This window comes from Virgibacillus salexigens (assembly GCF_000723585.1).
GTDB lineage: Bacteria > Bacillota > Bacilli > Bacillales > Amphibacillaceae > Virgibacillus > Virgibacillus salexigens.
In genome coordinates this window covers 1,901,924-2,132,609 of sequence record NZ_CCDP010000001.1, presented here as the reverse complement: position 1 = coordinate 2,132,609, position 230,686 = coordinate 1,901,924, and the positions used below count along the sequence as shown (strand labels likewise).

Below are 230,686 nucleotides of genomic sequence, written 5' to 3'. Positions count from 1 at the left end.
AAAGATAATTTTGATGACAATTTACAATGGTAGTTTGACAAAAGGATTACTAGTTCCTTCAAATTCCATCTCTAAACCGTATAGGCTACGGTAACGATGGATATAGCTGTTGATATGTTCGTAAAAGAAAAAGCAAATAAACCCTTGAAACAATATATGTTACAAGGGTTTTAATATGATATATTTTTATTTATTTTCAGGATTAAATACTGGTTCACCATCTTTTATCGTATAAGGAAACGAATAAACCGGAACAAATGGTGTATGATCTGTTAGTATATATCGAATATCATCTCCGGGCTGATAATGATGCTCATAGTCAGACAGCGCATTATTTAAATCAATTCGATAGTCAACATAGAGATTTCCATCAACATCCATAACAATAGGAAGTGACTGATTAGAATATGGACTATTTACTGTAGGAGCACTTTTCATTCCTAACTTTTCATAATCGATCGTATATATTCCTTGATTAATTTCTTCTCCAAATGGAGGATATATATGATCATTTCGATACATGTCTAGTTTTACATTGACGCTTCGAATCGCTTCACTTGTTTGTAAATCGATTAATTTAACTTGCGGGTTTTCCTCTGGATTGATTAAGGTATATTGATATACACCGCCATTTTCGTAAGCATTACCTGGAATTTCTGTTAAAACATTCGCTTCTTTTAACTTCGAAAAATCGATTAAGTATTTTTGAAAAATAGGGGTGTCACTTGGTTTCGTCCGAATTGGCACCAATCCTTGATTTTTTTCTTTATATTGGTCTACTGCAGATTGAACCGTTTCCAATTGATCCTGATTTGGTACTTGATTTTTCGATAATTCATCTTGAGGGTATAGGCAACCACTTAATACCATTGTACATACAAACGCTAACATTATATTTAAATATGTATACTTCAAAAGATAGCCTCCTTAACTTAACCTGTTGGGCCACTAAACACAATATAAAAAATAATTAAACCACCAGAAATTAATGATAGATAAGCTAAAATGGACACGATTCCCGCAAACCAACCATTAAGTTTATACCTAGCTAATAAAATCAACCCCATGGCTATTAGTAATAATAACATCCCCGCAAAAGAAATATACATTTTTAACATGGATAGTGACATTCTCTTCACTCCTGTATGACAAACTTTTCATTGCATCATGTATTATAACATAAAGGCTTGTGCTCTCGTCTAAAAATGAATTAATTCGAAATAGTTTGTATCAAGGGGCAGATTGCAAATAAAAATCCGAGATGAAGGGGGCTTACTCCATCTCGGTTTGACTAAATAATTATCCACAGCAACTCTATCCATGAATGCTTGTGCGATTTATTTTATGCGAGTATACGGTTGATTGTATCCTCACTTGCCCAAGTACGCTTATTTTTTAAATATTTTATTCAACGAATTCATATCCATTGGCATATCGTTTTTGACAATTGACTCAACAATTTTGTCTTCTTTTTCTTTAGATATTGGTTTATTAGCCAATTTACTTAAATGACGTACAAGTTTTCTTACTGTTTTTTCATCAGAAAAATCAGCATGCTTTACTGAGTCTGCAACTTTATAAACGTCATCTGCATTGATGTTTGATTTTTGTTGTATTTTGTCAAAAAGACCTTTTTGAAAATTATTCACGTACTCGCCTCCCTGCTAAGTTAACTCATCACATTATATGCAGGAAGAGGTGCACGTGTTATCAGGAATACCTCTCCATTAATAATTTAGCTAAATCATCCATCTCTTCTCGTTTTGTCCGATTCATGAGCTGTTCAACAATATCTTTTGGATCTTTATCTTCAAATAAAACTTGATAAATCCCAGTAGTAATTGGCATTTCAACTTGTTGTTCTTTGGCAAACTGGTATGCAGCTTTTACTGTTCTAACTCCTTCAACGACCATTCCCATTTCTGTAAGCACATCATCTAATTTATGCCCTTTACCTAGTAAATTGCCTGCTCGCCAATTTCTACTATGTACACTTGTACAGGTTACAATTAGGTCACCAACACCAGGTAAGCCTAAGAAGCTTAGTGGATTTGCACCGAGGGACGTGCCCAATCTTGCGATCTCTGCCAAACCTCTAGTGATTAATGCTGCTTTGGCATTATCTCCATAGCCGAGACCATCAGAAATACCTGCACCTAAAGCAATAATGTTCTTCAAGGCCCCACCTAGCTCGATGCCTAATATATCTGGGCTAGTATATACGCGAAAAGCTTCATTAATAAATAAATCTTGAGCTATTTTAGCATTTTCAAGATTGATCGAAGACACAGTAACAGTTGTTGGTTGACGCAATGCGACTTCCTCAGCATGACTAGGTCCAGACAGAACAACGATATCTTCTTCTTGATAGCCTTCTAGTTCCTCACCAATCATTTGAGAAACTCGCTTTAACGATAGTGGTTCAATTCCTTTTGTAGCATGAATAATTGTGACATTGTCGTCTTGGGTTACTTCATTAAGTTGTTGACATACCTCACGTATTGCTTTTGTAGGTACCACAATTACAACTGCTGACACATTGGATAAAGCATCTTTCAAGTTACTATAAGCATCTATTTGTGACGGGATTTCGACATCCAAATATTTTTCATTTCTTCTCGTTTCATTTATTTGTTGTGCCTGTTCTTGTCTATGTGTCCACAACCGTACATCATGTCCATTATCTGCTAATACAATACTTAATGCAGTTCCCCAACTACCTGCTCCTAATACTGCTATTTTAGACATGTCTTCTCCTCCTTTATTGTCGCTTTCTTGCAAACAATTTTATTGGTGTACCAACAAAACCAAATGCTTCTCTTATTTTATTTTCTAAAAAGCGTTGATAAGAAAAGTGCATGAGTTCTGGATCGTTTACAAACACCACAAAGCTTGGTGGTTTGACAGCTACTTGTGTACAATAGAGAACCTTTAACCGTTTTCCTTTCAATGTAGGAGTTGGATTCATTGCAATAGCATCCATAATGACATCATTTAATACATTCGTTGGAATTCGCTTCGCATGATTCTCACTAGCTAATTGAATAGCGGGGATCAATGTGTGCAACCTTTTTTTGGTTTTTGCAGACAAAAATACAATTGGAGCATAGTCTAAATATTGAAAATGTGCTCTAATGTTCTTTTCAAAATCTTTCATGCTTTTTTCATTCGCATCTATTGTGTCCCACTTGTTAACTACAATTACGATTGCTCGTCCCGCGTCATGTGCGTATCCAGCTATCTTCTTATCTTGTTCTCTTATTCCTGTTTCCGCATCAATTAAAACCAAAACAACATCGGAGCGTTCGACTGCTTTTAGTGCTCGTAGAACACTATATTTTTCTGTCGCTTCATAAACTTTTCCACGTTTACGCATTCCCGCAGTATCAATGATAACATAATCCTGATTATCCTTATGAAGCTTTGTATCAATGGCATCACGAGTTGTGCCTTCTATTTCACTTACGATCACACGTTCTTCATTTAGCATTGCATTTACTAATGAAGATTTGCCGACATTCGGTCGCCCAATTAAACTAAAATAGATGGTATCGTCGTCCTCATTATTCAATTCTTGTTTGGGAAAATAATCAACGACAGCATCTAACAAGTCACCTAGACCAAGTCCATGTGATCCAGAAATAGGGTATGGTTCACCGAAACCTAATGAATAATATTCGTAAATCGTTTCCCGCATTTCCGGATTATCCATTTTATTAACACCTAATACAACTGGCTTATTTGATTTGTATAGCAATTTAGCTACTTCTTCATCCGCTCCAGTTATTCCTTCCCGACCATTTACCAGGAAAATAATGACATCGGCTTCATCAATGGCAATTTCTGCCTGATAACGCATTTGCACTAAAAGCGGTTCGTCTCCTAACTCAATTCCACCAGTATCAATCACATTAAAATTTGTTGTTAACCATTCTGCTTGTGCATAGATACGATCTCTGGTTACGCCCGGAATATCTTCAACGATCGAGATCCGTTCGCCAACTAATCTATTAAAAATAGTTGATTTTCCTACATTTGGTCTACCTACAATTGCTACAACAGATTTCCTCATGAAAGGAACATCCTTTCTCTTTACATTCAATTTAAAAGTAAATATGTTTAAAACAGCTTATTCAGTGGTTCAAACAAACAATTACCGATTATTTGAACAACCTCTATAATAGCAAAACTAGTTCATATTCACAATTAAATTTGCAAGACGAGTTAATGTTTCACAATGATAAATAATTCATCACTAAGCTCATGTGCTATACCATCCGTAATTGCTTCAAGGTTTGCGGAGATTTCCTCTGCTTGTTGTCTATTTTCGCAAATAAAAATGGGAGCACCGCCATCGATGTTTGCCTTATTGGTGGTTATGACTGCAAGTATTGCCTTTTCAATTTTCATTTAGTACTGCCCCCTTTTATTTGTAAACCCTGATTCTGAAGGCATACGGATGGCATTTTCTAAGACAGGAACTGCGCCAATCACCTTTTTTGCTTTTGTTACCTCTCGAATCTGTGGTAAGATAAAAATTCCAATTCGGCCATCATCTAGGTCGCGTTTAATTAACGGAGTTAGGGCTGGTGTACCAGAATCTCTAAATACTCCTAGTGTAACGGATACATCATGTAGAACTGCTTGACGTTGACCAAGATTAGCAATTGTTGTAATTACATTCATATTTTTAGGCGTTAGAACAAACCCCATACCATATTTTAATATTTCTTCTTGTCGTTCAGGTAACCCAATATTCATGATGTATATATTATCTACATATAATCCTGCACCTTCAAAATGAAGATCATGATGATCAATTTCAACTATATCTTTCATTGTTTTCCCACTCATTAAAACTTTAGAAATCATGAAACATACAACTGCTGCAAGTATTGCTAAATAAATATTGAAAACGATAAATACGAGTGTACCAATAAAGGAAGTAAATATAACTAAATAGTTCCTACTTTCAAAGGAAATGGCAATACCTTCTATATATGTTTTTCCTCGAGGCACTAATTCAAAACCATCTACTTCTGTTAACGTATTACGTTCCATATTTCGAACTTCTCTAAATTGTGTTGCGGCAACAGTTAAAAAAGTTACAGCGGTAAATTCTAATTCCATAATTGCAGGAATAGCTACAGAACCTAGAGATGCAGCGATAAAACCTAAAGAAACATGTATTACTTTACCATGTAAATATGTAGGGTATTGTCTATAATCTGTTCGTAACATTAAAATACGTACGACTGTCCCGATAATAACTCCAAATAAAATTGGTAACGTATATTCATTCATGCTGTCACCTCAATGCATGCTTTTTTTATAATATATCCATTTGTTCCTCCCTCTTTGTAGTATGTCTAGAATTAAGATTATTACTATAACAAAAAGTAGAATATCAAAGAATTGTAAATCTCCAATTATTTCTGGAAATCCATAACTTGACATCGTAAGGCTGTACATTAGCTCACCGAATGTCAGTCCCGTCAAACAAATAGCAAATCGTTCTTTCGTGTATTTCGTACATAATACGATTAAGAGAATGATTGCAAAAGAAATAAGAATTACGCGAGGCATAATTATCCATACAGGCGCATTTTTTTCCCATAGGAGGATTCCTGCATAGCCAATAGAAAGGGTGAATGAAGCAAATAAAAGGTAAGCTAAATGCTGCAACTGTATCATCCATAAAACAGCCGTAATAACTAAACCCAAATAGGATAGTGAAACGGTATAGATCTGAAAAGAGAGGATAACATTAGCCGAAATGATAATAATTAATATAGCGAAGGAGAGATAACTTCTCATTTGATTTTTTTTCATCATAAATACGATTATAATCCAAAGCATCCAACTGAACCAATAGAATAATAATCCACTGCTCATCACTACCACCCATTAGCATTATAGCTGGTTCATAAACTTCTTATACAAAAAAGCATCCCATCTTATCTATGGGATGCTTTCGTATCTTTATTTATATTTATTTAGTTTATCTCCAATAAAGTCTCCTAATTGGAATCCAGATTGTTCTTCATCTTTTTCATACTGTTTATATTCTTTCGTTTCTTGTTCCTGTTCTAATTCCCGAATGCTTAATGAAATGCGCTCGTCATTTTCATCTACATCCAGTACTTTTACTTTAACTGATTGACCAACTTCTAGAATTTCTTGTGGTGTTCCGATATGTCTAGTAGCAATTTGAGAAATATGAACAAGACCTTCTACTCCAGGTTCTATTTCTACAAAGGCGCCAAAGTTCACAAGGCGTTTTACTGTACCTTCAACTACGTCACCGCTTGTGATTCGTTCTTCAATGCCGGACCAAGGGCCCGGAATCACATTTTTCCTAGAAAGGGATATACGTTCGTTGTCTTGATCAACGGATAGCACTTCCACTTTTATTTGGTCACCTTCTTTGACAATTTCAGAAGCATGATCAACATGTTCATGTGCTAATTGAGAAATATGAACAAGCCCATCTACACCTCCAATATCCACAAATACACCGAAGTCAGTTATCCGCTGTACTTTTCCTTCAATTACTTGTCCTGCTTCAAGAGATTGTAATAATGTCTTTTTCTTTTCTACTAGCTCTTCTTCTTCCACAGCACGGTGAGAAAGAATAACTCGATTTTGTTCACGAACTAAATCTACAATTTTAACCGAGAGTGTTTTTCCTTTGTAATCAGTAAAGTCTTCTACGTAGTAAGTTTCTACTAATGATGCTGGAATAAACCCCCTCAAGCCAACATCAACTACTAACCCACCATTAACTATTTCCTTTACTTCTGTTTCAAACACTTCTCCTTTATCGTATTTTTCTTGAAGTGCTTCCCAAGCTGCATCTGCATCAACTGCTTTTTTAGACAGAATAACATCATCTTCATCTATTTTCTTAATTTTTACCGTTAATGTCTCCCCTTCACTTACAGCATCACCTGCTGTTTCAATATGAAGGTTAGAAATTTCACCTATTGGTAGAATACCTTCTGTTTTATAACCAATATCTACAAGAACCTGTTTATCGTCTACTTTAACCACGGTTCCAGTTAGTGTATCGCCTACATTCACATTGGTTAGTTCTTTTTTTGCTTCACTCATATCGATAGCCCTCCTAAATACAATTCGAAACCCCAAATAACTTTCTCTCTATTGTTACTTAAGATTCTTTCATTAACCCTAATACTAACAGAATAATAATAAAAAATATTCCTTTTTTATAACTTCTAATAATTATAAATATTTGTCAAGTAAAGTAGTTTCATTTATTGAAATCAATTAATTTTTTAATTTCGCTCATAATAACATCTGCTGTTTCTTTAGCAGTTGCTTTTGATGTTCTTAATTCTTCCATAGGAATCGGTTGACCGTATACTACTTTCAATTGTTTAAGCGGTTGGTATGTTCCTATGATTGCGCAAGGTACGATAACCGCATCTGATCTTAGTGCAAAAAAACCAGCTCCAGAAAGGGGTTCTCCTAACTCTCCTGTTTTACTTCTCGTCCCTTCTGGAAATAGACCGAGGGTATGCCCATCTTTTAACGTAGCTAAGCCTTTTCTTAAAGCATTACGGTCACTCATGCCTCGCTTAACTGGAAAAGCTTGAATATTGGATAATAACCATCCAATAAATGGTTTTTCAAATAACTCATCTTTTGCCATAAAAGAGATATCTCTGGGAGAGGTAATCCCAACCACAGGAGGATCCAAATTTGAAATATGATTAGAACAAATAATAACTGGTCCCTTATTCGGTACATTTTCTTTTCCAATTACTTTTATACGATATAAAGGATAGAAAATCAATGCAACCACAGATTTAGCGATTTTATAAAGATTCATTAGCTATCCCCTTTAGCGTTCCGTTTTATTCTTTTTGATTTTTGCTGCTTCATTAAATATTCGTTGAGCTACTTCCTGAATCGATAACGAAGTTGTATCAATTTCTATCGCATCACTCGCTTTTACTAGAGGGGATGCTTCTCGCTTAGAATCAATTTTATCTCTTTGTTCTATTTCCCGTTTTAATTCATTTAAATCAGATGAAATACCATTATTTATGTTTTCCTCATACCTTCGTTTCGCTCTTTCATCGACCGAAGCAATTAAAAATATCTTTACTTCTGCATTTGGTAATACATGGGTACCAATGTCTCTACCATCCATCACTACATCTCGTTTGTTTGCCAAGTTCTGTTGGCGTTTTACCATCTCTTTTCGGATAGCTGGATGTTGGGCAACAAAAGAAACATTGTTGGTAACTTCGATGGAACGAATAGCAGCCGTTACATCTTGATTATCCAATAAAACAAGCTGCCCTTTATCGCTTTGTTGTAACTCGATTATCGTATTAGATAATAACTCTACTAACGCATTTTCATCATTTACATTAATGGAATTATTGATTGCTTTTAATGTTAGGGCACGATACATGGCTCCAGTATCTATATAAACACACGAGAGTTTCTCTGCTACTATCTTGGCAACAGTACTTTTCCCTGCAGCCGCTGGCCCATCAATTGCAATTGTTACAGTATAGTTTTTCATGAATAATTTCCATTCCTCTCAATACGTAAAGTTCAGTTTGGCCATTGAAAAAACTTGGCATAGCCAAGTTTTGATAAAATAAACCTATAATAAATAATAACATATTCTATAAAAAATGGTCTATTCCAACAAAACGCCCGTTGACTTTATTTTATGATAATTCCTTTTTACGTGCTTCCCTCTGCTTTTCAAAGCAATAACGAATAATCATTTGCTGATCTTGCTTAGCAATGTTTAGAAATTTCATAGCAGCAGTAGGGTTTTTATGTTTCTTTTCTTCAAGAATAACAACCTCAGCAATTGCTTTCAGATAGGCAAACCCATGATTCTTTAAAGGTAATGATAAAAAGATTTCTACGTTATTCTCTTTTAAATCCACGTCTTTCGGAATAATCACAGAGATACCGCCTCCACTTATATTCCGTGTAACCGTAGTAAAGGGCTGAAGACGATCATCCAGAGGATGAACAGCCACGTCAATAGCAGTATCCACTCGAACAAATTCCCTGCGCTGTATACGCTGTAAATCAGATGGTAATTCAATTGCTAGTGCAGGAACATTTAATTTCACTTTCGCAACCAGTTTTGAAAGAAAGCTATATATGTTTTCGTTCTCATCTACGTAGGTTATTAAAAACGATGTCCCTTTAGGGAAGAAAGAAGTTTTATGTGTCTTTATATCTATGGGATAATCGATAAATAAAAATGTTTCATTTTGTTCGATAACTCTACTGCGGAACTTTTCTGTATAAAATTCACCGGATTTCCGAAGCTCTATATTAAGTAATGTCCCTATTTTCATCTATTTGTCTCCCCCTATATGGTTTTTAATATCAACTAAAAGTAATTCAATATACCTATTATTACAGAAAAATTCGAAAAAAGGAAGACAGATGTATGTCTTCCTTTTTCAGCATTAAATTATTATCGTTATTATCCACTTAAAGCACTTGTCTCGATAAAGCCACACATGGGTGACTTTATCGAGCAATATAAAGAAGTGACTCTCTCCTGTTATGTTGCACTTGCATAATTAATTTCCGAACCGCTTAATTTTTCAACACGTTCTTCTCTACCATCTTTTGCATTTATAAATATGCGATATGTTTCATTCCCCAATGTTCCAAGGAACTCATAGGTAAGGACTTCTTCACCTAAGTCATTGTCAATAACAGCAAGAAACTGTTCTTGAATCTCAACATTAGGATTCACCATTTTTTTTGCCTCTTCTTCACTTATTTCTGGCTCTGGTGCCTCTCTTTCGCTATGGTTCATAAAGTAATCATTTGCCGTTAACCCTAATACGTCGCCATTATCTAATGCAACTTTTACTTCCATTGCATCTGAGTAGTATCGTACCCCATCTTTCGAATACAAGAACGAATATGCGCCAATATTATCAAACTGATTACTTTGAAATACCGTCATATTTTCAAAATTGAATTGCTCCAAATATTTTTTTGCTTTTTCCATACCAGCATTTAAACTAATTTGTTTCTTTCCCACCGGACGGTCTACCAATAACGTAATTGGGTGCCCTCCTTTTTGTGAAAGATCCATATAGGCACTTTTCTTATCGTTACGGTAAGAAATACTATATAAAGGTACGTCTGCACCTTTACCACTTGTGCTAATATTCAGCTTGTCTCTATTCTTGACATTGAATAACTTCTGCGCTTTTGCCAGGGCTTCATCTTCACTAATTTTTTCCCCATTTAGGTACTTATACTCATGCTCTTTTACTGTTGTATTCGATATAGAAGAATCGCCATTCCCTTCAGAGAAACCTTCTACCGTTTTTTCGATCGTTTTTAATCCATCAATGATTGTATTATCTAATTGTTCATCTTCATTTGCCATTGCTAGTTGTACATCCATCCAACGTAGATTATTATCTAGCGCAACATGCTGAACTTGTCTTAATTCGTCTTTGATATCACCGGATTGTTTGTACAAATTCTCTAACGATTTGGTTTCTTCATCAGATAACGGCTCAGATTCTAAATTTCTCACTGCAGTTCGATAGGTGAAATCACCAATTTCAGAAAGAAATTCCTCGGTTTTATTAAATGGTAATAGACCTAAGGGTAATTGACTTACATCTGATAACGCTTCTGAAGTAATACGCCAAATCTCAACCAATTGTGGAGATAAGCGTTGTTCCGAATTCATAGCTAAAGCAGACCCAATTTTGTCATTTAATAAATCAACATGATACGTAAGCTCATGGAAAGCACGTTGATACGTATTTTCCGCTTGGATCAGTACTGCGTTTTTTTCTTGATGTTCCTGATAACCCCAAAATGCTGTACCTGCAATTCCAATAGATAAAACAGCTATAAGTATCCAGCGAATCATTATTTTCACACCTTTCTATTTACAAAATATGTGTTTCCCTATCTTTTTAATTTGCGGTCTAGACCAAATCCAAGCAGAAGTTGCAGTATCGGGGTTGAAATAATACTGTGCATTTCCCGAAGGATCCCAACCATTTATCGCATCTAATACTGCTTCTTTTGCAGTTTCATTTGGTGTTAACCAGATTTGCCCATCGGCAACAGCTGTAAATGCACGAGGCTCAAAGATAACTCCGGATACCGTATTTGGAAATGTTGAACTTTCTACACGATTAAGAATAACTGCAGCTACTGCTACTTGCCCTACATACGGTTCCCCACGAGCTTCACCGTAAACAGCATTTGCCATTAATTGGATATCATTTTGTGAGTAACCTTGAGGGACATTAACTGCGGTATTGCTCTCCGTATTTCCAGTATTATTACCACCAGATTGGTTCGTACCACCTGTACCCTCTGTACCACCATAATGAGTAAAATCTTTGCCTTGATTAATTTGATTTTTAACATATTGTTCGTTATATTCAGTGGCTTGTGTTAACTTTTGCTTTGTAGTTGCACCAGCTAGACCATCGATTTCCAAACCAAATTCATATTGAAAATTACGTAAAGCCCAATAGGTGCCCCATCCAAATACACCATCTATTTTCCCATTATAAAATCCTATATATTGGAGTCTCGCTTGAAGCTCAATTACATCATCACCGACAGCACCTTGTTGTATTACTTGGGAACTAAATGCATGAACCGTTTTTGGTGGTTGAGCAATATGAAACCCAATAAATAAAAAACTCATAATTAAAAGTGAAACCGGTAGTTTTTTATTGGTCATACGTTTTCCTCCTGCCATACATGTATTATGATACCTATTTTTTGATTAAATCTTGTTTTTATTCATAAATAGATATAGAAGGATTTAGCTATAATTGGAAAATCATATTATCTTAAAAGCTTTTACGTAATAAAAAACCCCTGTACAACAGTACAAGGGTTTTTTATCCTTCTTTTTTTGTCTTAGCCATAATCAAATGGTACGTTGATTCATTGGCTATTTTAACTCTACGCAACCCGATAATCCATAACCCAATCATAAACGGTATGAGTATAATAGCCCAATAACTTGATACCTGTATGAGTATATAATTATAGATTCCGTGTAAAACATAAGGGAAGAAAAACGCATAACAAACATTCTTTCTCCGGTTATCAGGGTTCATTTTTGCTTTACCAAAATAATAGCCCATTATTACTCCGAATAGAGCATGAGAAGATACTGGAAATAAAGCTCGCGTGAATGCATAACTAATTCCATTTGTAAATAGATACAATATATTTTCAAGTGTAGCAAATCCTAAGCTAATTGCTACCGCGTAAACAATTCCATCGTAATGAGCATCAAATTCTGAATGATGATATATGGTATACATGAAAATAAACCACTTAAAGAACTCTTCTAAGAAACCTACAATTAAAAAAGATTCCAAGAAATTATTCGTAATGATTTCTTCAGACTGTATCACATATTGGATAAACATAATAGGAAAAACAAGCAACATTCCAAGAACGAATGTCCTAATTATTAATGGTAATGGCTCTGAAAAGCGATCCTTTAAATAGAAAAATGACATTAAAGCTAAAGCTGGTGCTATACCAGCAGAGAAAATAGCAAACATGGCCTTTAACCTCTTTCACATCCAATACCATTATCGTACCATTAAGTACTACCTTCTGAAAATAGCAAATCAAGCAGATTTTAATTAACTTACGTGCTATTATCTGTCTGGATTAAACAGACGCTCCATATTCATGTGCTTACTGGCTATTCCAACCATTAGTCTAATTCTTGCTTTTTTACTGTCATAATCTCTACCTAAAATAACCCCAGCTTTTTTTAAGTCAAATGTACTGCCTTCATAATCATAGGTTGTATATACTTCACCTTCAACAGCAGAGGTTGTAATCACAACGTATATTCCTTTTTGAATGCAATGCGCTATTTCGGCCATCATATTCGGTGTAACCTGACCTCTTCCTACTCCCTCTAAAATAATTCCATCAACACCGGCTTCCCTCGATGCTTTAAGAAATCTATCGTTTGCTCCCATATAACATTTAATGATATCGATCGTAGGCAATGCAGTTGAAATAGATATAGGATAGAATTCATTCTCTAAAGGTTTTTGAAACATATGTACGGTTTCATTGTCAATAATACCTAGATATCCAAAGCCAAACGAATTAAATCCTTGAATATTTGAGGCATGTTCTTTCTTTACATATCTTGAATGAAAGATTCGCTCATTAAATACTACCACTACTCCAACATCATTCAAGTCTTCACTACAAGAAGTTAAAATAGCATGCTTTATATTAATAAAAGCATCTGTGCCAACTTCACCAGGTGAGCGTTGTGATCCAGTAAATACAATTGGTTTTTTATGATTTGTAATCAAATTAATGAAATATGAAGATTCTTCCAATGTATCTGTTCCCTGAGTGACCACTACTCCTGATACATCATCTTTAGCTAATTGATAATCAATTCTATTCTTTAACTCCAATAGATCTTCAAAGAGAATATGCATACTAGCCTTTTGGAATAATGATTCCACTTCAACATCAATGTAACCTGGTATGTCACATAACTCCACAATTTCTTCTCCACTGATGACACCTGATTCTAAAAGGCCACTGTCAGCTCTTTTTCTACTTGCGATGGTGCCTCCAGTAGCAATCAAAACGACTTTTTTTTTCTCCATTAGAAATACCTACTTTTTAACTAAAATTTTTTGTTCCATTCTATGCAGAAACATATACAACAATAGCATATTTGTTTTGACAGAATTCGTCAATGTGATAGAGAAAGTCTAGAAGAAACAGGACGATAAAAAAAAAGGATGATAGCAAACACTACCATCCTTTTTTTCTTATCGAATTCGCAATGGCTTCCCCATGAAACCTTCCATTTTCAATAAATATTTTATTATTATTGTATCCTGCAGCTACAACGCCCGCAATATATATACCAGGAACATTTGTTTCATAAGTTACCTCATTAAAATATGGCTGGCCTGATGCTTCATCAATTTTAACGCCCATAAAAGATAGTAAGGATAAGTCAGGGTGATATCCTGTCATGGCAAACACATAGTCGTTATGAAGTGATTGTTTCTGATTGTTTTGCTGATAAATTACCTTATTATCTGTTATTTCGAAAACGGTCGCATCAAACAGCATTTTAATCTTTTCTTTACGAACAAGAGAATCAAATTCAGGAAGAATCCACGGTTTGATGCTTTTCGAATATTCACTCCCACGATAAATTACTGTAACGTTTGCTCCTGCTTTGTGAAGCTCAAGTGCAGCATCTACCGCTGAATTCTTGCCGCCAATAACGACAACATCTTTTCGGAAATAAGGATGCCCTTCTTTAAAATAATGCATCACTTTTTCCAATGTTTCGCCGGGGATATTCATCATATTAGGTTGACCATAATATCCTGTAGCAATAATCACCTGTGCAGCCGTATAGGTTTGTTTATTTGTAGTAACATAAAATTGTTTTTCATCTTTCTGAACACCTGTGACTTCTTCAAAAGTATGAATACGTAACTGTTTTCGTTCTGCCACCGAACGATAGTAAGCAAGTGCCTGATTACGAACTGGTTTATGTTTTTCCGTAATAAATGCTACATCCCCAATCTCCAATTTTTCGCTAGAGCTAAAAAATGTTTGGTGTGTTGGAAAATTATAAATGGCATTAACAATATTTTCTTTTTCAATAAGCAAAGGGTTATATCCATTTTTTTGAAGTTCGATTGCGCAAGACATTCCACAAGGTCCTGCACCAACCACGATTATTTTTTCTGCTTGCATGCTTCATCACACTTCCTTATCTAAAAACTCGCTGCTTTTTAGTCGCCATAACCAAAAAAACTCTTATCTTACTACACAGGATAAGAGTTTTTTCGTCATAATTCGCGCTTCGTACATTTCTAATTATACCCAACCACGGAATCTCGAAGCTTCAGCCATCTTTCTAACTCCAATCATATAAGCAGCTAATCGCATATCTACCCGTCTGTTCTCAGCGGTGTTGTAAATGGAATTAAACGATTTTATCATAATTTCATGAAGCTTTGTATCAATTTCTTCTTCCGTCCAGTAGTAGCCTTGATTATTTTGTACCCATTCAAAGTAGGAAACGGTTACTCCACCAGCAGAAGCTAGAACATCGGGTACTAATAAAACTCCTCGCTCGCTCAGAATTCGAGTAGCTTCCATTGTTGTTGGACCATTAGCCGCTTCTACAACGATGCTTGCTTTTATCTTATCAGCATTTTTCTCCGTGATCTGATTTTCAACTGCTGCCGGCACTAATATATCACAATCTAACTCTAATAGTTCTTGATTGGAAAGAGTGTTGTTAAATAGCTTTGTAACGGTACCAAAGCTATCTCGTCGATCTAATAAGTAGTCGATATCAAGGCCTTCTGGATCATGGAGAGCACCATACGCATCAGAAATACCTACAACTTTTGCACCAGCGTCATGCAAAAATTTAGCCAAGAAACTACCAGCATTACCAAAGCCTTGAACAACGATTCTTGCCCCTTTTACATCAATACCTTTTTTCTTGGCAGCTTCGTTTATACAAATTGTAACCCCTTTTGCAGTTGCAGATTCCCTACCATGTGAACCCCCAAGCACAATTGGTTTACCTGTAATAAATCCTGGATTATTAAATTCATCAATACGACTGTACTCATCCATCATCCATGCCATAATTTGTGAGTTAGTGAATACATCTGGTGCAGGAATATCTTTGGTTGGACCTACAATTTGACTAATTGCTCGTACATATCCTCTACTCAATCCTTCTAACTCGCGAAATGACATTTCTCTAGGATCACAAATGATTCCACCTTTTCCACCACCATAAGGTAAATCAACAATACCAGCTTTTAAGCTCATCCATATAGAGAGTGCTTTTACTTCCGTTTCCGTAACATCCGGATGAAACCTTACGCCACCCTTTGTAGGTCCTACAGCATCATTATGCTGCGCACGATATCCAGTAAAAACCTTTATAGAACCATCATCCATTCGAACTGGGATCCTTACTGTCATCATTCTTATCGGGTCTTTTAATAATTCAAAAACTTCATCAGGGTAACCCAATTTCTCCAATGCAGTTTTTACAACAGTTCGTGTTGAGCTCAATACATCCATTTTTTTGTTCGTTTCTTTGGTAGAGTCTGCTGCGTTATCGGCTACCATGAATTTACCTCCTAGAATATCTCTAAAATATTTATTAATAGCTTTACTCAGAGATTAGTATACACCTTCACTGTAAATATGCAATAAAATAACTACATTTTTTATAACTTCATGAGACAAAAATGTATATTTACTATGCTGAAGAAAATCACCTCATGTAATCGGTGTCTTCAGTTTAAAAAAACTTTATTTTAACACCAGACCTATCGTAACATTTTCCTTAAAAACCATCTAGACTTACACTATAATTTAATGGAACATGTGATGAATCTGCTCCACTGCTTGATTAGCATAGATCACTTTACCGTATTCCTTTAAACGATAAGAGGTGATTATACTTGGATATGCATATTCAGACATTACTGCGATAATATCCTCTCTGCTTTGTCCTTTTAAATCATCATCATTTAGTAACATATAATAGGTATCATCCATATGGTATACTTCACCACCATCTATTGATAGTGCTGTTAGGTAAGAGGCAACTTGAATAATATTCTCAAAATCTGTAAATGAAAACAACAATTCTTTACTTTCATCAAGCGTGACTTTCATTTCAATAAAATCATCTTCTGGGTCAAATTCTTCTATTTTTTGTGTAACAACAACGTGCATTCCTTGTGCTTGCATTAGATGAACTTGTACGAGTAATGCTCCTTCAAGTTCAAATCCCAATTCTGTACTCGCTTCATACATCATATCACTAAACAGGCTGCGGACACTTGACGCATCATACCATAAATCATCTTTATTAAACCCTCGTTCCATTAAGTCGTCAAAGGTTAAAAATATCGTAAATTGATTATTAGACACTCTTTCAATACGCATATAGTATCCTCCTTTTGAGTCGCATTAGAATATACAACTGAAGCAAAGCATCATTTTTGCAGTAATATTACACTTCATATTAAACATCACTTACTACACTATATGCTCAGGATGTTATTCTTGAACTTGGCAACCTTACTTTTATGTCTTTTTCTCTAAAGTAATGACATGACACTGAGATCTGGTACCTAAACGAAAAGGCAAAGTTGTAAAACCATACCCTTCACTTACTAATATAGATGTATTTTGCACATTTTTAAAGCTTCCTGACTCGTATGGCCCGAATCCAAGGAATCGAATTTGCCCCCCATGTGTGTGGCCTGATAATACAAGCTGAATGGCTGCTTTTTGTGTATCACATAATGTATAAAAACCCATTGGATCATGTGTCAGTAATATTCTAAAATCCCCAGTAATACCTTTGTTTGCCATCTCGAAATTAGGTTCTCCGTATTTCATACAATCTAGTGCAAGTAAAGTGATTTTTTTTTGATGGTTCATTAATTCTTCATTTGTATTTTTTAGTATCGTAATGTTCTCAGCCAACAGCAATTCGATTAAATCATTCGTATTTACTTCATAATCATTATTACCCCAGATAAAATAAATCGTAGGACATAGTTGTTTAAGTAAATGCAAATTCTTTCTTGTTCTGCTTAGTGGAACATATTTTTCTGTTAAATCTCCACCAATCACTATAATATCCACATGCTTCTTTATTTTATCAATCGTCTTCTTATTTATTCTACGTCGATGAATATCTGAGATGAAAAAGATGCGAAACATATGAAATTCTTCTGGTAAACAATTATGCTGTATGGAATGATAATGCGTAGTATCCAAATATGCTAAATAAATCATGGAACCTATTATAATCAGAATCAACAATGCGCTGCAAAAAATTATCAACCTACACTTACCCCTTTATCTACTTTACCTTTTTATATAAGTTCCTCTAATGGTAGAGCATTATTAATCATTTGTATTAAATCTTCACCAAACCAAAGATATGCACCTAACATAAGAATTAACAAAACTGTAAGAATCAAAAGGAATCGTTTAAATGGCACACTTATTTTAATATGTGTGGGTGCTTTTTTATTACTATGAATTTCCTTACGTGGGGGTAAATTAAGGATATCTACCTCTCGCGACCGATGTCCTTCGTTTGCTTTTTTTTCATCGGAGGCATTTTCTTTATCTGTATTCTTTTCAACTTCATTTAATAAACTTCTGAGTTCTTCTGCTTGATCTTCTAATTTTTTAGCCTGTTGACTCATTTTTACCAACCTCGCTTTTCAGACGAATAACTAATCCAAGTAAACAATCTACAATAAAGTGAGCGACAATCGTTACAACTAAATTTTCCGTTAAGTGAAATAAATATCCAATATAAAAACTTATTAACAATACTCCAATGAGCAATACGGGTTTTCTCAGGTATCTTAAATGAACAAGCGCAAAAATAAAACTAGCTATGAGATACCCGAATGACGTCTGAAGTACACCACGAAATAAAATCTCCTCTGCAAAAGCCACCATTAAGGATATAAGAGTAATGAACGTAACTGACTGATTACGAAAAAGTCGATCATTAATTCCACCATCATCATAGTAGGAAGGCGGTAAAAACCGAATCAGTAATAGATCAACACCAACTATGATAAGACCTGGTAAGACACCATAATAAAGGATATCTTGATTATCCCACGCAAATAATCGCAGCCAATCACGAAAGAAAGAATCAAATAAAATAAAGCTGCCTGCCAGACTAATAAAAATTAACACGAATTGCGAAATAATGAGTTGTGTTCTTATTTCATGATCTTCCATATGTTTTATTTGTTCACTCTGTTTCATCTTTAACTCCAACTAGTAGTTTTCCTTTTAACTTGTCTTGCCATGTTTCTGTCATTTCTTCCATTGGAACTATTTGTACTGGACTCCAATGATCCCAACTGAAACCACAATTAGTACAGCATTGATATTTAGGCGTTTTATAACCTGATTGAAATTCATGATAAAGATACTTTCTAAGACAATCTTTCTGATGTACCCAAGTTAAAAATTTATTTAGTTTTGCTTGTTTCATGGTAATTCTATGTTGACAATATTCATTAATTTGTTGCCTGGCACGAAGCCAAACATTATTTTTGAAAAAAATCGTGTTATCTTTTATTATCCCGTGGTGTTCAAGTTGATAACAAATAAAACGCCACTGTACTTCATTTATATGAAATCGATTCATCGCTTCGTCCTTGACTGGCAACGGCTGATCTGCCATGTACAGATTATATAAATGTTCAAATATAACCATTACATCATGTTTAGTTGGCAGATCCTTCTTAATAATATTCTTCGGTAAATGGATATCTTTTTTGGAATATAGTAAAAAACTAACACTTGCCTCACCGTCTCTGCCGGCTCTTCCAATTTCTTGAATATAGGATTCGACCTGAGTAGTTAAGTGATAATGAATGATGAGACGTATATTTTGCTTATTAATCCCCATACCGAAGGCGCTGGTACAACAAACAATATCCAATTGATTATTCATAAACTGTTGCTGAATAGTTATTCGATCATGTTGGTCCATGCCACCATGATAAACAGCAATGCGATAACCTAAATTTTGAATTAAGATCTGCGATACTTTTTCAGCAGCCTGTCTACTTGAAAAATAAATTAAACTTGGGACGCGGTATTTTTTACACAAAGCGATGATTTTCGCATTCTTTTCCTGATCATCGTTCACTTCCTTAATACAAAACGCAATATTATCCCGATCCATGTCATATACATGCTTTACCATTTTTTGATTACCTAAAGCTTGAATAATATCTTCTTGAACTTTTGGAGTAGCTGTAGCACTTAATGCTAATACAGCTGGATAATTACACACATGAATAATTTCGTGTAACTTTAAATAATCTGGTCTGAATTCATGGCCCCATTGTGATATACAATGGGCCTCATCAATCACAAATAAGCTAACTTTTACCTCACCGAGCTTTTGTTGTATCTGATCATGCTGTAATAATTCTGGAGAAACATAGACCAGCTTATAATGACTTAGGTTACGGAGCACATCGTTACGCTCCCTATAGTCCATAAAACTATTGATCGCTACCGCTTGCTTAAAATTCATCGCTTTTAATTGTTTAACCTGGTCAATCATTAGCGAAATAAGCGGTGAAACTACAATAGTTAAACCTTCTAATAATCGAGCTGGCAATTGATAACAGATCGACTTCCCTGATCCAGTTGGCAAGATTCCTAAAACATTCTTCCCTTCCATTATGTCTTGAATAATTTCTTTCTGACCTAATCGAAAAGAAGGATAGCCGAAAAACTTATCTAATTGGTTTTGTAATAAAGTATATTGTTCAGCTAATTGATCCATTGGATTCTACCTCATTTTGTAAGACTGCCAATACTAAGCGAATTTGAAAATACGATATACGGTTATCAACGAAGTCTTTAATCGTTTTTAGCCTATATGAGTTTGTCTGATAGAAAGCTTCGATAATTTCTTGTTGATCAGCTTTAGAGACATAGTTTTCTATGGAAAAGTCTGAATCGTAAAGTGCTATTTCAACAATATGGTCATAGATTGTATTGACTTTTAAATTTCTTTCATTCGCTATTTCCTGTATTGTATTGCCATTATGTAAGAATTGATGTGTTATTTGAGCCGTATTGGTTAAATAAACGGAAGAAGTTAAATCTTTTGCAATAAACCTTAATATCGGAAAAGGCTCTTCTTTCATAACTATATCCATAAGAAAGTGTAGAAAACCAGTGATGATTAAATGAACCGTTTTGGTAGATCGGTTATGTTGTTTAGCTAATTGATTTATACTTTTTCCATAAGATTTATATCCCGTCAAGCGATCCACAAACATTTCTGCTACTTCTACTGGAAATCGATGTAATACCTGAAGTAATTCTTCATAAAGCTTAGATAAGAATTGATTGGTAACTGGCTTTATTGCACTGTAATTGCGTTTTACCCAATTCTCAACATCTTTATTTTCAATGACTGGAATAAATTGAAAGTAGCCCATTTTACTATTTGTAAGTGTTTGTATTAACAATCGTAATCGATCAAAATAAGTATGGGAATTAGCTCCATATTGCGCCCCTTTAAATAGGTTTAAATAGAGTTGATCATTTTCTTTAACTAACCAGCGTTCTCCTTGCCTCGATATTCGATACAGTTGCTTTTCATCATCTACCTTTATAAGTAATTGCTCCGCTTCACATGCTTGAATAAGTTGATCATAATCAGACTTATCTATATTAGTATCAATTCCAAAAAAATTCTTTAATTGATAAATGTGCATATCCTGTACCGTTTGAATCGATCGTTTCCCTGTTATAATATAATAAACAGCCGAAACGGATCGTTCCGTTTCAATTTGCGAAACACAATATAAAATGATTCCTTTAAGTATCATAAAATCGACTCTCCTTGATATTCATGACCATCTTCTTCGTATCGGGCTGTTTTTATTGAAAGAATTCCATTTCAGCTTTACACTAAAAGAAGATATAAAGACTTTACCGATAAGGAGAAATAGGAATATGGCGTATTATACAAGAATAGACAAAGAAACATGTATTGCTTGTGGTGCGTGCGGAACTGCAGCTCCTGATATATACGATTATGACGATGAGTGTATAGCATTCGTAAAAACCGATAATAATCAAGGAATTACGGCAGTTAAAAACGAATATATAGACGATATGATAGAAGCCTACCAAGGATGTCCTACAGATTCAGTAAAAATTTCGGAGCATCCGTTTAAGGCTGCCTCTTGTAATAATCAAGCGTGATATATATATTTATATTCTACAATATCCATATCCATAGAAAAAGTGTTTTAGCAGAATCAAGTCTAAAACACTTTTTTATTCGCATTAGTTAACTTCTACCGGGTTCACGGCTTTAGGAACAGGGACAGGCTTGGTTAAGTCATATTCTCCTATCTGTTCGCTGGAAAAGTTGTTAAACTTTACTCTGTTGTATTCATAACTTTTGGCAGTCATTAATATAGATTCAATCAGTAATATCCCGTTCCTATTGGTAAGCTCTACATTATTTGTAAGTGTAAATTGCAGTAGGTCATTAGCAGTTGACACTTGATATTGAAGTTCTTTTGGTATCGTTTGTTTAATATACTTATTTTTACCCCTCGTTTGCAACTTTTGAATGGCAGCATCTATCGATTCAGATTCATTGTTCGATATTTCAATTAAATGACGTTGGTTGTTTCTCTCATATAACTTATAACTATACTTCACTGTATCCTCTATCGAAAGTGAGTTCACGTTCCCTAAAGCTCCTAGGTCCACTTGATCCTTATTTCCTTTACTGAAATAAGCCATATCGATGCCATAAGGTCGAAACATGTTGCCGACCATTCGTTCAAACATCCTTGGCACCGCAGACCCTTCCCCTAAAGCAAAATGATCAGGTAATTGCAAAGTGACACGCTTTGCATCTTCATCTATTTGATAAGTAATGCCATGAAACAAATATTGGTTTTGATTTATCTTAAGTCTATCTATATATTGATCCAAATGATTGTAAGCAGTATCCAGTTCCCTGTTTGCTGAAACAACAAAAGCAAAGGGAATCGTATGTTGTATTTGTTCATCTGCGATGGAAGCATAAAGAACACGATGATTAGATGGTAGTTCATGGAGAACATATGAATCATTTTCTTTTGCAGGATCAACTGCCATATGTTCCTCTTTCGTTTCTATGCGGTTAACATCTCTGGAAGCATCAGTCTCAACACTTGATCTGTCTTCTTGATTGGCGGTCCATTCACTTGTATTATCTTCACTCGTTTGAAAAGAATTAAACAAACCAGGAACAATAAGAATTAAAATAATAGCAGCTGTTATAAGAGCTGTCACCGGTAATAATCGTTTATTACGTTTGTTTTTCTCATTCTTTTCCATTTGTAATAAGAATTTTTGATAAACCTCTTTTTTTGATCGATGATCCGTAACTTCAGGAAGGTGCTTAAGCCTATTTTTTAAGTTTTGCTTCTTTTCGTCTTTATTCATCCACGATCCCTCCCTTGCTACGAAATTCTAATTGTTTCCTTAACTCTTTTAACCCTCTATGTTGTGTGGTTTTCACTTTACTCTCGGTAAAATTTAATATTTCTGCCGTTTCTTTAATGGAAAATGATTGTATGTATCGCAATATAATGACGCTTTTTTGGTCGAACGTGCAATGATCAAGACACTGGTAAATAGCTTGTATTTCTTCATTCTGAATAGCTAATTCTTCTGGTAAAAAAGCATGATCTTCCACAAGCTCTTCTTTCACTGACCAGTCAAAGAAGGATAAGATTCGTTTTTTTCGTCTGGTTTGTTTTCGAAAATAATCGATCGTTACATGACGAGCAATGGAAAACAGCCAGGTTTTAATACTGCTTTCTCCCTTAAAGCTTTTATGTGATTTTAAAACTTTAATGTAAACTTCTTGAACCAAATCCTCCGTTGTAGATTTATCCTTCACCATATAAAATATGAATTGATAAAGATCATGATGGTAGTTATCATATAACTGATCAAAAACGATCTTCATAAAGGTCCTCCGTTCACCTAAATAGTCGATGATTCCATAAAAAAGTTACATAGTGAATTATACTTCATACTATAAATTGACTAAATCAGTAGTGCAATACTTATTCAAATAGTGACCTGTAGTAATTTTAATTCTCTATTCAAATAAAATCAGCTTGTGAAACAAGGTAGTCTCACAAGCTGTCCATCATCTTATTTTACATCAATCCACGTCATCCTATATTTTTTAATTAAATAGTTTATGATTGGAAAAAAGAAACTCATAAATAAAACATTGCCGATTGCATGATTAGTATCAAAAGGGATTCCAGCAATATAATACGGCCAAAATGCACCACTGATTTGATAGGTAGTTAAAGAAATAATAAATCCATAAAAATAACCACTCAAGAATGATAATAACAGGATATAAAGAAATGGCAGCCGGGGAAAAAATTTACCGATCCATCCACTTATTATTCCAATGATTCCCCAAGATACAGTTTGCCATATTGTCCATATTCCCATGCCTAAAAGTATATTCGAGACAAAGGATATAATTAAAGCTAATAATACACCTGCTATTGGCCCTAGTGTCAAACCAGATATAATGATAATTGAAGTCACTGGCTGTACATTCGGTATAAAGACAAAGAAGTACCGACCAACAATTGCCAAAGCTGCTAACACTGCTAATAACGTTATTTTATATGTGTTCACTCAAATTATTCCCAAGCCTGGAAATCAAATACAACCTTATCATCTGGTTTTAATTTATATTCTGCAGCTCCAACGGTAGGCATGTCCCCATTTACAGTATAAACCCACCCTTTTTGTTCGCCTTCTTTCGCTGATAAACGTTCAATTGAGGTTATAAATGTACCATCTTGTTCTGTTTCAATATAGAAATTCTCTTCCATTACATCCATGAGAATGGCGCCCTCTTCAATAGGGATTTCTTTTTCATGTAAGTATTCCTCACCATTATCTTTTGAGATTGTTATCAAGACTTTTTCTTCATTTTGCTCGGTTTGGGTTTGCTGGTTCTCCGACGTTTGATTCGGTTCTGCAGGAGCACCTTGTTCCTCTGTTCCACAACCTGTTATGAAGACTAGAATAACCAGTATAGGAACAAACCGTTTTAGCCATGTTTTCATCCGGATCATCCTTTCTATTCCTAATCATCGTAACCATACCATAACCTGGATCAGGATTCCATATTTTTCGGAATACGGAAAGTAAAAGCAGTTCCCTTGTTTACTTTACTATTCACATTAATTGAACCATGATGGGAATCAACAATATTTTTGGCAATCGCTAACCCTAACCCAGTACCTTTTTTCTTCTTATCCTTTACCCTTGACTTATCTGCTTTGTAAAAACGTTCAAATACAAATGGAAGATCCTCTTCTGGAATTCCACTACCACTATCTTCAATCTCAACCTGAAATGCACGTTGATCATTTATTACTTTTACCCGGACAAACCCATGTTTACTTGTATGACGAATGGCATTATCAATAAGGTTTGTAAATACTTGTTCGATTCGGTCTGGGTCAAAAATTGCATAGGATTGGATAATTTGTTTGTCTAAGGAAAGAGAAATTTGGTTATCGTATGCTAAACCATTGAATTTCTTCATAATTCTTTCTACATATTTTTCTACATCTACCGATTCCATACTTAAATGGATGTGACCTGCTTCCATTCGAGCAAGGTCTAATAACTCATTGACAAGCCTTCCCATCCGTAATGATTCATCATGAATGATTTGTGCTAATTCATTTTTATCTTCTTTTGACTCTGCAATATCATCAACAATGGCTTCGCTATAGCCTTGTAGCATTGAAATCGGTGTACGTAATTCATGAGAAACATTTGCAATAAAGTCCTCTCGTAATTTGTCCATTCGCCTTTCTTCTGTCATATCGCGAATAACTGCTACCGCACCACGCACATAATTTTGATCATATAATGGGGTCATCAGCATGACCCAATTTCTACCTTGCAAGCTGATTTCATGAATGGCTTCCTTTTCTCCATTAATCACTTCTTGCAATACTTCTAGTAATTCTGACGGAAGTGTCCTTTCTTCGGTATCATTTTGTAAATTATTCTCATAATACCAGTCTTCGATAAATCGATCTGCTGGACTATTGGTAACAATCATGTCTCCCCTTCGATTTAACGTAATTACTCCATCAGCCATCGAGCTTACAATACTTGATAATTGCTCTTTTTCTTGTCGTAACGCATTTAAATGAAACTTAAGCTGCCTACCCATTCGGTTAAACGCTAAAGCTAATTCTCCAATTTCGTCATGCGTTAATATTGGGACTTTTGTATTGAATTCTCCCTTTGCAAGATCAAATGCAGCTTCTCGCATCTTTATAAGGGGAGAAGTAATTCGTGTCGATAAGAAAAATGCAAATATAGTTGTTAAAACAATCGCAATTCCTGCTGCTAAAAAGATAATTTTCGTTGTTTCTGCTTTTGTTTGATCAATAACGTCTAATGATTGATAAACATAGATAGCTCCATCCTCATTTTCAATTGGAATACCAACAATCATTGCTTCCATCTGATTTCCAGGGAGAAGCATCTGTTTCCGTATTTCTTGGTTATTTGTTAATACATCGGATAATCCCGCCTCATTCTCAATCCAACTAGATTTTAATTCGGGTAAACGATTATCCTTTCCATCGTCAGATACCCATAGATCGCCATCATTAAATACTACGGCAACCCTACTTGCTGGATCTTTAACTCGTTCCGTCATTTCTTTTACAATTTGCCGATCATCATGCGTATTAACAAGTAAAGAAACCTTGGTCGCAGTTTGCAACATATCTTCTTCTGCTTCTTGTATATGAAAATCTTCAAAAAACTGCAGCAATAATATTGTTAAAATAAATAATACAAAAGAAACTAGCAATAAGATGGTTATTGCTAGTTTCCCCACCACACTTCTCCAAAACATTATTGATCATCCACCTCGAATTTATAACCGACTCCCCATACGGTTACAATCATCTTGGCAGCTTCTTGGGAAACTTGATTTAATTTCTCGCGAAGACGCTTTACATGTGTATCAACTGTTCGCAAGTCCCCAAAAAATTCATATTGCCATACTTCTTTTAATAAGAGCTCTCGGTTAAATACTTTATCCGGCGATTTGGCAAGAAAACATAACAATTCATATTCTTTTGGGGTTAAACTTACCTCTTCGCCATCCGCTGTTACTCGATGTGCATCATTATCAATTGTTATATGTGGGAAAACCATAATATTTTTGGTTGTTGTGTCAGTTTCGTTAAATGTTGAGCTTGTCACTCTGCGTAGAAGGGCTTTCACCCGTAAAACAACTTCTCTTGGACTAAAGGGCTTCACAATATAATCATCTGCTCCGATCTCAAACCCTTGTACGCGGTTTGCTTCCTCTCCTTTAGCAGTTAACATAATAACAGGTGTATCTTTTTGTTTCCTAAGCTCCTGGCATACTTCAACCCCATCCATTCCCGGCATCATGATGTCTAACAAGATCACATCATAGTCATTATTTAACGCTAAATCCAGTGCAGCTGTACCGTTTTCTGCTTCTTCAACAATAAAATTATCCCGTTCCATATACATTCGAATTAATCTTCGTATTCTATCTTCATCATCTACTACTAATACTTTTGCTTCTGTTTCCATGTTTGAACCCCCAATCATACCTATTCACTTATGAGTATAAACTATCCGGTGTTAAAAGTATAAGAAAAAACAAGGCATCACTTTCGAACAATGATGCCTTGCCTTCAATATAGGTTAAGCATACGAGTGTAAACCTGCTAGCACAAGGTTGACAACAATTAAATTAAACATGATAATGGCGAAACCAACAACTGCCAGCCAAGCTGACTTTTCACCATGCCATCCTCTTGATAATCTTAAATGTAAGTACGCTGCATAGAAGAACCAAGTAATGAGAGCCCATACTTCTTTCGGATCCCATCCCCAAAATCTCCCCCATGCTTCCTCAGCCCAGATCGCAGCAAAGATAAGTCCACCTAACGTAAATACCGGAAACCCGATAGCTACTGCTCTATACCCTATCTCATCTAAAAGATCAGGCTTGGCATTTTTCACAAGCGGTTGAATTGCCGCACCAATCCGTTTTCTAAAGACAAGCCTTAATAATAGATAAAGACCTGTACCAAAAATAAATGACCAGATTAATGTGTTAAACTTCCTTCCTGCATCTGCACCATGCATCCAACCAGGTGTTTCAAACCAAGGCTCCATCACCCCATCTGTAAGTAACGTACCATCCGTTGGCCCAGCAATAGCAGGCATATGATATTCCGTTTCGACGGTAGTATTACCAGTAGTTGGGTATTCGAACGTTGCGTTATAATTCATCACATTAAATAGTGTTGAAGCTAGAATAAAACCGACGAACAGGATTAACGAATAAATCGTTATTTCCAGCCAAGTCGTTTGTTTTGTAGTTTTGGTTTGATCGACTTGTCTAATTAAATAAATTAAACCCGCCACAAAACTAATGGTTAAAATACCTTGTGCTAACGACACTGTAGTTACGTGAATATATAACCAATGACTTTGTAATGACGGTATGAGGGGTGATACCTCGGTAGGAAACATACTTGCATAGGCAATAATGATTAATGCCACAGGCAGCGCAAATAAACCTAGAACTGATAATTTGTAAATAAAGTAAATAATAATAAATCCTAGGACAATTGCCATACCGAAGAAGGTCATAAACTCAAACAAATTACTAACTGGAGCATGACCACTCCCCATCCACCTCGTTATAAAATAAGCGAATTGAGAGAGGAAACCGATAATCGTTAAAGTTATCCCAATCTTTCCTGCTTTTCCATCCGACTTACGTTTGTTGCCAATTGTAAAAGAAAAAAATACTGTCGCAATTAAATAGAGAAAGAAAGCGGTATAAAGTAATGTACCGCTTAATTCAATTAAGTTATTACTACTCATGAAACCCCTCCTAATTAGCTAACATGTGAAGCTATTCATCCAATTCCTGCTGGTCTTTTACCATATTTACATTTGTGCCGGAGATTGATTTTTCAATATCCTTTGTTACGCCATGCCAATTCTTATTAGTATGGGCAGCAAGTAAAATCCCGTTATCTTTCGGACGAATCCACACCCTGCGATGCTGCCAGTACATTCCTTGAATTACCCCAATCATAAAGATGATTGCACCTACTAGGAAGTATGGTAATGAATAGTCCTTTCTTATACTTAAACCACTCACGTCATGTGTTTCAAAATTTGTTATGCCCACTTTATAGTCATTTTCACCTGTTGCATCTATATTTTTACCAATACCTAGAAAGCTGATCTCAGGTTCACTACCATCAGGTGGATGTACCATCATAACAAATGCTGGGTTTCGCGGATAGTTGGTTTCTGATGCAGGTTCCCCATTATCATCTAAATAATAATCTGGATAATAATTCGTTACTTCTACTCGAAAGCCATTCTCCAATTCATATTCTGATTCTGGGGAAGTTAAATCTACCGTAAATGAACCCAATTCATCCTCATCAGGGTCATCGGTTTCATGGATTTTAAATGACATACTGGAGAATTCATTTAATTGATATCCAGATTGATAAACCGCATAACCATCAAATTTCGCAGGTTGATTCATTCGAATATTGGAATCAATAATCTTTTGTAATTCTGGCTCTGCTCCTGTTACTTCTGGTTCTTGAGCTTGGTAGATAGCAACATTAGTCTGGTAATTACTAGGAACTTCGCCACCCTCTTCGGCGATTGCTTCTTCAAACCGCTCATCGTTTGGATTATGGTTTTCTATAATAAAATCTTTATTTTCGATATAATACGCTTGGTCTGTTCCTGGTAAAACCACCTGTTCACCTTCACGAACCCAAACATACTCATCCATATAAAAAAGCGGAGTTGTTCGCAATAAAGCCGCTAATAAAATAATAATTAAACCAATGTGGTTAACATATGGTCCCCACCTGGAGAATCTACCTTTTTCAGCAAGAATATGGCCATCTTCTTCCGTCAACTTATATCGTTGATTCTTCAGACCTTGTTTAACACTTTCTAGATCTTCATTAGTAACCTCGTCTGTCTCACTAAACAATCGTTGCCTATTTAAAAATGTCTCATGCCTTTTGGCTTTTTGATTGCGTAGCGCCTTGAATAATGGTACAAATCGATCTAAACTACAGATCACTAATGATACACCTATCAGTGCGATTAAAATCATATACCACCAAGAACTATATAGATTATGAAAACCTAATTGATAAAAGATTAAGCCAAATATTCCATATCTTTCCTCATAGAAGATAGCTGGATCGCGAGAAGCCGCATCTGCTGGTATGTATTGTTCTTGCGGAAATATGGAGCCTATTGCAGAAGCGATTAATGCAAGAACGATTAACCATACTCCCACTTTTACGGAGGAGAAAAAACTCCAGATCTTGTCCACTATGGACTTATTATAAGTCTGAGATCGACGTGCTGTTCCATCGTAACGCATATTAAGTAATTTTTTCTTATCATTGCCATCGATATGTTGATTTTCTTCAATCGGTTTTCCGCATGCTTCACAAAGTACTGTACCCTCTGGGTTAACATGACCACATTCACATTTAATTCTTTTCATATAAATCCCTCTCCATAACCATTGTCCATTACTTTGGCTGTATTTCCTGAAGATATCCTTCTAACCGCTCCAAGGTTAAGGCACCATTGATTACTTCGACAATTTCACCTTCAGGATTTATAAATATTGTGCTAGGGATGGGGCCAACTTTATACAAGTCTTGCACTTGGCTATCCTTATCATGAGGTATTGGAAAAGTAAGATCATATTTTTCTATAAAACGGTTTACCACTAATTCTGTAGAATCCAAGCTAACTGCTACAATCTCTACTCCTTTCTCCTTGTATTCTGGATAAAGTTTCTGCATATATGGCATTTCCGACTCACACGGCTTACACCACGTCCCCCAAAAATTCAACATAACTCCTTTACCTTCTAACTCACTTAAGCGAATGGTCTCCGCTTCATTATTACTATTAATTTGTTTTAATTGAAAATCTGGTGCTTCGTCCCCTTCTTTATAGACAATTTTATCCTCCTTCAAATTAGAAACAACAGCAAAAACTACTGCCCCTACTAAAACGACAAGAATGATTGACCTGAAAATTAAGCGGTTTCGCTTTTTCGTTTTCTTTTTTTGCTTCATTTCTTCTAGACCCAAATGAATCAACTCCCAGAGTCATTATACCATTAAGATTTTCATGTAATTTTGACTATTCTTCAACAATTTTAGTTGCCATATTTCGCATCTGTTTCACTTCTTTTGGTGTTAATGGTCGATACTCCCCTGAATTCAACCCATCCAATGTTAGCATACCGTATTTTTCTCTTTTTAATTTCATGACTGGATACCCTAATCCATCCATCATTCTTCTTACATGACGGTTTTTTCCTTCTCGTAATGTCAGCTGCAAAATCGTATGATTCTTTTTCTTATCCGTAGACAATATACGGTAATTAACTGCCTTTAATAGGTCATTATCGGATCGAACCCCTTTTCTTAGTTGATTCAATTCACTCTTTTCCGGGGTACCTTTAATCTTTGCAACATATACTTTATCTACTTGATATCGTGGATGCATTAAAAGGTTTGCAAATTCACCATCATTCGTTAGTATCAGTATGCCAGATGTATCATAATCTAATCTTCCGATAGGAAAAACACGTTCCTCGATCTCACCGAGTAAATCAGTTACAACTTTTCTGCCTTTATCATCAGATAAACTGGAAATAACTCCTCTTGGTTTATAAAGCATAAAATAAACAGGGGTTTCTTTTTCTAAAGGAACACCGTCTACCTCAATTTGATCATCCGGGTTAACCTTCGTTCCCAATGTAGTGATTACCTTCTGATTAACTTTTACTTTTCCATCTTGAATTAGTTTTTCTGCTTTCCGTCGTGAAGTTATTCCACTTTGTGCTATTACTTTTTGTAAACGTTCTTGTGTGTTCATTATTATCACCATTACCTTTATATTTTCAACCATAATAATAGCGTTAACTCTCTGTTAACGCTAGTTTAAAGTCTTATCCAAATAATATGGATACAATTACGATTGAAGCTATTATACCAACTAAATCAGCTAATAGTCCAACTTTCAATGCATATCCCATTTTTCTAATTCCAATTGCTCCAAAATAAACCGTTAATATATACAGAGTGGTATCCGTACTCCCTTGCATTACAGAAGCTAATCTTCCAATAAATGAGTCAGGGCCATATGCATCAATTAGCTCCGTTGTCATCCCTAAAGCTGCTGTACCGGATATTGGTCGTACAATAGCCAGCGGAATAATATCAGGCGGTATTCCTATAAACGATAAAAATGGTGAAATAAGATTTATAAACGCATCTAATGCTCCAGAACTTCGTAAAATCGATATAGATACAATCATACCTACTAAAAAGGGAAGTAAAGAAAAGGCCATTTTGACTCCTTCCTTCCCCCCTTCAACAAACAATTCATAGGATGGTACTCGTTTAACGGTTGCAGTAATTAACACAACTAAAATGAAACAAGGTATTAACCAAATACTCATTGAAGTTATAAATCCCATAAGTTAAATCCTCCGCCTGCTATGATAATAGAAAAATCGATCAATTAGAATTGCACTAATGGAGGAAATGAGCGTCGCTAGTATCGTTGCACCGACAATTTCAGTAGGTGAGGCAGAATCATACTGCATCCGAATTGCAATAACCGTTGTGGGGATTAACGTTAGACTAGAAGTATTCAAAGCTAAAAATGTAATCATTGATCGTGATGCAGTATCTCCTCCACTTATTTGTTTCATTTGCTCCATCGCTTTAATCCCCATCGGTGTAGCAGCATTACCTAAGCCAAATATATTTGCAGTAATATTAGATAATATATATCCTATTGCTGGGTGGTCTTTTGGAATATCGGGAAAGAGACGGACTACAACGGGACGAAATAATTTCGCTAATAATTCTAAGATACCTGCCTTTTCAGCAATCTTCATGATTCCTAGCCAGAATACCAGTACACTAATTAATCCTATTGTCAGTGTTACCGCTTCATTTGCACTCTCGAATATAGCTTCGTTGACCTTGTCCATTGTTCCATTAATCATGGCATATATAATTCCAATAGCGGCCATTCCTGCCCAAATAATATTTACCATGTTGCACTCACGCCAGTAACTTCTTGTAATGCAGATAGGAACGATTCAATAATCGATTGATGATTTATATCCTGCCCATGATCTTCCTGCAAGATGTTTGTTTCAGCAATTTGCTTTCCATTTAAATAAAAAACGTTTTTTCCAATTATTTGCTCTTCCCTTTGCTTGGCATTTTCTAAAATATAGAGTTGGTTCGTAACTTGGGAGACTTCTTCATCACGTAATGGGTATGTTATCTCATGTTGTATATATCCAGATTTTGCTTCTGTGTCTTGCGAAAATCGATAGGAAATCGGTTCTTCCTCAGCAATTGTTTCCATATTATAATTGTCAAATCCCCACTCAAACATGGAAATATGATCTCTCCAATCGTCCGGAGCGTCTAATGTTACAGCGATTAGATTCACCCCGTCCTTCTGCGCAGAAGAAACCAACGTTCTTCCAGTTTTCTTCGTGTAACCTGTTTTACCACCTGTGCAATATTCATAAAATTGTGTAAGGAGTTTGTTTTTGTTTTTCCAACTATATGTTCTATTTTCAGATAAATAGGTTTGCGAACCGGTTATATCTTGAAATGTTTCGTTTTTCATGGCATAACTCATTAATATTGCCATATCATACGCTGTCGAGTAATGATTCTCTGAATCTAGTCCATGTGGATTATCAAAGTGTGTATTATCCATTCCAAGCCATTTTGCTTTTTGATTCATTAAATAAACGAACCCTTCTTCACTTCCACCAATATGTTCACTTATAGCAACTGCCGCATCATTTCCAGAGCGTAGCATCAATCCATAAACAAGATCTTTAATAGTCATTTTCTCACCCTGCTCTAGATAAATAGAAGAACCTTCCGTATAGATTGCTTTTCGACTAGCCTTCGCTTTTTCTTGCATTTTACCAGACTCTATCGCAATTATTGCCGTCATAATCTTTGTAATACTGGCAATCGATTCTTTATCATGAGCTTGTTTTTCAAATAATACTCGACCAGTTGATTGTTCTATCAAAACTGCATTACGCCCCGAAACCTGGGGATCAGCTTGTCCTATGGAAGGGAAAATCAATGAAAATATAAAAATAGCGATACAGACAATTGCAATACGCATGAGCAGGTTCCTCCTACATTGGTGTTGTCTGTATAGTTTATGCATGTACAAACAAGATATGAACAAAAAGTACGCTATCAATAGAGATAGATCGCAGACAAATTAATAAGACAGGCAGAATAACCTGCCTTATTAATATAATTCCCACTTTACTTTCATTGCTTTATTGAGTCGATTAGCTACATCTTTCCAATTTACGACATTCCACCAATTATCAACATATGCTTTTTTATCTGTTTTATATTGTAAATAATACGCATGTTCCCATACATCTAAAACGAGAAGAGGTATAATGTCAGCTATTTGGAATAATTGATGTTTTTCAAATGATTGTACGCCTAATTTTCCATTTCTAGGATTCCAAAATAGGATAGCCCAACCATCGCCTTCGACAGAGTTAGCTGTAGCAGTAAATAATGCTTTAAATCGATGCCATGATCCAAAGTCTGATTCTATCGTTTGTAATAATATACCAGAAGGTCGTTTTGCTGCATCAGGTGTCATATTAAACCAAAATATCGTATGCAATTGGTGACCAGAGCCATGAAATGCTTGTTCTCTTAACCAATATTTTATGAGATCCTTATTTAGCTTTTTTCCGTACAGTTCTTTTTCTGCTTTATTTAAACCATCTACATACCCTTGATGATGGACATCATGATGTAAACGCATAATTTCTTCACTGATGTAAGGTTCCAGCGCATTGTATGCATATGGTAATGGAGGCAGCTTATGCTGTCCATAATCAATACTATCCTCCTTAGAACCTTTATGTTGCGATTGATGGATCTGATATAAGATTCTTTCGCCTTCATTATGAACAGTAGTCAATTTTTCTGCTGATCGTAATTGCTGCATTTGTTTCAATTGATTCACATCATGCTGCCAATTATCCAGCTGACTTAACAGTTGTTCTTGATTTTCAATCTCTGATTTTTCGATTGTGGCTCGTGCTTGATTTCCCCATTGGATAAGATTATCTAGGTATTCATTAACCGAACGATCCATATCATCACCTCAAGGTAGCATATGCCTATATCGGGTTGATGTGAATCAAAAAAATGTAGTCCTATGCTTTCTTCATGCGCAAACGACACGAGAACCCGTTTAGAAAGGCTACATTCGTACAAAAGTATCTTGTTCCTATAGTAATCCAAACGATTTCACTCGACGCCGTTGGGATTAGTTGTTTTACATCCCCTAAAGGTTTATTTTCACACAAACAGAGCCTGTGGTTTAAAAAGACATAATTAAAAAAACTGGCGGTTTGCCAGCTTTACTTCGGTTCATTTTCATTTATATTTTCACTAAATCGTTCAAAAAACAAATCTGCCTCTGACTCCAGTTCTCCTTCAGTTTCTGGATTTTCAGGTAGAGGAGGCAAATCTTCGAGAGAAGTTAGTCCGAAGTATGTTAAAAATTCTTTTGTGGTAGCGAAAAGCATCGGTTTACCTACCGTATCTTTTCTACCAACTTCTTCGATTAATAATCGGGAAAGGAGCGTTTGAACAGGGCGATCACTCTTAACACCCCGAATATCTTCAATCTCTGTTCTCGTAATTGGTTGCTGATAAGCGATAATTGCTAATGTTTCAAGAGCAGCTTGAGACATTCGTGATGTTTGAGGTGTTTCTAATAATCTTTTATAATATTCGCTATGTTCTGGTTTTGTTGTCAAATGGAATACTTCATGTGCTTGCATTAGCATGATACCACGGTCTGTGCTTTCATAACCATATTTTAATTCTTCCATTAAATGTTCAATTGTTGCTTCCGTTACTTCCATTATTTTTGAAAGCTGTTTTATGGTAATCCCTTCATTTCCGGAAGCAAACAATAATCCTTCTACAATCGCTTTTAATTTTGATATTTCCACCCTTATTCCTCCATACGAAACACATATAATGCATCCAATTGTTTTTCTTGTTTACAATAAACTTGATTATTTTTCATTAATTCTAATAATGATATGAAGGTTACTACAATATGGGATCTAGTTTGCGTCGTAAATAAGTGATCAAATAATATTCCTTCATCTGACAGATTAACAACTTCAAGTACTTCTTTCATACGTTGTTCTATAGATACTTCCATACGCTTAATCTTCGTATCTAAAGGAGTATTCCATTTCTTACGTTCAAACATTTTTCCTAGAGCATTAATCATATCATATACAGATAAATCGCCTTGGACAACCGTTGTTGTCTCACTTAGGTAGTTATCAAAGTTTGCAGGTGGCCTTGTATACAGTTGATTAGCCTCTCTTTCTTTTTCCTGTAATTGTGCAGCAGCTTCTTTATATTTTCTATATTCAATTAATCGATACATTAATTCTTCACGAGGATCCTCCATATATTCTTCAACTTCGTCATCTATCTCCGGTTTTGGCAGTAGCATTTGGCTTTTAATTTCCACCAGCGTTGCCGCCATTACAAGATATTCGCTTGCTACATTTAACTCAAGCTGATGCATGGTGTGAATATAATTCATGTATTGTTCTGTGATTTGTGCTACAGGAATATCATAAATATCAATTTCGTATTGATTAATTAAATGGAGCAGTAAATCAAGCGGTCCTTCGAACGCATCTAATTTCACCTGATATGCTTGATTCAATTTATTTCGTCCCTTTCCTTCTAAAAATTAGTGCAATAATTATAAACGCCCATACACGATTGAATATCCCGTCATACGTTATTACTGTAAGATAAATGTTATTAAAGACATTTAGGCAAAGAAGAAAAAGGAGGTATTTCATCATGAGTGGTGGATATGGTTACGGCGGAGGTTTCGCGTTAATCGTAGTATTGTTCATTTTATTAATTATTGTCGGTGCTGCTTGGCTCTAAGTCATTGATTACATGGAGCAGCACGAAAATAAAAGCCGGCCCTTAAGAGGGCTGGCTTTTTATTCATCGTTTTCCTTCTCTTCCTTTGAATCACCATCGCATTTCATATAAAATTGCTGAATTTTATCACTTGCACAAACAGCATATTTGTTATGATAAAGCCTCTCAATTTCATTGACCATTTTTTTGCCAATTCCGAGATTACGATGAGAAGGATTTACGGAAACATGCTGAATAACAGCATTTATTTCATCTTCTATCTTTACCCCGACAGCACCAAGTATATCTTCTTCTTTCCACAAATATAGATGCCAATCTGGATTCGTTTCATATTCTTTTATCGTTTGTTGCAATTTCTTTACATCTTTTTCTTCTGGCATAAAAGATAATAAACCCATTGCGATTTTTTCTTGATTCTTCTTATAGCGAATTAACATAAATACCCCTCATTAACGTAATAACTTACGTATACATCGAAAGCTTGAATTCATTTGATGTTCGTTTAATCATTTAATGTATTATCAAATTAGCTACTTTTGGAGTTTGTAATTATATTTATGCATGTTTTATCTAGTTTGTCAAATTTAGCTTTTTTATAGATACAACATGGTTCAATTACCTTTTATTTGCTTTAATAATAAGTTAAAAACGACATATCCGTCTGTTCTTTTCCCTTGATAGCGAAATGGTATCAGATTAATAATAGATAACCAAGCATTAAATAGCAAAAATAACTGAATTAATGAGTTAGCATTCATTTGATAGAAAAACCAACAGATAATGACGACGACGCCACTCACAAATGGTCCAAATATGGAAATGAAGATTATTTCTAAACGAGTGTAGCAAGGTTGTCTCTCACTTGTTGCAACTCCTCCCAAAAAGAACAACGGATAAATTATCATGTGGACCTTACCCACTATAACGGTTTTTCCTTTTTTTCCAACCCCAATAGATATGTAGATTCGATCTGCTCCAATGAGCCATGCAGCAATAGCATGGCCAAATTCATGTATGAATATACTTACTGGAGCTACTAACAATAATAAATATACAAGCTTTACGAATTCCATATACGTCGTCATCCTTCAAGAAAACAAAGCATGCTTATGCAGGATAAATGTTTACTTCTTTCATAACATCCCCATTTTGCATGGATTTAGCAAATTCAATTCCTGAAGTAACCTGCCCGAATACGGTATGGACACCATTTAGATGAGGTTGAGATTCATGTACAATGAAAAATTGGCAACTTCCAGTATTTTTTCCGGCATGTGCCATTGATAGCGATCCCTCTTGATGTTTATGTGGATTTCCTTCTGTTTCACAATCGATGGTATAACCCGCTGAACCCGTTCCATTTCCAACTGGGCATCCACCTTGACTAACAAACCCAGGGATCACGCGATGAAACGTCAATCCATTATAAAAACCTTCATTTGCTAGCTTTTCGAAGTTGGCTACTGTATTCGGAGCTGCTTCTTCAAAAAGATCAAATTCAATTTTATTATCATTTTCCATTAAAATATACCCTTTTTTTGCCATGCTATTAATCACCTTTTTCTATTAGACTATCGTTTATTTTATCATTTAATTTCAACGAAGAAAAGAATTGTTACTATCGGTCGTTATTCATAACTCAAATCATTCCGCGTAATGTCCTGATATGTTTCCCGTTTTAATACTAACTTATCCTCACCATCTTCAATAAACACGATCGCAGGTTTTGCAATCCGATTATAGTGGTTAGCCATCGAATAACCATAGGCTCCTGTAGAAAAAACAGCTAATATATCATTCGAATGTACTTGCGGGAGCGGGAGATCCCAAATTAGCATGTCACCAGATTCACAACACTTGCCTGCTACTGAGACTTCACTATCTGGAGCTTGATTTGCTTTGTTTGCAAGGATTGCCTCGTATTTTGCCTGATATAATGCAGGCCTTAAATTATCGGTCATTCCTCCATCAACTGCTATATAATTCCTGATTCCTGGGATCTGCTTAATAGCCCCAACTGTATAAAGTGTAATACCCGCATTCCCCGCAATAGCTCGGCCAGGTTCTAACCATATTTCTGGCATTGGAATAGCTAATGCTTCCACCTGTTTCTTTACCTCATTTACGAGTTCCTTAACGTAAACTGCATATGGTATTGGTGCGTCCTGTGAAGTATAGCGAATTCCATATCCGCCCCCTAAATTCAATACTTCTGGAATAAATTGATACGTATCTTTCCATTTTTTAAGCTCTTGAAATAATACTTCTGTAGCAATTAAAAAACGATCTGTTTCAAAGATTTGGGAACCAATATGACAATGTAACCCTTTGAACTGTATGTGAGAATGTTGAAATAATTGTTGAAATGCTTGCTCTGCCTGTCCGTTTGTTAGATTAAAGCCAAACTTAGAATCTTCATTCCCAGTCATAATATATTGATGTGTTTTAGACTCAATTCCTGGAGTAACACGCATGAGTACATCCATCTGCTTGTCTTGTTCTTGTAATAATTCAGCGACAAGCTCTATTTCTCTAAAATTATCTACCACAATACAGCCAATATTATGATCAATTGCCATCCGTAATTCATTCATACTTTTATTATTTCCATGTAAGTGTATGTTTTCAGTTGGAAAATCCGCCTGTAACGCGGTAAATAACTCACCTTCAGAGACAACATCCAAGCACATACCTTCTTGTTTCATCACTTGTAACATAGCTACCGTTGAAAAAGCTTTGCTGGCATAGGCTACTTTAGCAGGTACATTCAATTCTTTAAACGTCTCAATAAACGCGCGACAATTCTCTCTTATAATATGTACATCATAAACATAAAGTGGGGTACCGTATTTATTTACAAGATCTATACTATCCACCCCACCAATTTCCAAATGTCCATGCTGATTAACTTGAAATGGGTGGTTATCAATTATCATGGTATATGTCCTCCAAGCAATTCTTTCGCAATTATATTTTAAAACTTTATCATATTGCTGTACAAAAGAAAAGAGCTAACCTTAGTAGTAGCTCTTAGTTATTATTTTTTTCAGGCTGTCGGTAATTATTCTTGGGATGCACTATACTCGGACGACTATTCGTGAATGGCATCGGAATCCTTACCAACGTATGCAGCATCGCTCTAGGATTAAATGGTATAAATGGCCATAGGTAAGGAGTTCTTAATGACTTTAAGCTTGCTAAACCCAAGAGGTGTACTAAGAACATGCCGATAAATCCGTAAAGCCCATATAACCCAGTAATAATAACAAATAAAATATTAACTATCTTATTCGAAACACTCAACTCATAACTTGGAGTAACATATGTACCCACTGCACTAATGGACACATATAAGATTACTTCTGGACTAAACATACCAACATCGATTGCAATTTGACCAATAAGCACAGCTGCGATAAGCCCCATCGAAGTTGATAAGGGTGTCGGTGTATGAATAGCAGCCATCCTTAAAAACTCAATTCCGACAATTGCCATTATGATTTGGATCGGAATCGAAATATTACCGTCTTCATTTGGTCCAATAAACGCTAATTCTTTTGGCAATAAATTTGGTTCCATTACAAACAATAACCATAATGGAAGCAAGTACATCGAAGCGAAAACAGCTAGAAATCGAATCCAACGTATAAAAGTACCAATTGCTGGTGTTTGCCGATATTCCTCTGCATGCTGTAAATGGTGAAATAAAGTAGTCGGTAAAATAATCACACTTGGGGACGTATCTACTGTTATTAATACATGCCCTTCTAATAAATGGTTGGCTGCAACATCGGGCCTTTCAGTATATCGTACTAGTGGAAACGGAATCCATTTGCGATTAATAATAAATTCATCAATTGTTTTATCAGCCATCGAGAGGCCATCAATTTCAATTTGTTCAACCCTGTCTTTAATAAGATTGATTAAACCTTCATCTGCCACATCATCAATGTAGCTGAGACATACGTCTGTCTTTGATCGCTCACCAACCTTTAGCATTTCATTTCGTAAACGTGGATCACGAATCCTTCTTCTAGTTAGTGCTGTATTTTCAATGATATTTTCTGTATACCCATCACGGGAACCTCGAACAACACGTTCAGTATCAGGTTCTTCAGGCGTCCTGCCTGGATAATTCCTAACGTCGATGATAAATGCATACTTCTCTCCATCAACAAAAAGAACAATGAGACCTGACAGCATTTGATCAATTGATTCATCCATTGTTTTTACTTTTTCCACCTGCTGATGAAGCAGCCGATTTTCAATGATCTCTGGAAGTTTTTTGCTGTTTGACTCGTGGTCATTCAAATTAACCAGTTCTTTAAGTAAATCCTGAATAATAATGGAATCACATAACCCGGTCACATAATATACTTGAACTTTACGCTTTAACAACACAACTTCACGAAATCCCAAATCAAATGAGACTCCAATGCCCAATCGTTTCTCCATATATTTTTCTGTTTCTTTAATATTAGGAGAGACATGGATTTTTTGGTCATGTTCTTTCTTTTTCATATGTATCCCTCCACTCTCATTGTTTAACAAAGTATATCCATTGAAATAATGAACCAGCTATTTTACCAAAGACAATCGCCATCAACAGCCAAAGCATATGTTTGTCCACTCCTATTCGCTTGTAAAGAATCGGAAAAACATTTAATACTTCTGTTAGTGCCGCTGCAAGCATGCCATTAAATATTCCCTGTAATAATCCCCAAATGGCGAGAAAAATCACCGAATAATTCCATGTTGAATTGGTAAACGATAAATACGTCCCAAAGATACTCGCGAACAGAATGCAAGCAGTATATATATTTAAAAACATCTCTGTTTTGCTTAATTGGATTAGCCTGGGAACAATCCCTAGCACCGTGATAAAAGCAACGTAACCAGCCCCTACAGCAATACCTGCAGAAAAACCAATGATAACCTCAATGAAGTTACTTAGAAGTATTGGCATCGTTTAATTTATTCTCGTATTGAATGACATAATTATCTAGGTCTTGCTGATAATTATAAATCTCAACTTCTAAGGGGCTTGGTTCTTCGTTAAATCGTTTATTAAACCAATGATTAAAAAACAATAACATACCGACACCTAGTCCAAATGAATACGGTATTTGAATCCAAAGTGGAAACTCTTTTACTTCACCTGTTAATAAATAATGAATCTTTTGCTGTACTTCTTGCATACTTACATCATAATGAAAGTTCATAATTGTCATAGCAGTACCAACAAATAATAAAATCCATACGCCAATCGATAATAATAAAGAAGGGGATTTCTTTTTTGGTTGTACCCGAATAATCGTCTGCGTCGGGCCGATTAATTGAAATTCTAAATCAGCATAATCCTTTATTAAGTGATCGATAATCAAAAAGCTATCGATAATGATAATATTTTTATCTTTTTTGGTTACATGATAAATCGGCGTGTTTTCTAATCTCCTTTTGACATTTCCGTTAGTTGAAATAAAAGCAATATCCTTTAATTTGATTTCTTGGTATCCAGATAGCTCTATATTCTTTTTCATACGTAAATAAACTTGTTCAGCCATAATGATTCTCCTCAAACAATTTATGTATCAAATAGTATTTGCCAAATATCCATTAATTATCACGAATTCTATACTTTCGTTTCGAAGAAATCTTTCCTACAAGACAATTGGCAGCATGTTCGAGTATATTGGGGCTGGACATAACTAAAATTCGTCTCAGCAATCTCATACTATTACCACAGAAACACACCCCGATTAACCGACAATGCCATCCACTTCAAACATAACGAAAAAAATCATCACCAAGGTGATGATTTTTATGAATCTATATTGATTTTCATCTCTTGCAGTATCTTTTTTTCTAATCTAGAAACTTGAACTTGAGAGATACCTAGCCTATCAGCCACTTCAGATTGTGTTTGATCCTTATAATATCGCAAGTAAACAATTAATCTTTCTCTTTCGCTTAAGCCTCGAATTGCCTCTTGTAAAGTAAGTTTCTCAAACCACTTTGAGTCTTGATCAGATATTTGATCCAATAAGGTTATTGGATCGCCATCATTCTCGAACACTGTCTCGTGGATGGATTGTGGTGATTTACCAGCTTCCTGTGCGTGTACAACATCTTCAGGTGAAATATCTAATTCACTGGCAATTTCATTAACAGTTGGTGACCTTCCTAGTTTTTTTGTCAGCTCATCTTTTTTCTTTCGAATACGATTACCAGTTTCCTTCAAGGATCTACTAACTTTTACTGTCCCATCATCTCTAATAAATCGTTGAATTTCACCGATTATCATCGGTACGGCATAAGTTGAAAAGCGAACATCATAAGATAGATCAAACTTATCTATTGATTTAATTAATCCAATACTTCCAATCTGGAATAAATCATCGGGGTCATATCCTCTATTAATAAATCGTTGCACAACGGACCAAACGAGACGGATATTTTTTTCGACTAATATATCTCTAGCTGTTTTATCTCCCTTTTGGCTTTTTTCGATGTATACTTTTACTTCTTCATCCGTTAACGTCTCGTTTTTATTATCACCTTTCACATTAACATTCATAGGCAAGACCCTTCACTAGGAACACACCGTCTTCGTATTAGTAAGTTGTTTTGTCATGTGAACCGTTGTTCCTTTTCCTGGATTAGATATGACCTCAACCGTATCCATAAAGTTTTCGATGATTGTAAATCCCATACCAGATCGTTCCAGTTCAGGTTTGGAAGTATAGAGGGGTTGTCGAGCTTCATTAATATCATTGATTCCAATACCTTCATCCTTTATAGTTAGCTCTACTTCCCCATCTATTAACGTACAAGTAATATACACTTGATGATGAGGCTCATTATTATAGCCATGGATAATCGAATTCGTAACGGCTTCCGATACTACCGTTTTTATTTCCGTTAGCTCGTCCATTGTTGGATCAACTTGACTTACAAACGCAGCAACGGTAACTCTAGCAAATGATTCGTTTTCACTGATACTTGAAAACGCTACAGCCATTTCATTTTTCATGATGCCACCCCCAAGGTTTCCAATGCGAATTCCTCATTCTCCTCTAGTCGCACGATTTTAAATAAACCTGACATTTCAAACAACCGTTTAACTGGTGGAGAGATGGAACAAACGACCATTTCTCCGCCTAGTTGTAATACTTCTTTATACCTACCTAGAACAACACCTAATCCAGAACTATCCATAAAGGTCATTGCTTCAAGATTTAATAGCACATGTTTAACATCGTTTTTGTACATAATTTCTTTCCATTCATTCCGTAATTGTTCTGCTTCGTGATGATCTAATTCGCCTGAAAGCCGAACAATTAGCACCTCTTCTTTGATAGCAAACGTTGAACTAAGACCCATGGCCTTTCCTCCTTTATTACATTTCTGTATATAAATCTTTCTGGATTCGCTGGGTCATTTCCTGCTACATGACAAAAGAAGAACTTTTTCTTAAAAATTAGCATGAATTATTCATTTTTCGCCATTCTTTGCAAGGTTCGCTTGAATAATGTCAGGTAAGATGCTTTTTCAACATCTTCTTCTACTGTTAAATCGGATCGAGAAATGATTTTACCTTCATTTTTCACCAATAATTCTCCGATTGAATCCCCTTTGGAGATAGGGAGGGTATAATCTTCATGTAGTTTAATCTCTGTAGTAACTTTATCCATGGATTCTCCCTTTTTATGAAGGGTGCTTATCGACTCGGAAGCCACCACATCGAGATGATTGTTTTCAGCTTTTAACATATTTAGCTCTGTTATTTTATCCCCTTTTTCAAATAGTTTATTGGTTTGAAAATGGTTGAATGCATAATCAAGCATTTGAGTTACATCAGCATTTCTATCCTTAGTAGAACCAGCGCCCATAACAACGGCAATCACGCGCATATCTTCTTTTTCAGCAGTGGCTGTTAAACAATATTTTGCGTCATTTGTGTACCCCGTTTTTAATCCATCGACTCCAGGGTAAAATTTGACTAATCGGTTTGTATTAACAAGCCAAAACTCATTATCTTCCCCTTTACGCAAATAATCCTCGTAGATGGAGGTATAATTAGTGATGGTCTCATACTTCAATAGTTCTTTTGCCATTACAGACATATCGTAAGCGGTACTATAATGATCTTCAGCTGGAAGTCCAGTTGCGTTTTGAAACTTTGTATTCTTTAGATTAAGTTCCTTTGCTTTTTCGTTCATTCTTTTAACAAAAGATTTTTCACTTCCAGCAACTCTTTCTGCTAATGCAACACTCGCATCATTCCCTGATGCTACTGCTACCCCTTTCAGTAAGTCATTGACACTCATCTCTTCTCCCGCTTCTAAAAATATTTGTGATCCCCCCATGGATGCAGCTCGTTCACTCACACGAATGGTTTCATCTAATTTTAATTTCCCTTCATCAATTGCTTCCATAATTAATAGCAGGGTCATTATTTTTGTCATGCTAGCGGGAGATAACTGCTCATGCTCATTTTTATTAAAAATCACTTTCCCTGTATCACGTTCCATAAGGATTGCTGACTTTGCGTTTTCAGCAAGATTTTCTGAATCGGGTGCAGCTTGGTTGTTCTCCTCCCCATATACAGTGAAGCTAAGGTTTGACATTAAAAAGACAACAATGGTTATAACTAATAGACCTTTTTTCATTCTTCTACCTCCAATAGATACTGAAACTAATGTGCAACTTCATTCAATAAGGATCTCTCCCCAGAAATGAGTCCAAGCTATATCATAAGCCTTCACATGAAGTAGGTTTTCCCCCGTGCAAACTGAGTAGTATAAAAAGGGAATTTACACTTATTCAGGTGAGTAAACTATCTACGATTAGGATAACCATTTCCTCCTTCAAATATACTCCTATATGATAAGATAACACCGGCTAACATCCCGGCATTTGATAAACGAAAAAACGGTTTGAATGCCATTCAAACCGTTTGGATGAGATAAATCTATTTTGTCACTGTATCATAAATTAAAGTAGGTGCTTCAACTGCCTCTTTCGTGATTGAAATACTTTTATAGAGTTTTTCTTTCACTTCTTCCACTTCCTCTGAGTTCGAATGAATAGTTAACAGAGGCTCACCAGCATCAACTGTATCACCAATTTTTTTATGAAGGACAATACCAACTGCTAGATCAATTGTCGATTCTTTTGTAGCTCTCCCTGCACCTAACATCATCGCTGCTGTTCCAATATCATCTGCGATGATATTGGCTACAGAACCTGAAGTTTTTGCTGGCAGTTCTACTTTATATGTCGCTTGTGGTAATGAATCTGGATGATCAACAACTGTCGTATCTCCGCCTTGTGATTTAAGAAATACCTTAAACTGTTCCAGTGCTTTCCCGTTATTAAGATTATCTTGTAATTTCAGTCTTGCTTCTTCTAACGTCTCTGCCTTATTCGCTAACACAACCATCTGACTACCAAGTGTTAAACAAAGCTCTGTTAAATCGTCTGGCCCATTACCTTGTAATGTTTGAATTGCTTCATGTACTTCTAATGCATTGCCGATAGCATTGCCCAAAGGTTGACTCATATCAGATATCACGGCCATTGTATTTCTACCGACTTTATTACCAATGGTAACCATTGCTTCAGCCAAAGCCTTTGCATCTTTTAATTCTTTCATAAATGCCCCTGCACCAGTCTTCACGTCTAATACGATCGCATCTGCCCCAGAAGCTATTTTCTTACTCATGATGGAGCTTGCGATTAATGGTATAGAATTCACTGTTGCAGTAACATCTCTTAAACCGTACAATTTTTTATCCGCAGGTGTTAAATTACCGGATTGTCCAACAACTGCCACTTTATTCTTATTAACAAGATCAATAAACTCATTGTTGTTGATCTCTACATGGAATCCAGGCACAGCCTCTAATTTATCAATTGTTCCACCAGTGTGTCCTAATCCTCTACCACTCATTTTGGCTACAGGCACACCTACCGAAGCAACTAGTGGAGCAAGGATAAGTGTTGTCGTATCCCCAACACCACCAGTTGAATGTTTATCCACTTTAATACCAGCAATATCAGAAAGGTCTATTTGGTCCCCTGACTCAACCATTGCTTTCGTAATTTGAGCACGTTCTTCATTGTTCATATCCTGAAAATAAATAGCCATTAATAATGCACTTACTTGATAATCAGGAATTTCTCCATTTGTATAACCATTAATAAAATAGTTAATTTCCTCTGTTGTTAATGCTTGACCGTCTCGTTTCTTTTCAATAATGTCATACATCCTCATTGTTATCACCTATTATCTTTGTGGTAGTGTTTCTATTACTTGTTTTACAAACTTTAAGAACGATTCTTTTACTTGTTCTGTGGTTTCAATAACTTCATCATGCGTAAGAGGCTGGTCTAATATTCCTGCTGCCATATTCGATATACAGGAAATCCCTAGCACGCGAATCCCCGCATGTCCAGCTACCATAACTTCTGGTACAGTAGACATTCCTACTGCATCACCGCCTAAAGTTCGAAGCATTCGCACTTCCGCAGGCGTTTCATATGCTGGTCCAGTATTTCCAACATAAATCCCTTTTTGTACGTTTATATGAATTTGCTTCGCACATTCCTCTGCATGGGCAATCAACGATTGATCATATACATTAGACATATCTGGAAAACGGACACCTAATCGATCATCATTTTTACCGATTAACGGACTGTCCCCCATATTATTGATGTGGTCCGTAATGATCATAAGATCTCCTGCTTGGAAATTCTCGTTAATCCCACCTGCTGCATTTGTCACCATAATAGAATCAATACCAAGTTCCTTTAATACACGTACCGGGAACGTAATTTGCTTCATGGAATAGCCTTCGTAATAATGGAAACGTCCTTGCATTGCTATTACTTGTTTCCCCTTTAATTGTCCTGCAACTAACTGACCTTTATGACCAGCCACCGTTGATTCAGGAAAGTCGGGTATATCTTTATAAGGTATAGTTACTGGATTTTCAATTTCTTCAGCAAGCACACCTAAACCAGAACCTAAAATTAATCCAATTTCGGGCTTTTCCTCTAATTCCGTTTGCAGATAAGTACTTGCTTGTTTTACAGCATTGTAATTCATGATACTACTCCCCTTTTGGTTGAATATTTTTTAGAAAGCTTTCTCCATGCTCTGGCATGTCCACCCCGAAGTTTTCTGAAATTGTTGCTCCAATATCAGCGAATGTTTGACGAATTGGAAGTTCTTCTCCTTTTGATATGCCATTATAATAAACAAGTAAAGGTACGAATTCTCTTGTATGATCGGTACCATGGTGAACAGGATCATTTCCATGATCGGCGGTAATAATTAATAGATCATCATCCTGTACTTCTTTCAATACTTCAGGTAGACGGGCATCATATGCTTCTAGTGCCTCGCCATAGCCTTGTGGATCTCTACGATGACCATATTTCGCATCAAAATCAACTAAATTTAAGAAGCTGATTCCATTAAAATCTTTTTTCATGGATTCCACTAATTTTGTCATACCATCATCGTTATCTTTTGTTCGTATAGCTTCAGTAACACCTTCTCCATCATATATATCTGAGATTTTCCCTAAGGCGATAACATCAAAATCATTCTCCTGTAATTCGTTCATAACGGTTTTACCGAAGGGTTTTAATGCGTAGTCATGACGATTAGATGTTCTTTCAAACTCACCAGGTTTACCAATAAAAGGACGAGCAATAACCCGACCAACCATATACTTTTCATCTAAAGTCAATTCTCTGGCAATTTCACAAATGCGATACTGCTCTTCAATTGGTATTATTTCTTCATGCGCGGCTATTTGCAAGACAGAGTCAGCTGACGTATATACGATTAATGCTCCTGTTTCCATATGTTCTGGACCTAGTTCATCGATAATTGCTGTTCCAGATGCCGGCTTGTTACCAATCACTTTTCTCCCTGTTCTTTCTTCAAGATGGTGAATTAATTCATGTGGGAATCCATCTGGAAAAGTGCGAAATGGCTGTTCAATATGCAAACCCATAATTTCCCAATGACCGGTCATGGTGTCCTTTCCATTGGATGCTTCTTGCATTTTTGTATAATATGCCTTTGGTGCATCCGCTTTAGCGATACCTGCGATTTTCCTAATATTACTTAACCCAAGGCTTGCCATATTCGGCATACGAAGCCCCTTCATATGCGCAGCAATATGCCCTAATGTATCTGCGCCTTTATCATTAAAATCTTCTGCATCAGGTGCTTCTCCTATTCCAACAGAATCCATTACAATTAGGAAAACACGATTAAATTTCTTCATGTTATATAACCTCCTAAATATTATATTCCCATTAAAGCTATTCACTATGTTAACGAAATCATTTTGTTGTATGATGTCAGACAACTAAAATCAAAAAATTTAAGCTCTTGGGTGATAGCTTTGGTAAATATCTTTTAATCTTGATTTTGTCACATGCGTGTAAATTTGGGTTGTAGATATGTCTACATGTCCTAGCATTTCTTGAACTAGACGTAAATCCGCGCCATTCTCTAGCAAGTGTGTTGCAAAGGAGTGTCTCAGTGTATGGGGAGTAATCGGTTTATTTATATTTGCCTCTAACGCTGATTTCTTCAAGATCTTCCAAAATCCTTGTCTTGTTAGCGGTTTACCATGTTGGTTTACAAAAAGGATTTGGCTATCTGTTTGTCGTTTAACCAATTTCCCTCGAGCATGCTGCAAATATTTTTCGATTGCCTGTATAGCGGCATTCCCCAATGGAACAATTCGTTCTTTTGCTCCTTTTCCAAAACACTGAACAAAACCCATCGTTAGATGAAGATCAGAAATTTTTAATGCAATCATTTCGCTTACACGTAACCCTGTCGCATAAAGTAATTCAAGCATCGCTTTATTTCGAATATGTAACGCACTATCCTTGGTTATATTTAATAAACGATCTATCTCTTTCACAGATAATATATCTGGTAATTTCCGCTCTTTCTTTGGTGTTTCAATGTGCAGACTGGCATCATGCGATACAATCTGTTCACGTAATAAAAAGTGATGAAAGGAACGGATAGAGGCTATATGCCTAGCTATTGTAGCAGAAGATTTATTTGTATCCTTTAATTGATAAAGGAAGCTGGTAATATCTTTCCTAGTTACCTGCTCCCAATTCGTCTGTTGAGCAACAGTTTTCAAATAATGGATATATTGCGTTAAATCTCTTTTATATGAAGTCAATGTATTATCTGATAGACCTCTTTCAATCTTTAAATAATGGAAAAAATCCTCTGCATTTTCTGTGAGCATTGTTCTACTCTCCTAAACGGAAAAATAAGTTCAATCGATCAAAAAAACTAGGCTCTTCGTTAAATACTTTCACCGCTGGTCCTTCAGGAGGATCATACCGATGATATTGTTCATATTCTGTATGCATTACACGTAACCCAAAATAAAATAAAAACGTACACGCAATAAAGATGATAAATACTTTTATCATATCCCACAGTATTCTCTTCATGAACTTTTGCTCCCCTAATCAAAATATATCCTATTAAAAGATATGCCAGAAAAGAAGAACAATATACATATTCCTATCATTCTATAGAAAAAAATCCTGTAATCAAAATGTACCGTTTTTATATAGGTTTGTAAATGATTTTCTTTTTTAAGATGAACAGTTTACATTCTCTCACAAAAATAGAGGCAACTTATTAGCTAGATGCATTGACTGTAATTGTTTGACATTGTTTACAGATTCCATGAAATGTCAAACGATGGTCTTTCACTTGAAAGCCCCATTCATTTTGTACAATCCGTTCTACATCTTCTAATAGATCATCTTCAATTTCTTCTACTGAACCACATTCTGTACACACCAAATGATGATGAAAATGTTTGGCTCCTTCTTTTCGCAGATCATAACGCGATACACCATCACCAAAATTAATTTTATCAACGATCTTTAACTCGGATAATAATTCTAAAGTACGATAAACAGTTGCCAAGCCAATTTCTGGTGCTTTTTCTTTCACTAATAAGTACACGTCTTCCGCACTCAAATGGTCATCTTCTCTTTCCAATAACACGCGTACAGTCGCCTCTCTCTGAGGCGTTAATTTATAGCTTTGTGAGTGGAGCTGTTTTTTTATCCGATCAATTCGATGTTCCATGGCAGGTTCCCTCCCTCATATCCCATCTTTATTATATGCACCTATATGAACTGTGTCAAAACAAAATATTATTATTTTATATTTATAATAATTATAGTTTAAGTTTGATTATTAGTAAAATGATCGGATTAAGAGCTGCATGGCTTCATTTGCAATAAAGGTTTCCAATATTGCAGCTACACATGAAAATGCGATGAGCAATGAGAAAACCACAACATATTTTCCAAATGGCTGAAAGACGGGTTGAGCAATTTTTCGTGTGAATAATTTATTTAATAACGTCAAGGAGAAAATCATGGATAAGCTACCTGCAATAATGTAAATCGGTATAATTAATATATTTTGCGGTGCAATCGATAAGGCAGAAAGAAGCAAGCCGTCAAAGCCTAGCTGATTGACGATAAATCCTACAGAAAAACCAACTACAAGTCCCTTAATAAAGATAAGTATCCAGATAATGGGAAGACCAATTACGGATAGACCAAGTACAAAAATAAGCAATAAATATTTCATATGGTATAAAAAACTGCTCTTAAAAATAGCTAATTTTTCCATCTCTTGATTATCAACGATTTGTCCAAAAAAGCGCTCTAAATAAAAAAATAAATCCTGTTTTTGGACAAAATTCATACTATTAACTAGGATTGCTCCAAAGATGATCCCTGTTAAAAATAAAATAACCATAAATAAATAAATCGTAGCATGTTCCTTTATATGATTGAGTAGCACCGTTTTGTTTTTATGCATTGGAATCCTCCATTCGATATACTGCTATAGTAAAAACTATGAAGAATTCCATTTAAAAATACCAAATTTTCCATATGAATCTATCGAAAACTTAATTATTTGATAAACCCATATCTTCCTCCCCCACCTGTCTCAATACGTTGTTTTCCATTTCGCATCTCAACAATACTGCTGGCAACTTGTTCTGGGATAACTTTTTTCAGCTCTTCTAATGGTGCATGGTGAATGACATTCATTTCCGTCCCAAAATTTCTCAATAGTTTCTCATACGTTTTCTTTCCTAGTTTTGGAAGATATTCTAACGGAACTTGATATACATAAGGAGGTCTATTTTTCCTAGAATCGTATGAATTTTTTATATCTTTTAGTTCATCAATACGATTTACAACTCCTTTAATAATCTTGGTATCACCACAAAACGGACATGTAGTGCTTTTACTTGTTACTTTATTAAAACAAGTACTGCATACTGTTGTATGGTACTTGCCAAGCCGGGGATTCATACCATAATTCCTTGTAACTTGTCTCCCTTTTAAACGATGCAGCGCTAGGTAAAATTCTCGAAAAGATGGGAATTCCATGGATATTTCTTGATATTCTCTTGCGATTTTACTTAAAGAATGACTATCTGAATTAGATAAGTAAGTAAAGTCGTGCAGTTCCTGAATTTGATCAGCCATTTGGGAATCCGAACTAAGCCCCAACTCGATCCCATCGATAAAACGTGGGTCGAATACTTCCTTTAATGTATTGTAAACACCTTTTCCGTATAAACTTTTAAATGGTGTAAATACATGGGCTGGAATAAACACCCCACCAAGTTCCTTTACTTTTCTTTGTAATTCTATACCAGAACCATAATACCGTTGGGAACTTAAAGTTATATTTTTCATTCGTTTACATAACCACTCGGAAAAAGCCTGCATCTGGGCTAACGTTGGAAGATAACATAAAACATGAATTGGACCATGACAGTGCTCATCATATATTTCAATTTCAGAACCTAGAATTAATGTAACGGATTCAAAACGAATACCTCCGTCTTCTAATTCCATAGCTTTGTTTGTTTCTATAAGCTGAGTAATTTCCTGCTGCACTGCTGGTGATTGACAATCAATCACACCTATTAAGTGAATACCTTTATTACGACTGGATTCTTCTAGTATAGCTTGAATGGTTAAATTTTTTGACGCCGTTATTTTAACTGGTTGATTATATATATCCCTACCAATATGAATGTGCATATCAGCAAAATACGTAGATAACACTTATTTCATCCCCAATGCATGTAAATAGAGAATAGCATAGTTCGTCTTCGCATCGTGAATTCGCTCTGCTTCCACATACTTTTTTGCCTCTTCTAATGTTAACGCATGTATCTTAATGAATTCATCTTCATCCCCTGCTAATGGTTGATCTACTACCTCCAATTGATCAGAAATATAGATATACATTATTTCGTTTGCAAAACCAGGAGACGTGTAAAAGGATGTAACAAATGATAATTCATTCGTTGTGTATCCTGTCTCTTCTTCTAACTCCCGAATAGCCGTCACTTCTGGATCTTCCCCTGGCTCTAGTTTACCAGCAGGAATTTCCAGTAACGATTTTTCTAATGGTTTGCGGTACTGTTCAACAAAAATGATTTTATTATCAGCTGTTATTGGAATTACTGCTACAGCTCCAGGATGATTTACAATCTCTCGTTTAGCAGTTTTTCCATCAGGAAGAAGCACGTCATCTACTTGTAAATGAACAACCTTCCCATTATAAATAACTTGTGTATTTGTTGTCTTCTCTTCAAAATTTCGCATTAATTATCACCCTTAAACATTTTACTTTCATTCTATTTTAGCATATTTTCTTCCATTTACACTTCAATCGATTGTTTTGCTTTATCGTTCCATATCCATTTACAATAGAATTAGAAGTACAATATTCGCAATTGGGGGTTGTAACAATTGAACAAAAATAAGCTTGGAAATTCAGGAATTGAAGTATCCCAGCTTACCCTTGGATGTATGTCATTAGGAACAGATTTCAAGGAAGCTAAGAACATCATTGATTTTGCGTTGGATCAAGGAATTAATCATCTAGATACGGCAGATTTATATGATTTTGGAATAAATGAAGAAATTGTTGGAAAAGCAATTAACGGGAAACGAAAAGAAATTGTTTTAACTTCTAAAGTAGGAAATCATTTTAATAAGCAGACTGGTGACTGGTTTTGGGATCCATCTAAAGAACATATCATTCAAGGTGTTAAAGAAAGTCTGCAACGATTAAATACTGATTATATAGATTTTTATATGCTACATGGTGGTACTATAGATGATCCTATCGATGAAACAATTGAAGCATTCGAATTACTAAAGCAAGAGGGGACAATACGTGCTTACGGTATTTCTTCCATACGACCAAATGTCATTCGTGAATATGTGGGGCGTTCCTCGATCGACGGGGTAATGATGCAATACAATCTATTTGATCGCAGGCCGGAGGAGAAAATACTAGATTTTCTCTATGAACACTCTATCAGTGTGCTAGCTAGAGGCCCATTAGCAAAAGGAATGTTAAGTAACCATGCGAATCAACAAATAGAAAAGAAAGGGAAGGATGGCTATTTGGGTTATTCCAGAGAAGCATTACTACAAATCAGCGAGCAGCTAAATGAGTGGAATCCTACCACGAATCGAAATGAATTATCACTTAAATATGTATTAAAACATCCTGCTGTAGCTAGTGCAGTCTTTGGAGCTAGTTCGGTAAACCAATTAAAAGAAACAATTGATGGCGATTTCCATTCCGAATTACCAGATGAAATTTATTCTGCATTGCAACATCTGTCAAGACCGATTACTTATCAGACACATCGATAAAAAATAAAAAGCATATCTAGTTTGTTATAAAAATGGCAACTGTTGCACTTATGAGAACAGTTGCCATCGCTTATTTTGTATATTGAATTTGCTGCATACCAATAAATGGATTTAATATACCTTCCGGACTTGAAAGGCGTAACATGTTATTATTTACCACTTGTAACGACATTTGCTCTGCAAAGAAAGTAGTTTGTTGTTTCTCAATATATATTTGGAAATAATGATTATTCACTGCTTGATACGTTGATTTAATTTGATCTGTTAATCGAATAATTGGCACTCCATTCACCCCGCATCCACATCCTTCCGTATCATACCATAATAATAAATACGGAGCTTCTGAGCTTAATAGGGGTTCCAGCAAATCATATGCTTCCTTTGAAATTGTTAGTTTCATGCTTCAACACTCCAGTGAATTCACTTTTTGGTAAATTGTTTCTGTAAAATTCGTTCAAAAGCAACTGGAAATAATTGGTATAACCTGCTTCCTATTTCCATCCACAATGGTAAATTAATTTCACGTTTCGATTCAAATAAATGGTTTACTATTTTTATAGCTACTTTATCTGGATTTAGCATGTACTGTGATACATTTTCTTGATATGTTCCATTCGGATCAGCTGTTTGAAAGAAGTCTGTTTGCACTGGACCAAGATTAACCACAGTAACAAACACATTGGTTTTTTTTAATTCAAGCCGCAGTCCATTTGAAAAACCAATGACTGCATGCTTTGTCGAACTATATATAGCTGCTTTAGGCGTAGCTATTTTTCCAGCTTGTGATGCGATATTAACGATATGTCCTTCATTAAAAGAGTCAAAATGAGCTAGAAACCGCTTTGACATTTGAATTAATGCATGAACGTTTAATTCAAACATATTATCCATTTCTTGCTGACACATTTCTAAAAAATGCGCAAACTTACCGATACCTGCATTATTTATTAATCCATGTATTTGTTCATGTTCAATGAGGATAAATTCGATAACTGCTTCCCTATCCTTTTTTACAAGCAAGTCAGCTTCGTATACATAACTTTCTATTTGATAGTGTTCCCAGATACGCTTCTTGATAGCAGTCAACTTACTGATAGATCGTGCTATCATTAGCGGCGTGCCCCCAGCTTCAGCAATACGCCAAACCAATTTTTCTCCGATACCGCTAGATGCACCTGTAATAATGATTTTCTTACCAGTTAACTGTTTTTGCATAAACCAAATGCCCATCCTTTACTGTCTTATAAATACGAGCTTGATCCTCTAAATAGTCTAATTGTCCAAATGTGACGGACATTGTTAAATCAATCTGACTTTGAAATTGTTTTGGAAATAGTTCCATACACACTTGGTATGGTGTTTTTTCACCATTATCTAACAGATGGTATACTTTTTCTGCCCTTTCCTCGTGTTTCTTTAATCGTTCCTGTATTAAGGAGATAGGATGCCGAACGACTTTGCCATGTCCTGGGAGCACATTTTCGATTCCAAGTTCCATACACTTTTCTAAGTTTCTTCTATACTGAAGCATCGGCTTAGGGCGTTGATCGATAGATTGGCCAACTTCTTGAGGCTCCATTAGTGGGTTGGACGAGATATGCTTCAATAAATGATCCCCTCCTAATAATATCTGATCTTGTTGTCGTAAAAAAGACAGGTGACTTTGGGCATGTCCTTTAGTTTCAATGACGGTCCATTCTTGGTGTCCAGGTAGTATATCACCATCATCTATCGTATTCGTTAATTCTCCTTCTCCAATAAAAGCCAATGTACTTTCCTGTAGTTCCAACCCAGCTAATAAATCTTCTGGTACGCCTGATAATGTAAAATACTGCTTAAAGAATTGACGATAATGTTTAAAATAAGCAGTATCACGTGTAATCCACCTATTTACCTGGTGATGAGCGATAATATGTTGAACTCGTGGAAATTGTTCAATTAAGCCAATATGATCTGGATGATGGTGTGTCAAAATAATTTGCTCGATATCATTTGGACCATAGCCTATTTCTTTTAATTGTATTTGAAAGGCTTCCCATGCTTCCTTCGTTTTTACACCTGCGTCAATCAAAGATAGAAGTTCCCCTTCTAAAATATATACATGAACATCTCCAACTGCAAAAGGGGTTGGTAATGTTATCTGACTTATTGTTTTATCGATTACTTTCATCTAAAATTCCTCCACTGAATGATCATTCATTTTCTGTTATTTTACCCCTTTTATATTTAATTGTCGATTCATTTACAATGAAAGCATTACGTATGATACAGATGATGGATAGCCTGTGTTAGGATTTTCGGCAAATATTCAAAGCTATATGTCAATTCTAAACGTTCCGTCCATTGATGAGGATCCCTACCTAAAGGTCCGATATTTAAAATTGGCATGGTCAGTTGCTGCATCACATCTTCTGGCAAATTAAAACCATTATTTTGTAATGGCATATTTAATGTTAAATGCTTCATTTGACTGGTTGTTGAAGGTGGTCCAATAAAACTAAGGTCAGATAAGCCTGTGAAAAACTCGGAAACAGTTAAGGCAACTTGAAAGTTTTTCTCTGTGTAGTCCTTGATATGTTGCATTACCCCACGTATATACGGGTCATTATCTGAAGTAACCGCTGGATAAAATGGAGGACTATAAAATAAAATAATCATGGGTGCTAAATCTTTACACATGGACGCTAAATCCTGAACAAGTAGAGTAGAGAAATCACGATCCCCTTGATTGCGCTGACTTACTAACAAATTCTGTCTGCGAACGACTTCATCTTTTCCATTACGTTTAACCGCTTCCTGATATAATTCTTCATACATCATGACATTTACGGTTACTGGTGGCATCTTTAAATCAGTTGCAATTTCGGAGAAGTAATCTGCTTTTTCAAGTACATAACTCTCAATTTGACTTGCAGCAACCATTGCACCATGAAGCAGCTTCGAATTAATCTCATGAAGGGATTGTTTAAGATATAAAATGTTGTACATCGCGATCGCAGCTTGTGGAGTTTGTACGGAATAATTCTCTTTTAAGTCTCGTTGCATTAAGCTTATTGGAGGAGGTGTTATTTCCTCGCCTATTTTTTCAATAAATGCTTCATTTAATTCTAGTTGTTGAGATAAGAAACTAATCATTAGATTTGGATTAATTCCAGAAAATGGTTCACTTACATGTGATTCTTTTCCATAACAATAAAACCCGGGTAATATTTTACCGATAGAGCCAGTATATACATAGTAAGCGGAATCTCCAGGGTACTTACTAAACATTGGCTCTCCATTTAAGCAAGCAAGATACGTTAATTGCTCTTTTTCTTTTATTTCCTGCAAAACAGGCAGTGCCGTTAACATCCCTTTCGAGTTGACTTCTTCATCAGGTACCGTAAGCAATAATAGATTCCCTTCAAACTCACCATGCATTGCTTTTTCAAGCATGGATAAATGTAGACTAAGTCCTGCTTTCATATCCATCGTCCCTCGACCGAATAACCAATCTCCATTATTTAAATCTTGCTGTATGGTTTCCGAAAGCTTGTCTTTGATTTTCAACATCTCTTTTGTAAGTTCCTTCGGATGAAAGGCAAGGTTTTGTAAGGAACCATAATCATTGACTTCTACCACATCAAAATGACTTAATAATATAATTGTTTTATCTGTATTAATCTTGCTTCTAACAAATGCCGTAAGTAATCTTCTGCCATCGTTAAGCGGATGTAAATTCAAATCTGAAGGATTAGCTTGAAAATATGGCTTTTGCTCGAAAAGATGATACATATATTCCGCTAAAGCAATCTCTGCGTTTGACCCTGTAATGCTTTGATAGTTCACAAGCGAACATAATAAATCGGTTAGCTCTTCTTTCGTCTGCCAATTTTTCACTACAATCCCTCCACCTATTCTTTAATATTGGTAACACCATAAAGAAAGATAAATTGACTTTTTATCAATCATCCAACACAATTTATAAGAGGTGAACCGTATGAATACCAAAATATTCGCACATCGTGGAGCAAGTAAATATGCACCTGAAAATACAATGCCTGCTTTTAAGTTAGCCTGTAACATGAACGCAGACGGCATTGAAACAGATGTTCAACTTACAAAAGATAATATTCCTGTCTTATTCCATGATGAACAGCTTAAACGAACGACGGGTACAGTAGGTTACGTAAAAGACTTTACCTATGAACAATTAAAACAGTTGGACGCAGGAAGATGGTACTCGAACGAATTTGAACATATAACGATTCCATCATTAGATGACTTTCTAAATTGGATTAAAGCGAAGCCGTTATATTTAAATATTGAGTTAAAAAATTATAAAATAGACTATAAGCATATTGAATCCATTGTCTATGATGCCATTGCATACCATCAGTTACTAAATCGTACCACAATTTCAACGTTTAATCCAAACAGCATTCGGAGACTTAGAAACAAAAAAGACACGATCGGTGTTGCTTTTTTAACTTCTAAAAAATACAAGCGCCTTGTCTCTTTTGCTGAAGAGATGGGAGCAAATGCGATCCATATTAAATATCGACTTTTAAACAAACGACTCGTTGAAGAGAGCCACCGAAGGAATATGAAACTGCGCGTATATACGGTGAACAAGCCAGCAAGAATAATAAGATCTTTAGAGACGAGTGTTAATGGTATTATTACAGATGTTCCTGATCAAGCAATCCATTGTAAGAAAATAATTAAAGAATAATAACTAGGAGGTTACTACACCATATGTCGCTTTTATTAGAACCTATAGACGTTAAACATGTTACACTTAAGAATCGTATTGTCATGTCACCAATGTGTATGTACTCTTGTACTGCTGAAGATGGAAAAATCACACCTTTTCACATTACACATTATACGTCTCGTGCTATCGGCCAAGTAGGCTTAATCATGTTAGAAGCTTCAGCAGTCCAAAAAGAAGGACGAATTTCCCCTTACGATTTAGGGATTTGGGATGACCACCATATCAAAGGGTTAAAAGACCTTAACGCTACTTTACATAGTTATGGTACAAAAACAGCTATTCAGCTGGCACATGCTGGTAGAAAAGCAGAACTGCCAACATCCATTTTTGCACCATCAAACATTGCCTTTAATGAAAATTACCAACAGCCAATTGAAATGAGCCTTAAAGCAATTTATCAAACAATTGATGCGTTTAAACAGGCAGCAAGACGAGCTTCTGAGGCAGATTTTGATATTATTGAAATTCATGGTGCACATGGATATTTAATTAATCAATTTTTATCTCCGTTAACCAATCAACGAAATGATGAATATGGCGGGAGCGTTAAAAATCGATATCGATTTTTAAAAGAAATCATTTCTTCCATAAAAACCGTGTGGCAAGGACCGATTTTTGTAAGAATTTCTACAGATGAGTACCATTCAAAAGGAAATACCTTGGATGAGATCCTTTATTTTACAGAACAATTAAAGCAAGATGGTGTTGAATTAATAGATTGTAGTTCAGGTGGTGTTGTTCCAGCAAAAATAAAAACTTTTCCAGGATATCAATTAACACGCTGTGAACGGATTAAACAGCAAATAGGAATATACACCGGTGCAGTCGGTTTAATTACAACTGGAATTCAAGCAGAAGAAATACTACAAAATGACCGTGCAGATCTTGTTTTTATTGGAAGAGCTTTATTAAGAAATCCCTATTGGGCAAAAGAAGCAGCTGATCAATTAGGTGATAATATTGATCCACCCAAGCAATATGTAAGAGCATGGAAATGATTTGGAGGTTTGGCAATGGAGTTAGTTTTTCTTGGGACAGGGGCTGGTGTTCCCTCCAAAGAACGGAATGTATCAGCGATTGCACTGAAATTATTACAAGAACAGAATTGTATTTGGTTATTTGATTGTGGTGAAGCGACCCAACACCAAATTCTTTATACATCAATCAAGCCTAGAAAAATTACGAAGATTTTTATCAGTCATCTGCATGGAGATCATATTTATGGTCTCCCTGGACTCTTAAGTAGTCGATCCTTCCAAGGCGGAGATACTCCTCTAACAATTTACGGCCCACAAGGATTGAAGTCTTTTATAGAAACAAGTCTAAATATAAGTGGTACACATCTTACTTATCCTTTAACGGTTATGGAAATAAGTCATGGTTCTATTATCAAAGACGAAGAAATTACGGTTTATATAGAGGAATTAGATCATGTCATTCCTAGCTTCGGTTTTCGAATCGTGGAAAATGATAAACCTGGAGAATTACTCGTTCATAAATTAAAAGAAATGGGAATAGAACCCGGTCCAATTTATCAAGAAATTAAGGAAAAAGCGTTTGTTGAAACTTCAAACGGGAAACGGATTTACAGAAAAGACGTTATAGGAGAAAATAAAAAAGGAAGGATTATAACTATCTTAGGTGATACGAGGCTATCATCACGCTTTACTTCCTTTGCAAAAAATGCAGATGTCCTTGTTCATGAATCTACCTTTAGAGAGGATAAAGAAGCACTTGCAGAACAATATTTCCATTCTACTACTTCACAAGCTGCAAGGCTTGCAAAAGAAAGTAATTGCAAACATTTGATTCTCACTCATATTTCATCACGCTATCAAAAGGAAGAAAATGAGCAACTTTTACAGGAAGCCCAAGCCATCTTCCCGCAAACTGATTTAGCACATGATTTTTCTACTTTTACAATTAAATAAAGGAGGGCTTTCCAATGACACAAGTATCATCTATTATTTCTAATCAGCGCGCATTTTTCTTAAATGGGAATACAATGGATTATACAATTCGAAAAGAACAATTACAAAAACTTAAGCAAATGTTAAAGGAAAATGAAGCAGCAGTATATCAAGCTCTGCGATCAGATCTAAATAAATCGAAACATGAAACATTAACGACGGAACTTGGTTTTTTATTAACCGAAATAGATTACACAATGAAACACTTACGTGATTGGATGGAGCCTACAAAGGTTTCTGCCCCTATCACACATAAAGGTACTAAAAATTTGATTTTGAAAGAACCCTATGGTGTATGTCTGATTATTGCCCCATGGAATTATCCTTTACAATTAGCTCTTGCACCAGCGATTGGTGCTTTAGCAGCCGGAAATTGTGTAGTTATTAAACCGTCTGAAGATGCACCTGCGACTTCTTCATTATTAAAGAAACTAATTGAAAATACGTTTGATCCTTCTTTCATAACCGTTGTTGAAGGTGCGAAGGAAACGTCACAAGCACTTTTACAAGAACGATTTGATAACATATTCTTTACAGGAAGTACGGAAACTGGAAAAATCATTATGCATGAAGCAAGTAAACATTTAACACCAGTAACACTTGAACTTGGCGGGAAAAGCCCAGCAATAGTAGATAAAGATGCAAATATCAATCTAGCTGCAAAACGAATCGTCTGGGGAAAATATACCAATGCAGGTCAAACTTGTGTAGCCCCTGATTACTTATATGTGCATGAGAAGGTTAAATTTAAATTATTAAAAGCGATGAAAAAATATATAAGAAGTTTTTATGGTAAGAATCCACTAATTAATAAAGATTATATTCGAATTATTAATGAAAAACATTTCGACCGATTATCTAATTTCTTATCGAATGGATCAGCTTTGCATGGTGGTGAATCTGATCGTATGTCCTTAAAAATAGAACCAACGATTCTTGATAAGATCACTTGGGAAGATCCTGTAATGCAAGAGGAAATCTTCGGGCCTATTCTTCCCGTATTGACATTCAAAGATATTGAAGATGCAGTTAGTATGATTAGATCCAAAGAAAAACCACTTGCATTATATTACTTTGGAGAAAACGACAATACGCAGCAGCAAATAATGCAATACCTCTCTTTTGGCGGCGGTAGCATTAATGATACCCTTTATCATTTAGCAAATCCACATCTCCCGTTTGGTGGTGTTGGCTCTAGTGGTATGGGAGCCTATCATGGCAAATATAGTTTTGATACATTTTCTCATAAGAAAAGTATTATGAAACAAACAACTAAATTTGATTTTCCATTCCGATACCCTGGTAGTAAATTATCAGAAACAATTATAAATAAAATAATGAAGTAATGACATAAAGCAAAAGAGGCTTTTCTAAACAAATGAGACGCATGGCATATGACCTTGCGTCTCATTATTTTCTAAAGTCATCTAAAAAATCCTTTTGAAAGCTTGTCGTTGGTTTTTGATCGTCTATCGTTTGGGAATCCCATGAAACGAATGTATTCTTTCCGTATTTTTCAGTTAGCTCATCAATTGTTTCATACAGTTTTTCTTTACTGGCTTCTTTTTCATAAGTGAATAAATCCAACTGTTGGATGATGGAATGCTTTTCTTCAACATCTTGAACAGTAATCCCCAATAACCGAATCGGCTCCAAGTTCCAATGCTTTTGTAATAATTCATGGGCTACCATCATAATATCCTCTTTTGTTTCAATATAGTCTCCTAGTTTTTTGCTGCGCGTAATCGTTTTTCGATCATGGAAACGGATCATTAACTGAACACTTCTGCCTACTGCTTGTTTTCGTTTCATCCGTTTTTCTACATTTTCACTAAGTTGTTGGATAAGTGAATGCAGTTCTCTCTCATCCGTCGTATCAAATGGAAGCGTCTTGGAATTGCCGATACTCTTAAATTCATAGACAGCATCAGGGTCTACAGGGCTAGTATCAATACCGTTTGCTTTATTCCGTAACCGTTCTCCATTGATCCCTAGCACCTGTTTTAATGAATATACATCTTTCCTTGCTAAATCACCAATTGTATTTATGTCAATACCTTTCAACTTTGTTGCCGTTTTCTCTCCTACGCCATACATCTCATGAATAGGTAAGGGCCATAGTTTTGAAGAAATTTCTCGCTTTCTTAGGATCGTTATTCCCTGTGGTTTTTTCATATCTGAAGCCATTTTAGCTAAAAATTTATTCGGTGCAATCCCAATACTGCATGGCAAATCAAGCTCTTGCAGTATCCTCTCTTGCAGTTGGACAGCTGTTTTAATTGGGTCTCCTCCACTTTCGGTAATATCCATATAGCCTTCATCGATCGAAACAGGTTGAACAAATGGAGTAATATCCGATAGCATCTTAAATATTTCTCTTGAAGCTGCACGATATCTATCAAAATTGGGACGCATAACAATTAACTCAGGGCATCGTTTTTTTGCTTCCCAGAGGTTCATTGTTGTTTTTACACCCTTCGATCTTGCCTCATAACTACTGGTTACGACAATACCTCTTCTTTCTTCGGGATTACCAGCAATTGCTAGTGGCTTCCCTTTCAGTTCTGGATTATAGGCCATTTCAACCGAAGCATAGAAACAGTTCATATCAATATGAAAGATGACTCTTCGCCTACTAACACGGTCTTTCATAATTATACCCCTTTATAAACTAGATAGCTTCGTATTTATTATAACATACAAACAGATAAAAACCCTCTAAGCACTATGCTTAAAGGGTTTCATGAATCCTATTTAGCTGATTCCTGAATAATCGCAGTTACTAATTCCGTAACCTTCACTAAATCTTCTACTTTAATTCGCTCATTCGTTGTATGGATCTCTTCATAACCCACAGCTAAATTAACCGTAGGTATGCCATGGCCAGAAATAACATTTGCGTCACTACCTCCACCGCTTTGTAATAACTTACTTTCTCTACCTATGGTTTTGGCAGCACTACTAGCTACTTCAACGACCTTATCTCCAGCTTGTTGTTTAAAACCTGGATACATCACTTTGATTTCAACTTCTGCAGATCCACCAAGTTCTTGTGCAGTGGTTTCAAATGCTTCTTTCATTTTAGCAACTTGCATTTCCATCTTTTCTGGTACTAAAGATCGAGCTTCCGCCAAAATCTCCACATGATCCACAACAATATTTGTTTGCTTTCCTCCTTCAAAACGTCCAATGTTCGCAGTCGTTTCTTCATCAATTCTTCCTAACGGCATTTTAGCAATTGCCTTTGCTGCTAAGGTAATTGCTGATACTCCTTTTTCTGGAGCTACACCGGCGTGAGCTGTTTTTCCTTTAATGATTGCATGCACTTTCGCTTGCGTAGGTGCAGCAACAATAATATCTCCAACATCTCCGTTACTATCTAAAGCATAGCCATATTTCGCATTTAACATAGAAGCTTCTAAAGCTTTAGCTCCCACTAAACCGGATTCTTCACCAGCAGTGATAATAAACTGAATATCTCCATGTTCCAGATTATTCTCCTTCACAGTTCGAATTGTTTCCAAGATTGCCGCCAACCCAGCTTTATCATCTGAACCTAAAATAGTAGTGCCATCAGATTGAATATAGCCATCTTTTATCATCGGTTTAATCGATTGTCCCGGTACGACAGTATCCATATGAGAAGTGAAATAAATTGGCTCAACACCTTCTTTATTTCCTTGCCAATTACAAATCAAGTTTCCAGCGCCATGACCGGTTATCGCTTTACTGTCATCTTCTATCACTTCAAGCCCTAGTTCAGAAAACTTCTGCTTCAGTAATTTTGCAATTTCTGATTCATTTCCTGTTTCTGAATCCACTTTAACTAACTCAAAGAATTCATCTACGAGTCTTTGTTCATTAATTTGTACCATTTTAATCCTCCTAAATTCTAGTTCGTTCTCATAATGGGATATTACCATGTTTTTTAAACGGGCGATTTTCTTGTTTATTTGCTAACATATCAAGTGCTTCAATTAACTTGCTCCTTGTCTCACGCGGATCAATAATATCATCAATCATCCCTAAACTTGCAGCTTCATATGGATTGGTGAAACGTTCTTGGTATGTATGCATTTTTTCCTGTTTCAATTGATCAGGGTTCTCACTCTTAGCTAACTCTTCTGCAAATAAGACATTGATCGCACCTTCTGCTCCCATCACAGCTATTTCAGCATTCGGCCAAGCATAAACAATATCTGCCCCAATTGATTTACTATTTAATGCCACATACGCTCCACCATATGCTTTCCTTAATATGACTGTTATTTTGGGCACGGTAGCTTCAGCATAAGCATAAAGTATTTTTGCACCGTGTCGAATTATTCCTGAATGTTCTTGTTTTACTCCAGGGATAAAACCTGTTACATCTTCCAATGTTAACAAAGGGATTTGAAAAGCATCACAAAAACGGATAAATCGAGCAGCTTTATCACTTGAATGTATGTCTAGACCTCCTGCCAAATACTTCGGTTGATTACATACTAGTCCAACTGACTTACCATTTAGTCGCGCAAACCCGATAACTATATTTTTAGCAAAATAGGGTTGCACTTCCAACAAGCTATCCTTGTCAATAATATGATGGAGCACGTCCTTTACATTATAAGGAATTCTACTGTTAACGGGCACTATATCTATTAAATCATTTTCTCTTTTCTTTTCATAATCATTTGCAGTTTCTTGCGGCTTTTCTTTACAATTCGATGGGAGGTATTGTAAAAGCTGTTTAACTAACTTCAAAGCATCTATTTCCGTTTTTGCTTGGAAATGGGCATTGCCGCTTTGGGAATTATGAATGGCTGCTCCACCCAATGCTTCAACAGAGATTTGTTCGCCTGTTACAGTCTCAATAATCTTTGGACCGGTAATAAACATTTGTGATGTTTCCTCTACCATAATAATAAAATCAGTAATTGCAGGAGAATAAACGGCCCCACCAGCACTTGGACCTAGAATTACAGATATTTGTGGTATCACACCAGAGTATAGGACATTCCGATAGAATACTTGCCCGTATCCATCTAATGCAGATACTCCTTCGTGAATACGTGCTCCACCTGAATCAATTAACCCAATAAATGGCATACCGTTTTTCGCTGCTAAATCCATCGCATTTGCAATTTTCTTACCATGCATTTCACCAAGCGCTCCACCGTATACAGTAAAATCTTGCGAAAATAAATAAACTGGTATCCCCTTTATTTTACCATAACCAGTTACAACACCTTCTCCATTTGCTTCTTTGTTAGGGGAACGTTGCATCATAAAAGGATTTAGTTCTACAAATGTATCCGTATCGACTAATTCACGAATACGCTCTCTAGCTGTTTGTTTCCCTTTTTGATGTTGAGTAGCAATTCTTTTTTCACCTCCGCCTAATTCTAGATGACGTCTCTTTTCATAAAGTTCTGTAATTTTATCATACATATCCATTAGCTTCACCCTTTTCACAAAGCTCTACAAGTACACCGTTTGAAGACGCTGGATGGATAAAAGCAACCTTTGTATTACGAGCTCCAAATCGAGGGTGGTCATCAATTAACTGAATGCCCTGTTGATGCAGAGAAGTTAATTGTGAGGAAATATCGTTTACAGTAAATGCAATATGATGAATCCCTTCCCCATATTTTTCAATATAAGTATAAATTGGAGAGCTTTCATTTAAGGCATGCAACAATTCAATTTGCATTGTTCCATGTTGAAGGAGTACAATTTTCACACCCTCTGTTAAAATCGTTTCTGTAGTAATAATATGTAAACCTAAGCGATCGACGTAAAAAGAAAGAGCTAGATCTAAATCCTTTACCGCTATTCCTATATGAGACAATTCATTTGTTGTTGAATGTGTAAAATCTTTCATGTTTTTCCCCCTAATCGGTTTATAGTTACATCCTATTTTTGTCGGACTAGGCACAGAACAACAATTAAGGCTAGTACTTGTCCAATTTTCGATTTCACTGTAAAATGTGGATATAGGATACGGTAATAAAGGGGGACTTTTGTATGGCAAAAAAGTCAAAACGAGAACGTACAACAAAATTAATTGTCTACATTATGATAATTGCGATGCTCCTATCTACATTAACTGCTGGTTTAGCTATGTTTATTTAAATAATTAATTGCAATGTGATGTATATGAAAACGTAGCATAAAAAAAGACTAGACTTTACGTAAAAGTCCAGTCTTTTTATTTTGTTAATTTTTTTCTTATATTTATATCACTTTCTTTATATCTCTTTTTTAAAAGTAGATAATCTTCTATATCATGTAATAATCTAAATAAATTCGCCCTTGTTTCAAATTCTTCTCGTGAACAAGGAAGATCCTCATTATCAAATTCTTTTTTTAGCTGTTCTAACTCTTCTAAGTAAATAACAGCTGTATTTCCTGGGTGAACAGCTTCTGACAGCCCTTCAAAAAATGCTGCTATCTTTTCAGTAATGGAATCTTTTTTTGGTAATTTTGTTACAAGGGGTAGCATCCGTTGTAGTAATTCGTATTGCCTAGACCGCATTCGGAAGTAATCACGATATGGATGCTTATTCCTTAATAGATGATTTTCTTTATCCCGCTCAACTAAATCTGCTGCTTCTTCCAATAACTGCCCGATCTTTGTAATTTCTTTACCATCCCAAACAATATTTCGATTACGTACGTATAGAGCAATCTCATACAGTACAACTTGAAAATTTTGCTCTAACTCTTTTTGTTTTGCCTTTAATTTATTATCTAAGCTTGGCATATATATATTTAATAGTAAACCTGTTCCTATCCCTATTACAATGAGTAAAAATTGATCTACTAAAAAGGCATAATCTAAATATTGAGCGCTGTATAAGTTTAGAATGATGACAGAGCTTGTTGCAATACCTTGGGTAATATTTAAGAATACCGTTACTGGAATGAATACCATTAGTAAGACCCCAACAACCGCAGGATGGTACCCAATATAATGAAAGAATACAATAGATAACATACTAGCAATGATGCATGCTAAAAAGCGATTCCAAGCACTGAGAAACGATTGTTTTCTTGATGGCTGGATACATAATATGGTTAAAATACCTGCTGAAACAAAATTTGATAGTCCCAATAATTGAGCAATCCAAATCGCAATAGGTGTGCCTATCGCAGTTTTGATTGTTCGATAACCTATCTTCACGCTCTATTCTCCTTTATGCTGCTCAATTATCCTTAAAAATAAGTTGAAAGCTAAAACTTCGAAAAAATAAGGCTGACCTACGATAACATAGAGACAGCCCCATATACGAATTACCCAGATTTATACTTCTTTACAATGTTGATCAAAAATAGCTTGAAGCTTGCCGATTACATCCATCGCATTATGCCCTTCAATATCATGACGTTCTAGCATTGTAACGATTTTACCATCTTTTAAGAAAGCGAAAGATGGTGACGATGGCGGATATCCTTCAAAATATTGTCTTGCTTTTTCAGTTGCCTCTTTATCTTGTCCCGCAAATACAGTTACAAGTTGATCCGGGCGTTTATCATAGTGAATGGCGTTTGCAGCCGCAGGTCTGGCAATCCCACCAGCACAACCACAAACAGAATTTACCATAACTAACGTCGTGCCGTCCTGAGCTAGTGCTTGATCTACATCTTCAGGAGTTGTTAATTCCTGATAACCAGCCTCTCTAATATCCTTACGCGCAGCATCTACAACATCATTCATAAATATATTAAAATCCATTCAAATCAAACCCCTTATTTTAATGTTCTCTCACCTATAGATAGGATACCAGCATCCTGCCTATATTTCAATGATATACATTTATGTGAGATAGCATTAATAATGAAATACTAATAGATGTTTATTGTATTTTCATTCATATTTTCTAAGAGCTCCTTCACACGTGCAAGGAACTGACCACATACTAATCCATCCAATATACGATGGTCAAGCGATAGTGAAAGGTTTACCATATCACGAGCTGCAAACATATCATTGACAATCATAGGACGTTTTACAATCGATTCTACCTGCAAAATCGCTGCCTGCGGATGATTAATTACCCCCATCGAATGGATCGAACCAAAGGATCCTGTATTATTTACAGTAAACGTCCCTCCTTTCATATCATCACCTGTTAGCTTTCCTGATCTAGCCTTCATAGCTAATTCATGAATTTGCTTAGCAATTCCTTTTATACTTTTATCATCCGCATGATGAATAACTGGTACAAATAATTCTTGATCCTTAGCTACAGCAATCGAAAGGTTGATATCTTTACGTTGAATGATTTTATCTTCTGCCCACGTACTATTTAGTTGTGGAAACTCTTTTAAAGCTTGAGCAACAGCTTTTACAAAGAAAGCAAAGAACGTAAGCCCGTACCCTTCCTTTTGTTTAAATGAATCCTTGATTTGATTCCTGTAAGTAACAAGATCCGTTACATCTACTTCAACAGTCATCCAGGCATGTGGAATTTCTTGTTTAGAACGTACCATATTCTGAGCAATTGCTTTACGAACGCCTGTAACGGGAATTTCAACATCTCCAGGTTGCGACGTAGGTCCCGATTGCTTGGATGCAGCAGTTGTTGTATCTGTTTTTTTATTTTCTTCCGATGGAGATGATTCCATGGTAGTCGTTTTTTCTTTCGTCGGTTTCGTACCTGATTCGATGATCTTTTCAAGGTCCTTTCTGGTAATTCTTCCATGCTTACCTGAACCTTCTACTTGTTCTAAATCAATATCATTCTCTTGAGCGAGTCGTAATACCGCTGGTGAATAACGTTTTTTCATGGATTGATCCTTTACAGTGTCCTCTTGGACGTCTTCTAATTTTGATTCCCTCTCTTGATGTGTTTCTTTTGAAGTCTTTGCTGTATTACTTTCTTCTGTCTCGATGTAACACATTAAATCTCCAACTTGAATCGTATCGCCTTCTTGAGCTACTAGCTCTTTAATTGTTCCAGTAAATGATGATGGTACCTCAGCATTTACCTTATCAGTCATTACTTCTGCAATAGGATCGTATTTATTGATCTTATCTCCAACACGAACGAGCCATGAGCTAATCGTACCTTCTGTAACACTTTCACCTAATTGTGGCATGTTAATTTTTTCAGCAGCCATATAACAGCCCTCCTTGTATTAAAATTCCGCTAGTTCTTTCATTGCTTTTTCAACTTTATCAGGGTTAATCATAAAATATTTTTCCATGGTTGGTGCATATGGCATGGAAGGAATTTCGGGACCTGCTAATCGTTGCACTGGTGCATCAAGATCAAACAAACAATTCTCTGCAATAATTGCTGCTACTTCACCAATAATACTTCCTTCTTTATTATCTTCCGTGACTAATAGCACTTTACCCGTTTTCGTTGCAGCGTCAATAATTGCTTCCTTATCTAGTGGATACACTGTGCGTAAGTCTAAAATATGTGCGTCAATCCCTTCCTCAGCTAATTTTTCTGCTGCCTGTAGAGCAAAGTGAACACATAAGCCATACGTAATAATTGTAATATCGGAACCTTCCCTTTTTATATCTGCCTTACCAATCGGTAATACATAATCTTCTTCAGGAACTTCTCCCTTCAATAAACGATAAGCACGTTTATGTTCAAAAAATAAAACGGGATCATTATCACGAATTGACGCCTTTAATAAACCTTTAACATCATAGGGAGTAGAAGGCATTACGATTTTCAATCCTGGTTGATTCGCAAAAACAGCTTCGACGGATTGAGAATGGTACAGCGCCCCATGAACACCGCCACCGTATGGTGCACGGATCGTCATTGGTACATTCCAGTCATTGTTCGAGCGATAACGTATTTTCGCAGCTTCAGAAATAATCTGGTTGACGGCAGGCATAATAAAATCTGCAAATTGCATTTCTGCTACTGGGCGTAATCCATACATTGCCGCACCAATTCCTACCCCTGCAATGGCAGATTCGGCAAGGGGCGTATCTAATACTCTCGCCTCTCCAAACTCATCAAACAAGCCATCAGTAGCACGGAATACGCCTCCTTTTTTACCTACATCTTCTCCTAATACAAAAACATTTTCATCCCGTTGCATCTCTTCTCTTAAAGCAGCGGTTACTGCCTGAATATAAGACATTACTGGCATGACAATTCTCCCTCCTTACTCTTCATATACATATCTTAAGGCATCCTCAGGCTGTGCATAGGCTGCATTTTCAGCATAATCAGTAGCCTCATTTACTTCTTTAGCAATTTCGTCATTTACTTGTTTTTCAACGTCTTCGGATAATATATTCTCATCTTGTAAGTATTTAGCAAACGTAATCAGTGAATCTTTCTTCTTCGCTTCATCTACTTCTTTACTTTCCCGATATGTCCGATCATCATCATCACTAGAGTGAGCTGTTAATCGATAAGACACAGCCTCAATTAATGTTGGACCTTCTCCATTAATCGCTCGTTCACGAGCATTCTTTACTGCTTCGTAAACGGCTAACGGATCATTCCCATCAACCGTATAACCCGGCATTCCGTATCCTTGAGCACGGTCAGCAACTGTTTCACTTGCAATTTGCTTCTCAATCGGTACAGAAATAGCGTATTTGTTGTTTTCAACCATTGTGATCACCGGGAGTTTGTGCACTCCTGCAAAGTTCAACCCTTCATGGAAGTCTCCTTGGTTCGAGGAACCCTCACCCAAAGTAACGAGCGATACAATTGGATCTTTTCTCATTTTTGCTGCTAATGCAACACCTACAGCATGGGGTAATTGCGTTGTAACTGGTGATGAGCCGGTTAATATACGATTTTTCTTTTGACCAAAATGGCCTGGCATCTGACGACCACCTGAATTTGGGTCTTCCGCTTTTGCAAAACCTGAAAGCATTAATTCTTTTGAAGTCATACCAAATGCAAGTACCACACCCATATCACGGTAGTATGGTGCAACATAATCATGTTCTCTATCTAACGCAAAAGATGCGCCAATTTGCGCTGCTTCTTGGCCTTGACAGGAAATCACAAACGGTATCTTCCCTGCTCTATTGAGAAGCCACATTCTTTCATCGATTTTTCTAGCCAATAACATCATTTTATACATATGAAGAACCTGTTCATCTGTTAGTCCTAATTCTTTATGACGGTTTTGTGACATGCAAATTCCCTCCTTTAAAATTATCCATGTATTTGTTTTCCATCAACGGCTAACGCTGCTTCTCCAATTACTTCTGACAATGTTGGATGAGGATGGATAGAATCAGCTATTTCCCATGGGGTTGCATCAAGCACCTTCGCTAATCCTGCTTCAGAAATCATATCAGTTACATGAGGGCCAACCATATGTATACCTAATAAATCATCTGTTTGCTTGTCTGCAATGATTTTCACAAACCCATCTGCCTCCCCATAGACAAGCGCTTTACCAACTGCCTGAAAAGGAAACTTTCCGATTTTAACATCATACCCTTGGTCTATTGCCTGTTTTTCTGTAAGACCAACACTAGCTGCTTCTGGACTAGAATAAATACATGAAGGGACATGATTATAATCAATAGGCGTTGGATTTTTATCAGCCATATGCTCAACTGCAGTAATTCCTTCATGTGATGCCACATGTGCTAATTGCATGCCGCCAATTACATCTCCGATTGCGTAAATATGCGATTCCTTCGTTTGATAATAGCTATTGGTTTGAATCGAACCGTTTTCAACAATTATATCTGTATTTTCTATACCAATATTAGTGGTGTTTGGTTTTCTTCCAACTGAAACGAGCATTTTATCAGCTGCAAATTGCTGATTTTCACCATCTACCTCTGCCTCCACTGAAATTCCATTTTCTTTTTCAATTGTATCTGCTAATACTTTGGCATTTTTAACAAATGAAATTCCTTTTTTCTTTAATAATTTTTCAACTTCTTTGGCTACTTCAAGATCTTCTGTTGGAAGGATGTGATCTAAGTATTCAATTACCGTTACATCAACATCAAAGTCGGCAAGCATGGAGGCCCATTCTATTCCAATAACTCCGCCCCCGACAATAATAATTGATTCAGGTAATGCCGTCATTTTTAAAGCATCGTCGGAGGTCATAATATATTCATGGTCGATTTCCAACCCAGGTAATGTTTTTGGAGAAGAACCTGTAGCTATAAGAACATTCTTAGGGATAAGCATAGTGTTTTCCTCCCCGTTTGAATATTCAATTGAAATTGTACCAGGCATAGGCGAAAAGATACTAGGACCTAAAATGCGACCAAAACCATGATATATCTCGATCTTTCCTTTTTTCATTAATCCTTGTACACCTTGATGCAGCTTTGTTATAATGGAATGCTTACGTTCTTGTACTTTGCTAAAATTAACAGCAGTCGCCTTCGTTTCAATACCGAATTCATTAGCGCTTTTTGTTTGTTTATATACTTCAGCACTTCGTAATAATGCTTTCGAAGGTATACAGCCACGATGTAAACATGTACCACCTAGTTCTGCTTTTTCTACAATAGCTACACTCATACCGAGTTGCGATGCTCTAATAGCAGCAACATAGCCACCCGTTCCCCCACCAAGTATTACTAAATCAAATTCCTTAGCCATTTCTTACACTCCTTTGCCAATTAACGTATTAGGGTATGTTTTGGGAACTTCTTCATCTCGCAAAATACGCAATACTCCTTCATTTAAGGCTTTTAATTCATCTTCACCTGGATAAACAACCGTATCTGCAATCCAATCAATTCGTTTAATAATCATATCTGTAAATTCTTTTCCATAGGCTAACCCACCAGTTAGGACAATAACATCAACTTTACCTGAAAGTACTGCACTAGCCGATCCTATTTCCTTAGCAATTTGATATGCCATCGCTTCATAAATTGCTTTTGCACGATTATCGCCTGCAGCAATTCGTTTTTCTACTTCTCTGGCATCGCTCGTTTCTAAATACCCCATTAATCCACCATGACCCACGACCATTTTCATGATTTCTTCGCGAAAATATTCACCAGAAAAACATAAATCAATTAAATCCCCAGCCGGAACAGTTCCAGCTCTTTCTGGGGAAAAAGGGCCTTCTCCATGTAAACCGTTATTTACATCGATTACTTTGCCTTGTTTGTGTGCACCAACAGAAATTCCGCCACCCATATGTGCCACAATTAAATTCATATGTTCATACTTTTGTTGAAGGTCTGTAGCAACTTTTCTAGCAACTGCTTTTTGATTAAGCGCATGAAAAATACTCTTTCTTGGTATTTTGGCAAATCCTGAATAGCGAGCAATGTCATCTAATTCATCAACAACGACTGGATCAACGATATATGCAGGTATATTTAATCCAGTAGCTATTTCATTCGCAATAATTCCACCTAAATTTGAGGCATGTTCCCCATTATACCCGATTTTTAAGTCAGAAAGCATCTGTTCATTTACTTGATACGTACCGCCTTGAATTGCTTGTAACAATCCGCCTCTTCCACAAACTGCACTTAGCTTTGAAATATTGATCCCTTCGTAATCAAGTTGTTCCAAAATGATTCGCTTGCGATACGCATATTGTTCAATAATGGTAGAAAATTGATCTAAATCATCTGGATGATGTCGGATCGTTTTCTCAAAAATACAGGAATCATTATCAAAAACACCAATTTTGGTTGAAGTAGAGCCTGGATTAATGATTAGATTTCTAAATTGATCTTGCAATAACATTACCTCCAATATCTAGTTGTACCTTAACGTCTGCTTAAAATATGATGTCCATTAAGTAGGAACTGACTTCTAGAATTTCTTTCGGATTCGATCCGCTCTTCAGCCATTCGATCCGCTGCTACATACGTAGGAATATTATCCCGATTAGATATTTCGAATACTTTTTGTAAGCTGTCGTAAATCGTTTCTACTTTTTTCATCGCTCTATCCCGATTGTAGCCTTGTAATTCATCCGCTACATTGATAACACCACCGGAATTAATGACGTAATCTGGAGCATACACAATACCTTTCTCGTGAATAATGTCACCATGTTTGGTTGATTTCAATTGATTATTTGCAGAACCGGCAATTACCTTCGCCTTTATTCTCGGAATTGTATCATCGTTAATGGTAGCTCCCAAAGCACATGGAGCATATATATCACAATCCACATCATAGATATCCTCAGGTTCAACTGCTTGTGCATCAAATGCAGTTACCGCCTTTTCAACTGCATCTTTATTAATGTCCGTTACAATTAACTTGGCACCTTCTTCATGTAAAAACTCACATAGCGCATAGGCTACGTTTCCAATTCCTTGTACTGCAACGGTTTTACCTTCTAAAGAATCATCTCCATAGGCTGCTTTAGCGGCAGCTTTCATCCCTTTATAAACTCCGTAAGCAGTCACTGGTGAAGGATTACCTGAAGAGCCTGATTCGGGAGAAATCCCTGTAACAAAGTCCGTTTCCATATGAATAAGATCCATATCATGTACAGTTGTTCCAACATCTTCTGCAGTAATATATCTACCATTTAAACCTTGTATATATCTACCGAAAGCCCGAAACATTTCTGGACTTTTATCTTTTTTGGGATCACCGATAATGACCGTTTTTCCTCCGCCTAAGTTTAAACCAGCTGCAGCATTTTTATAGGTCATACCCTTAGCTAGTCGTAAAGCATCTTCAATTGCTTCTTCCTCCGTTTTATATGTCCACATTCTTGTCCCGCCTAGCGCAGGCCCTAGAGTAGTATCGTGAATTGCGATAATCGCCTTTAATCCAGAATTCTTATCTTGACAAAAAACCAATTGTTCATAATCATACTCTTCCATATAACTAAATAGTTGCATTATTAATTCCTCCTAGAATGATTTCGATGAGACAAGGGCTAATGAAATAGAATACAGTTTGTTTTCAGCTGTATCTGCCCTCGATGTTAAAATGATTGGTACCTTAGCACCGCTAATGACTGCAGCAACTTTTGCTTGTGCATAATAAACAAATGATTTATATAAGGCATTCCCCGCTTCAATAGACGATGCAAGTAAGATATCCGCATGACCCGCTACCTCTGAATCGATTCCTTTTTGGTTTGCTGCTGTTATTGAAACAGCATTGTCAAATGCTAGTGGCCCATCAATGATACATCCTTTTATTTGATTTCTTCGCTGCATTTGTGTAAGTACGGCTGCATCTATCGTTGAAGGCATAGCTTGATTCACAACTTCTACCGGCGTTATTGCTGCAACCTTAGGCACTTCAACACCAATACCTTGTGCAATTTGAACTGCATTGTTTATTATTTCTGCTTTTTGCTGCAAATCAGGAGCAATATTCATTGCAGCATCTGTAAGAAAAATCAAGCGTTCTTGATTTGGGATTTCAAACAGTGCGACATGAGACAAGATTTTCCCTGTTCGCAAGCCATATTCTTTATTTAATGCTGCTTTTAAAATATTCTTTGTAGCGATATCGCCTTTCATGAGAATATCTGCTTCTTTACTCGAAACGGATCTAACTGCAGCAACTGCAGCTTCGTCAATTTGTTCTGTGTGTTCGATTATGAGTTCCTCGGATGGCCATTGATCCATGACAAACCCTAATTCAGCTGCATCCTTTTCCATTTTATTCTTATCTCCGAATAATTTAAATCGACATAAACCATCCTCAAGAGCCATTTTCACTGCTTGAAGAATTCCTGTATCAGCAGCATTCGCAATTGCAATCATTTGTTTTCTTTCTTGCTTTGTTTTATCTTTTAATTCGTTTAATGTTTTTATTGTTCCCATATCGGCCTCCTTAGCTCCCATTCTTACTATGCAAAAATCATGCCAAAATAAACTTATTGAAAACGCTTCATTTATTAAATGTTTATCCTGCATATCTTTGCGGGTATCGCAAATTATTGCATGCTATTTTTTTCAATTTCGTATTTATCCATTTTATAATACAAACTTCGAATAGATATATTCAGATCTTTGGCAGTCTTCGTTTTATTATAATTATTGCTCTTGTATATACGCTTAATATATTGTTTTTCATAGTTCTCAACAGCAGTCTGTAAGGAATTATTTTGTTCTGTCATTTGTACCATCTCTTTTTCATTCGATTTCCCTAAAAGATTTGGCAAATGTTTCTGTTTTATAACTTCTTCGTTCATATCCATATAAATCATTGCCCGTCCAAGAATATTCTCTAATTCCCGAATGTTCCCCGGCCAATGATAATGTTTTAAAACATCAAGTACTTCATTTGAAATAGAATGAACATTTCTTCCATAATCTTGATTTATCTTCAATATAATATGATCAGCTAATAGAGGTAAGTCAGACAATCTTTCCTGTAAAGTAGGAATAAAGATAGGCAATCGATTCAAACGATAGTATAAATCTTCTCTAAACGTTTTAGCCATTATCGCTTTTTCCAAATTGATATTTGTTGCAGTGATGATTCTTACATTTATGGCAATAGGCTCGGTTCCACCAACTCGTACTATTTCATTTTCTTGCAGTACTCTTAGTAGTTTAGCTTGCATATTTAACGATAATTCGCCTATTTCATCCAGAAATATACTGCCGAAATTTGCTTCCTCAAAGAGCCCCTTCTTTCCACCAGCTTTAGCACCTGAAAAAGCCCCCTCTTCATAACCAAATAACTCGCTCTCTAAAATGGATTCCGCGATAGCTGCACAGTTTACTCGGATAAATTTATGATGTTTACGATCGCTTTCATTATGTATGGCATGTGCAAACAATTCTTTTCCAGTACCTGATTCACCTCTCAGAAGTACCGTGGCTGGTGTTTTTGCACCAACCTTTGCTTGCTCAAGAGCTAATTTCATTTCCGTAGAATTACCAATAATGTCATCAAACGTATACTTTGCTTCCAAATTACGAATAATTTGTCTTGCCCGTTTTAATTCACTCGTTAATGCTTGTATTTCAGAAATATCATGAAGTACACCTACACTCCCTTTCATTTTTCCATCCACAATCACAGGAGCAACATTAACATATACCTCTTTTTTATTTGGTCCTACCTTCATCGTGGCCCCTCGTACACCGCGACGTGTTTGTAGAACTTTCAAATGCATGCTTTCTCCTTCAGAAATATCAGTAGTTGCTGGTTTTCCAATAACATCTGCTTCTTCTAGACCAGTTATCCGAGTATACGCAGGATTTATCATGATTCCTAACCCATTCTCATCTGCTACACTAATTGCTTCATCAGATGAGTAAATAATTGCTTCCAGCATTGTTTTGATTTCTTTTAAATCCGTGTTTTCTTCCGCTAACTTCACGACCTCAGTAATATCCTTAAATACTGCGAAAGCACCTACCAGCAAGTCATCAGCGCTAATAATTGGAATTCGAGTCGTAATAACCTGCTTTCCATTCTCTAAAGTAAGCTTTTGATTTACCTCTTTCCTTCGATTTCGCAACACATGTGGTAATCTCGTATTCGTGATTACTTGTTCAATTGATTGACCTTCGAACTCCGGTTTTGCCTTTCCGACAATAGATTCCGCACTGTGATTAACAAAAGTTACTCTACCTTCATTATTTACGACAATCATACCATCGCGAATATTGTTTAAGATCAATTCCTGATTTCGCATTTGTAGTTTAACTTTATCCAAAAGCGCTTCTTTCTCATCTACCAATTCGGAAATAATATAAGCAACACTACCAGGGATAACGACTGTTTTCCGGTTTCTTGATTCAATTAGATGATCAAGAACAGTTTCATTCCCTGTAGCTTCTATAACAATATCTATATCCTTATTTATCCAATTTTTCCAACTATTATCAATAGGGATGTTGTATCTTTTTGCTAATTCAATACCAGGTGCATTATCTTTTGGATCAATTACCGCTACAATCTCCATGGTTTCAGTAGCATATAATATATTTAAAAGTATGCTACCACCTTTACCTGCGCCAACAATAAGCACTCGCTTCATCTCATCCCACCTTGCATAATTTTGCATACTATTATCATACGATAGCCTGCAATTGAATGCAAATTGTAACTTCATTCCTTTTTTAGAATTGTTTTGATATACTACAATGAGACACTAGATAAGGGGAAATAGCATAATGAGAATTATCGCAGCGCTTTTATTGTTCATTCCTGGAATCATATCTGCTATCGGAATTAAGTTAATGAGGGACTCCTTATTCGCTTCCTTTTATCCGATATTTTTCCACACAAGTATTCAGTTTATTATTGGCTTGATTCTATTTCTTGCCGGAATTGCTTTTATTGGTGGATTTATCATATACCGTGACCGAAAGCGACAACGAACCAGAGAAGAAATAAAGAAGAATAACTAACGAATTAGTCGTAATATGTACCGCTTGGCCTTTTTTTATTTTTCTAAAAAACAGAATTTATGTTATTATTTAAATTAAAAATATCATCGGGAGGAATTTAGCGTGAAAGTAGCAAAATTTGGGGGGAGCTCTGTAGCAAGTGCAGAACAAATAAGAAAAGTCGCAAATATAATTAAGACTGATCCCCAAAGAAAATTCATAGTAGTATCCGCACCAGGGAAAAGATTTAAGGATGACGAAAAAATAACAGACATGCTTATTCAATTAGGAGAAGCGCATCAACGGAACGAAACGATAGATGAATACATATATCCGATTATGAAACGTTTTAATGAAATAGTAGAAGAATTAAACCTGGAGGGGGAAATTCTTGAAAATATAAAAAATACGATCTATGCCATCCTAGAGAGAAATACAACAGTTCTTGAAAAATTAGATGCATTAAAGGCAGTCGGTGAAGATAGTTCGGCCAAAATTCTTAGTGCTTACCTTACGTTATCGGGAATAGAAGCAACTTATATGAATCCTAAAGTCGCCGGAATAATTGTTAGTAATAATCCAGGGAATGCAAAAATCTTGCCAGAGAGTTTTGATAAATTATATGAACTAAGAAATACGGATGAAGTTATGGTTATCCCTGGTTTCTTTGGTTATACCAAAGAAGAGAAACTGATTACCTTTTCTAGAGGTGGTTCTGACATAACAGGGTCAATTGTTGCAGCAGGAGTAAAAGCGAGCCTGTATGAGAACTTCACAGATGTTGATTCTGTTTATTCGGTTAACCCGACCTTCGTAGATAATCCGCAAGAAATAACAACATTAACCTATAAAGAAATGCGTGAATTATCCTACGCTGGCTTTTCTGTATTTCATGATGAAGCTCTAATTCCTGCATACAAAGAAGAAATCCCTGTTTGTATAAAAAATACGAATAATCCAGATGCACCAGGCACGTATATTGTATCTGAAAAAAAACCAAGCGAAAAATGTGTCGTTGGCATTGCTAGCGATAGTGGCTTTTGTAGTATTTACATCAGTAAATATTTAATGAACCGTGAAGTAGGTTTCGGAAGAAGGCTATTTCATATCTTGGAAGACGAAGGAATTTCTTTTGAGCATGCACCATCTGGGATTGATGATATGTCGGTTATCCTGCGAGAAAATGGTTTACCCATCGAAAAAGAAAAAAGAATTTTGGCTAGAATACAAAATGAATTAAACCCTGACCTTATCTCTATTCATCGCAATCTTGCGATGATTATGATTGTAGGAGAAGGTCTAGTAAGAACCATCGGTGTTGCCCAAAAGGCAACAACTGCGATATCAAACGCAAATGTCAATATCGAGATGATTAACCAAGGATCCTCAGAGGTGTCTATGATGTTTGGTATTAAAGCAGAAGATCTAGATAAAGCTGTAAAATCATTGTATTATGCTTTTTTTGAATAGAAAGTAAGCGGCATCTATTGTAGATGCCGCTCTTTTTAACTTGCTTTATGTTCTAAACGTAAATGGTCTGCAACCATTGCAATGAATTCTGAATTGGTCGGTTTTGCTTTTGTAATACTTATCGTATAGCCAAACAACGCAGATATAGAGTCAATATTTCCACGACTCCAAGCTACTTCAATAGCATGTCGAATGGCCCTTTCGACACGGGATGCCGTTGTATTGTATTTTTTAGCAATATCAGGATAGAGCACTTTGGTAATCGATCCTAATAATTCAATATCATTAAAAACCATTGTGATTGCTTCCCTTAAATACATATATCCCTTTATATGAGCAGGTACACCAATTTCATGAATAATATTAGTAATGCTCGCTTCTAAATCCTGCTTTTTCTTTTCTTTCCGATTCACCTTTGTTACTCCTGTACTAATTGCACTCTGACCTTGTACCTGTCTAATTTGGTCAGCTAAATTGTCTAAATCAAAAGGTTTGAGAATAAAGTAAGCTGCGCCTAGATCGACAGCCTTCTTCATGACTTCTTCTTGTCCAAAAGCTGTAAGCATAATAACATGTGGTGATTTACCTTCTGATGAACGAATTGCATTTAAAACAGCAAGCCCATCGATATGCGGCATAATAATATCTAGAACAAGCACATCAGGTTCAGACTCTTCTAGCATTGCAAGACAATCTCGACCATTATATGCCTTGCCTATAACTTCAATATCTCCCTGATCTTCGAAATAATCTTCCATTAATTGAACTAATTCCCTATTGTCATCAACTAAACAAACTGAAATATTCTCCACTAAAGCTCCTCCTTTTATGTAATACAAAACTTATCACTATTTTACATATTCTACAGAACTCCCAAATATCCTTCTTTTATTTAAAAAACTTTGGTTTTTTTGAAATTTACTTTAATTTGCTTTCAGATTCTCTAAATTACGATATGATTCGATAATTATAGACAGGTTTGTCGAAAAATATTTGACTAAATTATACCATATTTAACCATAAAGAAGCATTGTTTTCTAATAATTTAAATAAAATTTAACAAAAGAGAGACTTGTAATGGATGGATTCCAAAACAAGTCTCGATATTAACCAGCTTTATTTGTTTCTTCCTGTTCCTTATAAATGTCAATTCCTGCATCTTGAAGCATCCATTCAATATGCACACCATATCCAGAAGTTGGATCATTAACAAAGACATGAGTCACTGCACCAATTATTTTACCGTTTTGTATGATTGGGCTTCCACTCATACCTTGTACAATGCCGCCGGTTTTATTGAGCAGTTCTTTATCGGTTATTTTAATTACCATTCCTTTGGTAGCAGGAAATTTCTGTGGTACGCTACTTACCACTTCTACGTCGTATTCTTCAACTTTTTCGTCATCTAATACGGTTAAAATCTTGGCAGGCCCTTCTTCTACTTCATGGGAAAGTGCAATGGGCATTGGTTTTTTCATTCTTCCATTTTCCATATCGTTATTTAATTTACCGAAAATACCAAACGGACTATTTTTGGTTATATTCCCAATTTTGTCATGTTCCGATGAAAATTTCGCTTGTTTTTCTCCTGGAATTCCATTATTCCCTTTTTCAATGGAAGTCACTGAAGAACGAACAATGGAACCATCATGAATTTCAATCGGTTTTTTCGTATCCATATCTGAAATCACATGACCTAATGCACCGTATTTTTTTGATTCCGGATCATAAAATGTCATTGTACCAATACCTGCGGCAGAATCCCTAATATATAACCCAATTTTATAATCATCTTCGTTATTGTCTAAAGCAGGTTTTAATTCCGTATTAATTGTCTCTTTGCCCCGTTTTAATTTTATATCTAAAGCTTCTTTATCTTCTCCAGCCTCCTCAACAAATGGCTTAACATCTTTCATCTTTTTTATTTCTTTCCCATTTATCTCTAAAATTACATCTCCTACTTTAATATCTGCTTCTTCTCCAGGAGATGTATTTCCGTTTTTTGCATTAACTAAATGATGGCCAACAACTAAGACCCCTTTGGTATGCAATTGTACTCCAATTGATTGACCGCCAGGTACAACTTTAATATCGTCCAAAACATTAACGTCTACTTTCTTAATTGGCAGTCCAGCAAATTCATAAAAAAGCTCGCTGTTTCCCGATTCTTTCGTATAAAATTCGTTGGATTTTGCAGCTTGTACTGTCTTGTTCGAACTATTAATTGTTATATTTTCACCCAAGGTTGGTAAGTCAATCGGAGCCCGGCTATTAACCGTAACAATATCATTTGGGATGGATAAATATTTTTGAATAGGGGTTAAAAAAGGAATTGTAACCACTGCTAAAAGGAGTATTAATCCTATACAGAATCGTAATTTATATTTTTTTCCGTCCAATTATTTCACTCTCCTCGTTCCTTACCCAAACCACCTTTTTTGTTTCTCTGTACTTCTAATTTGACCGAAGCATGTTCGTTTTAAACTGGTGAAACATAAGCAGTCTACCTAACATTTCCTTAAAGTAAGACAGTATTCTATGTATATGTCGGCAAAATGGGAAAGTTCAGTTGCATACATGTATGATATTACTAACGTTGGAATGAAGTATATAATAAAAAAGCCAGATATTTTATTTTCTGGCTTTTTCTTTATAATTATGCTTATTTTTTGATTTAAAGTTAACAGCCATTTCCAACATCTCACGTCCATGCTCGATAGCTGTCTCTGTAAGTTTTGTTCCAGTAATCATTCTTGCTAATTCATTTACTTGATAATCAACGGATAACTCGATCACTTTTGTTGAAGTATGGTTATTATCCACTTGTTTTTCAATTAATTTATGTGTATCAGCCATTGCAGCTACTTGAGGAAGATGTGTGATGCACAATACTTGGGATTGTTGTGATATATGATGTATTTTTTCTGCGATTGCTTGTGCAACTCTTCCACTGACTCCAGTATCAACTTCATCAAAGATAACACTCGTAACACCTTGATGCCTTGCAAAAATTTTCTTTAAAGCCAGCATGATTCTGGATAATTCACCACCAGATGCTACTTTACTCAACTCCTTAATCGGTTCACCCGGATTCGTTGAAATCATAAAATTGATTTGGTCAAAACCGTTTTCATGAAGACGTATATCCTGATAGTCATCTCGCTTTACGCCTATATCTTTATCTTGTAACAAAAAAGAGACAGAGAATGTAGCTTTTTCAAGATAGAGGCCTTTTAATTCTTCATGGATTTCTTTGGTTAAACTATCTGCTGCTTTTTGACGTAAATCATGTAATTCTTTCGCTTCAAGGTAGGCATCTTTTGCCTTATCATTAATTTGATTTTCAAGTTTTGATAAATGAGAATCTTTATTATTTATTTCTTCGATTTCTTCTTCAATTTGAGACATATATTGTAAGATCTCATCAACGGTAGCACCATATTTTTTCTTTAAACGGTTTATTTCATCTAGTCGAGACTCGATCTCATTAAGTCGTTCAGAATCGAATGCTAATGTTTCAATATGATGTCCGATGTCATGGGTTAATTCTTCGAGACCGAAATAATAATTAGCAATTTCCTCTGATTTTTCAGCAATAAATGGGTCAATATTAGAATTATCTTGTAAGGCCATTTGTGCATTATTCACCCACTCAAGACCTCTTTGTTCTCCGTAAAGAGCATTATAAGCATGTTGCAGAGCAGCATGAATACGTTCGAAATTCGCTAAGGAATTCCGCTCTTCTGCTAGAACTTCATCTTCATGAGGCTCTAATTTAGCATTCTCTAGTTCATTCATTTGAAATTGAAGTAAATCAAGCCTTTGTGCTGTTTCTTGTTCATTTTCACTCAATTTTCGATACTTTTTCTTTAAAGTTGAAAGCTGCTCATATAGAATGCTGTATTCTTTTTTAGCTTGACCAATACGCTCTGGATCATATAAATCCAATAAATGGATATGATTATCTGTATCCATTAATGATTGCGTTTCATGTTGGCTATGAATATCGATTAGTGTTTTTCCGAATTCTTTGAGAATAGCTAATGTCACCAATTTACTATTGACACGACAAATACTTTTTCCATTAGCAGTAATAGTTCTTCGAAGTACAATGTCATTTTGGATTTCTATTCCGTATGCTTGACTCTTTTCATATATGGGATGATTGGGATTATCTATTGTAAACAATCCTTGAATATCTGCTTTCTTTGCCCCATACCTAACAAATTCCACAGAACCTCTACCACCAGCAAGTAATTGTATAGCATCAATAATAATTGATTTTCCAGCTCCCGTTTCACCAGACAATACCGTAAGACCCTCATCAAACGTTATTGAGATTTTATCTATGATAGCAAAATCTTGGATGGATAACTCTGTTAACACGCGACTCTTCACCTCACATTTATCACAGCATTTGAATAAAACGATCTTTAATCGATTCTGAATCAGCCTCTGTTCTACAAATGATTAAACAGGTATCATCACCACAAATCGTCCCCATAATTTCTTCCCAATCTAAGTTATCAATTAAAACTCCAACCGCATGAGCGTTACCAGGAAGCGTTTTTAAAACGATAAAATGGCTGGCATGTTCGATTTTTACAAAAGCATCCATAATTAAGCGTTTAAGCTTGTCCAATGGGTTAAAGCGTTGGTCTGCAGGTAAGCTGTATTTATACTTTCCATTGCTTGCTGGAACTTTAACTAGGTGCAGTTCTTTAATGTCTCGTGAGACAGTCGCTTGGGTTATTTTGTACCCAAGGTTTTTAAGATGATCGACAAGCTCATCCTGAGTCTCTATTTCATTTTCCGTAATTAATGCTCGAATTTTAATATGTCGTTGAACTTTACTCATAGGGCGCCCCCATTTCAGTTTACATCCGTTCTTAATCTTTTTTATTAGAATCAAGCAGGTCTATATGTGCTTTATTTACTACTTTGCCTATTTCTACATCTGTGATACGTTTTCCTTCAAATTGTTTTTTCCAGCCAAAGTGAGCTAGAAACTCAATATTTCCTTCTCCACCTGTTATAGGAGAATAGGTGATATCGAATAATTGGTACTCTTCTGCTTCGGCAAAAGCAACGATTTGTTTAATCACTTGTACGTGAATATCTTTATTCCGAACAATCCCTTTCTTGCCTACTTGTTCTCTGCCAGCTTCAAATTGCGGTTTAATTAGTGCAACAACGTCACTATCAGCCTGAAGTAGTTGCTTTAATACCGGCAATATTAGACGAAGAGAAATAAAAGAGACATCAATTGAAGCAAAATTAGGTTTATCAAAATGCAGCATATCGGGGGTTACATATCGAAAATTCGTTCGTTCCATTACGACCACTCGATGGTCATTACGCAATTTCCAATCCAATTGATTATACCCGACATCAATTGCATAACATAATGTAGCGCCATTTTGTAAAGCACAATCGGTAAACCCGCCCGTAGATGAACCAACATCAACCATAACTTTATCTGCCATCGTTAAATTGAATTCGTCAAGTGCTTTTTCTAATTTTAACCCCCCTCTACCAACATAGGGATATAACTTGCCTTTAACAGTTAGAGGGGTATGCTCATCTATTTTCATCCCAGGCTTATCCAGGCGCTCATGTTCAGAAAAAACAAGGCCTGCCATGACTATCCGCTTAGCCTTTTCACGGGTTTCAACAAGTTCTCTTTCTACTAATAGTACATCTAATCGTTTTTTACTCATCGTCTTTTCCCTTATTTCTAATTTTTAGGTAGTACTTTTATTTTTAACTTTCTTTCTATAATTGAGATTACCTTCCCTGCAAAGAAAATAATTTTAGTGGAGGCATTAATAGCAAAGAATTTACCTAAAGCCTTTCCGCCAACTGTTAATGCTGCAACAATACTTGTTAAGATAACTGAAATCGTTATTTGAACGGTCGAACCTTCGCCGTGCCCTAACAAGTTAGCCATTTGCAGAACAACAATTGCCGAAGCTGTACCACTTACAATTCCTGATATATCACCAATTACATCGTTACAGAAACTGGCAAATCGATCGGCATTTCTTATAATTATTACGGCCTCTTTCGCCCCCGCTATTTTCTCGGCTGCCATTGCATGAAATGGTGCTTCATCTGCTGCAGTAGAAGCTATACCAAGCATATCAAATACAACCCCTACAAATACAATCATAAAAACAATAAGTAGACCAATAATCCAAATAACTCCACTTAAAATCGAAGAAGAGATTATTGAAAAAATAGCCGCTAACACAAAAGTGATAACGGCAATAGTTAAACTAAATTTAATCGATCGTTTTACATGTGGATTCATTTCTTACCTCTATTATATATAAATTAGTGTTATTCCATTATGTAATAGGAATGGTCATTTAAAAGGTAAAAACTGCGGCTTAGGTCCAGTAGGTTTTCCCAAATGAATACCCCATGTTACCATGAAAGGCGGTTCCCCTTTAAATTCATCTTAGCTTTGTCACCAATAGCTAGACTGGATTGCCACTTAGTCCGCACTATAATCCCTTTTACACGTCATATAGAACAGTCTAGGAGATTTCCTCAACAGTTCTTTACCGTCCCCTAGCCTCTTTTGCAGTGTTGATTTCATAGAATGTAAATAAGCAAATTATTGGCCATCTAACTTGCCATTTAAAGCTCTAATCCCCTCAAGCACCACTCAAGGCAGGCTACGCTGCATATTAGGTGTCCCTTACCATATCTGCAGGTTCATACCCCATTCCATAATAATTACTAGGCTTAGCAAATACTACAGAGATGGGCCTCCGCGGTAATCGGGTCAACGCCCACATGCCTTTGTGGATCGCCCAAAAACCTTAACTCCCAGCATAGACCCAAGGCTGGGCGCCTCAAGCCTACACAAGGAACTTCATCGATGTGCCCTTTGGCGGATTTTTAGGCCCGCCTTCAGGATACGGAGAACTGACTAGAATACTGCACCATTCCTTAGTTATCTTTATTATAGCATATCTTAATCATAATTTCTAATTCAAAATTAATGATCTCGTTCACTAAAATAGATGGTCAGATCCATCAATACAGAGTCGGCTGCATTCGCGTTAGCTAACGAACGTTTTGCCTTCTCAATATACCATTGCTTTTTCTCAATCGCTCCTTCCAAACCAAGCAATTTAGGAAAGGTGCTTTTTTGATTGATCTCATCACTACCAACTGGTTTGCCGAGTTTATTTTCGTCTCCAGTAATGTCTAATATATCATCTTGAACTTGGAAAATTAATCCTAAATAGTATGCAAATTCGGTTAATGATTGTAATTCTTTTTCAGTTGCACCGCCTAGGTATGCGCCTGCATAAACAGCAAATCGCAAAAGTTCGCCAGTTTTAAGTGCGTGAATTTGTTCTAACGCTTCTAGTGTAACCGGATGATCTTCTGCTTTCATGTCTAAGATTTGACCGGCCACCATACCTTTTGGCCCACTTGTCTGTGAAAGAAGCTGTAGCAATATTGTTTTTTGCTCATGATTTAATTGATGATCATTTGCTATTATTTCAAAACTATAGGTTAGTAATGCGTCGCCAGCCAAAATTGCAGTAGCTTCATCAAATGCTTTATGATTTGTTAGTTGACCACGACGATAATCATCATCATCCATAGCAGGCAGATCATCATGGATGAGCGAATATGTATGAACGAATTCTAACGAAGCAGCTGCTGGCATTGCTATACTGTTATCTTTACCATACACATTAAAACTGGCAAGTAATAAGATTGGTCGTAATCGTTTACCCCCAGCATTAACGGAATAAATCATGGATTGTTTTAATTGTTCAGGAATCGTTAATCTGTCTATGCAATCATGTAACAGGTTGTCGATAAGAAGCTTTTGGTTATCCAAATACTCCTTGATACTATATTCCACTATTCTTCCTCCTGCATTTGAAACGGGGCAAGGTCACCCTGTTCATTCATTATTTTCGTCATTTTTTCCTCTACATTGGTTAATTTATCATTACAAAGTTTAGAGAGCTTCATCCCTTCTTGATAATAGTCAATCGCTTTTTCAATAGGTACATCGCCTGTTTCTAACTTCCCTACAATTTCTTCTAATTTTTCCATTGCTTCTTCAAATGAAAGTTCATCATTTTCGGCCATCGTTCTGTTCCTCCTTTACGTCTACTACCCGACAATTAATTTGACCATCTGTTAGTTTTAAAATAAGTTCATCTGACTTCTTTACCTGCCTTACCGATTTAACGATGGTTCCTTCTTGTAAGTACGGAATAGAAAAGCCTCGTTTCATTATTTCTAATGGATTTAATAAACTTAACTTTTCTATTTTATTCGCTAATTGATCGGTTTTTTTAACGAATGATTGTTGCATCAGATATTGTTGCTGCTTTACCAATTGTTTCAACTGATCTCTTGATCGTTGAACTTGTTTATCCGGTTGTTGAGTTAATAATCGGATATGCAGATGATGATATACTTGTTGGTGTTCAGCCAACTTCGTTGTAATCGCCTTGGATAGCTGATCTGTTTTTGTATCTAATTCTTGTTCTTTCTGTTTAAGTAATTGCTCTGGATAACGAAAAGCGTAGGATTGCTTCACACTAGCTACTTGTTGTCTTTTTTGCTTTACTTGCTGATCTAGATCTTTAGCCAACATCCGTTTCACTGTTATAAGTTTGTCTACTAACTCCTGCTTCGATGGTACTGCTAACTCAGCAGCACCTGTTGGAGTAGGGGCTCTTAAATCTGCTACAAAATCACTAATCGTTACATCTGTTTCGTGACCGACTGCAGAAATAATTGGAATTGTCGAGTGATATATTGCTTCAGCTACGATCTCTTCATTAAAACTCCACAATTCTTCAATAGAGCCTCCACCTCTACCTAATATTAAAACGTCAAATATTGAAGAGGCATTTGCAATCTCTATGGCTTCTTTTATGGAAGCAGGTGCAGTTGTTCCTTGTACAAGTACAGGGATTACAGTAACCTTGGCAATTGGATATCTGCGTTTAATAGTTGTTATAATATCGCGAACTGCAGCTCCAGTTGGTGATGTTATCACACCTATATGTTTGGGTAACACAGGGATTGTTTTCTTATATTGTTCATCAAAATATCCTTGTTTTTGTAATTTCTCTTTTAATTGTTCATAAGCTATATATAATGCTCCAATACCATCAGGTTCCATTTGTTGTATATATAATTGGTACTGCCCATATACTTCAAATACGCTAATTTCACCTTTAATCAGGACATTCATTCCATTTTCAGGTGTAAATTTAAGCCTTCTGTTATTTCCAGCGAACATAACCGCTTGTATTCGTGTTTGGTCATCCTTTAGGGTTAAATACATATGTCCTCGAGAATGATGCTTAAAATTAGAGATCTCCCCACGTAACCATACTTCACTTAAATGTGGATCTGTATCTATTTTTCGCTTAATATACTTCGTAAGCGCAGTTACTGTAAGATATTTATCCTTCACTGTTCTCGATTCCTTTTGCTGCTTTTATGGTATTTTTTAAAAGCATCGTTATCGTCATGGGCCCTACTCCTTTGGGCACCGGTGTAAGGTATGATGCTTTTTGTGCAACACTTTCAAAGTCCACATCACCCGTTAATGAGCCATCTTTTAATCGATTAATCCCAACATCAATTACAGCAGCACCTTCTTTTATGTAGCTTGCATCAATTCCATTAGCTCTTCCGACAGCTACGATTAAGATATCCGCTTGATTCGTATACTGTTTAAGGTTTTGTGTTCTTGAATGACAATAGGTGACAGTTGCATGATTGTTTAATAATAGTTGTCCAACTGGCTTACCAACGATATTACTTCTTCCTACAATAACAGCATGCTTACCTTCTATTTCAATATCTTTAGATTGGAGCATCGTTAGAATTCCATATGGGGTGCAGGGTAAAAACGTATCCATTCCAGTCATCATTCTCCCAATACTTACCGGGTGAAATCCATCAACATCTTTTTCAGGACGAATTGCTTCAATTACTTTTTGTTCGTTAATATGTTCTGGAAGTGGGAGTTGAACAAGTATTCCATGAACGGAATGATCATCGTTTAATTGATCAATTTGGTTTAATAATTCCTCCTCCGTTATGGTCGTAGGTAACTCAATTAAATCCGAAGAAATACCTGTTTCTAAGCAAGCTTTCTCCTTCCCTCTCACATAGGACTTTGAGGCAGGATTGTCACCGACTAAAACCACGGTCAAGTGTGGATGAATACCATCGTTCTTTAGTGACACTACCTCATCTTTCATTTCCGTTCTGAGTTGCTGTGCTAATTCTTTTCCATTAATTATTTCTGCTGCCATCGTAGACTTCCCCCTCTGTATAATTAATTTACAAATTTAGATAGTACACCATTGATAAATTTGCCTGAATTATCATCACCATATGTATTCCCTAATTCAATTGCTTCGTTTATTGAAACATTCGTTGGAATATCTTCTAAATAATTTAGTTCGAAGATAGCAATTCGTAAAATTGTCTTCTCAACAGAGGCAATTCGGTCAATTGTCCAATTTTCAAGCTTCTCAGATATTAAATCGTCTATCTCAACTTTATACTTTGCTACCCCTTCCACGAGAATGGTTAAAAAAGCATCTTTTGTCTCGTTTTCTAAAAAATGATTCATTGCTTCGATTGGTTGATTATCATTAATATCTAATTGGAACAATATCTGTAATGCCTTTTCTCTTGCCGTGTGTCTGTTCATTATTGGTAACTCCTTTTAACGTATCTTCTACAAATAATAACACGATTATTAACCCAACGCTACAATCAGCAAATGTATCATATATAAAAAAGGATTTCAGCTTATTGATACCTGCTCCGAACCAAACAAATCCAAGGCAATGTGCAACATACATTTGTTGTGGAGGGCTAGGTATCTAAATGAATAAGAGGCCAATCGGATATAAATCCGCTTGACCTCTTGAATTAAGCTTCTATTTCATCGGAGCCTTCTTCCATTTGGATCCCGACAACATGAACATTGATTTCATCAATATCTAAAGCAGTCATATTCTTTAATGTTTGTCTGATATTGGATTGAAGCAATTGAGCTACTTGGGGGATAGATACTCCAAAGTTCAAGATAACAAAAAGATCGATACTTATTCCGCTTTCTGTTAATTCAACCTTTACCCCTTTACTATGCGCTTTCTTTCCAAATCGTTCTGCTACGCCGGACGCGAAATTCCCACGCATTGCGTAGAGACCATCAACTTCTGTCGCAGCTATTCCAGCAATAACTTCGATTACTTCAGGCGCTATTTCTACTTTACCTAGATTATCTTCACTAACGTTCAGTAGAGGTTGTTCACTCATGTGCTCACTCCTTTATTTATAATCGATTCTATTCCGTTTTGTCTTGTACGATGGGATTTTCTTCAAGAAATTTGGTATTGAAATCACCATTAATAAATACTTTATTCTCCATGATTAACCGATGGAAAGGAATGGTTGTATGAACACCTTCCACAATAAATTCATCTAATGACCGTTTCATGCGCTTAATTGCTTCTTCACGGGTATTACCATACGTAATTAATTTGGCCACCATTGAATCATAAAAAGGTGGTATCCGATAATCAGAGTATACCGCTGAATCCACCCTTACCCCAAGTCCTCCTGGTGGTAAGTACATGTCAATAGTTCCGGCAGAAGGCATAAAGTTTTTAAATGGATTCTCAGCATTTATTCTACACTCAATCGCCCAACCTTCCAGCGTAATATCGGATTGTTTAATAGACAGCTCTTCATTATTCGCCACATTAATCTGCTCTTTAATTAGATCCAACCCAGTTACCATTTCTGTTACTGGATGTTCTACTTGAATTCGGGTATTCATTTCCATAAAATAAAAGGAATTACTTGTACGATCAAAAATGTATTCAATTGTTCCTGCACCTTCATATCCAACTGCTTTAGCAGCTTTCACAGAAGCCTCTCCCATTTTCGCTCTAAGTTCTGGTGTTAATGCAGGAGATGGAGATTCTTCAATCAACTTTTGCAACCTTCGTTGAATACTGCAATCACGTTCTCCTAAATGAACGACATTTCCATGTCTGTCAGCCAATATTTGAATCTCAACATGTCGAAAATCTTCTATATATTTTTCGAGGTATACACCAGCATTACCAAAAGATGTTTCTGCTTCTTTTTGGGTTAGTTCAATCCCTTTAAGCAACTCTTCTTCTGAGCGAGCAACTCGAATTCCTTTACCACCACCACCAGCAGTAGCTTTTATAATAACTGGATAACCTATTTCTTCTGCTATCGAAATTGCTTCGTCTTCATTTTCAATAATTCCTTTTGAGCCCGGAACAATTGGAACATTCGCTTCGTCCATTGTTTTTCTCGCAACATCCTTAATCCCCATCTTTTGTATTGCTTCAGGGGTAGGGCCGACAAAAGTAATATTGCATGCACGGCAAATCTCCGCAAAATCAGCATTCTCTGCCAAAAAGCCATAACCAGGATGAATCGCATCGACTTCGGTTAATATTGCTACACTCATGATATTTGTAAAGTTAAGATAGCTGTCTTTACTCTGTGTTGGACCAATACAATAAGCTTCATCGGCCATTTGTACATGTAGTGCTTCACTATCTGCTTGGGAATATACAGCTACGGTTTCGATGTCTAACTCTTTACATGCTCGAATAATCCGAACTGCTATTTCTCCTCTGTTAGCAATCAACAGTTTTTTAATCACTCTTTACATCCCCTTACTTTGTGTTTACCCGGAATAATGGCTGGCCATATTCAACAAGCTCACCATTTTCAACTAGGATTTCTACAATTTCTCCTGAAACTTCGGCTTCGATTTCATTAAATAATTTCATCGCCTCAACTATACAAACAACCGATGATTTGTCCACTTTACTTCCCAATTTTACAAAATCATCTTTTTCAGGGGATGGTGCAGTATAAAATGTTCCTACCATTGGCGATACAATTTCATGATCATATGCAGGCTTACTACTAGGATCCTCTTTCACAGGCTCTTCTACCTTACGTTCCACAACTTGGCGCTCTGCTGGTGTTGCAGCTTCAGCTGGCTCAGGAGAGAGTGAAGCCGGTAAAGCGGGAGCATCTTGTAGTTTTTTCGTTGTACTTGTTTTCTTCAGTGACACTGAAGTTCCATGTGATTCGTACGTGAATTCTTCAATGGTCGATTTGTCAATCAGTTTTATAATTTCTTGTATTTCATTTACATTCATGATTGTTTGGCACCCCTTCATCGTTAAACTTGTTATTAGGTACTAATAACTCCTCTTAATATTCTACGATAAATACATAACAAACTTCAAGATTTATTATGAAGAGGTCATGCACCATATTCATAGCTTTCCGTTTTATTATACCAATGTTACTAGTGGAAAGCGAATGTTTGAACAATCAATGTAAATGAAAAATCCGGGTAACTCAAGTTCCCGGATCGTCAAATAATAATTATTGATTGCTTTCGGTTTCTGTATTTTCAGTTTCGCTGCCTTCCGTTTCATTGTTTTCAGTTTCAGCTTGCGTTTCAGAAGGAACATAGGATACATTAACTTTCTTATCTCCTAATTCATCTTTAACCATTTGTATAATAGAAACAGCGTCTGACTTAGGTAAGCTCTCTTCTACTTTAACTTGTACCGTCACACTATCTTCTTCTGAACGGACTAACACGTCTTCATAATTCGCAGAAGCAATAATGGATTCTTCTAATATTTTTTCTTTCGATGAACGGTCTTCAATACTATCGATTGCTTCTAAAGCTTTGTCTTTTTCTGCAGGCGTTGATGAACTAGACGCTACAATATCTGTGAGTCTTTCTTTTTCCATGTCTCGTTCATCTTGTAATTCCATTCGAATTGTAGTAAATAGCTGATCTTGTCCAACATTCGAAATATCGTCTACTTCTGCATTACCATCTGAATCGGTTGTATCTGAATCTGTTGGTACCGCTTCATTACCATTTCCTTGCCCTTCATTAATATAAGCGAGATCTTCATTGTCTGGAGAAGTCATATAATAAACACTTAATACAATCATTAAACTTAACATCGTTAATAACCAAACTGTTTGCTTTTTTAACATAAAATCATTCCTCCCTTTAATTCTTCGGCATTACAGATACTCTATGCGTAGGAACATCTAATACTCTTGAAACAGCTTCAACTATCCATTTTTTTACAGTTGCATGATCAGCTCCTTTTGCTACGATAAATACACCCCTTACTTCTGGTTTCTTTGTCTGAATAAGCAATGGTACCTCTTTTTCACCTTGTCTAACCAATACTGTTTGCGCTTCTTCTGTTGAATCCTCTACCTCTCTGGTGCCACCATTTTTATCTGTTTCTTTCGTTGTTTGTTGCCCTTTTACTAGATTTTTCTCATAAACTTTTATATTTGTAGATTCTAGATTGACCATTACTTCTGCGTCAGAAACGCCTTTAATTTTGTTTAATAACTCTTGTAAATCTTTGGTGTAAATGGATTCTAGTTCCTCCATATTAGAAGTTGTATTCGTTTTATTGGATGCTGTTTCTTGAGCTGGTTGTTCGGTAGGTGTTTGTTCTATTGGTTGCTGTTCATCCATTGACTCTGGGGATGAAGAAAAGATATTTCCTACAATAAGTAACATTATACTTACCAATCCTAAAATAACGATATATCCTAGTTTTTTAGGTGGTTTCTTACTGCCATCTGCCTTTTGGAAAAGTTTTTCTAATTTTTCTTTCAAGATGCCCCTCCCTCCCATTGCAGTGTAAGTTTTTTATCTTCGAGCTCCCATACATCCTTAAGCAATGCTTTTATCTCTTCATTCTGCTCATTTTCTTTTGCCGTATCAGGGTTGTCCGTATTAATTACAACATCATCAACTATACTCACTGCTCCCTCCCCATCATTTGATTCTCGTAAATAAACAATGACTTCATCCAAATTTTCAAATGTCATCTCCTGTTCATTAGCAAACAAAAACTGTATATCTCTTATCTCTGTTTGAAATTCCTCTTGAAGTGGTTGTTCTGCTAAATCATTTAGTTGGACAGCCATTTGTTCTAAAATATATGCATCTTGTGTGCCATCTATTTCATTTTTTTGAGATTCAATTAAATTTTCCATTGATTCTTCTTCTATCCTGCCTTCCTCAACCCTGTCTATAGAAGCTTCCAAGGCACTTTTAATATCAATATTAAATAGGAAAAAAATTGGTTTTAATAAAATGAGTATAAGAATTAAACCTACTACCAATTTGATATATTTTTTCATTGATCCTGATGGAATAATTAAATCTATGATTGCTGCTAAGAGTAAAAACAAGATAATTTGTGTAACCCAATCAATTAACATTTCCATACTTATCACCCTATCGTAATAGCAAAGTAAGATTACTTGCTACAATTATAATAACGATTGCTAAAAAGAACATAAACGAAACTGCCAAAAGACAGGCTAGAATAAATACGATATATTTACTAATGGTATTTAGTGTCGTTATCACAGGGCCATCGCCAATTGGCTGTAGGACGGCGGCGGCCAATTTGTAGATAATGGCAATAGCAAATATCTTTAATGCCGGGAATAGTGCAATGAATAAGATAATGAGTACGCCTACAATTCCAATTGCATTTTTTAATAATAAGGAAGCACTAAGTATTGTATCCGCAGCATCCGTAAATGTTCGACCGACAACAGGGATGAAATTTCCTGTAATGAATTTTGCTGTTTTCATTGCTACGCCATCTTGAATTGCACTGGCTGCACCTTGAACCGACATCACACTTAAAAAAATCGTTAAAAATACACCCAATGTGCCTAAACCAACCGTTTTGAATAGATTAGCAAGATGTGTAACCTTATAATTTTCATTTAAGCTACTAACAATGACTAATAAAGCAGATAAGAATAGTAAGGGTAAAACGAAGGAAGAAATAATTAAACCACAAGCATGAATAAGAAAGATAATAATTGGATGAAAAAAAGAAACAGCTACGACATTACCAAATGATGCCATAAGACCAAGTACCAGTGGCAACAGAGCGATCATAAAACTACTCATACTATCAATCGCATCTTTCGCATATGTAACTGCTGAATAAAAGCTATTTAATGCTAAAAAAATTAACACGATATAAACAACAAAATAAGCAATCTTGCTTACAGTGCTCTTTTCAAAAGCATTATGCATGGTTTGTAGCATAATGGAAAACAGAGTTAACATAAACAAAGAGCCTAGCAATTTTCCATTTAGAATTAATTCATGAAATAAAAATTCTACAAATCCAATTAGAATATTCTTTAAGGAGATAGAACCTTGATCTTTAATGAATTCATAAACACTTGTTTTTTCAAGTTCAGGCAGATAACCACCGTATTCTTGAACCAGTTCCCCCCAATATTTTTGTACACCTTCCAACGAGATCTCTTTGAGCATACTATCTTGTATTTCAGGAACGTCCGTACTTGCTGAAATCGATGCTTGTCCCAGAAAGAAAAAGAAAAAAGTGAATAACAGGAATACCATTTTTTTAGTTGATTTCATTCCTAATATTTACTCCTTTCTGGAAATTTACGTGGCAGGTAAGAATCGTAAAATTGCCTCAATAACAGCTGTAATAATTGGAACCGCTAATAATAAAATAAATATTTTACCTGCAAGCTCTATCTTAGATGCTACGGATGCTAATCCCGCATCTTTCGTAATACTTGCACCCAGCTCAGCAATATATGCAATCCCAATGATCTTTAGAATGGTTTCCAAATACATGCCATCTACTTGAGCCTTAGCACCTAGTGTTTGAATTAATTGAAAAATACTGCCAATTTGTTGGATAATAGAAATAAAAATAATGATGCCTGTTATAACAATTACAAAAAAAGCAAAGGTACTATTTACATCTTTTAAGATGATAAATAGCAAACTAGCTACAAGGCCCAATGTTACTATTTGTAAAATATCCATATAGCATTACCCTTGATAGAGAAATACAGATTTGATTTGCTGAAATAAATCGGATAAACCATCTATAACGAGTACGAGCACGATAATAAATCCAATTAAGGTGGCAAATTGAGCAATTTCTTCTTTACCCATTTGTTTTAAAATCGTATGAATTAAGGCTACAATAATTCCTATACCGGCTATTTGAAACAAGATAGTAGCATCTGTAAACATCGGGTTAACTCCTTTCCCCTATAGAAGCAGCAATACAATAAATAATCCACATAATACCCCTAAACTCTTTGTCATCTTGCCATATTTCTGATACTGTTCGCTGGCGTCTTCTAATTCTCGATCCAAATGACTTGCAGCTAATTGGATATGCTTTTGTTGTTGAAGAAAATCATGTTGCCCTAACGTTTGTCCAAATTGGAGTAAGATCTCTTTTTCGTTATTTCCTAAACAAGAAATATCCATCAGCTCATCTAAACTATTCTGCCAAACAATACCAAAATCTTTACTTTCCTGATTCATATTTTTATACAACCGATCGAAGAAAGCATGTATTGGAAACGGGGTTTGATTTTTAATCGTGTGAAAAGCATCTTGTAATGGCAATTGACTATACATCATTTCAGCTTCAAGAATCTGTAAAGCATTTTTCACCTGGCGAATATGCTTTGGGCGATTTGCTAAACGATTACTCCATTCAAATCCAATCCACGTCGTTGTACAAATAAACAAAAGTGCACCAACCCATTGCATTGGATCAAACCTCCATTGTATTGTTATGACATTCGTTTTCCCTCTGCATCGTGTATCCCTCGAAAACGTCCCATCGATAATGTGCTGTCTAAAATAAGATAACGATGAAAGATTCTTTGATTTATAAGTGCTTGTATCGTAGGACGCTTTTTTAGTTCTTCTAGTGTTTGTCCATGTACGCTACATACAACAACCACACCAGCGTTTAAAGCTTCCAATAACGCATCCACATCCTTCTTACCGCCGATTTCATCAACAATAAGTATTTCCGGTGACATCGACCGTATCATCATCATCATTCCTTCGGCTTTAGGACATGCATCCATAACGTCTGTTCTTAACCCTAAATCATGTTGAGGTACTCCTTTAATCGATGCAGCGATTTCAGATCGTTCATCGATAACACCTACTTTTTTAGCAGGGACGTTCTTCCAACCTGTGGAAATAATTCTTGCGATGTCTCGAATAAGCGTTGTTTTTCCGGTTTGTGGTGCACCTACGATGAGTGTATTCAGATACCCTTGGTGATAGAGATAAGGCATAATTTTAGTTGCAACACCAATTTTTTCCTTAGCAATACGTATATTCAAAAAAGTGATGAATTGAATTGCTTTAACAGCACCATTTAATGTATTTACTTTTCCTGCTAAACCGACACGATGTCCACCTTCAATTGTCATATATCCTTCTCTAAGCTCTTCTTCCATACGATATAAAGAATATTCACTAAGTTGGTTAATAATGTGTACAAAATCAAGCTTGTTTGGTAAAGCTTGATTGAGCCACTCTTGTTTGGAATGAAAGATTAATTCCAAGGGCCTATTTAGTCGTAAGCGGATTTCTTGTAGCTGATCCCATCTATTCCCAATTCTACTATTTAGTTCATGTTGTATTCCTTCTGGGAAGAGTCTAATTATTTCCTCCATAAATTTTCCTCACTTTTTATATCACTTACTAGTCAATGTATGCTCGCTTGGACAAATTATGACCTATTTACACTAGCCATTACGAAGCATTTATTAATAACCTACTATTATTAATAGAAAGCAGTTAATTAATTGACTATTCTCTGTATTTTTGGAATGCACAAGCAATTAAAAATGGAACAAGAATGTATAGTTGAGACAGAAGAAGACTCAAGAGGGGTTTACGCCTAATGGAGAAATGGAAGTCTAACTTCAAAAGGGAGTTCAACAAGGGGCTAATGTAAAGTGGAAGGAGCCTTTCTAGTACGATGTGGAAAGAAAAAAATGATGATAGAAGCAGTCCGCCGATATTTCTGCAGATAAACAAAAAGCTGTCGAGTAATACCCGACAGCTTTAACAATTTGATTAAAATTCTATCATTATGCTCTTGATACATATTTTCCATCAGAAGTATTAATTACTAATACATCACCCTGATTAATGAAGAATGGAACTTGTACGATATGTCCTGTTTCAAGGGTTGCTGGTTTAGAACCACCACTTGCAGTATCCCCTTTAATCCCTGGTTCAGTTTCAGTAACTTCCAATTCGACGTTATTCGGAAGCTCTACTCCTAAGATTTCACCTTCATAGGTAATAACAGATACTTCCATATTCTCTTTTATATACTTCAGTTCTTCTTCGATCTGACTCGAAGTAAGCTCAATTTGTTCGTACGTATTTGTATCCATAAAAGCATGTGAATCTCCAGATGCATACAAGTATTGCATTTTTCTTGTTTCTATATGGGCTTTGCTAACTTTTTCCCCAGCACGGAATGTCTTTTCTTGAATACTTCCATTACGTAAATTGCGTAACTTAGAACGTACGAATGCAGCTCCTTTTCCCGGTTTCACATGTTGAAACTCAATTACTTGCCAAATTCCATTGTCTACTTCTATCGTTAGTCCTGTCTTAAAATCATTTACCGAAATCAATTCCTATTCCTCCCATTACAAATAAATTAACTCTTTTGGTGAATGTGTTAACCGCTCGCTTCCAGTTTCCGTCACAACGATATCATCCTCAATACGACAGCCTCCTACAGCGGGAACATAGATACCTGGTTCAACTGTAACGACCATACCGGCTTCTAAATTTTGATCATTTCGAAATGAGAGTGCAGGTCCTTCATGAACTTCAAGTCCTAGCCCGTGACCAGTTGAATGACCGAAATAGTCGCCGTAACCGTTCTCTTTAATATAATCTCTCGTAACAGCATCCACTTCTTTTCCTGTTACACCTGGTTTAATGTAGTTTACACCTCGTAACTGGGCTTCAAGAACGGTATTATAGATTTTGGTTAATTCTTCACTTATTTCACCAACCGCTACTGTTCGAGTTGTATCTGAACAATAACCTTGATATAAAGCACCGTAATCCAAAGTAACTAATTCTCCTGTCTGGATTTTCTTATCCGAGGCAACCCCATGTGGTAAAGCCGAGCGTTCACCAGAAGCTACAATTATATCAAAACTAGAGGAAGTAGCACCTTGTTTACGCATAAAAAATTCCAACTCATTAGAGATATCAATTTCACTTACCCCTGGTTTAATATAATGTTGAATATGGTCAAATGCATCATCCGCAATTTTTGCCGCTTTCTTCATTATATCTAATTCATCACTTGTTTTAATTAGGCGTAGCGACTCAACTATTCCGCTAACAGGTACTAACTCTGCATCAAAAACGCTTTTAAATTGCTCATATTGCCGGTACGTGACGTGATCTTTCTCGAATCCAAGACGTGTAATTCCCATTTCCTGCAATTGATCTTGAATTTCGAGATCAATGCCTTGTTTATGTTCAACTACCTGAAAACCTTTAGCTTGTTCACTTGCTTGTTCTGTGTATCGAAAATCAGTAACGAATCTTGCATCAGAGCTGCTAATAATTACAACCCCTGCCGTACCAGTAAATCCAGTAATATAACGTCTATTAATTGCACTTGTTATTAAAATGCCATCAACATGATTACTTTCCAATGCATTTCGCAATTTAGTAAGCTTTTCCATGACCTCATCCCTTCCCTGTTATTCTCACTTCATTTATCTAAAACGCAGACTGTATTCAGTTTATCATAAACCTGCACGTTTGAATAACATAAGCTAAACGAAGTAGGTCATTATGCTTTCGCGTTTTTACTATCCTCTTTCGCTCTTTGCAGATCATGATAATCATAGGAAATGGAATATCCGATAAAGGTTCCATATAGAATAAATACGCATAAAGTTGTTACAATGGTATCCATTTCCAAATCAGCTACTTGTGGAACAGTAGAGAATATTGGATTCATAATATAAAATATAATGATCCAAAGAACGATACCAAAGACAACCCCCATCCAGATGGAACTGACTTTTTTTAATAATCCATAATAAACAAGTGCGGTTACTAAAGAAAGTAAGCCGATTGCTATAATGGTAATCACCGTACCCAGCCATGTATCTATCCATTCGGCATGAAACCATGAACTTAATATAAACGATTTCGGAGCAACTTCCGTAAAATTAAAATAGTATAGAATTGTAGCGAATATGCTCCATATAATGCCTCCAATAAAACCTGTAAGTAATGATCTTGACAGGATTGTCATTGGATTTTCATGTTTGTTCTGTTCAAGTTGTTGATTTTGCTGTTTCATTCTAACCACCTCTAATTATTATTATGACCATATGACTTACAACCAATCCTATAAAGTTTAATAATCAGGACAATACTACTATTACAGCGTTCTAACTGAATAGTTCACGGATATAAATATTATTTTCACTTGATTTGATCTAGTTATCTAAGTTGATTTCCAGTAAAATGTAAGAAAAGACTTTCCGATTGGAATAATTTTGAGAAAACAGGAAAGAATTTATATTAAGCTAGCTTAAAAAAAGCGTAATATGCATTCTTTGAAAATCTTTTGTAAAAGCCTGATATAAATTTTTACAGAGTGGTATACACATAATAGGTGGGTATAATGTGAATGATGAAGGAGGACATATGTGATGACTAGAAAATCGATCTCTATACCTGTTTTAATTATCCTTTGCTTAGCCGCAGTTGGACTAATCTCACAATTGTTTACAAATACAGCAAATTTCTTTAGTAGCCTTTTCGTTTCAATCGGAGTTGGTATTGCCATATTCGCTGTCTTTTATTTTGTATTTATAAGAAAACGAACATCTCCCAATGAAATGAAAAAATATAAACAAGCTGTTAAACAATCAAAAGCTAAATACCATCAAGTACAACCAGGAAAAAATACAACAACTACGCCAAAAGTACAACAACCGTCCTCTCCAAAAAGAAAACGAAATAAAAAGGCTGCCCATTTACGTGTTATTGATGGAAATAAACATAAAAGAAAGGATCGAGCTTCTTTTTAAAGCTTGATCCTTTCTTTACATTCATATGTAACTATTTCGGCCAATGGGGTAAAAAAGCTTTTGCACTTTCATAGCCTTCATGAATAAGGGAGTCTTTTACTTGTTCACTAATATAAAAATTCGTACTTGTTACACTTTCAACTGGAATGAAAATGATATTATTACTCTGTGATTTAGATATGTACCTTGCATCATGAGCTTCCTTCATTGTTGCAAATAACGCATGTAGCATATCAATTGCATTGGATATTTTTCTTGGTTCCAATTTATCAATTGCTGAAGTACTCAATTTTACACCTAAAATAGGTCTTTTCTTTCTTCCGTGTCTATCTTCAAACACCCATAATGGGAAATTACTTAACAGCCCTCCATCTACGATAAAACTTTTTTTGCGATTCTTGCTTATCATTTTTTTGGGCATAAAAAAATAAGGAAATCCAGCGCTCATTCGAACTGCCTTTGCTACTGAGAAATAAGCTGAATTAATCCCGTAAATACGTTCCAAATCATCTGGTATTACAACAAGTTTTCCTAAAGAAATGTCACTCGCAACTACCTTTAAGTAACTGGGATCAATATCTTTAAATGTATATATACCTTTCGTTGCAAGCTTTCGGTAGATCCATTTCTCCAGTTGATTCCCTTTATGAATACCTAACTGAAAATATAAAAACAACCATTTCGTAAAAGGAAACATTTTTGTTAATGCAGGCGGATCCAATAATTTCTTGAGGTCTAATTCATCTAATAGTATTTCTATTTCTTGATGATCGTACCCTGCGGCTAATAACGAAGCGATAATAGCACCTGCTGATGTACCTGCAACACGTTCAAACGATAAACCTGCATGCTCGATTTGTTGTAAAGCGCCGATAAAAGCATAAGCTTTTACCCCACCACCAGAAAAAACACCATCAATTTTCATATGCTTTCCCCTCTATCGCTTGTTCCTTCCAAACCAGCATATACTGGATAAGGAAGTTTCTCTTATATTTGTAAGCAAAGAAAGGAGCATTTAGAACATGATTTATAATAAACGTTACTGTTCTGCTTCTTGATGCATTTTTTTCAATTCCTCTACGCGTGAACCATCTGCTTTAAAATAGTTAACAACATCACCGATTCGATCAATAGAATTCCAACTAAGGTGATGTTCAATTCCTTCGACATCTACATAAATATTTTCATTATCTACACCGATAATTTCTAGAAATTCTTCTAATAATTCATGACGAAATACTAAACGTTCACCAACCTTTTTACCTTTTGCTGTTAAAATGAATCCTCTATATTTTTCATAATTTAAGTAATCGTCTCGATCTAATTTTTGTACCATTTTTGTTACGGAAGAAGGATGAACCTCAAGTGCTTCTGCTATGTCCGAAACTCTTGCATATCCTTTCGCTTCCATTAAGTTGTATATTTGTTCGATGTAATCTTCCATACTAGGAGTAGGCATTCGCTTTCCTCACTTCCAAGAATAAATTTTAGTCTTATGCAAAACTGTTTCAATACAAAGGATACAGGAAATAAGTAAGTGATACAAGCAATATAAGACGTTTAACAAAAGATTATCTACTGCTTTTGCAGCAATAACTTTTGAAAAATCATGGTGTACCGACTATAATAGATAATGTATAAATGTGATAGACGGGGGAAAAAGCATGGAATTTTTAGTAGTACTCATCGTTGCTTTAGTTGTCTTCGGTGTTTTCCGATACTTTAGACAACGTATGTATTTAAAAACATTAACAGAAGATCAATTTAAAGAAGGCTATCGAAAAGCGCAACTTATTGATGTAAGAGAACCTCAAGAATTTAAACGCGGTCACATACTAGGTGCCAGAAACATTCCAGTTACCCAAATGAAGCAACGATTAATTGAATTACGCAAAGATAAACCAGTGTATCTTTATTGTCAAAGTGGATCACGTGCAGCACGTGCAGCACAACTCCTCAATAAAAAAGGATATAAAGATATTAATGTCTTAAAAGGCGGATTCAAAAAATGGACTGGTAAGATCAAATAAATTATGTTTTTATATAGCCAACAGCCTGGTAGCAAGAAATTTGCCACCAGGCTGTTATTATTTACTGATTTATTTTGATTCGTATTTGAGGATTGGTTTTCTTGCTGCAGTCGTTTCATCCATCCGTTTCACGATGGTATGATGAGGAGCTTCTTGAACCAATTCCGGTTCCTCTATTACTTCATCCGCTATTCTGAGCATTGTTTCTACAAAGCCATCCAACGTTTCTTTTGATTCTGTTTCCGTTGGTTCAACCATTAATGCCTCTTCCACATTTAAAGGGAAATAAATGGTTGGTGGATGATAGCCATAATCGAGTAAACGTTTTGCAATATCTAATGTCCGCACACCTAATTTTTTCTGTTGTTTGCCAGATAGCACAAATTCATGCTTACAATGCTGCTTAAACGGCAGTTCATAAGTTGATTCTAATTTTCTCATCATATAATTAGCATTTAGTACCGCGTATTCACTTACTTTTTTCAATCCTTCTGCACCCATTGTTCGAATATACGTGTATGCTCGTAAATTAATACCAAAATTCCCATAGTAAGGCTTGATTCTTCCGATAGACTGAGGGCGATCATCATCAAACGTATAAATGCCATCTTTTTTAATTAATAAAGGTTTTGGTAAGAAAGCTTTTAATTCTTCCGTAACTCCTACAGGACCAGAACCGGGACCACCACCGCCATGAGGCCCTGTAAATGTTTTGTGAAGATTTAAATGAACTGCATCAAATCCCATATCGCCTGGTCGAGCGTAGCCCATAATCGCATTTAGATTGGCACCATCATAATAAAGTTTGCCCCCAGCTTCATGAACGATTTTTGCCATTTCCTCGATTTCCGTTTCGAATAACCCAAGGGTGTTTGGATTTGTTAACATGAGCGCCGCCGTATCTTCTCCTACGACTCGTTTTAAGTCTTCTAAATCTACTAACCCTTTGTCATTAGATTTAACTGTTACAGCCTCAAATCCTGCAACTGTTGCTGATGCTGGATTCGTTCCATGTGCAGAATCAGGGACAATTACTTTTGTACGGCGGAAATCACCATTTGCCTCATGAAAGGCACGGATCATCATTAATGCTGTCCATTCACCATGTGCACCAGCTGCTGATTGTAAAGAAACCTCAGCCATTCCTGTAATTTCACGTAATGCTGTTTGAAGGTCATACATCATTTCCATTGCACCTTGAACACTCTTCTCTGGTTGATCTGGATGTATATGACTAAAACCATCCAAACGAGCAATGTCCTCATTTAACTTAGGGTTATATTTCATTGTACAAGATCCTAATGGATAAAAGCCTGAATCAACACCATAATTTCGATTAGATAGACCGGTGTAATGACGAACGATATCTAACTCGCTTACTTCCGGTAGTTCGGGAGGTTGTTCACGAAGATAACGCTCCCCCAACTCTGCATCTAAGTCTATATCTGGGACATCTAATTCTGGCAGACTATAACTCGTTCTGCCTGGTTTACTATGTTCAAAAATAAGTGGAAAATCTTGGTTATACATTGAGCTCCCTCATTTCTCTAACAAACTGGTCGATATCTTCGATTGTACGGTTTTCTGTGACAGCTACAAGCATGTGTCCAGTCATTTCAGGAAAATCTTTCTCTAAGTTGTAGCCACCTATAATACCTATGTCAAGTAATTGATCATTCAAATCAGCAATTGATTTGTTCAATTTAATAACAAACTCATTAAAAAATGAACCATTGTAAACCACTTCCATACCTGCTTCTTGGAATTTTTGTTTTGCATAGCGTGCTTTTTTCATATTAATTGCAGCCATTTGTTTTAAACCATGCTTTCCTAATGAACTCATTGCCACGGAACTAGCTAATGCATTCAACGCTTGATTTGAGCAAATATTAGACGTCGCTTTATCTCTACGAATGTGCTGTTCTCTTGCTTGAAGGGTTAACACGAATCCTCTTACGCCTTCCTCATCCGTTGTTTGCCCTACTAGGCGGCCAGGAACTTTCCGCATAAGTTTTTTTGTCGTGGCAAAATAGCCGCAGTGTGGACCACCGAATTGAGCTGGAATTCCAAATACTTGTGTATCACCTACAACAATATCAGCACCAAAATCCCCTGGTGGCGTTAAATATCCCAATGCCAACGGATTACTAGAAACAATAAACATGGTTTTCTTTTGGTTTACGAGTAGTTCCTGAATCTCTTCCATTGACTCTAATTGCCCGAAAAAGTTAGGGTATTGTACGACCACACTTGCAGTCTGTTCATCTAATTCATTTGCAAGCTGATTCATGTCGGTCTTACCATTCTGTACATCAATTTCAACTATCTCTAGATTAGGGCCTTTTGCATAAGTGTCTATAACTGCTCTACTTTGTGGATGTACAGCTTTCGAAACAAGAATTTTCTTTCGCTTTGTTTGCGCTGCGCTTAAGTTAACTGCTTCTGCTAAAGACGTGCCTCCATCATACATCGAGGAATTGGCTACATCCATACCAGTTAATTCTGATATCATCGTTTGAAATTCAAAAATTGCCTGTAATTCTCCCTGTGAAATTTCCGGCTGATACGGTGTATATGCTGTATAAAATTCAGATCTAGAAATAACATGATCAACAACGGATGGAATGAAGTGATCATATACACCCGCACCTAAAAAAGAACGATAATCATTTAAATTAGCATTTTTCGAAGCTAGTGTTGCTAGCTCCCTTTTTAACTCAGCTTCATTGGCTGGTTTCTTTAATTGCATTTCTGTCTTAAGACGAACCGATTTTGGTATATCAGAGAATAAAGCGTCTGTACTGTCAATTCCGATACTAGCAAGCATTTCTTGTTTATCCTCTACCGTCATTGGTAAATAACGAAATTCCATTTGCAACTCCCCCTATTTTTGCCTTTGATAAAATGGTGTCTGTACCACTTTAGCTACAGCGCTTCTCTTTCTTACTTGGACAACTAATTCTGTTCCCACTTGAGCTAGATCTGTATTTATTAATGCTAGTCCAATATTTTTCTGTAACGTTGGTGATTGTGTACCAGAAGTCACAAAGCCGGCATATTGGCCATTATGATAAATTTCATATCCTGTTCGGGGAATCCCTTTATCAATTATTTCTATTCCAACTAGCTTCCTATCCGTTCCGTTTTCAATCTGTTGTTTTAAAACGTGCTTGCCAATAAAATCAGCATGTTTATTTACTTTTACTGCAAAAGATAAACCAGCTTCAATTGGACTAATATCCTTGCTAATCTCTTGACCATAGAGTGGTAAATTGGCTTCGAACCGCAATGTATCTCTAGCACCTAATCCAATCGGTGCAAGACCACTTTCTTTTCCTTCCTGTAAGATAAGCTCCCACAAATCAATTCCATTTTTCTGATCAATGTAGATTTCAAATCCATCTTCACCTGTGTAGCCTGTTCTAGACACAAGTGCTGGCTGTTCAATCCCCCTAAAAAACACTTGATCTTTGAATCGGAAAAATCGTATATCTGCTAAGTCCGTCTCGGTTAATGATTGCAGAATTCTCTCTGCCACAGGCCCCTGTATAGCCAATTGAACAAGTGATTCTGAAATATTTTGAATTACTAGTTCAGTTGGTTCAAAATCATTATGATCAACGAGCCATTGATAATCTTTGTCCGTATTTGCAGCATTAACAACAAGAAGATATTCGTCTTCATCCAACATATAAATAAGAAAATCATCAACCGTACCGCCGTCTTCGTAGCACATTAACGTATACTGTGCTCGATTTGGTGTAAGTTTACCAACATCGTTTGTAACCATTTTTTGCAGAAAATCTAAACTTTTACGACCTTTTATGATAATTTCTCCCATATGCGACACATCGAATAAACCTGCTTTTGTTCTAGTAATTTCATGTTCATGCTTAATTCCAGTAAATTGAACGGGAAGGTCCCAGCCACCGAAATCAATTGTTTTTGCTCCATACTTTGAATAAGCAGGATACAATGGCGTCTGTTTTAATTCACTCATCTCAGTCACTCCCTTGATTTTCGAATTATTCAGCAATCTGAAAATTAAAAAAACAGAGATTTCATTGGTTGTCAATGAAATCTCTGTCCTTCTACCAGAAAGTTTCATACAAATCGCCATAGGTAATTTGTATTTTCTTCTTGGGTGGTTTACTTCTTACGTAAACACTCTCCAGAGTTGCGTCCTACAAGAGTCTTTTTTGCCTGAGAGATTCGCTGTAGCTTGCTCCTTCGGCGTTACTTAGAAGCATATGGCTTTTCTTCCTAGTAAACTCTCCCCTTGTAATCATTCGCTTTTATGAAAATATGTATAATTGGTTATACTATGTTACAAAACCAATGAAAAATCTATTTTATTGTGAATTATTATACCACATAATATAAAAGATAAAATAGCTATTCTGAATAATCTATAGAAAAAGGAAGGATGTAATGAATTCTATTCATCTAGACAAAGATACAATATTTATTAATGAATTAGAAAACCGTTTAGATATGAATGACCCGGTGTCCTCTTGGGAACTGTTTTCCATGGCTTTTCATGCAGAGAAAACAACGATGACACCAAGTTTTAAAGGGTTACGAGCATTAGAATTCCTCCCCCATGTTGATTTTCTTAAACATCAAATCGCTTCAGCAGAACAAGTAATCGAACAAATGAATGGAAGGGCAATTCTGGCAGATGAAGTAGGTTTAGGTAAAACAATAGAAGCAGGATTAATTTTAAAGGAATATATGATACGTGGTTTAGTCAAAAAAGCATTAATTCTCGTTCCAGCCTCATTGGTAAATCAATGGGAGAAAGAACTTAATGAAAAATTTTATATTCCAGCTGTTGCTCATCGGAAGAATATGAGCTGGGAACATGGAAATATTATTATTTCCTCCATGGACACGGCAAAAAGGGAACCTCATCGTGAAACCATTTTGGATTTGGACTACGACTTTGTCTTAGTAGATGAAGCACATAAATTAAAGAACCATAAAACCAAAAACTATGCATTTGTTCGCGCCTTAAAAAAGAAGTACTGCCTATTACTAACTGCAACACCAGTGCAAAATCAATTAATAGAAATATTTAATTTAGTTTCTATTCTCAAGCCAGGTCATCTGGGTAATTATGACTCTTTCTTAGAGAGTTACGGAAAAGATCGAAAAAATATGAAGCAAGATATCTATTTAAAACAATTAGTACAAAAAGTAATGGTAAGAAACACTCGAAGAGAAACTGGGTTGAATCAAGTAAAGCGTCATATCGAAACGATTTGGACAGAGTTTTCTGATGAAGAAAAAGATGTTTATCAACAATTAGAGAATAGTACTGGCTTACTCCCTTCTTTCTCAAAGATTACTTTTCTTAGAGAATTTTGCTCGTCAAGGGAAGCATGTTATTTATCGTTAAAGAAGATGCTGTCAGAACAACCTGAACTTGATACATTTCACCAAATTACCGAAAATATCGAACAATTACCGAATCATAAAAAAGCAGAGAAAGTGGTTGAACTAATTCAAGAGATTGGCGACGAAAAAGTGATTATATTTACCGAATATAGAGCTACTCAACTATATTTGCAATGGTATTTACAACAAAATGGAATATCCTCTGTGCCATTTAGAGGGGGATTTAAACGAGGGAAAAAAGACTGGATGCGTCAACTTTTTAAAGATCATGCCCAAGTATTAATTGCAACCGAAGCAGGTGGAGAAGGGATTAACCTACAATTTTGTAACTATATGATAAATTACGATTTACCCTGGAATCCAATGCGATTAGAGCAAAGAATTGGTCGTATTCACCGATATGGCCAAGATAAAGATGTGCATATATACAATTTTGCACTTAAACACACGGTGGAAGAACATATTATGAAACTTTTATATGAAAAGATTAATTTATTTGAACAGGTGATCGGTCATTTAGATGATATATTAGCGGATCTGTCTATTCCCGATATTGAAAGCGAATTACAAGAAATTTATGCTGAATCGACAACTCCTGGTGAAGCCAAAATCAAACTTCAAAACCTATCTGCTGTAATTAAACAGACACATGATACAAATTATGGGGAGGAGCAAAAGTATGGTAATTGATGATTTGAATCACTTTCTAAAATCCTTTTTTCAAGCACATCATTGTTCCATTCTACGAGATGATAATGGTATATTATCTGTTCAATTAACGGAAGAAATGGATAAAGCTTTAATGAACCGTCCATTCTATTGGCATTATATGAAAAAAATGGGCCATCCAGGGGAGCCGATGCGATTAACGTTAATTACTAATCCTGAAATGCGGAATGAGCAAGGGGAATGGATTCATTTTGGAAGTCCGAGATTACAGCAGATCATACATTATTTACAAGAACAGGAAAAATACACAAAGTTATTTCAACAAGTAAATCCAACGATGAATACCCCCTTATATCCATGGTTAGTAACAAATCTTAAAATCAGTTATAAGGGGAAGTATAAACGGGATGAGCTTTTTTCCATTGGATTAAATTTGATTAACGGAACCATGAAATCAGATATGATGGAAACATTAGAAAAGGTTCCACTGCAAACAACTATATCTGATTTTTGTTATACGCTTTCCCCACTTGTTAAATTGAAAAGCGGCTACCTGCGAATTGAATCTGTTCTTGATAGCTATATAGAGAATCAGGAACATAAATGGGCTGAAGATTCGCTTAGAGAGTTACAGTCAGAAGCGGAGTTACTAAGACACTTTTATATAGAAGATACAGAAGATAAACAAATGGAAAAAGAAATTCAGGAAATTACGGAAAGATATCAGCCTCGGATTACATACCAAGTAATCAATGGAGGATTATTTTATTTAACTTCAGACATAGCATAAGCAGGCTCAACTCTGAGCCTGCTTGTTTTTGTTTATCATCATTCGGAATGCAAATGGCAACAAACCTAGCCATCGATTCCCAAATAGAACAGACTTTCTTTGTCTTTTGGTTTTACGTTTTTTCTTTTCTTCTGCAGGCAAATCGATATATGTTACTACTTGCTCTGTCATAAATTTAATGTAATCATTCGTTGACATGTATCCTGCCTCCTCTTATTTTTTATTAGCTTTGCCAATCCAGTTAACAATATTACTGAAAAATACAAAATAAATTTTAAATTGCATGCAGGATTTAGCAATCTATTGTCGAATAAAGTAATATAAAGGAGGTGACAATGTATTGAAGGCTGCAGCAGCCATTTCCAATAACATACTTCAGCAAGCGATTCGGAAGGAAGCTTCTGACATCCACTTTTCTCCTCTTCCGGACAGAATAGATATCTTTATTCGTACACAAGGGAAACGAACGTTCCTTAAATCAATTCCTATACCTTCATACAACATATTGCTAACGTATTATAAATTCACTTCAGCAATGGATATTGGCGAAAGTCGAAGACCACAAAATGGTACCATGCGTTTTCAATTAAACAACGACACCTATTCCCTAAGGCTATCAACTCTACCTGTCAAACAAATGGAAAGTTTAGCTATCCGTATACTCCCGCAAGAAGAGAACCTGCCGATCCATCAGTTATTCCTTTTTCCAAGCCAATTAAATAAAATAATGACATGGATTACCAAGCGATCTGGACTAATCCTAATTACTGGACCAACGGGTAGTGGTAAAACAACAACGCTATACGCTATTTTAGAAGCTATTTTAAAAGAAAAATCCTATCAAGCAATTACGTTAGAAGATCCAGTTGAAAAAGAGATAGCTCAAATTTTGCAAGTTCAAGTAAATGAGAAAGCTGGAATAACATATCAAACTGGCTTTAAAGCTGCCTTACGACATGATCCCGATATAATAATGGTAGGCGAAATACGCGATGCAGCTACGGCTCATTTCGCTTATGAAGCATCTTTATCTGGACACTTAGTTTTAAGTACCATACATGCAACACATGCTTTAGGAACAATCCATCGCTTAAAAGAATTTGGTTTAACATCTTCGGAGTTGAAGCATTCATTAGTTGCAATTGCAGCCATTGAGCTACTAGCATTTGAAACAGTCAAGCACGGAAGAAGAAGAGCTGCTATAGTGGAGCTTTTAGATCGTCATCTGCTTGATATTTACTTTAACGAAAATGACCTTTCGTTCACCGGCTATCAAACATTTCATCACTTACGAAAGAAGGCATTTGCATATGGATTTATACCTAAAACAATTCCTAGTGAAATCTAAAGATCGTATCTCAGATGATGATCAATTACAATTTTTAAAACGTATGCACCGACTCTTAGATAATGGCTATTCATTACTAGGTACACTTGAAGTGATGACATGGGATAAACAATTAGCTAATACAGCAGAACAAATAATCAATTCGTTAAAAAATGGCTTTTCCCTTGAACAAGCACTTTCCAATTGTTCCTTTCATTCATCCATCGTTAACTATATTTCCTTTGCTAATACAAACCAGAATATTGAAGAAAATATCCAGCGGTGCTATATGATGTTTGAACAAAGGTTAAATAATTTAAAGAAATTCAAGCACCTCTTGCGTTATCCACTTATCTTACTTAGCCTTTTCCTACCTCTTCTATTTATTCTTAAGCAGTCGGTTTTACCATCATTCCTAGAATTGTACCAGCAAAGCCCCAGCTCCTCATCCCTAATTATCTTCTCTATCTTTCTGATCGATTGGCTTGGTCTGCTCCTTATTTTGACCTGTCTTGGTATTGGCGGAATCGCCATTTTATGGAAAATATATAACCAGCGTCTTTCCATTGAAAAAAAGCTTCGTGTTTACCAGAGAATACCTATTTTTCGTACGTATATCAAACTACAAACTTCCTTTCTCTTCGCCAGTCAATTTAGTACGTTAATAAAAACTGGAATGTCCTTCAAAGATGTTTTAGATCAAATGATTTATCAAGAAAAACAACCGATTATCTCCTACTATTGTCGACGAATGGGGAAACAGCTCTCTAATGGACACCCAATTCCTACACTCATTTCCCAATTCTTTTTTTTAGAAATGCAATTAACAGCCATCTTTCAACGAAGCAATAATAACCAAGCCTTGGAAACAGATTTATTTCTATATGCGGAAATACTCCTAGAAGAAATACAACGTAAACTTGTTAAGTATTTAACATATATCCAGCCAGTATTTTTCATTATTATTGCCTGTTTTATTTTATTTGTGTATATAACGCTAATGTGGCCAATGTTTCAGCTTGTAAAAACAATATAGAAAGAGGTTAATATAACATGCTTAAGAATAATCGTGGGTTTACTTTAATCGAAATGTTAATTGTGCTGATGATCATATCCGTGCTTATTATACTGACCGTGCCCAATTTAAGTAAACGGAGCCAAGAAGTTAGTAACAAAGGATGCGATGCACTTCTTGCTGTAGTTCAAGCACAAGTAGATGCATATTACACCGAACATAACAGTTATCCTATTAGTTTGGAATCGATGATACCTGCATACATTAACGAAGAACAAACAAGCTGTAATAACGATGAGGCATTACTCTATGATAAAGACACAGGAAAAGTTCGTGCTCCAGCCAGCTAAACGAAACGGATTCTCCCTGATAGAAATGTTAGTCGTGCTTAGTATCGTAATGGTTTTATTAGGTATTAGTGTGCCCCCGGCACTATCTATATTAGAGGAGCTCGAAAGTCAATATGTACTTCAAACCTTTGAAACAGACGTCATGAAAATTCAGCATATGTCAGCAATACATCAATCAAGAATCCGTATTTTTCTTTACGAAGATAAATACGCGATTTTGCATAATTCAGCAATAAAAATAACAAGATTATTGCCAACTGGCTGGAAGATTGACAGTACCATCTCTCGGAATATTGAATTTGAAAGGAATGGAAATATTAAACAACCACGTACGTTTTATATTCAGGCTCCAAATAAAACATATAAAGTTGTGTTTCCATTTGGTAAAGGAAGATTTCGTATTGAAGAAACATAACGGGTTTACATTGATTGAAGTTACTATAGCTGTAAGTATTTTATTTAGTACCATCGTCATCTTACTCCCATTAATCTCTCTATTACAAACAGAAAGGCAAGTTTTAAGTGACCGAAGAATGATTGCATACAAATTACATGATGAATTACAGCCCTATCTATGGGGTGTAAATTCAGACTTGCCAAGTCATTTTGAGAAAAAGATAGAATCAAAAACAGTTCAGTTTTCTATGGTCACCATTACTGAATCATCGCTGCTTAAAGGATGTGCAAAATGGAATAATGCAAAGCAAACGAAGGAAGTTTTTTGTTTATTTGGTAAGCCATGATGAAAAAGGTTTTACTCTGATTCATTCCTTATTCATGATCGTTATCTTGTCTTTTAGCCTGCCATTCTTAAGCTATCTCATTAATTCTGCAAATAATTTCCAAGCATCACCAGATGAGCTTTCCGCCCAGCAGTTTTTTTTATTTCTTAGAAATGAAGTGATGCAAGCAACAGATTACCGGATTAGCCAAAACAAGCTATATCTTGCGTTACCTAATAAAGCGGAGGCCACTTTCAGCTTATATGGGAATATAATTCGAAGGCAAGTAAACGGATTAGGACATGAAATTTATCTTCGTAATGTGAAAGAACTTCACCTTTCTCCTCTTCCCTACGGTTTTACTATTAGGATAACGACTCTAGGCGGTGAACAATATAAAAAAGATATTGTTTTCTATGAATAATGAACAGGCTTTTATACTACCATTCGTTTTATTTGTGATTGCCTTAACGTTTATGCTGATCACCACGAACGTGCAACAGTACCAAAGTAATATTTCAATGACTAAAAACCAGCTACAGCAAATCACTATTGAAACGTTAATACAAACTGCCAGGGAAAAATTAAAAGAGAAGCTAAACGAGGATATTAATAACATCTCCCCTCGTACGTTTCATCTACCTCAAGGAGATGTTCGCATTCAATTAACAGATATAGGAAAAAGTAGTTACCGAATCCTATATATCGTAACTATTCAAGAATCTAAGTATACAACGATTGGTTATTTAGCCATTCCTAATAAAAAAGAATAAAAATATTATAGGATGGAGAAGCTATTCGTGATGAAAAATTTATTTTAAAAAGATTAAAAATTATATGTATGTAAACGATAAATGTTTCAATGGTTTCATTTACAAGAAGGATTTCCTCGTTTATAATAACTATGATAAGGTAACCAAAGGGGGGGAAAGCATGGATCGAATGTTTCGTGTGCTTGCTTTTTGGACAGGTATTTTTACAGTAATGTTCTACGTGGGCGAGATGCCAAAAACTTCATTACTATTCCTCGTTCAAACAGCTTTTTTCCTAACAGTAAGTTATTTAAAACTATCTGAACGCATGTATATGTATTTATTCGGAGCTTATTGTACTGTATTTTTTATTGGCTTTACATGGTATTCAGAATTTATACTCGTACCTGGTTTCGGACACTAAAAAGAGAAAGCCCTATTATTTTATGAAATAACAGGGCTTTCTTTTTTAGAATCTCAAACCTATTTAGACATTTATACGCTTCCGATTTATCAAGCAAATGATTGCTTCAACAATTAGTATAAAAATTAAAGAGACACCAAACAATGGCATAATTACTCCTAACAAAATGAAGAACATAATAAAACTTATTGATACACCAGTTGATACTTTCGGTGGTGCTGAAATACGACCATTTTTTTTACGTGACAGCCATGTCTTTACTCCCAAGAAAAGTACAACTAGGAACCGATACAAACCAATACATTAATTAATTTGTTTGGCCAACCGAATAAATGTCCCCCATGTAATGGTATCCCCCAAGTAAACCACTTCTTTAATATTCCATAATCATTATACCCTACTTGCGCTATCAAATTACCGCTATATTGATCAAAATAGTTTGTCTTTTCTTGATATGGACTAACATCCAATCCAGTTACACCAGTATTACTACCTTTGGAAACCGTATATACACCGTCATCACCTATCGGATAAACAATGGAATATGGCTTAGCTATTTGCTGTTTTTCAATTTTCTCCATTAAGTACTGAACCTGAATGCTATGATGGTGGTTTGATTTATCAGAATTCACATCCATCGCTTCATGGTCTGCATGGAATTAGGTACGCTAGAAGACGGTAATGCATTGCTTCTAGTTGCCCAAGGAATTTCATTCATGTCAGAGGTTGACGGCTGTTGTTTTAAAAGTGGAACTCCAATAGAAGGATTTTCATGAGCTGCTGTATTAATAAAATTCCCCATAAAAAAAGACCAAGGTAATCCAGTAAATATAATAAGAATCATCGGTATAACAATGACCGTTCCTAATAAAGCATGCAACCTTTTATATTTTTGACGTGGAGATGAATGCTGTTTTTTCTGCCATGCCTTGCTCCTATATGTCAAATACAATCCAGATAGTAATAAGAATATCGCCCAGCAGGCAGCTAATTCAACTAGATAATTAACGATTGTTCCTCCAACAAATAAGGAGCTATGCGTATTTCTCATAACGTTTGAATATGTATATTTGGAATTTTGTTCCCCCACTATCTGATTATTATTATCTAGAAATACGTATCTCTCTTCCCCCTGTTCATTCGTCATTGTAAGTCTAGTGTTATAAGGATCATCTAATACAATAATTTTTGATACATCATAGCCCTTGTATTGCTCTTTTACATTCGCTATACCTTCATCAATCGTTAACTCGTCTGTATTATTGCTTTCTCCAAAAAATAAATCGTCGTATATAATATTTTCTATATCCGTATAAAATAAATACCCAATGCCGCTCATGGTTAAGGTTATAAGTAATGGCGTAATAAACAGAGCTGCATAAAAATGCCACCTCCAAAAACGATTATAATTATTTTTTTTCAAATTTCAGCCCTCCAGCCATTGTTGTTTTATAACACATTTAACAACCTCCTTTTATTGATTAAGTATAATCAACATACTCTTATAGTAATTAAAGAACTTATGATGCACAACACTCAATTTGTGATATTACGTGAATATTTGTTGAATTATAACCAACAATCACAGAAGGCTCATTATAGTTTAAATTCAAACTAATTTTCTTTATTCTATTGACATGTGATTTTACTACCTATATAGTTGTTACTATAGTAGCTTAACTTATATCCCTACTAACAAAAGAGCAAAGTACATCCCCAAAAAAACCCTTCTTGAATATCAAGAAGGGTTTTTTATTGACTTGTTTTTTAGCAAGGAATAAAGGGGTTAGCTTTTTTTTCATTTGCAATCGATGTTTTGGGACCATGACCTGGGTATATATCAAAATCTTTATCCAGTGTATATATTTTCTGTTTAATACTTTGCTTCAATTCTTCAAAATTGCCACCTGGCAAATCAGTACGACCAATCCCTTGATAAAATAATACATCACCACTGATCATCATTAACTGTTCATGAAATAGAAAAGTAACACTACCAGGTGAATGCCCAGGGGTATGGATAATTTCAAATTGAAAATTGCCTAGTGTCATTTTCTCTGGAGCTAATAATTGATCAGGTTTTTGAGTTTGAATCGTTTCACCAATAAACATCAATGATCCATTCTTTTGTGCATCTTCAAGCCAATCTGCCTCAGCTTGATGGATATAAACATCAATTTCATAAAATTTTCGTAGCGTATCTACTGCACCAATATGATCAAAGTGCCCATGTGTTAATAATATTGCTTTAGGATCTAGCTGATTCGCAGACAAAAATGTCTTCACTTTTTCAGGTTCTCCACCTGGATCAAATACTAATGCTTGATTATCTTGATAAACAATATAACAATTCGTACCTAATGGTCCAAGTGACATTATTTCGATTTTCAAGATATGCCCTCCTTTATATTGATTAGAGTAACAAATTCCTCATGATATACCTCGACAAACGGAAAATAATACTATAAAATAAATATTATAACTGGACTAGTTACATAATAATACAAATGAAATTCCTTAAGCAACATTGAAAAACGAGGAGGATACGTATCATGATGCACATCGTCTTAGCAATTTTATTTCTGGCAGTAGCTTTACTAGCTATTATCTCTGTGATTCGTCAATTGAAATACAAAAATATATTTGCATTAGGATTTTCAGCAATCACAGCTTTAGCTTTTGGTTTTTTTGCAATCGCAACCATAATCTCAGAAATTACAGGCTAGTAGCATAATCACTCACTCCTAATAAAAAGCTGACGTATGGAGACGTTCAGCTTTTTTTATTCTTATTCCACAGTGTATAGGTCCGGGAGGATAATCCGTTGAATCATATGTTCTTGCATCCCCATAAGCTCAACCACAAGATGGAGCTAAATCTGTAAACGAAACCGAATTTCTACTTGTTACGCTTTATATTCTTTAATTTTAATTGTCTAATCTTTCAATGATGGTTGCATTAGCCATACCATAACCCTCACACATTGTTTGCAACCCATATCTCCCACCAGTTCGTTCCAATTCGTGCATCATTGTAATCATTAATCGACCGCCGCTTGCTCCTAAAGGATGTCCTAATGCAATTGCTCCACCATTTGGGTTTAATTTTGCATCGTCGATTTTCATTTCTTCTAGCCAAGCTAAAGCCACGGAAGCAAATGCTTCATTGACTTCAAAGATATCAATATCCGTAATGGAAAGCCTTGCTTGTTGGAGTGCTTTTCTCGTAGCAGGTATAGGTCCTGTCAACATTAGCGTAGGGTCTGAACCTACTACTGATCTTGTTAACACACGGAATCTTGGCTTTAACCCTAACTTAAGAGCCTTTTCTTTTGACATTAGTAAAATCGCATTTGCTCCATCACTAATTTGACTCGCATTTCCTGCTGTTACACTTCCATTTGTTTTAAATGACGGCTTTAATTTGGCTAATTGTTCCAGACTCGTATTGTTTCTCGGTCCTTCGTCTTCTTTTATAAGTTCAGTCTTCCCATTTTCTAGCGTGACCTCTACGGACATTATTTCTTTATCGAATCTGCCTTCCTTTTGTGCTCGAACTGCTTTTTGATGACTATTTAAAGCAAAAGAATCTAATTCGACTCGAGATAGTCCCCATCGTTCAGCTATCCGATCCGCGGATATACCTTGATGAATCACTTCATACTTTGACGTAAGTGAGCTAGTAAACGTTACGTGTTGTCGATTCGATCCAATTGGGACACGCGACATACTCTCAATACCTCCTGCAACAACAACGTCCATATCCCCACTTAGAATGGCTTGACACCCAAAATGTATTGCCTGCTGACTCGATCCACATTGACGATCAATGGTTGTCCCTGGAACTTCTTTCGGATACCCAGCTATTAATCCAGCAATTCTTGCAATATTCAACGCCTGTTCGCCAGTTTGTGAAACACAGCCTAAAATTACATCTTCAATTTCATACGCTGAAATTCCCGCACGTTTAATAACTTCCTTTAAAGCCTTAGCAGCTAGCTCATCTGCGCGAATATTACTTAAAACACCATTTTTCTTCCCTACCGGGGTCCTGGCTGCCTCTACAATGACTACTTCTCGCATATTCATTATCCTTTCTCAATGATTTTGTAACCCCTTACAATGAATCAAACATCCCCATCCTATGCGTATGTTTGATAGGTTAATTTATGTTTATATTATCGTATAATCATCATTTGCATCATTCTTTAGTTACAATAGAGCTGCCCTATTGGGACAGCTCTATTGTAAATTATTCACCGCTATTATTTTATCGCTCATTAAATTCAATAAACCGGAATAGATCCCCATAAATCAAGTCATCGGAGTAATCTAATTCTTTTTCTACTTTTTCCCTAATGGGGGTACAAGATTTTGTTTTATTAGTTGCATCTGTTCGATCACTTTCTTGATCCTCAATCGATTCTCCAGTCTTTCGGTCATAACAAATATTATTTGCAAACACATACTCGTCACTAATAAAATTCCCGTTTCGAAGTGCAATAAAATCTTTTCGTGTTTGGCTAAATAAATCTGTTCCAAATTGAATATCGTTTTGTGTTTCTAAGCCTAATAAACTTAATATCGTTGGTTTCACATCAATTTGACCCGATATTTTCGATTCTACCCTTCCTTCTCCATGTCCAGGTATATGAATAAAGAACGGTACACGTTGCAGTTGAACGTGATCATATGGCGTAATCTCTTCTTTATCCAAATACATACTCATTGCTCGATTATGATTCGCGCTAATTCCATAGTGATCACCCATAATTACGATAATGGAATCTTCATATAATCCAGTCTCTTTTAACTGGCTAAAGAATTGTTCAATTGCCTCATCCATATATCTAACTGTAGGAAAGAAATTATTTAAGGTTTTCGAATTGGAATGATAGGGATCAATCGATTGATCTTCATCATCTAATTCGAACGGGAAATGATTGGTTAATGTGATTAATTTTGCATAAAATGGTTGCTCCATTGATTTGAGAAGTGGAATGGACTGCTCGAAATATGGCTTATCCTTCAAACCCCATCCAATTGAATTTTCTTCGGTTACCTCATAAGACTCTTCCCCGTAAAAATGATCAATTCCTAAACTTTGATACATTTGGTCTCGATTCCAGAAACTTTTATTATTAGCATGTAGAACACTAGAATAATAGTTTTCCTCTTTTAATATTTCAGGCATTGCATGATATTCATTCTGAGCATGTGTAAAAAATACCGCTCCTCTTGAAAGAGGGTATAACGAATTTTCAACAATAAATTCAGAATCTGATGTTTTTCCTTGTTCCGTTTGATGATAAAAATTCTCGAAATAATACGTATCCTTATCTTCTGTCAACCTGTTTAAAAAAGGAGTGATCTCTTGACCATTTACATCATTATTTATTACGAAGCTTTGAATCGACTCGGCATTAATAAAAATGACATTTTTACCCTTAGCAACCCCAAATAATGCCGACTTTTCATCTGTTTTAACGTTCTCATTAATGTAATCTTGGATCTTAGGTATTTCATTGCCATCGGCAAATACACGTTGTGTTTTTGCTTTTGTATGAGTAGCAATATCATAAATATGATAATTAAAGAGTCCGATATTTTTGACTAAATATTCACGATCAAACGCACGAGTGAATAATTGTGGGCGCTCCATTTCAGCAAGAAAGAAATTACCAGCTAATAAAACAAGAGACATTGCTAAAGTAAATACTTTTCCATTTCTAGGATAATAAACCGTCCACCTATCCGGTTGCTTCTTGCTTAAATACCAAATGATTATAACATCTAAAAACAATAATATATCTAATGGCTTCACTAATGATAAAATACTTGAACCTAAATCAGCAACATTGCTTCCTTGGAATAGTTGAGGAATGGTGATAAAATCGGTAAATGATCGATAAAACACCAAATTGGCAAATATAATAAGCGTACCGATCAACGCAAGAAACCTTATGAACTTCAGCTGTCTACTTTGTTTTTTTATCCAAACACTTATGGCAAACACTAAGAAAGCTGAAACAAATGGATTTATAAATAATAATAACTCCTGCATTGCATTTTCCAAATCGATGGAAAACACAAATCGATACACCATGTATGTCTTTAAACCAAACAATAAGGTAGCTATAATAAACAATGGTATTTTTCTATAACTTACATCCATAACCGCTTCCCCCTGCTATTTTCACACTCCGTTTTCTTATCGATTCACTTGCATACCTGTCATTTCTTTCTATTATAAACGGTTTATTAAGTTTTTGTTAATATTATTTTATTTCCTTATATATGGTTATTACGATTTTGATTCAAAAAAGTTTCCTTCACCTTAATTTGCAAAGACAACATTCTCTAATTTTTGTTTTACTAAGAATGCTGCACCAATAATTCCCGCATCATTTCCTAATTCTGCTATTTTTAGTTCACAGTATTGACTTACTCGAACAAGTGCATATGTATTAAATGCTTTGCGAATCTCCGACAGCAGCAGGTCACCGGCCTTCGATACGCCTCCTCCTATTAGCACTTTAGAAGGGTTAACCATTGTTCCGATATTTGAAATTGTCATTCCTAATACATCTGCCGTATGAGTAACAATACGCATCGCAGTTTTATCCCCATCAGCAGCTAATTGAAAAACATCCTTTGAAGTAATACTCCCTTTTTCTGCTAATACGTTAGTTAGTAAACTTGTTTTCTCCATATCTATTTGTTTCATGGCTTGTCTAACAATTCCCGTCGCTGAGACGATTGTTTCTAAACAACCATTACGGCCACAGTTACATGGATAGCCATTCGGATCGATTGTCATATGCCCGATTTCGCCGCCCATCCCTGCTTCACCATTCACAATTTCTCCGTTTGCAATAATTCCACCACCAACACCCGTTCCTAATGTAATTGCAACTAGGTTGGCAGCCTGATTTCCTGCACCCCTCCAATTTTCACCTAAAACAGCTACATTAGCATCATTCTCAACATATACTGGTAGCTTCGAACGTTTACGTAATTGATTTCCAAAATCATAATTTTTCCATCCAATATTTACAGCTTCATAAACAAATCCTGTATCTCCTTCTATAAATCCGGGTGCACCTACACCAATTCCAAGTACTTGTTTTGTTGTAAATTCTTTCGCTTCCAACTTATTATTAATTGCTTCCCATACGTCATCAACAATGTGAATACCGCCATTTTCTGTATTTGTAGGTATTTCCCATTTTTCAATAATATCTCCTTGATCGTTAATAAGACCAAGTTTTGCAGAAGTTCCGCCAATATCTACCCCGATAATAAGTTCTTTCATTCACCTGTTCCCCCTTTTTTGTTCAACCGCATCCAATCTCTTTCTTTTTTTATAAGTAATTTTGCCTGAAGATAGCGTTCATTTTCAATAAAATGGAGCTTATATAATTCATCTAATTCCATTGCCATCATTTCTAAATCGCCCATACGATTACCAGTATAAATAAATGTACCATACTTCTTCAGTAATTGTTGAATATCATAAATCGTTTCCATTATTTTTATCACCTATATTATTATACTAAATTTAATATAGAAATAGAAATACAAACTTAAGTCATAAAAAGATCCAAATCGGATTAACGATCTGGATCTTTTGGATGTAGAAATGCTGGTCTCCGATTTTTCAATGGTATTGGCGAACGAAGAAAAACATCTCGAAATGGTCGATATGAAAATGGAAGGAATGGCCAAAAATATGCAATGTGGAATGATTTCATACGGGCTAAATATAATATCCACACTGTAATTCCGATAATATAACCAATGCCGCCTAATAAAGCTGCACAAAGCAATAAGAATATCCGAGCTAAACGATTAGCTAAACTTAATTCATAACTTGGAGTGGCATATGTTCCAATTGCTGCTACTGCCAAATAAAGGACGACTTCATGCGAAAACCAGCCTACTTGCACAGATACTTCTCCAATCATAATGGCTGCTACTAACCCAAGTGCGGTAGCTAAAGAGGACGGTGTATGAATGGCCGCCATACGCAGTACATCAATTCCCATTTCTGCTATTAAAAACTGAATAAGTAATGGAACGACACCAACTTCATCAGGTCCAATATATTGTAAATTTGCAGGTAAGTATTCCGGTTGTTTTGTAAACACGAAATATAAAGGAAGAATGAAGATGGAAGCAATAACTGCAATAAATCGTACAAATCTTAAATACGCACCTACTAAAGGTTTTTGCCTATACTCCTCAGCATGTTGGAGATGGTGAGAATACGTTGCAGGGGTAATCATCACACTTGGAGATCCATCAATAATAATTATGACATGCCCTTCATATAAATGAGAAGCAGCAGTATCTGGTCGTTCAGTATAACGTACAGTCGGATAGGGATTCCAATGCCGGCCACTAATATATTCTTCAATTGTTTTCTCCGCCATTGGAAGTCCATCGGTATCAATTTTTTCTAACTTCTTTTTTAAATTATCTACCCTTCGATTATCGGCAATATCCTCTAAATAACACACACAAATATCTGTCTTTGATCTTCTACCTATTTGCATATATTCCATGCGTAACGACCGATCACGAACTCTTCTTCGTGTAAGCGCCGTGTTGAATACAATTGTTTCGACATAACCATCGCGAGAGCCACGTACGACCCTTTCTAAATCTGGTTCTTCCGGTGAGCGAGCGGGATAAGTTCTTGCATCAATCATAATGATTTTGTCTATGCCCTCAACAATAAGAGCAGCCGGTCCTCCTAACACCAGATCCGAAGCATTATTTAAATCGGCTACTTCTTCCACTTCGATATAAGGAATATACGTTTTCATTAACTTACTTAATACATCTGGTTGAAAGTCACTTTGTTGTAACTTCGCAAACAGCTTCATAATATAAAGTAAAATATCATCTTTTCCAAATCCATCTATTAAAAACAGAGACATATTAATGCCAGCATATTCTAAATCTCTTTGTATAATATCAAAGCTTTTATCTACTGCTAATCGTTCATTAATATAATCTCGATTTTTTTGAAAGTCCTTAAAAATCGGCTGTTTTTCATTATTCATTAGCTCACCTTTTCATAAATTGTGATAGGTATAGTTTGTTGCAACGCCACCCTATCTATTCATTATGAGTCCAAGGCTTGTTTTAATCATAAATATGAAAAACAGACATATATTGAAACAAGACAAGCATTAAAAGGCGGGGGATTAATGAAAAAATGGCACGTAATCATTACCGTTATAGCTGCACTTTGTGTTATTGCTATTATATATATAATTAGGCTAAATTCTATTCCTGCCATAACCTATTTTCCCATTGACAAGAATCGTTCTTTTTCAAATGCTGAAACAACCATCCAATTATTTTCAGAAAAGGGAAATGATAATTATGAAATTAATTGGAGAGCAGGATCGAGGACAGAGAATTCAGTATACTTACGACAAGATGTCTCTCTACTTTACGATAATGGTCGATTAAGAGGAGCCCTTACTAAATGGGTACAAGATACAGATACCATTCAATTAAAAGAAAAACTTCATCACGAAGACAGTAGTTTGTTTCAATCCATTTCCTTTCATCATGGGGAAGTACATTACCCTGATAGTCAAATAAAAAGTATTCATCAATTATCTAGTGATTACTTATATGTTATTGATTCTCCAACAACCTCTTTAGAATCGTTTAAAACACCTGAAAATAATTATGAAAAAGAGTGGAAGGACTTATTAGAACGTACGACCAAACAACAATTAATTTATCAATGGAACAAGCTCTTCCACCACTTTCAAATCGATTCCAATCATTATCTAACCGTACCACTTACCGACTTAGCAAAATATCAAGAAGAACCCTTACCCTCTTTGACAATGGAACAAACAGAGAAGATTATGGGACAATTATGGGAGGGACTATATAAAAATTACATTATTCCGGTAGTTAATACTGAAAACGAGGAATTAAACAGTTACATTCCAATCGTATTATTTGATAAAGACCAAAAACACTTGCTTGTTTTATATGAACTGAACGGAAAGAAGAACAAATTAATCCAAAACTACTCCTTTACAGATCAGTAATTAATAAAATGCGAAATGCCCACTAGCTTATTATGCTAATGGGCATTTCATTTAATTTGGTGCATTTCCTATAATTTGTTCGTAGAGGCTTTTGATATCTGGATCGTCAGGGTGCTTTTGGTATCCTTTCTTTATGATAGCTTCTGCCTTATTTCTTTCACCCCTGTTATCATACAAGATAGCTAAATTATGAAAAGCCTGCGGTAAACTCGTATCCAATTCAATACTTTTTTCTAAATCTTCAATTGCCTCTTGAGGCTGATTTAATTGAATATATGCATAGGACCGATGAAACAAAATAGCAGCATCTAGATCACCTTCACTATTTAAAGCCTGTTCACCTTGTGAAACAACTGTGTGGTAATCTTCTTGACCAATTAATCGTTCCATTTGCATCACATGATATACTTGATCATTTAAGTTATTACTAAAACCATATTGGATTATGCTAAAGATCAGTATAATATATACCATACATGCAGCAAGCTGCTTGAAGCGCTCTCTATGTTTTGGGAGATGAACAATTGCTGAAGCAATGAACCCTGTTACTAATCCACCTAAATGTGCTCCATTATCTATTTGTGGAACAACCAACCCAAAGACGACATTTATCCCAATTAAAATTAACACATTTGTACCCATCGTCTGAAAAAAGATTCTTCGATTATGTAGTCCAAAAAATAATAAAGCTCCGAATAACCCAAATAATGCTCCCGAAGCTCCTGCAGCTATACTCGGTGAAAATGCAAAGCTAGCTATTCCACCACCAATACCTGCTAAAAAGTAAATAACTAAGAAACGCCACGATCCGAAGATGCGCTCGACTAACGCACCTAAATAATAAACAGCAATCATATTCATTGCTAAATGCAGAAACCCAATATGGAGAAACATCGAACTAATAATTCTCCACCATTGGCCATCTTCAATCATTGCTGGATTGTATTTCGCTCCGAACTCTATTAAAGTATTCGTGTTATCACTGCCACCGCTTACTTCCATCCAGAGAAACAAGCTTATACATATAACTAATAGTATATAGGTAAATCGTGGCTTTCCAAAAGAAAAAACAGCTTGAGCTTGTTCCTTAAAATTAACAACACGTTGTTTAACATATGTTTTGTAATAAGATAATTGTTCTTCTTTTTCTTGCTCATCGAGGGATGTATCTTCTAACTCAATCGCCGGAAGGTCCATTTCGATAGCCTTTGTGATTCTGTCCATTTCATCATCATAACTGCTTTCAGAATTTCTTTTCGATAAATAATATACGTTCATCATCGTTGGTTTTTTTTCATTAAGTTGCATCGGTTTCTTTAATATTTCCCAATCATCTACTGGTGTATGCTCCGATATGTAAATATTATGTATGTTAATTGTTTTTGCTTGTAGCAATTTTTTCATTGCCTTTACTTTTTGAAACACAAGCGCTATATCTTTTTTTAAATGATTTTTCCAATCAAATCCTTTTGTTGTAAATCGAATTACTGTCGATTTACTCCCTTCATGTTGTTCCAACCATATCTCGTGTTCTTGTTCACTTACATATAATACATCATAATCCAGCTTGGTGATGAAGTGGTATGCAAGTTTGTACATTGTATATTGTTCATTGATATACATTTAAAATCTCCCCTTAGACTTTCATCATACCAAATCCCCTTAGACTTTTCTCTGATTATGATAAAAGAAGCTGTATATGCACAACTTCTTTTTCACTTAAGTCTCCGTTTTCTCAGGAAAGATTCTTCTTTTGAAACATTCCAGGTATCATATTTGTACGAATGGATGGTATATTCATCGAAAGATTCACTGCTAATTTTCTTAAAAACCCTATTGCTAATAATGTATTCATTATTCGAAAACGCCATTTATACAATAAGCTTACAGCAGCGATCATGCCTGACAATAAAAATAGAATACGCATTGTAACACCTCTTTTTTTCATGGTGTTATTAGTTATGAGCTTCCTTTTCAATTTTATTCATGACGGTTTGTAACGATTTCACTTTCTGTAATCAGTGTTTCAACTGGAAGATCAAATGGCTCTACAGGTATAACATCTACTAACTGCCTACTATGTAAAATAGATATGGTTTTATTAAAATACGCACTTAAGAGTCTATCATAATAACCACCACCAAACCCTATTCGATAACCAGCACGATTAAAGATAATTCCAGGAACTATTAATAATTCTATAGTATGAAGGTTTACTTCTTCCGTTTCTGCTAGTTTGGGCTCTAGTAAATGAGCATATGCCACTTCTAGTTGATCATATGCATAGAGTTGAAAAAACTTAAGGGCATTTTGTTGCGGAAAACATTTTGGTACACATACTCGCTTCTTTTGTTCCCAAGCGGTTTCAATAATTCGACGTGTATCCCATTCAAATGCTTGAGAAATGGTTATTCCAATTGAATTCGAATTTTTCCAAAGTTCGGTTTGGAAAAGATTGGTATGTAGCTTTGCTTCGATATCGTGACGCTCGTCTAAACCAATGGTTTTTAGATTCTTTATCATTTGTGCACGCAATTGATCTTTATTCATCTGTTCCCCACCTTTCCCTTATAAGAAACATAGCATAGGTAATGAGATCATAGTTAAAAGTTAATCATGATAGAACGTAAAATAAAACCCTTATCTAAAAAGATAAAGGCTTTTTTACAACTCATTATTTCGTTTCACGATGTAGTGTGTGTTTTTTAAGACGTGGACTGTATTTCATAAGCTCAATACGTTCAGGATTTGTACGTTTATTTTTCGTAGTAATATAATTACGATCTCCTGTTTCTGTACAAGCTAAAGTAATATTTACGCGCATGTTTTTCCCTCCAAACTTTACCTATATTGCTCCATAACCTGCGATTAATTCATTTCAGACTTAATTATAATATCAGATGTTTGTTAAACTATCAAGTAAGACAACAACTTTTATTCAAAATAAACCAAAAGCAGGCTGTCTATTCAGACAACCTGCTTTTGGTTTAGCTATTTTTTGACTCGGTAGACTCTTCATCACTCATTATTTCTTTGGTGGACTTCTTGAATTCAGCTAACGTCTTACCAATTGCCGATCCAATTTCGGGTAATTTCTTTGGACCAAATATGATTAACGTAATAATTAGAATGATAATCAAACCTGGTATTCCAATATTTGAGAGCATTTTTCCACCTTCTTTCTCTGGATCAACCTATTCTACCATCAGGCAAGTTGCCCACCGTTTTTGCTGTACTTGACAATTCCTTCAGCTGCACGGTAAGCTAAAGCACCAACTGTATCAGTTGGATTATAACCGCTATTATGTGGGAAAGAAGAAGCACCAACAACAAACAAATTATCCATATCCCACATCTGTGAGTAATTATTTACTGCAGATGTTTCTGGATCGCCCCCCATAATCACTCCACCGGTATTATGAGTTGTTTGATAGGTATTAATTTCATAAGGTCCTAATTCTTCCATTGCGTCAATTCGGTCTGCACCCATTTCTTTAAGAATTTCTTTTGCTTTCGTCGCAGTAAATTTCGCGAGTTCTCTATCTTGATCTTTGAAGTCATAAGTCATTCGAATCAACGGATCTCCAAATGCATCTTTATACATTGGGTCAAGATCCAAATAGTGTTGTTTAAAAGGCAGACTAGCTCCCATTGCTCCTATTGATAGCGTTTTATTAATATATTTCATTGAATTCTGTTTGAATTCTTTTCCCCAGGTTGGAGAATCAGCAGGAATAGGATTACTTTGGATCGGTCGCTTTCCAGTTTGAGTTAGCGATAAATATCCACCATGTAAAAAATTAACATCCGAATGATCAAAATTATCGCCATTGAAGTCATCAATTACCATACCTAAAGAACCAGCACCCGCAAAGTTATTAAACTTTTTATCCTCGAAGAATCCAGTTGCAGAACCTTTAATTATTTGATATGCATAATTTTTACCAATAACTCCTCTTCCGGTTGATGGATTATATGGACGACCAATTTCCGAGTTTAATAAGAGTTTTACGTTATTAAATACATAGCTTGTAAGTACCACCATATCAGCTGGTTGTTCAATTTCTTCTCCTGTTGTAACATCCGTATAGAGAACACCAGTCGCTTTACCATCCTTATGTAAAACTCTTCGTACCCAAGAATGCGTTCTTAAGTCGAATTTACCGGTGTTTTTAGCAATCGGAATAACGGTAACTACAGGATCTGCTTTTGCGCCGTATTCGCATCCAAACCGTTCACAAAAAGCGCAATATTGGCAAGCCGCTCTACTTATTCCATCTGGATTTGTATAATTCTCGGATAAGTTGGCAGACGGAATTGTATAAGGGTGATAATTTAAACTTTCCGTAGCTTGTTTAAACATTTTCATTTGTGGTGAATGCAACATCGGTTTCGTTGGATACTTATTTGAACGTTTTCCCCCTAACGGATTTTCTTCTCCTGAGATACCAGCCATTTTTTCAAATTTATCATAATATGGTTCAATTTCATCATAAGTGATTCCCCAATCTTGAATCGTCATATCTGCAGGGATCTTATCCTTTCCATAACGTTCGATGGTGCGAGTACGAATTTCAAAATCATACGGTAAAAACCGGAATGTCTGTCCATTCCAATGAACACCAGCCCCCCCTACACCATCTCCTAAGAGAAAAGAACCGTATTGACGCATCGGCAGCGCACGCATTTTTTCATTTCCTCGAAATGTTAATGTTTCTTTCGATAAATCGGACATTAATTCATAACGAATGGCATAGCGTAATTCATCATGCGCCATATAGTAATCTTCCGTCTCCCGTTCTTGTCCTTTTTCAAGACCAACGACATTTAATCCTTGTTTGGTTAGTTCAGAAGCTATAATACCGCCACCCCAACCAACACCAACGATTACTACATCTGTTTTTGGTAATTTCTTGACCATTCTTATCACCTCTCATTTCATTAATTCCTACATATGATCGCGAAGACTTCTAGGTTCAATTTGTTGGAATTCTTCACTTTCAATAACCTTTGTATAATTCATTTGGTCACCTGGATAATCCCTCATTTTCCAGCCTTCCATATTTCGATTACCCCCATACAGCGGATCGCTATAAACTCCTTCTAATGTCATACTTCTGAGCAGATTAAAAAATCCACTTGCTGAGATTGTTGTTAAATTTACATTATCCTCTGCAAAATCTGTTAGTACCGTATCTTGTTCTTCAGCAGTTAGATCCGTGAATCCTTTTTCGAATTTTTCATGACTATAATTCTGCATTTCACGAATACCGATTCGAAAGATTTCCCGGCGCTTTAATCTTCCCTGATACCCTTGTGTCTTCTCACCATGAAAGAATGGTGGGTTCATATAGTCTCTTGCATTAAAACCATAGGACCCAGCTAATTGATGATCAATATAAAAGGCAACTCCTAATGATTTAGCCCCTGGCCCAAGGTCATCTTCTGGAAATATCCGTTCAGTGGCAGCTTCAACTACTTGAAATTCCACTTGATTAAAGTTCATTAACGCTTGATTGAAGTTTTTCGTTTCATTAGCAGCTTGTTGTTGTTCTTTTTCCTCGTTCCCCCACGGGATAACGCTACCTAAAACTCCACCAACTGCTAAACCACCGACTGCAAAACCAGAATTTCTTAAAAACTTTCTTCTTGAAAGACTATCTTTGTCCAATTTTTCTTCTTCATTATGGTTATCTTCAGCCAAAAGACTCACCTCCTTAATTAGTAATCTTATTATGTCACCAAAAATAACCACTCATACATAAAAAAAATCGGGACATAATATTCATAAATCTTATATATGGAGGATAGGTCTATGAAAAGAAAATGTAACAGAATGATGTTGTTTCTCTTTTTAATAACTGCAGCATTATTAACTGCATGTACAGATAATAATGATGGTGCCATCGGTGATACTGATAACACGAATGATATGAATATGGCTAATGTTTCAGACCATGCAAACAATGATAATGTAAACGATCCAAATATTATCCCTAGTGAAACAAGCGATAAAACGAGAACAACAAATAAAAAAGGGACAACCTACAGTGGAATGGGACAGAATCTTTACAGTTCCATCGGAAGTTCAGGGATTCACGAGGGTGGCGTTTCTTCCTTTTTTGAATCTATATTAGAAAGCGAAGGAATTACTGGAGTAAAAGTATTCGTTGTTGACGATTCCGTCGTATTGGCTAGAGATGAAGAAGCTACTACAAGCCATCAATATGACAATATGCAAAAGGATGTCTTAAGTGGAACGGATGGTTTGTCTTCCAAGGGTGAAACGAAAGACGTTGAAAACAACACAAGCGGTAATTCAGGTGACAACCTTGAACAAGCCAAACAAAAAATGAATACACTTTTTAATGGTGATGTAAAGATCTTAACAGCAACCGAACCTGGTGCAGTAGACTTAATTGAAAGCATTAAAAGTAATATTATGGATGGTGCTTATCAAAAGGCATCCGATCAATTATTAGAACTATTAAATAAAACAGAATAAATCCAATCATAAATTACCCCCCTGCTCTACAAGTCAGGGGGGTAATTTTCGTATGATCCACTTTATGTGTATCCGTTAATTTTTATCATAGGTCCAGACACGATTGTGATTCGAAGTTTGAGGAAATTTTTCACCAGCTTTTAGTTTTACCATTTTCGGCTCATTCACACTACTACCTGTCTCACCAATTTCGATATAGACACCATTATTTGGCGCCTTTTGTCCAACGCGAAAGTGGCTATATTCGCCCATTTAAAACACCTCCACTAAGTCGCTATACAAAACATATTCTTTACGGAATTATCCCAAATATACTATCGGTGATAAGAAAATCAAAAATAACTTGGGACTATTCGATTAATTTCGCCAAAATTTTATCTTTGACCATGGCTTTTATACCTTGTTTTATGTTATAACTATTATTGAATACGAAGGAGGTAGTCACATGATATATGCAATTATTTCCATTATTGTCATGGGAATTGTTTTACTTGCTATATCCTTTTTCATGAATGACCGAATTGAAGAGGTTGAAAGTCAGCTAGAACAGTTTTCAATTACAACAATGCAAGATACATATCAAATGAAAAAAAAGATAAAGATCTTGGAAGAAGAATTGCTTACAGAAGATTTTACTGACGAGCGAGTAGAAAATAAATAGTTGGATAGAGGGAGAAAATCAAATGAAACAACCTATACGTATGTTTGGAATCGGCCTTCTTACAGCTGGTGTGATCATGCTTGGGACATACTTTTTCTTTAGCGGTTCTGTAAATACCGTTGACAATTTAACTAATGATGAATTGGTTTCCATTATCGAAGAAAAAGGATACCATGTCTTGTCTAATTCCGAATACATCGCTGCATCCGTTAATGAATCATCAGCCCAGTCGGAAGAATCTAAAGAAAACAATAAGAACGCTGAATCTGACAACAGTTCCACTGATCAAGAGAAAGAAGACGAGGACAGTGCTAATGATAAAGAGAAGGATCAAGCAGAAGAAGACAAGCCCAAGACTTATACATTACATATTGAAGAAGGAATGGCTTCCTCTGATATAAGCTCTTCACTAGAAGAAAATGAAATCATCGATGATTCAAGTGAATTTAATGATTACATGGAAGAGAACGATTATAGTTTACGGGTACAATTAGGGGAGTTCGAGGTAAACAGTGACATGAGTTTGTATGAAATCGCCGAAGCCATTACTAGATAAAAAGCTAAAAAGCAGTATATACTGCTTTTTAGCTTTTTTAATTCAGATTAAAATTTTGACCTTTAACTAAATATAAAATATTTTCCCCAATATTGGTTATATGATCAGCAAATCTTTCTAAATACCTTGCACAGAATGAAACTTGCATAATGTATTGAATCATATCAGAATTTGTGGCAGTTTCCCCTAATAATTCGCTAATCATTAGCTTATTTTGTCGATCCACTAAATCATCCATTTCTGCTAATTGACCTGCAAGCATAATATCCTCTTTTGTAAAAGCCTCTATAGCAGTATGAAGCATCTTTACAATTGATTCACGCATGACATTAATCCTATCTGGAATAATTCTTATCTCATTTACTCCGAGATGTATGGTTGACCTAGCAATATTTTTTGCATTATCGGCCATTCTTTCTAAATCTGTTGCAATCTTTAAGGCAATAATTAAACGTCTTAAATCTGTAGCCACAGGCTGTTGTTTCGCAATTAAAAGGATTGTTTGATCGTTAATCTCTAATTCTTTTTTATCAACCCATTTATCGTCTTCAATTATTTGCTCAGCTAACTTGATATCTTGGTTGTATAATGCTTCTACTGATTGATTTAACGCATGTTCTGCTTGATTAGCAAGATCTATAATTGCTTGATTAATTCCCTGCAATTCTTGGTGAAACTGTTCTCTTGTTTGCATATGTCCCCCTCCAATCCTTTACTTTTAATATTAGAATAACAGAGTACTATAAATTAATGATTGGCCGCATGTTAAGTTTTTGTAAATTTTATTCAAACATTATACAAGCTTTTTCGGAGAATCGCTTCAAAAAACAGAAAAGTCTGTTCGTGGAAACATAGGTGGAAACATAGCATGAACGATACCAACCAATTCATCATAAAAAGCCGTTGAGGTATACTCAACGGCTTCTCTATTTTTTAATCGTTTTGTTTTTCTTTTTCTTCATCACGTTCTTCTTTTATATCGAAATATGCATCCATAATTCTTGAACTAATCTGATGGTTAATTTTGTACGTATTACCCAAACCAGTATTTGGCGCAATAACCGCGAATGCAATCTCCGGTTCTTCATAAGGTGCATACCCAATTAATGACAAGTTCTCTGTTTCCGCAACTTCTTTGCCATTTTCATATATTGCATTCTCAGCTGTTCCGGTTTTACCAGCTGGGTTATAGTCCTTACTAGCGTAATATCTAAATCCAGTTCCGCCCTGTTCTTGGAAAACTTGGCGAAAACCTTCTTGAACGCGTTCGAGATAAGATTGATCCATTTGTACACGATTTAATACTTCTGTGTTTTCACTTCGATAGACGTTACCTAATTGTTCGTCTGATTTTCCTGGGTTACGAATCTCTTTTAAGAAATGAGGACGGACTCTGTATCCGTCATTTGCAATTGTCGAAACGTACTGAGCTAATTGCATGGTCGTATACGTATCATACTGGCCAATTGCAAAGTCCATTAAAAGCCCGGCACGATTCATAGATTCACCTTCATAACCGATTGCCTCATAAGGAAAATCAATTCCTGTTTTAACCCCTAAGCCAAATTGTTGGAAATAATTACGCATTTCTTGCCACGCCGCAGTATTAAATGAAGCTTTACCATTATTAGGGAAAGGATAGCGATTCTCTCCACCCATTTTTAAGGCAATATAAAACATATATACGTTCGATGAACGTTTTAATGCAGCTTGATCATCCACCGTGCCAATCGCACTCGTATGCGATCTTTTTGGTGGTGTACCTTTTATCTTAATGGGTGAATCATTAAAGGTTTGTCCTGGTGAAATAACGCCTGATTCTAATCCAGCTAACACTGTAGCTCCTTTAACGACAGATCCAGGACGGTGGCTATCGTATAATGCTTTATAAGCCGTATTGGAATATTCGTTTCCATCCCTTGTTTGTCCACTTACCGCTAGCAGCTCACCTGTATTAGGATCGAGAACAACAGCAAGTGCATCCGTTAAATATTTGTTTTCGTAAGGGTGTTGTTTATACGCTGCTTGCAACTCTTCCCTTACAATTTTATCCACTTCTTGCTGGAATTCCATATCAATTGTTAGTACGAGATCCTTGCCTCTACTACCCTCTACTACTGTTTCCGTCCCAACAACCTTACCTGACTTTGTAGTTGTGTATTGAATTTGTTCTTTTCGACCACGCAATACATCTTCATAATATTCTTCCAGTCCACTTTTCCCTACACGGTCATTTCGACTATATCCTCTAGTTAAGTAATATTGTTCTTTTTCAGCAGGTATTCCTTGCTCTTGTGTAGTAATTGAACCAAGTAAGCTGTTGATGGATTCACCGAATGGGTAATCGCGATTCCAGTCAGTAGTTGCATTCACGCCAGGTAAAACACCTAAGTGCTCCGAAACCTGAGCATACTCTTCAGCAGTGACATCCTCATTCTTAACAATTTGTGGCGTTAACGAGTAAGCTTTGTCTAGCTCTTTCTTTATTGCTATTACTTCTAGTTGTTGTTTAGAGAAATTAGCTATTTCTTCTTCCGTAATTCGTTCTAAGATGGTGTTGTATTGCTCTGCGTTGTCTAAATCTGCAGCCTCTTCTTCAGATAGTCGACTATCCGCCTCTTCCTTGTTCTTCAAATACCAGTATTCTTTTTTATTTCTTTCTGTAATACCTTTTAGATAATCTTCGCTATCCATGGAAATAAACTCAGCTAGTTTTTCAGCTACTTCCAAGCGATCTTCTGCTTGCGTCCCTTTAGCTGGAGTATATGTAATCGAATATTGTGGTTTATTATCGACAACGACATTGTGTTTACTGTCATATACTTTTCCACGTGGTACAGGTATTTTGGTAGTATCCTTTACTGTTCGATCGATTTCTTCTTGAAAAGCTTCTCCATTTAAAATTTGTACAACACCAAGTTGTAAAATTAATACAGTAAACATTAGAAAAATCACAAAGAATAGTATGTTAATTCGAAAGGGAAGTTGCGCCTTTTTCTTTCTTTTCTTATTACTCATTACCTCTCCCCCATGAGAAATTGATCTTGCTGTAGCATGTAATCCAAAAATAATTATACCATTTTTTTTATGATTATTTCACCCATTTACCTATTTTTTTCGTCAGCTAATTGTTCTTTAATTGGTACTTCTTTTTTTGGTTCACTTCCTAAATAAATATTTTTAACGATAAGATAAATAATGATATGTCCAGCGCCAAAGATCGCTAATAAATATGGAATAGATTGTTCAGCTGGAAAGAGACTAGTTACAATCAGAAATGTTGTAATCGAGATAATTCTACCCAGATTTACAAATAACTCACGGACAACAATATATTCTACTCGTAGGTCCCTCGCTTTCCAAGCCTTTCCAATTACATCATAAGTTAAAGATACATACGGAATCGTAATGATTGGATAAGCTAGTCCAATACAAACTGCGTAAATGATCAGTTGGATATAACTAATCTCGAATAAAATGATAGCAATGGAAAAATAAAGAATTAAACTTCCAATTAGAATAGATTTTTTTCGCATGGTAGGTTTTATAACCTTGGTTCCAATAAAATAAAAAATAAGAGACATCCCAGAAAACACTAAATTGAACATTCCCAGTGAAAACTCACTATTTGTAATTAAAAACACCCAAATGGAGATAACAAAGGCAAATATTCCTTCCCTTAGACCCTGAAATATATGTGCATTTAGTATTCGGTTCCAGTTTTTATTATTTGAACGTTCGGCTAACACGCTACGGAAATAAAAGCTCCCCTCTGCTTTTCGACTTGCTAAAAAGAAACTACAAATAACTGCACAAATAAACATGATAAATGAGATAGTGAAAATAACAGTATAACCAATATTTGCTTCCATTTTTGCAATGATGGTCCCAGCTAACAATGGACCTATCATACCGCCGAAAGATTGTAACACACCTAAAAACCCATTAAAGAAATCTCTTGTATCTGGTTCTGTAATTTCAAAGGTAAGCACATTAAACGCAAGCCAATAAAAACCATATCCTATTCCCAATAAGCTCCCTAGCATAAAGTTAAAATAAGATGCCTTATCTGCAATAATTAATACGCTCAAAAAAAAGAGAGATAAAAAAATTACCCCTAAACGTAAGACAATAACCCGATCCACTCTCTTCGCTAACTTGCCGGCGAGAATAAACGTTAGCGGTTGAAATATATATATAGCTAAATTATAAACAGCAATCGTCGTGAAATCTTCCGATTGCTTCCATAAATAAACATTAACAAATGTATTTGATAAGAATATTCCTAATGAATATAAACCACCTATTACAAGTAAAAATATGAGATCTTTATTAATATCCATTTTTGCTTGGTTCAATGAAAGACTTTTTCGCATAATCCATACTCCTTTTTCGTTCCTTATTAGTGTGAGCAAATGAGTGGAGGATATGCAAAGAAGCTCAAACAAAACACAAAAAAGCATGTGAAGAAAACCTTCACATGCCTTTATCTCACTGAAATATATTATTTAGCTTCGTTATAATTTTTTGCTACCTGATCCCAATTAACTACATTCCAGAAAGCGGAAACATAGTCTGGACGTTTATTTTGATATTTTAGGTAGTAAGCATGTTCCCAAACATCAAGACCTAAAATAGGCGTTTTTCCTTCCATTAATGGAGAGTCTTGATTTGGCGTACTCATAATTTCTAAGTCGCCATTATTTAATACTAGCCATGCCCAACCAGAACCGAACCGTCCTGTTGCAGCATTTCCGAATTCCTCTTTAAACTTATCAAAACTGCCAAATTTAGTATCAATTTTCTCAGCAAGTTCTCCTGTTGGTTCACCGCCACCATTTGGAGATAAGATTTTCCAGAAAAGGCTGTGGTTTGCATGTCCCCCACCATTATTACGTACTGCAGTACGTGAACTTTCTGGTACAGCATCTAAATTACTTATTAGATCCTCTAACGATTTATTTTGAAGGTCTGCATGTCCTTCCAAAGCACCATTTAATTTCGTTACATACGTATTATGATGCTTTGTATGGTGAATGTTCATGGTTTCTTTGTCAATTGTAGGTTCTAGTGCATCGTAAGCGTATGGTAGTTCAGGTAATTCAAATTTTGCCATTTTTCCTTCCTCCTCTAATAAATCTTTTTATTAAAAAGGATTGAATATTCACCCTTTTAATGCAAGGGTATCAAAGCTCCTCTATCGATGCAAATTATATGCATTTATTACCAACTATTCGACAAATAAAAAAACAAGCCAGTTGCTTGTTATAAAATGGTGGCTCGGGACGGAATCGAACCGCCGACACAGGGATTTTCAGTCCCTTGCTCTACCGACTGAGCTACCGAGCCTTTACTAAATTTTGAATCTTCATTATCACTGTTTTGCTAGTAATTATGTATGGAGGAGGTAGAGGGATTCGAACCCCCGCGGGCTGTTACACCCCTGGCGGTTTTCAAGACCGCTCCCTTCAGCCAGACTTGGGTATACCTCCGATAAGAATGAATGGTGGACCCTGCAGGACTCGAACCTGCGACCGATCGGTTATGAGCCGATAGCTCTGACCAACTGAGCTAAGGGTCCTTTGCTATTATTCATTTTTAAATGGGGCGACCGGTGGGGATCGAACCCACGGATGCCGGAGCCACAATCCGGTGCGTTAACCACTTCGCCACGACCGCCATACGATAGTTTATAAATAATGGTGGCGGCGGAGGGGATCGAACCCCCGACCTCACGGGTATGAACCGTACGCTCTCGCCAGCTGAGCTACACCGCCACAATGGCTCCACAGGTAGGATTCGAACCTACGACCGATCGGTTAACAGCCGATAGCTCTACCACTGAGCTACTGTGGAATATTGTTATATCAACTATCTAGTAATTATAGCGACAAGATATAATTTACCATGTTCTACATCTTCTGTCAATGTTTTTTTTATTTCATGCATTCGATATATTATGTAAATGCCGTTGTTAAAACGACAATATTTACTATAGCATCTTCTATTTAGGATTTCAATACAAAATTTAAATTTAGAAAATTTTTATTTTAAATCACCTCCATATTTCATTAACTTATTTATTCCTAAATAATACCATTCCTCTTTTCTCTCAACAAATAAGAAGTTCCGGCTGGTGGAGCTATGTATCGGCTTTCCTTATTTGTCTGACATCTTTAATACAAGATACCTTCAGCGTAAAGTAAATAAACAGTGATTTTGTTATACATAAATAAGAAGGCTGTCGAGACATTAGTCTCGACAGCCTGGAGGCAAATCCGGATCATAAGATCATAAAAGATCCTCTGCCTGTTTATCTATTCACCCAATACTTCTTCAGCAATATTTACAGCATGGTCACCGATTCGTTCTAAATTACTTATAATATCGACAAAAACGATACCTGCTGATCCCGTGCATTTGCCTTCATTCATACGAATAATATGCTTCTTACGGAAATTACGTTCCATTTTATCAATTTGATCTTCTTTCTGGATTACCGCAAGCGCCTCTTCTCTATCCATATCCTGAAGTGATTTTACAGCTTGTTTTACGGTTGAAATAGTTAACTCGAACATTTCATTTAGATCTTCGTGAGCTTTGTCCGTTAAATGTACCTTATTCGACATTTTATAATCAATTAATTCTACAATATTCTCAAAATGATCCCCAATTCGTTCTATATCTCGAACCGAATCTAATAATGCTGAATGTTTGGCACTATCTTGTTCGGAAAGTGACTCAGCTGAAAGCTCTACTAAATAATCCGTAATTTTTCGATCAAGGCTATTTAAAGCACCTTCTATCTGTAATGCCATCTCCGAATGTTTTGATGTTTGTGTATTAAGATATTTATTTGTTTCTTCAAGACCCTTGTACGCATACTCACCCATGCGAATAACTTCAGATTTAGCTTGATCTAAAGCTAGGGACGAAGATTGCTGGATAAATATCGGATCTAAGTGTTGTGGTTTATATTCTACTACAGTATCTTCGCCTGGGATTATTTTTGTTACTAACCATGCAAAAGCACCGATGAATGGAAATTGAATAATTGTATTTGTAATATTAAAGCTTCCGTGTGCAAAGGCGATCGTCATTTCTGGATTTAAATTAAACTGTCCTTGTAAAAATTCAACAAATTGTGAGAATAATCCTAGTAATAGCAACCCGATCGTTGCACCTATTAAGTTAAAAATAACGTGCGTATATGCTGCTCGTTTTGCAGCAACTGTTGCACCAATTGATGCTAAAACAGCAGTAATGGTAGTACCAATATTATCACCAAATAATACAGGCACAGCTGCTTGTAGATCAATAGCACCTTGCGCAAACAAACCTTGCAAGATTCCAATTGTTGCACTAGAGCTCTGAACAATAACTGTAAATACTGTACCGATAACAACACCTAGTACAGGATTATCACTCATGCTTACCGTAAGTTCATGGAAAGCCTCTAAACTACGTAATGGCTCCATTCCGCTACTCATTAATTCAAGTCCGAAAAATAAAGCACCAAAGCCAAATACACCTTGTCCAACAGCACTAACTTTCTGATTTTTAAAGAAAAATAATAGGAAACACCCAACTGCGATAATTGGTAGAGCATACTCCCCAATATCAATACCTATAATAAATGCAGTAACCGTTGTTCCAATGTTAGCACCCATAATGACACCGATAGCTTGTCTCAACGTCATAAAGCCTGCGTTAACAAGTCCAACGGTTAAAACAGTTGTCCCGGAACTACTTTGAATCAATATCGTTACAATAATCCCAGCAAGTACTCCCATAAATGGGTTGCTCGTAAATCGATCTAAGATATTTCTAAGACGATCTCCGGCTGACTTTTGTAGACCTTCACCCATATATTTAATACCTAGAAGAAAGATCCCTAGTCCACCTATAAATTCAAATATCAGTGTTTGCACATCAATTTCCAAAATATATACCTACCCTTCATTCATGTTGAATCATGTCGCACCATATCAATATTAAGTATACATAAACTTTTTGTAAAGGTTTATCGAGTATATTTAACATTAAATTTACATTCGAGTCACACTTATTATGTACGAGCTGATTTTAATCATTCCAGATAGGATAAAGAACAAACAAAAAGATAATCGAATTCACTTCGATTATCTTTACACATGAAAGCATTAGCTATTTTTTGGTTCAACAAGGATTTTTGTTCCATCAACTTGAACGACTCTAATTGTTGTGTTTTTGGGAAGCCACTGCCCATTCGAAACCGCGCTATAATCTTTTTCGGCTATGCGAATTGTCCCAACAGGGCGTAAATCTGTTAACGTAACACCTTCTTGATTAACTAATGCTTCATATGTGCTATTTAATGAATTATATCCTGCTTCCTTTGTTAATTGATCTTTTAGGGTAATTTTATTCCACATGTCTCTACGTTTAAATACTTTTAAGAATAAGAAGGAAGCACCAGTCCCAACTAATACACCTAAGACAGCATACAAACCAGCTGCTAAATTCGGTGCAGGTAGTGCTACAGCTGTTAACATGCTGGCTAAACCTATCGTAGCTAAAGTACCATCATTTAATAGTTTGCCATCGATAACAATAAGTAATAATCCGATAAAATAAATAATAACCATAATAATAATCGAGCTTGTTTCAACATATGCACCAAAGTACACGGTAATAAATCCGATACCTAATAAAGCGAATAATCCACGCATATTAACCAAAACTTCACCAATTAAAAATAATGTTGCAAATCCGGTTATAACAAGCCCTATCCAATCCATTTCTAAAAGCGCCAAAGAATTTCCCCCTCTCACCTTCTCCCTAATATATACGTTTTACAACGGAGAATTGTTTCATTATAAGGAGTAGATCTTATGTATATATTGAAGAAATTAGCTATATGGTTACTTATTATACTGATGTTATCCATTACTTATAAAGATATTTCTAATATTTCAATAACAAACGATGGCCCGCAATTAAAGCAGCAGAAAGAGCAACCGATATTCTCATCATACCATGTCATAACGAAAAAAGTCCAAGCGGGTGAGACTGTCCTTTCAATAATGGAGGAGATTAACCAATCAAAGTTGAATCACTTAAATATAGAGAAAATCATCCAGGATTTTCAAACCGTTAATCCCCATACTGATCCATTCCGTCTCGAAGTTGGAAAATATTACTATTTCCCTGCCTATGAATAAAAAAAGGGGCTGATGACAGCCCCTTTTCTAGACGAAAGGTAATACAAACAAGGTAATTAATATAGAAATTGCCCCTGCTGCTATCGCTATATTTCCTAATGTGTCTGCTCCTCGGCTACGGGACATAAAGCCAAGAATGATCCCTGCAGCTCCAAATATTACTGGCCAAATAAAGAAAGAAATAACGGATAAAGCAATCCCTATCCAGCCAAATGTTGTATTTACATCATCGTCCCCTGCTACATCGGGCTCATAATTATCTGCTGTCATTTCAGCAGCGAATTCCTCGTCACGGGAACTATCTGGCTCAACCCCAACAAAATCTTGATTTTTTCTTTGTTCACCATGATTCGGTGCTTTTTCAACATCTTTCATTCCATTGCGACCTGGATATTGATTCATGAAAGAGACCTCCCTTTTCTTATATTGAGGTGCATCTTTAGCTTATGGAATTTCATCATTTTTAATGGTGTAAGTTAATGGAAGGGAAAAGTTTACCTCAGACAAGATTATTTTTTCTGCTTTGCTGCATATAGTACATTACAATACTTAAAAAGGGAGTAAGTGAATACATGTCCAATTTTCTTAAGGAAATGATTCAAAAAAAGCTCTCACAATTATCTGCAGATGAGCTTTTACACTATGCAGGACAATACGGTTTTTCATTAGATGCCAGGGAAGCGCAGCAAATTGTCATGTATGTGAAACAAAACAACGTGGATCCTTTTTCGGCAAATGGCAGGGAAAAAATGTTAAGGGAATTAGCAAAAATCACTGATATTCAGACAGCCAAAAAAGCGCAAAAACTTTTTAATGAACTCATTCAATCCTATGGACTAAGTCATCTTTTTGAATAGGAATAATACGAAATACTCGTATTATTCCTTCTTTTTGGACTTATTTTTCCCCTTGAATGATTTTTTCTTTCAAATCTGAATCGAAATCACCTTTTTTAATCATGTCAATTTCAAATTTGTAAGGTGCCTTTTTATTTTTTTTATCTTCTCCGACATATGGAGTTTCTAATATTTTTGGCAACGGTTCTAATTGAGGATGATTAATCACGTATAAAAGTGCTTCAAATCCGATATGACCAAAACCAATGTTTTCATGACGATCTTTATGTGCACCTATTTCATTTTTGCTATCATTTACGTGAACCACTTTAATACGATCAATTCCAACTATTTTATCAAATTGATCAAGTACGCCATCAAAATCATTTACAATATTATAGCCACCATCATGAATATGACACGTATCCATGCATACAGATAATTTTTCGTTATGCGTTACGCCATCAATTATTTTTGCCAGTTCGTCAAATGTTCTTCCAATTTCTGAACCTTTACCAGCCATTGTTTCTAAGGCAATTTGTACATCTTTATCTTTCTCTAGTACTTCATTTAGGCCTTCAATAATTCGCTTAATCCCTTTATCGGCACCTTCTCCTACATGTGATCCTGGATGCAACACGATTTGTTTAGCACCAATTGCAGCTGTCCGGTCAATTTCATTCCGTAAAAAATTAACCCCAAGTTCAAAGGTTTCAGGTTTAACTGTATTGCCAATATTTATTATATAGGGCGCATGGACAACAATATCGCCAATACCATTTTCCCTCATATGTTCTATACCACGCTCAATATTTAATTCTTCAATTGGCTTTCTCCGTGTATTTTGAGGAGCCCCTGTATAAATCATGAATGTATTTGCACCATAGGAAGCAGCTTCCTCCGATGAACCCTGCAGCATTTTTTTACCACTCATTGAAACATGAGATCCGATCTTTACCATGCCTAATCACCTCTCCAGTATATCAATTATTTTTTATATTTTTTCTTTTTTAATTGTTTTTTAATTGCTTCTTGCTGCTTCTTCATTTTTTTCTTATAACCTGGTTTAACCTTCGTTGTCTTTTTCACACGTTTCCACGCTTCTTTATCAGCATTGGTAGCATTTCTTCCTCGGACAGTGCGTTGGTTCCAAGGCTTCGCTTCATGCCACGTCCCATTACGTACGTCTGTATACATAATAGGTAAGCCTTTTTGCTCGAGTCTATTAATAAGTAATTCATCTTGCTCTCGGTATATGCTTATAGCAGTACCTTCCATTCCGGCTCTAGCAGTCCTGCCAACACGATGAATATAAAAATCTGCTTCTTTAGGCAATTGAGCATTGATAACATGACTCACACCTTTGATATCTATCCCTCGAGAAGCCAAATCGGTTGCAACAATATATTGATAACGGAGATTTTGAATCTCCTTTAACATACGTTTCCTTTCGCGCGGGGACAAGCCACCATGGATAAGACCATTAGGTATGCCTTTTTCCTGTAGCACAGCGGATAATTCGTTTGCCTGCTCTTTGCCATTGGTAAAGATAATGGCCAAGTAAGGATTTATGGCCTTCGATATTTCATATATAATCGAAGCCTCGTCCCGATGTTTTAAAGCAATTAATCGATGTTCCATTGTTTCAGGAGAGAAATGATCCTCTATTTTTACATATACCGGATGTTCTAAATACTTTTTGAAAAAATGCTGTAATCGCTGTGGAATGGTAGCTGAAAAAACAAGTAATTGAACAGATGGATGAGAGCGCACTAATAATTGGTCGACTTCATTGATAAATCCTAAATCAAGCATCAAATCTGCTTCATCGATAACAAATGAGTTAGCAGAGTAAATGGAAAGAGCTTCTTCTTTTACCATATCAAGAATTCGCCCAGGGGTACCAACAATAATATGAGGCGGTTCTTTTAATTTTTCCATCATCTTTTGCTTATCTGTACCACCAATTAGCAACTTAGCCTTCCATTGCTTTTCGGCATACGTAATTATCTTTTTGACCTCATCAAATAACTGTGTGGCTAACTCCCTTGTGGGCACTGTTATAACCAATTGCACCTCACTTTTGTCATCGCTAATCTGATTCATTAATGGAAGTAAAAAAGCATGTGTTTTACCAGAACCTGTTCGCGATTGACCAATTACACTCTTTCCTTCTAATATTGCTGGAATAACCTTTCTTTGCACTTCAGTAGGTGTTTGGAATTCCAACTTTTCAATAACTGATTCCATTATTGGTTGAAGTTTAAATTCCTTAAAATCATCTTTATTCATTTTCGTACTCCTTTTCTACTTACATAAACTGAAATGGATCTGTATTCGTTGTTGAAGTTATTACTTCAATCCCCATATCTTTAAACCTGTCATTCAAATAATTTTTAACAGCATCTTTCATTATTTTTTCTGCATAATGACCCGAATCAATAACTGCCAATCCGATTTGCCATGCATCTTGTGCTATATGAAACGTCATATCCCCAGTTATATAAACATCTGCTCCTTTTAATTTAGCCTGATGAATATATTTTTCGCCACTTCCACCAAGAATAGCAATTGTTTTTACCTTTTTATCTAAATTTCCAGTTACGCGAACATTTTCCATTTGAAACGCGGATTTCACTTTTTCTACAAAATCCCTTAACACCATCTTTTCTTCGAGATGACCAACACGTCCAAGTCCCATAGTCTCTCCTTTATTTCCTAATGAGTATATATCATAAGCCGCCTCTTCATATGGATGTGCATCTATCATTTGCTCAAGCACAGAAGATAATTTATGCTCTTCTACAATCGTCTCTAATTTAGCCTCTTCTACTTTTTCAAGTTGATTCGTATTTCCGATAAAAGGATTTGTACCTTCGAGCGGTTTAAAAGTACCTTGACCATGACTGTGAAACGTACAATGACTATAATTGCCAATATGCCCAGCTCCCGCCTTGCTTATCGCTTCTCTGACTTGATCGATATGGGATATTGGTACATAAACAGCCAATTTAACTAGGCTCTTCGATTGTTCATCTACTAATACACGACTAGACGTTAAACCAATGGCATCAGCGAGTTGATCATTTACCCCTCCAATTGCTGCGTCTAAATTTGTATGGGATGCATATACAGTTATACCATGGTTCACTAATTTTTGCATGATTTTGCCTGAAGGTGTATCCATATTTAACTGCCGCAATGGTTTGAATAGTAATGGATGGTGAGCAATAATTAAATCAACATGTTTTTCAATTGCTTCGTCAACGACATTTTCTAAAACATCCAATGTAATCATAATTTTGCTAACAGGTTTATTGTAAGCTCCAACTTGTAACCCAACATTATCCCAATCATAGGCAAGATAGGTAGGGGCAAGTGCCTCCATTTCTTTAAAAATATCACGATTTGTCAATTGAATTTGTTTCATTTGTAACCTCCGCAATCCATTTTTTCTCTTGTAAGAATTGATTTATCTTTAATTGATCCGATTGCTTTGCTTGTTTCATTTGCTGAATAACACGCTCTAATTTTTTTGCTTCGGCCTTCCATTTTTTATAAAACGCATAAGGTTTCTTGAGAAGGAGAATTGGTCCGAATAATAATTGTTGTTCATCCAATGTTGCAGGTGTAGAAGGATTGGCATTCCATTCTGATTTGATAATTTCATAAAAATGTCCATTTTCTTCAACTAAATCTTCATCTGTAATTGTATATCCATTGGTAATTAACCATATACGAACTGCACGAGCATCGACATTTGGTTGAGCAATAATTTGGTCGGTAATTTCCAATTTATCCTTTCCTTCATTCAATATACTCTTGATTAATGAACCACCCATACCAGCAATAACCACTTGTCTAGCTTCTTGATGATATAATACATGAAGACCATTTCCTAATCGAACATCAATCTGATCTTCAAGATTGTGACTCTTTACCGTTTCTACCGCACTCCTATATGGACCTTCATTAACCTCACCTGCTATTGCCTTCGCTGTTTGATCATTTTTACAAACATAGCAAGGTAAATACGCATGATCCGAACCAATGTCAGCAAATACAGCCCCTTTAGGTAAGAAAGAGGCTACTCGTTTTAATCGTTTTGAAAGCTTTACATCTGCCATTATTTCCTCCACATTTCTCTATTTATTCGTTATGTTCTTATATAAAGAAAAGCTTTCTGTTTATTAGCAGAAAGCTTCGCTTTTCACCTATTTCATCACGTTTAATTACTTTTTCTCTGCCAGCCATTTAGCCAATACTTCAGCCTCGGCTTCATTGGCCATACCAGCAGGCATTTGTCCTTTACCATTAATAATTACATCTTGAATCTCTTCTTGAGACAATCTACTACCAACTTGTGTCAAATCTGGTCCCATACCTCCAGATAGATCTGCCCCATGGCAGCTTGCACAATTCGATTCAAATATTGCTGCCGGATCATCGGTTGTCTCACCTTCTTGAGACTCGGCTTGTTCACCGCCACCTTCTTCCGCTTGTTGCATGTCATTACGTTGATCTAATCCTACAAATGATAGAATAATTACGCCAAGTATCCCTACTAAAGCAATGATTGCATATGGGATAACAGGGTTTCTTTTCATTACGTTTCCTCCTTATGTAATCCCCATTTCGTTATTAACTGTAAAAGACTATATTTATTTTACTTGAAAAACTGCTTTCTTTAAAGTGTTTACACATGAAAATTTATTAAAACTATTTAAATCTATAGACATAATAGACGAAAAATAGCAACTTATAAATAATACGATATATTAAGGAAGCCTTGCCGTCTTGATCATAATCCATACATATATGATCAGCATTAAAATACAAGTTGCAAAATAGTCTGAAATTGCGTAAAATGAAAACAAGAAATTGAAAACGTTAACAAAAATAAATTAGGATGATTATTATTAAAAGGAAAATCATTGGACAATGACGAGCATTGTCCAATGACATGAATTAATCAAGAAAATCTTTCAAACGTTTGCTTCTACTCGGATGTCTTAGTTTGCGAAGTGCCTTCGCTTCTATTTGACGGATTCTTTCTCTTGTTACACCGAACACTTTACCAACTTCTTCTAATGTTCTAGTACGACCGTCATCTAGACCAAATCGCAAGCGTAGTACATTTTCTTCACGATCTGTTAACGTATCAAGAACATCTTCTAATTGTTCTTTTAGTAATTCATAAGCCGCATGATCAGATGGAGAGACCGCTTCTTGGTCTTCAATAAAATCACCTAAGTGAGAGTCATCTTCTTCTCCGATTGGAGTTTCTAGAGATACTGGTTCTTGTGCAATTTTGAGTATGTCACGAACTTTATCTGGCGCTAGTTCCATTTCTTCTCCAATTTCTTCTGGAGTAGGTTCTCTACCTAAGTCTTGCAGCAATTGTCTTTGAACACGAATTAATTTATTAATCGTTTCTACCATGTGTACGGGAATTCTTATTGTTCTTGCTTGGTCAGCTATCGCTCTTGTAATTGCCTGTCTTATCCACCAAGTTGCATAGGTACTAAACTTGAATCCTTTTCGGTAATCAAACTTTTCTACTGCTTTAATTAATCCCATATTTCCTTCTTGGATAAGATCTAGGAATAACATACCTCTGCCCACATACCGCTTTGCAATACTCACAACTAAACGTAAGTTTGCTTCAGAAAGGCGGCGTTTCGCTTCTTCATCACCTTTTTCGATTCGTGTTGCTAAATCGATCTCTTCAGCAGCAGATAATAAATCAACCCGGCCAATTTCTTTTAAATACATACGTACTGGGTCATTTATCTTGATTCCCAATGGTACGCTAAGGTCATTCAGGTTAAATTCTTCCTCTTTTGCAATTTGTTGCATACTAGGATCCTCTTCGGATTCTCCTATTACTTCAACACCTTGATCTGCTAGGTACTCATAAAATTCGTCCATTTGGTCTGATTCAAGCGTAAAATTAGACAAACGATCTGCTATTTCTTCATATGCCAAAACACCTCGTTTTTTACCCATTTCTAATAACTGGTCTTTGGCTTGTTCTAAGGTTAGTTCAGATTCATTTTCTTTTGTTTGTGAAGGCTTGTTATCGGCCATGAGTCCCCCTCCTTCCATACTGCATAAAAAATCATTTCGGATGTTTTAGTTGCTTATTTATTTCAATAATTTGCATTGCTATTTGCGCTGCTTTTATTGGGTCCTGTTGTTGTTCAGCCATTTTTTGCTGATCTTTCAACGATTTAATTGTATCCATATCACTATTTTTAGTCCGGATAATTCGAATATAGTCATTCAATTCCTGATCACTGATATCCTCTTGTACTGGTAACATAGCTATTTCCGTAATTTGTTGCTGTAATTCCGAATCAGTAATCCTTTCTAGAAATAAACTGACATCTGCTTCATTTCCTTCTTCGTAAAATGCGTATAAATGAGTTGCAATGATTTTATGGGAATCTATATTAAATCCTGCTCCAATTTCGTCTTGAATTTTTTCAGTGATTCTCACGTTTTGGAGCATATAGGAAATTAATTGTCTCTCTGCATTTTGAAAAGCTGGGAGCAACTTCGATTTCCGAACATTCCATACCGTATTACTAGTATATCTGTTCTTTTGGTGATTATCCTTATTTGTGCCAAACTTTTCGCGATAACCTGAAATTTCATTTGTTAACGTATCAATGGATATACCATATTCTTTACTTAATTCTTTCACATAATATTCCCGTTCAATGGGACTATCAATCATTGCGAGTTGCTTTAATACTTTTTCTATATAGTTTATGCGATCTCCTTCATGATTTAAATTAAAATCTTTCTTCAAAAATCGCATATAGAAACTCATAAATGTATCACTTGCTTTTATTACTTCCTTCTCAAATGCATCTCCTCCATAAGTCTGAATAAAACTGTCAGGATCTATGTTATTTTCCAGATGTGCTATTTTTACTTCACAGCCAGATTGTCTTAATAAAACAGCTGCTTTATATGCAGCATCTAAGCCAGCTCGATCTCCGTCATAACACAGAATTACGGTATTAACATAACGCTTGAGAAGTTTCGCCTGATATTCAGTTAATGCAGTACCTAATGTTGCAATAACATTTCGAATACCCGCTTGATAAGCAGCGATAATATCCATTTGCCCTTCAAAAAGAATAGCTTCATTTTTCTTACGGATGTGCTTTTTGGCTAGATCAAAATTATAAAGAAGTTTTCCTTTATGGAACAACTCACTTTCTGGACTATTAATATACTTTGGCTTACTATCCCCGATAGTAGCTCGGCCACCGAAGGCAACAGTCTTACCCAAATGGTTTCGAATAGGAAATATAATTCTTCCTCTGAACCTGTCACTAATTTGACCGTCTTCCCGTAAATTGATCAAACCAGCTTTTACTAATAATTGCTGATGAAATCCTTTTTTCTTTAAGAATTCAGCGGTAAAGTCCTTTACATTAGGAGCAAAACCGAGTTGAAACGCATCGATTGATTCATCCTTTACACCCCGGTCTTGTAAATAACCATATCCTTCTTTTCCATCCTTTGTATAACGGAGAAGATGATGATAAAGCTTTGCTAACCATTCATGCGCGGACAATATATCCTGATTCTCTTGAGACAATGAACTTTCAGTCGTTTTTGAATTTGTCTCAGGTAGTTGGATTCCACTTCTATCCGCAAGATGCTGCAGTGCTTCAAAAAATGAATAATTCTCCATTTCCATCAGAAATGTAACTACATTTCCACCCTTGCCACAGCCAAAACAATGAAATATTTGCTTTTCTTGGGTCACTGAAAATGATGGTGTTTTCTCTCCATGAAAAGGACAAAGACCAAAATAATTTCTTCCTTGTTTTTTTAACTGAATATAATCCCCAATAATGTCTACAATATCATTAGCTTTACGAATTTCTTCGATCACTTCTTCAGGAATTTGATTGGACATAAAATCACCATGCTAATTAATATTCGTCTTTCATTAAAAAAATCCTTCATTTTTCGACAATATTTTTTAAAAAAGCCGAAAAAAATTCCTTCTTCATGTGTAAACATCATCAGTGAAGGACACTCATATCACTAGCTCTCCTAAACTTTGAAAACTAGCTTCCAATAAGAAACGACTTGTAGACGCTAATTGTTATCTGTCTTTCCAATACATACTTCTACATAAGTCTTACAAAATCCTTCTTCAAAGATAAGGTTTCTTTACATAAACATACATTATAAACGATACGTATGTTATATCATTACACAAAGACTCATTATAATATACTTTTTTATAAAAAGCTATTAAATCGTTTCTAGTTTTATATTATTGCCAGCAGTGTTGATTCCTAACCATGAAAAAACATTCTACACACTAGATATAGAATGTTTTTTATGAAGTTATCTCTTAAAAACTACTATTTTTTAATGATTTGTCGGATACTATTTGCTGTTTCCTCTACTGCTTTATTTGAAACATCAATTACATGACAGCCTATTTTTTTAACTATAGCATCAAAATAATCAAGCTCTTTATAGATTCTTTCCATGTTAGCATATGTCGCTTGATCACCTAATCCCAACGCTTTTAACCTTTCTTTACGAATTTCATTTAGTTTTGCTGGGCTTATTCGTAATCCAATGCATTTGCTTGGGTCAACGTCAAATAATTCTTCAGGAGGATCCACTTCTGGCACAATGGGCACATTTGCAACTTTTAAACGCTTATGTGCTAAATATTGAGATAAGGGTGTTTTCGAAGTTCTTGAAACTCCAATTAAAACAATATCAGCTCTGGAAATTCCTCTTGAATCCCGCCCGTCGTCGTATTTCACAGCAAATTCGATTGCTTCTACACGTTTAAAATAATCTTCGTCCAGTTTATGAACCAACCCTGCTTCCATTCTCGGAGATCGATTAAACACACGTTCCATTGCTTTTAACATTGGTCCCATAATGTCAATTGCTTCCATATTCAATTGTTTTGCACGTTCATTTACATAGTTTCGAAGACTTGGATCGACAAGTGTAAAGCCAATTAGACCGTTGTTTTCATTAGCAAGCTGTAGTGCATCATCAATCGTTTCTTTATCTTCGACATATGGAATGCGCTGTATCTTATAGGTTCCATCATTAAATTGACTCAAGCCTGCTTTAATAACTAACTCAGCAGTTTCCCCTACTGAATCAGATAATACATAGACAGGTTGCGTAAACATGAATCTACCCCTTCCTATCAATTGATTACAAATCTTTATCCAAAATTAATTCCACAAATGCCTTGGTAATTGTCGTTTTCGTTATTCTGCCAACTACTTCTAACCCTTGGTCTGAATCTTTAATGACTGGAATCCCATCAATTTGCTTATCAATTAAATTCTTAGCCACATCAACTAATAAATCCTCTTTTCTACAAACTGTTATATTCGGCATCCTTGTCATAATAATATGTACAGGGACTGTACTTAAATCTTGTTGTCCAATACTTGCACGTAGTAAGTCTTTTCTAGATAAAACACCTGTTAAACAAGCATAATCATCGACCACAAACAGGGTCCCCACATCTTCCAAAAACATTGTTGATATAGCATCATACACCGATACACTTTCCTTTACTACAATTGGCACATGTTGATATTCATATACTTTAAACTTTTTAATTTGCTCTGTAAGTAATTCTGTTCCTGTTTTACCTGTGAAAAAATAGCCTACACGAGGGCGGGCATCCAGAAATCCCGCCATCGTCAAAATGGCTAAATCAGGACGTAATGTAGCACGAGTTAAGCTTAGCCGTTCAGCAATATTTTCACCAGTAATTGGTCCGTTTTCTTTAACTATTTGAAGTATTTCTTCCTGTCTATTTGATAACTCCATCTCTTTCACCACCTACAAACGATGTGACATCAACTGTTACTTCTATTATAGACTAAATATACTGAAAAGAGAATTGGATCGCTTTACAGAAAGAAAAATTAGAAATGTTGTTTCCATTCAATTTGTGTCAAATCTGCATACCGATTAATTATATTTGCTATATTAGCTAACAACCCTAAACGATTGTTGCGAACTCGTTCATTATCCGTCATGACCATATTATTATCAAAGAAAAGGTGGATAGGTTCAGCTAGTTTAGCAATTAACTGTAAGTTCTTTTCAGCATTTCGATCTGTATCCTGATATGATTCTTCCACAAATTGATATTGTTCATATAACGCTTTTTCCGAATCCGTTTCAAATAGTTGAGGGTCTACACTCGTCGTTTCCGCTTTTTCAGCTAAATTTAGAACACGTACCAAAGCCTCTTGGATAGGCTTAAATGCATCATCATTTCTTTTCTCTGATAACGTTTGTGCTTTAGCTAATGTATAATCGTAAATTCCAACACCATCATGTAAGACTGCTTGAATAATATCCTGCTCCACCGCAGCTTCTTTTAATAAGAAGGCGGCACGTAAGGAGAAAAATTCTTTTAAATGAACAAATGATTGGTCATGATTTGACAATGGAACATTCGATTGCTTAAAGACATCTTGGGCAATTCGTAATAAGTTTTCAATTTGCATATCCCACTTAAATGTTTTAACTATTCGTAATATACCTGTTGCTTGCCTTCGTAGACCGTATGGATCCTGTGAACCCGTTGGCATTAAACCAACAGATATACATCCTGTGATAGTATCTAACTTGTCGGCTATACTTACAATTGCCCCTACTTCTGTTGCTGGCAGATCTCCATTTGCTTGAATTGGCAAATAATGTTCACGAATTGCTTGAGCAACAAGGTCATTTTCTCCATATAAATGTGCATATTTTTCACCAATTACACCTTGCAGCTCAGTAAATTCATTGACCATATTTGTTGGTAAGTCAAATTTACAAATAGAGGCAGCACGGATTGCTAAGGACATTTTATCTGTATTTAGATGAATGAATTTACCTATTTGTTCAGTTAACGCTGTAACACGCTGTACTTTATTCGCAATCGTACCTAATTTTTCTTGAAAAACAACCCGTTCAAGTTTTGCTAAATAATATTCAATGGAATGCTTCTGATCTTCTTCATAGAAAAAGGCAGCATCAGATAATCGAGCACGTAAGACTTTCTCATTACCCTTAATCACCGTATCAATCGCATAATCATTCCCGTTACGGATTCCAACAAAGTAAGGAAGCAGCTTTCCGTCTAATGATTTTACAGGAAAATAACGTTGATGTTCTTTCATGGAAATGATTAAAACTTCATCCGGAAGCTTTAAAAACTGCTGGTCAAATGATCCAAGAAACACTTGAGGGAATTCCACTAAATTACGAACCTCATCAAGTAAGTGTTTATCGACAGGTATTTGAATATCTTTATCCTTCTCTAAAGTATGAATTCCCTTTAGGATTTTTTCTTCTCTTTTTAGGGGATCAACGATAACATATTGGTTCAATAACGCTGACTCATAATTAAGTGGGTCTTCTAGCGTTATATTATCACCTAAAAAACGATGACCAAAAGTCAGGTTACTGCTGGTAACCTTCGCTACTTCAAACGGAATAATTTCACTTCCGAATAAGCCAACAAGCCATCGAATCGGACGTGCATACCTAATCGATTGCGTACCCCAACGCATATTTTTGCCAAAGGTTATCGATTCAATTATTTTATGAAATTCAGGTAGTAAATCAAAAGTTGTTTGACCTTCGATATGTTTTTTAATGAATACATAGGAAGTACCATTAAGCTCTTTTATATATAGATCGTCCGTTGTCTTTCCTTGCCCTTTCGAAAAACCAATTGCAGCTTTCGTCCAATTCCCATCTTCACCTTTGGCAATTTTCAAGGAAGGGCCCTTAACCTCTTCTGCTATCGTTGTCTGTTCCTCAGCCACACCTTTAATCATAACCGCTAATCGCCTTGGCGTAGAAAATGATCGTATTTGTTCATATGAAATTCGTAAATCATGTAACCAAGCTTCTGTCTTTTCTTTCAACTGCGATTCTGCATCATCAATAAACCGCGCTGGTAATTCCTCTAAGCCAATTTCAAATAATGCATTTTTTGTCATTTTATTTTTCCTCCTTTTGCAACATCGGGAAACCAAGACGTTCTCTTTCTGCAACGTAAGCTTTCGCTATACTACGAGCTAGATTACGAATTCTAGTTATATATCCAGTACGCTCTGTAACGGATATAACACCTTTTGCATCTAGGAGGTTAAACGTATGGGAGCATTTTAAAACATAGTCATATGCCGGGAATACTAAACCCTTATCCATCGTTTCTTTCGCTTCCTTTTCATATTTTGTAAATAAGTCAAATAGCATTTCTGTATTTGATTCTTCAAATGTATATTTCGAATGCTCGTATTCTGGTTGATAAAAGATATCCTCTACGGTTACACCTGTCGTCCATTCCAAATCAAAGACATTTTCTTTATCCTGGATATAAGATGCAAGCCGTTCAATGCCATACGTAAGCTCTACTGCCACAGGATTCGCTTCTAAGCCCCCTATTTGTTGGAAATAGGTGAATTGAGTAATTTCCATTCCATCTAGCCATACTTCCCAGCCCAGACCAGCAGCGCCAAGAGTAGGGTTTTCCCAATTGTCCTCCACAAACCGAATATCATGTTCAAGTGGATTAATACCTAATTTTTTCAAGGATTCAAGGTATAGTTCTTGGATATTATCAGGAGAAGGCTTCATAATTACTTGAAATTGATGATGCTGATAAAGTCGGTTAGGGTTATTACCATACCTACCATCTGCAGGCCGTCTTGAAGGTTCCACATAAGCAACATTCCAAGGCTCTGGTCCAAGACTACGTAATAATGTCATTGGAGACATTGTCCCTGCTCCTTTTTCTACATCATACGCCTGCATAATAATACAATTTTGTTCAGACCAATGTTTTTGCAATGTTAATATCATTTCTTGAATAGTCATTAATCACATATCCTCCATTACGAATTATTCGCTTCTCAGCAGCTATTTCACCTATAAGGTGAATGAACCCTTAGAGAAACTGCTCTTTGCAAATAAATATCCCCGTCTCTATGTCTCTAAACGGGACATAGGGACGGGGATCAACCGCGGTTCCACCCTATTTGCTCTCTTAAAGAGCCACTTTATTTGCATTGCTCCAAAGCGCCCTTCCCCTTTGTTCCATCATCCAGCTCTCACCAATCTGGACTCGCTTTACAAGGATACAAAAGGTACTTTTCTTTTTCACAGCAATGTTATCGTATCATTTTATGTACAAATAATACGTCATTTATCCTTGTCATGTCAACTTATTTTAATAAATCCAGTTGATTTAAAAATTTCCGTGACTTGATAAAATAGCCGCCATAATAATCATAATAAGCATCTAACAGTTGACGTAACAAGCGTTTATTCTCGTTTTTAATCGAAATAGTTCCCACCTGCTGTAAGTTAACTGTTGCAAAAATATGTAATAATTTAGCTACAGCATTAGGTAACGGGATGGCTTCCGGATCCATTCTTCTACATTCCCTGCAGAGCAACCCACCCTCAGTAATCGAAAATACAAACGGAGAATTCCGATTGCCGCAATTACTGCAACGACTTACTAATGGCGCAAACCCACCTTTTGCATATAGTTTTAATTCATACATCATCATGGGAATACTAGGTTCCTCATTTTCAGCAATCCAAGTCATGGTTTCATGCAATTGATGGAATATAGTTAGATCTGGCTTTTTGTCATCCAGTAACTTATCCGTAAGTTCAATAATATATGCAGCATATGCCGTTTTAATGATGTCCTCTCGGATTTTTCGAAATGAATCAATAACTTCCCCTTGTTGGATAGTGCTCAAGCCACTATTAACATAAACAAAGAATTGTGCATAGATGAATGGCTGCGTTACGGCAGCCATTCGACTTTTCGGTTTTTTTGCACCACGAGCGATGGCGGAAAGTTTACCTAATTTCTTACTATATATCGTGACAATTTTATGCGTTTCCCCATAGTCATTTGTCTTTAATACAATACCTTCTATTTTTTCAAGCACATAGATTCACCTTTGCCTCATCTATTCTTACACGTTTTCAATTCTTTACTAATTGGTATCTAATGGTGTTATTTTTTGACCTTCATGCTGGGTTACTTCATTTTTCCGTTCATTTTCTAACTCTTTCATCAATAAATAGGTTTCAATGTTTCCTGTTTGGCTGAATAATTTCCAGGTTAAATCAATCACAAGAAAACCCACCTTTCTTTAATGTTTGAAAATGTAACTTACTACTTAGAATCACCACAACACTAAAAACAATTAGTATAAAAATTTACCATGTTTAATATTCATCGCTTCGAAAACCGTATTCATATAGCTGATTTTGCTTGTTTCTCCAATCCTTTTTAACTTTTACCCAAAGCTCTAAGTACACTTTTGTACCTAGTAATTTTTCAATATCTTCTCGAGCTGCTTTCCCAATATTTTTCAACATACTTCCATGCTTACCAATCAGTATTCCTTTTTGGGTTTTTCTTTCGGTTACAATTGTAGCTTGTATATATAATTTCTGATCGTCTGCTTTTTCCATCTGCTCCAGCACAACAGCTATCGAGTGCGGTACTTCTTCCCTAGTTAGTTGCAATACTTTTTCTCGTATTAGTTCTTGCATAACAAATCTTTCTGGGTGGTCAGTAATTTGGTCTTCAGGGTAATATTGCGGTCCTTCTGGAAGATCTTTCTTGAGGACTTCCAGCATATGATCCACATTATTCCCTTGCAAAGCAGAAATGGGAATAATCTCTGCGAATGCATATTTTTCTTTATATTGATCTATTAAAGGTAACAAATCATCTGGATGAACAAGATCAATTTTATTAATAATTAAATAAACTGGTCTTTTTACTTGATGCAGACGCTCGATAATATATTGATCCCCTTTGCCGTGACCTTCACTAGCATTGATCATAAATAAAATAGCATCTACTTCATTCAACGTATTTTCAGCAGTTTTTACCATGAAGTCCCCAAGTCGATGCTTTGGTTTATGAATTCCAGGTGTATCAATAAAAATAATTTGAGAATGCTCTTCTGTTAACACGCCTTGAATCTTGTTTCTTGTGGTTTGTGGCTTATCACTCATAATTGCAATTTTTTGGCCAATCACTCTATTCATAAATGTAGATTTCCCAACATTTGGTCTACCAATAATTGCTATAAATCCGGATTTAAAACTATATTCCATGTTGCTTCCTCCACGACGTATTTCAAATGTTTTATCCATATCATACTACAAATAAGCTTCTGTTTCATGCAATCGACAAAAGCTTTAAAAACTTTTGGTTCTTTTATTAAAATAGCACTTCTCTAGACAAAATTCACGGATAATTACCCTGTAAACGCAAATTTTGTATTTTCCTTAAAATAGTGAATCAATAATAAATTACCCCCAATTGTTGGATATTAACCAACAATTGGGGGCTTCAGGGAGCTAAAATAAAGCAATGATGTTGGGAATAAATATAAACAGTCCAATTATAAAAGCTGCTACTGCCGCGATCAACACACCTCCAGCAGCCATATCTTTAATTTGTTTGGCTGCTGGGTGAATATCTGGCTTGATGTAATCCATGATTCTTTCAATTGTACTATTAATCATTTCAGCAATTAAGACAATACCAATTGCTATTACAATAAATATCCATTCCATTCTAGATAATCCAAGAATGAACCCTGCAATAATGACAAGAAGGGCCGTTATTAAATGAATTTGAAAGTTACGTTCCAATTTAACTACTTGAACGATACCCTCCCAAGCATAGGAAAAGCCAATCGACCATTTTTTATCTTTCAATTCCAAACTCACCTAATAATTGATCTTGTTTTGCAAACATGTTTTGTTCATCCTCTTTTGACATATGATCATATCCTAAAAGATGAAGAAAGCCATGAATCGTTAGAAAACCTAATTCTCTTTCTAATGAGTGATTATATTCCTCTGCTTGTTCTTTTGCTTTTTCAATAGAAATAACAATATCACCTAATAATAACGGTAAATCTTCATCAATAATGTCTATTTCACCTTCTCCAGTCTCTTGCATTGCAAAAGAGATTACATCTGTTGGTGTGTTCTTTTGTCTATAATTTCGATTAATTTCTTGAATCTCCTTATTACTCACAAAATTAATGGATACTTCCGCTTCTTGGGTAATACCTTCTTTTTCAGCTGCAAAGGTTACCAAGCGTTGAATCATATCAATATAATCACTCGGTACAGAGTTGGTTTTATCATGAAAATCAATATACACTTATTTTGCCTCCTTCATCGGATATTGTATGCGAGAATGAAAAATACCTTTCAATGTATTACATATCGTTCGTTGTATTATATTTATTTCCTTTAATGTTAGTGGGCAATCATCAAGTTGACCGTCAGTCATTTTATTATTAATGATTGATGTTACAATTTCCTCAATTTTAACTTCTGTTGGTTCTTTTAATGAACGGACAGCTGCTTCAACTGAATCACAAATACTAATAATAGCGGATTCTGACGACTGTGGTTTCGGTCCTGGATAACGAAATTGATCCTCTGTAACTGCTGGGTTTTTTCCTTGTTCTTTGATATAAAAGAACTTTAATAAGGATGTACCATGATGTTGTTTAGCAATATCAATGATTTCTTCTGGAAGACGGTGTTTACTTAACATTTCTGCGCCATCATATGGATGATTAATAATGATTTTAGCACTCTCCTCAGGAGTAATGGTATCATGAGGGTTTTTTATTGCAAGTTGATTTTCAATAAAATAATGTGGACGCACAGTCTTCCCAACATCATGATAATATGCACCTACCCTCGCAAGCAAGCCATTCGCACCAATAGCTTCACATGCTGTCTCACTTAAATTTGCGACCATAACAGAATGGTGATATGTACCTGGCGCCTCCGTCAGCAGTTTTTTTAATAACGGTTGATTTGGACTCGATAACTGTAATAATTTGATGTCCGAGAGGATTCCTAATGATGTTTCAAAAAATGGCAGCAACCCTATTGTTAATACGGCTGATAAAAAAGCTGAAGCCGCAGCAAAGGATGTTTGGATAAAAATATCGGATAAGGCGTACTTTTCGAACGAGAGAAATATAAATAATACGACAATAATCATATTAGTAATACCAATACCTAACCCTGCTTTAACAATCGCAAGTCGATCTTTCACATTCATTAAGAGGATGATTGCTGCTATTTGGGAAAGAAAGAAATAGATTCCTGCTTCCACATGAAGTGATCCTGGTATTTGATTATTAAAAATAACACTACCTAAAATAGCGTACAAGCCACTGAGGACAATCGCAGACCGTTCATGTATTAATTGCTTAATTAATAATGCCCCAGTAGCTATTGGCATTACATAAAATAATTGATTTACTTGCGTTGTATAGATACTAACGATTTTCATCAACGAAAGGATGATTATACTAATTAGTACAATTGAAATTATTTTTCCTCGATCTAATTGATGATGTTTAGCTACCCAATTCATTTCATGTGCAATGATAAAGCAAATCAGAAAAATAAGTAGAGATAAGCCAATGCCGGGGAATAGATTACGTTCCTTATCTAGTACACCTACTAAGTCCAGTTTTTCATAAATCTCATTTGTGATTATTTGTTCTTCCCGAACAATAATTTCTCCTGCTCTAATAACTACAGGGTCAACACTACTAGCAGCTTCTTTCCTAGCATTTGCTGTTTTATCCACATCGAAAAAGGAGTTTTCAACCACAGCGAATTCCGTTAAACTCGTTAACACGTTTTTTATATCTGTATTCAACGCTTCATATTTAATAGTTTGATTAATACTGGTGATCGCACTCTGGGTATTCTCTGTTCGTACGCCATTGTTCATTGTTTCTGTTAGCGATTCCAAGAAAAGCTTCTTTCCATTGTTTCGATCATTTTCTGGGATTTCCACTAACTGAGACAATAAATCATCACTTATTCCTTCGGTAATTTCTGGTGACAAGATTTGCTTTAATCGTTGTACCTTTTCCTGATTTGAAAGAGGTGGTGAAGAAGCATCTTCTGAATTGTCTTGTCCAGCGCCAATATCTTGATCTAACTTATTCACCGCATCAAAAAGTTCATTTACATAAGCAACTCGTTCGTCCGTAATTTCTTGATCAATATCATACCTGTCTTCTACTGCTTGGACAGTTTCTCTCGTTTTCCGTTCTGTTTCTTGTTCATTCTCCATCGTAACTGGCGAACGAATAGTCTCCTGTGCTCTGCTAAAACGCTCAATTTCATACGTTTCGGTATGTACATTATTAATCGTCATTACAAAAAAGAATACTGCTAGTAATATAGTAGAAAGAATAATCATCAGCCATTTATTAGAGCTTTTCTTTATCCATGCAGAAACATTGAATCTCTTTTTAAACAATTGTTTCTACCCCCTTTTAACCAGGAAAATACAGAAATAAGACCCATCTACAAAGGGTCTTACATTCTGGTTCATTTATTTCCTTGTTCATAAGCTTCTATGATACGTTGAACCAAAGGATGACGTACAACATCATTTTGTTCCAGATATACGAATCCTATTCCCTTCACCCCATTCAATAAATGGCTAGCAGCATGCAGACCAGATTGAACCCCTTTAGGTAAGTCAATTTGAGTAATATCTCCGGTGATTACCATCTTGGATCCAAATCCCAAGCGAGTTAAGAACATTTTCATTTGTTCAGGGGTTGTGTTCTGTGCTTCATCCAATATGACAAATGCATCATCCAGCGTTCTACCACGCATATATGCTAGCGGAGCAATTTCAATTGTATCTCGTTCAATTAATCGAATCGTGTGCTCTGCACCTAACACATCATGTAACGCATCATATAATGGCCTTAGATATGGATCTACTTTTTCTTTTAAATCTCCAGGTAAAAAACCCAAACTCTCTCCAGCTTCTACAGCTGGTCTCGTTAAGATAATACGCTTTACTAATCCGTTTTTTAAAGCATGAACTGCCATAACAACTGCTAAATAAGTTTTACCAGTACCTGCAGGCCCTATCCCAAATACAAGATCATTTGCTTTTATTGACGCTATATAATTGCGTTGTCCTAGCGTTTTTACCCGTATTGATTTTCCCTTTGCATTTTTCGTAATTTCATCTTCATACAATGTTTCAAATTGATTTAATTTCCCTTTTTTAGCTAACTCGACTGCATATACTACATCTCGTTCAGTTATGCTTAATCCTTTACGAATAACCGAAAGCAACGTTAATAGTATGTCTTGAACAAGATCTATTGCTTCTTTATCTCCAGACACCCGAACTTGTTCGCCTCTTGTTACAATCGAAATGTTAAGTAATTCTTCTAATTGAAAAAGATTCTTGTCATTTGTGCCAAATAATGCTAATGCCTCATTTGGATTTGAAAGTTGTAAATCAATCTCAGTAAGATTTTCTGGCATACTCAATCTCCTTGACGTAAAGGTTGTGTTTCAACAATATTTTCTTCTACAGTCATATATAAGTTTAGTTTAACTTTACCATTCTCTAATGATTCATGCAAAACTTTTTCAGATACAATTCGAGCCTTTGGTCCTAGCCGTAATCTCAATTCTTCTTTTGCCTGGTTTATCCCTGCTTCGACAGCTTCATTTTTTGTTCTTTTCTGTTTATCATACGTTTTTTCACTTACTAAGGTTTCAATAAGTTTAACAGGAAGTTCCCACTTAAAAAATCGAATTGGTTCTTCTGAAATTTCTCGGTGCGTATTTTCAAACTCTGTCGACCCAAATCCCCAGATAGGCACCCGGAAATCTCCAAAACCTAGATGAAATTTCTTTTCTTGATTTCCCGTCAACTGTTCCGTATTAGCTTGTAGAGGAACAGAAACTTTCACTTCATACCAAGTTGTGGCCATTATCTCTCCATCTGCTGCTACATAACCTACTTGTTTATGCTCATCATCTTCTCGTTCTGCTTCCTCATTCACACCCATATTTCCAGATACTAAAAGATCTCCCGGTTCTACATAGTCATTAACATGTACCTGAGGAACACCCTTTGTTACATACATGTTTTTGATAATCCCTTTTTTGGAGGCAATTAGATTTCTAGGACCAGGTGTTTCTTCTTCTTTTACAACAACCTTTTCAACTCCCTCTAAATAGAAGGTTGTCCCTTTTTGATCAATACCTACCCATAATAATTCAGGAACATCATCTAATAATTGTTGTTGAATTTCTTTCGGTGACTCTAAAGAAAATATCCATGTTCCAGGATGAATTCCATATTGATTTAACTGCTTATTAATTTTCTCTTCAATATCTTTAGGTACTCCCGTTATTTTAACTTCCCATAGAATATTGGATAGAAATAAAATTAGTAAAATACTTAAGAAGAATCCCAGCAATAATTCCTTTTTTCCAAGTAATTTACGTATAAAAAAAGGATAGCCTTTTCGTTGTTTAAATCTGATTTTATATTGTGTTCTTCTTCTTAATTGTTTAATTTGCTTTATATCACTTACCTTTATATTTCCCTCGCAAACATCGTTTTTGGTTTTTCTGACATCCCATACACGTATCCCATAGCTTGTACAATGCTGGAAAAACAACTCCGGTTTTTCCCCAGTAACTGCAATTGTTACATAACCAGTTAATGCTGATTCTTGGATATACTTCATGTCCTCCTCCTTATCCATCGGGTAAGAATTTTATATCGCTTATTGTTCCTTCTAGTAAGATCTCTTCAGGTAGCATCATCTTTAATACAAAGGCTGATCCTGTTACTTGGATATAACCGTTATTTGCTCTTAATTTTAATTCTGTATCCGAATATGTAACCAATCCCTTATGATTTTCAATATATACATGCAATTGGCCAATCACAGTGATTCTAGGAAGTTCAAGTACCACATCTGAAGGAAGTGCAAAATATTTTGTTAACCATGGTCGGATTCCTTGTTGCAGTTTCTTCACAAATGCAGCCCCCTCTCACATTCATATTTATGAAAGTTTGAAGGAGATAAGAACATAATCCGCTCAAAAAACACGTTTGTTTGCCAATTTCATATTCAATGATCAATTATTATGAACAAAAAAACACTCGTAAGTATAAAAACTTACGAGTGAAGAGAATTAAAAAATGACGGTTTATTTTTTTCTTTCATATATCACGTTTTGATATGGTTTCAATGCTCTTGGCTTTCCTAACACCTCAGCCATAATAACGCCATTCACTAACCCTTTCTTCGTCAAATTATTGGATACTTGTTTTTTCAACCGAATCTGTTGTTCTGTCAATTCTTTTTCAACATTTCGTGTCAGATCATTAAAAGCTGTCTCTTTGTTGTAACTCTCCGATTGATCAACTTTTCGATTAGCACCCATTTGACCAGCTAATCTTTCCATTTGCTCTTTATGCTGCTGTTCTACTGAAATCGTCGAGCTGGTTTGTGGCTGACTGGTAGTTGGGAAAGATGCGTCACGATTCGAATTATCTCTCATTGGACGAGGAGTTCGGTTTGGCCGATTTGGGCTACTTTCCTTCTCGCTATTTTTATTCCAGCCATCCCTAAGAAAACCAATGATTCCAGCAATGATTACAAAAATTATAAAGATATTACTAAAAATAGCTTCAATTAAATTCGACAAGGCATCCATCAAACCCCACCTTTATCTATTTATGATCATTTTCTTCATTATTGTCTTCAGATAATTTTCCGATAGACCCTCTCATATCTGTATCAGCATCGATATTCTTGTAATTCATATAATCCATGACACCTAGATTCCCTGACCGTAGTGCTTCTGCCAGTGCTAATGGTACATCTGCTTCTGCTTCAACAACTTTAGCACGCATTTCTTGAACACGTGCAAGCATTTCTTGTTCTTGAGCAACAGCCATTGCTCTACGTTCTTCAGCTTTTGCTTGGGCGATATTCTTATCTGCTTCTGCTTGGTCTGTTTGTAAAATTGCTCCGATGTTTTTACCGATATCCACATCTGCAATATCGATGGACAAAATCTCAAATGCAGTTCCTGCATCTAATCCGCGATTTAATACATTATGAGAGATAGAGTCTGGATTTTCTAAAACTTGCGTATGGGCTTCTGAGCTACCGATTGTACTTACAACACCTTCCCCAACTCGGGCAATTACCGTTTCTTCACCAGCACCACCGACAAGTCGGTCAATATTCGCTCTAACTGTAATCCTAGCTTTTGCTTTCACTTCTATACCGTCCATCGCTATACCAGCAATAAATGGCGTTTCGATTACTTTAGGATTTACACTCATTTGAACAGCTTCTAATACATCACGACCAGCGAGGTCGATTGCTGCACCTCGTTCAAATGGCAATTCAATATTTGCACGATGTGCTGCAATTAATGCATTGACCACCCGATCGACGTTACCACCAGCTAAATAATGGCTCTCTAGTTGATTTGTTTTCACATTCAAACCTGCTTTATGGGCTTTAATTAGCGGATTGATTACTCGATTAGGTACTACTCTTCGCAGCCGCATCCCAACCAGTTGAAAGATTCCAACTTTTACACCTGCTGCTAATGCACTAATCCATAACATAACAGGGATAAATGTAAATAAAATTGCAACAGCAATTAGTATTACCGCAATAATAATTAGCGGCATAAATTCTTGTAATTCCATGTCCATACCTCCTAGGTAAATTATATAATGTAAAAACTTTTCCCAATAGTTCCTCCTACTGGTGCTAAGTTAAACATACGTTAGATTTTTCTGACGACAATTCGTACGCCTTCTACTTTTACTACTTTGATTTGTTGACCTTCATCGATGAATCCACCTTCTGAGACCACATCTAATCGCTCCTGGTCAATCATAGCTGTTCCAGCAGGACGTAAAGGCGTAACGACGATTCCAGCTGAACCTATTAAATCTAACCGATTTTCAGCAGATACATATCCTTGTTCGGAAGTGGTTTGTTCTTTTAAGATAATATGTCGAAAAACTCCTTTATCCATTCCTATTCTTCTAAATAAGATAACCGCGATAATTAAAGTAACTAAAAAGGCAATTCCTATACTCATTGACATGTGGCCAAGATCATAGCCAGACATAAATAAGGAAACGATAATGGCTCCGATACCTAATACCCCAACAATTCCACCTGGCACAAAAAATTCAGCAATAATTAATACAACTCCTAGTATGAGTAAAACAATTGCTTCCATACCTGCTAGTCCTGCAACAATATGACCATAGAAGAAAAGGATTAACGAAATGAGCCCCATAATTCCAGGGATACCAAAGCCTGGAGAAAATACTTCGATTACTAATCCAATACTAGCAATAGATAGCAGGATTGGGATCACTACTGGATTCGTTAAAAACCTTGCAATTTCCTCTGCTAGCGTAGCTTCTTTTTCTACTACAGTAGCATTTGCAAGTCCTAACTCATTTAACAATTCAACACGATCATCTACTGTCCCTTCAGAGTACCCTACCTCTAAAGCTGATGAAGGATCTAAAGTGAGGAATTCCCCTTCGCCCGCATTTAATTCTGGTAGATCTACGCTTTTGTCAGCCATTGCAACAGCATATAACGGATCTCTTCCCTTTGATTCAGCAGCGCTTTTCATTGCGGCAATCCAAGCTGATTGCGCTTTTTGATCAGCTGCAGTTCCATCAGAATTAATCACGCCACTTGCTCCCATTGTAGCTTGTGGTTTCATATAAATCGAATCTGTGTTTAAAGCGATATATGAACCTGCTGATAATGCTTGATTTACAACAAACGATGTAGTGGGAATCTCAAGATCTTGAATAAGAGAAGCTATTTCACTAGCAGAATCTACTCTCCCACCAGGTGTATTAATCTCAAATATAATATGGTCTGCTCCTTCTTTCACTGCCTCTTCTGTTGTTCGACTCAGAAAAGCCTGGAGACCTCTCTCTACTTCCCTTTCAATCGGTATGATATAGACAGATTCACCCTGCCCATCTTTTGCACTTACTTGCATTTCCTGGTTAAATCCAAAAAGTAAAACAGCAAATAGCAAGATCACATATGTAATTAATTTCTGCCCAGGCAAATATGTTCACCCCCTTACAATAGGATTACTATTTATACGAATAAACCGTAAAATGGTTTCAATTCTTTCTCACCTAATCTTACCATAAGCCTATCTATATTGATACTAATGGCAATAACTTAAGCGTTTTCTTAGATTTTATTAAAAAGCCCCTAATCAATGTATTGATTAGGGGCTTTTAATTATTCGTTACTTAACTGTTTTTGTACAAGTTTATTAATTTGAGAACCATCTGCTTTACCTTTTACTTTAGGCATAATAGCGCTCATTACTTTTCCCATATCTTTTTTAGAAGTGGCATTGACTTCTAGAATCGTTGACTGAACAACTGCCTCAAGCTCTTCATCAGTAAGCTGTTTCGGCATATATTCTTGCAAAATATTGATTTCGTTTTCTAGTTTTTGAACAAGATCTTCGCGTTCAGCTGATTTGAATTCTTGGAGGGAATCTTTTCTTTGTTTAACTTCTCTAGACAATATTGTAATTTCTTCGTCTTCGGATAATGATTCTTTACCAAGCTTAATCGCTTCATTTTGCAACGAAGCTTTTACCATGCGAATAACACTAAGCGTATCTTTGTCTTTATTCTTCATCGCTTGTTTCATATCCTGATTCAATTTTTCAAGTAAAGTCATGCGTTTGCACCCTCTTTAGAATTTACGCTTTCTAGCAGCCTCAGATTTCTTTTTGCGACGGACACTTGGTTTTTCATAGTGTTCACGCTTGCGATATTCTTGTAATGTACCGCTTTTTGATACACTACGCTTAAAGCGACGAAGAGCATCTTCAAGAGACTCGTTTTTACGAACGCGAGTTGTATTTGACATGCTAATTTCCCTCCCTCCGAAGCACAAAACAGATTGTACTAGCATATGACATACTTTCCACATGCCTTTTTAAAGTATAATATAATCCTTTATTTTGGTCAACTGATATTTTCAAGCGTCTCTCAAGTATATATTAATAATCAGAGTCGCTTTTCACTCCTTGTAAAATGGAAACCCCAGCACTTGCACCTATACGAGTTGCTCCCGCTTCAATCATTGCTTTTGTGGTCTCAAGATCACGAACTCCTCCTGAAGCTTTCACACCCATATCAGGTCCAACTGTTTCGCGCATTAAACGAATATCTTCAACTGTAGCTCCGCCTCCAGAGAAACCGGTTGATGTTTTAACAAAATCAGCTCCTGATGCTTTAGCTAATTTACAAGCACGGATTTTCTCATCATTAGAAAGTAACGATGTTTCAATAATTACTTTGGAAAGCGCTTTGCCACTTGCAGCATTTACTACTTGTTCCATATCACTTTTTACTGCTGCATCATCTCCGGATTTCAAAGCTCCAACATTTATTACCATGTCCACTTCTGTTGCACCATCTTTAATCGCTTGTTTCGTTTCAGCTACTTTTACCTCCGTAGAAGTAGCCCCTAGTGGAAAACCAATTACTGTACATACCTTCACTGAAGTATCTTTTAATTCTTCATAGCAATATGGAACCCAGTATGGATTAACACATACAGAGGCAAACTCATGTTCTTTTGCTTCATTAACAATTTGAGTAATTTTGTCTTTTGTAGTTTCCGGTTTTAATTGTGTATGGTCAATATATTTAGCTAAATTCTCAATCATTAGTATCTTCCTTCCTACCTTTGTTGTACGTACCTCTTGTATCATAGCATGGAATGGGGAAAAAATCTATGATCTCTATTTTAATCAATAGGAAAACCCGGTCATCCATGGCCGGGTTTTGATTAATTTGCTGCTTCTGAATAGACGATATCGTCAAGTACACGGACAAAAGTACCTTGATTAATAGGATAACCAGCTTTGTTTATTTTTACTCGAACTAGCTTACCAATCATATCAGGATTTCCTTCAAACTCTACTTTTAAATAATTATCGGTATAACCTATTAAACGATTTGGATTCTCATCATCAGTTGAATGTTCCTCAGGAATAACCTCTAAAACTTCATGATTGTATTGAGATGCATATGCTTTGGCTAATTGATTCGATAATTCGATTAATTGATGAACCCGTTGATTTTTGACTTCATCATCAATTTGATCACTCATACGGGCTGCCGGTGTACCTGTCCGACGTGAAAATGGGAATACATGCAATTCAGAGTAACCAATTTCCTTTATATATTCATATGTTTCATTAAACTCCTCATCTGTTTCTCCAGGGAATCCAACAATAACATCCGAAGTAATTGCTAAACCAGGTAAAGCCTGTTTTAACTTCATAACTTTTTCTTTATAATAAGCAGTCGAATATTTCCTACGCATTCTTGCCAACACAGAATCAGAACCTGATTGCAAAGGAATATGCAAATGTCTTACAATCTTTTTAGACTGATCCATCACTTGGATAACTTCATCTGTAATTTGGCTCGCCTCAATAGATGAAATTCGGATACGTTTTAAACCACTTACTTTTGTCTCTAAGTCACGTAATAGCATGGCAAAATTATAATCCTTCATATCTTCGCCATAACCCGCTGTATGAATTCCGGTAAGAACAATTTCCTTATACCCAGCATCAACAAGCTTTTGAGCTTGAGCTATGACATTTTCCGGCTCTCTGGAACGAAGCAATCCACGTGACCATGGGATGATGCAGAAGGTACAGAAATTATTACAGCCCTCTTGAATTTTTAGAGAGGCTCTTGTTCGATCTGTAAATTCTGGTACATCCATCTCTTCGAATACTCTGTTTTTCATAATATTTGAAACACCATTAATTGGTTCTTTTGATTTTTTATGTTCTTCGATATAACCAATCATGTTTTTTCGATCTTGTGTACCTACTACTACATCTACACCAGGAATCTCCATGATTTCACCAGGCGATGTTTGAGCATAACAGCCAGTTACACACACAATAGCATCGGGATTCTTTCGGATCGCTCTTCGTATTACTTGTCTACTCTTTTTATCCCCAGTGTTCGTAACTGTGCACGTATTAATGACATACACATCAGAATCATGATCAAAATCAACGCGTTCATAACCATGATCCATAAACATACGCCAAATACCTTCAGTCTCATAATGATTAACCTTACAGCCCAACGTGTGAAATGCTACTGTTGGCATTAATTACACCTCATTTCTTCAAAATGATACGAAATACAAGCAAGCGCATATAAGGATGCTGTCTCTGTACGTAATATTCTTGGTCCTAGACGAATTGCCTGAAAGCCATTATCTTTAAGTGATACAGCTTCTGCTTCTGTAAATCCGCCTTCTGGCCCAATACAAACGAATATACGCTGTTGTTCTCCTACCTGTTTTAAGACACTACTTAAAGAATGATATTCACTTGTTTTAGCTTCTTCTTCATATGCAAAAACTTTAAAGTCATAGCTACTGGCTAGATCAATAAGTTCTGATAATGATTGATTTGGATAAATCATTGGTACTTTGTTTCTGTGACTCTGCTCACTAGCTTCCTTTACAATTTTGCTCAATCGCTTTAATTTTTTATCCTGACGTTTTTCATCCCATTTTACAACGGAGCGACTCGCTTGAAAAGGAATAAAATTGGAAGCTCCTAGTTCCGTCCCTTTTTGGACAATCATTTCCAGTTTATCTGCTTTCGGAAGCCCTTGAGCAATTGTTACTTCAACAGGTAATTCTACATTCTGATCTAACCACTCTACAATATCAACATATACTACATTATTATCCAAAATAGTAATCTTACAAATTGCTGCATGTCCATCAGGGTGACTGCATATAATCTGATCGCCAACCTTGAAGCGCATCACACGTTTGATATGATGAACATCATCCCCAATGATTTTTATCGTTTGCTCACTCCATGTTGCAGCAGGAACAAAATATCTTTGCACTTACACCACCTACTTTTGGAAAAATAACACTACACTTTTTGGGCTACAATAGATATCCATTCTTCCATTTCATTCATTTCGACAATCTGAAACCCTTGACTCTCTAGTTCTGTTTTTACGAGTTGTTTTTTATTTTGAATTATTCCAGAAGTGATAAAGTATCCACCCGGTTTTAAGTTATTCCATGCTTCTTTCACAAAACGTACGATAATTTCAGCCAAAATATTAGATACAATAACATCCGCTTCTATATTGACGTTATCTAGTAAATTATTCTGCTTCACCTGAATCTGTTGATCAAGTTTATTTAATTTCGCATTTAAACCGGTACTCTTCACCGCCACATCATCTAAATCATATGCGTATACTTGTCTTGCACCAAGTAATGCGGAAGCAATACTAAGTACTCCTGAACCTGACCCGACATCAATTACTGTGTTGCCATCAGCCAGAAATTGTTCTAAAGCTTGAATACTCAACACCGTCGTTGGATGCGTACCGGTTCCAAATGCCATACCGGGATCCAGCTCAATAATTACTTCGTCCGTGTCTACAGGAGTATACTCTTCCCATGTTGGTATAATGGTAATATGCTTTGATATTTTAACTGGTTTATAATATTTCTTCCACGCTGTTGCCCATTCTTCCTCATGAACTTCACTTAGGGATATATGATTTCTTCCTAAATCAATATCATATAGCATGAGATTATTAATTGCTTGCTTAATCTCATCAACCGTTTCACCTAAAAAACTATTTACTGGAAGATATGCTTTAATATACACACCTTCTTCCGGATACTCATCTGGATTTAATTCAAAAACTTCCCCAAATGTTGTTGGATGCTCTCTTTCCAAGTCCATCGGGTCTTCAATTACAAGCCCACTTGCTCCTGTTTCATGGAGAATATTGGAAATAGGCTCGATTGCTTCATTCGTAGTGTGAATACAGAGTTCAGACCATTTCATTATGGATCCACCCATTTCTTCATTAATCAATTATCTTCTTACTATTGAATGTTTGTTCATTAAATTATGTAAACGGTGGGATAATCCGCACCGTTACTCGCTTTTAAATGCTTTCTTAAACCGTTCAAATAAAGAACTATCTTGTTCATCGGTAGCTTCATTCCCACCAATTTCATTAAATTCCCGTAACAATTCTTTTTGACGATCACTTAAGTTTGTTGGTGTCATTACCTTCACTTTAATATGCTGATCTCCATAACCATAGCCCCGAACATTAGGAGCACCTTTGCCTTTCATACGAAAAGTTTTACCAGTTTGTGTTCCCGCAGGTATTTTCAGTTTAACTTTCCCATGCACAGTTGGAACTTCGAGTTCATCACCAAGTGCAGCTTGCGCAAATGTTAACGGAAGCTCGCAAAAAATATGGTCACCTTCCCGTTGATAGAATTCATGAGGGTTTATTTGTACAACCACAAATAAATCTCCTGGAGGCCCTCCATTTACACCTGGTTCACCTTTTCCTGTTACACGGATTTGCTGTCCTTCGTCAATACCAGCTGGTATCGTAATATGAATCGTCCTACGCTTTTTGACTTTTCCTGATCCGCCACATGTATTACATTTCTCTGGAATGATCTTTCCTGTTCCATTACAGTGGTGACAAACCCGACGATTTACCACTTTACCAAATGGTGTATTTTGTTCCGTATTTAGTTGACCTGAACCATTACAATGGGAACATGTCTTTGTTTTTGTTCCAGGTTTTGCCCCAGAACCAGAACATGTGTCACATGTTTCCTCTTTAGGAAGGGTAATGTCCGTTTCCTTACCAAAAATCGCTTCTTCAAAATCTAACACCATTGTATACTGAAGATCAGCACCTTGCTGTGGCGCATTTGGATCGCGTCTACGTCCACCGCCCCCAAAGAACATATCAAAGATATCACCAAAACCGCCACCGAAATCTTGGGCTCCGCCAAAGCCACCGAAACCTTGGCTTTGTGCACCTGCATGACCAAACTGATCATATTGTGCCCGCTTATTTTCATCCCCTAATACTTCATAGGCTTCTTTAGCTTCTTTAAATTTATCCGCAGCGCCTTCTTCTTTATTTGAGTCTGGGTGGTACTTCTTTGCTAACTTACGATAAGCCTTTTTAATTTCGTCCTTAGATGCATTCTTTTCAACACCAAGCACCTCATAATAGTCTCGTTTACTCACTTGTCAATCACTCTCCCGATACACACTTTTGCATAGCTTCTATCTTACCACCATCTTAACCATCGTGGCAAATGATCATACAAACCAATAAACGTGTAAAAAAGTCAAAGCCAAGAGGATCCTGACTTTGACTTTTTTGTTTACAGGATAAGGAAACTAGGAATCCTTAATATGGTGATATCCTGTTATCGCGTTTATTTTTTATCTTTATCTTCTTCATCATCTACTTCTTGATAATCAGCATCAACTACATCGTCGTCATTACCTGAACCATCTTGTGATTGCTGAGCTTGTTGCTCTTGTTGCATTTGCTCATACATTTTAACAGAAAGCTGTTGTACTTGTTCTTGTAAAGCTTCTTTCTTTTCTTTTATTTGATCTAGGTCATCAGCTTCAATTGCTTTTTGTAATTCTTCTTTAGCTGCTTCTGCTTTTTGTTTTTCTTCATCTGAAACATTGTCGCCTAAATCTTTAATCGTTTTATCCGTTGTAAAGATTAATTGATCTGCTTCATTACGAAGTTCAACTTCTTCACGACGTTGCTTATCTGCTTCCGCATTTTCTTCTGCTTCTTTTACCATACGGTCTACTTCATCATCAGAAAGGCCAGAAGAAGATTTAATCGTAATGGATTGTTCTTTATTTGTACCTAAATCTTTAGCACGAACATTTACAATACCGTTTGCATCAATGTCGAATGAAACTTCGATTTGTGGTACTCCTCTTGGTGCTGGCGGAATATCTGTTAGCTGGAAGCGACCTAATGTTTTATTATCGGCAGCCATTTCGCGTTCACCTTGAAGCACATGAATATCTACAGCAGTTTGGTTATCCGCAGCTGTTGAGAATACTTGTGATTCACTTGTTGGAATAGTAGTATTACGCTCAATTAATTTTGTTGTTACAGAACCCATTGTTTCAATCCCTAAAGATAATGGGGTTACGTCAAGAAGAACAACATCTTTTACATCACCTTGAAGAACGCCACCTTGAATAGCAGCTCCTAACGCAACGACTTCATCAGGGTTTACTCCCTTTGAAGGGTCTTTACCGATCATTTTTTTGATTGCTTCTTGTACTGCTGGGATACGTGTAGAACCACCAACAAGAATTACCTTATCAATATCACTAGCTGATAAATCTGCATCAGATAGAGCATTGCGGGTTGGAACCATTGTACGTTCAACTAGATCAGAAGAAAGTTCTTCAAACTTAGCACGAGTTAGGTTCATTTCTAAGTGTAATGGTCCTGCTTCACCGGCCGTAATAAATGGCAATGAAATTTGGGTTTGGGCTACACCGGAAAGATCTTTTTTCGCTTTCTCTGCAGCGTCTTTTAGGCGTTGAGCTGCCATTTTATCTTTAGAAAGGTCAATTCCATTTTCTTTTTTAAACTCTTGTACCATATGATCAATAATAACATCATCAAAGTCATCTCCACCAAGACGATTATCTCCAGCGGTAGAAACTACTTCAAATGTACCGTCACCGATATCTAAAATAGAAACATCAAATGTACCTCCACCTAAGTCGTAAACCAAGATCGTTTGGTCTTCATCTTCTTTATCAATGCCATATGCAAGTGCAGCAGCAGTTGGCTCATTAATAATACGTTCTACTTCTAAACCGGCAATCTTACCAGCATCTTTTGTTGCTTGACGCTCCGCATCGTTAAAGTACGCAGGAACAGTAATAACAGCTTTGCTTACTGGTTCACCAATATAGTCCTCTGCATATGATTTAATATGCTGTAAGATAATCGCAGAAACTTCTTGTGGAGTAAATTCTTTATCTTCTATCTTCACCTTATAATCGGTACCCATATGACGTTTGATTGATTGAATCGTGTCTGGGTTTGTAATTGCTTGTCGTTTTGCTACTTCACCAACTTGACGCTCACCGTTTTTAAATGCAACTACAGATGGGGTTGTACGATTTCCTTCTGGGTTAGGAATTACTACAGATTCTCCACCTTCCATTACAGCCACACAGGAATTTGTTGTACCTAAGTCAATACCAATAATTTTACTCATCATTATTTCCTCCTTAACTACCAAACCAATTATTTATTTACTTTAACCATTGCTGGTCGGATAACACGGTCTTTTAGCTTATACCCTTTTTGCAATTCTTCTACGATTGTATTTGAGGATTTTTCTTCATCTTCCACTTGCATCACTGCATGATGTAGATTAGGATCAAATTCTTCACCTACTGTGTCGATCTCCTCAACTCCTTGTGAAACAATGGCTTCCTTCACTTGGTTATATACCATCGTAATGCCATCAATTAAACCTGCATTTTCATCTGTTTTTTCAACCTGCAATGCTCTTTCAAAGTTATCTAAGGCAGGTAATAATTCTTGAATCAAGTCTTGAGATTTATATTTACGGTCCGCTTCTTTTTCTTTCAACGTCCGCTTCTTATAATTATCAAACTCCGCTTGAATTCGAAGGACACGCTGTTGCAGTTCATCTTTTTCCTTTTGTAAAGCATCTACTTTTGATTGCAATTCTGAGACTTGTTCATTCTTGTCAGCCGTATCGTTCCCTTCATTGGAATCGATAATTTCAATAGTTTCATCGGCTTCTGCTTCCTTCACTGTTTGACCATCCGCTTTTTCCTCTTCTTGCGTAGCGGATGTTGAATGCTTATCCTGTTCTTCCACGTCTGACACCTCCATTTTAAAATAACCATCATTCACTATAACATGTCATGCTGTCGAAAGAAACAATACGAATTACAGCAAGACGGTATAAAACCAATTATTTATCCATTGTTTTTATACCACATATATAATGCATCTGTCATTTCATGAGAAAGAATATTTAATAACGAAATTACTCTCCGATATTCCATCCTTGTTGGTCCTAGTAAAGCGATCGTTCCCATTTGACCTTCTCCAAGATGATAAGCAGCAGTAATTAAACTAAAGTCTTTAATCGCATCCACATCATTTTCTTGTCCAATGGAAACCTTAATTCCGCCATTTGATTGCTTTAATAGATGTGCTATTTTATCCTCATTTTCAATCATTGAATAAAAGGATCTTATTTTATCAACATCATTAAATTCTGGCTGCATGAGCATGTTTGCTTTTCCGCCAATATATAATTTGACAGGATGCTCATGAAAAAGCACTTCATTCAAATATTGATAGGATTTTCCTATGTCAGAAACATACTGATTTAACATCGATACAATCTCCGTATTAAACTTATCCGCTAATTGAATAATCGGTACTCCTGACAATTGGTTGTTAAGAATGTTAACCAACTTTTCTAAATCAGAAGGGTTAATCTCAGTCGGAATAGTAAAGGATCGATGTTCAACATGACCAGTATTTGTAACGAGAATAGCTACCGCAGTATTTGAAGATAATGTTATAATTTGCAATTGTTTCAGCTTTGTCTCAAAAATTTCAGGACCAAGAATGATCGATGTATAATTCGTTAATTGTGATAATACTTCCGCCGACATTTGAACAATTTGTTCAAACTCAAAGAAGCCGTCATTAACAATATGCTTAATGACATCTCCATCTTCATGTAAAATACTAGGTGAAATCAAATGATCCACATAATATCTATATCCCTTTTCTGAAGGAACACGACCTGAAGATGAATGTGTTTTCTCAAGAAATCCCATATCCTCTAGGTCAGCCATTTCATTTCTAATCGTGGCAGCACTATAAGGAATATCGTCTTTTTTTGATATAGCACGTGAGCCAACAGGGTGCGCCGACTCGATGAAATCATCAATAATGACCTGTAAAATCAATAACTGCCTTTCTGTTAACATGATGATCACCTCTGTTAGCACTCATCCCTCTCGAGTGCTAATGCTATTATTAAAGTACCAAATCCACTTTTTTTTGTCAATGAAATGAATTCTACATTTATACTCACACGAGAGCATAATAAAATAGCCTGTAAAGGACAGACTATTATTATTTCTTAATTCATATCCGCAACTTCTTCCTCCAGCAAGAATCTCTCAAATACTTCATTCGCAAGCAACTTGCCATCCTCAGTTAGTTGAAGGTAATCGCCAGCTTCTTTTAACCAATCTTTTCGTTTGAGCTCATTAATGGACGATGCATATAATCTACTAGGAGGAAAACCAAACTTACTCGTAAATGCTCGCTTACTGACCCCTTGCATTTTACGTAAACCTAAAAACATTTCTTCTTCTATTTGTTCCTTTTCACTTATAGGATCAACATGTAATACAGGCTTCCCATCAGCTATTGCTTTTTTTATATATGCGGGTAAAGGCCTAATATTACCATATCTTTCACCTGGTATATATCCATAAGCTCCAGCTCCGAAACCATAATAGAATTTATTATCCCAATACGTAAGGTTATGCTTGCTTTCAAATCCTGGTTTTGCAAAATTACTTATTTCATATTGATTTAATCCATGTTTTTTTGTCGTATCCTTTAATATTTGATACATCTCTACCTCTTCATCTTGCGCAGGTCGATGAAGCTTTCCTTTTTTATGTCGTTGATAGAACACCGTTTTGGGTTCTATTTGCAAAGCATATGTTGACAAATGCGGAAGTCCAAGTGCCATCGCTTGATTAAGTGATGCTTCAAAATGTTTAATGGTTTGCTTTGGTAACGCATAGATTAAATCTGTACTAATATTTGTGATTCCATTGTTTTGCAATAACTCAATAGTCTGATACACATCTTTCACTTTATGCAGTCTACCTAACTCTTGTAACATTTGATCATCAAAAACTTGGACGCCTAGCGACACTCGATTCACACCGTAAGATTTTAATAATTTCACTTTATCTTCGGTAAAATCCCCCGGATTTGCTTCAATCGAAAATTCCCCACAACGGGATATGTCAAATTTTTGTTTGATAAACGAAAGCAAAGCATCTAACTGGCTTACCGTTAGTGCGGTTGGGGTTCCTCCGCCAATAAATATCGTTTTTACATCGTTTCCATTCTCCGTTACATAAGCATTGATCTCGTGTTTCAATGCCTCAATATAATCATCAGCAAGTTTCTCGTTATAAAAAAACTTTGTAAAATCACAGTAGTGACAAATTTGCTGACAAAATGGGATATGAATATATACAGATTGAATTGCATTCATATTATTGCTCCTTCCAAACATGGAAAAAGGGAAACTGCTATATTTTCTATTAAACAGCTCTCCCCTTCTTTTTCAGATAATAATCATTCATTTTTAATCATGCCATAAAGATTTCTTATTTCAAAGGTATATTCTTGTGTATTTTATTATAACAAGTTGCAATTATCAAGTATGGTTACACCAACGTTTTAAAAGTGTTTAATTAGTGAATCGAATTTAAATGTATCTTGCTTTAATTATAATTACCACCTATTTGAGGTCGGCAGGGTAGAATCATATTAGTTTTGAATTTTACTGTCCTTATAAATACCTTTTAAATTTATTCTTCCTTATTATAAAACAAAATCGAGATTGTGGAGTACTTATGAATAAATAAAATATATAAACCTTATAAAAACTTACCTCCCAATCTTAAAGAAGATTAGGAAGTAAGTTTTTATTAACCTAAACTATTACTTTTTTACAGCATGGATGTAATGAATCGTTTCGAAAGCAGACAAATAGTCAGTACGATTATGAAAGAATCGATGATTAATCGTAACAGGCGATAAATGTTCATAAATGAGTAAACCTGCGTCTGCTAACACTTCCTCTATTTCCTCATACGTAAAACACGATTTCATTGGCTCACCACTAGCCGAAGCCATTTGAATCATATTTTGAACTCGATTAGACATTCCTTTTTCTTTAAAAAGTTTATCATCTCCATAATCAAAAACTAGAGAGCTTCCTGATGGAACTTTGGTAAATAATTTATTTATCAAGTTGGCATTTTCCTCTTGTGTTAAATAATAAGAAACTCCTAAAAGACTAAAGAAAGTTTTTTGGTTATCAAACCCTTCATCTATTAGATTTTGATAGGAAAACTTTTGGGTGAAGTCCATAGGAACAAAATGAAGATTACTAGGGATGTTGAAATTAGCTTGATCCAGCTTTTTCTTTTTAAATGCCTGTGTAGCTGGATAATCAATTTCAAATATTTCTAAGCTGTTTTTCAATTCTGGGTGACGGAAACAAATAGTATCTAACCCAGCACCAAGTATGACATATTGTTTTAATCCTAACCTGACTTCATTAAGTAATACATTTTCACAATATGCCGCTCGTGCCAATGGCGTTGGAGAAAGTTGAACCTGAGTAATCCATTTTAATATTTCATCTGTATTACCTTCGAACTTTTGCGCTATTTCTTTATTGAAGAACTGTATGCCTTGGACCATATTGTCTTTGATGTCGTTACATTCTTTTTGCGAAAATAAATCTTTAGCTAAATAATCATCAAAAATCTTAGGTGTATCGAATTGACTATGGTAAGCTCGACCAAAAGCTGCTACTAATGAAGTTAAGCTCGACTCATCTTTTTTCATTCAACAACACTCCTTCATTTAGAGCAATAAAAATAGGATTCACCTGGCCAGGAGAATCCTATTATATAACGTGTTATTCAGAAAGTAAATTATAGCATAAATAAATTATTTTGTCAAGTACTTTAAGATGACAGAAATTAAATAATAGAAAAAGCAAGTGGATAAGGAGGATTTATGGAAAAAGAGTACATTGGTAAATGTGATTTATGCTGCGACAGAATTTACTTCAGAAGTGGTTTTTTATATGGAATTATTCAAAGTAACCATGTGCTGATTTGCTTTTCCTGCCAAGAGAAAAACGAATGTCAAAGGAAGTGAACATTGTGTTATTTCACTAGGTTGTACTTTAAAAAGAACAAGAAGCACCCATTAAAGATATTCGGAAAAGATTAGATCCTAGCAGAATTCCTTACTCTTGTTCATCTTAACAATAATTGCTTTCTTTCTGAGCTAAGCTATTTGGCAAAGTTTAAGTTTCTTAAATTTGATTTAAATCCTTTACTCATTATTGGGGCGGGATTGTAGAACAACGGTAAAAACTCCTCCTAACAATATCAATTTATCTAAATTGTAACACACGTATCCCCCTTCGTATATTAAAGCTATTTTTGTACAAACTGACAAATAAATGTATTTATATTAAAGGAGCCTATTATGCCCTCAAAACGCCCTAGTTCTACTTATGACATAAATATTAAAGTAGACCTGATTAAAAAAGCAATGTTCCAGTCAGATGATATTAAGACAAGAACACTATACATTCAAGAAATGCAATGCATTTGTATATATCTAGATTCAATGGTAGATAAAAGTTCTTTTGAAAAAAATGTGTTTGATCCGATTCTTCATTTTTTCAACTCAGAACATCTTAAATTAATACATAAAAGTGATATTTTTCATAGGATTTCCTCCATTATTCAATCTGCAGAAATTAAAACCGAACAGAAAACACAAGATATTGTGCAATCCTTAAAACATGGCAACCTCGTTCTGCTAATACCAGGAGAAAAGAAAGCGATCATCATACCAGTACCCAATACACAAAATCGTGCAATAGCAGAGCCGGAGAATGAAAAAATAATAAAAGGACCACGTGATGGTTTTACCGAAGATCTCAATACCAATGTTTTTCTGCTTCAAAAAAGAAATAAACACGAGAACCTAGTAATCAAAAATTTCACAGTGGGGAGGAAGGCGCAAACCGAAGCAAGGTTATTGTATATTGAAGACTTAGTCGACCATGAGGTATTGAAAGAAGTCATAAGAAGGATACGTAATATTAAAGCGAACAAAATACAATCTTCCGGTGAGTTAGAAGAGCACATCGAGGATAACAGCTATACGGTTTTTCCACAAGTTTTGACTACCGAAAGACCTGACAGAGCTCAGGCTTATTTATCAGAGGGGAAAATAGTATTAATTCTGGATGAAAATCCACAAGTGCTGGTATTACCTATCACCTTTTTCAGCTTTTATCAATCACCAGATGACTATAATAACCGCTGGTTCTTAGGTACTTTTTTTCGTATTATTCGTTTAGTAAGTTTCATCATTGCCATCATTCTACCTTCGCTCTATATTTCTGTTGTATCCTTTCACACCGAAATATTGCCACTCGGTTTACTATATGCATTGAGAGTACAAACCGAGTTTGTTCCTTTAACACCTTTTTGGGAAGCTATTACTATGCAGGTTGTTTTGGAGTTATTAAAAGAAGCATCGATTCGACTTCCGTCACCTATCGCACAAACAATTGGAGTTGTAGGAGGATTAGTGATTGGAACAGCAGTTGTAGAAGCCGGTCTAGTTTCCAATGTAATGATTGTAGTTATCGCATTAACTGCCATAGCTTCTTTCGTTGCTCCCGTTAATCAAATGGGGACTGGAGTTAGATTACTCGCTTTTCCATTTATGATTTTATCTAATACATTTGGGTTTTTAGGACTAACTGCATCGTTCACGCTCCTAATCATACATTTATGTAAACTAAAATCTTTTGACAGACCTTATTTCTATCCATTATCTCCACTTGATATTAATGGTATCAAAGATTCATTTGTGAGATCCAAAAAATAAATCTAATAAATGTCACTTTATAGAAAGGGAATTTAAATGAGTGCAGCGGAACCTATTACAAAATCACAATTATTCTTATTACTTATTCAAGTTCAAATTGGTTTTGGTATCCTTTATCTACCAAATACCTTACAGCAAACCGCAAAATCAGATGGATGGATATCCATTATTCTAGCTGGATGCACTGTACAATTAGTAATTGTGTTGTATTGGTTGTTATTAAGACGTTTCCCTTCTTTATCATATTTTGAATTAACTAAAAAAATTCTCGGTGCACACTTGGGATACATTTTTAATGTAATCACATATATATACCTCATACTGACTTCAACCTATATTTTAATTGCATCGAGTAAATTAGTTAAAAATGTATTACTAACATTTTCGCCTCACTGGGCAATTGGCTTTCTACTGTTAGCAGTATGTATTTATTTGTGCAGCAGCAACCTGCAAATTATTGTAAGGGTATTTACTATATTATCTGTATCCATTATGTTTGTCATCTTGCTATCGTTTCTATCTTTTTCATTACCAATAGAAGTAATGAATTTAACACCAGTTGGGAGTTCCGGCATGTCGAATATAATAAAAGGGCTTAAAGAATCTCTTCTTGCATTATATGGTTTTGAAATCATTTTATTTCTTTATTCAAGTGCAAGACACAAAGGGAAAACATTTTTAAAAGTTATTACATTTTCTAATATTTTTGTAGTAGCGATAACTGTATATCTAACCGTAATTGCTTTCGTCATATTAAACCCAGCAATGATTAATCAATTAAAACTTCCGATCGTATATATGTTTAGGCCCTTACACTTTAATATGATCGATCGAATTGACCTTATCTTTTTACCTTTATGGAGCATTCCTGTTGTAATGTCGATTGTAGTGTATATCTATTTTGCAAGTCATTGGAAAACCACCGCTCCTAAGAAGAATAACTACTTTGTGTATATCAATGGCGCGATCGTTTATGTTCTTTTTCTATTAGCTAGTAAATCAGACCAATCTTTTGAATTATATGCTAAGTATCTTAACTCAATCAGTTATGTTGTTATATTTATGATTCCATTCATTCTATTACTATTCTCCTACATATTGAAAAAAAAGGAGCATCCATCATGAAAAAATTCACTATAGTTGTCTCTTGCATTTTCATTCTACTATCGATGACCGGGTGCTGGGATCAGACCAATTTAAACAAAAAAAGAATCATTAATGGAATCAGCTTTGATATCGATGAACAAAATCCTGAAAACATTCAAGGGGCTGTCCGGGAATTGAACCTTCGCGGCAGTGGTGGTGGGCAATTTGATTTGTCTGATGAAATAATTGAGGCTGATGGAGTAAGTGTTTCTAAAATCAATAACGAATTAGTAAATAAAATTTCTGGAGATATGGATATCAGTAAGGCTTTTTTGGTATTAGTTGGAGAAGATCTTGCAAAACAAGAAAGTATATCCTCTTTATTTGAACCCATTGTTAGGTCCAAACAAGGGTATTTAACATCTAAAGTTGCTATTACTAAGGGGAAGGCAAGCGAAATTTTGTCACTCCAAATAAGTAAAAGTCCTATTGCTTTTTATATATTAAACTTATTTGAAAATGCGGAAAAAGAAACGCATATACCTAAAGCTAATACCTTTACACTTTGGAGTGAAGTAGTAGATAAAGAAAAAGATGCAATGATCCCTTATATTCAAAAATCTGACTTAAATCGTGTAGAGTTATTAGGTACAGCACTATTTAAAAATGATTATTATACTGGCGAGGTATTATCAATAGACCAAACCTCTCTTGCATTATTTATGCAAGGTAAAATCGAGAAGCCTCCCGTAATGCAAATCACTAACGACAATGAAAAAACAGATGAATTTAGTGTTTTCGTAGAAAAGGTTAAGCAGAAGTCAGATTTAACTGTTGATAAATCATCTGGGAAGGTGCAGTTAACGATTAAAGTGGATTTATACGGTAGACTCCAAAGTCTGGCAGGCTCACCAAAGAAAGTGACCAATCAAGAATTAGATAAAAAAGCATCAACATTCTTAACTGAAAATGCAAAGGAAGTGACAGAAATTATAAAGGAAGCACAAAGCGATATATTAGCGATCCAAAAACAACTAAACTCAAAGTACCCAGATTTTCTTAAAAATCACGAATGGGAAAAAGTGTATAAGGAAATCGAGATTACACCTGATGTTAATATGCATATTCAGAGTTCATCAAATTTAAAATGATGGTTCACCGTACATTTCTCACTGATGGAACACCCTATTTAAACGTCGCGCTGAACACCCGCTCTACAATTTGTTTTTTAAGAGCATCCTGAATCCACAGCCACAGTTATTTGACTGACTTTTTTTATCCCATTAAAAACATCCAGAAAAGATTAGGTCCCTAGCAGCTTCCTTACTCTTGATACCTACCTACATCTAAAAAAACATGCGTAATCAAACAGTGGACATCTTCAAAAGGATGGTGAGTGAAAATAAATAGCTCTGCCACCCAATATTTAATTACGGTGGCAGAGCATCTATTATTTGGTATCAATGTCTGTAAGAAGCGCTGATTTAATCATCATTCATTTCTAATACTGCCATAAAGGCTTCTTGAGGAACTTCGACAGAACCTACCATTTTCATCCTTTTTTTACCTTCTTTTTGTTTCTCCAATAGTTTACGTTTACGTGAAATATCGCCACCATAACATTTGGATAAAACATTTTTTCGCATCGCTTTAATGGTAGATCTGGCTACGATTTTATTCCCGATGGCAGCTTGAACAGGAACCTCGAATTGTTGTCTTGGAATTAGTTCTTTCAATTTGTCGACGATGTGCTTTCCTCGTTCATAAGCAAAATCACGATGTACAATAAAGGAAAGTGCGTCAATGGTATCTCCATTCAATAAAATATCCATTTTTACTAAATCAGAGGAACGATAACCAATTATATCATAATCAAAGGAAGCATATCCTTTTGTTTGTGATTTTAGTTGGTCAAAGAAATCATAAACGATCTCAGATAAAGGAATATGGTAGGTAATATTGACACGGATTTCATCTAAATATTCCATATCGATAAATTGTCCGCGTTTTTTCTGACATATTTCCATTACCGACCCAACGTAATCATTCGGAACCATGACTGTAGCTTTCACAAACGGTTCTCTAACATCTTTAATCTGTTGCGGATCTGGCATAACAGAAGGATTGTCTATCGAAATAATTTCGTCATTTGCCTGCTCCACTTCATATATTACACTCGGTGCTGTTGTAATTAATTCGATATTAAATTCTCTTTCAATACGTTCCTGAATAATTTCCATATGCAAAAGACCTAAGAACCCACAACGAAAGCCAAATCCTAATGCCTGTGACGTTTCGGCCTCGTATTGTAGTGAGGAATCATTTAACTCCAGTCGCTCCAATGCTTCTCGAAGGTCATTGTAGTTTTTGGCATCGACCGGATAAAGTCCACAAAAAACCATTGGATTTAAACGTTTATACCCAGGTAACGGTTCGGCAGCTGGACAGCTCGCTAATGTAATTGTATCTCCAACCCTGGAATCACCCACATTTTTAATGGATGCTGTTAAGTAACCAACATCGCCAACAGTTAATTCATGTTTACGAATTGGTTTTGGACTAAAAACGCCCAATTCATTAACTTCAAATTCTTTTCCAGTAGCCATCATTTTAATTTTATCCCCTACTTTAAGTGATCCTTCTTTAATACATACATAAGCAATGACACCTCTGTAAGGATCATATAAGGAGTCGAAAATCAAAGCCTTTAATGGGTCTTCCGTGTCTCCAGTAGGAGCTGGTATGTCTGTGGTTATTCTTTCTAGAATCTCTTCGATACCAATATTTGATTTTGCCGAAGCGAGAATGACATCGTCTTTATCTATACCGATAACATCTTCCAATTCTTGTTTTACTCGTTCTGGGTCTGCGCTCGGCAAATCAATTTTATTTATTACTGGGATAATTTCTAAATCATTATCTAAAGCTAAATAAACATTTGCTAACGTTTGCGCTTCAATGCCTTGAGCTGCATCAACTACAAGAATTGCACCCTCACATGCAGCAAGACTTCTCGAAACTTCATATGTAAAATCGACATGTCCCGGTGTATCAATAAGATGGAAGATGTAATCCTCACCATGATTACTTTGATAATTTAATTGAACTGCATTTAACTTGATCGTAATTCCTCGTTCTCTTTCTAGATCCATCGCATCAAGCAATTGATCTTTCATTTCTCTTTGTGTAATTGCTTTCGTTCTTTCTAATATTCGATCCGCTAATGTAGACTTGCCATGATCGATATGTGCAATAATCGAAAAATTACGCACGTTTCTTTTGATTTTTGCCATTAGTGATGTTCACTCCTACTTACTTTTATCAGTAATTTGGTGATAAAAGTGTTAAATTATCAGCGACAATGACTAGCATTGATTATAGCAATAGAAGCATGGATGTTCAAGAACAACGACGTTACTTACAACAACGAATAAAAAGTTGGGATGAGACATCACTTAAATTGTTACCGGTCGAAGTGACAAATATGAGCTGCTAAAAACCGAAAAAAACTCTCTAAAATAGCAGATGTTATTTTTGATCTGTCTACTTTGAAGAGAGCATATCACTTTTATCTCTGCCTCGTTTAAACTCATTAGAAGAACAGTTGCGAGATTTGATAGAGAACCTCTACAATAACTTCATATAGCCCCGTTACACCAGCTTCAATAATGGAAGCTGTTTTTTCCGTTACAGGTGATGGCCCATCGGTTTCCACAGTTCCATCAGCCGTGGTTTTGTTGGTCGTTCGTTGTACCACCTCCTCTGACTCTGGTTGATTGGAATCAGAATTTGCTTCAGATGGTAAACTCGCCATTTCTATATCATCTGTATTTTTTTCTGTATGACCATTTCCATAGACAACCCCAGTTAAAAAACATACAGCAAGTAATAATAGTACGATTAAAGTTCGAGCCATTTCCCATACCTCCTATGAAGCTGCATTCACTTCTTCAGCATTCCAATACATTTCACTAAAGACTTCTGCAAGAGCGTCTGCCGAGCGATAAAGTTCATCCAGATTATTCTCCACTCCACCAAATTCCAGTAGTAGCGCATTATTTGAAATATCCTGATTAAAAATTCCATTTGTTAGTTCACCCTTTTTGGGTAGAACTCCTCTACTTAAACCTGGATATCGTTCTTCTATCATGTAATGTAATTCAGTAGCTAACTCAAGATTCCTTTCATAGGATTCATGTTCCGCGCCCACTACGATCATAATCCTTGCATAGGATTGTCCGTTGATTTCTTTGGTCGTCTTCTCTCTTCCGATTGAATCTCGATGGATGTCAAATGCATATTGAATATCTTTATTTGTTGAAAAGGCCTCAGAAACTACTTCTCGTGAAGCTTCATAGGATTTTCCATAATCCCATCCCTTTTTATTTAGTTCTGCCATAATATCTGTATGATCAACAGCTGTTCCAATTCCCTTAGTTTGTAATGTTTTAGCTAACCGCTCACTTACTTTTGTAATATTTACTTCTTTATGGTGTGCATGATTAGGATCGGTTACATCTGGTAGATGCGGCAAAAACGACTCACGGTTATGAGAATTATATAGGAATACTACATTTTTATTACCAGTAGTAGGTTCATTTTTACTTTCTACGCTTTCCTGTGATTCTTTTTCTTCATCATCATTAATGACTGCTTGCCTATCTTTTAAAACCTCTTTTAATGGTGGGGAGGATTCAAACGGGAGGTTTGTATAATTCGTCCCTTCCCCAGCAATTAAGATTTGGTTATCAAATGTTGAAAAACCTGGTAATTCATTTCCGATGAGGCTTCTTGGATCATCTGGTTTAACACTTGTAGCTAGTTGAAAGATAGTAGATGAAAAATCAGGAAAAGATTGATCCTTTGTAAAAGCTTGTTGGAAAGCGTGATTTTCTAACCCTAGTAAATATAAAAAAGTCGCACTGTTTATATCACTTGTCCAACTCGTTATTATTCCAGAGGATAACCGATATGCCGGCTTAACAGTTGTTATTAGACCAATTAATATACAAACGATAATTAAACCTGCAATGTAGATACCACTTCTTTTATAAAACAGGTTTACGCCGCTTTTGAGTTTCACGTTCATGGTTCCACCCTTTCCTAATTTCACGACTTCTTTATAGTTCACTCTATGTCGTAAAAATAGAGACTAGAACCAAATCTCTTAAATAATTTAAGACGTGATAGAGAAATACTACCGAGAATAGGAAGTAAAATTATCAACATCCACGGTTTCATGTAGCGCTGCATTTATCCCATTTGCAACAACACTTGCCATATCAACCATAAATCCGTCTACTTCTTTTGGTGTAACCATTAGATTATGCCCTAGTGGAGTTAGTACTTCAGTAATTAGTTTTCTCTTTTCTTCGTCTGGTAGAGTTCCAACAATCCCCATAAAGGTTTGACGCTTTTCTTCATTTGGTAAATCCTCATCTGTTAAACGTTTGTCTCCAAATGATAAGCCTGCAGGTGTTAGTGACTTAGAAGGATCATCTTTTTCCTTCCACTCTCTACCAAAATGTTTTAACAAGAAATCAATTGTGTCACTAGCAATGGTCACAGCATCAACGACAGTTGGCACACCGATAGCAATTACAGGAACACCCAATGTTTCCTTACTAATCTCTTTACGTTTATTACCTACCCCAGAACCTGGATGGATACCTGTGTTAGAAAGTTGAATTGTCTCATTCACACGCTCAATAGAACGAGAAGCTAATGCATCAATACAAATCACAAAATCAGGTTGATATTTATCCACAATTCCAAATATAATGTTACTCGTTTCGATCCCCGTTACTCCCATGACACCAGGAGTTACTGCTGCTACTGGGCGATATCCATCAGATACTGATTCATGCTCCATCTCAAATAAATGGCTGGTTACTAAAACTTTTTCAACGGACATTGGACCAAGCGCATCTGGTGTAACATTCCAATTACCTAATCCTACGATTAGACCTTTCCCTTCAATTGGTATATCGTTATTTTTAATAAGTTCTTCTAACTCTTTGGCTAACACCTTTGCCGCTAATTCTTGTCGCTTTGTATCCTGTCGTTTGACACCATCCGCATGGATCGTAATATAGGATCCAGGCTTCTTTCCTAATAAATCAGCTCCTGTCTCATTTATCTCAACATAAGAGATTCTAATCCCATCTTGTTCTCTCTCCTTTATGGTTACACCCTTCACTTTCTGCTCATCAGGGTTTTCTTGCTGCTCAACATACATATCCTTTGCTTCTACTGCTAAATCTGTCCTTACTTGATATGGAACTAACTTGTCATTATTCTCATTCATCGTTTCATCATCCTTTCCGAAAGATACTAATAATAGCGTTAACAAAATATCGAAACTCATACATTTACGGTTAAAGCTATTGAAAAGGTTCCTTTCGTTTGGTAAAATGTCTCTTGTCCAGAGACAAAATGTAATCTGTTTCACTTTAGGATAAAACAAATACATTCGATATTTGTGATGATGTTTTTTAGGAGGTGAAGGAACAATGGCTAATATTAAATCTGCAATTAAACGTGTTGAAACAAACAGCAAAAAACGTTCAAACAACAATACGAAGAAAACTGAAATGCGTTCTCAAATCAAGCATGTTGAAAAATTGATTGCGTCTAAAGATAAAGAAAATGCGAACGCTGCTTTACAAACTGCTATCAAATCAATTGATAAAGCTGTTCAAAAAGGAATTATTCATCAAAACACTGGAAACCGTCAAAAATCTCGTTTGGCTCAAAAAGTGAACCAGCTTGGTGCATAATCATAAAAACGATCCTTCGAAGGATCGTTTTTTATTTAAAACACATTAAGCTGTTTTCCCATTGATTAATTGATAAAGTAAGATTTCAAAGGCTAGATCTTTTTCCATTGTACCTCTTTTTAAAGTAGCATCTGCTTCAGCCAATTGCGTAATGAAGTATTCCAACGTTTCGATAGTAAAATTTCGTTCGCGTTGCATGGCTATCTTAATAACATATGGATGCACTCCGAGTTGTTTTTGCATATGGGATTGACTATATCCTCTTTGCTTCAATAATTTCACACGAAGAATGGTTCGAAATTGAAAAGCTAGTAAACCTATTAGTGCAATTGGTTCTTCTTTCATTTTTTCCAAATCTTTATAAATACTTATCGCCTTATATAAGTCTCGATTCATTACTGCATCAACGAGTCTAAGCGAGGAATCAGTAGTAGTATGGGATAGTAAATCATCCGCAACCTCTTTTGTAATTACCCCATTTTCACCAACAAACATTGCCAATTTTTTTAATTCCGTTTCTAATAAATTCAAATTAGTTGAAAGCTCTGATTCGAGCATATCATACACATTATCTTCAACAGTCACTTTCATTTGATCAGCAAGTTGATTGATCCATGTCTTCAATTCATATTCTTTTATGGGATTACAAATAGCAACTGTTCCTTGTTTTTTTAGCAGCTTGGTTATTTTCTTTCGCTCATCGATCTTTTCATATGGAGCAATGAGAACAAGTACAGAATATTCAACTGGAGATTGAAGATATTGCTGCAATACTTCTAATTTATGCTCAAAGGAAAGCTTATCTGGTTTTGCTTTTAAAAATGATGCATTTGTAGCGAAGATTAGTTTACGTTCACCAAAAAAAGGGTAGGTTTCTGCATCAGCAATAACTTCCTGAATGGGTGTTTCTTCTAAATCATATGTGGACAAATTATCTGTTTCTTCTCCAATTACAGCTTTTGTTAAATATTTCTTTAGGTTCTGTATAAAATAATATTCATTTCCATAAATTAAATATACCGAAGCTATGTTATTCTTTTTAACTTGTTTAGCTACATCTAAGTATGACATGCCATTCACTCCAACTATTTTCTTTAACTATATATAATGGTAAAGCGCAATTCAAAGAATGGCAAGGAATTTAAGAGAGGGAAAGAGAGGAAGCATCTCTCTTCCCTCTCCAATCTATATCAACGCCTGACTCACCTGCCCTAGAAACAGCTGACCAAGCGATATTTGGATTTACCTATAGATTTTCCTTTCTAAGTAAAAAGTATAGATGTTAAGTCTTTCTAAATTTGGGATGATTCATCTTTGACGAAAAAATAACTGCAAGTATGGATTTTTTTAATTATTTAATTTATACTAATGGTGATATAGGAGGGGTTTTTGTGAACGAATTTGAAAAAGAGATTCAATCTAAAAATAATGACGTTGTAGATTCCATTAAAGGCTTTGCGTTCTCCTTTATTTTCTTTCTCGTAATATTTGCTATTGGAGTAATTGTCAGTGTAGCCGGTTCATAATTCCCAAGTTCATTACATAAATGAACGTAGTAAAGAGACTGTTATACAGTCTCTTTTTATTATGTTAAGCGATGATGATATATTCTTATGGCAAAACTTGAAAGAATGTTCCTTTATTTGCTTTAAAATGATATTGAACAGCTCCATGACGATCGGTTCGAAGTATTGACATATCATGTGATTCTAATAGTTGAATCACCTCTCGGGCTGGATGACCATACGTATTATTTTTTCCGACGGAGATTAATCCGATATCTGGTTTCAGCTGGTCTAACATTTGCTTATCTGAAGATGTTTGACTACCATGATGAGCAATTTTTAAAACATCAACGGTTAAGTTTGGATAAGTATGAATTATTTCTGCTTCTTCATCTTTGCTAATATCGCCTGTAAATAACCATTTTTTACCCCCTAGCTCTGTATACAACACTAATGAATTCTCATTTGGTGAGGACTTGTCATTAGTTGGAGATAAGACATGAAAGACAAGGTTTTTCATTTTTATCGTATCTCCACGTTTCACCCTATATAAATTTATTTTCGAATTAGAAACCGGCAGATTCCCTTGATCGTAAAAATCACTAATTATTATTGACTTCACTGTAAAGTCATGGAGAATAAACGGAATACTCCCCATATGATCTGTATCTTCATGACTGATAAAAATAGTGTCAATAGATGAAATTCCTTTCGCATGCAAAAATGGTTTAATCACTTGTTTAAAAACGGAATTCGTTGCTTTTTGATCATTAAAGGAAAAGGTTGCACCTGCATCAATCATTATTACACCTTTTCGGTATGGCATTTCAATGACAAATGCATCCCCTTGGCCGACATCCAACATTGTCACGGATCCCCAAGGAGAAAAATAAGGTCTTGATGCATCACTAACAAGGATAACAACAAGTAAAAACCCGTAATAGAAAGCTGTTGCTTGTTTCTTACGCTCTATAAACTGCATAAACCTAATAAATGTAAGGTAGTACATTAGGATTGCAAGAACAGATAAAGGTCCAATTACAAATGGGTAATTGAAGTAGTGATCAATGATCTCAAGGAAATTTATAAATATAGAGTGAATGGTTACAAATGAATGATCAAAAAATGATTGAAGCAACGATATTGGTGAAGTAATAAGCAATATAAACATAGTTGGAATAACAAAGAGTGTGAAATAAGGAACAATGATGACATTTAAAAGTAAGGATAACGGTTGGAATGTGTAGAAATAATAAAATTGCAAGGGGAGAATCGTCATTTGCGCAACAAAACTAATCCATAATAGTTGGCGAATTCTTGATTCATCTCTTGCGATAACACGCCTTGATAACAATAAACCAAATGTTACAGAAAAGGAAAATTGGAAACCAACATGATAGATAATTGTATTATTAACTAAGATGAGCAAGAGAAAAATCATACTTATTACATCTGTAGTATTAATTCTCCATTTTAATTTCATTATAACAATAACGAGTAGAGTCATTAAACAGGCGCGCCATACAGATGGTTCTCCGCCTGCTAAAATGGCATAAACCGGCAAACCTAACATCATGATCCAATGAGCTGTTTCTTTCGTTGTTACATTCATTTTAATAAAAATAAAATACAACATAGAGATTACTAAACCGACATGCAATCCTGAAATAGCTAAGAGATGACTAAGTCCCCACCTTTGAAATAAATCAATCGTTGTATCATCTATACCAGAGTCATCGCCTAAAACCAGAGCACGAACCCATACAGCGGCATCTTCACTGATATGATGATCAATGTAGCTAAGTAATTGCATGCGAAATTGAAAAATATAATGTAAGATCCCATCTGTCTTCCGACAGTTTACATCATCTAAATTAGACAGTGTTGCTTCGTAAGCAATCCCTTTTGTCTTTAAAAATTTAGCGTAATCAAATTGTCCAGGATTTGTTGCAGTGTTAGGTAATTCAATTAATGTATCGATCGTACATTCTGCTCCAAACTGCAGTTCTACCAAAGGTTTCAATTCATCCTGGCCGGAGTGGAAATACGTAATAGCAATACTGAAAGGAGAAGCTTTTTCTTGGAAAGTAAATGATATCATTTCTGAGGTTTGGTTGATTGGAGAGATAATTTGACCAGATAGAATTCTACGTTCATTTAGAGGTTGGTTCACTGGATTTAACATAACGTCCAGTTGTGGGATGTAGAAGTAAAAAAAGATAGTGGATAGGAGAGATAGCATAAGTGGTAATGCAGCTATCCTCCTCCTATAAAATAAAAACATCAAACTTATAAACCAAACTACGATGATACTAAATTGTTCGACGAATACAGCAACGATGCTCACAGTAGCTGCAAGCGCTGGATAGTGCCAATTTCCGCTCACAGCCTCACCTTTTGCTTAAATCAAATAATTGGGTAGCCTTCTTTTTCCATGCTTCTAATTCGCTTGTATCTATATCTGTAGTTTCCAATTTACGAAAAAGCTCCTGAATATATATTTGTTTTTCGGTATAAGCGGTATCAACAGCCAAGTAGTTTAGCTCTACTTTTTTCGTTGTCACACCTGCTTCTTTAAATAATTGAATAGCATATTCATGGTTATGATAATCTTCTGCATAATACACCGTACGAATTCCTGCTTGAATTAGTTGCTTACAGCATTGTAGGCAAGGAAAATGTGTAACGTAAATATCAGCATTCTGTGTAGGAACACCAAATTTTGCACACTGTAATAATGCATTTGCTTCTGCATGAATTGTTCGTACACAATGGCCGTCAATGACATAGCATCCTTCATCAATACAGTGAACACTGCCAGAAACACTGCCATTGTAACCACCAGCTATAATGCGTTTTTCCCTAACAATTGTAGCGCCTACCATTAGTCTAGTGCACGTGCTGCGAAGTGATAATAAGTGACTTTGCGCCATAAAATATTGATCCCAAGAAATACGTTCCATCCTCTATTCCCCTTTTTAAGTTGATACATTATTACGGAACTTGAATATCTTCTTGAAATGCTTCAAGCGTTTTTTCACCGATTCCTGAAACATTCAATAAGTCCTCTACACTTTTAAACAGTCCATTTTCTTCTCGATATTGTACGATTGCTTCTGCTTTTGTTGGACCGATACCATTTAATGCTTCAATTTCTTCCAAAGTTGCTTGATTAAGATGAAGCTTATCCTTTTCGTTTACGGATAAGGTTTGGGCTTCAGTATCTCCCTCTTTAACTACAGAAATAACCATTTCATCTTGAATTCGCTGTGCTAAATTAACTTGCGTTTGATCCGCTTCTTCTGTAAAACCACCAGCTATTTCAATAGCATTAATCACACGATCTTCTTCTTCCATTTCATAAACTCCTGGTTTATTCACTTCACCTTTAACATCAACCACCATTTGCTGATCATCTATTAGCGCTTCATTGGATGTTGCTTTGTCTGACAATGGATCATCTGGATCTTTCGGTTCATTCTTATCTATTATTTGTGTCTCATCTTCGTTGTTACTTCTATCGCTCATTACAATCAGTAATATAATAATAGTGATAGGGATTCCGATTAAGAAGAGAATTTTTTTAATACGATCGAAGTACAAGGGTTCACCTCCTTTGTTCGGGGAAAAGGTGAGGAAAGATATTTACCTATACATTCTTCGACAAACACACTTCTAATCCCTTTTTACGAGAAAGTCCTCAGAAGACATAATTATTCTGAGGATTTCTCGACTGAAAAGAAAATTCTTGCAGTATTTTTCGTTATATTATCTTCTTTTACCGAAAAATCTCCGTAGACTTTTATATTTTTAAAACCAGCATCCATTAATAAATTTTTATAAAAATCAATAGAAAATGTTCGCTGATAATGATCCTCGTCAAAGCGAGAATAACTGATACCATCATCATTCGTCATAAAAAAAGTAAGCTCATGATGCATTTCTCCAGGCTGCTCTCCCTCATTACAAAACCAAATATAAGATGCTTCGTCATTAACTTCAGCAAATGTTTCGTTGATATAATGATTTGTTATAAATGAAATAGCATGAATATCAAACAAAAATAAACCAGCTGGTTTCAAAGCATGATAAATACGCTTAAATGTATCCCTTAATTCTGATTCCGTAGTTATATAATTAATAACATCACAGTAACTAATCACTAAATCTTGATATTGCAACCCATCAAGATGGCGTAAATCCTGACATATCCATTGAATCGGAAGTTTTTCTTTGCTACTTTTATGCTCAGCGTACGTAAGCATATCAACTGCATAGTCAACTCCAGTTACTTGATAGCCTTTTTTTGCTAGCTTAATGGCAACTTCTCCTGTACCACATCCTAAATCTGCTATCTGCTGGATGTTTCTTCCCTGAATTAGATTTTCTGTAAATTGTATCCACTGATCATATGGTGCATCCTTCATCAAGATATCATATACATTTGCCATTCGTTTGTAGACCATCGATATCAATCCTGTTCCAATTGAATAGAGACCTGGGAAGCGTCTCCCCAAAGACGTTCTAGATTGTAATAATGACGTTCATCTTTATGGAAAATGTGACAAACGACATCTCCAATATCAACTAATATCCACCTAGCTTGTTCAAATCCCTCTAATCGTTTTAAAGATATATCATGTTCGTCCATTTTATCTTTAATCCCTCTTGCAATAGCTTGGACTTGTCGCTCATTATTACCATGGCAAATTAAAAAGTAATCTGCCACTAAAGATACATCATTCATATCCAAGGCAATGATATCCTCTGCACGCTTATCATCACAAGCTTCCGCAACAAGTTGAATAATATTTTTATTTTCCATTAGTGCTAACCTCCGTAGACCCTTCTAGTTAAATCATTATACGTATGAAATGTATCCGGGTAGATTGTAGCTTGTTTCGACATTAAATACCTAATTGTATTCTGCGATGCCATTAGGCAGGCATGTTCTAGATCTTGTTTAGATGTTTTCCTTACTTCATCCACTCCCGGAAATTTCCTTCCTGGTTCAATGTAATCAGCTAAAAAAATGATCATTTCTAGTTTACTCATTTTTGCTCTTCCAGTTGTATGGTAATGAATAGCATTACGAATTTCCAAGTCTTCCACTCCAAAATCACGTTCTACCATTAGCGCTCCCACTGGTCCATGCCACAATTCATGATGAAAATCGAGTAATGTATTGGGCAAATCAGATGTTTCGATCCAACTTGCCAATTCCTCCTTCGAGCGATATTTTGCATAATCATGTAAAATACCTGCAAGTTGAGCTTTTTCCTTTGATGCATCAAAGCGTATAGCTAATTGAATTGCCGTCTCTGCCACACGTAATGTATGCTCATACCGTTCTATTGTTAAATGAGGTTCTACTTTCTCCTTTATTAGATCAATGTTCATATAATTGATGCTCCTTCATATAGTTATATACGGATGGAAGAAGGAAGTAGTGTACCGATCTGTTTTGTCTCATACGATCTCGCAAGAAAGTCGAAGAAATCTCCATTAATGGAATATCCACTACAGTAATGGGATAAGGAGTTTCTATTGAATAATTCGGCCTTTGTACTCCAACAAATTCAATTAACTGTATAAGCTCCTCTATTCGATGCCATTTTGGCAAATATTCAATCATGTCTCCACCTATAATAAAATAAAATGTCGTATCCGTATGTTGTTCCTGTAAATCCTTTATTGTTTGAATCGTATACGATTTACCGCTTCGCTCCAGTTCGATTGTATTCACTTTAAAAAAAGGATTGTCTTGGATTGCGCGCTTAACCATATTTAAGCGATCACGAGCACTCGTTTTTGTTTGGGCTTTATGAGGTGGTGTATAGGAAGGAATAAACCACACTTCATCTAACTGCAATGCTATCCTTACTTCTTCTGCTATAATTAAATGTCCCATGTGTGGTGGGTCAAACGTTCCACCTAAAATACCAATATGTTTCATCGTGTCACCTACAGCAGATGAATTTGCTTATTTTCTTCAGATTCCTTATACAAGACAATATTATTGCCAATAATTTGCACGACTTCGGCTCCTGTACCTTCTGCTAATAAACGCGCAACAGTATCTTTATCTTCCATACAATTTTGTAATATACTGACCTTAAGTAACTCACGCTTTTCTAAGGCATCTATAATTTGTTCGATCATATTTTGGTTTACACCAATTTTACCTACTTGAAAAATTGGTTTCAGTTGATTTGCTTTTGCACGTAAAAAACGTTTTTGTTTTCCTGATAACATATTATCTTCCTTCCAATATACGTTGTAATTCCTCATCCATTCCGATTACAGACGGCTTTATACCTGTCCATATTTCAAATGCATATTGCGCCTGATAGAGCAACATTGTATGACCGTAATGGATAGAGAGTCCATTATCTTCAGCTTGCTGTAAAAAAGTAGTCTTAATTGGCTGATAAACAATATCACTAGCTATGACTGAATGTAAGTCCTTCAAATCGATAATTGACTGTTCAATCGATGGCTTCATTCCAACAGATGTTGTTTGTATCAGAACATCATATTCTTGAAGTTTTTCCTTTGCATCACTGAACGTTAAAGCAGCAGCATTTTGCGGGCTGATCTCTATAATCGAGTCAGCATTTTGTAATGTACGATTAGCAATATCTATTTTTGCAAACCCCGCATGTTTTAATGCCACAAATATTCCGCGAGCAGCTCCACCTGCACCAAGAATGAGCGCGCGTTTTTTAGCCTTAGCGAACCACTCTGGGTATTTAGACTGTAAGGATCGGACATAACCAATCCCATCGGTATTATAGCCTTTCCATTTGCCATCAATATTCACCACTGTATTCACAGCACCTATGGTCCATGCAGTAGGGTCTATTTCATCAAGAAAGGGAATAATCGCTTGTTTATAAGGTACCGTTACGTTAAATCCATCTAATCGCTCTTTTTTTAACTGAATTAGCTTGTCTTCAAATGGTTCAGTAGGCAAAATTTCAACTTTTTCATACGATCCATTACTTCTTGTTTTCTCCATAAACCTTTTATGTATCCAAGGTGATAAAGAATGTTGAATTGGATAACCAATTAGACCAAATCGGTAGTTCAAAACTTCCCCCTCCTAATTAAATGAATTCCTTATTGAAACAGCTACTCCTTCTGGGCTATGCGCAGCCACTGTTGCACCGTCTCCCATGATACTAACCCATCCGAGACCAGGAAACACGATATCTTGTTTATCTTGTGTAACCTTAAAATTATTTACAGTTAGTTTTGGGAGTTTTTGCAATGATTCCTTATTTGGGGGTGACAAAAGTTCACCAATATGATTTTCATATAATTCATCTGCTTTTTCAAGTTTCGTACGATGGATTGGCAACTGATTTGAAAAATAACAAACAAAGGATTGCCGAGGACCTTTTACAAAATCCAACCTAGCTAAGCCACCAAAATACAACGTTTGTCCTTCATTCAATTGGTACGTTCGTGGCTTAATTTCTTTGTTCGGTGTAATAAGTTTTAAATCAGCTGATGAAATGTAATGAGCGATCTGTTGTTTGTTTACAATCCCCGGTGTATCTATTAAGGAGGACGTTTCATCTAAAGGGATTTCAATAAAACCTAGTGTCGTGCCAGGAAAGTAAGATGTTGTAATTACTTCACTGAACCCCGTAGATTGTTTAATAAGGCGATTAATAAAGGTTGATTTCCCAACATTTGTCGTACCTACTATATATACATTTTTCTCATCACGAAATGATTCTATTTGCTCGGTTAATTCCTCCATCCCTTGCCCTTTTGTAGAAGAAATCAAACAAACGTCCTTTACTTTTATTCCAACTGCTTTCGCTTGAGAGCGAAGCCATTGTGTAAGTTTTCTTTTATTCACCGAATTCGGTAATAAATCCATTTTATTTCCTACTAATAGCACCGGATTATCTCCTACAATTCGTGGCAGGCTGCTAATTAAACTCCCATTTACATCAAAAATATCTATAACATGGACAACCAGCCCCTTTTTTTCTCTTATCTGACTTACCATTTTCAAAAAATCATCATCCGTAATAGATACATCCTGTATTTCATTATAATGTTTTAGGCGAAAACATCGTTGACATAAAACATCTTCTTTATTTAACGAGGATGGTGGTGTGTATCCAGGCTGATCTTTATCGGTAGATTGAATTTTTGCACCACAACCTTGACAGTATAAATTCTCCATCTTTAATCCTCCCAGCTAATTTTTCCTTTTTTACGCATATAAGACAATATACGTCGTTCTATCCTGCGATTAAATTGCGTAATTTTACCATCCGTTTGGACAATCGGAACAACTAAGATGGTATAAAAACCTGCGAAATTGCCACCTAAAACATCCGTTAATAATTGATCACCAATGACAACAATTTCTTCATTTTTTAAGTCCATTTTCTCTGCCGTTGTTTTAAATGCTTTACTTAATGGTTTTCTTGCGCTAAATACAAATGGAGTATCCAATGGTTCCGAGAATACTTTTACTCGCTCTTGGTTATTATTGGATATGATCGTTACTTTAATTCCATGTTCTCTCATAAGTTTAAACCATTGAATAACTTCAGAAGTTGCTTCTTTTACATCCCAAGCAACTAATGTATTATCTAAATCCGTAATGATACCTTTAATCCCCTTGTCTTTTAGAACAGCAGGGTGAATATCAAAGATACTTTTTACATGTTCGTTCGGAAGAAAATAATTTAACACACTGACACCTCATTATCACTCTATCTACTAACAGTAAACCTAAGTCTCTATTATAACCATATCCTATACCATCTTTCTAGAATTATAAAGCGAAACTTCATTCCATTTGCTTTTTTTGGAATGATAGTTGAGCCAATCGGACACTTACTGGCAGTCCCACCCTCTTCCCTGTTTCCGTTGCAGAAGGATTACTACTGCTAGTTACATGCGGGGGAAAGCGAAACTTTGTCGATAAAAGAAAACTTCATTGCCAAATAATAAATGAAAGGAACAAATGATTTGTCAATCCTACTTGAAGTATGTAATTTAACCCGAAAATATGCATAAATCGTTCGACAAATACCTTCATTTTTTGCATTGTGGATAACTTTATTAACAATTTTCGAGTTGATTTAATCATGTTTAAGGGAGATTTAAACTTTTTGTACACAAGTTATCTACACCCTCATGTAGATAACTTGCACCTTGTCCTGCCTGTTAGATCATGGTAAATTATTATTAACTTAATTGCAGAAGATTCCCACTTTTAGGAGGGCTGTATTTATGGAGCATTTGTCCGACGAATTATTACTTGAATCCTATTTTACAGCAAATGAATTAAATTTAAGCCCTGATTTTCTATCCCTGATAGAAGAAGAAATTCATAGAAGACGTTTATCGCATAAAATAAAAAACACAAAATCAGGTTAAAAAATTTTAGATGTATTATAAATATGTAGAAACACGAAAACCCTTTAAGATTTTATGAATCCTAAGGGTTTTTTATTTTTATTGGTAATTTATTGTGTTAAACTATTTCTTGGATAATTGATACATAATGGCAGTGTTAAAACCATTCATATCAAGCAATTTCCCTACTTTAATAAACGAGTAGTTTGAATCAACATCAGCCCTAGCATTTTACATTTTCCCCGATGGATAACGTACCACATTTTTATCGTTCTCTAATTTCTGTAATGGAATATACAATTACGTACAAAATAACAACAGCGATGATTTTAATGAAGGAGGAGTCCCATTCGATGATTTTTGCAGTACTTGTTCCACTTCTTATTGCATGCTTTATCCCTGCATTAAGTAAACTCAAAGAAAAGATACATACAGGCATTTTTGTCTTCTTTGTTCCTTTTATTATATTTCTCTATTTTGTTCAATTTGTAGGAAGTGATTTCAGTCCAATTCTTGAACAATATAGCTGGATACCCTCTTTGGGCATAAATTTTGATTTTTATTTGGATGGTCTAAGCTTGTTGTTTGTTTTATTAATTAGTGGAATCGGTACGTTAGTTGTACTTTATTCCATTTATTATTTAGATAAATCTGAAAGATTAGGACATTTTTATGTTTATCTTCTTATGTTTATGAGTGCGATGTTAGGGGTCGTTTTATCCGATAATCTCTTTGTACTATATACATTTTGGGAATTAACTTCCATATCTTCCTTCTTATTGATCGGTTATTGGCATTTTAAAGAGCGCTCACGTTATGGCGCATTAAAGTCAATGTTAATTACCGTTCTTGGCGGATTAAGTATGCTAGGTGGCTTTATTCTATTATATGTGGTTACAGGTACAACTAGTATCCAGCAGATGATAAATCAAGTTGATGTGATTCTAAGCAGTAATTATTTGCCACTAATATTGGGATTTATCTTATTAGGAGCGTTTACAAAATCAGCCCAATTCCCATTTCATATTTGGCTACCCGATGCAATGGAGGCTCCCACGCCAGTAAGTGCATACCTCCACTCAGCAACGATGGTAAAGGCAGGTATCTTTTTAGTTGCTAGATTCTCTCCTATTTTCTCTAGTTACGAATGGTTCTTTATTATCGTAAGTGTAGCTGGGATAATCACCCTATGTTGGGGATCTTATATGTCAGTAAGACAAACAGATCTAAAAGCTATTCTTGCATTCTCCACTATCAGTCAACTTGGAATGATAATGGCAATGCTTGGATTTGGAACAACAGCCGCTGTGTTTGCAGCTGTCTTCCATATATTAAATCACGCAACTTTCAAAGGTAGTCTATTTATGGTTGCTGGAATCGTCGATCACGAAACGGGTACAAGGGATATTCGCAAACTTGGTGGACTAGCCACTTTTATGCCAATAACTGCAACTTTGGCTATATTTGCTACCTTCTCAATGGCAGGTGTACCTTTACCGTTTTTAAATGGATTTTATAGCAAAGAACTCTTCTTTGAAGCAAGTATTCATTTAGAAGACCCAGGTTTCTGGTCTCAAGCGATTCCATATTTGGCAGTGCTAGGGAGTATTTTTACATTTGTTTATTCCATGTACTTCTTCTTCGGTACATTTACCGGAAAAAAGAATTTAGGTCAGCTTCCTAAGAAACCACATGAAGCACCTTTTGGTATGCTTGTTTCACCTATTTTATTAGTACTTGGTGTAATCCTAATTGGATTGTTCCCAAATATGGTAAATGCGCCTTTCTTGCAGCATGCAGCTGAGGCAATTAATAGTAACGCAGAGTTTCATAAAGTGAAGTTTTGGCATGGTTGGAATTCACCTGCTCTATGGATGTCATTAATTGTAGTCGCATTAGGTGCCACCCTTTTCTTAACTAGAAGTAAATGGCAGGGAGTTTATCGCCTTCTGCCTGGAAAAGTTAGTTTTAATAAGGTTTACGATGCAATAGTTGCAAATGTAGATACCGTATCTCAGGCTATTACGAAGTATTACATGACAGGATCACTCAAGACATATATGTCATTAATATTAGGAACAACCCTAATCGTATCCTTTGTGTTTATGTTTATAAGTGATGGCTTTGCTATTAATACAAATCAGTTGGCAGATATATCATTTATTGAAATAGCAGTTGTTATGGTAATGATTGCAGCTGCAATTGGAACAATTTATATGAATCATAACGTAGCTGCTGTTCTTGTTTTAGGTGTCGTTGGATTCGGGGTAGCAATATTATTTGTTATTTATCGGGCTCCTGATATTGCCCTTACTCAGCTGGTTATCGAAACTGTCTCAGTTGCGCTTTTCTTATTATGTTTCTACCATCTTCCAAAGCTAAGAAAGTCCACGGATTCTGCCAAGACAAAAGCAATGAATGCAATTATCTCTATTGGCTTTGGTACTTTAATCACATTAGTTGCTATTTCAGCTCATAGCAGTAGATGGTTTGAATCTATCTCTGATTATTTTGTAGAAAACTCATATAAACTTGGTGGCGGAGACAATATTGTTAATGTAATTCTCGTAGACATGCGTGGACTAGATACGCTATTTGAAATTGCCGTTCTTGGTATAGCTGCGCTTGCTATCGTTGGCCTCATTAAAAATAAAAACAATAAGGGGGCAGAATAGATATGGAAATTATCACTTCTATTTTAGCAGGAGTGCTTTTTGCTACAGCTATCTACAATATTTTGCAAAAACAATTGCTACGAATTGTTATTGGTACAGCTTTGCTGTCCCACGGTGCACATATTCTTATTCTCACGATGGGAAGGTTAAAAACAGGACAGCCTCCTGTATTAACCGAAGGCATTTCCGATTATACGGATCCACTACCACAAGCATTAATTCTTACATCCATTGTAATTAGTTTCGGAGTCACCAGTCTCCTATTAGTTCTGGCCTATCGTACGACGAAAGAGAATAATACAGATAATATGGAACAATTAAGGGGTAACGAAAATGAGTAATTTAGCGGTATTACCAATCATCATTCCATTAATATCAGCAATCATTCTGATTTTCTTTAATCAAAAAGTCAGAGTATCCAGGGCACTAACCAAACTGTTTTCCTTAATCAGTTTAGCTACAGCTGGTTATATTACATGGCATGTTTTTGATAAAGGCACCATTGTAATGGAAACAGGCGATTGGATGGCTCCATATGGAATCATTCTAGTCATGGATGGCCTTGCAGCGGTATTGGTGCTAACAACGAACCTGATTGCAACAGCCTGTGCTTTCTATGCACCTCACGCCGAATTAGATAAAAGGGAGAATTTCTATTTTTATCCCTTTTTCTTTTTCTTAATTACTGGTGTGTCTGGGGCATTCACAACTGGTGATCTATTTAACCTTTTTGTATTCTTTGAAGTATTACTTATGGCTTCGTATGGCTTAATTGTGTTAGGCGGGGGCAAAGTACAGTTAAGAGAATCATTAAAATACTTACTCATTAACTTATTTTCTTCTATGCTGTTTGTTACAGCAATCGCTTTTCTATATTCCGTTGTAGGAACTGTAAATATGGCACAAATTGCCCAAAGAGTACAAGAGGTAGATCAACAAGGAATATTAACAACGATAGGGATATTACTGTTTTTTGTATTTGCTACCAAAGCTGCCCTATTTCCGTTATATTATTGGCTTCCTAAATCGTATATTGTACCGAACCCAGTTATATCGGCTTTATTCGGTGCATTATTAACAAAGGTAGGAATTTACTCGATTTTACGTGTATTCTCATTAATCTTTATCCATAAAACAGAGTTGACACATGAGATGTTTTTATGGATTGCTGGATTATCAATGATATTTGGTGTTATTGGTGCATTATCTACATCCAATATTAAATTAATCATTGCTTATAATATTATTCCAGCTATTGGGTTTATTATATTAGGCATTGGCTTATTAAATCCAGATGGAATAAGCGGTACTATCTATTATCTGATTAACGACATGATAATCAAGTCTGCCCTATTTTTACTCGTCGGAGTAATTGCATATGTTGCTGGAACCTCCGACTTACGTAAAATGGGAGGGCTTATTCACCATTATCCGATGCTAGGATGGCTCTTGTTTATTTCCGCGTTGGTTTTAGCTGGCCTGCCGCCATTCAGCGGATTTATTGGCAAGCTTCTTCTATTAAAAGGTGCATTTGAGCAGGGTGAAATAGCTATTGCCATTGTTGGCCTAATCACTAGTTTACTTATCCTTTACTCCGTTATAAAGATATTTATAAATGGGTTCTGGGGAGATAAAGAAACAATGGGTGACATACCAAAAAAATCTACAAAAGGGTTACTTGGTCCCATCGTTATTTTATTGGCAATTTCTGTACTGTTAGGTGTTGGAGCAGAATTCTTCTATCCGAGTATCGAGTCAATTTCTACTTACCTGCTTGATCCGGAAATCTACATTGATTCTGTGTTAAAGGAGTAGTTGTTAAATGGCCTTTCAGATTGTAATTAACTTAATTATTGCATTCATGTGGATGTTTTTAAGTGAATCGTATTCTGTTCCAAGCTTTATCGCTGGATATCTGTGGGGAATTCTTCTCTTATTCCTATTGAGACGATTTGTCCCAGACACGTTTTATTTACGACGTGTTATAAAAATTGTGCGATTAATCCTGCTCTTTATCAAGGAACTATTCTCCTCAAATATGGATATTGTGAAGTTAGTTTATACACCAAAGCCAGATGTTGAGCCTGGTATCTTTGAACTTCCAACCGAGCTTAAAAGTAACTGGGAAATTACCTTATTAGCTAATCTAATTTCGCTAACACCGGGAACGCTATCTGTAGCAGTTTCTCGTGATAATACAAAACTATTCATTCACGCCATGCATATTGACGACAGTGATGCTTCCATATTATCGATCAAGAATACTTTCGAAAAAGCAATTATGGAGGTGACACGATGACAGATAATATTTTAGCTGCAACAGAAGATTTACTATCTGTTGTTGTAATCGTTTGTTTTATAGGTGTTGCTATTTCATTAGCATTCTTATTGTATCGAGTGATTGCTGGCCCGACTCAACCAGATCGGGCAGTGGCTCTTGACGCAATCGGAATTAATTTAATGGGGCTGGCAGGTTTATTGGCAATACACATTGTTACGACAAAACTGAACGATGTCATTTTATTAATTGGAATCCTAGCATTTCTCTCAACGCTTGCAATTGCAAAATATCTAGAAAAGGGTGTTATCATTGATAGAGACTTGGATTAGCATCATTTTAAATATACTTGTAATTGTATTTATTCTTGGTGGAACATTCTTTATTTTATCGGCATCTATCGGGATTGTTCGATTCCCAGATGTTTATACGAGATTACATGCCGCTACAAAGGCATCGACATTAGGAATTGCATGTATTCTTATTGGAGCTTTTCTTTATCTCTATTTAGCACACGGTATTGTTAGTGGTAAATTACTTTTAGCTATCGTATTTATTCTTTTAACAGCTCCCGTTTCAGCTCATATGATTGGCAGAGCTGCGCATGCTTATGGAGTAAAACCACATCTTAAAAATCGCAGAGATGCTTATCAGGATGCAATCAATGAATATACAGAGAATCAATAACAAAAGAAGTGACCGTCTCCCGACAGTCACTTCTTTTTCATAAATATTTATTTTCTACTCGGATAAAATATAGTTACTTTAAAGGATGAGAGGATACAATCATGAAAACACTGGAATTACTGGAAAGTCTCCATTTAAAGCAAATTTACGGACATCTACCGGAATGCGTTAATTCGATACATCAAGATTCTAGGGAAGTTACCAACAATTCCTTATTTATTTGTATTTCTGGTCATAAGCAGGATGGTCATGATTACTACCATGATGCAATAAATAACGGAGCTAATATTATTGTCGCTGAGAAGCAGTTAGAAATAGATTTTAACAAATCTGCATTCATCCTAGTTCCTGATACAAAAAGAGCAATGGCACAACTAATCAATAAATTCCACAATTACCCTTCTTCTCAAATGACACTATTCGGGGTCACTGGTACAAATGGTAAAACGACAGTTACAACCTTAATTCAAAAATTACTTCAACGATGCGGGATAAAATCAGCTTTAGCTGGTACAAACGGCTTTCAAGTCGATAACAAAAAGTACTATACCGAAAACACCACGAGCGATGTACTCACAAATCAAGCTTTACTAGCTCTATCACGTGATCAGCATGTAAGAAAGGTGGTTATGGAGGTATCTTCCCATGGCTTAGCCCAAGGACGTCTATGGGGAATTGACTATGATATCGCAGTTTTTACAAACCTTTCCCAAGACCATCTAGACTATCATCAAACGATGGAAGCATATGGCTATGTAAAAGGGCTTTTATTCGCGCAGCTAGGTAATGATATGTCCAAATCAAAATATGCCATTCTTAACCAGGACGACCCTTGGTCAGAAACATATAAGATGGCTACTTCAGCCGAAGTTATTACTTATGGCTTACACAAAAATGCTGATTTCAGAGCATTTGCCATAAACTATACAATCAATGAGACAACATTTACTTTAGAATATCCTGATCCTGAAGGCAGAGTTACTATCGCTATCAACTTATTAGGTGAGTTTAATGTTTATAACACATTAGCTGCTCTTGCTGCCCTATACGCAGATGGCAATGATATAAAAACGATGATCCATTTTTTACCTGAAATTTCTAATATAACCGGGAGAATGGAGAAATTAGTTGTAAATGCGCCAATTACGATGTATGTCGATTATGCTCATACGCCAGATGCCGTCGAAAAATGTATAAAAACAGTTGCTCCTTTTAAACAGAAACGCATCATTTTAGTAGTTGGTACTGGCGGTGAACGAGATCGAGAAAAGCGACCGTTGATGGCAAAAAAAGCTTCACATGCTGATGTTGTTATCTTGACAGTGAACGACCCAAGAACTGAAGCAAGCGACAGAATCATTCGAGATATGGAAAAGGGGATGCTACACGATGATTACCTACTCATATCCGATCGCAAACAAGCTATTGAACAAGCGATTCGAATTAGTGAGCCTGGAGATACCATTATTTTTGCAGGTAAAGGACAAGAAAATTATCAAATTATTGGTGAAACAAAACACCCACATAATGACGCACTTATCGCCACTGAATTTGCCAATTCTAAATTCCAACGTAACACGGATTAAAGTACAGGGCTTTATTTATTGTTAAGAGCATAAATTTTTAAAGGACAGACACTTTCTACCTCCTCCGTACATAACAATAAGGTATAGGTGATGGCCCAGACCGTAATATGGAGGAGGAGGATATATTTGTCCGGCATTTTAAGTGCCTTAGCACTTCTTATTAAAGAAGCAATGTTCTTTGTTTCCTATGTTAAAAATCACGCTTTCCCTCAACCCTTACCACCAGAAGAAGAAATAGAATATATTAAACAAATGCAGGACGGAAGTGAAACAGCAAGAAATAAACTAATCGAACATAATCTCCGATTAGTGGCACATATTGTTAAAAAGTTTGAAAATACAGGAGAAGATGCAGAAGACCTTATTTCAATTGGCACAATTGGTTTGATTAAAGGAGTTGAAAGTTATTCCACTGATAAAGGAACAAAACTTGCAACTTATGCAGCTCGTTGTATTGAAAACGAAATACTTATGTCATTACCTAGCTAGAAGTAGTTAATGTTTATTTTCTCTTTCCCTTCTACGATAACTTCCTTTACTAACACTCGTATTAAGGACTTTTTTACATCAAAAGTTATTCTATCTTCTTTAGATATTAACTCATTTATAGTTTCTTTTATCGAATCTATATCACGATCATTTTTGTTTTTGTTGATTTCTTTTTCTACTTCCATTAATCTTTCTTCTGCCTTACGTTGTTTATCCTGTAGTTCCACTATTTCTTTTTTTAATTCTTCTTCATCCAAATCATCGCTAATGGCAAATAAGGAATATAACTTCTTCCTTCCTTTTTCTGCTTTTTTAATATCCTCTTTTAATTTTTCAGCTTGTTTTAATTCCATAGATACGTCCTTAGTGTTGTCGTATTTAAATAATAATTCTGGATTATACACAAATTGCTCTACGTCTTTCCAGACTTCTTCATCTAATTTCTCCATCTTAATGTCCAACACGCAACCAGGATGTTTTGCACCTGCATGGCTTTTTCTATCTGTGTATATAAAATGTGGTTTCCCCCACCATGTTGTCTTTGTACCAACCATTGTGTTACCGCATGTACCACAACGTAGCAAACCACTTAATAAATATTGGTTAACTGCGGCCTTAGCGTATCTTCTTCTGGATTGTTTTAATAATTCCGCTGCTTCTTCATATTGTGTTCTTTCTATTATTTGAGGAATGTTTATAGGAATCCATTCCGACTTATCACGATGCCTCATTTTAATTTTATTGTCTGGATTATCTGTGTACTTGTTTCTTATCATACCTTCTGTGTTCCATTTGTTTTGGTAATAATCGCCTGTGTAGCTTTCATTCATAAGTATTTGTCGTACTACTTGTCTATGCCAAACATCTTTGCCTGTTTTAGTTTTAACACCTTTTGCGGTTAATTCCTTTGCTATGCTATTCATGCCTATTTGTTCTACTACAAATTTATGAAAAATCATCTTTACTACTGATGCTTCATGTTCATTAACAACGTACATAGCTTTTTCCTTGTCATAATCATAACCATACATTTTATGGTTTTTAACTATTTTTCCTTCTTGTGCTTTTCTTTTCCGACCACTACTCATACGTTCTGTTATCTTAGCTTTTTCGAATTCAGAAATCGCACCACGTAGAGAGTAAAATAATTTGCCTTCTGGACTGTCTGCATATTCGCCATTTATGTAAATTATGTCTACACCTTTACTGCGAAATTCATCATCTATGATTAATGCGTTCATTAGCTTACGGCTTAATCTATCTGGATCATAACAATATACTTTAGTGATACGATTCCCTTTCACATCTTCTCTAAGTTTAGTTAGTGCCGGGCGCTCTAAAAACTCCCCACTGTAGCCATCGTCTACATATTCTACAATTTCTTTAGTATTCGCCTTCCTTCGACATTCTTCTATCTGGTTTCTTAGACTGTAACCTTTGGTCGCTTGTTCTTCTGTTGAGACTCTCCCGTAGAGCGCTATCATTATTTATCACCTCTCGTAAATAATCATAGCACTTAAAAATTTGCTTGTCATCAGGAATCTTGTTTCTTGTGACATGCACCTAGCATCACCTCTTTATATATGCTATGCATCAAGGTTTGTCCATTATTAAGCTAAAAAAAGCGACTCATATTTCATGAATCACACATCCTTTCCACATACTAGCCCTTTCTGGTGTACACACAACTTCTAACCGTAATCCGAATTCCTTGTATCTCTGAATCCTTTCTAAATTAGCTTTCTTTTTCTGTTTACGATCCACCTCAAATTAAAATAAAAAAGAAGGGAATCACATCCCTTCTTTACTAAAATGAAAAGTTATACTCAAGTTTTCCCGAAAGCTCATCATATGAACCATTTTTGTGTACTGGACTAAAAATCAATCTCACATCATTTACATCCGAACTAGACATTAAGTATCCGCCAAGGTATTCCACCTCTACTCCTGCAAAAATATCATATACAAACTCTCGAGAAAGGAAGTCGTCGTTTCCGTCGACTTGTTCGCTTTTATCTGCTACAACATTTGTTAATCTGTGCCATGTTATATCATCATCGCTTGTGTTTTTGGCGTTATATTGAAGTTGAATGTAAGTGAAATCATTAGATATCTCTTCGTTAAAAAATTGTTCCAAAGAGACCTTCATTTCATCCGAAATATCAAACATTTTTATTAACTTAGCATCTATTACTTTTAATGATATTGGTCCGTGGTCTAATGTTTCATTTATTTCTTTCGTCTTTAAAAGTTCCACACTGTACAACCCTTCATTAACTACATCCCCGACTTCATTTAGTTCCTTATTATCTTTATCGCTACTTGTTTCTTCGACTTCCTGCTCGCTTTTTTCATCCCCTGTTTCACTTGTTTTATTTCCTTCTATTCCATTAGTGCTATCGTTTTCAGCGGACCCATTGTTGTTGCAAGCTACTAAGAACAAACATAAAGTGAACAATATAACTAAAACAACTTTCCTCATACTAAACTCCCCCTAATTTCTTTTTCTATATATTACCATACCATAAACACAGTACAAAAGTTTCATTATTTTTAGTTTCATGAATCAATAAATAATGTGTTTCAACCCTTTTTTAACACATTCATTAGCCAACTTTTCTTTACGTATATCAGATAATGAATACCATATTAGTGTAGGCGTGTGTTTGTAGTCTTGAAATATAGCCTTTGACAAACTCTTGTATTGTTTTATTTTTTCTATATTCGTTTGCATTTTTTGTCTATTATCTATCTCCACAAAATGAAATTCATTACCTTTACGAAAAATCGCATCTGGTATTATCTTCCGATCATCTCCCCATGTTATCGGTTGTTCTTCCTTCCAATTCTTAGGCATGTTCAGTTTTATATATAAGTCATTCCGCATGATTGTATGGGTTAGTCTATCTTTGCTTAAATCCCCTTTATGCGATCCTATGACACCCTTTCCTTTGTTACTGACATAGTATATTTTTTGTTCTGCTCTTATACTGCTAATGAGTTTATCTTTTTCCATTTCATGCAAGATCCTGTGAGCGTTTCTATCCCCTCCTAATTTTTCAATGACCTGCAACTGCTTTCTTGTTGCATAATTCAAATCATCCAAAGTGGACAGTATTTTTTCTTGTCTTCTGATCTTCCTTTGAACTTGGATCATTTTCATACCTCCCTATTCTTTCCCATATTTCCTTTTTGCTTATAAAAGGGGTTTGAACGATATAGTCGTCTACGGTCTTATAAATCGCCCTACCCTTGCATTCTAATTTTTCTGCTCCTGGTTGATCCACAGCTACACCAGATTGAACAGACGTAGCTAACCGGAACGAAACTCTAGCCAATGCATTAGCTTTTATTTGTGGATCAAGGATTTCTTTAGTTGGATACTGTGTACCGTAAATCATTTTATAACCGATTTGTCCAGCAACTCTGGCAATGTGATTTAATATTTGTTGGCATTTTTTCGTATACTCTTTATCTTCATCACTCATACTTTTATCAGGTTTAAGTTCTCCTGCTTCATCAATGATTATAAACTTCCTTGTTGGTATGTTGGCTTCTTTTGCATTTTCAGCATCGATCGACCTCAAATAATCCATATCTTTATCGATGCTTTTTTTAACTTTTTTAAGTGCATTGGCTGATTCTTTGTAATCTCCCGCAATAGCTTTAACCTGTTTTAAATTCCTGTACCGATTAAAAGCTAACCTCCCTTTCAAGTCTAAAATATAAAATTCTACACCGTTTGGATTGTTTTCTATTAGGTGAGTCATCAGCATACGTAAAAACACTGTTTTGCCCCATGTTGTTGAACCTGCTACGATCATGTGCGGAATATCATCGAAATCGTGATATACAGAGCCGTCATAAGTTTTCCCGATTGGTACAATCCATTTACCTTTAGACTCAAAAGAATCGTATGAGTAATTGTTATTTAGCTTAGAATGATATACCTTGATGTGAAGTTTCCCATTAGCAAACGACACTTTAACAGGTTTGTTTAATACCTTTTCAAGTACTTCTAATTTAGGATCGTCCACCAAACCATAAGGAACATGATACGTATAAAGTGTGTGGGTAGTGCTTTTATGTGTTTTGAATAACTTAGGTTCTTTATCCTTTACTACATACCCGATGTTTTGGAATGTATGTTGTATTTTTTCCTTCTCCGTTTTGTTCCACTTTTTCGCTGCGTAAATAATGAAAGCGGCCAAGCCTCCACCTATCACATAATCCATATTCTTTTCCACCTTCTTTCGTAGATTCATTCAATCTGCATTCATTTGCATATACCGATACCGTTATAACAAGACATTAAAAGGGGTAGACATGAGATAATAATAGTGTCATATACGAGCGAAACCAAGAAAAAATAAGCGAGTATTAGGGAAGTCTTGTATACATGTGTGAATGAGATTATACAAAAGAATATGCATATGAAGCTTGTTTTGATGACAAATTACTTTAAAAAATATTAAACTAATAATATAAAAGGGATTTGTGTTGCTTTTGTGGAAATGATTAAATGGTGATGAAAATGAAACTTAAAAGTAAAATTGGGTATTGGATTGATTTAAGAGGATATAAAAAGAAATGGATCGCAGAGCAATTGGGTGTTAGCCAAGTTGTGCTATCTAGATGGATTAATGACCAGTCGATACCCTCGCTAATTAACTGCTTTAAACTTTCCGATATATTAAGTTGCAAAGTAGATGATTTATACGAAAGAACACGTAAGGGGGATGAAAAATGGACTTAGATCAAGAAATTGGTAAAAGGTTAAGAGAATTAAGGGAAACAAAAGGTTTTACAACGCGTGAAGCAGGACGTAAAATCGGAGTAAGTAATTCATATGTTTCTAAAATAGAAAACGGGAGCATACCAAGTCTTTCAATTTTGCAAAAGCTATGTAATTTATATAGCGTTACAATTCCTTTTTTGCTTACCAACAAAGATGAAGCTGCTAAAAAGGTGAGCGACAATTGGTACGATTGTATAGAAAAACTAAAAGCCAATGATATTTCTCCAACACAAACTTTGAGTTATGTCGAAACCATGGTTAAAATAAAAGAATCTTTGAATCTTTCTTGATTTTCGTAAAATATACCAAACGTTCTTTGAGGTGATCTTATGAATGAGGAATTAAAACGGTTAGCACAGGATTTCATCATTCTTCCTTTTGCTGCGAAGATTTTCGAACAGGATAGAAAGCGCTTTGCAAAATTTAAGCAAGGTATCGTATATCAAAGTATGATTGATGCCGTCATAGAACGCATACAGAAAGACATGTCAGCCACAAAACAGAAATTATATACTAAGTATCACCTAGACATAAAACGAATTGGGAACACTACTTATCGCTGGAATAGCAGGGGTAATAGTGGTGTGATTGAATATTCTTCCGATGATTTAAAAGAAATGACTTCTCAAACGATGAAACGGTATATGAAAGGTACGGATTTTGAAGTAAAAGAAGGCTTCATAGATCAAGTGGATAAGCTTAAGAAAGAGAAAAACCCCCACTAATTATAGTGAGGGTTATTTTTATTATTCTACTCTAACGTATTTACTTGATGCGGTTACGTAATATACATGACCTTTACTGTTTTTGGCTTTGTATTGGTATCCATCACCAACTTTGAGTTTATCTACAATAGTCGGGAATCCATATCCTTTTTTAAGTTGTCCTACTACATATTTATCCGACCAACTAGGTTTGCTGTAAAAACGTAAGTTACCGTTATGCTTGGATTCAACGCGTTTACCGATATAATTAGCTTTTGGCTTTGATGGTTTACCCTTACGCATTTTATTAAGCAAAGCAATGTTCTGCGATGCCGTTCCTTTGTACCCTTTTATGCCATATTCAGCAGCATATTTTTTACGTGCGCTAAAGCTTGCATTCTTACCGATACTGTTTAGGTAATCAACAATCGAATTACCCTTATAATTACTAACTGTTTCTGATCCTACCTGTTGATTAGGTGCGTCAGCCGTCTTGCTACCGGTTGCCATGTTTTTAAAATCATTCCAAGAGATCCCGTCTTTTCCTGCTCTAAGTTGCGCTGGACAGTTTTTATTATAAAAATCATGATGTTGTTTAACTTTACTGATACCAAGATTATGCTTGTCCATTAAATGTCCAACTAATTCAGCAGCGTTTTGGACGGCTTTTCTGTAATCACCATCCCTGTTAATGCAGATTTCAATAGCTACTCCTGTTGTATTACCCGGGCCATTACTTCCATCTGTAGCATGCCAACATTGCACGCCATCTTCAAACGACTGTATAGCCTCCTTATCGTCAACTTGATAATGCCAACTAGCTTGTCTTGGATTGAGGTTTGTTTGTATATTAGCATGTGCTTGCGCGTTTGCCTTCGCGCTTGTATTTCCTGTTTGATGTACTACGATATAATTTACAGGATTACCATAACCATATGAACGCTTATTAACTACCGACTGGGAAACTAATTGTTTTTTTATTTTAACCATTATCGCACATCCTTTTTTGGTTTTTCGTATCCTTGCGCTCTAATCGAGTCTTTGATAACGCCCGCAGTTGTCGGATCATTAACAGCGTTATATACAGAAACAGCCACGCCAGATAGTACATAAGGATTTCTGACAGCATCAAATAAAACCTGTCCTAATTTCCCCCACGTATTTAATTCCTCATATGTGATCCCAAAATAAAGGGTTATAGGTGCTAATACTGATAATACTAATTGTGCTAAAAATACAGGGTTGCTAAAACGTACTTTCCAGTTAATGTTTTTCATTGTAATTCCTCCTTTTATTTAAGACCAAATGAAAATAATAAAAAGCCAGCGATTACTGTACCAATAATGGTAATGCCGACTTTCCAAACCGCGTTTTTATACTCTTTTAGTTGTTCTATATTACTTGCATCGATTTTCCCGTCTAATTCTTTTACTCCCGATTTAAGCTCGGACAAAGTTTCCATGATATGAGAAACACTTTGATTTGTAACCTGTTGAGTAGCTTTAACGTCATGCACTTCTTTTTCAACAGCATTTACTCTTTTCTTCAGCTCTCTTATATCCTCGACATTATGCTTGACGTTTTGTTCGATGAGTTTCACGCCAGTTGTCTCCTCTCCAACTTCCGACATACTCTCGACCCCCTACCATTGCGACATAATTTCGTATATAATATAAATAACCGCCTGTACATCTCGACCCGTACAGACGGCTAGGGGATAGTGTAGGCTATCCTTGTTTTTTCGCAAAAAAAGACTCTAAAAAGAGTCTTTACCCGCGCTGTTTGACGTACCCGAGACCATCACATTCTTCGCAATTTATGAATACGTCTTCTAATCCTGATCCATTACATTCTGGGCATTTAATACAATCTGTTGGCATTTCCACTTTCGAAAAAATACTAACAAATCCATTCACTAACTTTTTCATAAATGCACCACCCTTACCATAATTATACAATACTATTACTATTGTTACAATTATATTACATTAATGGTCACTATTCTTATCCATTTCTTCTATCTGTTGTTTTCGCAATTCTTCTAACTCCTTCGTTAACTCATCCTTTTCTTTTTGTAACTGCTGAGATACAGCCGCCTGGTAAGCTAATTTAACAGAGTAATCCTGAACTTGTTGTGATAAAGAATTTATTACAGTTTGAAATTCTATTTGTTGTTCCATATTATCCCTCCAATAATGCTACTCTTTCTTCTAATGTGTCTACATAATCAAGTACATCTTTAACACCTTTAATCGCATAGGATAGTAAAGCGTATAAAGCGAAACTGTCATACGATTCTGCATAAGTTACATCCGGCATTTCATCTATCATCATACCTAACTGTAATTTCGCACCAGTATTATCATTTATCCGATGATACGTATATACATTAGCATTACGCCAAGTATTAAGTGTGTTTTTGCTATAAACTTGGATATCTTTTTTATTTTCTCTTACTGACGTATCTGTGTTGAAGTCAAGCGCTTTAACAGGTCTATACGTTCCGGTAGTTCCTCTTACTGTTACTCGTAATTCTCCTGGATCACCAGCGGGTCTGACATAAATATGCGAACCCCCAGATAAAGCATTCTTATCAATGAAATCTCCAAAATAACCAGACGCCCTCACAGAGTTCCAGTTTTCCGTAGTATCGTTATTTACAACTCGGAACTCCCCGCCGTTTAGTGTTCCAAGGTAAAAGTGATCTTGTGAACTCTGCAAAGCATTCGGAGTTACCCTGTTAGCGAAAATTCTATCCGCTCTAACGTTTTGATAATTGCTTGTAGTTTCGTTTAATGTAACTCGTAATTCTCCACCAGATAGTGGTCTAGCATACAAGTGCGTTCCGTTGGTAGCGGCATTCACATTCCAAAAGTTACCGTACATTCCCAGACTTCTTATAGGACTATAAACATAATCATCAACCGTTCCGTCACCCGGAACGCTCGAATGCCTAACCACTCTAGCCTCTCCGTCATCCATAGGCGCTAGATAAACGTTAGCGTTAGAAGTTCCTAAAGCTGCTGACGTTACTAATGTACTGTTAGCTTGAAAACGTATATCACCGTTAGAGTTCTTTCCGTAAATACCATCAGGACTTATGCTAACAGTTCTGTTTGTGTTCAAGTCCACAAACTCAGCATCCGACCCATTAACGTGGAAATAACCCGATTCATCTATTGATGTTAAATTAAGTCCAATAATAGATTGACCAATGATTGATTCTGCTACTATACCTTCTGCGGTTGCTGCTACTTTCGGAGTAACGCCACCATCAACGCTAATCATCCAACCGTTAGAATTCATCCACATTAACTTGTTAGGATCGTTTTTATCCTGAGCTATAATTCCTTGTACACCGTTTTCGGCATTACCGAATATTAATTCCGTTTGCGCTTCTTCTAATTTACGAACTGCTGCTTGCTTTGCGGAAGGAAGTACGCTAAAGGGCATCTTTTTGTGTCCGGCTAGTATATCAGTAATATCTTTCGCTGCTGTGTTTAATCTCGATTGATACCGTTTGGTCAATCCGTCCGAACCAAACGTTAACTTTAAGTCTAATACATTACCTTTCCAGTCCTTCTTGATTGACATATTTACGATGCGTACTTCCTCGTTTAATCCGATTCGTTCGTCGATAAGGAATGTACGATCTCCTAATTCCGGTTGTCCTAATTCGTAGCCCTGTTTGCGTAAGTCGAAAATATCGGATGATACGCTAATTTGTAGTGATTCATCGACTAACGCTTTTAAACTCTCGTCCATTTTAGAGGTAGTCGTTATTTTCCCGTTTTTAATCGGCGGCGCTTCGCGCTTACCGATGATGTTAGCTAAAGGCGATGTATATTCTCGAATTAATTTCGCGTCCTGTTCTTCGCCTTCTGCGAAATCACCGTAACCTTTTGCGTAGGTATACATTGAACCTGCATCGATTTCTTGAACGATATTAGAAGCGTTTAATTTGTGACGGTACATGAACGATGTATCTCTTCCGATTTGCCTTTCGAGATAAACCGTAGTACCAACGATCCGAAACTCTACGCCATATCGATTTATCGCCTCTTTAAACATCGCTAGTCGAGTGGCACCTTCTCCGAATCCTTCCCATTGAATAGCTTCGAATTGATCGACTAGAACGAATTCATAACCACTGCTTTCGAATATAATCGAAAAACAATTAATTGCAGTCATGTGCTGATCATAACGCTCATATATGCGCTGTGTGTCGAAATCGTCAAAGAAAAGAGGAACAGCTTTGACATCTACTGTCAATAACCGCCCCTCTCCTTTACGTTTAGCGTATACGATTTTATACGTTATTCCGTCCGCTGTGATCTGCCACATTTCGGCTACGTCATCGATGAATAATTTGTTTACTTTCGTCGGTAATATCTGTAGTGATAACGATTGGTTCCCGTTTAGTTCTAAGTCCGTTGTCGTTGTAGCTTGCAATGCATATTCATCACCGTTTAAATTGCGTATTTGCATTTATTCACCTCCTAAGAGCCGATTAATTGACCTGTATTAATACGGACGTACTCACCGGTTGGTGCTAAGTTTAACATCCGTTTATCCAGAGAAGGTTGATCACTAAAAGGAGCAAATACATGTAAACTACCAATAGAGTATATTCCATTATGCAAGTCTTTCACTTGTTCATCTGATAACCTAGATTTATACACTGCAAAGTCCTTAAAAGACGCATTTTTTCCAATCACCCCGTCCGACCTTCCTGCTAATGTAATTTGCGGTACAGTTAACGTTTCAGAAGTATCGGCTCCAATCAAGTTTCCATCTATATAAAACTTGATTGCTTTTGAAATTCCACTAAAAGTAACACATATAGAGTGCCAATCTAAGTCGTCAAGTCCTACATCTGAGATAATAGGTCCAGACATCCCACCACCACGTAAATCTAACTCATGGTTAGCACTATCTTGATTGGAAATCCTTAACTCATCACCGATTCCTGCCCATGTTCTTTGGAGTTCTACGGCTTGGTTTGCCCTCAATCTAAAAAACATTGTGAAGGTTTCAAAGGTGTCTTGCGGAACATATTCTATTGGTCTAACGGCAATTCCTGCATCTAAATCCGGCGTGCTTATAAAACCTTGGTTTTCTTCAATCTTCATCACTTTTCTTTGTGCACTAATATATTTGAACATATCCAAAGGAATAGATTTGAACATTGAATTGTGTCCAGCATCGTTTGGATGCAGATCATCATGCATAGCAAGGTTCAAAGGAACACCATTTGGCAATATAGCATCAATCGCACCTTTGAAATTGATTGTCATAAAACCTAAACGATCTATCTCTTTATTCAATTCTGCTGCCAGTCTGTAAATTTCCGCATTATACCGTTTTGTAGGGAATTGGTCTGCGATAATTGGGAAAATGCCATGTTGTTTACAAGTTGCAGCGATAGTCAATATATTTGCTTTAAATTGTTCTAATGTCGCCTCTTTTTCGGGTAATGTTTGTTCGCTGTTCATTCCTTCATTGCCCAAAGTAAAAGCGATTATACAAATATCAGGGTTATAAGGAATTACGTCTTTATGAAATCGTGATATCCCACCGCTTGTATCGTCTCCGGATAAAGAACGTTGCAATATTTCCCAACCTTCAGTGTTTAGAGAATCCCTCAATTTTTCCCACCACGAATTTCCTTCTGTTCCATAGAAACCTTCTGCTGTTGATGAACCAAATATAACTATTTTTTTGTTGTGCTGATCTGTTGGGGTTTGGAAAGTCACTTTTTCAGAGTTCAGCGTATATCTTAATTCGTTGGTTTGCGTACTCCAATCTCTTCCGGTTGTTGTTTCGATTTTATATTCTGATATCGGGATTTCGTCAATACGTAAATTCGCATCAATTATATCTTGATCGTCTGCTTTCGTTTCTAGTTGTAACGTTATCCTTTTATCTAATTCATTTATTGCGGTTGGATCAAATTGTTGTATTAATTCCCAATCAGAACCACTGTATCGGTAAACTTCTGCCACACCTTCGCCGTTGTCACTAACCATAATAGCATCACCTATATTAGCAGTTGAAGGTAATTCTGCTTTAGTTGTAACAGGTTCTAACCAATTAATCTTTGCACTGTCTATGATTTGCTGAACTGCTTCTTCGGAAATAGTTTCTACGATGTTTCCCATTTCTCCGAATAATTCATTAAAGTTGTGTTCTAAGTTATTTCTATTTTCTCTATCCCAGATAGTTAACACTTCTTTTTGAGCCATCCACTCACCTCTTATGCATAGTAAAATCTAAAATCAAATTCTATTGTTACACTTTTTGCGCCTGTTAATCTAAAATCATTCCACCATGGCGCTATTTCGATAAATTCCTTGTTCGTACTTCGTAGAAACTGCAGACCGTTTGATGTAACGTTTGGTCCGTCTAATACTATAACTTGCGTATCTCTTACTTTTTCATTAACGCGAAATGTTGTTCCAGTTGTTACGTTACGTAGTTGCAAATAGTTATCCGAACCCACAACGTTGCTTATCGTTATTTTTAATTCCTGTTGAAACGGATGTATTGGACGGTTTCCTGCGTTGTATATACGAAATTCGTTCGTTTCGTGCGTATAAATCAACGATTCATCATCCGCAATTAAGCCCATGCCGAAACCCCATAATTCGCTATCTGTATCTATTCCATTAAGTTGAATATCTTGGGTTGTGCCAATAGATTCAGCGAATGGAAGTTCATACATTTCCAAAGAAAAAGAAGCTATTGCCATTTCTTGGGTGAGCCTCTCTGGAATAAATGATTCAGTTATTGTTACTTTGTATCTTTTCCCTTTTTGATGCGTTTCTGATACATAAAGATAATCATGGTTGTTAAAAAAATTAAATGCTACATCCCTCAGTAGTCGGAAATCTTTAGTATCTTGCGAAATTAATCCTACATCTACTGATGGAGGGCGTGTTGTAAATACATAACCCTTATCGATTATTCCGTCTGAACCATCCATAGAACTTGTATTTCTTTCACGTTGCATAGACGGTATATAAATATCAAGTGGTAACATTCCGTTTGGAAATGGTTTCAAATTCATATTTTCATCATATACGATAAACAATTAACCACCTCATTCAAAAAACCTTCCAACATTAGAAACGGCATTATTTTCATTTACTATTTGAGTTACTGGTTGTCCATCAATTTGAATAACCTTTCCTTCTCTGATTCCTCTGTCAATATTCCTTAGTAAAGCTATAATTTGATTACTACTATCGCTTGTGAAACTATTACTCAACTGCGAAACTATTCTGTTCGCTTCACCAACCGGACTAATACCTGTTGCGTAAGCTGGAGTATTTAAAGCACCCATAATCTTTTTAGTTTCATCATGTGTAAATACTTGTGCGCCTCTATCTAGGTTAGGGATTAAACCAAAGTCAGCTAATGACCAGCGATTCCCTTCTCTAATTAATTCCGGGCCTTCTTCACCCACAATAGCAGATCCACCTGGATGGAAGTCTGTTCCTTCTGCGTAGTTTGGTCTTAGGATCTGCATTATAGGAGATCTAGGTACATCTAAATTAACTGTTTTAGTTATTTCCCCAGCTAAACTCCTATTAACCCAATCTATAGTCGGATCGGTTTCTATGATTACATCTTTATAAATTGTTTGCCCAGCTACAGCATTTACACCTTCTAATTTCTCTCTTGCTCCATCAATTTTCTCTTGTTGTTCCTGAACCTTTTGGTTCATCCTGTCGTATTCTTCTGTATTTCCCTTACCGGCCGCTTCCATTTCTTTTAATTTTTGTTTGTTCTGATCTACTTCTAGCTGTTGAAGTCTTAACGTTTCTAGTCCTTTTCCCTTTTCTGCAACTATACCTTGTTCTTGTAAAACCATTAAAGCGTATTTATCAAGAAGTTGGTCAAATTGATTTAACTCTTTATTTGTTTTATCTAGCTTGTTTTCTTTTTTATCAATCTGTTTATTCAATTCTTCGTTAGTTAGTCTTTCGATTCCTAGTTGTCTTGATATTTCATCTAGATTTTGTTGTTCTAATATAAGTTTCCCTTCTAAGTTTCTTTTCTCTGCGCCTGTAGCTTCTGAAATTTCTGTTTTTAAGTCAGCGACTACTAAATCCTGTTCTCTTAATTGTGCAGATAAATCTAAAATCCTTTGACTAGATGCAGCTTGTTCTGACTCTTTCGCGTTGATTTCATTTTGAAGTTCTATCCGTTCCTCTAAGTTTTCTTTTTGTTCGTTCATCTGACTTCTGATTTCTTGATACGTTTCCTCTGCAAGTTCAGCCCGTTTGGCTTCACTCAGTTCCTTTACCTTCTCGGTCGTTTCTGCATAGGCATTTCCTTGCTCGGAAACAGCTTCAGCAGTTTTGGGAGATTTGTCAACAATTTCTTCGTTGAGGTCTAAGAATTCACTCATTTCTTCATTGGTGAATCCGGATTTTTCTAGTAATTTGTTTTGTTCCTCAGTAAGAGCTTTAATAGCATCTTCATTCTTAGCACCTTTCAACTCATTCATAATATCCATATAACGCAAAACTTCATCCGTTGAAAGTTTGTTTTTGTTTTGTAGTTCATCGAATCGTTCTATGCTTTGATCTAGAGTATCAAGTTCATCCTCTCTTGCTTCTATGCTTTTTAATGTTTCTTCAGCATTCTTAGAACTTGTACTAGATAATGCTGCAATTGTTGTGCCTAGTAAACCGACACCGGCTATAGCTAATCCAACTGGACCACCAGTAGCGCCCATTAAAGCGAATCGACCAAGCATTCCTTTGCCGCCTGCTTTACCAAGCGTAGGAATCAAACCTCCAGCCATTTTCGTAACCCCGCCTATGGCTTTTGTTACTCCACCTAAGGCAATCCCTGCTGGACCAACAACGGCGGCAAGCCCCGCAAATTTCAAAATGTTATCTTGTGTAGCAGGTTCTAAATCGTTAAAAGCTTCTACTACCTCAGTTATGCTTTCTGTCATTCTTGTTGCTATCGGTTCTAATGTTTGACCTAATTCAGAAAGAGAATCCATAAAATCATATTGTGCGTTACGACTATCGATTAGTTCCTTGTTTGTTTCTCTGAATTCGTCATTCACTTTAGATAAATCAAGATCATTCAGTTCACCCAAAGCGTAATTCAGTTCGTCTCCACTGTCTTTTGCTTCCGCTAAACCTTCATCAAACGTTTCTAAATCTACACCCATACGTTCTAGTAATTCTGCAAATGGTCCGATTGCTTTTCCTGTTGCTAATGTCTCTTGCAAACCATCGGCTAATCCTTCGATTTTTAATGTATCCGGGAACTTAATAACAGCTCCAGACAGATCATCAACGGCTTGTAATAATTGGTTGTCGCTCATTCCTGTTGCCATTAAGTTTGATAAAGCTTCGACATTAGAATCTGTTTCACCTGTGATAGCATTTAGGTTACGCATGGATTTCTCCATTACGTCAACGCCTGTCCCCGCTTGTTCTGCGTTTGTTCTTAATCTAGCCATGTCCTCACGTAATTCTCGTGTAGATTCTACGGCTAACGTTCCTAACCCAACGATAGGCGCTGTGACATTGGTAGACATACTTTGACCGAACCCTTGCATTTGATCTCCAACGGTTTGTATGTTATCCCCTGCGCTTTTTACGTTATCACCAAACTTCTTCCATTTGTACCCGTCTAGTTGCTCGTTAACATCTTTTAATTCGGCTTCTGTTTCGGATAATTCACGTTTCGCACGCATTAAACGTCTTTCAAGGTTCTGTGTGTTCTTGCTGAATTCTTCCCCGTTTTCTTTCGATTCTTTATAGGCTTTAGTAAGTTTATCAACGCTAGTTTCTTGTAGTTTTAATTGCTTAGATAACGCCCTGGAACGATCACCCAAGAATTTTTGTTCATCGCCTGTACGCTTGAATTCGCTGCGTGCTGTCTTTAATTCCTCGCCTACGGTTTTTAACTGCCTATTTACTTGCCCCATGCCCTTTTGAAAATTAGTTCCATCTAAGCTAACCTGTGCAACTAAATCAGCTATAACATCACGTCTCGCCACTTTCTCACCTGCCTATTTTAATGATTTTAATGTTTCTAGTGCTTGGTGCTGTTGTTTTTCATGTTGAGCCTGTTCCATTCGTTCTTTCTTCCTTATATGCAAATCAAAAGTAGCTTTAAATCTTCGCATGCTTGTTTTCCAAAATTCTTCCTCGTCTTTCTTCAATACATCAGTCCAAAAGTTAAACAACGCTTCCCAATCCGTCTTCTCATTCTTTATTTTTTTTTACTGTCTGAATCATCTTGTTTGTTCTCTTTATTCTTTGACTTACTATCTGCCATAGCTTCAAAAAGTTGGTTAGCATAATCCTTGAAATTGTCAACTGTGATATATTTACCTACAAATTCTGGTGTTAAGTCCGGATCTTCGTGTACTAAACCACCCCACATAAACGCTCTAATAGCGTATGGTCTACCGCCAATTACATCTAGCTCGATATCGTAGTATGTTTTGCCTTCATGAAGCATATCGATTTCTGCGTATGCGTTTAAATCTAATACGAAAGTTCTTTCCTTATCTAAAATGATTTTTACTTCTTTCGGTTTATGTTGTAAGTCTCTTTTTTCTTCTTTGTTCATATTTTCCACCTCCTAAATATGTAAAAAAGAGCAGCCTATTTAGACTACTCTCTTGAAAACCCGCTCTTATTCCCAGGCCAATGAAACAGAAGTATCAGTTTTATCTGTTACCCCGAAATTAGCGGGAACATTAGGGAGTTGGAGTTGGTTCATACACAGTATCAAACCATGTTGCACCACCAGTGAAACTTTCATTGTTATCGTTACCGATAAAGTGCCATTCTTCATCAAAATCACGTTTGATAAATTCACCTGCTAATGTTGGTGTACCAAATTCAATTGAATCCGTTGCAGTGTTAGTCGTTCTTGATGGCTCTTGGAATTTTCCTTTTAGTAACCACCAGTATTCACTTGTTCCGTCGTCTAATGTAACCTCAAATCCAAATGCTCCATAAGGAGAATCACCGGCAGAACCTAATACACCTTCTGAATTTAAAGTTTTGCCTAATAAAAGAGCTTCTTCCTCCGCTGTAAGCTTTGTAGCATTAATATTGACTGTTACATAGTTGAATTTATTAGCAGTCGCCACGGTTCTGTTATCTCCAAATAAACGACCTGTCGCTACACTTGGTTCTATAGAAACACTTATACCCTCTGATAATTTGGTAGGCGTTTCGTAAACCGCCCCCGATTCATCATCAGAAGTCAACGGCGCAAAATGAAAGTTCTTTAACCCTGTTTGATATGACATATATTATTTTTCCCCTTTCCTTACCTTGGTTTTCCAACGGCTAGAAATGTGCGTGTATCCTGTGTCGGATTCGTACATTTCACCAATATAACTTCTAAAAAAGCCCAACGACTTCATAGACGAATTAATTTCATCACCTAATAAAGTAGTTGAGCCTTGTTTTGTGAAAACAGATACTTGAAATTGAATGTATTCTCTTAACGCTTCATTATCTGCGTAATCTATATCAACGTTGTTTATCAACTGGTATATAATATAAGTGTTAAAATCTTGGTTAGCAGGTGCTTTGTTTGGAAAGATGGCAGGATAGCCCTTATAAATATCTAAGTTGGACGTTAAATCCGTATTACTTTCTAATGCGTTTAGAATATCGTCTTTTAAGTTGATCATAGTTGCATTATCCTCCGCATACCAGCAGCTAAAACCGCAGCAACTTCATCGCGACTAGTCGCTGAACCTCTTTCCATTGGTGCTTGTGCTGACATTTTAGAAGTACCAAACTCCAAGAACTTAAGTCGGAATCCTAATTCTTTAATTGCGCTAACTTGTACACTTCTTTCTCCAAACTCATTAGTTTTAACGCCACTAACTACTATATTATCTTTCAAGTGATCATAAGTAGCGCTATTTACATTTGAGTATGCAATTTCATTAGAAATCCCTTTTGATAATACTACACCCGCTAATTTTAAAATCTTTCCTTCTTCCCTCTTGCCTTTCTTGCCCAATTCATCAATTCTGTTACGAATATTTACATCCATATCCATAGACATTAACTGATCACCGCCTCTGTGGTGATTTCTAATTCTTTACGTAGCCCTGTTTTATCAGATACATTTTTAATTTCGTAGGATTGTCCGTCATAGTATATTCTTTTTCCTTCACCGTTTTGGTGTAAAGGCTTATTATATCGGCATTCCCATACGACTGTTCTTACTGCATTAACAGCTTTTGCATTAAAATATTCATCGCCGCCATTTTCTAGCTTTCTAGCCCATAACTTATAGTCAAGTACCCAATCATCGATCCATTCCCCGTCATCATTTCTGACCGATTCTTTGTTTTGTATGTCTACTCTGTGACGGTATTTAGCACTATTCATAGTATTTCCTCTAATTCAGAATCTAATGGGAGTTCTTCAGCTTTTAATTGGAGGATAATACGTTCTAAGCTATAACTGTTTTTAGCCACAGATGTTCCGATCACTTCTGGTCTGCGTTCTTCATAATGGTTGGCTATCAAAAGCAAAGCGGCGAGTTTGTATCGTGCTGTTTCTTGATTTTTTATACCCGACGACATTAAATCTTCTTCTGCTACATCGATTAAAGAGCCAAGGAATGAATCATCCTCAGCCCCATCGATGCGTAAATAGTTCTTTACTTCTTCTACGGTTGGTAATGACATATAATTACCTCCCCTTATGATCCAGAAGCAGCAATAACTGTGATAGCACTGTCCGCTGTGTGTCCGCCGTCATCAGTTGTGACTGTAATAGTTGCGCTTCCTTCTGCTACTGCAGTTACTAATCCGCTTCCGTCTACTGTTGCTATTGCTTCATCACTAGAAGACCACGTTACCCCTTTATTTGAAGCATCAGAAGGCGAAACGGTTTCTGTTAGTTGTTGAGTTGCTCCAACTTCGATTTCCGCTGTTGCAGGGTCAACACTAACTCCTGTTACTGGCTGTGTAACATTAACACTAGCTGTTCCAGTAATTCCATTGTCATCCTCGGCTGTAGCTGTGATAGTTGCGCTTCCAGCACTCACCGCACTAACTTGACCAGATGCATCAACAGTCACTACAGATTCATTGGAACTCGACCATGTTACTGTTTGTTTTGCTGTTGATGGTGATACACTAGCAGATAGGTTGCGTGCTCCTCCAACGGTTAAATTATTAGTAGCAGGGGAAACACTTATGCTTTCTGGTGCGCTGTAATCTGTTGTAACACTTACAGGAGAAGATAATTCACTTTCTCCCGTCTCATTTACTGCGCTAACTTGGTATTCATACGTTGTATTTGGTGTTAATTCTGTATCTGTGTAACTTTTTTCTGTAATACCGCTTGCTACTTCGCTTCCATCGCGATATATCTTATATGTTGTAGCCAAAATATCCCTCCTTATAATTTATATCTATTGAAAGAAAGCCCTATCTCAGGCTAACTCCAAGATAGGGTTACACTCGTATCTGTTTTGGAGTCAGCCGCAAGATTTACGGGCGCATTAGGGAGTTTCAGCAACTTCTGCAATACGGAACGCACTGTTTAAAGAACGTTTTTGATCGTACCATGCAGTTAAGACGAACAGGTAATCACCAGAATCTACGTCTTTGTCAGTGTCATAAGTCATTGCATCGTAGTTGATACGGGCATAGTTGAAATCACCAACAATCGGCTTCGTAGCACCATCTGCAAAGTGTACTGGTTTACCTAGAACTTGTTCTGGTTGCGCTTGATAAAGCGTTGCGCTTCCATTAGCAAGCGTTTCAATGATATCCATGTAATCAGCATAAGTCATTACGATTTGTGCATTATCACGGAATGTTTCGTGTAAGTCAGCAATAGCTTTTTTGATTGCTTGATACTTAGATGATCCAGTAACAGAAGCAATATCCCCGTTGTAAAATGACATATGCTCTAATCCAGTAGCAGGAGTACCGGCAAGAGCATCTTTCTTTTCTTTAGTAGCTAACCCAGAGCGCAATGCATTATCAACGTAATTAACTAATTCAATATCTGAACCATGCATAACAGTATCAGAAATTCTAGCTTTGACCTTAAATTTATTTCGATTGAATGCTACAGTATCACCAGTTAGTTCAAGCTCTTTTGCTGTTTGAGTATCATCGATGAATGCATCATCATCAATGGAATAAGCGATTTTTGGCAGTTCCAAACCTTTGATATTGGAAATCGATACTACTTCACGTAGTTGGTTGCGATCAAATGGTTCATGCACCAATTCGTTTTGTAAATTAGTTGGCAAGAAGTTGTCTCCACCTGTTGGATTTCCTGTTGGTAATGCATAAATTTGTTTAACATCATCTGATAATGGTTGTTTGTTAATTGCAGCGCGAATGAATTCCGCTTTTGCTTTTACTTGTTTTTCTTCTTTAGAAAGACCATCAAAGGATTGTTTTTTCTTGCTGAATTCTTCCTTTTGTTCCGCTTCCAACTTGTCGTGTTGCTCTTTAATTACGTCAAAACGCGCTTTTAAATCATCTTTAGATTGTTGCATCTTCTGAATATCTTCCATTGATGCATTTGGATCAATAGCTTTTTGAGATAATTCGTTTTCTACCTTTTGAAGTTGCTGTCCTACAGTTGCCATGTTTTGTTTCATTTCGTAAAGTGTATTCATTAAATAATTCCTCCTAAAATTGTTTTCGTATATTCTGAATCCGCCTTCGCTTCTTCGGCTATTCTTTGTCTTTCCGCCATTTCTTGGGATGAAATAGCTTGTTTTTCTTCTTTTTGCAGTTGTTTAGGTACATTTTTGTAATTAGCAAATAAATCATTATTGATAGATGCAGCCATTTGATTCGATTCCAAAACAACATCCGCTAATCCTAATCCTTTAGCTTCATCTGCTGATAACCAAGTCTCGGCATCTAACATTTCTTTCAATTTATCTTCTGAAAGTTTATCACCTGCCTTTTCAAGGTAAGATTGCATGCTAGATTGACTGATTCTATCCAAATCGTCAGCCATCTTCCTCAAATCCGCAGAATTTCCAACCGCCATTGTCCATGCGTTATGGATCATTAGCATTGAATTTTTAGGCATATAAATAGTGTCACCGGCCATTGCGATCACACTTGAGATAGATGCTGCTAAGGCATCCACTTGTACATTTACATGCGCTTTATGTCGTTTTAACATGTTGTATATTGCTAATCCTTCAAAAACTGATCCTCCAGGCGAATTAATGTATAGATTTATGCTTGATACATCGCCTAAACCGTCCAAATCCTCCTTGAAGCTGGTTGCTGTGGTATCTTCTTCAATGAATTTATAGCTTTCAATGTCTCCGTAAATATAAATTTCTCCTACGTTTTCATCAGTAGCCATTTTCATTTCCCAGAATTTCTTCACTCATTCTCACCCCCTTCAAAGCATAATAAAAACACGCCTTTAAGCGCGTTATTCTTCATTACCAGCGTTGTTATTCGTTTGTGCGCCACTTCTTTCGGCTGGCAATGAATCTATAGGGTATAGATCACCGGAAACATGTAATTTATCAGAATTCCCGCCCTCTGGTGGTAATTCTTCCCACGTTCTTACTT

255 protein-coding genes, 6 tRNA genes, 1 pseudogene, 2 riboswitches and 1 other annotated feature (1 of these 265 only partly in view) are annotated in these 230,686 nt (G+C 35.9%); of the genes and pseudogenes, 46 read left to right on the top strand and 216 right to left on the bottom strand.

What is annotated here, in order from left to right; translation table 11 throughout:
• Positions 1–186: 186 nt before the first annotated feature.
• The 25 genes from BN990_RS10060 to BN990_RS09945 all read right to left on the bottom strand — a co-directional run bounded on the left by BN990_RS10060 (position 187) and on the right by BN990_RS09945 (position 21,485).
• Positions 187–915: a hypothetical protein gene (locus BN990_RS10060; protein ID WP_021291256.1), complete on the bottom strand. Its 729-nt coding sequence runs from the start codon at positions 913–915 to the stop codon at positions 187–189.
• A 17-nt stretch (positions 916–932) separates the two neighbouring features.
• A complete protein-coding gene (locus BN990_RS10055) occupies positions 933–1,130 on the bottom strand; it encodes a DUF2768 domain-containing protein (RefSeq protein ID WP_021291255.1) in 198 nt (65 codons plus the stop codon).
• A gap of 258 nt (positions 1,131–1,388) precedes the next feature.
• A complete protein-coding gene (locus BN990_RS10050) occupies positions 1,389–1,649 on the bottom strand; it encodes a stage VI sporulation protein F (RefSeq protein ID WP_038243917.1) in 261 nt (86 codons plus the stop codon).
• Between the two features lie 61 nt (positions 1,650–1,710).
• A complete protein-coding gene (locus BN990_RS10045; protein WP_038243914.1) occupies positions 1,711–2,748 on the bottom strand; it encodes an NAD(P)H-dependent glycerol-3-phosphate dehydrogenase in 1,038 nt (345 codons plus the stop codon).
• A 13-nt stretch (positions 2,749–2,761) separates the two neighbouring features.
• Entirely contained in the window at positions 2,762–4,072 is a 1,311-nt protein-coding gene (der, locus tag BN990_RS10040) for a ribosome biogenesis GTPase Der (protein ID WP_021291252.1), read from the bottom strand.
• A 152-nt stretch (positions 4,073–4,224) separates the two neighbouring features.
• Positions 4,225–4,410, bottom strand: coding sequence for a capping complex subunit for YIEGIA (locus BN990_RS10035; RefSeq protein WP_021291251.1), 186 nt, complete (start codon positions 4,408–4,410; stop codon positions 4,225–4,227).
• Complete coding sequence (locus BN990_RS10030; protein ID WP_021291250.1) at positions 4,411–5,304, bottom strand: YIEGIA family protein; 894 nt, start codon at positions 5,302–5,304, stop codon at positions 4,411–4,413. It lies immediately after the preceding gene.
• Between the two features lie 9 nt (positions 5,305–5,313).
• The gene (locus tag BN990_RS10025) at positions 5,314–5,832 is read right to left on the bottom strand and encodes a YphA family membrane protein (RefSeq protein WP_420340854.1); all 519 of its coding nucleotides are present in this window, start codon (positions 5,830–5,832) and stop codon (positions 5,314–5,316) included.
• Positions 5,768–5,914, bottom strand: coding sequence for a hypothetical protein (locus tag BN990_RS22575; protein WP_158295235.1), 147 nt, complete (start codon positions 5,912–5,914; stop codon positions 5,768–5,770). The genes BN990_RS10025 and BN990_RS22575 overlap by 65 nt, the downstream gene beginning before the upstream one ends.
• A gap of 68 nt (positions 5,915–5,982) precedes the next feature.
• Positions 5,983–7,113 carry a 30S ribosomal protein S1 gene (gene rpsA, locus BN990_RS10020; protein WP_021291248.1) on the bottom strand — a complete coding sequence of 377 codons (1,131 nt, stop codon included), beginning with the start codon at positions 7,111–7,113 and terminating at the stop codon, positions 5,983–5,985.
• Between the two features lie 160 nt (positions 7,114–7,273).
• A complete protein-coding gene (locus tag BN990_RS10015; RefSeq protein WP_021291247.1) occupies positions 7,274–7,855 on the bottom strand; it encodes a lysophospholipid acyltransferase family protein in 582 nt (193 codons plus the stop codon).
• Positions 7,856–7,867: 12 nt separating this feature from the next.
• The gene (gene cmk / locus BN990_RS10010) at positions 7,868–8,560 is read right to left on the bottom strand and encodes a (d)CMP kinase (protein WP_038243907.1); all 693 of its coding nucleotides are present in this window, start codon (positions 8,558–8,560) and stop codon (positions 7,868–7,870) included.
• A 151-nt stretch (positions 8,561–8,711) separates the two neighbouring features.
• Positions 8,712–9,362, bottom strand: a complete 651-nt coding sequence (locus BN990_RS10005) for a flagellar brake protein (protein ID WP_021291245.1) — start codon at positions 9,360–9,362, stop codon at positions 8,712–8,714.
• A 212-nt stretch (positions 9,363–9,574) separates the two neighbouring features.
• Positions 9,575–10,918 (bottom strand): germination protein YpeB, encoded by a 1,344-nt coding sequence (ypeB, locus tag BN990_RS10000; RefSeq protein WP_021291244.1) that lies wholly within the window; start codon positions 10,916–10,918, stop codon positions 9,575–9,577.
• Between the two features lie 15 nt (positions 10,919–10,933).
• The gene (gene sleB, locus BN990_RS09995; RefSeq protein ID WP_021291243.1) at positions 10,934–11,749 is read right to left on the bottom strand and encodes a spore cortex-lytic enzyme; all 816 of its coding nucleotides are present in this window, start codon (positions 11,747–11,749) and stop codon (positions 10,934–10,936) included.
• 163 nt (positions 11,750–11,912) lie between these two features.
• Positions 11,913–12,590: a glutamic-type intramembrane protease PrsW gene (gene prsW / locus BN990_RS09990; RefSeq protein WP_021291242.1), complete on the bottom strand. Its 678-nt coding sequence runs from the start codon at positions 12,588–12,590 to the stop codon at positions 11,913–11,915.
• A gap of 99 nt (positions 12,591–12,689) precedes the next feature.
• Positions 12,690–13,676 (bottom strand): asparaginase, encoded by a 987-nt coding sequence (locus tag BN990_RS09985; protein WP_021291241.1) that lies wholly within the window; start codon positions 13,674–13,676, stop codon positions 12,690–12,692.
• A gap of 151 nt (positions 13,677–13,827) precedes the next feature.
• Positions 13,828–14,793, bottom strand: a complete 966-nt coding sequence (locus BN990_RS09980) for a YpdA family putative bacillithiol disulfide reductase (RefSeq protein WP_038243904.1) — start codon at positions 14,791–14,793, stop codon at positions 13,828–13,830.
• A 123-nt stretch (positions 14,794–14,916) separates the two neighbouring features.
• Positions 14,917–16,149, bottom strand: coding sequence for a Glu/Leu/Phe/Val family dehydrogenase (locus BN990_RS09975; protein ID WP_369759893.1), 1,233 nt, complete (start codon positions 16,147–16,149; stop codon positions 14,917–14,919).
• A 297-nt stretch (positions 16,150–16,446) separates the two neighbouring features.
• Positions 16,447–17,025: a genetic competence negative regulator gene (locus BN990_RS09970; RefSeq protein WP_021291238.1), complete on the bottom strand. Its 579-nt coding sequence runs from the start codon at positions 17,023–17,025 to the stop codon at positions 16,447–16,449.
• Between the two features lie 141 nt (positions 17,026–17,166).
• A complete protein-coding gene (locus BN990_RS09965; RefSeq protein ID WP_074436676.1) occupies positions 17,167–17,886 on the bottom strand; it encodes a metallophosphoesterase in 720 nt (239 codons plus the stop codon).
• Between the two features lie 80 nt (positions 17,887–17,966).
• Entirely contained in the window at positions 17,967–18,305 is a 339-nt protein-coding gene (locus BN990_RS09960; RefSeq protein WP_021291236.1) for a hypothetical protein, read from the bottom strand.
• Positions 18,289–18,885 carry a CPBP family intramembrane glutamic endopeptidase gene (locus BN990_RS09955; RefSeq protein WP_021291235.1) on the bottom strand — a complete coding sequence of 199 codons (597 nt, stop codon included), beginning with the start codon at positions 18,883–18,885 and terminating at the stop codon, positions 18,289–18,291. The genes BN990_RS09960 and BN990_RS09955 overlap by 17 nt, the downstream gene beginning before the upstream one ends.
• Positions 18,872–20,428 (bottom strand): RecQ family ATP-dependent DNA helicase, encoded by a 1,557-nt coding sequence (locus BN990_RS09950; RefSeq protein ID WP_038243891.1) that lies wholly within the window; start codon positions 20,426–20,428, stop codon positions 18,872–18,874. Before BN990_RS09950 ends, BN990_RS09955 begins: the two co-directional genes overlap by 14 nt.
• Positions 20,412–21,485: a YpbB family protein gene (locus BN990_RS09945; RefSeq protein ID WP_021291233.1), complete on the bottom strand. Its 1,074-nt coding sequence runs from the start codon at positions 21,483–21,485 to the stop codon at positions 20,412–20,414. The genes BN990_RS09950 and BN990_RS09945 overlap by 17 nt, the downstream gene beginning before the upstream one ends.
• A gap of 127 nt (positions 21,486–21,612) precedes the next feature.
• On the opposite strand from BN990_RS09945, the gene BN990_RS09940 reads away from it, so the two are divergent.
• Positions 21,613–21,864: a ferredoxin gene (locus tag BN990_RS09940; RefSeq protein WP_021291232.1), complete on the top strand. Its 252-nt coding sequence runs from the start codon at positions 21,613–21,615 to the stop codon at positions 21,862–21,864.
• 84 nt (positions 21,865–21,948) lie between these two features.
• Here the strand turns inward: BN990_RS09940 and BN990_RS09935 are convergent, their stop codons facing one another.
• The 16 genes from BN990_RS09935 to BN990_RS09860 form a co-directional block, all read right to left on the bottom strand.
• Positions 21,949–23,106 carry a hypothetical protein gene (locus tag BN990_RS09935; RefSeq protein WP_021291231.1) on the bottom strand — a complete coding sequence of 386 codons (1,158 nt, stop codon included), beginning with the start codon at positions 23,104–23,106 and terminating at the stop codon, positions 21,949–21,951.
• Entirely contained in the window at positions 23,099–23,635 is a 537-nt protein-coding gene (sigX, locus tag BN990_RS09930) for an RNA polymerase sigma factor SigX (RefSeq protein WP_021291230.1), read from the bottom strand. The genes BN990_RS09935 and sigX overlap by 8 nt, the downstream gene beginning before the upstream one ends.
• 191 nt (positions 23,636–23,826) lie before the next feature.
• Positions 23,827–24,333 (bottom strand): ECF transporter S component, encoded by a 507-nt coding sequence (locus BN990_RS09925; protein ID WP_021291229.1) that lies wholly within the window; start codon positions 24,331–24,333, stop codon positions 23,827–23,829.
• 5 nt (positions 24,334–24,338) lie between these two features.
• Positions 24,339–24,770: a DUF4430 domain-containing protein gene (locus tag BN990_RS09920; RefSeq protein WP_021291228.1), complete on the bottom strand. Its 432-nt coding sequence runs from the start codon at positions 24,768–24,770 to the stop codon at positions 24,339–24,341.
• A 50-nt stretch (positions 24,771–24,820) separates the two neighbouring features.
• A complete protein-coding gene (locus BN990_RS09915) occupies positions 24,821–26,593 on the bottom strand; it encodes an ATP-binding protein (RefSeq protein ID WP_021291227.1) in 1,773 nt (590 codons plus the stop codon).
• Positions 26,593–27,309 (bottom strand): response regulator transcription factor, encoded by a 717-nt coding sequence (locus tag BN990_RS09910; protein ID WP_021291226.1) that lies wholly within the window; start codon positions 27,307–27,309, stop codon positions 26,593–26,595. Before BN990_RS09910 ends, BN990_RS09915 begins: the two co-directional genes overlap by 1 nt.
• Before the next feature lie 114 nt (positions 27,310–27,423).
• Entirely contained in the window at positions 27,424–28,617 is a 1,194-nt protein-coding gene (gene ccsB, locus BN990_RS09905; RefSeq protein WP_021291225.1) for a c-type cytochrome biogenesis protein CcsB, read from the bottom strand.
• 31 nt (positions 28,618–28,648) lie between these two features.
• On the bottom strand, positions 28,649–30,292 hold the full coding sequence (gene resB, locus BN990_RS09900) for a cytochrome c biogenesis protein ResB (RefSeq protein ID WP_038243883.1): 1,644 nt from the start codon (positions 30,290–30,292) through the stop codon (positions 28,649–28,651).
• 28 nt (positions 30,293–30,320) lie between these two features.
• On the bottom strand, positions 30,321–30,878 hold the full coding sequence (resA, locus tag BN990_RS09895; protein WP_038245145.1) for a thiol-disulfide oxidoreductase ResA: 558 nt from the start codon (positions 30,876–30,878) through the stop codon (positions 30,321–30,323).
• A 67-nt stretch (positions 30,879–30,945) separates the two neighbouring features.
• Complete coding sequence (locus BN990_RS09890) at positions 30,946–31,686, bottom strand: pseudouridine synthase (protein WP_232620888.1); 741 nt, start codon at positions 31,684–31,686, stop codon at positions 30,946–30,948.
• A 73-nt stretch (positions 31,687–31,759) separates the two neighbouring features.
• Positions 31,760–32,290 carry a spore maturation protein gene (locus BN990_RS09885; protein ID WP_021291221.1) on the bottom strand — a complete coding sequence of 177 codons (531 nt, stop codon included), beginning with the start codon at positions 32,288–32,290 and terminating at the stop codon, positions 31,760–31,762.
• Positions 32,291–32,293: 3 nt separating this feature from the next.
• A complete protein-coding gene (locus tag BN990_RS09880) occupies positions 32,294–32,878 on the bottom strand; it encodes a nucleoside recognition domain-containing protein (protein ID WP_021291220.1) in 585 nt (194 codons plus the stop codon).
• Positions 32,872–33,987 (bottom strand): D-alanyl-D-alanine carboxypeptidase family protein, encoded by a 1,116-nt coding sequence (locus tag BN990_RS09875; RefSeq protein ID WP_038243880.1) that lies wholly within the window; start codon positions 33,985–33,987, stop codon positions 32,872–32,874. The genes BN990_RS09880 and BN990_RS09875 overlap by 7 nt, the downstream gene beginning before the upstream one ends.
• 132 nt (positions 33,988–34,119) lie before the next feature.
• Entirely contained in the window at positions 34,120–34,995 is an 876-nt protein-coding gene (locus BN990_RS09870; RefSeq protein ID WP_021291218.1) for a superoxide dismutase, read from the bottom strand.
• A 268-nt stretch (positions 34,996–35,263) separates the two neighbouring features.
• A complete protein-coding gene (gene scpB / locus BN990_RS09865; RefSeq protein ID WP_021291217.1) occupies positions 35,264–35,863 on the bottom strand; it encodes an SMC-Scp complex subunit ScpB in 600 nt (199 codons plus the stop codon).
• Positions 35,864–35,865: 2 nt separating this feature from the next.
• On the bottom strand, positions 35,866–36,603 hold the full coding sequence (locus tag BN990_RS09860; RefSeq protein WP_021291216.1) for a segregation/condensation protein A: 738 nt from the start codon (positions 36,601–36,603) through the stop codon (positions 35,866–35,868).
• Between the two features lie 143 nt (positions 36,604–36,746).
• Here BN990_RS09860 and BN990_RS21890 point away from each other — a divergent pair, with 143 nt between their 5' ends.
• A complete protein-coding gene (locus tag BN990_RS21890) occupies positions 36,747–36,836 on the top strand; it encodes a YjcZ family sporulation protein (RefSeq protein WP_021291215.1) in 90 nt (29 codons plus the stop codon).
• Positions 36,837–36,895: 59 nt separating this feature from the next.
• On the opposite strand, the gene BN990_RS09855 is transcribed toward BN990_RS21890, so the two are convergent.
• From BN990_RS09855 to BN990_RS09760, 20 genes are all read right to left on the bottom strand, one after another.
• On the bottom strand, positions 36,896–37,273 hold the full coding sequence (locus tag BN990_RS09855) for a GNAT family N-acetyltransferase (RefSeq protein WP_021291214.1): 378 nt from the start codon (positions 37,271–37,273) through the stop codon (positions 36,896–36,898).
• A 174-nt stretch (positions 37,274–37,447) separates the two neighbouring features.
• Positions 37,448–37,909: a zinc metalloprotease gene (locus tag BN990_RS09850; protein ID WP_021291213.1), complete on the bottom strand. Its 462-nt coding sequence runs from the start codon at positions 37,907–37,909 to the stop codon at positions 37,448–37,450.
• A 34-nt stretch (positions 37,910–37,943) separates the two neighbouring features.
• Positions 37,944–38,381, bottom strand: coding sequence for a peptidylprolyl isomerase (locus BN990_RS09845; protein WP_021291212.1), 438 nt, complete (start codon positions 38,379–38,381; stop codon positions 37,944–37,946).
• 83 nt (positions 38,382–38,464) lie between these two features.
• Positions 38,465–39,772 carry a diaminopimelate decarboxylase gene (gene lysA, locus BN990_RS09840; RefSeq protein ID WP_021291211.1) on the bottom strand — a complete coding sequence of 436 codons (1,308 nt, stop codon included), beginning with the start codon at positions 39,770–39,772 and terminating at the stop codon, positions 38,465–38,467.
• 94 nt (positions 39,773–39,866) lie between these two features.
• Positions 39,867–41,357 (bottom strand): spore germination protein, encoded by a 1,491-nt coding sequence (locus BN990_RS09835; RefSeq protein WP_038243866.1) that lies wholly within the window; start codon positions 41,355–41,357, stop codon positions 39,867–39,869.
• A 16-nt stretch (positions 41,358–41,373) separates the two neighbouring features.
• Complete coding sequence (locus BN990_RS09830; RefSeq protein ID WP_021291209.1) at positions 41,374–41,802, bottom strand: stage V sporulation protein AB; 429 nt, start codon at positions 41,800–41,802, stop codon at positions 41,374–41,376.
• Positions 41,783–42,400, bottom strand: coding sequence for a stage V sporulation protein AA (locus tag BN990_RS09825; protein ID WP_021291208.1), 618 nt, complete (start codon positions 42,398–42,400; stop codon positions 41,783–41,785). Before BN990_RS09825 ends, BN990_RS09830 begins: the two co-directional genes overlap by 20 nt.
• A gap of 257 nt (positions 42,401–42,657) precedes the next feature.
• Positions 42,658–43,413: an RNA polymerase sporulation sigma factor SigF gene (gene sigF, locus BN990_RS09820; protein ID WP_021291207.1), complete on the bottom strand. Its 756-nt coding sequence runs from the start codon at positions 43,411–43,413 to the stop codon at positions 42,658–42,660.
• Between the two features lie 15 nt (positions 43,414–43,428).
• On the bottom strand, positions 43,429–43,869 hold the full coding sequence (gene spoIIAB, locus BN990_RS09815; protein ID WP_021291206.1) for an anti-sigma F factor: 441 nt from the start codon (positions 43,867–43,869) through the stop codon (positions 43,429–43,431).
• A complete protein-coding gene (gene spoIIAA / locus BN990_RS09810) occupies positions 43,866–44,219 on the bottom strand; it encodes an anti-sigma F factor antagonist (RefSeq protein WP_021291205.1) in 354 nt (117 codons plus the stop codon). Before spoIIAA ends, spoIIAB begins: the two co-directional genes overlap by 4 nt.
• Positions 44,220–44,326: 107 nt before the next feature.
• The gene (locus tag BN990_RS09805) at positions 44,327–45,508 is read right to left on the bottom strand and encodes a D-alanyl-D-alanine carboxypeptidase family protein (protein WP_038243851.1); all 1,182 of its coding nucleotides are present in this window, start codon (positions 45,506–45,508) and stop codon (positions 44,327–44,329) included.
• A gap of 302 nt (positions 45,509–45,810) precedes the next feature.
• Complete coding sequence (locus BN990_RS09800; protein WP_031335516.1) at positions 45,811–47,115, bottom strand: pyrimidine-nucleoside phosphorylase; 1,305 nt, start codon at positions 47,113–47,115, stop codon at positions 45,811–45,813.
• A 12-nt stretch (positions 47,116–47,127) separates the two neighbouring features.
• Entirely contained in the window at positions 47,128–47,952 is an 825-nt protein-coding gene (locus tag BN990_RS09795) for a purine-nucleoside phosphorylase (RefSeq protein ID WP_021291202.1), read from the bottom strand.
• A 4-nt stretch (positions 47,953–47,956) separates the two neighbouring features.
• Complete coding sequence (gene deoB, locus BN990_RS09790; RefSeq protein ID WP_021291201.1) at positions 47,957–49,147, bottom strand: phosphopentomutase; 1,191 nt, start codon at positions 49,145–49,147, stop codon at positions 47,957–47,959.
• A gap of 99 nt (positions 49,148–49,246) precedes the next feature.
• Entirely contained in the window at positions 49,247–50,140 is an 894-nt protein-coding gene (xerD, locus tag BN990_RS09785; RefSeq protein WP_021291200.1) for a site-specific tyrosine recombinase XerD, read from the bottom strand.
• 4 nt (positions 50,141–50,144) lie between these two features.
• Positions 50,145–50,351 carry a YqzK family protein gene (locus BN990_RS09780; protein WP_021291199.1) on the bottom strand — a complete coding sequence of 69 codons (207 nt, stop codon included), beginning with the start codon at positions 50,349–50,351 and terminating at the stop codon, positions 50,145–50,147.
• A 193-nt stretch (positions 50,352–50,544) separates the two neighbouring features.
• Positions 50,545–51,003, bottom strand: a complete 459-nt coding sequence (gene fur / locus BN990_RS09775; RefSeq protein WP_021291198.1) for a ferric iron uptake transcriptional regulator — start codon at positions 51,001–51,003, stop codon at positions 50,545–50,547.
• Positions 51,004–51,114: 111 nt separating this feature from the next.
• Positions 51,115–51,750, bottom strand: coding sequence for a stage II sporulation protein M (gene spoIIM / locus BN990_RS09770; protein WP_021291197.1), 636 nt, complete (start codon positions 51,748–51,750; stop codon positions 51,115–51,117).
• Between the two features lie 95 nt (positions 51,751–51,845).
• On the bottom strand, positions 51,846–53,018 hold the full coding sequence (locus BN990_RS09765) for an endonuclease Q family protein (RefSeq protein ID WP_232620889.1): 1,173 nt from the start codon (positions 53,016–53,018) through the stop codon (positions 51,846–51,848).
• Complete coding sequence (locus BN990_RS09760; protein WP_021291196.1) at positions 53,019–53,564, bottom strand: NUDIX hydrolase; 546 nt, start codon at positions 53,562–53,564, stop codon at positions 53,019–53,021. It abuts the gene before it with no gap.
• A 147-nt stretch (positions 53,565–53,711) separates the two neighbouring features.
• Between BN990_RS09760 and BN990_RS09755 the strand changes: the two genes are divergently transcribed.
• On the top strand, positions 53,712–54,629 hold the full coding sequence (locus BN990_RS09755; protein ID WP_038243848.1) for an aldo/keto reductase: 918 nt from the start codon (positions 53,712–53,714) through the stop codon (positions 54,627–54,629).
• Between the two features lie 70 nt (positions 54,630–54,699).
• Here the strand turns inward: BN990_RS09755 and BN990_RS09750 are convergent, their stop codons facing one another.
• From BN990_RS09750 to BN990_RS09735, 4 genes are all read right to left on the bottom strand, one after another.
• Positions 54,700–55,029: an iron-sulfur cluster biosynthesis family protein gene (locus BN990_RS09750; protein ID WP_038243844.1), complete on the bottom strand. Its 330-nt coding sequence runs from the start codon at positions 55,027–55,029 to the stop codon at positions 54,700–54,702.
• A gap of 20 nt (positions 55,030–55,049) precedes the next feature.
• Positions 55,050–55,844, bottom strand: a complete 795-nt coding sequence (locus BN990_RS09745) for an SDR family NAD(P)-dependent oxidoreductase (RefSeq protein WP_038243842.1) — start codon at positions 55,842–55,844, stop codon at positions 55,050–55,052.
• Entirely contained in the window at positions 55,822–56,799 is a 978-nt protein-coding gene (locus tag BN990_RS09740; RefSeq protein WP_051739076.1) for an MBL fold metallo-hydrolase, read from the bottom strand. The genes BN990_RS09745 and BN990_RS09740 overlap by 23 nt, the downstream gene beginning before the upstream one ends.
• A gap of 86 nt (positions 56,800–56,885) precedes the next feature.
• Complete coding sequence (locus BN990_RS09735; RefSeq protein ID WP_038243840.1) at positions 56,886–58,508, bottom strand: M20/M25/M40 family metallo-hydrolase; 1,623 nt, start codon at positions 58,506–58,508, stop codon at positions 56,886–56,888.
• Positions 58,509–58,608: 100 nt separating this feature from the next.
• Between BN990_RS09735 and BN990_RS09730 the strand changes: the two genes are divergently transcribed.
• From BN990_RS09730 to BN990_RS09715, 4 genes are read left to right on the top strand one after another with little or no spacing between them, the layout of a single operon-like run.
• Complete coding sequence (locus tag BN990_RS09730) at positions 58,609–59,343, top strand: glycerophosphodiester phosphodiesterase (RefSeq protein WP_021291190.1); 735 nt, start codon at positions 58,609–58,611, stop codon at positions 59,341–59,343.
• 23 nt (positions 59,344–59,366) lie between these two features.
• Positions 59,367–60,383 carry an NADPH dehydrogenase NamA gene (gene namA, locus BN990_RS09725; protein WP_038243837.1) on the top strand — a complete coding sequence of 339 codons (1,017 nt, stop codon included), beginning with the start codon at positions 59,367–59,369 and terminating at the stop codon, positions 60,381–60,383.
• A gap of 15 nt (positions 60,384–60,398) precedes the next feature.
• Complete coding sequence (rnz, locus tag BN990_RS09720) at positions 60,399–61,316, top strand: ribonuclease Z (protein ID WP_038243834.1); 918 nt, start codon at positions 60,399–60,401, stop codon at positions 61,314–61,316.
• Between the two features lie 14 nt (positions 61,317–61,330).
• A complete protein-coding gene (locus BN990_RS09715; RefSeq protein ID WP_021291187.1) occupies positions 61,331–62,701 on the top strand; it encodes an aldehyde dehydrogenase in 1,371 nt (456 codons plus the stop codon).
• A gap of 64 nt (positions 62,702–62,765) precedes the next feature.
• On the opposite strand, the gene BN990_RS09710 is transcribed toward BN990_RS09715, so the two are convergent.
• From BN990_RS09710 to mce, 4 genes are all read right to left on the bottom strand, one after another.
• Positions 62,766–64,007: a DNA polymerase IV gene (locus tag BN990_RS09710; protein WP_021291186.1), complete on the bottom strand. Its 1,242-nt coding sequence runs from the start codon at positions 64,005–64,007 to the stop codon at positions 62,766–62,768.
• A 98-nt stretch (positions 64,008–64,105) separates the two neighbouring features.
• Positions 64,106–65,230 (bottom strand): M20/M25/M40 family metallo-hydrolase, encoded by a 1,125-nt coding sequence (locus BN990_RS09705; RefSeq protein WP_021291185.1) that lies wholly within the window; start codon positions 65,228–65,230, stop codon positions 64,106–64,108.
• A gap of 28 nt (positions 65,231–65,258) precedes the next feature.
• The gene (locus tag BN990_RS09700) at positions 65,259–66,791 is read right to left on the bottom strand and encodes an acyl-CoA carboxylase subunit beta (RefSeq protein ID WP_038243832.1); all 1,533 of its coding nucleotides are present in this window, start codon (positions 66,789–66,791) and stop codon (positions 65,259–65,261) included.
• Positions 66,778–67,218, bottom strand: a complete 441-nt coding sequence (mce, locus tag BN990_RS09695) for a methylmalonyl-CoA epimerase (RefSeq protein WP_021291183.1) — start codon at positions 67,216–67,218, stop codon at positions 66,778–66,780. Before mce ends, BN990_RS09700 begins: the two co-directional genes overlap by 14 nt.
• A gap of 143 nt (positions 67,219–67,361) precedes the next feature.
• Here mce and prli42 point away from each other — a divergent pair, with 143 nt between their 5' ends.
• A complete protein-coding gene (prli42, locus tag BN990_RS22230) occupies positions 67,362–67,469 on the top strand; it encodes a stressosome-associated protein Prli42 (RefSeq protein ID WP_021291182.1) in 108 nt (35 codons plus the stop codon).
• 76 nt (positions 67,470–67,545) lie between these two features.
• Here prli42 and BN990_RS09690 read toward each other — a convergent pair whose 3' ends face one another.
• From BN990_RS09690 to BN990_RS09645, 10 genes are all read right to left on the bottom strand, one after another.
• Entirely contained in the window at positions 67,546–68,520 is a 975-nt protein-coding gene (locus tag BN990_RS09690; RefSeq protein WP_021291181.1) for an aromatic acid exporter family protein, read from the bottom strand.
• Between the two features lie 120 nt (positions 68,521–68,640).
• Entirely contained in the window at positions 68,641–69,072 is a 432-nt protein-coding gene (locus tag BN990_RS09685; protein WP_021291180.1) for a BrxA/BrxB family bacilliredoxin, read from the bottom strand.
• Positions 69,073–69,182: 110 nt separating this feature from the next.
• Positions 69,183–70,460, bottom strand: a complete 1,278-nt coding sequence (locus tag BN990_RS09680) for a dihydrolipoamide acetyltransferase family protein (RefSeq protein WP_038243827.1) — start codon at positions 70,458–70,460, stop codon at positions 69,183–69,185.
• Positions 70,461–70,478: 18 nt separating this feature from the next.
• The gene (locus tag BN990_RS09675; RefSeq protein WP_038243824.1) at positions 70,479–71,462 is read right to left on the bottom strand and encodes an alpha-ketoacid dehydrogenase subunit beta; all 984 of its coding nucleotides are present in this window, start codon (positions 71,460–71,462) and stop codon (positions 70,479–70,481) included.
• A 15-nt stretch (positions 71,463–71,477) separates the two neighbouring features.
• Positions 71,478–72,470 carry a thiamine pyrophosphate-dependent dehydrogenase E1 component subunit alpha gene (locus BN990_RS09670; RefSeq protein ID WP_021291177.1) on the bottom strand — a complete coding sequence of 331 codons (993 nt, stop codon included), beginning with the start codon at positions 72,468–72,470 and terminating at the stop codon, positions 71,478–71,480.
• A 20-nt stretch (positions 72,471–72,490) separates the two neighbouring features.
• Positions 72,491–73,912 carry a dihydrolipoyl dehydrogenase gene (gene lpdA, locus BN990_RS09665; RefSeq protein WP_021291176.1) on the bottom strand — a complete coding sequence of 474 codons (1,422 nt, stop codon included), beginning with the start codon at positions 73,910–73,912 and terminating at the stop codon, positions 72,491–72,493.
• 3 nt (positions 73,913–73,915) lie between these two features.
• Positions 73,916–75,022 carry a butyrate kinase gene (gene buk / locus BN990_RS09660; protein WP_031335514.1) on the bottom strand — a complete coding sequence of 369 codons (1,107 nt, stop codon included), beginning with the start codon at positions 75,020–75,022 and terminating at the stop codon, positions 73,916–73,918.
• 23 nt (positions 75,023–75,045) lie between these two features.
• Complete coding sequence (bcd, locus tag BN990_RS09655; RefSeq protein ID WP_021291174.1) at positions 75,046–76,140, bottom strand: branched-chain amino acid dehydrogenase; 1,095 nt, start codon at positions 76,138–76,140, stop codon at positions 75,046–75,048.
• Positions 76,141–76,152: 12 nt separating this feature from the next.
• A complete protein-coding gene (gene yqiS, locus BN990_RS09650) occupies positions 76,153–77,100 on the bottom strand; it encodes a phosphate butyryltransferase (protein ID WP_074436653.1) in 948 nt (315 codons plus the stop codon).
• Positions 77,101–77,192: 92 nt separating this feature from the next.
• Positions 77,193–79,253, bottom strand: a complete 2,061-nt coding sequence (locus tag BN990_RS09645; protein WP_021291172.1) for a sigma 54-interacting transcriptional regulator — start codon at positions 79,251–79,253, stop codon at positions 77,193–77,195.
• Between the two features lie 133 nt (positions 79,254–79,386).
• Between BN990_RS09645 and BN990_RS09640 the strand changes: the two genes are divergently transcribed.
• Together BN990_RS09640 and BN990_RS09635 are read left to right on the top strand one after the other, a co-directional pair.
• Positions 79,387–79,626: a DUF2627 domain-containing protein gene (locus BN990_RS09640; protein ID WP_031335513.1), complete on the top strand. Its 240-nt coding sequence runs from the start codon at positions 79,387–79,389 to the stop codon at positions 79,624–79,626.
• Positions 79,627–79,728: 102 nt separating this feature from the next.
• Entirely contained in the window at positions 79,729–81,075 is a 1,347-nt protein-coding gene (locus BN990_RS09635) for an aspartate kinase (RefSeq protein ID WP_021291170.1), read from the top strand.
• Between the two features lie 35 nt (positions 81,076–81,110).
• On the opposite strand, the gene spo0A is transcribed toward BN990_RS09635, so the two are convergent.
• The 26 genes from spo0A to BN990_RS09510 form a co-directional block, all read right to left on the bottom strand.
• Positions 81,111–81,887 (bottom strand): sporulation transcription factor Spo0A, encoded by a 777-nt coding sequence (gene spo0A / locus BN990_RS09630; RefSeq protein WP_021291169.1) that lies wholly within the window; start codon positions 81,885–81,887, stop codon positions 81,111–81,113.
• Positions 81,888–82,181: 294 nt separating this feature from the next.
• Positions 82,182–83,474: a SpoIVB peptidase gene (gene spoIVB, locus BN990_RS09625; protein WP_021291168.1), complete on the bottom strand. Its 1,293-nt coding sequence runs from the start codon at positions 83,472–83,474 to the stop codon at positions 82,182–82,184.
• Positions 83,475–83,706: 232 nt separating this feature from the next.
• Positions 83,707–85,461, bottom strand: coding sequence for a DNA repair protein RecN (recN, locus tag BN990_RS09620; protein WP_021291167.1), 1,755 nt, complete (start codon positions 85,459–85,461; stop codon positions 83,707–83,709).
• A 22-nt stretch (positions 85,462–85,483) separates the two neighbouring features.
• Positions 85,484–85,933 carry a transcriptional regulator AhrC/ArgR gene (ahrC, locus tag BN990_RS09615; RefSeq protein ID WP_021291166.1) on the bottom strand — a complete coding sequence of 150 codons (450 nt, stop codon included), beginning with the start codon at positions 85,931–85,933 and terminating at the stop codon, positions 85,484–85,486.
• A gap of 31 nt (positions 85,934–85,964) precedes the next feature.
• Entirely contained in the window at positions 85,965–86,795 is an 831-nt protein-coding gene (locus BN990_RS09610; protein ID WP_021291165.1) for a TlyA family RNA methyltransferase, read from the bottom strand.
• Between the two features lie 17 nt (positions 86,796–86,812).
• Positions 86,813–87,388, bottom strand: coding sequence for a hypothetical protein (locus BN990_RS09605; protein WP_021291164.1), 576 nt, complete (start codon positions 87,386–87,388; stop codon positions 86,813–86,815).
• A 696-nt stretch (positions 87,389–88,084) separates the two neighbouring features.
• Positions 88,085–88,969, bottom strand: coding sequence for a polyprenyl synthetase family protein (locus BN990_RS09600; protein ID WP_021291163.1), 885 nt, complete (start codon positions 88,967–88,969; stop codon positions 88,085–88,087).
• Complete coding sequence (locus BN990_RS09595; RefSeq protein ID WP_021291162.1) at positions 88,969–89,202, bottom strand: exodeoxyribonuclease VII small subunit; 234 nt, start codon at positions 89,200–89,202, stop codon at positions 88,969–88,971. The genes BN990_RS09600 and BN990_RS09595 overlap by 1 nt, the downstream gene beginning before the upstream one ends.
• Complete coding sequence (gene xseA / locus BN990_RS09590) at positions 89,189–90,547, bottom strand: exodeoxyribonuclease VII large subunit (protein ID WP_038243812.1); 1,359 nt, start codon at positions 90,545–90,547, stop codon at positions 89,189–89,191. Before xseA ends, BN990_RS09595 begins: the two co-directional genes overlap by 14 nt.
• Entirely contained in the window at positions 90,537–91,397 is an 861-nt protein-coding gene (folD, locus tag BN990_RS09585; RefSeq protein ID WP_038243809.1) for a bifunctional methylenetetrahydrofolate dehydrogenase/methenyltetrahydrofolate cyclohydrolase FolD, read from the bottom strand. Before folD ends, xseA begins: the two co-directional genes overlap by 11 nt.
• 23 nt (positions 91,398–91,420) lie before the next feature.
• Entirely contained in the window at positions 91,421–91,801 is a 381-nt protein-coding gene (gene nusB, locus BN990_RS09580) for a transcription antitermination factor NusB (RefSeq protein ID WP_021291159.1), read from the bottom strand.
• Positions 91,743–91,955, bottom strand: coding sequence for a hypothetical protein (locus BN990_RS22570; protein ID WP_148530695.1), 213 nt, complete (start codon positions 91,953–91,955; stop codon positions 91,743–91,745). The genes nusB and BN990_RS22570 overlap by 59 nt, the downstream gene beginning before the upstream one ends.
• A gap of 70 nt (positions 91,956–92,025) precedes the next feature.
• A complete protein-coding gene (locus BN990_RS09575; protein ID WP_021291158.1) occupies positions 92,026–92,415 on the bottom strand; it encodes an Asp23/Gls24 family envelope stress response protein in 390 nt (129 codons plus the stop codon).
• Positions 92,416–92,443: 28 nt separating this feature from the next.
• Positions 92,444–93,805: an acetyl-CoA carboxylase biotin carboxylase subunit gene (gene accC / locus BN990_RS09570; protein ID WP_021291157.1), complete on the bottom strand. Its 1,362-nt coding sequence runs from the start codon at positions 93,803–93,805 to the stop codon at positions 92,444–92,446.
• 13 nt (positions 93,806–93,818) lie between these two features.
• Positions 93,819–94,316 carry an acetyl-CoA carboxylase biotin carboxyl carrier protein gene (gene accB / locus BN990_RS09565; RefSeq protein WP_038245136.1) on the bottom strand — a complete coding sequence of 166 codons (498 nt, stop codon included), beginning with the start codon at positions 94,314–94,316 and terminating at the stop codon, positions 93,819–93,821.
• Between the two features lie 229 nt (positions 94,317–94,545).
• A complete protein-coding gene (locus BN990_RS09560) occupies positions 94,546–95,178 on the bottom strand; it encodes a SpoIIIAH-like family protein (RefSeq protein ID WP_074436652.1) in 633 nt (210 codons plus the stop codon).
• A gap of 16 nt (positions 95,179–95,194) precedes the next feature.
• Entirely contained in the window at positions 95,195–95,824 is a 630-nt protein-coding gene (gene spoIIIAG, locus BN990_RS09555; RefSeq protein WP_021291154.1) for a stage III sporulation protein AG, read from the bottom strand.
• A complete protein-coding gene (gene spoIIIAF / locus BN990_RS09550) occupies positions 95,821–96,441 on the bottom strand; it encodes a stage III sporulation protein AF (protein WP_021291153.1) in 621 nt (206 codons plus the stop codon). Before spoIIIAF ends, spoIIIAG begins: the two co-directional genes overlap by 4 nt.
• A 10-nt stretch (positions 96,442–96,451) precedes the next feature.
• Positions 96,452–97,627: a stage III sporulation protein AE gene (gene spoIIIAE, locus BN990_RS09545; protein ID WP_021291152.1), complete on the bottom strand. Its 1,176-nt coding sequence runs from the start codon at positions 97,625–97,627 to the stop codon at positions 96,452–96,454.
• Positions 97,628–97,654: 27 nt separating this feature from the next.
• Positions 97,655–98,047: a stage III sporulation protein AD gene (spoIIIAD, locus tag BN990_RS09540; RefSeq protein WP_021291151.1), complete on the bottom strand. Its 393-nt coding sequence runs from the start codon at positions 98,045–98,047 to the stop codon at positions 97,655–97,657.
• Positions 98,048–98,053: 6 nt separating this feature from the next.
• A complete protein-coding gene (gene spoIIIAC / locus BN990_RS09535) occupies positions 98,054–98,260 on the bottom strand; it encodes a stage III sporulation protein AC (RefSeq protein ID WP_021291150.1) in 207 nt (68 codons plus the stop codon).
• A gap of 18 nt (positions 98,261–98,278) precedes the next feature.
• Positions 98,279–98,791: a stage III sporulation protein SpoIIIAB gene (spoIIIAB, locus tag BN990_RS09530; protein WP_021291149.1), complete on the bottom strand. Its 513-nt coding sequence runs from the start codon at positions 98,789–98,791 to the stop codon at positions 98,279–98,281.
• A gap of 23 nt (positions 98,792–98,814) precedes the next feature.
• On the bottom strand, positions 98,815–99,717 hold the full coding sequence (gene spoIIIAA, locus BN990_RS09525; protein ID WP_081856131.1) for a stage III sporulation protein AA: 903 nt from the start codon (positions 99,715–99,717) through the stop codon (positions 98,815–98,817).
• A 420-nt stretch (positions 99,718–100,137) separates the two neighbouring features.
• Entirely contained in the window at positions 100,138–100,695 is a 558-nt protein-coding gene (gene efp, locus BN990_RS09520) for an elongation factor P (RefSeq protein ID WP_021291147.1), read from the bottom strand.
• A 15-nt stretch (positions 100,696–100,710) separates the two neighbouring features.
• Positions 100,711–101,772: a M24 family metallopeptidase gene (locus tag BN990_RS09515; RefSeq protein ID WP_038243805.1), complete on the bottom strand. Its 1,062-nt coding sequence runs from the start codon at positions 101,770–101,772 to the stop codon at positions 100,711–100,713.
• A gap of 110 nt (positions 101,773–101,882) precedes the next feature.
• Positions 101,883–102,401, bottom strand: a complete 519-nt coding sequence (locus BN990_RS09510; protein WP_038243802.1) for a YqhR family membrane protein — start codon at positions 102,399–102,401, stop codon at positions 101,883–101,885.
• Between the two features lie 355 nt (positions 102,402–102,756).
• On the opposite strand from BN990_RS09510, the gene BN990_RS09505 reads away from it, so the two are divergent.
• Positions 102,757–103,137, top strand: a complete 381-nt coding sequence (locus tag BN990_RS09505; RefSeq protein ID WP_038243799.1) for an SA1362 family protein — start codon at positions 102,757–102,759, stop codon at positions 103,135–103,137.
• Positions 103,138–103,168: 31 nt separating this feature from the next.
• On the opposite strand, the gene BN990_RS09500 is transcribed toward BN990_RS09505, so the two are convergent.
• Both BN990_RS09500 and mntR read right to left on the bottom strand, forming a co-directional pair.
• Positions 103,169–104,062: a patatin-like phospholipase family protein gene (locus BN990_RS09500; RefSeq protein ID WP_038243787.1), complete on the bottom strand. Its 894-nt coding sequence runs from the start codon at positions 104,060–104,062 to the stop codon at positions 103,169–103,171.
• Positions 104,063–104,176: 114 nt separating this feature from the next.
• Complete coding sequence (mntR, locus tag BN990_RS09495) at positions 104,177–104,596, bottom strand: transcriptional regulator MntR (protein WP_021291142.1); 420 nt, start codon at positions 104,594–104,596, stop codon at positions 104,177–104,179.
• A gap of 205 nt (positions 104,597–104,801) precedes the next feature.
• On the opposite strand from mntR, the gene BN990_RS09490 reads away from it, so the two are divergent.
• Positions 104,802–105,167 (top strand): rhodanese-like domain-containing protein, encoded by a 366-nt coding sequence (locus BN990_RS09490; RefSeq protein WP_021291141.1) that lies wholly within the window; start codon positions 104,802–104,804, stop codon positions 105,165–105,167.
• A gap of 69 nt (positions 105,168–105,236) precedes the next feature.
• Here BN990_RS09490 and gcvPB read toward each other — a convergent pair whose 3' ends face one another.
• The 3 genes from gcvPB to gcvT are packed head-to-tail and all read right to left on the bottom strand — an operon-like array spanning position 105,237 to position 109,167.
• On the bottom strand, positions 105,237–106,697 hold the full coding sequence (gene gcvPB / locus BN990_RS09485) for an aminomethyl-transferring glycine dehydrogenase subunit GcvPB (protein ID WP_038243785.1): 1,461 nt from the start codon (positions 106,695–106,697) through the stop codon (positions 105,237–105,239).
• A complete protein-coding gene (gcvPA, locus tag BN990_RS09480) occupies positions 106,690–108,039 on the bottom strand; it encodes an aminomethyl-transferring glycine dehydrogenase subunit GcvPA (protein ID WP_038243781.1) in 1,350 nt (449 codons plus the stop codon). The genes gcvPB and gcvPA overlap by 8 nt, the downstream gene beginning before the upstream one ends.
• A 12-nt stretch (positions 108,040–108,051) precedes the next feature.
• Positions 108,052–109,167 (bottom strand): glycine cleavage system aminomethyltransferase GcvT, encoded by a 1,116-nt coding sequence (gcvT, locus tag BN990_RS09475; protein ID WP_038243779.1) that lies wholly within the window; start codon positions 109,165–109,167, stop codon positions 108,052–108,054.
• Between the two features lie 81 nt (positions 109,168–109,248).
• A riboswitch (glycine riboswitch) is annotated at positions 109,249–109,344 on the bottom strand.
• Between the two features lie 3 nt (positions 109,345–109,347).
• Positions 109,348–109,456: riboswitch (glycine riboswitch) on the bottom strand.
• A 142-nt stretch (positions 109,457–109,598) separates the two neighbouring features.
• On the opposite strand from gcvT, the gene BN990_RS09470 reads away from it, so the two are divergent.
• Together BN990_RS09470 and BN990_RS09465 are read left to right on the top strand one after the other, a co-directional pair.
• Entirely contained in the window at positions 109,599–111,257 is a 1,659-nt protein-coding gene (locus BN990_RS09470) for a DEAD/DEAH box helicase (protein ID WP_038243776.1), read from the top strand.
• Positions 111,247–112,026 carry a YqhG family protein gene (locus tag BN990_RS09465; RefSeq protein WP_038243773.1) on the top strand — a complete coding sequence of 260 codons (780 nt, stop codon included), beginning with the start codon at positions 111,247–111,249 and terminating at the stop codon, positions 112,024–112,026. Before BN990_RS09470 ends, BN990_RS09465 begins: the two co-directional genes overlap by 11 nt.
• A 6-nt stretch (positions 112,027–112,032) precedes the next feature.
• Here BN990_RS09465 and BN990_RS09460 read toward each other — a convergent pair whose 3' ends face one another.
• Entirely contained in the window at positions 112,033–112,224 is a 192-nt protein-coding gene (locus tag BN990_RS09460; RefSeq protein ID WP_021291135.1) for a YqzE family protein, read from the bottom strand.
• Positions 112,225–112,366: 142 nt separating this feature from the next.
• Between BN990_RS09460 and comGA the strand changes: the two genes are divergently transcribed.
• The 8 genes from comGA to BN990_RS09420 all read left to right on the top strand — a co-directional run bounded on the left by comGA (position 112,367) and on the right by BN990_RS09420 (position 116,616).
• Complete coding sequence (gene comGA / locus BN990_RS09455; protein WP_021291134.1) at positions 112,367–113,374, top strand: competence type IV pilus ATPase ComGA; 1,008 nt, start codon at positions 112,367–112,369, stop codon at positions 113,372–113,374.
• A complete protein-coding gene (comGB, locus tag BN990_RS09450) occupies positions 113,337–114,389 on the top strand; it encodes a competence type IV pilus assembly protein ComGB (RefSeq protein ID WP_038243771.1) in 1,053 nt (350 codons plus the stop codon). The genes comGA and comGB overlap by 38 nt, the downstream gene beginning before the upstream one ends.
• A gap of 17 nt (positions 114,390–114,406) precedes the next feature.
• A complete protein-coding gene (comGC, locus tag BN990_RS09445) occupies positions 114,407–114,718 on the top strand; it encodes a competence type IV pilus major pilin ComGC (RefSeq protein ID WP_038243769.1) in 312 nt (103 codons plus the stop codon).
• Positions 114,678–115,133 (top strand): competence type IV pilus minor pilin ComGD, encoded by a 456-nt coding sequence (gene comGD / locus BN990_RS09440; protein ID WP_021291131.1) that lies wholly within the window; start codon positions 114,678–114,680, stop codon positions 115,131–115,133. The genes comGC and comGD overlap by 41 nt, the downstream gene beginning before the upstream one ends.
• Entirely contained in the window at positions 115,120–115,461 is a 342-nt protein-coding gene (locus BN990_RS09435) for a type IV pilus modification PilV family protein (RefSeq protein WP_021291130.1), read from the top strand. Before comGD ends, BN990_RS09435 begins: the two co-directional genes overlap by 14 nt.
• Positions 115,415–115,864 (top strand): competence type IV pilus minor pilin ComGF, encoded by a 450-nt coding sequence (comGF, locus tag BN990_RS09430; RefSeq protein WP_081856129.1) that lies wholly within the window; start codon positions 115,415–115,417, stop codon positions 115,862–115,864. Before BN990_RS09435 ends, comGF begins: the two co-directional genes overlap by 47 nt.
• Positions 115,857–116,213 carry a hypothetical protein gene (locus BN990_RS09425; protein WP_038243764.1) on the top strand — a complete coding sequence of 119 codons (357 nt, stop codon included), beginning with the start codon at positions 115,857–115,859 and terminating at the stop codon, positions 116,211–116,213. Before comGF ends, BN990_RS09425 begins: the two co-directional genes overlap by 8 nt.
• 160 nt (positions 116,214–116,373) lie before the next feature.
• A complete protein-coding gene (locus BN990_RS09420) occupies positions 116,374–116,616 on the top strand; it encodes a DUF2626 domain-containing protein (protein ID WP_021291127.1) in 243 nt (80 codons plus the stop codon).
• 63 nt (positions 116,617–116,679) lie between these two features.
• On the opposite strand, the gene BN990_RS23620 is transcribed toward BN990_RS09420, so the two are convergent.
• The 4 genes from BN990_RS23620 to BN990_RS09410 all read right to left on the bottom strand — a co-directional run bounded on the left by BN990_RS23620 (position 116,680) and on the right by BN990_RS09410 (position 119,007).
• Complete coding sequence (locus tag BN990_RS23620) at positions 116,680–116,883, bottom strand: hypothetical protein (RefSeq protein WP_370459202.1); 204 nt, start codon at positions 116,881–116,883, stop codon at positions 116,680–116,682.
• A gap of 11 nt (positions 116,884–116,894) precedes the next feature.
• Positions 116,895–117,254, bottom strand: coding sequence for a PepSY domain-containing protein (locus tag BN990_RS23615; RefSeq protein ID WP_420340851.1), 360 nt, complete (start codon positions 117,252–117,254; stop codon positions 116,895–116,897).
• Positions 117,245–118,039: a PepSY-associated TM helix domain-containing protein gene (locus BN990_RS23610; protein WP_370457743.1), complete on the bottom strand. Its 795-nt coding sequence runs from the start codon at positions 118,037–118,039 to the stop codon at positions 117,245–117,247. Before BN990_RS23610 ends, BN990_RS23615 begins: the two co-directional genes overlap by 10 nt.
• 344 nt (positions 118,040–118,383) lie before the next feature.
• Positions 118,384–119,007 (bottom strand): MBL fold metallo-hydrolase, encoded by a 624-nt coding sequence (locus BN990_RS09410; RefSeq protein WP_038243761.1) that lies wholly within the window; start codon positions 119,005–119,007, stop codon positions 118,384–118,386.
• Positions 119,008–119,168: 161 nt separating this feature from the next.
• On the opposite strand from BN990_RS09410, the gene BN990_RS21885 reads away from it, so the two are divergent.
• Positions 119,169–119,342 (top strand): DUF2759 family protein, encoded by a 174-nt coding sequence (locus tag BN990_RS21885; RefSeq protein ID WP_021291125.1) that lies wholly within the window; start codon positions 119,169–119,171, stop codon positions 119,340–119,342.
• A gap of 201 nt (positions 119,343–119,543) precedes the next feature.
• On the opposite strand, the gene BN990_RS09405 is transcribed toward BN990_RS21885, so the two are convergent.
• From BN990_RS09405 to BN990_RS09385, 5 genes are all read right to left on the bottom strand, one after another.
• The gene (locus tag BN990_RS09405; RefSeq protein ID WP_038243758.1) at positions 119,544–120,698 is read right to left on the bottom strand and encodes a thiolase family protein; all 1,155 of its coding nucleotides are present in this window, start codon (positions 120,696–120,698) and stop codon (positions 119,544–119,546) included.
• Positions 120,699–120,885: 187 nt separating this feature from the next.
• The gene (locus BN990_RS09400) at positions 120,886–122,790 is read right to left on the bottom strand and encodes an LTA synthase family protein (protein WP_021291123.1); all 1,905 of its coding nucleotides are present in this window, start codon (positions 122,788–122,790) and stop codon (positions 120,886–120,888) included.
• A gap of 162 nt (positions 122,791–122,952) precedes the next feature.
• Positions 122,953–123,930 carry an ROK family glucokinase gene (locus tag BN990_RS09395; RefSeq protein WP_021291122.1) on the bottom strand — a complete coding sequence of 326 codons (978 nt, stop codon included), beginning with the start codon at positions 123,928–123,930 and terminating at the stop codon, positions 122,953–122,955.
• Positions 123,927–124,145: a YqgQ family protein gene (locus tag BN990_RS09390; protein ID WP_021291121.1), complete on the bottom strand. Its 219-nt coding sequence runs from the start codon at positions 124,143–124,145 to the stop codon at positions 123,927–123,929. Before BN990_RS09390 ends, BN990_RS09395 begins: the two co-directional genes overlap by 4 nt.
• 83 nt (positions 124,146–124,228) lie before the next feature.
• Positions 124,229–125,686, bottom strand: coding sequence for a spore germination protein (locus BN990_RS09385; RefSeq protein ID WP_021291120.1), 1,458 nt, complete (start codon positions 125,684–125,686; stop codon positions 124,229–124,231).
• 147 nt (positions 125,687–125,833) lie between these two features.
• Here BN990_RS09385 and BN990_RS09380 point away from each other — a divergent pair, with 147 nt between their 5' ends.
• Positions 125,834–126,700, top strand: coding sequence for a hypothetical protein (locus tag BN990_RS09380; RefSeq protein ID WP_038243755.1), 867 nt, complete (start codon positions 125,834–125,836; stop codon positions 126,698–126,700).
• A 51-nt stretch (positions 126,701–126,751) separates the two neighbouring features.
• Here BN990_RS09380 and BN990_RS09375 read toward each other — a convergent pair whose 3' ends face one another.
• The 7 genes from BN990_RS09375 to BN990_RS09345 all read right to left on the bottom strand — a co-directional run bounded on the left by BN990_RS09375 (position 126,752) and on the right by BN990_RS09345 (position 132,404).
• Positions 126,752–128,323, bottom strand: coding sequence for a rhomboid family protein (locus BN990_RS09375; protein ID WP_038243752.1), 1,572 nt, complete (start codon positions 128,321–128,323; stop codon positions 126,752–126,754).
• A 112-nt stretch (positions 128,324–128,435) separates the two neighbouring features.
• Entirely contained in the window at positions 128,436–128,627 is a 192-nt protein-coding gene (locus tag BN990_RS09370) for a hypothetical protein (RefSeq protein ID WP_021291117.1), read from the bottom strand.
• 53 nt (positions 128,628–128,680) lie between these two features.
• Complete coding sequence (locus BN990_RS09365) at positions 128,681–129,250, bottom strand: 5-formyltetrahydrofolate cyclo-ligase (RefSeq protein WP_021291116.1); 570 nt, start codon at positions 129,248–129,250, stop codon at positions 128,681–128,683.
• Between the two features lie 124 nt (positions 129,251–129,374).
• A complete protein-coding gene (gene rpmG, locus BN990_RS09360) occupies positions 129,375–129,524 on the bottom strand; it encodes a 50S ribosomal protein L33 (protein WP_021291115.1) in 150 nt (49 codons plus the stop codon).
• A 163-nt stretch (positions 129,525–129,687) separates the two neighbouring features.
• Complete coding sequence (gene tatA / locus BN990_RS09355; protein ID WP_021291114.1) at positions 129,688–129,867, bottom strand: twin-arginine translocase TatA/TatE family subunit; 180 nt, start codon at positions 129,865–129,867, stop codon at positions 129,688–129,690.
• A 38-nt stretch (positions 129,868–129,905) separates the two neighbouring features.
• The gene (locus BN990_RS09350; RefSeq protein ID WP_021291113.1) at positions 129,906–131,621 is read right to left on the bottom strand and encodes a GMC family oxidoreductase; all 1,716 of its coding nucleotides are present in this window, start codon (positions 131,619–131,621) and stop codon (positions 129,906–129,908) included.
• 27 nt (positions 131,622–131,648) lie between these two features.
• Positions 131,649–132,404, bottom strand: a complete 756-nt coding sequence (locus tag BN990_RS09345; protein ID WP_021291112.1) for a gluconate 2-dehydrogenase subunit 3 family protein — start codon at positions 132,402–132,404, stop codon at positions 131,649–131,651.
• A 111-nt stretch (positions 132,405–132,515) separates the two neighbouring features.
• On the opposite strand from BN990_RS09345, the gene BN990_RS09340 reads away from it, so the two are divergent.
• Positions 132,516–133,205 carry a hypothetical protein gene (locus BN990_RS09340; RefSeq protein WP_021291111.1) on the top strand — a complete coding sequence of 230 codons (690 nt, stop codon included), beginning with the start codon at positions 132,516–132,518 and terminating at the stop codon, positions 133,203–133,205.
• A gap of 75 nt (positions 133,206–133,280) precedes the next feature.
• Here BN990_RS09340 and BN990_RS21880 read toward each other — a convergent pair whose 3' ends face one another.
• Entirely contained in the window at positions 133,281–133,457 is a 177-nt protein-coding gene (locus BN990_RS21880) for a YjzC family protein (protein ID WP_021291110.1), read from the bottom strand.
• Positions 133,458–133,650: 193 nt separating this feature from the next.
• On the opposite strand from BN990_RS21880, the gene BN990_RS09335 reads away from it, so the two are divergent.
• Together BN990_RS09335 and BN990_RS22925 are read left to right on the top strand one after the other, a co-directional pair.
• Positions 133,651–133,866 (top strand): hypothetical protein, encoded by a 216-nt coding sequence (locus BN990_RS09335; protein WP_021291109.1) that lies wholly within the window; start codon positions 133,651–133,653, stop codon positions 133,864–133,866.
• 22 nt (positions 133,867–133,888) lie between these two features.
• On the top strand, positions 133,889–134,422 hold the full coding sequence (locus tag BN990_RS22925; protein ID WP_021291108.1) for a hypothetical protein: 534 nt from the start codon (positions 133,889–133,891) through the stop codon (positions 134,420–134,422).
• Between the two features lie 37 nt (positions 134,423–134,459).
• Here BN990_RS22925 and phoU read toward each other — a convergent pair whose 3' ends face one another.
• The 12 genes from phoU to BN990_RS09270 all read right to left on the bottom strand — a co-directional run bounded on the left by phoU (position 134,460) and on the right by BN990_RS09270 (position 143,217).
• Positions 134,460–135,116, bottom strand: a complete 657-nt coding sequence (gene phoU, locus BN990_RS09325) for a phosphate signaling complex protein PhoU (protein WP_021291107.1) — start codon at positions 135,114–135,116, stop codon at positions 134,460–134,462.
• Between the two features lie 239 nt (positions 135,117–135,355).
• The gene (locus BN990_RS09320; protein ID WP_021291106.1) at positions 135,356–137,440 is read right to left on the bottom strand and encodes a peptidoglycan D,D-transpeptidase FtsI family protein; all 2,085 of its coding nucleotides are present in this window, start codon (positions 137,438–137,440) and stop codon (positions 135,356–135,358) included.
• Between the two features lie 86 nt (positions 137,441–137,526).
• Positions 137,527–138,798, bottom strand: a complete 1,272-nt coding sequence (locus BN990_RS09315; protein WP_021291105.1) for an MFS transporter — start codon at positions 138,796–138,798, stop codon at positions 137,527–137,529.
• A gap of 128 nt (positions 138,799–138,926) precedes the next feature.
• Positions 138,927–139,538 carry a superoxide dismutase gene (locus tag BN990_RS09310; RefSeq protein WP_021291104.1) on the bottom strand — a complete coding sequence of 204 codons (612 nt, stop codon included), beginning with the start codon at positions 139,536–139,538 and terminating at the stop codon, positions 138,927–138,929.
• 157 nt (positions 139,539–139,695) lie between these two features.
• A tRNA-Phe gene (locus BN990_RS09305) sits at positions 139,696–139,771 on the bottom strand.
• A 50-nt stretch (positions 139,772–139,821) separates the two neighbouring features.
• Positions 139,822–139,914 (bottom strand) — tRNA-Ser (locus BN990_RS09300).
• A gap of 12 nt (positions 139,915–139,926) precedes the next feature.
• A tRNA-Ile gene (locus BN990_RS09295) sits at positions 139,927–140,003 on the bottom strand.
• A 22-nt stretch (positions 140,004–140,025) separates the two neighbouring features.
• Positions 140,026–140,101, bottom strand: a tRNA-His gene (locus BN990_RS09290).
• A 21-nt stretch (positions 140,102–140,122) separates the two neighbouring features.
• Positions 140,123–140,199 (bottom strand) — tRNA-Met (locus BN990_RS09285).
• 4 nt (positions 140,200–140,203) lie between these two features.
• Positions 140,204–140,278 (bottom strand) — tRNA-Asn (locus BN990_RS09280).
• A 461-nt stretch (positions 140,279–140,739) separates the two neighbouring features.
• Entirely contained in the window at positions 140,740–142,365 is a 1,626-nt protein-coding gene (locus BN990_RS09275) for a Na/Pi cotransporter family protein (RefSeq protein WP_021291103.1), read from the bottom strand.
• Between the two features lie 219 nt (positions 142,366–142,584).
• Positions 142,585–143,217, bottom strand: a complete 633-nt coding sequence (locus tag BN990_RS09270; RefSeq protein ID WP_021291102.1) for an NfeD family protein — start codon at positions 143,215–143,217, stop codon at positions 142,585–142,587.
• Between the two features lie 78 nt (positions 143,218–143,295).
• Between BN990_RS09270 and BN990_RS09265 the strand changes: the two genes are divergently transcribed.
• Positions 143,296–143,625 carry a hypothetical protein gene (locus BN990_RS09265; protein WP_051739074.1) on the top strand — a complete coding sequence of 110 codons (330 nt, stop codon included), beginning with the start codon at positions 143,296–143,298 and terminating at the stop codon, positions 143,623–143,625.
• A gap of 27 nt (positions 143,626–143,652) precedes the next feature.
• On the opposite strand, the gene BN990_RS09260 is transcribed toward BN990_RS09265, so the two are convergent.
• Positions 143,653–144,027 (bottom strand): hypothetical protein, encoded by a 375-nt coding sequence (locus BN990_RS09260; RefSeq protein ID WP_021291100.1) that lies wholly within the window; start codon positions 144,025–144,027, stop codon positions 143,653–143,655.
• A gap of 170 nt (positions 144,028–144,197) precedes the next feature.
• On the opposite strand from BN990_RS09260, the gene BN990_RS09255 reads away from it, so the two are divergent.
• Positions 144,198–144,482 (top strand): DUF2624 domain-containing protein, encoded by a 285-nt coding sequence (locus BN990_RS09255; RefSeq protein ID WP_021291099.1) that lies wholly within the window; start codon positions 144,198–144,200, stop codon positions 144,480–144,482.
• A 40-nt stretch (positions 144,483–144,522) separates the two neighbouring features.
• On the opposite strand, the gene BN990_RS09250 is transcribed toward BN990_RS09255, so the two are convergent.
• The 35 genes from BN990_RS09250 to BN990_RS09085 form a co-directional block, all read right to left on the bottom strand.
• A complete protein-coding gene (locus BN990_RS09250; RefSeq protein ID WP_038243748.1) occupies positions 144,523–145,422 on the bottom strand; it encodes a deoxyribonuclease IV in 900 nt (299 codons plus the stop codon).
• Positions 145,423–145,448: 26 nt separating this feature from the next.
• Positions 145,449–146,753 carry a DEAD/DEAH box helicase gene (locus BN990_RS09245; protein WP_038243745.1) on the bottom strand — a complete coding sequence of 435 codons (1,305 nt, stop codon included), beginning with the start codon at positions 146,751–146,753 and terminating at the stop codon, positions 145,449–145,451.
• Between the two features lie 19 nt (positions 146,754–146,772).
• Complete coding sequence (locus BN990_RS09240; RefSeq protein ID WP_038243742.1) at positions 146,773–147,891, bottom strand: Nif3-like dinuclear metal center hexameric protein; 1,119 nt, start codon at positions 147,889–147,891, stop codon at positions 146,773–146,775.
• Entirely contained in the window at positions 147,863–148,588 is a 726-nt protein-coding gene (locus tag BN990_RS09235) for a tRNA (adenine(22)-N(1))-methyltransferase (RefSeq protein ID WP_021291095.1), read from the bottom strand. Before BN990_RS09235 ends, BN990_RS09240 begins: the two co-directional genes overlap by 29 nt.
• Before the next feature lie 105 nt (positions 148,589–148,693).
• Positions 148,694–149,068 (bottom strand): cytochrome c550, encoded by a 375-nt coding sequence (gene cccA / locus BN990_RS09230; protein WP_021291094.1) that lies wholly within the window; start codon positions 149,066–149,068, stop codon positions 148,694–148,696.
• Positions 149,069–149,429: 361 nt separating this feature from the next.
• The gene (gene rpoD, locus BN990_RS09225; RefSeq protein WP_021291093.1) at positions 149,430–150,551 is read right to left on the bottom strand and encodes an RNA polymerase sigma factor RpoD; all 1,122 of its coding nucleotides are present in this window, start codon (positions 150,549–150,551) and stop codon (positions 149,430–149,432) included.
• Positions 150,552–150,582: 31 nt separating this feature from the next.
• On the bottom strand, positions 150,583–152,403 hold the full coding sequence (gene dnaG, locus BN990_RS09220) for a DNA primase (protein WP_021291092.1): 1,821 nt from the start codon (positions 152,401–152,403) through the stop codon (positions 150,583–150,585).
• Between the two features lie 457 nt (positions 152,404–152,860).
• Entirely contained in the window at positions 152,861–153,661 is an 801-nt protein-coding gene (locus tag BN990_RS09215) for a pyruvate, water dikinase regulatory protein (RefSeq protein ID WP_021291091.1), read from the bottom strand.
• A 25-nt stretch (positions 153,662–153,686) separates the two neighbouring features.
• Positions 153,687–154,316: a helix-turn-helix transcriptional regulator gene (locus tag BN990_RS09210; RefSeq protein WP_021291090.1), complete on the bottom strand. Its 630-nt coding sequence runs from the start codon at positions 154,314–154,316 to the stop codon at positions 153,687–153,689.
• A gap of 98 nt (positions 154,317–154,414) precedes the next feature.
• Positions 154,415–156,493 carry a glycine--tRNA ligase subunit beta gene (glyS, locus tag BN990_RS09205; RefSeq protein ID WP_021291089.1) on the bottom strand — a complete coding sequence of 693 codons (2,079 nt, stop codon included), beginning with the start codon at positions 156,491–156,493 and terminating at the stop codon, positions 154,415–154,417.
• A gap of 1 nt (position 156,494) precedes the next feature.
• Positions 156,495–157,373, bottom strand: a complete 879-nt coding sequence (gene glyQ, locus BN990_RS09200) for a glycine--tRNA ligase subunit alpha (RefSeq protein ID WP_021291088.1) — start codon at positions 157,371–157,373, stop codon at positions 156,495–156,497.
• A 126-nt stretch (positions 157,374–157,499) separates the two neighbouring features.
• Positions 157,500–157,668 (bottom strand) — a binding site (T-box leader).
• Between the two features lie 52 nt (positions 157,669–157,720).
• Complete coding sequence (gene recO, locus BN990_RS09195; protein WP_021291087.1) at positions 157,721–158,464, bottom strand: DNA repair protein RecO; 744 nt, start codon at positions 158,462–158,464, stop codon at positions 157,721–157,723.
• Between the two features lie 48 nt (positions 158,465–158,512).
• Positions 158,513–158,653: a YqzL family protein gene (locus BN990_RS21875; RefSeq protein WP_021291086.1), complete on the bottom strand. Its 141-nt coding sequence runs from the start codon at positions 158,651–158,653 to the stop codon at positions 158,513–158,515.
• A 94-nt stretch (positions 158,654–158,747) separates the two neighbouring features.
• Positions 158,748–159,650 carry a GTPase Era gene (gene era / locus BN990_RS09190; RefSeq protein ID WP_021291085.1) on the bottom strand — a complete coding sequence of 301 codons (903 nt, stop codon included), beginning with the start codon at positions 159,648–159,650 and terminating at the stop codon, positions 158,748–158,750.
• 246 nt (positions 159,651–159,896) lie between these two features.
• A complete protein-coding gene (locus BN990_RS09185) occupies positions 159,897–160,259 on the bottom strand; it encodes a diacylglycerol kinase family protein (RefSeq protein WP_021291084.1) in 363 nt (120 codons plus the stop codon).
• On the bottom strand, positions 160,249–160,713 hold the full coding sequence (gene ybeY, locus BN990_RS09180) for an rRNA maturation RNase YbeY (RefSeq protein WP_021291083.1): 465 nt from the start codon (positions 160,711–160,713) through the stop codon (positions 160,249–160,251). The genes BN990_RS09185 and ybeY overlap by 11 nt, the downstream gene beginning before the upstream one ends.
• On the bottom strand, positions 160,714–162,795 hold the full coding sequence (locus tag BN990_RS09175) for an HD family phosphohydrolase (RefSeq protein WP_051170069.1): 2,082 nt from the start codon (positions 162,793–162,795) through the stop codon (positions 160,714–160,716).
• 131 nt (positions 162,796–162,926) lie between these two features.
• On the bottom strand, positions 162,927–163,889 hold the full coding sequence (locus tag BN990_RS09170) for a PhoH family protein (protein WP_038243733.1): 963 nt from the start codon (positions 163,887–163,889) through the stop codon (positions 162,927–162,929).
• A gap of 2 nt (positions 163,890–163,891) precedes the next feature.
• Positions 163,892–165,109, bottom strand: a complete 1,218-nt coding sequence (gene yqfD / locus BN990_RS09165; RefSeq protein WP_021291080.1) for a sporulation protein YqfD — start codon at positions 165,107–165,109, stop codon at positions 163,892–163,894.
• Between the two features lie 10 nt (positions 165,110–165,119).
• Positions 165,120–165,404, bottom strand: a complete 285-nt coding sequence (gene yqfC / locus BN990_RS09160) for a sporulation protein YqfC (RefSeq protein ID WP_021291079.1) — start codon at positions 165,402–165,404, stop codon at positions 165,120–165,122.
• A gap of 174 nt (positions 165,405–165,578) precedes the next feature.
• A complete protein-coding gene (locus BN990_RS09155; RefSeq protein WP_038243729.1) occupies positions 165,579–166,088 on the bottom strand; it encodes a hypothetical protein in 510 nt (169 codons plus the stop codon).
• A gap of 16 nt (positions 166,089–166,104) precedes the next feature.
• Positions 166,105–167,100, bottom strand: a complete 996-nt coding sequence (gene floA / locus BN990_RS09150; RefSeq protein WP_021291077.1) for a flotillin-like protein FloA — start codon at positions 167,098–167,100, stop codon at positions 166,105–166,107.
• Positions 167,101–167,180: 80 nt separating this feature from the next.
• Positions 167,181–168,506, bottom strand: coding sequence for an NfeD family protein (locus tag BN990_RS09145; RefSeq protein ID WP_021291076.1), 1,326 nt, complete (start codon positions 168,504–168,506; stop codon positions 167,181–167,183).
• 182 nt (positions 168,507–168,688) lie between these two features.
• Positions 168,689–169,141 (bottom strand): GatB/YqeY domain-containing protein, encoded by a 453-nt coding sequence (locus BN990_RS09140; RefSeq protein ID WP_021291075.1) that lies wholly within the window; start codon positions 169,139–169,141, stop codon positions 168,689–168,691.
• Between the two features lie 15 nt (positions 169,142–169,156).
• A complete protein-coding gene (gene rpsU / locus BN990_RS09135; RefSeq protein WP_019377991.1) occupies positions 169,157–169,333 on the bottom strand; it encodes a 30S ribosomal protein S21 in 177 nt (58 codons plus the stop codon).
• Positions 169,334–169,466: 133 nt separating this feature from the next.
• On the bottom strand, positions 169,467–170,138 hold the full coding sequence (gene deoC / locus BN990_RS09130) for a deoxyribose-phosphate aldolase (protein WP_038243718.1): 672 nt from the start codon (positions 170,136–170,138) through the stop codon (positions 169,467–169,469).
• A 122-nt stretch (positions 170,139–170,260) separates the two neighbouring features.
• The gene (mtaB, locus tag BN990_RS09125) at positions 170,261–171,610 is read right to left on the bottom strand and encodes a tRNA (N(6)-L-threonylcarbamoyladenosine(37)-C(2))-methylthiotransferase MtaB (RefSeq protein ID WP_021291073.1); all 1,350 of its coding nucleotides are present in this window, start codon (positions 171,608–171,610) and stop codon (positions 170,261–170,263) included.
• Positions 171,610–172,368 carry a 16S rRNA (uracil(1498)-N(3))-methyltransferase gene (locus BN990_RS09120; protein WP_021291072.1) on the bottom strand — a complete coding sequence of 253 codons (759 nt, stop codon included), beginning with the start codon at positions 172,366–172,368 and terminating at the stop codon, positions 171,610–171,612. The genes mtaB and BN990_RS09120 overlap by 1 nt, the downstream gene beginning before the upstream one ends.
• 29 nt (positions 172,369–172,397) lie before the next feature.
• Positions 172,398–173,336 (bottom strand): 50S ribosomal protein L11 methyltransferase, encoded by a 939-nt coding sequence (prmA, locus tag BN990_RS09115; protein ID WP_021291071.1) that lies wholly within the window; start codon positions 173,334–173,336, stop codon positions 172,398–172,400.
• 93 nt (positions 173,337–173,429) lie between these two features.
• Positions 173,430–174,557: a molecular chaperone DnaJ gene (gene dnaJ / locus BN990_RS09110; RefSeq protein WP_021291070.1), complete on the bottom strand. Its 1,128-nt coding sequence runs from the start codon at positions 174,555–174,557 to the stop codon at positions 173,430–173,432.
• 194 nt (positions 174,558–174,751) lie between these two features.
• Positions 174,752–176,590 carry a molecular chaperone DnaK gene (gene dnaK / locus BN990_RS09105; protein ID WP_021291069.1) on the bottom strand — a complete coding sequence of 613 codons (1,839 nt, stop codon included), beginning with the start codon at positions 176,588–176,590 and terminating at the stop codon, positions 174,752–174,754.
• Positions 176,591–176,619: 29 nt separating this feature from the next.
• Positions 176,620–177,225: a nucleotide exchange factor GrpE gene (gene grpE, locus BN990_RS09100; protein ID WP_021291068.1), complete on the bottom strand. Its 606-nt coding sequence runs from the start codon at positions 177,223–177,225 to the stop codon at positions 176,620–176,622.
• Between the two features lie 101 nt (positions 177,226–177,326).
• Positions 177,327–178,358: a heat-inducible transcriptional repressor HrcA gene (gene hrcA, locus BN990_RS09095; protein ID WP_021291067.1), complete on the bottom strand. Its 1,032-nt coding sequence runs from the start codon at positions 178,356–178,358 to the stop codon at positions 177,327–177,329.
• 155 nt (positions 178,359–178,513) lie between these two features.
• On the bottom strand, positions 178,514–179,674 hold the full coding sequence (gene hemW / locus BN990_RS09090) for a radical SAM family heme chaperone HemW (protein ID WP_021291066.1): 1,161 nt from the start codon (positions 179,672–179,674) through the stop codon (positions 178,514–178,516).
• A 452-nt stretch (positions 179,675–180,126) separates the two neighbouring features.
• Positions 180,127–181,041 (bottom strand): class I SAM-dependent methyltransferase, encoded by a 915-nt coding sequence (locus BN990_RS09085; RefSeq protein WP_021291065.1) that lies wholly within the window; start codon positions 181,039–181,041, stop codon positions 180,127–180,129.
• A gap of 654 nt (positions 181,042–181,695) precedes the next feature.
• Between BN990_RS09085 and BN990_RS09080 the strand changes: the two genes are divergently transcribed.
• Genes BN990_RS09080 through BN990_RS09070 form a run of 3 tightly spaced genes read left to right on the top strand, consistent with a single transcriptional unit; the run spans position 181,696 to position 185,354 of the window.
• Entirely contained in the window at positions 181,696–183,117 is a 1,422-nt protein-coding gene (locus BN990_RS09080; RefSeq protein WP_051739072.1) for a spore germination protein, read from the top strand.
• A 36-nt stretch (positions 183,118–183,153) separates the two neighbouring features.
• Positions 183,154–184,242 (top strand): GerAB/ArcD/ProY family transporter, encoded by a 1,089-nt coding sequence (locus tag BN990_RS09075; protein WP_038243703.1) that lies wholly within the window; start codon positions 183,154–183,156, stop codon positions 184,240–184,242.
• Positions 184,239–185,354 carry a Ger(x)C family spore germination protein gene (locus BN990_RS09070; RefSeq protein WP_038243699.1) on the top strand — a complete coding sequence of 372 codons (1,116 nt, stop codon included), beginning with the start codon at positions 184,239–184,241 and terminating at the stop codon, positions 185,352–185,354. Before BN990_RS09075 ends, BN990_RS09070 begins: the two co-directional genes overlap by 4 nt.
• A gap of 333 nt (positions 185,355–185,687) precedes the next feature.
• On the opposite strand, the gene lepA is transcribed toward BN990_RS09070, so the two are convergent.
• The 4 genes from lepA to gpr form a co-directional block, all read right to left on the bottom strand.
• Complete coding sequence (lepA, locus tag BN990_RS09065; protein ID WP_021291061.1) at positions 185,688–187,496, bottom strand: translation elongation factor 4; 1,809 nt, start codon at positions 187,494–187,496, stop codon at positions 185,688–185,690.
• Between the two features lie 299 nt (positions 187,497–187,795).
• Complete coding sequence (locus tag BN990_RS09060; protein ID WP_021291060.1) at positions 187,796–188,119, bottom strand: hypothetical protein; 324 nt, start codon at positions 188,117–188,119, stop codon at positions 187,796–187,798.
• A gap of 12 nt (positions 188,120–188,131) precedes the next feature.
• Positions 188,132–189,292, bottom strand: coding sequence for a stage II sporulation protein P (gene spoIIP / locus BN990_RS09055; RefSeq protein WP_031335496.1), 1,161 nt, complete (start codon positions 189,290–189,292; stop codon positions 188,132–188,134).
• Between the two features lie 108 nt (positions 189,293–189,400).
• Entirely contained in the window at positions 189,401–190,510 is a 1,110-nt protein-coding gene (gene gpr / locus BN990_RS09050; RefSeq protein ID WP_031335495.1) for a GPR endopeptidase, read from the bottom strand.
• 205 nt (positions 190,511–190,715) lie between these two features.
• Between gpr and rpsT the strand changes: the two genes are divergently transcribed.
• Positions 190,716–190,982, top strand: coding sequence for a 30S ribosomal protein S20 (gene rpsT / locus BN990_RS09045; protein WP_038243695.1), 267 nt, complete (start codon positions 190,716–190,718; stop codon positions 190,980–190,982).
• A gap of 45 nt (positions 190,983–191,027) precedes the next feature.
• On the opposite strand, the gene holA is transcribed toward rpsT, so the two are convergent.
• Positions 191,028–192,053 carry a DNA polymerase III subunit delta gene (gene holA / locus BN990_RS09040; protein ID WP_038243693.1) on the bottom strand — a complete coding sequence of 342 codons (1,026 nt, stop codon included), beginning with the start codon at positions 192,051–192,053 and terminating at the stop codon, positions 191,028–191,030.
• Between the two features lie 320 nt (positions 192,054–192,373).
• Between holA and BN990_RS21870 the strand changes: the two genes are divergently transcribed.
• A complete protein-coding gene (locus tag BN990_RS21870; RefSeq protein ID WP_021291055.1) occupies positions 192,374–192,508 on the top strand; it encodes a YqzM family protein in 135 nt (44 codons plus the stop codon).
• Positions 192,509–192,593: 85 nt separating this feature from the next.
• On the opposite strand, the gene BN990_RS09030 is transcribed toward BN990_RS21870, so the two are convergent.
• The 11 genes from BN990_RS09030 to BN990_RS08980 all read right to left on the bottom strand — a co-directional run bounded on the left by BN990_RS09030 (position 192,594) and on the right by BN990_RS08980 (position 201,211).
• Positions 192,594–194,873, bottom strand: coding sequence for a DNA internalization-related competence protein ComEC/Rec2 (locus BN990_RS09030; protein ID WP_038243690.1), 2,280 nt, complete (start codon positions 194,871–194,873; stop codon positions 192,594–192,596).
• 4 nt (positions 194,874–194,877) lie between these two features.
• Positions 194,878–195,450: a ComE operon protein 2 gene (locus BN990_RS09025; RefSeq protein WP_021291053.1), complete on the bottom strand. Its 573-nt coding sequence runs from the start codon at positions 195,448–195,450 to the stop codon at positions 194,878–194,880.
• Between the two features lie 31 nt (positions 195,451–195,481).
• Positions 195,482–196,090, bottom strand: a complete 609-nt coding sequence (locus BN990_RS09020) for a helix-hairpin-helix domain-containing protein (protein ID WP_021291052.1) — start codon at positions 196,088–196,090, stop codon at positions 195,482–195,484.
• A 110-nt stretch (positions 196,091–196,200) separates the two neighbouring features.
• Positions 196,201–196,953, bottom strand: a complete 753-nt coding sequence (locus tag BN990_RS09015) for a class I SAM-dependent DNA methyltransferase (RefSeq protein WP_021291051.1) — start codon at positions 196,951–196,953, stop codon at positions 196,201–196,203.
• Positions 196,954–196,958: 5 nt separating this feature from the next.
• Positions 196,959–197,312 carry a ribosome silencing factor gene (rsfS, locus tag BN990_RS09010; RefSeq protein WP_021291050.1) on the bottom strand — a complete coding sequence of 118 codons (354 nt, stop codon included), beginning with the start codon at positions 197,310–197,312 and terminating at the stop codon, positions 196,959–196,961.
• Positions 197,313–197,317: 5 nt separating this feature from the next.
• Positions 197,318–197,887, bottom strand: a complete 570-nt coding sequence (yqeK, locus tag BN990_RS09005) for a bis(5'-nucleosyl)-tetraphosphatase (symmetrical) YqeK (protein WP_038243688.1) — start codon at positions 197,885–197,887, stop codon at positions 197,318–197,320.
• Positions 197,877–198,443 (bottom strand): nicotinate-nucleotide adenylyltransferase, encoded by a 567-nt coding sequence (locus BN990_RS09000; protein ID WP_021291048.1) that lies wholly within the window; start codon positions 198,441–198,443, stop codon positions 197,877–197,879. Before BN990_RS09000 ends, yqeK begins: the two co-directional genes overlap by 11 nt.
• Before the next feature lie 8 nt (positions 198,444–198,451).
• On the bottom strand, positions 198,452–198,742 hold the full coding sequence (gene yhbY, locus BN990_RS08995; protein ID WP_038243672.1) for a ribosome assembly RNA-binding protein YhbY: 291 nt from the start codon (positions 198,740–198,742) through the stop codon (positions 198,452–198,454).
• A 1-nt stretch (position 198,743) separates the two neighbouring features.
• A complete protein-coding gene (gene aroE / locus BN990_RS08990; RefSeq protein WP_021291046.1) occupies positions 198,744–199,580 on the bottom strand; it encodes a shikimate dehydrogenase in 837 nt (278 codons plus the stop codon).
• Positions 199,581–199,592: 12 nt separating this feature from the next.
• Complete coding sequence (yqeH, locus tag BN990_RS08985) at positions 199,593–200,693, bottom strand: ribosome biogenesis GTPase YqeH (protein ID WP_038243669.1); 1,101 nt, start codon at positions 200,691–200,693, stop codon at positions 199,593–199,595.
• 2 nt (positions 200,694–200,695) lie between these two features.
• A complete protein-coding gene (locus BN990_RS08980) occupies positions 200,696–201,211 on the bottom strand; it encodes a YqeG family HAD IIIA-type phosphatase (protein ID WP_021291044.1) in 516 nt (171 codons plus the stop codon).
• A gap of 543 nt (positions 201,212–201,754) precedes the next feature.
• Here BN990_RS08980 and sda point away from each other — a divergent pair.
• From sda to BN990_RS08935, 9 genes and pseudogenes are all read left to right on the top strand, one after another.
• Complete coding sequence (sda, locus tag BN990_RS08975) at positions 201,755–201,901, top strand: sporulation histidine kinase inhibitor Sda (protein ID WP_021291043.1); 147 nt, start codon at positions 201,755–201,757, stop codon at positions 201,899–201,901.
• Between the two features lie 332 nt (positions 201,902–202,233).
• Entirely contained in the window at positions 202,234–204,555 is a 2,322-nt protein-coding gene (locus BN990_RS08970) for a Na+/H+ antiporter subunit A (RefSeq protein WP_038243656.1), read from the top strand.
• Positions 204,556–204,557: 2 nt separating this feature from the next.
• Positions 204,558–204,896 carry a Na(+)/H(+) antiporter subunit C gene (locus BN990_RS08965; protein ID WP_021291041.1) on the top strand — a complete coding sequence of 113 codons (339 nt, stop codon included), beginning with the start codon at positions 204,558–204,560 and terminating at the stop codon, positions 204,894–204,896.
• Complete coding sequence (locus tag BN990_RS08960; RefSeq protein ID WP_021291040.1) at positions 204,889–206,370, top strand: Na+/H+ antiporter subunit D; 1,482 nt, start codon at positions 204,889–204,891, stop codon at positions 206,368–206,370. Before BN990_RS08965 ends, BN990_RS08960 begins: the two co-directional genes overlap by 8 nt.
• Before the next feature lie 7 nt (positions 206,371–206,377).
• Positions 206,378–206,854 carry a Na+/H+ antiporter subunit E gene (locus BN990_RS08955; protein ID WP_021291039.1) on the top strand — a complete coding sequence of 159 codons (477 nt, stop codon included), beginning with the start codon at positions 206,378–206,380 and terminating at the stop codon, positions 206,852–206,854.
• Positions 206,851–207,165 carry a Na(+)/H(+) antiporter subunit F1 gene (locus tag BN990_RS08950; RefSeq protein ID WP_021291038.1) on the top strand — a complete coding sequence of 105 codons (315 nt, stop codon included), beginning with the start codon at positions 206,851–206,853 and terminating at the stop codon, positions 207,163–207,165. The genes BN990_RS08955 and BN990_RS08950 overlap by 4 nt, the downstream gene beginning before the upstream one ends.
• Positions 207,146–207,520 (top strand): monovalent cation/H(+) antiporter subunit G, encoded by a 375-nt coding sequence (mnhG, locus tag BN990_RS08945; RefSeq protein ID WP_021291037.1) that lies wholly within the window; start codon positions 207,146–207,148, stop codon positions 207,518–207,520. Before BN990_RS08950 ends, mnhG begins: the two co-directional genes overlap by 20 nt.
• Positions 207,521–207,621: 101 nt before the next feature.
• Positions 207,622–209,106, top strand: coding sequence for a UDP-N-acetylmuramoyl-L-alanyl-D-glutamate--2,6-diaminopimelate ligase (locus BN990_RS08940; RefSeq protein ID WP_038243653.1), 1,485 nt, complete (start codon positions 207,622–207,624; stop codon positions 209,104–209,106).
• Positions 209,107–209,232: 126 nt separating this feature from the next.
• Positions 209,233–209,586: pseudogene (locus BN990_RS08935) on the top strand (sigma-70 family RNA polymerase sigma factor); the annotation flags it as partial.
• 5 nt (positions 209,587–209,591) lie between these two features.
• On the opposite strand, the gene BN990_RS08930 reads toward BN990_RS08935, so the two are convergent.
• The 4 genes from BN990_RS08930 to BN990_RS08915 form a co-directional block, all read right to left on the bottom strand.
• On the bottom strand, positions 209,592–211,079 hold the full coding sequence (locus BN990_RS08930; RefSeq protein ID WP_038243652.1) for a recombinase family protein: 1,488 nt from the start codon (positions 211,077–211,079) through the stop codon (positions 209,592–209,594).
• 323 nt (positions 211,080–211,402) lie between these two features.
• Positions 211,403–212,077 (bottom strand): hypothetical protein, encoded by a 675-nt coding sequence (locus BN990_RS08925; protein WP_038243650.1) that lies wholly within the window; start codon positions 212,075–212,077, stop codon positions 211,403–211,405.
• Between the two features lie 84 nt (positions 212,078–212,161).
• Positions 212,162–212,752, bottom strand: coding sequence for a replication-relaxation family protein (locus BN990_RS08920; RefSeq protein WP_038243648.1), 591 nt, complete (start codon positions 212,750–212,752; stop codon positions 212,162–212,164).
• Positions 212,694–213,830 (bottom strand): FtsK/SpoIIIE domain-containing protein, encoded by a 1,137-nt coding sequence (locus tag BN990_RS08915; RefSeq protein ID WP_038243645.1) that lies wholly within the window; start codon positions 213,828–213,830, stop codon positions 212,694–212,696. Before BN990_RS08915 ends, BN990_RS08920 begins: the two co-directional genes overlap by 59 nt.
• A 299-nt stretch (positions 213,831–214,129) precedes the next feature.
• Here BN990_RS08915 and BN990_RS08910 point away from each other — a divergent pair, with 299 nt between their 5' ends.
• Genes BN990_RS08910 through BN990_RS08900 form a run of 3 tightly spaced genes read left to right on the top strand, consistent with a single transcriptional unit; the run spans position 214,130 to position 215,118 of the window.
• Positions 214,130–214,351 (top strand): helix-turn-helix transcriptional regulator, encoded by a 222-nt coding sequence (locus BN990_RS08910; protein ID WP_051739163.1) that lies wholly within the window; start codon positions 214,130–214,132, stop codon positions 214,349–214,351.
• Complete coding sequence (locus BN990_RS08905; RefSeq protein WP_038243632.1) at positions 214,342–214,683, top strand: helix-turn-helix domain-containing protein; 342 nt, start codon at positions 214,342–214,344, stop codon at positions 214,681–214,683. Before BN990_RS08910 ends, BN990_RS08905 begins: the two co-directional genes overlap by 10 nt.
• Before the next feature lie 39 nt (positions 214,684–214,722).
• Complete coding sequence (locus BN990_RS08900; RefSeq protein WP_038243619.1) at positions 214,723–215,118, top strand: hypothetical protein; 396 nt, start codon at positions 214,723–214,725, stop codon at positions 215,116–215,118.
• 21 nt (positions 215,119–215,139) lie between these two features.
• On the opposite strand, the gene BN990_RS23375 is transcribed toward BN990_RS08900, so the two are convergent.
• From BN990_RS23375 to BN990_RS08805, 20 genes are all read right to left on the bottom strand, one after another.
• The gene (locus BN990_RS23375; RefSeq protein WP_051739069.1) at positions 215,140–216,087 is read right to left on the bottom strand and encodes an N-acetylmuramoyl-L-alanine amidase; all 948 of its coding nucleotides are present in this window, start codon (positions 216,085–216,087) and stop codon (positions 215,140–215,142) included.
• On the bottom strand, positions 216,087–216,374 hold the full coding sequence (locus tag BN990_RS08890; protein WP_038243617.1) for a phage holin family protein: 288 nt from the start codon (positions 216,372–216,374) through the stop codon (positions 216,087–216,089). Before BN990_RS08890 ends, BN990_RS23375 begins: the two co-directional genes overlap by 1 nt.
• A gap of 14 nt (positions 216,375–216,388) precedes the next feature.
• On the bottom strand, positions 216,389–216,727 hold the full coding sequence (locus tag BN990_RS08885; protein ID WP_038243614.1) for a hypothetical protein: 339 nt from the start codon (positions 216,725–216,727) through the stop codon (positions 216,389–216,391).
• Positions 216,728–216,866: 139 nt separating this feature from the next.
• Positions 216,867–217,025 (bottom strand): hypothetical protein, encoded by a 159-nt coding sequence (locus BN990_RS22565; protein ID WP_158295232.1) that lies wholly within the window; start codon positions 217,023–217,025, stop codon positions 216,867–216,869.
• A gap of 60 nt (positions 217,026–217,085) precedes the next feature.
• A complete protein-coding gene (locus BN990_RS08880; protein ID WP_038243611.1) occupies positions 217,086–217,277 on the bottom strand; it encodes a hypothetical protein in 192 nt (63 codons plus the stop codon).
• Between the two features lies 1 nt (position 217,278).
• On the bottom strand, positions 217,279–219,585 hold the full coding sequence (locus BN990_RS21530; protein ID WP_051739067.1) for a phage tail protein: 2,307 nt from the start codon (positions 219,583–219,585) through the stop codon (positions 217,279–217,281).
• Between the two features lie 11 nt (positions 219,586–219,596).
• On the bottom strand, positions 219,597–221,342 hold the full coding sequence (locus BN990_RS08870) for a GDSL-type esterase/lipase family protein (RefSeq protein WP_038243609.1): 1,746 nt from the start codon (positions 221,340–221,342) through the stop codon (positions 219,597–219,599).
• 11 nt (positions 221,343–221,353) lie between these two features.
• Entirely contained in the window at positions 221,354–222,190 is an 837-nt protein-coding gene (locus tag BN990_RS08865) for a phage tail domain-containing protein (RefSeq protein ID WP_051739065.1), read from the bottom strand.
• A gap of 9 nt (positions 222,191–222,199) precedes the next feature.
• Positions 222,200–225,130 (bottom strand): phage tail tape measure protein, encoded by a 2,931-nt coding sequence (locus BN990_RS08860; RefSeq protein ID WP_038243607.1) that lies wholly within the window; start codon positions 225,128–225,130, stop codon positions 222,200–222,202.
• 12 nt (positions 225,131–225,142) lie between these two features.
• Positions 225,143–225,295, bottom strand: a complete 153-nt coding sequence (locus BN990_RS22560) for a hypothetical protein (RefSeq protein WP_158295231.1) — start codon at positions 225,293–225,295, stop codon at positions 225,143–225,145.
• A 50-nt stretch (positions 225,296–225,345) separates the two neighbouring features.
• Complete coding sequence (locus BN990_RS08855; protein ID WP_038243605.1) at positions 225,346–225,708, bottom strand: hypothetical protein; 363 nt, start codon at positions 225,706–225,708, stop codon at positions 225,346–225,348.
• 130 nt (positions 225,709–225,838) lie between these two features.
• Positions 225,839–226,399, bottom strand: a complete 561-nt coding sequence (locus tag BN990_RS08850; protein ID WP_051739063.1) for a major tail protein — start codon at positions 226,397–226,399, stop codon at positions 225,839–225,841.
• A 3-nt stretch (positions 226,400–226,402) separates the two neighbouring features.
• Entirely contained in the window at positions 226,403–226,789 is a 387-nt protein-coding gene (locus tag BN990_RS08845) for a hypothetical protein (RefSeq protein ID WP_038243602.1), read from the bottom strand.
• On the bottom strand, positions 226,786–227,172 hold the full coding sequence (locus BN990_RS08840; protein WP_038243597.1) for an HK97-gp10 family putative phage morphogenesis protein: 387 nt from the start codon (positions 227,170–227,172) through the stop codon (positions 226,786–226,788). The genes BN990_RS08845 and BN990_RS08840 overlap by 4 nt, the downstream gene beginning before the upstream one ends.
• A complete protein-coding gene (locus tag BN990_RS08835) occupies positions 227,172–227,501 on the bottom strand; it encodes a phage head closure protein (RefSeq protein WP_038243594.1) in 330 nt (109 codons plus the stop codon). The genes BN990_RS08840 and BN990_RS08835 overlap by 1 nt, the downstream gene beginning before the upstream one ends.
• The gene (locus BN990_RS08830) at positions 227,498–227,803 is read right to left on the bottom strand and encodes a head-tail connector protein (protein ID WP_038243592.1); all 306 of its coding nucleotides are present in this window, start codon (positions 227,801–227,803) and stop codon (positions 227,498–227,500) included. The genes BN990_RS08835 and BN990_RS08830 overlap by 4 nt, the downstream gene beginning before the upstream one ends.
• Before the next feature lie 14 nt (positions 227,804–227,817).
• Positions 227,818–228,510 carry an Ig-like domain-containing protein gene (locus tag BN990_RS21525; protein WP_051739061.1) on the bottom strand — a complete coding sequence of 231 codons (693 nt, stop codon included), beginning with the start codon at positions 228,508–228,510 and terminating at the stop codon, positions 227,818–227,820.
• A 114-nt stretch (positions 228,511–228,624) separates the two neighbouring features.
• Positions 228,625–229,761 carry a phage major capsid protein gene (locus BN990_RS08815; RefSeq protein ID WP_038243589.1) on the bottom strand — a complete coding sequence of 379 codons (1,137 nt, stop codon included), beginning with the start codon at positions 229,759–229,761 and terminating at the stop codon, positions 228,625–228,627.
• Positions 229,761–230,477, bottom strand: a complete 717-nt coding sequence (locus BN990_RS08810) for a head maturation protease, ClpP-related (protein ID WP_425330226.1) — start codon at positions 230,475–230,477, stop codon at positions 229,761–229,763. Before BN990_RS08810 ends, BN990_RS08815 begins: the two co-directional genes overlap by 1 nt.
• A gap of 66 nt (positions 230,478–230,543) precedes the next feature.
• Positions 230,544–230,686, bottom strand: partial view of a phage portal protein gene (locus tag BN990_RS08805; RefSeq protein WP_038243584.1) — the 3' end only. It continues 1,081 nt past the right edge of the window; the window shows 143 of its 1,224 coding nt (coding positions 1,082–1,224); its start codon lies off the right edge, out of view — the gene reads right to left on this strand; the stop codon is at positions 230,544–230,546.

Excerpts from the sequence above, each read along its gene's own strand:
- BN990_RS10055 (WP_021291255.1), bottom strand. The coding sequence starts at position 1,130 with ATGTCACTATCCATGTTAAAAATGTATATTTCTTTTGCGGGGATGTTA.
- BN990_RS10045 (WP_038243914.1), bottom strand. The coding sequence starts at position 2,748 with ATGTCTAAAATAGCAGTATTAGGAGCAGGTAGTTGGGGAACTGCATTA.
- der (WP_021291252.1), bottom strand. The coding sequence starts at position 4,072 with ATGAGGAAATCTGTTGTAGCAATTGTAGGTAGACCAAATGTAGGAAAA.
- BN990_RS10035 (WP_021291251.1), bottom strand. The coding sequence starts at position 4,410 with ATGAAAATTGAAAAGGCAATACTTGCAGTCATAACCACCAATAAGGCA.
- BN990_RS10030 (WP_021291250.1), bottom strand. The coding sequence starts at position 5,304 with ATGAATGAATATACGTTACCAATTTTATTTGGAGTTATTATCGGGACA.
- BN990_RS10025 (WP_420340854.1), bottom strand. The coding sequence starts at position 5,832 with ATGAAAAAAAATCAAATGAGAAGTTATCTCTCCTTCGCTATATTAATT.
- BN990_RS22575 (WP_158295235.1), bottom strand. The coding sequence starts at position 5,914 with ATGCTAATGGGTGGTAGTGATGAGCAGTGGATTATTATTCTATTGGTT.
- rpsA (WP_021291248.1), bottom strand. The coding sequence starts at position 7,113 with ATGAGTGAAGCAAAAAAAGAACTAACCAATGTGAATGTAGGCGATACA.
- BN990_RS10015 (WP_021291247.1), bottom strand. The coding sequence starts at position 7,855 with ATGAATCTTTATAAAATCGCTAAATCTGTGGTTGCATTGATTTTCTAT.
- cmk (WP_038243907.1), bottom strand. The coding sequence starts at position 8,560 with ATGAAAAACTATACTGTAACAATTGCAATTGATGGGCCAGCGGCTGCA.
- BN990_RS10005 (WP_021291245.1), bottom strand. The coding sequence starts at position 9,362 with ATGAAAATAGGGACATTACTTAATATAGAGCTTCGGAAATCCGGTGAA.
- ypeB (WP_021291244.1), bottom strand. The coding sequence starts at position 10,918 with ATGATTCGCTGGATACTTATAGCTGTTTTATCTATTGGAATTGCAGGT.
- sleB (WP_021291243.1), bottom strand. The coding sequence starts at position 11,749 with ATGACCAATAAAAAACTACCGGTTTCACTTTTAATTATGAGTTTTTTA.
- prsW (WP_021291242.1), bottom strand. The coding sequence starts at position 12,590 with ATGTTTGCTATTTTCTCTGCTGGTATAGCACCAGCTTTAGCTTTAATG.
- BN990_RS09985 (WP_021291241.1), bottom strand. The coding sequence starts at position 13,676 with ATGGAGAAAAAAAAAGTCGTTTTGATTGCTACTGGAGGCACCATCGCA.
- BN990_RS09980 (WP_038243904.1), bottom strand. The coding sequence starts at position 14,793 with ATGCAAGCAGAAAAAATAATCGTGGTTGGTGCAGGACCTTGTGGAATG.
- BN990_RS09975 (WP_369759893.1), bottom strand. The coding sequence starts at position 16,149 with ATGGATGTATTGAGCTCAACACGAACTGTTGTAAAAACTGCATTGGAG.
- BN990_RS09970 (WP_021291238.1), bottom strand. The coding sequence starts at position 17,025 with ATGCGTATTGAAAGAGTGTCTAATAATCAATTTACGATATTTTTAACC.
- BN990_RS09965 (WP_074436676.1), bottom strand. The coding sequence starts at position 17,886 with ATGATTTATTTAGCATATTTGGATACTACGCATTATCATTCCATACAG.
- BN990_RS09960 (WP_021291236.1), bottom strand. The coding sequence starts at position 18,305 with ATGAGTCAACAGGCTAAAAAATTAGAAGATCAAGCAGAAGAACTCAGA.
- BN990_RS09955 (WP_021291235.1), bottom strand. The coding sequence starts at position 18,885 with ATGAAACAGAGTGAACAAATAAAACATATGGAAGATCATGAAATAAGA.
- BN990_RS09950 (WP_038243891.1), bottom strand. The coding sequence starts at position 20,428 with ATGGATCAATTAGCTGAACAATATACTTTATTACAAAACCAATTAGAT.
- BN990_RS09945 (WP_021291233.1), bottom strand. The coding sequence starts at position 21,485 with ATGATACTTAAAGGAATCATTTTATATTGTGTTTCGCAAATTGAAACG.
- BN990_RS09940 (WP_021291232.1), top strand. The coding sequence starts at position 21,613 with ATGGCGTATTATACAAGAATAGACAAAGAAACATGTATTGCTTGTGGT.
- BN990_RS09935 (WP_021291231.1), bottom strand. The coding sequence starts at position 23,106 with ATGAATAAAGACGAAAAGAAGCAAAACTTAAAAAATAGGCTTAAGCAC.
- sigX (WP_021291230.1), bottom strand. The coding sequence starts at position 23,635 with ATGAAGATCGTTTTTGATCAGTTATATGATAACTACCATCATGATCTT.
- BN990_RS09920 (WP_021291228.1), bottom strand. The coding sequence starts at position 24,770 with ATGAAAACATGGCTAAAACGGTTTGTTCCTATACTGGTTATTCTAGTC.
- BN990_RS09915 (WP_021291227.1), bottom strand. The coding sequence starts at position 26,593 with ATGTTTTGGAGAAGTGTGGTGGGGAAACTAGCAATAACCATCTTATTG.
- BN990_RS09910 (WP_021291226.1), bottom strand. The coding sequence starts at position 27,309 with ATGGAAACAGAAGCAAAAGTATTAGTAGTAGATGATGAAGATAGAATA.
- ccsB (WP_021291225.1), bottom strand. The coding sequence starts at position 28,617 with ATGAGTAGTAATAACTTAATTGAATTAAGCGGTACATTACTTTATACC.
- resB (WP_038243883.1), bottom strand. The coding sequence starts at position 30,292 with ATGAAAAGAATTAAATGTGAATGTGGTCATGTTAACCCAGAGGGTACA.
- resA (WP_038245145.1), bottom strand. The coding sequence starts at position 30,878 with ATGAAGCAAAAAAAGAAAACGAAAAAGCGAAACCGCTTAATTTTCAGG.
- BN990_RS09890 (WP_232620888.1), bottom strand. The coding sequence starts at position 31,686 with ATGAACACACAAGAACGTTTACAAAAAGTAATAGCACAAAGTGGAATA.
- BN990_RS09885 (WP_021291221.1), bottom strand. The coding sequence starts at position 32,290 with ATGGGATTTATAACTTCAATGAGTATTTGGTTAATACCTTGTTTCATT.
- BN990_RS09880 (WP_021291220.1), bottom strand. The coding sequence starts at position 32,878 with ATGGTAAATATTATTTGGGCAGGAATGGCCGCTATTGGAATTATATAT.
- BN990_RS09875 (WP_038243880.1), bottom strand. The coding sequence starts at position 33,987 with ATGCGTATTGCAATTGTCTGTATCGCTATTTTTATATTTTCATTGATT.
- BN990_RS09870 (WP_021291218.1), bottom strand. The coding sequence starts at position 34,995 with ATGGATCGTTCGGTTAATGAATACCTAGATAATCTTATCCAATGGGGA.
- BN990_RS21890 (WP_021291215.1), top strand. The coding sequence starts at position 36,747 with ATGAGTGGTGGATATGGTTACGGCGGAGGTTTCGCGTTAATCGTAGTA.
- BN990_RS09855 (WP_021291214.1), bottom strand. The coding sequence starts at position 37,273 with ATGTTAATTCGCTATAAGAAGAATCAAGAAAAAATCGCAATGGGTTTA.
- BN990_RS09850 (WP_021291213.1), bottom strand. The coding sequence starts at position 37,909 with ATGGAATTCGTAAAGCTTGTATATTTATTATTGTTAGTAGCTCCAGTA.
- BN990_RS09845 (WP_021291212.1), bottom strand. The coding sequence starts at position 38,381 with ATGGCAAAAAAAGGGTATATTTTAATGGAAAATGATAATAAAATTGAA.
- lysA (WP_021291211.1), bottom strand. The coding sequence starts at position 39,772 with ATGATAATTGATAACCACCCATTTCAAGTTAATCAGCATGGACATTTG.
- BN990_RS09835 (WP_038243866.1), bottom strand. The coding sequence starts at position 41,357 with ATGAAAAAGAAAGAACATGACCAAAAAATCCATGTCTCTCCTAATATT.
- BN990_RS09830 (WP_021291209.1), bottom strand. The coding sequence starts at position 41,802 with ATGCCAATACTTCTAAGTAACTTCATTGAGGTTATCATTGGTTTTTCT.
- BN990_RS09825 (WP_021291208.1), bottom strand. The coding sequence starts at position 42,400 with ATGGCTGAACAAGTTTATTTACGTATGAAAAAGAATATAGAGCTATCT.
- sigF (WP_021291207.1), bottom strand. The coding sequence starts at position 43,413 with ATGAATGTTAATGTGAAAGGTGATAATAAAAACGAGACGTTAACGGAT.
- spoIIAB (WP_021291206.1), bottom strand. The coding sequence starts at position 43,869 with ATGAAAAATGAAATGGCTGTAGCGTTTTCAAGTATCAGTGAAAACGAA.
- spoIIAA (WP_021291205.1), bottom strand. The coding sequence starts at position 44,219 with ATGGGTCTTAGTTCAACGTTTGCTATCAAAGAAGAGGTGCTAATTGTT.
- BN990_RS09805 (WP_038243851.1), bottom strand. The coding sequence starts at position 45,508 with ATGAAAAAAGGTCTATTAGTTATAACCATTGTTGTCTTTTTAATGTCA.
- BN990_RS09800 (WP_031335516.1), bottom strand. The coding sequence starts at position 47,115 with ATGAGGATGTATGACATTATTGAAAAGAAACGAGACGGTCAAGCATTA.
- BN990_RS09795 (WP_021291202.1), bottom strand. The coding sequence starts at position 47,952 with ATGAATTACAATGCTGTAAAACAAGCAAGTACTTATCTGCAAACGGAA.
- deoB (WP_021291201.1), bottom strand. The coding sequence starts at position 49,147 with ATGAAGAAATTTAATCGTGTTTTCCTAATTGTAATGGATTCTGTTGGA.
- xerD (WP_021291200.1), bottom strand. The coding sequence starts at position 50,140 with ATGCTCACAGAAAATGCAGAGGATTTTTTCCATTATTTAAAGATTGAA.
- BN990_RS09780 (WP_021291199.1), bottom strand. The coding sequence starts at position 50,351 with ATGAAGAGAATACTGTGGGATATGATAAAAGTATTTATCATCTTTATT.
- fur (WP_021291198.1), bottom strand. The coding sequence starts at position 51,003 with ATGGAACATCGAATTGATCGGATAAAAAAACAGCTCCACTCACAAAGC.
- spoIIM (WP_021291197.1), bottom strand. The coding sequence starts at position 51,750 with ATGCATAAAAACAAAACGGTGCTACTCAATCATATAAAGGAACATGCT.
- BN990_RS09760 (WP_021291196.1), bottom strand. The coding sequence starts at position 53,564 with ATGCGAAATTTTGAAGAGAAGACAACAAATACACAAGTTATTTATAAT.
- BN990_RS09750 (WP_038243844.1), bottom strand. The coding sequence starts at position 55,029 with ATGAAACTAACAATTTCAAAGGAAGCATATGATTTGCTGGAACCCCTA.
- BN990_RS09745 (WP_038243842.1), bottom strand. The coding sequence starts at position 55,844 with ATGCAAAAACAGTTAACTGGTAAGAAAATCATTATTACAGGTGCATCT.
- BN990_RS09740 (WP_051739076.1), bottom strand. The coding sequence starts at position 56,799 with ATGAAAGTAATCGATAAAACAATAAGTCAGATAACATTACCAACCCCT.
- BN990_RS09730 (WP_021291190.1), top strand. The coding sequence starts at position 58,609 with ATGAATACCAAAATATTCGCACATCGTGGAGCAAGTAAATATGCACCT.
- namA (WP_038243837.1), top strand. The coding sequence starts at position 59,367 with ATGTCGCTTTTATTAGAACCTATAGACGTTAAACATGTTACACTTAAG.
- rnz (WP_038243834.1), top strand. The coding sequence starts at position 60,399 with ATGGAGTTAGTTTTTCTTGGGACAGGGGCTGGTGTTCCCTCCAAAGAA.
- BN990_RS09715 (WP_021291187.1), top strand. The coding sequence starts at position 61,331 with ATGACACAAGTATCATCTATTATTTCTAATCAGCGCGCATTTTTCTTA.
- BN990_RS09710 (WP_021291186.1), bottom strand. The coding sequence starts at position 64,007 with ATGAAAGACCGTGTTAGTAGGCGAAGAGTCATCTTTCATATTGATATG.
- BN990_RS09705 (WP_021291185.1), bottom strand. The coding sequence starts at position 65,230 with ATGGTACAAATTAATGAACAAAGACTCGTAGATGAATTCTTTGAGTTA.
- BN990_RS09700 (WP_038243832.1), bottom strand. The coding sequence starts at position 66,791 with ATGGATATGTATGATAAAATTACAGAACTTTATGAAAAGAGACGTCAT.
- mce (WP_021291183.1), bottom strand. The coding sequence starts at position 67,218 with ATGAAAGATTTTACACATTCAACAACAAATGAATTGTCTCATATAGGA.
- prli42 (WP_021291182.1), top strand. The coding sequence starts at position 67,362 with ATGGCAAAAAAGTCAAAACGAGAACGTACAACAAAATTAATTGTCTAC.
- BN990_RS09685 (WP_021291180.1), bottom strand. The coding sequence starts at position 69,072 with ATGGATTTTAATATATTTATGAATGATGTTGTAGATGCTGCGCGTAAG.
- BN990_RS09680 (WP_038243827.1), bottom strand. The coding sequence starts at position 70,460 with ATGGCTGCTGAAAAAATTAACATGCCACAATTAGGTGAAAGTGTTACA.
- BN990_RS09675 (WP_038243824.1), bottom strand. The coding sequence starts at position 71,462 with ATGCCAGTAATGTCTTATATTCAGGCAGTAACCGCTGCTTTAAGAGAA.
- BN990_RS09670 (WP_021291177.1), bottom strand. The coding sequence starts at position 72,470 with ATGTCACAAAACCGTCATAAAGAATTAGGACTAACAGATGAACAGGTT.
- lpdA (WP_021291176.1), bottom strand. The coding sequence starts at position 73,912 with ATGGCTAAGGAATTTGATTTAGTAATACTTGGTGGGGGAACGGGTGGC.
- buk (WP_031335514.1), bottom strand. The coding sequence starts at position 75,022 with ATGTTATTGCAAGATCAATTTAGAAATCTAATCATTAATCCAGGCTCT.
- bcd (WP_021291174.1), bottom strand. The coding sequence starts at position 76,140 with ATGCAACTATTTAGTTATATGGAAGAGTATGATTATGAACAATTGGTT.
- yqiS (WP_074436653.1), bottom strand. The coding sequence starts at position 77,100 with ATGGGAGCTAAGGAGGCCGATATGGGAACAATAAAAACATTAAACGAA.
- BN990_RS09645 (WP_021291172.1), bottom strand. The coding sequence starts at position 79,253 with ATGAAGCGAGTGCTTATTGTTGGCGCAGGTAAAGGTGGTAGCATACTT.
- ahrC (WP_021291166.1), bottom strand. The coding sequence starts at position 85,933 with ATGAGTAAAGTTCAACGACATATTAAAATTCGAGCATTAATTACGGAA.
- BN990_RS09610 (WP_021291165.1), bottom strand. The coding sequence starts at position 86,795 with ATGAGTAAAAAACGATTAGATGTACTATTAGTAGAAAGAGAACTTGTT.
- BN990_RS09605 (WP_021291164.1), bottom strand. The coding sequence starts at position 87,388 with ATGAATCCACATGTAAAACGATCGATTAAATTTAGTTTAACTATTGCC.
- BN990_RS09595 (WP_021291162.1), bottom strand. The coding sequence starts at position 89,202 with ATGGCCGAAAATGATGAACTTTCATTTGAAGAAGCAATGGAAAAATTA.
- folD (WP_038243809.1), bottom strand. The coding sequence starts at position 91,397 with ATGGCAGCAGAAATAATTAATGGAAAAGAATTAGCACAGCAACTCAGA.
- nusB (WP_021291159.1), bottom strand. The coding sequence starts at position 91,801 with ATGAACAGACACACGGCAAGAGAAAAGGCATTACAGATATTGTTCCAA.
- BN990_RS22570 (WP_148530695.1), bottom strand. The coding sequence starts at position 91,955 with ATGTATGTTGCACATTGCCTTGGATTTGTTTGGTTCGGAGCAGGTATC.
- BN990_RS09575 (WP_021291158.1), bottom strand. The coding sequence starts at position 92,415 with ATGAGTGAACAACCTCTACTGAACGTTAGTGAAGATAATCTAGGTAAA.
- BN990_RS09560 (WP_074436652.1), bottom strand. The coding sequence starts at position 95,178 with ATGTTAAAAAAGCAAACAGTTTGGTTATTAACGATGTTAAGTTTAATG.
- spoIIIAF (WP_021291153.1), bottom strand. The coding sequence starts at position 96,441 with ATGGAAATGTTAATTGATTGGGTTACACAAATTATCTTGTTTTTACTC.
- spoIIIAE (WP_021291152.1), bottom strand. The coding sequence starts at position 97,627 with ATGAAATCAACTAAAAAAATGGTATTCCTGTTATTCACTTTTTTCTTT.
- spoIIIAD (WP_021291151.1), bottom strand. The coding sequence starts at position 98,047 with ATGGATATTTTACAAATAGTAACATTGGGCCTTGTAGCTAGTTTGCTA.
- spoIIIAC (WP_021291150.1), bottom strand. The coding sequence starts at position 98,260 with ATGTTTACAGATGCTACTATCTTGTTTCAAATAGCCGGTATAGGAATT.
- spoIIIAB (WP_021291149.1), bottom strand. The coding sequence starts at position 98,791 with ATGCAATGGGTTGGTGCACTTTTGTTTATTTGTACAACGACGTGGATT.
- spoIIIAA (WP_081856131.1), bottom strand. The coding sequence starts at position 99,717 with ATGGAGGAAATAATTAGACTCTTCCCAGAAGGAATACAACATGAACTA.
- BN990_RS09515 (WP_038243805.1), bottom strand. The coding sequence starts at position 101,772 with ATGGAAAAGCTTACTAAATTGCGAAATGCATTGGAAAGTAATCATGTT.
- BN990_RS09510 (WP_038243802.1), bottom strand. The coding sequence starts at position 102,401 with ATGAAACAGCAAAATCAACAACTTGAACAGAACAAACATGAAAATCCA.
- BN990_RS09505 (WP_038243799.1), top strand. The coding sequence starts at position 102,757 with ATGACTAGAAAATCGATCTCTATACCTGTTTTAATTATCCTTTGCTTA.
- BN990_RS09500 (WP_038243787.1), bottom strand. The coding sequence starts at position 104,062 with ATGAAAATTGATGGTGTTTTTTCTGGTGGTGGGGTAAAAGCTTATGCT.
- mntR (WP_021291142.1), bottom strand. The coding sequence starts at position 104,596 with ATGCCTACTCCTAGTATGGAAGATTACATCGAACAAATATACAACTTA.
- BN990_RS09490 (WP_021291141.1), top strand. The coding sequence starts at position 104,802 with ATGGAATTTTTAGTAGTACTCATCGTTGCTTTAGTTGTCTTCGGTGTT.
- gcvPB (WP_038243785.1), bottom strand. The coding sequence starts at position 106,697 with ATGTATAACCAAGATTTTCCACTTATTTTTGAACATAGTAAACCAGGC.
- gcvPA (WP_038243781.1), bottom strand. The coding sequence starts at position 108,039 with ATGGAATTTCGTTATTTACCAATGACGGTAGAGGATAAACAAGAAATG.
- gcvT (WP_038243779.1), bottom strand. The coding sequence starts at position 109,167 with ATGAGTGAATTAAAACAGACGCCATTGTATCCTGCTTATTCAAAGTAT.
- BN990_RS09470 (WP_038243776.1), top strand. The coding sequence starts at position 109,599 with ATGAATTCTATTCATCTAGACAAAGATACAATATTTATTAATGAATTA.
- BN990_RS09465 (WP_038243773.1), top strand. The coding sequence starts at position 111,247 with ATGGTAATTGATGATTTGAATCACTTTCTAAAATCCTTTTTTCAAGCA.
- BN990_RS09460 (WP_021291135.1), bottom strand. The coding sequence starts at position 112,224 with ATGTCAACGAATGATTACATTAAATTTATGACAGAGCAAGTAGTAACA.
- comGB (WP_038243771.1), top strand. The coding sequence starts at position 113,337 with ATGGATTTATACCTAAAACAATTCCTAGTGAAATCTAAAGATCGTATC.
- comGC (WP_038243769.1), top strand. The coding sequence starts at position 114,407 with ATGCTTAAGAATAATCGTGGGTTTACTTTAATCGAAATGTTAATTGTG.
- comGD (WP_021291131.1), top strand. The coding sequence starts at position 114,678 with ATGATAAAGACACAGGAAAAGTTCGTGCTCCAGCCAGCTAAACGAAAC.
- comGF (WP_081856129.1), top strand. The coding sequence starts at position 115,415 with ATGCAAAGCAAACGAAGGAAGTTTTTTGTTTATTTGGTAAGCCATGAT.
- BN990_RS09425 (WP_038243764.1), top strand. The coding sequence starts at position 115,857 with ATGAATAATGAACAGGCTTTTATACTACCATTCGTTTTATTTGTGATT.
- BN990_RS09420 (WP_021291127.1), top strand. The coding sequence starts at position 116,374 with ATGGATCGAATGTTTCGTGTGCTTGCTTTTTGGACAGGTATTTTTACA.
- BN990_RS23615 (WP_420340851.1), bottom strand. The coding sequence starts at position 117,254 with ATGGATGTGAATTCTGATAAATCAAACCACCATCATAGCATTCAGGTT.
- BN990_RS21885 (WP_021291125.1), top strand. The coding sequence starts at position 119,169 with ATGATGCACATCGTCTTAGCAATTTTATTTCTGGCAGTAGCTTTACTA.
- BN990_RS09405 (WP_038243758.1), bottom strand. The coding sequence starts at position 120,698 with ATGCGAGAAGTAGTCATTGTAGAGGCAGCCAGGACCCCGGTAGGGAAG.
- BN990_RS09400 (WP_021291123.1), bottom strand. The coding sequence starts at position 122,790 with ATGGATGTAAGTTATAGAAAAATACCATTGTTTATTATAGCTACCTTA.
- BN990_RS09395 (WP_021291122.1), bottom strand. The coding sequence starts at position 123,930 with ATGAAAGAACTTATTATCGGGGTAGATATTGGCGGAACTTCTGCAAAA.
- BN990_RS09390 (WP_021291121.1), bottom strand. The coding sequence starts at position 124,145 with ATGGAAACGATTTATGATATTCAACAATTACTGAAGAAGTATGGTACA.
- BN990_RS09385 (WP_021291120.1), bottom strand. The coding sequence starts at position 125,686 with ATGAATAATGAAAAACAGCCGATTTTTAAGGACTTTCAAAAAAATCGA.
- BN990_RS09380 (WP_038243755.1), top strand. The coding sequence starts at position 125,834 with ATGAAAAAATGGCACGTAATCATTACCGTTATAGCTGCACTTTGTGTT.
- BN990_RS09375 (WP_038243752.1), bottom strand. The coding sequence starts at position 128,323 with ATGTATATCAATGAACAATATACAATGTACAAACTTGCATACCACTTC.
- BN990_RS09370 (WP_021291117.1), bottom strand. The coding sequence starts at position 128,627 with ATGCGTATTCTATTTTTATTGTCAGGCATGATCGCTGCTGTAAGCTTA.
- BN990_RS09365 (WP_021291116.1), bottom strand. The coding sequence starts at position 129,250 with ATGAATAAAGATCAATTGCGTGCACAAATGATAAAGAATCTAAAAACC.
- rpmG (WP_021291115.1), bottom strand. The coding sequence starts at position 129,524 with ATGCGCGTAAATATTACTTTAGCTTGTACAGAAACAGGAGATCGTAAT.
- tatA (WP_021291114.1), bottom strand. The coding sequence starts at position 129,867 with ATGCTCTCAAATATTGGAATACCAGGTTTGATTATCATTCTAATTATT.
- BN990_RS09350 (WP_021291113.1), bottom strand. The coding sequence starts at position 131,621 with ATGGTCAAGAAATTACCAAAAACAGATGTAGTAATCGTTGGTGTTGGT.
- BN990_RS09340 (WP_021291111.1), top strand. The coding sequence starts at position 132,516 with ATGAAAAGAAAATGTAACAGAATGATGTTGTTTCTCTTTTTAATAACT.
- BN990_RS21880 (WP_021291110.1), bottom strand. The coding sequence starts at position 133,457 with ATGGGCGAATATAGCCACTTTCGCGTTGGACAAAAGGCGCCAAATAAT.
- BN990_RS09335 (WP_021291109.1), top strand. The coding sequence starts at position 133,651 with ATGATATATGCAATTATTTCCATTATTGTCATGGGAATTGTTTTACTT.
- BN990_RS22925 (WP_021291108.1), top strand. The coding sequence starts at position 133,889 with ATGAAACAACCTATACGTATGTTTGGAATCGGCCTTCTTACAGCTGGT.
- phoU (WP_021291107.1), bottom strand. The coding sequence starts at position 135,116 with ATGCAAACAAGAGAACAGTTTCACCAAGAATTGCAGGGAATTAATCAA.
- BN990_RS09320 (WP_021291106.1), bottom strand. The coding sequence starts at position 137,440 with ATGAGTAATAAGAAAAGAAAGAAAAAGGCGCAACTTCCCTTTCGAATT.
- BN990_RS09315 (WP_021291105.1), bottom strand. The coding sequence starts at position 138,798 with ATGCGAAAAAGTCTTTCATTGAACCAAGCAAAAATGGATATTAATAAA.
- BN990_RS09310 (WP_021291104.1), bottom strand. The coding sequence starts at position 139,538 with ATGGCAAAATTTGAATTACCTGAACTACCATACGCTTACGATGCACTA.
- BN990_RS09265 (WP_051739074.1), top strand. The coding sequence starts at position 143,296 with ATGTATATATTGAAGAAATTAGCTATATGGTTACTTATTATACTGATG.
- BN990_RS09260 (WP_021291100.1), bottom strand. The coding sequence starts at position 144,027 with ATGAATCAATATCCAGGTCGCAATGGAATGAAAGATGTTGAAAAAGCA.
- BN990_RS09255 (WP_021291099.1), top strand. The coding sequence starts at position 144,198 with ATGTCCAATTTTCTTAAGGAAATGATTCAAAAAAAGCTCTCACAATTA.
- BN990_RS09250 (WP_038243748.1), bottom strand. The coding sequence starts at position 145,422 with ATGGTAAAGATCGGATCTCATGTTTCAATGAGTGGTAAAAAAATGCTG.
- BN990_RS09245 (WP_038243745.1), bottom strand. The coding sequence starts at position 146,753 with ATGAATAAAGATGATTTTAAGGAATTTAAACTTCAACCAATAATGGAA.
- BN990_RS09240 (WP_038243742.1), bottom strand. The coding sequence starts at position 147,891 with ATGAAACAAATTCAATTGACAAATCGTGATATTTTTAAAGAAATGGAG.
- BN990_RS09235 (WP_021291095.1), bottom strand. The coding sequence starts at position 148,588 with ATGGCAGATGTAAAGCTTTCAAAACGATTAAAACGAGTAGCCTCTTTC.
- cccA (WP_021291094.1), bottom strand. The coding sequence starts at position 149,068 with ATGAAAAGAAACCCTGTTATCCCATATGCAATCATTGCTTTAGTAGGG.
- rpoD (WP_021291093.1), bottom strand. The coding sequence starts at position 150,551 with ATGGCCGATAACAAGCCTTCACAAACAAAAGAAAATGAATCTGAACTA.
- dnaG (WP_021291092.1), bottom strand. The coding sequence starts at position 152,403 with ATGTCCAATCAAATTCCTGAAGAAGTGATCGAAGAAATTCGTAAAGCT.
- BN990_RS09215 (WP_021291091.1), bottom strand. The coding sequence starts at position 153,661 with ATGTTTACGCAACCTGTCTATGTATTATCTGATTCAGTAGGGGAAACT.
- BN990_RS09210 (WP_021291090.1), bottom strand. The coding sequence starts at position 154,316 with ATGGAGTTATCAAATAGACAGGAAGAAATACTTCAAATAGTTAAAGAA.
- glyS (WP_021291089.1), bottom strand. The coding sequence starts at position 156,493 with ATGACAAAAAATGCATTATTTGAAATTGGCTTAGAGGAATTACCAGCG.
- glyQ (WP_021291088.1), bottom strand. The coding sequence starts at position 157,373 with ATGACTATTCAAGAAATGATATTAACATTGCAAAAACATTGGTCTGAA.
- era (WP_021291085.1), bottom strand. The coding sequence starts at position 159,650 with ATGGAATATAGTTTTAAATCCGGATTTATAGCAATTATTGGTAGACCA.
- BN990_RS09175 (WP_051170069.1), bottom strand. The coding sequence starts at position 162,795 with ATGATTATTCTTTCTACTATATTACTAGCAGTATTCTTTTTTGTAATG.
- BN990_RS09170 (WP_038243733.1), bottom strand. The coding sequence starts at position 163,889 with ATGCCAGAAAATCTTACTGAGATTGATTTACAACTTTCAAATCCAAAT.
- yqfD (WP_021291080.1), bottom strand. The coding sequence starts at position 165,109 with ATGAAGTATATCCAAGAATCAGCATTAACTGGTTATGTAACAATTGCA.
- BN990_RS09155 (WP_038243729.1), bottom strand. The coding sequence starts at position 166,088 with ATGGATGCCTTGTCGAATTTAATTGAAGCTATTTTTAGTAATATCTTT.
- floA (WP_021291077.1), bottom strand. The coding sequence starts at position 167,100 with ATGGAATTACAAGAATTTATGCCGCTAATTATTATTGCGGTAATACTA.
- BN990_RS09140 (WP_021291075.1), bottom strand. The coding sequence starts at position 169,141 with ATGACTTTACTTGAAAAATTGAATCAGGATATGAAACAAGCGATGAAG.
- rpsU (WP_019377991.1), bottom strand. The coding sequence starts at position 169,333 with ATGTCAAATACAACTCGCGTTCGTAAAAACGAGTCTCTTGAAGATGCT.
- deoC (WP_038243718.1), bottom strand. The coding sequence starts at position 170,138 with ATGATTGAGAATTTAGCTAAATATATTGACCATACACAATTAAAACCG.
- mtaB (WP_021291073.1), bottom strand. The coding sequence starts at position 171,610 with ATGCCAACAGTAGCATTTCACACGTTGGGCTGTAAGGTTAATCATTAT.
- prmA (WP_021291071.1), bottom strand. The coding sequence starts at position 173,336 with ATGAAATGGTCTGAACTCTGTATTCACACTACGAATGAAGCAATCGAG.
- dnaK (WP_021291069.1), bottom strand. The coding sequence starts at position 176,590 with ATGAGTAAAATTATTGGTATTGACTTAGGTACAACAAATTCCTGTGTG.
- hrcA (WP_021291067.1), bottom strand. The coding sequence starts at position 178,358 with ATGTTAACAGAAAGGCAGTTATTGATTTTACAGGTCATTATTGATGAT.
- hemW (WP_021291066.1), bottom strand. The coding sequence starts at position 179,674 with ATGAATGCAATTCAATCTGTATATATTCATATCCCATTTTGTCAGCAA.
- BN990_RS09085 (WP_021291065.1), bottom strand. The coding sequence starts at position 181,041 with ATGAAAAAAGATGAGTCGAGCTTAACTTCATTAGTAGCAGCTTTTGGT.
- BN990_RS09080 (WP_051739072.1), top strand. The coding sequence starts at position 181,696 with ATGCCCTCAAAACGCCCTAGTTCTACTTATGACATAAATATTAAAGTA.
- BN990_RS09075 (WP_038243703.1), top strand. The coding sequence starts at position 183,154 with ATGAGTGCAGCGGAACCTATTACAAAATCACAATTATTCTTATTACTT.
- BN990_RS09070 (WP_038243699.1), top strand. The coding sequence starts at position 184,239 with ATGAAAAAATTCACTATAGTTGTCTCTTGCATTTTCATTCTACTATCG.
- lepA (WP_021291061.1), bottom strand. The coding sequence starts at position 187,496 with ATGGCAAAAATCAAAAGAAACGTGCGTAATTTTTCGATTATTGCACAT.
- BN990_RS09060 (WP_021291060.1), bottom strand. The coding sequence starts at position 188,119 with ATGGCTCGAACTTTAATCGTACTATTATTACTTGCTGTATGTTTTTTA.
- spoIIP (WP_031335496.1), bottom strand. The coding sequence starts at position 189,292 with ATGAACGTGAAACTCAAAAGCGGCGTAAACCTGTTTTATAAAAGAAGT.
- gpr (WP_031335495.1), bottom strand. The coding sequence starts at position 190,510 with ATGAATGAGAATAATGACAAGTTAGTTCCATATCAAGTAAGGACAGAT.
- rpsT (WP_038243695.1), top strand. The coding sequence starts at position 190,716 with ATGGCTAATATTAAATCTGCAATTAAACGTGTTGAAACAAACAGCAAA.
- holA (WP_038243693.1), bottom strand. The coding sequence starts at position 192,053 with ATGTCATACTTAGATGTAGCTAAACAAGTTAAAAAGAATAACATAGCT.
- BN990_RS09025 (WP_021291053.1), bottom strand. The coding sequence starts at position 195,450 with ATGGAACGTATTTCTTGGGATCAATATTTTATGGCGCAAAGTCACTTA.
- BN990_RS09015 (WP_021291051.1), bottom strand. The coding sequence starts at position 196,953 with ATGGTCTACAAACGAATGGCAAATGTATATGATATCTTGATGAAGGAT.
- rsfS (WP_021291050.1), bottom strand. The coding sequence starts at position 197,312 with ATGGAAAATAAAAATATTATTCAACTTGTTGCGGAAGCTTGTGATGAT.
- yqeK (WP_038243688.1), bottom strand. The coding sequence starts at position 197,887 with ATGAACATTGATCTAATAAAGGAGAAAGTAGAACCTCATTTAACAATA.
- BN990_RS09000 (WP_021291048.1), bottom strand. The coding sequence starts at position 198,443 with ATGAAACATATTGGTATTTTAGGTGGAACGTTTGACCCACCACACATG.
- yhbY (WP_038243672.1), bottom strand. The coding sequence starts at position 198,742 with ATGTTATCAGGAAAACAAAAACGTTTTTTACGTGCAAAAGCAAATCAA.
- yqeH (WP_038243669.1), bottom strand. The coding sequence starts at position 200,693 with ATGGAGAATTTATACTGTCAAGGTTGTGGTGCAAAAATTCAATCTACC.
- sda (WP_021291043.1), top strand. The coding sequence starts at position 201,755 with ATGGAGCATTTGTCCGACGAATTATTACTTGAATCCTATTTTACAGCA.
- BN990_RS08970 (WP_038243656.1), top strand. The coding sequence starts at position 202,234 with ATGATTTTTGCAGTACTTGTTCCACTTCTTATTGCATGCTTTATCCCT.
- BN990_RS08965 (WP_021291041.1), top strand. The coding sequence starts at position 204,558 with ATGGAAATTATCACTTCTATTTTAGCAGGAGTGCTTTTTGCTACAGCT.
- BN990_RS08960 (WP_021291040.1), top strand. The coding sequence starts at position 204,889 with ATGAGTAATTTAGCGGTATTACCAATCATCATTCCATTAATATCAGCA.
- BN990_RS08955 (WP_021291039.1), top strand. The coding sequence starts at position 206,378 with ATGGCCTTTCAGATTGTAATTAACTTAATTATTGCATTCATGTGGATG.
- BN990_RS08950 (WP_021291038.1), top strand. The coding sequence starts at position 206,851 with ATGACAGATAATATTTTAGCTGCAACAGAAGATTTACTATCTGTTGTT.
- BN990_RS08940 (WP_038243653.1), top strand. The coding sequence starts at position 207,622 with ATGAAAACACTGGAATTACTGGAAAGTCTCCATTTAAAGCAAATTTAC.
- BN990_RS08930 (WP_038243652.1), bottom strand. The coding sequence starts at position 211,079 with ATGATAGCGCTCTACGGGAGAGTCTCAACAGAAGAACAAGCGACCAAA.
- BN990_RS08925 (WP_038243650.1), bottom strand. The coding sequence starts at position 212,077 with ATGAGGAAAGTTGTTTTAGTTATATTGTTCACTTTATGTTTGTTCTTA.
- BN990_RS08920 (WP_038243648.1), bottom strand. The coding sequence starts at position 212,752 with ATGATCCAAGTTCAAAGGAAGATCAGAAGACAAGAAAAAATACTGTCC.
- BN990_RS08915 (WP_038243645.1), bottom strand. The coding sequence starts at position 213,830 with ATGGATTATGTGATAGGTGGAGGCTTGGCCGCTTTCATTATTTACGCA.
- BN990_RS08910 (WP_051739163.1), top strand. The coding sequence starts at position 214,130 with ATGAAACTTAAAAGTAAAATTGGGTATTGGATTGATTTAAGAGGATAT.
- BN990_RS08905 (WP_038243632.1), top strand. The coding sequence starts at position 214,342 with ATGGACTTAGATCAAGAAATTGGTAAAAGGTTAAGAGAATTAAGGGAA.
- BN990_RS08900 (WP_038243619.1), top strand. The coding sequence starts at position 214,723 with ATGAATGAGGAATTAAAACGGTTAGCACAGGATTTCATCATTCTTCCT.
- BN990_RS23375 (WP_051739069.1), bottom strand. The coding sequence starts at position 216,087 with ATGGTTAAAATAAAAAAACAATTAGTTTCCCAGTCGGTAGTTAATAAG.
- BN990_RS08890 (WP_038243617.1), bottom strand. The coding sequence starts at position 216,374 with ATGAAAAACATTAACTGGAAAGTACGTTTTAGCAACCCTGTATTTTTA.
- BN990_RS08885 (WP_038243614.1), bottom strand. The coding sequence starts at position 216,727 with ATGTCGGAAGTTGGAGAGGAGACAACTGGCGTGAAACTCATCGAACAA.
- BN990_RS22565 (WP_158295232.1), bottom strand. The coding sequence starts at position 217,025 with ATGAAAAAGTTAGTGAATGGATTTGTTAGTATTTTTTCGAAAGTGGAA.
- BN990_RS08880 (WP_038243611.1), bottom strand. The coding sequence starts at position 217,277 with ATGGAACAACAAATAGAATTTCAAACTGTAATAAATTCTTTATCACAA.
- BN990_RS21530 (WP_051739067.1), bottom strand. The coding sequence starts at position 219,585 with ATGCAAATACGCAATTTAAACGGTGATGAATATGCATTGCAAGCTACA.
- BN990_RS08870 (WP_038243609.1), bottom strand. The coding sequence starts at position 221,342 with ATGGCTCAAAAAGAAGTGTTAACTATCTGGGATAGAGAAAATAGAAAT.
- BN990_RS08855 (WP_038243605.1), bottom strand. The coding sequence starts at position 225,708 with ATGAACAAAGAAGAAAAAAGAGACTTACAACATAAACCGAAAGAAGTA.
- BN990_RS08850 (WP_051739063.1), bottom strand. The coding sequence starts at position 226,399 with ATGTCATATCAAACAGGGTTAAAGAACTTTCATTTTGCGCCGTTGACT.
- BN990_RS08845 (WP_038243602.1), bottom strand. The coding sequence starts at position 226,789 with ATGATCAACTTAAAAGACGATATTCTAAACGCATTAGAAAGTAATACG.
- BN990_RS08840 (WP_038243597.1), bottom strand. The coding sequence starts at position 227,172 with ATGTCTATGGATATGGATGTAAATATTCGTAACAGAATTGATGAATTG.
- BN990_RS08835 (WP_038243594.1), bottom strand. The coding sequence starts at position 227,501 with ATGAATAGTGCTAAATACCGTCACAGAGTAGACATACAAAACAAAGAA.
- BN990_RS08830 (WP_038243592.1), bottom strand. The coding sequence starts at position 227,803 with ATGTCATTACCAACCGTAGAAGAAGTAAAGAACTATTTACGCATCGAT.
- BN990_RS08815 (WP_038243589.1), bottom strand. The coding sequence starts at position 229,761 with ATGAATACACTTTACGAAATGAAACAAAACATGGCAACTGTAGGACAG.
- BN990_RS08810 (WP_425330226.1), bottom strand. The coding sequence starts at position 230,477 with ATGAAAATGGCTACTGATGAAAACGTAGGAGAAATTTATATTTACGGA.